This window comes from Natrarchaeobius versutus (genome assembly GCF_041205745.1).
In the GTDB taxonomy this organism is placed as follows: domain Archaea; phylum Halobacteriota; class Halobacteria; order Halobacteriales; family Natrialbaceae; genus Natrarchaeobius; species Natrarchaeobius versutus.
Window position 1 is genome coordinate 114,933 of the sequence record NZ_JBGFCC010000004.1, and the last position, 229,616, is coordinate 344,548.

The following is a 229,616-nucleotide window of genomic DNA, read 5'->3' on the forward strand; positions in this document are numbered from 1 at the left end:
ACCGCCGGGTCGGTTCGATGCCGAACGCGAACGCGAGCATGAGGACGGTGACGCCGATGATCGCGCCGCCCTGGAAGCTCCCTCCGGGCGTGTCAGCGCCGTGGAGGCTCAAGAACGCTCCGTAGGTGAGCGTAAACGGTGCGATGATCTTGACCGAGGTCATGATCACCTGGCTTTCCGTGTACGTATCGTCGTGGGAATCACTGCGAGACATCACGTGAACACCTCCCGTTTCAACACGAGGAGAACGGCGACGCCGGCGGCGAAGACGACGACCGCCTCGCCGAAGGTGTCGAAGCCACGGTAGGAGGCGAGCACCGCGGACACCGCGTTCTGTGCGCCCGTATCGGCGAACGTGTTCTGGACGTAGTAGACGGAGGGCGTCTGCGCTAACACCCCGCCACCCCAGATCGGGGCGTCGGGATCGCCGACGGCGTACATATCCGGTAACAAGGTAAAGAGGACGAGGACGAACGCACCGACGACGACGACCGCGGGGAGGTTGACCCGCTCGAAGAGCCGGTCGGTCGACGGACGAGTCGTACGCGCGATCGTCAGCAACAACAGGATGGTCGTCACGCCGGCGCCGATCGCCGCCTCGGTCATCGCGACGTCGGGCGCGAGCAGGTACGTATAGAGGATCGCCATTCCGAGGCTATACGAGCCGAAGACGACGATCGCAGAGAGGACGTCGCGAAACAGCGCGGTCGCGACTGCCGCAAGCAGGATGAAGACGACGAGCGTGTAGGCGACGGCGCTCACGCCGACTCACCTCCGCCCGTCGATCCATCCTCTCCGCCAGGGTTCTCGCTCGAGCCGTCCTCGTCAGCGCTCGAGGCGGGGGAGCCGTCGTCGGCCCGCTCGCCGCCGTCGGTCGCAGTCGGCTCGCTCGTCACCGGTGTAATTCCGGATTCGGCGGCCGAGCGGGCGATCGCGTGGGCCGCGGTCGGGTTCGTGATGAACACGAAGAACAACAGCAAGACGGTGTACACCGTCGCGTGTTGCCAGCCGAGCGCGAGCGCGACGGCCGCGAGCGCGAGGCCCGCGCCGAGGGTGTCCGTCTGGGAGGCGGTGTGAGCCCGCGCGTAGATGTCGGGCAAGCGAATGACTCCGACCGCCGAGACGAACGTAAAGAACAGCCCGGCGACGACGAGGATCACGATCGCGGCGAAGCGAAGCTGTTCGCCCATCGGAATCGCGTCGATCACAGCACGCCACCTCGTTCGACCGTGAACTTCGAGATGGCGACGGCCATCAGGAAGTTGAGCAACGCGTAGATCAACGCGATGTCGAGAAACCACGGTTCGTCGAGTCCCGCCGCGAGCAACGCCAGGATGACGACCGTGTTCGTCCCGAGGACGTTCACCGCGAGCAGACGGTCCTGGGTCGTCGGTCCGGCGACCGCACGGTAGAACATCATGATCGCCAGAAGGACGAACAGCGCCGCCGCGACGAGGAATATCTCCTCGATCGACGTCGGTATCACAGCTCGTCACCTCCGACGATCTCCGCGTCGCCGCGCTCTTGTGGCGTTGGGATCCTGGCCGCCGCGCGGCCGTTGAAGACGAACCTGACCGCGCGCTCGAGTGAGCCCTCGAAGAGGTCCTCGCGGGCCGACGGGATCAGCGTGTGGACGATCAGTCGCTGGTCGTTCGCCCGGACGGTGAGCGTCCCGGGAGTGAGCGTGATGCTGTTCGCGAGCGCCAGGAGGGGGAGACCGCTTCTAACGCGGGCGTTGACACGGGTCACGACGGGCTCGATCGGCATCGACGGCCGGAGGATGACGTAGGAGATGGCGACGTTCGCCCTGACGATCTCCCAGAGGAGATAGGGGATGTAGATCGCGAATCGAAGCGTCCGAAGCGGCGATTCGACCCGGTGGAGCGGAAAGGAAAATGTCACGTTCGCGAGCGAGAACGAGACGATTCCGGCGACGGCGACGCCGGTGACGAGGTCGAACCAGTAGGTCGGATCGCCCAGTACCAGATAAAAGCCAAAGGAGATCCAAAACAGCGCGAAGTACCGGTCGAACCGTTCCGTTCCATCCCCGATCAGCCGTTCGTGTCTGGCCGGGCGTTCGACCGCTGCCTCGTCGTATGGAAGGCCAACAGCGTCGAGTTCGCGCTCGAGTGGCTGGAGGATCGACGACGTCACGCCCGGTTTGTACTCCGGGTCGAGTACGATCCGATCGACGTCGTGTTCGTCGGCGTACGACCCGAAGACGTCGGCGTAGTCCCGCGGACCGAACAGATACTCGTCGGTTCCAAGGACGTCGGTTTCGAGCGTTACGTCCGCGTTTCCGGCATCCTCCGCGGCCCAGCGTGTAGCCTTCGAGAGCAACTGTTTCGCCTCCGAAATCTGTTGTTCGCCCTCGGGGACCTCGGCGTCGTACGGTAACGCAACGACGAGGTGGACCTCGAGTTCGTCGGCGTCCTCGAGTCCGGTCTGGACGGCGTAGCCGACCGTCTGCCGAACGGTTGGCGTCTCCGACAGCGGTACGAGGAGTCGGTTATCCACCACGGTACGTCCCTCCGGGTGGTCGTCGTCGGTTACTCATGGCTCTGGTTGATAGTCGACTCAAGCGGTAGCCGTAGGAAAACGGTTTCGTTATCCGACAGCGTTCGCCTATCTTTCACGTTTTTCGGATCGGGCACATCATCTTACACCAAAAGTAGGGGATCTGGCCACGATTGTACAGAAAGTGCCTCCGATAGCGGTGCCGGCCGTCGTCTGAATGCACGATACGGAACGAACGGATCACGGTGTCGCGCCACGACGCCCCCGGATCGTGTTACCCGGAGACACGGAACGGACAACACTGCAGAGAACCCCAAATCCCTTAGCCGTGCCACACATACCCCCGGTCAATGGCCAAGTGCGACGTGTGTGGGAAAGACGAAAGCATGCCCTACAACTGTCGGCACTGCGGCGGAACCTATTGTGCCGACCATCGGCTGCCGGAGAACCACGGCTGTTCCGGCCTCCAGAACTGGAACGACCCGAACGGAGTCTTCGATAGCGGATTCGACGAAAGCGTCCAGGGAGGGGGATCGTCTGGCCGATCGGGGGTAACCGACAAACTCCCGATCGACACCGGCCCCGGCGGGCCGCTTGGCTACTTCCGCGGGAACATGACCTACACGTTCCTCGCGCTGATGTGGCTTACGTTCGTCGCGCAGTTGCTCGTAGGGGCAATTTTCGGAAACGCCGTCCATCGGATGGTGTTCGTGTTGACGCCGCAGAATCCGGAGTTCGTCTGGACCTGGGTCACTTCCGTCTTCGCCCACGGAAGCTTGATGCACATCGTCTTCAACAGCATCGTGATATTCTTCTTCGGCCCGCTCGTCGAGCGCTACGTCGGGTCGAAGAAGTTCGCCATTCTGTTCGTCGTCAGCGGCGCACTCGCCGGCCTCAGCCAGGTCGCTATCACCGGATTCCAAGGCGGGATCGCCGGCGTACTCGGCGCAAGCGGCGCCGCACTCGCGATCATGGGCGTCATCACGGTGTTGAACCCGAGCCTCAAGGTCTACCTCTACTTCATCCTTCCCGTCCCGATCTGGTTGCTGACCGTCGGGACGGCAATCATTAGCGTCATCTTCATCGGAACGGGTGGTGGCGGAAACGTCGCCCACATGGCCCACCTGGTCGGTCTCGTCGTCGGCCTCGGCTACGGCGAATACGTCAAACGAACGCAGAACGTCCGCGCGCCGAATCAGTTCCAACTCGGTGGCGGCCCCGGTGGTCCGGGTGGTCCCGGCGGCCCCGGTGGCCCCGGTGGCCCCGGTGGACGTCGACGGTTCTGAGTCGGAACCGAACGGCCGGATCCGATACCACATATCGACCCGGACACTGATTTTCGTCCCGATCCTACGACCGCTATCCGATGGTCACGTCCAACGATCCACGCCCCGATCTCGCCCCACAGGCCGATCTCTCCCGCGAAGAGATGGAAGCGCTCCAGCGCGAGATCGCCGACGCCGCGATCTTCGAGGACCGCCTCGAGTTCGAGTCAGATACCCTTGCGAGTCCGCTCGCGGCCGCCTCGAGCGGACTCGAGGCGCCGATCGTCGCCGGCGTCGACCAGTCGTTTCTCCTCGATGCCGAGCCCGAACGCGCCCTGAGCGCGGTCGTCGCCATGCGCGGCGGCGAGGTGATCGAGCGCGTCCACGCCGTAACGCCACTCGAGATTCCCTACGTGCCGGGTCTGCTCGCGTTCCGGGAGGGCGGGCCGATTCTCGCGGCGCTCGAGGAGCTCTCCGTCGAGCCCGACCTCTACCTGTTCGACGGAAGCGGCCGTATCCACTTCCGGCAAGCGGGGATCGCGACGCACGTTGGCGTCGTCCTCGACGCGCCGAGCGTCGGCGTCGCGAAGAGCCTGCTCTGTGGTCGGCCTCAGGGTAACCTCGAGAACCGTCGGCCCGGCGTACGCGTCCCAATCGAAGCGAACGGGCGAGTCGACGCTCTCGAGGGGACGGTACTCGGCTACGCGGTTCAGACGAGACAGTACGAGTCGCCGAATCGCTCGATCAATCCGCTGTACGTCAGTCCCGGCCACCGCGTGAGCGCCGAGACGGCCGCTGACGTCGCATTCGACCTCGCCACCTCCTACAAACTTCCGGAGCCGACTCGGCTGGCGGACGCCTACGCGACGGAGGCCAAACGGGAACACGAGCGGGAGTGAGACAGACGATCTGCTGTCCATCGTTTTCCTGCGATTGGAACCGTCCAGAGCGGCCACCGGTCCATCGAGACAGCAGTTCGTATGAGCCGGGTGGGATCGCAACTCGGTTATCCGACGAACTCGAACCTGGCTCACTGAAGCGGACAGCAGCCGGTCAGTTTCGGCGCACACGCGACCCGTTTCCGGGAGCGCCGGGCCGTCGAGACGCCGATGCGTCCGCCGATACCCAACCCAACACTGAGGATGATCGATCTCGGAACGCTCCGTAACTCGCCGTCGGCCGCCGTCCTCGCCACGTACATGTTCGCCCTCGCACCGCTTGCGGCGGCCGGACTGTGGGGCGGGCTCTACGTCGTCAGCATGTGGGGGTTCGACGCCGTTCCACCGATCACGCTCGCGTTCTTTCGGATCGCCGTCGGCGCCGCCGTGTTGCTCGTCGTCGTTCGCGCGTTCTATCCCCGCCGACAGTTCACCCGTCGCGATGTGCTTTCGTTCGGCGGCCTGGGACTCGTCGTGACCGCGTCGATGGCGACGCAGTTTCTGGGAACCGCGCTGACGACGGCAAGCCAGGGTTCGTTGATCACCGTCCTGACGCCGATCTTTACGATCCTCCTCGGCGTCACGCTCCTCGACGAACGGTTGAGCGGCCGCCTCGTCGTCGGCATTCTCACTGCGACCGCCGGGACAGTCGTCGTCCTCTCAGGTCAGTACGAACTCGCGGAACTGGCCGGCGCCGCCACCGCGGGCATCGTCTTGCTTCTGGGCGCAAGTGCGACGTGGGCGCTCTATACGGTCTGGGGGAAGCCGCTGATCGACCGCTACTCCGCACTCGAGGCCGCGACCTACTCCTGTGTCGCCGCCGTCCCGATGCTGGCGTTGCTCGTGCCCCTCGAGGTCGCGACGACCGGCGAGTCGCTCCGGTCGATCGAACCGACACTCGGCGTGGTCGCGGCGGTCCTCTACCTCGGGGTCTTCGGCACCGCGGCGGCGTGGTATCTCTGGTACAAGGGGATGGAGTACGTCGATGCGAGCGTCATCTCGACGTTCTTTTTCTTCCAGCCGATCGTCGGCGGGATCCTCGGCGCGACGATGTTGGGGGAATCGCTCGGTCCCCGGTTCGTCCTCGGCGGCGTCGTGATGGCCGTCGGCGTTTCGATCGTTTCGATGGCCGGTCGGTAATCGTGACCGCCATCCGTTCACCGATTCGCTTTTTACGTCACGGAACGAACACGATCGTATGATTGAGCGCAGTTCGGTCGTCGCCGCCAGCCGATGGATCGCGGTCGCCGCGGTCCTCGCCCTGCTCGCCGTCCTCGCGTGGTTCCTCCCACAGCCAGGTTTCTCCGGCTCTCGGGTCGCACTGTTCGCGTTGATCGCCGGCGCCGCGATTCTCGGCGCGGCCGGACTCCTCCGCCGACGGATGAGCCTCGCCGTCGCCGGAGCCGTTTTTCTCTTCTTGCTCGGCTTCTGGCAGGCGGTACTCGGCGTGTTCATCCTGCCCGTCGTCGCCCTCTTGCTCGTCGCCGCCGTACTCGAGGACGAGCGATCGGAACCTCGTCCGGCTTAGGTACGTTGTCGTCCGACAACAGTCGGCTCGTCGCGAGGACGCTTCCAGTAACGGTGTAGTAACGGTGACGTCACCCGGTAACACGGACACGAGCAAACCACTCAAGCGTCGACCGCCTACGAACGGTAATGGCGCTCGAGACACCGGGGCTTCATCACGTGACCGCGATCGCCGGCGACCCGCAACGAAACGCCGACTTCTACGTCGGGACGCTTGGCCTGCGATTCGTCAAGAAAACCGTCAACCACGACGACACGGGAACGTACCACTGCTACTTCGGCGACGAGGAGGGAACGCCGGGAACGAACCTCACGTTCTTCCCGTGGACCGAGGGGGGCCGCCAGGGCGAGTTCGGGTCAGGACAGACGCAGGCGACGGCGTACCTGATCCGACCGGATTCCGTCGAGTACTGGCTCGAGCGACTCGAGTCTTCGGGGATCGACGTCGAACGCGACGAGCGGTTCGACGAGATCTTGCTCCGATTCTCGGACCCCGACGGGATCGAACTCGAGTTGATCGCGAGTTCGGACGCCGAAAGCGCCGCGACGCCGTGGGAGGACGGGCCGGTCCCGGTCGACCACCAGCTTCTCGGCTTTCACAGCGTGACGCTCGCGGTCGCCGAGTTCGGTCCGACGGAGACGATTCTGACCGACGTGTTGGGATACGATCTCGAGGCGGAGACCGACGACAGACGCCGGTACCGGAGCGGACCGGGCGGGCCGGGATCGGTCGTCGATCTCGTCGAAACGGACGCGGGCCGCGGTCGGATGGGCGTCGGCACCGTCCACCACGTCGCGTTCGTCGCCACCGACGTCGAAGAACAGCAACGCTGGCGGGAAGCATACGCAGGTCAGGGACTCTCTCCCTCCGAGGTCATCGATCGGAAGTACTTCCAGTCGATCTACACGCGCGAACCCGGCGGCGTCCTCTTCGAGATGGCGACCACCGGCCCCGGCTTCACCGCCGACGAAGACCTCGAGGAACTGGGGTCGAAGCTGGTCCTGCCGGATCGCCTCGAGTCCAAGCGGGACCGAATCGAGTCACAGCTTCCACCGCTCGAGGGGCCGACTGCCGACTCGAGCGGCGATTGAACCGTCTACTGTCCGTCACTCTCCCTCCTCGCCGAGTTGCTCGACGAGTTGTCGAGTTCGGAGCGCATCGAGTTCCGTCCAGTAGAGCGCACCTTCGTACTCGATGAGCCACTCGCCGGTATATTCGTCCTCGTAGATCGGCTCCTCCTCGAGCAATCGCTCGCCGACGGAGACGAACGCGTCGTCGTCTCGGCTGACGACCGCACGGCCGTCCTCGATGGCCTCCTCGACGAGTTCCCGTTCGTCGTCGGTCAGCGAGTCGAGTGCGACGCTTCGGTGACGGAGCTGTGTGCCGTACTCGGCCGTCGACGACGCGACCTCCTCGAGTTCGTACCGATACGTATGGACGGTCGTCTCCGTCTCGCGGCTGCGAATCCCGACCGGCTCGCCCTCGACCTCGATCACCTCGTACTCGGGGTCGGGGACGAGCGCCGATCCTTCGAGGTCGGCACCGTCGCGATCGTACTCGAAGACGGCCCCGAGCGCAGGCTCGTCCCTGTCCTCGTGGGCGGCGACGCGCTCGGGCAACGCCGCGAGCGCCGACCGATCGACTGCCGGAAGATCCTCGAACGCGATTTCCGGTTCGCCGACGTCCTCGGAACCGATCGTCGCGGTGACGACGTATCCGGTCTCCGTGCGCTCGTCGACGGCCGCCCAGGACACCTCGAAGACCGCGCTACGAAACTCGAGCGGACGGTCCGGCCGGAACGGCGGCCGTTCGCCGTCGACCGTCGCCTCGCCGTCGGTGTGGGCATCCTCGAGCAATGCGAGTGTCTCCGAATCGCGATCCGACTCGAGCGAGAGCGTGGCCTCGGCTCCGATCTCCTCGTCGGTTCCGACTGGTGCCATCGTCAACGCACCGCCGGGTTCGACACACCCCGCGAGGACGGTAGCGAAACCGATCGCGCTCGAGGCGAGAAACGCTCGTCTGGTGGTCGTCGTTTCTCTGGAGGGCATCGTTCGTGTATCCGATCTGTCGGTCAAACGAGTTTCGGTGTCGGACGGCTGATGCGACGACGGGGATCTCGCCGCCGTTCGCGCTTTTAACACCGCCCATCACGTATGCACACCTATGACTCCAACGCGGACGGACGATCGAGGGCGCGACCGGGCGTTTCGGTTCGAGTACGATCCCGCAACCATCAGGTTCGGCTCCGGCTGCGTCGACGACCTCGAGGCGGAACTCGACGGTCAGGGCCTCGAGCGGGCGATGGTCGTCTGCGGATCGACGGTCGGCTCGACGCCCGACGTCATCGATCCGGTCAAGAATGGACTCGGCGATCGGCTGGTCGCCGTCTTCGACGAGACGACGCCAGACAAACGCCTCGAGACGGCGTTCGACGGCCTCGAGCGGGCAGAACGAGCGGACGCGGACGTCCTCGTGAGCCTCGGCGGCGGGAGTAGTCTCGACGTCGCGAAGGTCGTGAGCACGCTCTCGGCGCTCGATCGATCGCGGGAGGCGGTGGCCAAGGAGTTCGCCGAGACGGGAACGATTCCGGTTCCTGACGACGGCGTGCTTCCGATCGTGGCGATCCCGACGACGCTTGCGGGTGCCGACCTCTCGCAGGGCGCAGGTGTGACGGCCTCGCCTGACTCCGACCTCCTCGACGAGGAAGTTAGCGGCGGCATCTCCGGTCCGGCGCTGATGCCGGCCGCGGCCATCTACGACCCGGAACTCGTCGCGACGACGCCCGAATCGATCCTCGCCGGTTCGGTGATGAACGGCTTCGACAAGGGCCTCGAGACGCTGTACGCGAACAACGCGACGCCCGTAACCGACGCGACCGCCGCCCGCGGATTGCGCTCGCTGGTCGACGGCCTCCGCGCGTTCGGGGAGGGAAAGCGCGACCGGGCGACGTTCGAGACGATCGTCGAGGGGACGATCCTCGTCCAGTACGGCATCTCGAGACCCGGCGAGACGACGCTCTCGATCGTTCACGCGTTCGGCCACGGCCTCACGCGAACGTACGACGTCCAGCAGGGTGCCGCCCACGCCGTCGTCGTTCCCCACGTCCTCGAGTACCTGCTCGCGGCGCAGGGAGTCGACGTTCGGCCGACCGTCCTCGCGGACGCGCTCGGCGTCGCCGACGCGGCCGATTCCGTCGAGGCAATCGTTGGGGTCGTCGAGGACGTCCGTACCGCGCTGGCGCTTCCCGAGCGACTCCGGAACGTCGACGGACCCGAACCCGACGAGTTCCCCGCGGTCGCCGAGAACATTCTCGACGATTCGTTCATGGCCAACGCGCCGCCGGGGCTCGAGCCGTCTCGAGCGGAGATCGAGGGCGTTCTCGAGGACGCCTGGTAGCGGATCGGACCGGCGCCGTGATGGCGTCCGCGGTCGGCCCCGACCACGACCCTTATCACCTGCCGCCCGCATCCCGCGTCTATGATCGCTCGCGGCGTCGACCTGCTCGCGGTCGGCTGTGACGCACTCGAGTACGCCGACGAGCCCGCGCTGTTCGATCTCCTCTCGTACGCCGACCCGGACATCGTCTACGTCCTCCGGGAGGGAGCCGACGTTCGAGTCGCGAGCCGGATTCGGCGTGCGTTCGACGGCCCCGTGATCGCCCCCGGCGGTCCCGCGACGTGTCGGACCGAGACCGTCGCGGGAATCACCGTCGTCTTCGCCGACTCGACCGACCGCCTCGAAAACCGAGCGTCCGCGGACGTTCCGCCGGACGCCGACTACGTCGTCTGTGACGACTTGGCGCCGACGACCGACCGCGTCGCACTCGAGGCGAGTCTCGAGGGACTCGAGAGGATCGGCGAGTACCAGCGCGAGTCCGCCGCCGAGACGGTGTTCTGTACCGGTTCGTTTCCGGCGGGATACGACTACGTCTGGCACCGCGAACTCGAGGAGGGGCCGGTTCGGCTCCCAGTGCGGGGACTCGGCCCGATCCGCCGATCCGGTGGGGCTGAACTCGCTCGTCTCCGTCTCGGTGCGGACGGCTCGGTTTCGGTGTCATCCGTTCCCGCGGACCGGTTCGGGCTGGGCGCGCTTTCGGGCGTCGGACCGACGACCGCAGAACGGCTCCGAAAGCGAGGCTACGACTCGAGGAGGGCGGTCGCCGACGCCTCTGTGGCCGATCTGCGTTCGATTCGCGGAATCGGCGAGTCGACCGCGGTCGAGATGCAACGAAGCGCCCGCGCGATGGCGGAGTCCCGCGTGATTCGCCGAACGGCCGACCCGGTGGCCCCCGTCGGGAACGACCCGCTGTTCGTCGACATCGAGACCGACGGCCTCCATCCGACGGTGATCCCGCTAATCGGCGTCTTCGATCCGGACAGCGGGGAGTACGTGGATTTCGTCGACAGCGATCCCTCCCGGACCGATCCGGGGACTGCAACTCGGGCGTTCATCGACTGGTTAGCGGCCACCCACGACGACCCAACGCTCGCGGCCTGGAACGGCTACGGCTTCGACTTTCCCCACATCGAGCGCTTCGTCGCCCGGTACGCCCCCGAATACCGCGAGTACTGGACCGAGCACGTCTCGACGGTCGATCCCTACGACTGGGCCGTTCGATGCGATAACGCCGTCCTACCGGGGCGGACGAACCGACTCGAGGACGTCGCCGCCGCACTCGGCTGTGAGCGAGCGGCCGACGCCGAGGCGATCGACGGCCGAACGTTCGCAAAACAGGTTCGACGCCTGATCGAGGCGCCCGATTCGGAGGATCCGACCTCTTCGGTGGGCGAACCGAGCCCCACGGCGGACGAACGGTGCCGTCCGATGGACGATACCCAACTCGAGTCCGAACCCCGGATCGACTGGGAACGGGTGCGTCGCTACTGTGAGGCGGACGTTCGCGAACTGGCCGCAGTGTACGACGCACTCGTCAGTGCCGACCCGGCGAACGAATCGGTCGCGATGCGCTCGCCGGGCGAGCGCGGCGGGACGACGGACGATCGAACGGACTCCACGACCCAAACCGGTCTGGCCGACTTCGACTCATGAACTCGAGTACACCTAAGGACGATCCCGAATCGGACGACGAACCAGCATTTGCCAGCGAGCTCGAGTCCGACAAATCCGCTTCTGGCGACGGCCTCGCGCTATCGGGCGAGCAACTCGCGGCGAGTTACCCGACCAGCCGGTATCACGGACAGATTCGCGAGCAGTTTACGATTCCCGAACGAGAACCACAGCACGTTCCCGCGAGGGAGGTCCTGCCCGCGGAGCTGGCGTCGAGACTCGAGGTCGACCTCTGGAGCCACCAGGTCGACGCGCTCGAGGGGCTCGCCGACGGCGAGAACGTCTGCGTCTCGACGTCGACATCCTCCGGAAAGACGTACGTCTACGGCCTCGAGATCGCCCGTCGATACCTCGAAAACCCGGACGTCAGGGCGTTGCTCGTCTACCCGACGAAGGCGCTCAGCCGGGATCAACGGGGCGAGCTCGAGGCGTTGTTTCGGGACCTCGGGCTCGACGTGACGGTCGGCGTCTACGACGGCGACACCGACCCCCAGACCAAATCACGGATCCGCGAGGAAGCGAACGTCGTCATCACCAACGTCGCGGGGCTGAACCAGTACCTCGAGGGCCACCACCGTTGGGCGACGTTTCACGCGAACTGCTCGCTCGTCGTGGTCGACGAGGCCCACTCCTGGACCGGGATCAGCGGGATGCACGCCGCCTGGATCCTTCGCCGAGCGCGGCGGGTGATCGAGTGGTACGGCGGCGAACCGCGATACGTTCTGACGAGCGCGACGATCGGCAACCCGGGCGAGCACGCCCGGGCGCTGACCGGCGAGCCCGCGACGGTGATCGACGACGACGGCTCGCCGAGCGGCCGCCGACAGCTGGTGTTCTGGGAGCCGCCGGCGAAAGACGACTCGAGTGCGAGCGACGAGGCTGGCGGATCGAAGGGCCACGGTGCCGAGCGTCCGTTGGGAACGCGTCCCGCGACCGTCGAGGCGCCGGAACTCTGGGCGCATCTGTGTGCAAGCGGCGTCTCGAGTCTCCTGTTCTGTGACTCGCGCAAGGGATCCGAACTCGCCGTCGACCGCGCCACCGACTACCTCGAGACCCCCTCCCTGCCCTACCGTGGCGACGTTGCACTCGCAGCGTACAACGCGGGCCACGGCGCGCGGTCGCGCCGCGAGACGGAGACCCGACTCGCGAACGGAACGCTCGACGGCGTCGCGACGACCAGCGCACTCGAGGTCGGAATCGACGTCGGCCGACTCGACGGAACCGTGCTCCAGGGGTATCCGGGGAGTCGCGCCTCGTTCTGGCAGCGACTCGGCCGCGCGGGCCGCGGCCGACGGGCGGCGCTTCTCGCGTTCGTCCCGCGGTACTCCACGCTCGACCGATACGTGTTCGAACACCCCGAGTACGTCCTCGAGGAGGAGCCCGAACGCGCGGTCGTCGACCTCGAGAACAACCCGGTCTACCTCCAGCACGTCCGGTGTGCCGCCCAGGAACTCCCGCTGTCGCGCGAGGACGCCGACCGGTTCGGCGGGAACGAGCGCCTCCGGCGGGCGGTCGAGTACGGCCGGCGGACCGGCGACCTCGAGGGATCGCTCGCGGGCGGCGTGAGTTACGCCCACCGGGACCGGCCCCAGGACGGTGTAGACCTCTACGCCGCGGGCGGGAACGCCTTCGACGTCCGACTGGCCGGTGAGGAATCGTTCGACCACGAACGGATCGGCCGCGCCCGCGCCTATCGCGACTACCACGAGGGGGCGACGGTGCCCTACCGCGGCGAGCAGTACCAGGTCCGCGAACTCCGGGCGGACGGCCCACAGCCGTTCGTGGAACTCGAGGCGGTCGACGTCGACTACTACACGCAATCCCAGCGCCAGGTGTCGATCTACGACACCGAGGTTCGCGAATCCCGTCGGGTCGGCGAATTTCGACTCAATTGGGGGTACGGAACCGTGACGGCACGCTACGACACGTACTCGAAACGCGACGTCGAGACCGGCGAGACGATCGAGGCGGGTCTCGAGACCGGCGTTCCGCCCCTCGAGATGCGGACCCAACTCTGCTGGGCAGAGGTGGAACCGGCCGTCGAACGCGCGGTGACGGACGCACACGCCGACTACGTCACCAAAGACTGCGAGGAGATTCCGCCCCACCTCCACGGCTACCTCGGCGGTATCCACGCGATCGAACACGCGATGATCGCCGTCACGCCGCTCGAACTCACCGTCGACCCGGCGGATCTCGGGGGGCTGGCGACGAACCGCCTCCCCGACCGCCCCGACAGGAGCGGCTGGTTCATCTACGACGGCGTCGACGGCGGGCTCGGCTTCTCGAGACGGATTTACGAGCGCTTCGAGGACGTCGCCCGGCGGGCTCGAGCGCTGATGGCCGACTGTGGCTGTGGCCGCGACGACGGCTGTCCGGCCTGTCTGATGGATCCGCGGTGTGGAAACGACAACAAACCGCTGTACTCGCCGGCGGCGATCGACGTCATCGACGCGCTCCTCGAGGCGGACGAGCCGGCACGCGTAGCTGGCGAATCAGCACACGCGGATGGAGAATCCGTACACGTGGATGGCGAACCAACACGTGCGGACGACGAACGGGGAGATCAGGGCGATCAACGGGTGGATGAAGACGACGAGGGAGAGAGTACGAACGACGACAGCCGAGATGGCCGACGGCCTCCCGCGTCAGTGTCCTGATACGGTCTGGTGTATGGAACCGCCGGCGTGACCGCGACTCCTCTTGCGGTCAAGCCGGTACGTCGGTACAGCGTTCCGTACGAATGCGCCGCTGTCTGGCTCTTTCGTACTAACGTCAGCGGACCGTCGAAATTTTGAGACGGCGATCAGTCTTCGACCTCGAGGTCGTCCGGGTCGACTTCCCCCTCGAGAAATTGCTCGCCCAGGTCGGTGATGTCGTACAGTCCGGGGGCGTACTTTCGGAGCAATCCGCGTTTCGCCAGTTCTCGGCACCGATAGGCCGCCTGCGGGCCGCGACAGATGCCGGCTTCGTCGATGTGCGTCGGAGAGAAGACGTCGTCCGATCGCATCTCCTCGAGGATGTCCTCGTCCGGTGGTGCCGTCCAGTCGTCGGTATCCTCGGACATGTGCCTGAACGTTCGTTCGCTTCGGGGATGGATGTGTGCTTCGGTCGGCCGCCGACCGTACTACGAGGGGTGTTGGTGTCTGATTTTCTCGGCGACCGTCCCGGGGACGGGGGTGGCACAGTCCTTGCACTTCCACGTCGGCGCGGTCGTCCCCGGTTCCTTTCGTAGATCCTGCTTGAACTGCAACACGGCGCCACAGACGCAGGTGTGACTCGAGCGGGCCATACGTGATGAAACGCATTGCCAGTGATAAATCGACAGCCGGCGATCTCGCGGCCTGACTCGAGGGACCGTCGGAACCACGTCGCGAAGCGGTGGGTCGAACACGCGGCGTTCGGAAGACGAAACGAAAAATTACGCGCCGTCCTCGAGCAGTCCAAGCTCTCTCGCGATCAGATCGGCGATGTGATCTGCGACGTCGGGATCGACTTCGGCGACGCCGTCGCCGTCGTGAAGCTGGTCGTTGTGACGTTCGATCGCGTCGGCGAGATCCGACAGCGGAACGCGCGAGGTGGTCTCACAGTCGGAACAGACGATCGGAACGCGCGGATTTCCGCTCTCTGCATCGGAGTTCATCGTCCTCGGATGCTCCGGGACCGATCAGTAAAAGCCTACGTGATTCGCTCGGAATTACCGACGGCGATTCGCGAGGGCGGCGACCGCAAGGGCGACGACTGCGACGAGCGCGCCGAACCCGGGCATCCTGTCGCTTTCGTCACCGGAGCCGGTCTCTTCGCGATCGTTCGACCGATCGTCCGAGTCGGCCGGCGACCCGTAGTCGTCGGCGTCGGTGATCGTTTCGTCCCCGTCGGTGATGGTCTCGTCGGCACCACCTTCGTCTCCATCGTCCGCGGCCGACTCGAGATCCTCTCCGTCGAGTTGTAACACGACGACGGCCTGGCCGTGCGAGCCGTCCGGATGATACGTCCAGCCACCAGCTTCCTCGTAGGGTTGGGCGGCCGCGACCGGATCGACGTCCGTATCCCAGGAATCGTGGGCCTGCTGGACGTAACCGACGACCTCGACTCGGTCGGCGTCCTCGCCTGCGAGTTCGACCTCGCCGTACTCCACCGTCTCGTCTTCGGGCAAGCCGTGCCACTCGAAACAGTGGGAGTCGAGGTAGCCGTCGCCCTGTGGCAGGTCGCGGTCGGTGCCGAACTGGTCGGCGTCGAGTGGCCGATCGTAGTTCTCGGTCAGCGGATACTCGACGACGAACGGATCGGCGTCGGAGTGCCACTCGAGTTCGTCGCCGGTGTCGACCGTCGCCGTCACGTCGGGGACCGACTCGCCGACGACGGGTTCACCGGCCTCGTTGAGTAACGTAACGCAGAGCTTTCCGGAGCCATCTCCCAGATACGGCATCCGGTACTCGTCTCGAGGGTTCGTGTAGCTGATCCAGCTGCCGTCGTTCGCGGCCGCTTCGAAGTACGGATCGCCGGGCTCGGGCACGGGCTCTACGTACGTCTGTTCGGAAACCGGGGCGTTGTTCGCCGACTGCGTGCCAACGGAAGGCGTTTCCGCCGAAGCGACGGCGCCGACGACGGCGGCGCTCGCGACGAGCACGCCGAGTACGACGGCGGCGATCGGAATCGCCAAAGCGGTGTGTCGAGGCGCGCGCATCGTCACCTCACGAGCACCCGCCTGCTGGATCGGCCTCGCACTCGCAGTTCACTGGCCGACGAGCGTACGGTCGGCTCGGGCGACAGCCGGGCTCTTTCGTCCGTACCGTTTGGAGGTCGTGACAGTCGTCGATGGGAACCAATCATTCACTCGAAACTTCGGGTACGTAATTCTAAATATGCACTGCCTACCTGCGGTTACGGAGCGCATTCGGCCAGCTTCGTAGACGGTCGTCGCCGGAAATCGCCAGGAGAATCACCCCAAACCGACTTCCGACTCGAGGGAGTACGACGATCGATGCGCTTTCGATCCAACCCTCGAGGGGGGCCGTCTGCCGACGGCGAACGACAGGCCGAGATGGAAGAATCGGGTTCCGGAAAAAGCCACCTCGGGCGACTGCTCGCGCTCGCAGTCGGTCTCGTCGCCGTCGCGTACCTCGTCTCTCGGTATCTCGACCGGGAAGGTGACGACACCGTCGAGGGCGCGCGAGACCGGGCGCCATCGCTCGAAGTCGTCCGGGACCGAGCGTCGGACGCGGTTGCGGGTGAGTTCCAGCAGATACCCATCGGAGATTCGGACGAACGCGACGCGCCGGAGGACGAGACCGACGAGGTGGCCGCTGGCGAGACGAGCGACGACGAACTCGTCGACGACGCGGAGACGAACGTTGACGTGACGGCGGAAGAACGGTCACCCGAGGAGATCGAAGAGCGCGCGAGCGAGGAACGAGCCGAACCGGGCGAGATGGCGATCGACGACGACGTGGCCGACGTGGTCGACGGGGAGGCAACAGCGGAGTCCGAAAAGTCCTCAGTGGAGTCCGAGGAGGAACTAACGGAGCAAGCGGACGACGACGAGGAGACGTAACGAAGCAACGGGAAACGACGCCGAACAACGTGGCCCTTAACCGCCCGTCGCCCGTACGCCGAGTCGATGAGCGAGGGGGACGTTGCCGCGTTTACGCACCTCGGCTCGACGGTGCGCGATGCGCTCTCCGAACGCGGATTCTCGACGCCGACGGCACCTCAACGACTGGCGATTCCGCCGCTGTCGGCCGGCCAGAACACGCTGGTAATCGCGCCTACCGGGAGTGGCAAGACCGAGACCGCCATGCTCCCCGTCTTCGATCACCTCGTCGCCGGGGAGGGGCCGCCGGCGGGATTCGGCGCGCTCTACGTCACTCCGCTTCGGGCGCTCAACCGGGACATGCGCGAGCGCCTCGAGTGGTGGGGGGAGTACTTGGACCTCGAGGTCGCGGTTCGCCACGGCGATACGACGCAGTATCAACGAGGGAAGCAAGCCGAGGATCCGCCGGACGTGTTGATTACGACGCCCGAAACGCTCCAGGCGATGTTGACCGGCGAGCGACTGCGAGAGGGGCTCCGCGACGTCTCCCACGTCGTGATCGACGAGGTCCACGAACTCGCGGCGTCGAAACGCGGCGCCCAGCTCGCGGTCGGCTTGGAGCGGCTTCGGAACCTGGCGGGGGAGTTCCAGCGGGTCGGGCTCTCGGCGACCGTTGGCGATCCCGCGGCGGTCGGGAGCTTCCTCACCGGCGGTCGACCCTGCGAGATCCGCGAGATCGACGTCGGGAGCAACGTCGACGTCGCCGTCCGCCAACCGGAGATCACCGAGGAAGACGAGGGGCTCGCGGGTCGGCTCATGACCGAACCCGACACCGCGAGTCACGTCCGGCTGATCCGCGACCTCGTCGACGACCACGAGTCGACGCTAATATTCGTCAACACCCGCCAGACCGCCGAGGCGCTCGGCTCTCGCTTTACGGAACTCGAGTTGCCGATCGGCGTCCACCACGGTTCGCTCTCGAAAGAGGCCCGGATCGACGTCGAAGACCGGTTCAAAGCGGGTGAACTGGACGGCTTACTCTGTACGTCCTCGATGGAACTGGGTATCGACGTCGGCCGGGTCGACCACGTCGTACAGTACAAGAGCCCGCGACAGGTCACGCGATTGCTCCAGCGGATCGGCCGTGCCGGGCATCGTCGCGACGAGGTCTCGAGCGGGACGATCGTCACGACCCGACCCGACGACACGTTCGAGGCGCTGGCGATCGCGAGACGCGCACGGGCCGGTGAGGTCGAACCGGCGGCGATCCACGAGGGGAGTCTCGACGTCGTCGCGAACCAGATTCCGGGTATCGTCCAGAGCCGCGGCTCGAGACACGAAAGCGAGGTCTACGAGACGCTCCGCCGTGCGTATCCGTTTCGCGATCTCACGGAAGAGCGCTTTCGCGACGTGGTTTCGGAACTCCATCGCAACCGGATCGTCTGGTTCGACGAGGGCGAGAACCGAATCGAGACGAGCGGCAGTACGTGGCAGTACGTCTACTCGAATCTCTCGATGATCCCCGACGAGGAGACCTACGAGGTCCACGACATCGCCTCGAGTACGCAAATCGGTACCTTGGACGAACGGTTCGTGGTCAACTTCGCCCGGCCGGGCGAGGTGTTCGTCCAGCGCGGCGAGATGTGGCGGATCGCCGAGATCGACGACGACGAAGCGCGCGTGAAGGTGAGTCCGATCGAGGATCCCGCCGGCGAGGTGCCGTCGTGGATCGGCCAGGAGATCCCGGTTCCGGCCGCCGTCGCCGGCGAGGTCGGCGAAATTCGGGGTGTCGCTACCTCCCAACTCGAGAACGGCGCGGATGCGGCCGCTGTCGGCCGAGAACTCGCGGGTCGCTACCCGGGCGACGAGTATACGCTGACCGAAGCTTGCACCCAACTCGAGCGCCAGATCGACGCCGGCGCGCCCATGCCGACGGCGGATCGCCTCGTCGTCGAGCGCCAGGGCCGAACGGTCGTCCTCAACGCCTGTTTCGGACACACGGCCAACGAGACGCTGGGTCGGATTCTCTCGGCGCTACTCGGCCAACGTGCCGGCTCGTCGGTCGGCCTCGAGACGGATCCGTACCGGATCGAACTCGAGGTGCCCAGTTCGATCGCGACCAGCGACGTCCTCGAGGTGCTGACCGAGACGGATCCCGATCACGTCGGGGCCATCGTCGAACTCGGACTCAAGCGCTCGGACGCACTCGCCTTTCGACTCGCACAGGTTTCGGGGAAGTTCGGCGCGCTCAAACGCTGGCAGGGATCCGGTCGGCTCTCGAACGAACGACTGCTCTCGGCGCTCGAGGAGACGCCGATGTACGAGGAGGCGATCCGGGAAGTCTTCCACGAGGACCTGGACGTCGAGCGGGCGAGTTCGATCCTCGCGGCGATCCAGTCGGGCGACCTCGAGGTCGTGACCCACCGCGGACGGACGGCGATCGGTCAGGGCGGGCGGTCGTCGGGCAAGGAGCTACTGGCTCCCGAAAACGCCGACGCGAGCGTGATCAAGACGGTCCGGGAACGGATTCAGAACGATCGAGTCATCCTGCTCTGTACGCACTGCAAGGAGTGGAAAGCACGGACCACGGTGAAACGGGTCCGAGAGCAACCCGAGTGTCCCGAGTGTGGGTCGACCCGCATCGCGTCGCTGAACCCGTGGGCCGACGAGGTCGTCAACGCGGTCCGCGCACAGGAGAAAGACGACGAACAGGAGCGGATGACCGAACGCGCCTACCGGAACGCGAGTCTCGTCCAGAGCCACGGCAAACGGGCGGTGATCGCGATGGCGGCTCGAGGCGTCGGCCCCCACAACGCGGCCCAGATCATCAACAGACACCGGGAGAGCGAAGCCGAGTTCTACCGCGACGTCCTCTCTAAAGAGCGTGAATACGCGCGGACGCAGTCGTTTTGGGATTGATCGACTCCTCCCCGAACCGGCGTTTTTCGCCCGCTCGAGGGGGTCGAAAAACGATTCGCGGATCGCCTTATATACGGGGTAGTGTGGGGTTATCGGGGGCTTCGCCGGAACGAGGACGAAACGCTGTGGCGATCTATCGATTCGATCGTGAACCGCACCGGTCCGTCGGTGCGATCGGGACCTGCCTTGCGTTAGGGCCAGCCGGTTCGACGGGGCCCGTCTCGTCGTCACACCGGAACTGACGGACAGTTGGCTGTCCGATTCGTCGGGCCCAACCAACTATTTCTCCGTGACGGGTCGAATTCTGGCAATCTGTCTGTTATCACATAATAAATGTGTATCTGATAAAACCAACTGAGGGATGCTGGAATATGTGCCCCGAAACGTTGAGGATGTGCCCTGTATTCCGCAATTAAGTTGGTTTCGAGTCACACGCCGTCGGAACGTCCGGGTCAGGGTAGACACGTGACACGATCTGCAAGAAGAATTATTAGACGGACCTGTGTCAATCTCTGATACGTATGTCGTCGCACACCATTCTCTTCGCCGAAGACAGCGATTTCATCACACAACACGTTAGCCAGACGCTCGAGTCGGAACACGGCTTCGAAATCGAAACCGTAACTTCGGCGAGTGAGACCCGAGACGCTCTCGCGGAGTTGGATTTCGACTGCGTGGTTTCGACGTACGAACTTCCGGACGAAACCGGGATCGAACTCGCCGAATCCATCAACGGCAACGGCGACGAGGAGATGGTGCCGTTCGTGCTCTTTACCGGAAATCCACTCGAGCCACTCGCCGAGGAGGCTCTCGACGCTGGGGTGTCCGCCTTCGTCAGCAAGAGTAGCCGCGCGACTGGCGAGATGAACGTGTTCGCAAACCGGATCCGGCTCGCGATCGCCGCTCGAGAGTGAGGTCGTTCGTCTATCGTTCGTCCGTCGTAAGTCCGCTGTCCGTCGTGGGTCCGCTCGGAGCGAGGACACCATCCGTAACGGCCATACGAATCGCGTGCGTCTACCCCGACATGAACTTCGCGCCGGGGGCCTGGAAGTACGCCGCCGTTCCCCTGCTCGCCGCGCCGTTTGCGTTCATTATCAGCGTCACGGCGAGCGTCGTCGCGCTCGCCCTCGGCGTCGTGACGCTCGCGTTCTTTCGTGACCCCGAACGAACGCCGCCGCCGACGGGCGTCGTCTCGCCGGCCGACGGTACGGTCTCCGTCCTCAGGGAGGAAGGCGACCGCGTTCGTCTCGGCGTCTTCATGAACGTCTGGCACGTCCACGTCGTCCGCGCCCCGATCGCCGCCCGCGTCGTCGACGTCGAACACGTCTCCGGAGCCCACCGACCCGCCTTCTCGAAGGACTCCGATCGAAACGAGCGAGTCCACGCCCGCCTCGAGACGGACTCGCCGAACCTTCCATCGGCGTACGAGAACGACGCCGAGGACGAATCGGCATTCGAGGTCGACGACGGGAGCGAATCCAGTGCGGCCGAGACGGGGGAATCGAGCCCCGACCACACGCCGGCGGACGTCCCCGAAAGCGACGCCGAAGTCACCCTCATCGCCGGCGCGTTCGCCCGGCGGATCCACCCCTACGTCGAACCCGGAGACGACCTCGAGCGCGGCCAGCGGATCGGCCACATCGCCTTCGGGAGTCGGGTCGACCTCCTGTTTCCACCGACGATCGACGTGGCGGACGTCGCCGTCGAACCGGGCGATTCGACGACGGCCGGAGAGACGGTCGTCCTCGAAGCCGGTTCGGCCGCACTCACCGACCTCGACGTCGACGTATCGACACCCGGAGACGACGAATCTGACCCGGAGTGACGGCGTTCGCGCATTCTCGATCGATTAGAAAATCGTCGGCAGAGACGTGGCTCCCGTCGGAAACGTACCGTAGCTGTACTCACACCTGATCGTCAAACGAATCGGCCATCGGTGTGTGACTCGGTGCAGTTGTTACGATATCGACGCCAGTCCCCACCGGAGCGCGAGCCTTGCAAGCGTACAGCCAGCGTTTATTCGACTGGATATTGCTTACCCATCTACCTTCCAGTGACCCCGAATCGCGTGGCGTCGCCGCGGTCGGACGTTCCACCCACCACGGGAGTTCGTCGTCGCCCAACCGATCGATCCGGTTCGCTCGAGTCGGCGTTTCGAACGGCACTGTATCACCCATCACCGATCTATGACAGACCACGATTCGCGAACGGACGACAGCGAGGCAAACGGGAGCACCGAACGAGACGACCTTCGAGGAGAACGCGGGGTGCGTTTGTCCGGGGAATCGACCACGGATGATGCGAGACGGAAACTGACTGACGGCGGCTCGAGTGAGTCCGGGACCAGCGGTGACGACGAGGTCGACGCGGAGAGCAAACGCGACCAGCTCGACGAGGTCCGTGAGAATCCCGAGGGAGAGGAGCTGACGACGGACCACGGCGTCAAAGTGAGCGACACGGACAACTCCCTGAAAGCCGGCGAGCGCGGGCCGACGATCATGGAGGACTTCCACTTCCGGGAGAAGATGACCCAGTTCGATCACGAGTCGATCCCGGAACGGGTCGTCCACGCCCGCGGCACCGGGGCCCACGGCTACTTCCAGCCCTACGAGGATCCGGACTTGGGCGACGAGTACGACGACATCGAGGAGTTGACGAAGGCGAAAGTCTTGACCGATCCCGACCAGAAGACCCCCGTCTTCACTCGGTTCTCGACGGTCGTCGGCTCGAGGGGGTCTTCGGACACCGTCAGGGACGTCCGCGGCTTCGCGACGAAGTTCTACACGGAGGAAGGAAACTGGGATCTCGTCGGGAACAACATGCCGCCCTTTTTCATCCAGGATGCGATGGAGTTTCCCGACCTGGTTCACGCGATCAAACCCGAACCCGACGACGCGATTCCACAGGCATCGGCGGCCCACGATACGTTCTGGGATTTTGCCTCCCTGAAACCCGAAATCACGCACATGATCATGTGGGTGCTCTCGGGACGGGCCCTCCCGCGGGCCTACCGGATGATGCAGGGATTCGGCGTCCACACCTTCCGGCTGGTCAACGACGACGGCGAGTCGGTGTTCGTCAAGTTCCACTGGACGCCAACACTCGGCACCCACCAGCTCGTCTGGGACGAGACGACGAAACTCTGGGGGAAAAGCTCGGATTTCAATCGGAAGGGCCTCTACGACGTTATCGAGGAGGGGTACGACCCCGAGTGGGAACTCGGTGTCCAGATCTTCGACGAGGAACAGGCCGAGGAGTTCGACTTCGACGTCCTCGATCCGACGAAGCTCGTCCCCGAGACCGAAGTGCCAGTCCGACCGATCGGCAAGCTGGTCTTGAACGAGACGCCGGACAACTTCTTCGCCGAAACGGAGCAGGTCGCGTTCCACCCCGGCAACGTCGTCCCCGGCATCGACTTCTCGAACGATCCGCTGTTGCAGGGTCGGCTGTTCTCCTACCAGGACACCCAACTCAACCGCTTTGGAAGCGCCAACTGGGACGAAATTCCGATCAACCGGCCGATTGCCGAGCGTCACAACAATCAGCGCGCCGGCTTCATGCGCCAGGAGATCAACGAGGGTAAAGTCTCCTACAAGCCGAACTCGATCGGCGACGACGACCCACAGGAGGTCCCCGAGGAGGAAGGCGGTTACGAGCACTTCGCCGAGAAGATCTCCGGGGAAAAGATTCGCAACCGAAGCGATAGCTTCGAGGACCACTTCACGCAGGCGCGGCTGTTCTGGAACAGCATGTCCGAACCCGAACAGCAGAACATCGTCGACGCCGCCCACTTCGAGCTCGGCAAGGTCGACCGCATGGAGATCCGCGAGCGGATGGTCTACGACCTGTTCAACAACGTCGACCACGAGTTCGCGAAACGGGTCGCGGAAGGGATCGGCGTCGAACCGCCCGAGGAAGCCGGCGACGAGATGCCGGACCACGATAGGGAGGATCCGTCGCTCAGCATGGAAAACCGGACTCCGGACACGATCGAGACCCGAAAGATCGCGATGTTGATCGACGACGGGTTCGACGACGAACACGTCTCGGAGCTTCGATCGGCCCTAGAAGACGAGGGCGCTCGAGTCAAGATAATCTCGAAGCTCCTCGGCGAGAAGTCGGGAACCGACGGCGAGACGGTCGAAGTAGACAAACACCACGTCGCGGCGGCCTCGGTCTCGTTCGACGCAATCGTCGTCCCCGGCGGCAGCGAGAGCGTCGACACAATGGTCCAGCAAGGCGATCCGAAACAGTTCGTCGCCGAGGCGTTCAAACACTACAAGCCGATCGCCGCGGTCGGCGAGGGAACGGAGCTGTTCGAGGCGGTCGATCTGCCGGATACCGAGATCGCCGCCGACGGAGACCTCGTTTCCGATACTGGCGTCGTCACCTGTCGAAGCGACGACCTCGAGGCGTTCGCCGAAGAGTTCGTCGACGCCATCGCCGAACACCGCCACTGGGATCGTGATCCCGAGGAGGTACCGGCCTAACGCGCGAGTAGCCGGGAGGACGGCGATTTGAGTAGACACCGATCGCACAGCTATCGTGCGATCGGGTGTACACCGACGTTCAGCGGCTACTCTCGTTCCGTGGCTTCTGGAGTATTGTCGCCCACTCGCATTCGATTACGCCGCCCTCGTGCTTGCGGCCTTGGAACAGATCTCGATTCGTGATTCCGTCCCAGGCGGAGCCAATCAATCGGAATCCGTCGTCCTCGTCGAAGTTCCCGCCGTGACCCTCGAACTTGCCGAGATTCTGTGCGATATCGGCGACGTACTTGTGGCTGTGGATCAGTCGTTCACCGATCGTGTTCTCGCCAATGACGAAGAAGTAATATCCACCCGGTTTCAGGTGTTCGTAGACGCGAGCTAGATTCTTCAACATCCCATCGCCGAAGAACTTCCACGTCACGTAGGCCTTCCGTTCGGCATCGTTGTGGTCGAGGTTGTGAATCGCTTCGATATCCGCATCTAGATTGGGTAATCGCGTGACCTCGTACTCTTCGTCAGTTCCACGCCAGATGTCTCGAAGCGTTGCGGGGAGATCCTTATCGACCGTACTCATCGACACGGAGTTCGTCCCGACGATGGACTGTCGGAGCGCCTTCGCGTCGAACTTTTCGTCGTCTTGAAGAAAGTCGTATATCCAGAAGAGTCGGAGTTTCGAGCCCCGATAGTAATTCATCGCGTTGATGTAGGGTGGCGAGGTGACTGCGAGATCGACCTTCTCACGGTACTCCGGGATGTCGAACGTTCTGGCGTCGCCAAGTCGTATATCGACGTTAGCCTCGTGAGCGGCGTTGTTCGCTACGTTCTCTCCGCCTTCTCCGCTTGACGACCCGAATCCCTGTAGCGTTCGTTGGACTGTCCCACCGCGATAATTCGTCGCGTAGATCTCGTTCCACAGCTCCACGAGTTTCCCTCTCGACTCGGCGAGTTGTTCCTCGTGGGTCTCGAGTACGTCCGGGGGATGTTCACCCTCCTCGATCTTCCGGCGCATCTTCTTCGATTTGTACGCCTTCGAGATACCTGGATCCGCGTTCGATACCTCGAAAACGGTGTTCGCAATCAGGAGTGTGAGCCAGCGGTCGAGACGGGTTTTCAGCTCCGCTTCGGTGTCGCCGCGGTCGGCGAGCGCTTCGCGTTGACCGTCGGTGAGACGTTCGAACGGGTCGAAATCACTGTCTATGAAATCAGCGAGTGCTTTTCTGATCCGGGAGAGATCACGTATTGCGACTGGCTCGAACCAGTGTTCCTTGTTCGTTCTGTCGAGAAATTCTGCATCGTACGCTTCGTACAGCCGGTCTTCTGTCTGGTCCAGAAGCCGAAGGTACTCCGTCTCGGCGGCCTCGAGAGCGGTGGGCGGAATAGGAGAGGTGGCAACCTCAGAGACGAGACGCGACAGTGGGTTAATTTCGATACCCAGGTAGTCCCGACCGTTGATTTTCGCCTCTAATCCCGTCGTTCCGCTCCCCGAGAAGGGGTCGAGAATCAGCGGCCGCTTGCCGTCTTCGTTCTCTTCCGTCGTAAACTGTCGGATGATGTAGCTCGGAATGTGTGGGATGAATATCGCCGGATGCTTGTGGATCGCATGCGTGAGATACGTTGTATTCGGAATCGTCTTCCCATCACGGAGATCGTTTGCGAGATCACGAAAGTCGATCTCCGGATACTCCGCAGGTTCACCTTCGAACGCATACTCGACGCCCTCGCCTTTCGGCACTTCGCCGAGTGGGTACCCGATCTCGCCGGGCGACTCACTCGTTCCTGGGTTGTCCTCGAATCGAAAATCTGGAAAAACACGATTACCCCTGCGTCTCATTCTCACGTCCCCGTGTTGAGTATAGACAGAATCTATTTCGGGACCCGAGGCCTTTTCGCTCATCGGGCGTACCTTGCCACGCAATCATTTAAAAAGTGCTGGAACGGGCTACTCCTCGAAAACCGAAGCGCGGGCCTGTTCCCGATCCGTTTGAACGTCTTCAGGTAGCTCCGTCATGAACGGCCCCATCCGTGTCGCTACCGGCGCGGGTACTGCGTATTTATCATCTCGATTTACCAAAATACCGCCGTCCGTGTCGTTCGTGCCGTCGGTCATCGAATTCAGTATTTTGGTGGGCGTTCGAACGTCCAGCATGTCGCCGACGTCCGATTTCGACGGCGCTTTCGACCAATCGATCTCGTCACCGTCGCTTGCGGGCTCGTTCCCCTCACTGTCTACGTACTGGGTTTCATTACGGACGCATCGGAAGATACGGCGTTTCTTTCGTGTGTCCGAGTCGATCTTGAACAGATACTTTTCGAACGTTTCACGAGCGCTCACGAGGTCTGCTGAACCAGCTTCGGTAGACCGTGGAAACCGCCGAAGAAAGATGGGCCGAGAGATCGAATCGTACACGAGCGTTTCGATAGCAACGTCTTGTAGATAGTCCAACGAGTCGCCACCGTACACCCATTCGACGTAGTCGTTGTCGCGGTCCCTATCGTACTCTTCGGCGAGGTCGCGAGCAAAGGACAGCAGTTCGTCGTCCGCTCGTTTACGTTTCCCTTCGCGGCACAACCGCCTGAACTCGGCCAACCGTTCGGTATACTCGTCCGTTTCTAGTATCAAGTCCGCAATCTCCATCGCGTTGTTTCTGTCCTCTGGGGACATTTCGAACACTTTGTTTTCTCGCTCTGCGATCGAAAAGCCCAGCCAGAGGTCATCGGCGTCGTTTTCGCTGATAATGCCTCGAAGTGAACGAGGTGACTCGAAGTTATCCAACGAACCATCGCGACCGACGCCGTCGAGAGAGCCGGTATAGATCGTGTTCAGATACACGTCACCGTACAAAAAAGAGATGTGAAATGGGATCGTTTCGTCACTCCCAGGTGAGACGGGTATTTCGAACTCCAGTCGGAGATCGTTCGAGTCGAGACTGACATTTCGAATGTCCTTGGCGAGGCCTTTCGGAATGTCCTCTTCGAACTGTTCGATGAGTCGCCGGCTCGTCCCCTGCTGTGGGTCTTCTGCCCACCGAGCCGGTGTCCGTTTTTCGTTGAACAAAATTCCGACGTGGAACTGGATCCGTTCGACACCGACTTGGTTCAGCAACTCGGTAAGCGTGTACGAACCCGCAGAGATGTCGTACTCGTCGGCGACTCCGCCGGAGATCGTAACGACGTCAGTAGATTTCATTAACTCACGGACCAGAGCCCGTGGTTTCCGCATCAACGAGGGTCTCGCAGTCGTTCCACCGCTGACGACACTCGTACGGTGTTCACCAAATACGAGCGTTCCCTCGTCTTCGAAGAACAACGTTGCATCGGCATTCGCCTGCTGATTGTTCTTCGCGAGCTCGAGCGTGATCGAATCTAATTCATCGAGTTGGGCTCGTTGTTCCTGGGTCAGCGTCTCGCGCGTGTAGTCGAGAGATTTCCAGCACAGTTCCGGCTCGAGGAGATACTGTGTCAAGTTGCCAAGGTTCCGGTCGACGTCGAGACGTTCTGACTCTTCTTCCGCCGCGATAACTTTCTCGAAGAACTTCCCCTTGATGGCATCGAATGATCGAGTGAAGTATTCAGCAACCGTAAACAGACCACCGTAAACCGCTGGGAGCGAGTCGTTCGGGTTTTCCTCAGCGAGTTCTCGTGCTCGTTGAACTCCACCGACGCTCTGGTTTGTCAGTTGGTCCCCGCCGTCACCATCGCCGTTGTCGGACTGTTTCTCGTGCTCTTGGAACGTGGCAAGCGGGAGTTTACGAACCGTCGTGTTAACCGTCTGCTTCAGAATAAGTTCGGCCTCTGTCAATTCGTCGTCGTTGTGTATAGAGATGATTTTCCTATCGAAGGAATCCATGACAGTCTCCTGTTGAACAATCACTATAAAAGTAGGGAGAACTCATCCGTCGCGACACTTGCACCATAATCCAGACATATTTTACTCGTGTCTTCACTCCTGAACTCTCGTGGTGCTGTTCAGTGTGGCGGTCTTCGAGCACCGACATAAAAACGGTTCAGGTCGTCTCTCGGACTCGAGTGGCGTCGTTAGTAACCCCTCGAGTCACTCCGATTTCGTCCGTGATCACACGATACCGCTGCTCGAAGGGGAGTCCGACCGCCGACCGGCGGCTTCGGTTCAGCGTGAACCGCTTGGAGTCAAGTGGTTCGAGACGCTCCGCGTCTCGTCATCAAGCGAAACCAAAGGTTTCGCGGAACTTCGTTCCGCTCAGTCAGGGAAGATCACCGGTCTTCCGAACGATCTCGAGGCACTCGCCCTCTTCTTTCTGGAGAAGAGCCGGTTGTAGAAGAGCCAGTGGGTGAGACACGTTGCAAACGTGCGTCGGCGTTCACTTTACGAGTTACTGGTCGGCTTCGACGTCGACATCTTTCCGGGCCGCCTCGAGGTGTCGGGCCTCGACGACGACCTCGCTCGCCTTCGCGTTGGCTTCCTCTGGGTCGTACTCGGCTGCGACCTCGCGGATCGCTTTCATCGAGGCGTCGCGGACGAGGGCTTCGAGGTCCGCGCCGGTGTACCCCTCGAGTCCCGCCGCGAGTTCGGTGAGGTCGACGTCGTCGGCGATCGGTTTGCCGCGCGTGTGGACCTCGAGGATCTTCTCGCGGGCCTCGCGTTCGGGTTCGGGGACGAGGACGTGCGTGTCGAGTCGGCCCGGTCGGAGCAAGGCGGGATCGATCTGGTCTTTGCGATTGGTGGCCGCGAGGACGACGAGATTGGGGTTTTCGCGCATCCCGTCGAGTTCGGTCAGAAGTTGAGAGACGACGCGTTCGGTCACCTCGTGACCCTCGCCGCGAGCCGCGGTGATCGCGTCGATCTCGTCGAAGAAGACGATCGACGGAGCGGACTGCCGGGCGCGTTCGAACACCTCGCGGATCGCCTTCTCGGACTCGCCGACGTAGCGGTCGACGATCTCGGGACCGTCGACCCGGACGAAGTTGACGTCCGTCTCGCCGGCCAGCGCGCGAGCCATCAGCGTCTTGCCGGTGCCCGGTGGGCCGTACAACAGGACGCCCGAGGGCGGATCGGTGTTCGTCTCCTCGAACAGTTTGTCGTAGGTCAGCGGCCACTCGACTGACTCGCGGAGAACCTGCTTTGCCTCCTCGAGCCCGCCGACGTCAGAGAAGTCGGTGTTCGGCGACTCGGCGACGTACTCGCGCATCGCCGACGGCTCGACCGACGCCAGCGCCTCGTCGAAGTGACGTTTTCGCACGACGGGATCGCGATTCCACTCCGCGCGGTCGTCGGCGTCGGTCGGTCGGCCGCGGATGGCCGCCATCGCCGCCTCGCTGGCGACGGCGTCGAGATCCGCGCCGACGAAGCCGTGGGTTCGGCGGGCGACCGCGTCGACGCTGACGTCGTCGGAAAGCGGCATGCCGCGTGTGTGGACCTCGAGGATCTCCTTGCGGCCGATCTCGTCGGGGACGCCGATCTGGATCTCGCGGTCGAACCGGCCGCCGCGTCTGAGCGCCGGATCGATCGAGTCGACGCGGTTCGTCGCGCCGATGACGATCACTTCGCCGCGGCCGTCGAGGCCGTCCATCAACGTCAACAACTGACCGACGATCCGGTTCTCCGCATCCCCGTCGTCGTCGCGTTGGCCGGCGATCGAGTCGATCTCGTCGAAGAAGACGATCGTCGGCGCGTTCTCGCGTGCCGTCTCGAACGTCCGGCGAAGCTGTTCTTCGGATTCGCCTTTGTACTTCGACATGATCTCCGGACCAGAGATCGTCAGAAAGTTCGCGTCGACCTCGTTAGCGACCGCCCGGGCGATCAGCGTCTTGCCGGTGCCCGGCGGACCGTACAACAGGACGCCCGAGGGCGGTTCGACGCCCATCCGCTGGAACAGTTCGGGCTCGGAAAGCGGAAGTTCGATCATCTCCCGGACGAGTTCGAGTTCCTCGTCCAGGCCACCGATATCCTCGTAGGTCACGCCGGAGCTCGGCTCGGATTCGAACTCGTCGGTGGACGCGGGCGCCGACGAGTTGCCGGACGTCCCGAAGTCACCGAGATCGCCGCCTCGAGCGCTCGAGACGACGTCGTCGGTTGGATTGCCGTTCTGATCGACGACGCGAACCGTCGTCGTACTGGTGATGCGGACGTCGCCGTCGGGGTCGGTGTCGACGACGCGAAACGGCTCCTGGGCGACGCCCTCGAGTCGGATCTGTTCGCCGACGCGGACCGGGCGGTTTCGCAGTTTCTTCGTCGCCTCTCGTGCGGTGATCGCTTCCTCCGAGAGTGTCGCCGGCGCGGTCAGCGTAACGCGGTCAGCCTCTCGGATCGTCGATTTGTCCTTCGCGCGGACGGCGACCGTATCGCCGACGTGGACGCCGGCGTTCGCGCGGGTGTCCGCGTCAATCTGGACGACGTTTTCGGGGACGGCCGAGTCGGCGGGCCAGAGCTTTGCGACCGTCGTCGACTCGCCTTCGATGACGACGGTATCGCCACTCAGCACGCCGAGTTGTCTCCGTGCGATCTCCGGAATTCGGGCGACACCGCGTCCCGCGTCTCGCTTTTCGGCGGCGCGTACCGACAGCGAAACGCCGTTTGAATCCGACCCACTCATAGCGGGTTCTTTCCGCCCCGTGGCCTTGAGAATTCCCCTCCGGTGACTGACGTCGAATGGGCCACCGTCGGGACACCGCTGGTAGTCCGTCGTCGGATGGCGCTGGTCGCTCGTCGGTGGATGGGACGCGCACACCGAATCCGCACCCTTTTGTCCGATCCCTGGGAACTGGTACCCAATGGACGGTGACGCGTGGCGGCCGGACCTCACGTCCCCGGTCGGGTTCGTCGAGAGCGATTCCGAGGGCGACCTCGAGCCGAGCGACCTCGAAAGTGACGTCGAATCCGTCGGAACGAGCGTCATCTCCGGCCCACCTGCGGACGTTCTCGAGGCCGATCCCGCGATAATCGTCGCTGTCGGCGACTCGGCGATATCTGCGGTCGCCGCCACCGACCTGGACGTTCCGGTGGTACCGGTTGGGGACGTCCCTGGCCTCTCCGCCGTCGATCCCGACCACGTTTCGAATGCACTCGAGTCCGCTTTCAGCGGCGACGGACGCGTCCGGGCGCACCCGGTGCTCGTCGTCGAGACTCCCGGAGGAGGTCGCGAACGCGCGGTGTTCGACGTCACCCTCGTCACCGCGGAGCCGGCACAGATCTCGGAGTACGGCCTCTCGAGGCGCGACGAGTCGATCGCACAGTTTCGTGCCGACGGCGTCGTCGCCGCGACGCCCGCGGGGAGTCACGGCTACGCCGAAGCGATCGACGGCCCCCTCGTCTCCGCGGCCGTCGAGGCCATCGTTGTGGTCCCGATCGCGCCGTTCGTGACGCGGACGTGTCGATGGGTCCTTCCGAACGACGGAGTGGTGCTGTCAGTCGAACGGGACGAGGATCCGGTCGTCCTCTGTGTCGACGACCGCACGGTCGAACGGATTCCGGCGGGCGAACAGGTTTCGATCGCCGCGGATGGAGCGCTTTCGACCGTCGTCGTTCCGGAGTCCGCAGACGGACGAGACTGACTGCGGGCGCCGAAAGCGATCGTCAAATTGGCGCCAGCCTGCGATCAGCTGTTGTACGGTTCCTCGTCCCGGTGGTGATCTGGGTTCTCGTTCTCGAGGGCGTCGTTCTCGCGCTGGGTCGATTTGTGTTCGATATCCTGGCGGCGCGCTTTCTCGTCCTGGCGTTCGCGCGCTTCTTTCTCCTCCTCGGATAACTCCTCGTCTTCGTCTTCCTCCGGGTCGCCCTTCTCGCGGGCGAGTTCGACGTCACGCCCGTGCTCGTCTTTGCCCGTCTCGGTTCGCTCGTCGGCGTCCGTGTTGTCGGACATGATGATCCCGAGAGGAGCTATCGGGAGTCGGGGAAAAGGCGTTGGGCTTGCGACGGTCGGCCTCGAGCGTCGGCCCGTCTTCAGCCGATTATCAGGCTTCTCTTCGACGGATGAACGGGAAGCGCCAGGGCTCGACCTCGAGGCGGTTTACCAGGGTTCGCCAGAGGCGAGATCGACCTCGCTGTCACCTTTCTCGGAGGGACAGACGTCCGCGAGGACGCAGTCGGCACAGTCGGGGTTTCGCGCCGTGCAGGTGGCCCGGCCGTGATCGATACAGAGGTGGGTGAACTGCTGCCAGTACCCTTCCGGAACGATCTCCATCAGTTCCCGTTCGATCCGTTCGGGATACTCCTCCTCGGTGAGCCCCAGCCGACGCGAGAGCCGCTGGACGTGCGTGTCGACGACGATCCCCTCCACGACGTCGTGGCCGTGTTGGAGGACGACGTTCGCCGTCTTTCGGCCGACCCCCGAGAGGTCGGTGAGTTCGCCCATCGTATCGGGTACTTCGCCGTCGTACTCTTCGACGATCGTCTCGCAGGCGCTTCGGATGTACTTGGCCTTGTTATTGTAGTAGGTAATCGAGTTCAGCGCCTCCGCGAGTTCCGCCTGTGGTGCGTTCGCGTACGCTTCCGGACCGTCGTACGTTTCGAAGAGCTGTTCGGTCTCCTGATTGACCCGCGCGTCCGTACACTGCGCCGAGAGGATCACCGCGATCAGTAACTCGAGTCGATTCGAGTACCGAAGCGAAATCGTCGAGTCGGGGTAGGCCTCCTCGAGGCGGTCGACGACCTCCTCGGCCTGTTCAGTCCGCGTCTCGCGTGGGGTTCCCATAGGGGTGTGGTGGGAGCCCCCTCGTTTCAGCGTTCGGGTTCGATCGAGCAACTATATCAAACGAGAGGAGTTAACAGCACAAGAACAACACTCCGATTATGGGGGATATACGTGAAGGGAGATCGACACGCTTACGCGCGGGCCTTCGGGCCGTCGCTCCCGCGGTAACGACGCTTCTCGTCTTGCTGGTCGGTCTCGCCGTGCTCGCGGCCGTGGCGGACGCGATCACTGAACGCAGTCCAACCGGCGGAATGCTGGCGACGCTGGTAGCGCTCTCGTTTCTCTACGTCTTGCTGATCGCCATTGCGCTTTGGCTCGCGACGAAACTCGACCGTCGCCGATACGCCTCGTACGGCCTCGATCTCGACGTCGCCTGGCTACGTGCGTTCGCCGTCGGCGCAGGTATTGGTTTCCTCGCGGCGGTCGTTTCGGTCGGGTACGGTGCCGTCCGCGGGTTCGTCGACGTCGATCTTTCGGCTGGCGGCGTCGCCGGTCCCGGCGGACCGATCACCCTGGGCCTCGCGGTGGCGATACTCGTCGGCTCCTTTCTGATCCAGAACGTCTACGAGGAGGTCGTCTACCGGGGGATCGCGATCCGGAACTTCGTCGAAGGACTCACCGCTCGCGGACTCTCGCCGACGTGGGCGGTCCTGCTCGCGACCGCGGCTAGCCTGTTTCTGTTCGGCCTGTTTCACATCCCGCTTCGAGGCGATCCGCTCGAGGCGATGGTCACCAGCGCCCTGCTGGGAACCGCGTTCGCGCTCGCGTACGTTCTCACCGGCGAACTGGCGCTGCCGATCGGCGTCCACTTCGGCGGAATGTCGATCGAACTCGCGGTCGGCGAGGAGGTCGTCGGGCTCGAGGTCCTGTCGGTCGTGACGCTCGAGCAGTCCGCAGCCGCATCCCTCGAGTTTCTCGGCGTTCGTGTCGGATTGCTCTGCGCGCTGATCGTGGCGTGGGTCTACCTGACTTCTGGTGACGTCGGAATCGACGAGACGGTCTACCGACGGGACGACGACCGTCTCGAGGCTGAACGATAGTGGCGGGCAACGTCCGGCGCCGTCGTTCGTTTTCGCTTCGCGCCGGTGATGAAAATCGATAAACACGCGCGGGAAATAGTCATGGGATGGCTCGAGCCGCGGACGAACGGACGGCGACAAGCGAACCGCCCGCGATCCGCGTCGACGGACTGGAAAAGAGCTACGGTGACGGCGAGGACGCCGTGACGGCCGTCGACAACGTCTCCTTCGAGATCGAGCGCGGATCGGTGGTCGGACTGCTCGGCCCGAACGGCGCCGGGAAGACGACGACGATCAAGGCGATCCTCGGGCTGGTAATTCCCGACGTCGGGACCGTCGAGATCGGCGGTATCGACGTCCGAAAGCGACCGCGGCGCGCGTACGACCAGGTCGGCGCGATGCTCGAGGGCGCGCGAAACGTCTACTGGCGGCTCACGGTTCGGGAGAACCTCGCGTTTTTCGCCGGGCTGGGCGGCGACGATCCTGCCGCGATCGCCGACCGCCACGACGAACTCCTCGAGGGGTTCGGACTCGCGGACCGTGCCGACACCGTGGTCAACGAACTCTCCCGGGGGATGAAACAGAAGGTCGCGCTGGCGTCGACGCTCGCCCGCGACGTCGACGTGGTGTTCATGGACGAACCGACGCTCGGCCTCGACGTCGAAACCTCGCTCGAACTCCGCTCGGAACTCCGTCGACTCGCTGACCGGGACGACGTGACGATCGTGTTGAGTAGCCACGACATGGACGTGATCGAGGCGGTCTGTGACGACGTGATCGTCCTCGACGACGGATCGATCGTCGCCGACGAGGCGGTCGATTCGCTCCTCGCGGTGTTCCAGACCCGCGAGTATCGAATACGCGTCGAGTCGACGGTTCCCGACGACGCGAGACGGCAACTCGAGCGGGCGGTCGGTGCGGACTGCAAACCCGAGGGGGACGGAGTGGCGATCACGTTCACCGCCGCGGACGGCGAGGACGTCTACGAGGCGATGGACGTGCTTCGAGCGTACGACCTCTCGCTCCGGGAGATCGACTCGTCGGATCCGAACCTCGAGGAAGTGTTCCTCCGTCTCACCGGCGGCGACGTCGATCGGGGCGAAACCGACGACAGGCCGAGGACGAACGAGCGAGCGGAGGCGCCTGGAGAAACCGGGCCGCCGACGGAGGGGTGATCGATGGGAGTTCCCGATTCCGTTCGCTCGAGCGGCGATGATGACGCGTCGGCTCCGAGGCGTTCGCTTCGTCCGCTCTGCTCGGCGGTGGTTCGCAAACAGATCATTCTGCTGGTCAGGTATCCGCTGAACACCTTCACGCGATTCTTCTCGATGTTTCTGTTCTTCCTGCTGATCTTCCTGGGCGGCCAGGCGGCCGCGGGACCTGCACTGGCCGATTCGTTGCCGGGGATCGTCGTCGGCTTCTTCCTCTTTACGCTCGCGATGACTGCCTACTCCGGACTGGCGTGGGACGTCACTCGCGAGGCCCAGTGGGGGACCTTAGAGCGACTGTACATGTCGCCGTACGGCTTCGGGGCCGTGATGGGCGTCAAGGCGCTGGTCAACGTCGGTCTGAGCTTCCTCTGGGGGAGTGCCCTGTTGTTCGCGATGATGCTCGTCACCGGGCGCTGGCTCGCGATCGATCTCCCGACGATCGTTCCGCTCACGCTGATGACGCTCGCTTCCGTGGTCGGAATCGGTTTCTGTTTCGCCGGTCTCGCACTCGTCTACAAGCGCCTCGAGAGCCTGTTCCCGCTCGTCCAGTTCGGGTTCGTTCCGCTGATCGCCGCGCCCGTCGGGAGTCTCGAGTGGCTGAAGCTCCTTCCGGTAGCCCACGGCAGCTACCTCACGAGGATCGCGATGACGGAGGGGATCCGCCTTTGGGAGTTCCCGCCGACGGAGATCGCGACGGTATTCGCCACGTCGGCGATCTATCTCGCGGGTGGCTACTACTGTTTCCACCGGGCGAGCCTGCTTGCGAGGCGGCGCGGTCTCCTCGGACACTACTAGGCGATAGTGACAACTGAAACGAACGGGGCGCTGATCGCGCAGTAGTAGTACGGTCAGGTGTGCGTTGACGCTCAGTGGCGGCTATAGTAGCCACTGCAGGTCTTGCACACCTGCTCGCCAGACGAAAAGCGCGGTTCGGAGCGAGCGCGGTTCGGAGTGTGCGCGGTTCGGAGTGAACGGAGTGAACGAGAACCGCGGAACGGCGAACGGGGAACGCAGTGACCCGTGAGCTCGGCGATCGGTGTGTACATCGTTTCAGTTGTTACTATAGCCCAGACGAATCTCTCCGGAGTGTGAACCGCGAGGGCTCAAAACAGGTGGTCGTCCTCCTCGAGCAGGCGCGCGGGACCGCCGACGTTCCAGGTGGTCGTCGAGACGCCGCAGTCGGCGATCTCCTCTTCGACGAACTCGGCGTGTTCCTCGGTGGTGTTGACGTAGACGCTCGCGCCCGTGTCCGTCGAGAAGTAGACCGGAATGTCCTCTTCCTCGCGGAGTTCGCGAACCCGGTTGAAGACCGCGAGCGTGGCCGGCTGCCAGTAGACCCACCCCGAGGGGCCGGTCATCGTCGTCGCCGCGAGCGACAGCGAGTCCTGCTCGGCGAGTTCGAACGCGCGGTCGAACTCGTCGTTGCGGAGCGCGTCGCGCATCTCGACGATCTGATCCTGAACGTGCGCGCGACGGGCGCCGAACATGTGACTATCCGTCGCCTCCGCGTGGGCGTCCTCGGTCTCTTTGTGGTAGGGGACGAGACCGACGACGATCTTCAGGTTTTCGTGGATGTCCGTCGGGATCCGCCGGGAGTGACAGTCCTCGTCGTTCAGCCCGGCGTCGAGCTGTGAGAACGCCCCGGTGACCGCTCGAGCGGCCGATGCGGAGCCGACGCGGGCGATCGTCGAGATTTCGGGAAGCGAGAGGTCGAGTTCGGCCGCCTCCGCGAGCGCGACCGCGGCGGCCGCAAAGCCAGAAGACGAGGAGCCCAGCCCCACGTTCGAGGGGAAGCTGTTCTCGCTCTCGAGACGGACGGGGTAGACCGTGTGTGCGGCGTCGGATTTCGATCTGGCCTTCTCGACGACGGCCTCGACCCGCTCGAACGCGCGTCCTTCGAGTTCCTCGCCGTCGACGACGTAGGTATCCTCGTCGTAGTCCATCGAGAACTCGACGGTCGTCCGGGTGTGACTCGGCGCCGTACAGAGGCTGATGCTGTCGTGGTAGGGGAGGCGCTCGATGTCGTCGCGCATCCCGTGGTACTTCACCAACCCCTGGATCGGGTGGGCCATCGCGGTTGCTTTCATACCCACACACGCGAGTGAAGGCCGCTTAAATGTCACGGCATTCCGACCGTCTTGTGCTCCGCTTTGGAGGCGCTTCGCTCGAGGCCGACCCTATAGTAACAACTGCAACGATGTACACACCGATCGCCGAGCTCACGGGTCACTGCGTTCCCCGTTCGCCGTTCCGCGGTTCTCGTTCACTCCGTTCACTCCGAACCGCGCACACTCCGAACCGCGCACACTCCGAACCGCGCACACTCCGAACCGCGCTTTTCGTCTGGCGAGCAGGTGTGCAATGACGTTCAGTGACTACTGTATCAGGAACCGACGACAACACCGGCAATTGCGAGCCAAATCGCGTAGACGATGGGCCCACATAGCATTCCGATCCCACATCCCCGGACGACGAACGCTCGAGGACGCGGCGAGCCGACGGTTCGCGCCACGCGAGCGACGACCGCCAGGAGTACTCCGGCCACGGCGACGACCGCGAGCGATTCGAGCGGCAATGGCGACACGCGGATCGCGTGACAGAGCGATGCGGTCATCACAGTCCCGACCGCGACTCCGGACAGTCGGTAGCCGGTCTTGCTCACACCGCCGCTCGAGTCGTCGGAGTCGGGAGGAGTCGAGTCCTCAGAATTGGGAGTCAGATTCATGTGAAATTGCTCGAGAAACGACGTCAGGGTGCCGTTATCGTCGACTCCTGATTGCAATCGCGAGCAACGCGACGACTGCGAGGAACGTCGCACCGATTCCGAATCCGGGAACGTCGTCCGCGTCGTCCGTCGAATCGTCCACCTCGAGTTCGACGACCACTTCGGCGTCCCCGCCGTCGATCTCGACGCGCTCGCTTCCGTCGGCGTAGCCGTCGGTCGACGCGGTGATCGCGTACTCCCCGTCCTCGAGATCCGTAATGGTGGCCGATCCGTCCCCGTCGGTCCTCACAGTCGTGTCTCCAGCCTCGACGGTCGCGTCTTCGATCGGTGATCCGTCGTCGGCGTCGAGCACCGAGATCGACAGCTCTCGTTCCTCGGCGGGAGCGGACAACGTCAGCGTGCCGGATCCGTCCACGCCGTCGCCGCGGAGTTCGTACTCGTAGTCGGCCGATTCGAACGCGGAGAGGTCGACACCGTCGAACTCGAGGTCGGTCGTCGTTCCGGCGACCAGCTCCACGTCCGCGAGCGTCGCGACCGTCTCGCCGTCGACGCGCAACTCGAGGTCTGTCGTTAGACTCTGCTCGATCTCGTCGATCGGGATGGTGAGGTCGGCGGTCCCGTCGTCGCTAACGTCGGAGTCGTCCACCGCGAGCGCCGGAAGCTCGAGTGACACCGGGTCAACCGCGGAGTCTCGGTCGTCGTCCCCACCAGTTGGGGCGCTTGGCGCGCCACCACCCCCGCCGCCCCCGCCGCTACTTCCACCGCCGCTACTCCCGCCGCCCCCCGAATCCGACTCGATCGGTTCGGCGTACGCCCCGAACGTCGAGAACGAGGTAATCGCATCGACGGCGACGACGCCGGCGTCCGTATCGACGGTCGAACCCTCCACTTCGGTCCAGTTCTCCGCGCTCGAGTCGTACTTCCAGAGCGTGATCGTCTCGGTCTCGAGGTCGGTCACGTCGTCGTCCTCGTAGACGAGTTCGAGATCCGTCAACTCGCCGCCGTTGGTCGCCGTCGCCTCGAAATACCGCCCCAACGGTTCCCGATCTTCGGGACCCTCGAACGGTCGTTCACCCGCACCAATGGCGACGTTTTCGCCGCCGAACGAGAGCGTGACGGCGACGACTCCGTTCTCGTCCGTTCGGTTCAACGTCAGGGAGTCGACGGAGACGCCCGACGCGTCCCCGATTTCGACGGCTGCGTCGGCGCTGTGGACGATCGTCAGGTTCCGAACCGTCACGTTCTCGACGTCGTCGATTCGAAGGGCTTGGCCGACCCCATCACCGACGGCGATCGTGTTGCCGTCGCCCTCGAGGACGATATCGTCGCCGACGATTTCGAGCCCGATACCGTCGTCGATGTCCTCGGCGAGTTCGTACGTCCCGCCCGCCTCGAGGACGTCGCCGTCCTCGACGATCGGATCGACGGCGACGGTAACGGGGCGACTCTCGGCGTCGTCGTCGCTCGAGACGGTCAGATCACCGGTCCCCGCGTCGCCGCGGTCGGTCCGCCACGTGAGCGTCGTCTCCGCTGTCTCGTTGGGCTCGAGCGAGATCGTCTCCACGTCGCGAATTTCGTCGCCGAAGCCGGAATCAGTGAGTGTAACGTCCTGTTCGGCGGCCGCGTCGCCGGTGTTCGTCACGGTCGCGACGGCCGAGACGACGTCGCCTTCCGTGACCTCGTCGATGGCGTCGATTTCGACGGCGAACTGTGCCTCCGCGGGGTCGTCTTCTGCGACGGTGACGACGGCGTCGTCCGTGTCGTCTCCGCTTCGGACCGTCGCGACGAGTTCGGGTTCGTCTCCCGCGTCGGTCGCGTACGTGAACGACCCAGTCTGCGTCTCGCCGGGCTCGAGCGCCACGGCGACCGTCTCCTCGACCGCGCCGTCGACGACGAAGTCGACCTCCTGGTCTGCGACGTCGTCGCCCGTGTTCTCGAGAGCGTACTCGAGGGTGATCGGTTCGCCGGCGTCGACTTCGGCGGGCGCCTCGGTGAGTTCGACCGCGACGAACGCCTCAGCGGGCGTTTCTTCGAGGACGGTGACGGTCTGTGAGGCCGTCTCGTCTCCGGTATCGACGATCACATCGTACTCGCCGGGACTCGCGTCCGCGGCGTCCCACTCGAGGGAGACCGTCTCGGTTTCTCCGCCAGCGAGGCTGACGTCGGCGCTGTCGACCACCTGTCCGTCCGCCTCGAGCGTAATCGTTCGATCGGCATCCTCGTCGCCGACGTTTTGGACGGTCGCATCGACCGACAGCAGGCCGTCCTCCGCTACTGGCGAGTTCGTTCCGAGATCGTCGACTGTCACCGAGGCGGGTGCCTGCGGCGCGAAGAGGCCGATTCCCTCGACGTCGACGAGTTCGTCGACCGAGGCCGCGTTCGCATCCGCGTCGATGGTGGTCCCCTCGAGTTCGGTCCACTCGTCTGCGTCGTCGTCGTACGACCAGAGCCGAATTTCTTCCTGGGGAACGTCCTCGACGTCGTCGTCCTCGTAGTATAACTCGACTGACTCCAGATCGACGATCTGCCCATCGACGTGTCGACTGAGCGACGTGGCGTCGGGATTGTCGATAGCGGCATCCGAACCGACGCCGCGAAGGCTCGCGTTTCCGGCCTCGAAGCTGATCGTGGTGTTCGGAGCCGTCGAGTGACCGAGATCGAGGCGTTCGACGGTCGTACCGGCCGCGTGACTGAGGGCGAGGTCACCGACATCGTTGTCACGAGCGACGGTCTCCGAGAGGGTCGAGTTGATGCTCCCGTCGACGAATATCCCACCCTCCGCGTTGTGAGACGCCGTCGATCGGGTAACCGACGCGTTCTCGACATCCCCGAGGCCGATTCCAAACTGGTTGTTGTGGGTGGCCTCGACGCCGTCGATGGTGATATTCGTCGAGGGGGCCGCGATTACCCCGTTCGCGTTGTGAATTGCCGTCACGTTCGAAATCGTCCCATCGGTCGACTCGAAGTACTGGACGCCGGTCCCCACGGTTTCGCCCCATTCCTCGACCGTGAGGTTGGTGACGGTAACGTTGTCGCCCTCGACGTTGATTCCGGTTGGGATTGCCGTGTCGTGGCCGGCAACGGTGTGGCCCGCACCGTCGAGCGTGACGTCGTCTGCCGTGATGTTGATAGCCGAATTGATTCCGACAGGCCGCTCGTCGGGTTCGATATCCGAGACGAGTTCGTACTCGCCAGGTTCGTCGATGGTCGTCATTCCATCGATCTCGAACGGATCGTCCACCTCGAGCGACTGGATTACGGTGTCGTCCGCCGTCGCCGCCATCAGCTCGTAAGACCCGGCGTCTCCTGCGTCGGGCACCCACGCAAACGAGAGGGTTTCGCGCTCGCCGGGAGCCAGCGACTCGAGCGAGGTTACGTTCGAGAGGTCGTCGTCGCCGTCGATCGTGATCGTCAGCTCTCCCGGCGACTCCTCGTCGACGTTGACGACCGTCGTCTCGACCTCGAGGGTTTCGCCGGGCTCGACCGTAGCCGGTGCGTCGAGAGCGGTGATTCGGACGCCCTCGAGGGCGTCGACCTCTTCCCAGGCGAGTCGCGGATACGCCTCGGTGGCTCGCCAGGCGTCGGTGAACTCGAGACCCGACAGTTGGACCGCCGCGTCGACGCCGGTCGCGTTCGTTGTCGTGACGCCCGTGACGTCGGTGAGCGTCGATCCGGCGGTCTCCTCGCCAACGGCACCGGATTGGGTCGTCGCGTTGGTATCCCAGTAGCTACGCTCGAGATCGTGGCCGTTTGCGCCGACGAGCCCGCCGGCCCGGTTTGCGAGCCCGGAGTCATCGACGAGCCCGGCCGCGAACGAGCCGGTGATCGGTCCGTTGCTCTGTCCGACGAGGCCGCCGGTCGTGTCCTGACTGCCGCTGACGGTCGCCGTGGCGTAGGAGTCGTCGATACTGGAAAGGGCGTCGTGCCTACCGACCAGTCCGCCGACGTTACCGTCGGAACTGGTGGAGGTTATGGCCGATCCGCTCGCGGCGGAGCGGTCGATCTCGCCGCCGTTTCGGCCGACCAGTCCGCCGACGTTCGGGGTGTGGTGACTGCCGGTCACGGAGACGTTCGCCGACGAGTCGACGATCCGTCCACCGTCGTTGTATCCGACCAGTCCGCCCGTATAGAATCCACCGCTGTCGACGTCGCCCGTCGCGGTAACGTTCCTGATCTCGCCGTCGTTTTGGCCGGCGAGTGCCCCTGTCCATACCGAACCCTCGACGTCGACGTCCTCGAGCGTCACGCGTTCGACAGTGGCGCTCTCGTCGATCTCGTAGAACAGCCCGCCTCGGTCCGACCGATCGACGGACAGCCCGGAGACGGCGTGACCGTCTCCGTCGAACGTCCCCGCGAAGGCGTCGTCGCTGCCGATCGGATCGAAGCCCCGCGGATCGTCGCCGTCGGCGTTCCACTCGGCGGTCTCACTTGCGCTGACGTTCTCGACGAGCACGTAGTGCGCCGAGACGTTCCGATCGATCGCCTGCAGTTCGTGGGCGTTCGAAATTTCGAACGGCTGCTCCGCCGTGCCGCTGCCGGCGAGGGCGGGCCACAACTCGAGGTCGGCGGTCGTTTCGCCGTCGACCTCGACGGATTCGGTCGCCTCGAGGTCGACTCCCTCGACGGTGTCGTTGGCGGCGATCGTGAGCGACGTGCCGTTGACCGCATCGAAGGCGTACGAGCCGTTCTCGTCCGTGAGGACGGGCTCGTCGTCGATGCGCTCGCCGTCGATCTCGAGTTCGAGAGCAGAAACGGGCTCGCCGGTCGCGCCGTCGGTGACGGTCCCCGAGACGGGTTCTGCGTCGCGAACCTCGACGGTGGCGTTAGCCGCCGCGTCGCCGGCGGCGACGGTCAGGTTCGCCTCGCCGCGTTCGGCGTCCGCCGGAACGGCCCCGGTCAGCACGGTCGTCGTCTCCGCGCCGGCCTCGAGCGTCGTCGGTTCGGTCGCGAGTTGCTCGCCCTCGAACGCGAGGGTGACGTCGGTTTCCTCGTCGACGTTGCCGGCGTTCTCGAGGGCGACCTCGACGTCGATCGACTGGTTCGACGCGACCGCTTCCGGCGCGTCGGCGACTGAAACCTGTACGTCCGCGCCCAGCGCCGTCACGTTGGACGAATCGCTGTGGGTGGCGGCCGAGGCCGTAATCGTATCGGGGCCGGGATGCTCGCCGGTGATCGTTCCCGCATCGACCGAGACGTTCCCGTCCGTCTCGTAACTCGAGGCCTCGGTCGCCGTCATCGAAGCGCCGTCTCGTCGCTCGAGGACGACGGTCGCCTCGGCGGTCTCGCCCACCTCGAGTTCGTCGGGGACTCCCTCGAGTGCGTAGTCTTCGACCTGCCACGTGTGAATCGGGTACTCCTCGTCGACGGCGATCCAGGTGTCCTCGAAGTCGAGGTCGTCCATGTGTCCGGTGGCGTTCGCACCGGTCATCTGGTCGGTCGAGAGTGCCGTCACGTCACCGTCGCCGTCACCGATGCCCTGTCCATCTTGTTCCTCGCCGTCCTCGGTGACTTTCGCCGCTTCGTCGTCCCAGTAGGAGTCGTCCACGTCGCCGTCACCGTCATTTTCACCGATCAGCCCGCCGACATACACACTATCGTCGATACCGTCAACATCCTCCTTTCCGTCGACATCGCCAGTTGAGTACGACTCAGTCACCTCACCGTTATTCCGGCCATCATTCTCGCCAACCAGTCCGCCAACTTGCCAATGGCCCTCGACATCGCCAGTGGCGTAGGACTCGCTGATTTCGCCGCGGTTGTCCCCGATGAGACCGCCTGCTCGAAGGTCACTATATACGTTTCCACTCGCAAAGGAGTCGACAACCAACGAATCTGTCGGAAGGGTACCGACAAGTCCACCAGTGGTGGCGCGATCGTGTCCCGTTACAGTACCAGTTGCCGACGAGTTCTGAATCTGAATGTGTCCCGAAGCAACCGCTCTTCCGACTAACCCACCAACACTGTCCTCGCCCTCAACATCACCGCTCGTATGGGAATTGCTGATATTGGCGGTGTGAACGTAACCGATCGCCCCGCCGGCATATTCATCAGTCGTCACGTTCACTGCCGAGGATGAGTTGGAGAGATGTACCGCACTAGTAAATACGCCGCCCCGACCGACGATTCCACCTGCGTTAGAATTAGACGTATTTATATCACCAGTTACATATGTTTCGGAGATCGTCAGGTCGCTATTCGACGTCCCGCGTCCGACTACTCCACCGACATTAAAACTGCCTGTGGGAGACAGATCGATGTCTGTAATGGTGATCTTCTCTATCGTGGCATCACTGACCGTGCCGAACAATCCCACATTGTCCGCTCCTTCCCCATCGATAGTGACCCCCTCAATGGAGTTGTTCTGTCCATCGAGCGACCCGTTAAACGACACGTCAGAATCTCCAACCGGGTCGAAGCCAAGCGGGCCATCACCCTCGTCGTTCCAGTTCTCGGTGTCGCTCGCGTCCACGTCGGTCTCGAGCGTGTAGTTCCCCGATAGATCCTGACTCATCGCCTGAAGTTCGTAGGCGTTCGTGATCTGGTAGGGCGTCTCGTCGGTTCCGACGCCCGCAAGTTCCGGCCAGAGCTCGAGGTCCTGTTCCGTCTCGCCGTCGATCGTCACCGTCTCTGTCGTCGAAATCTCGAGGTCGCCAACGTCGGCGGTCTCGACGGTCGTCTCCGCGGACAGTTCGACCGTCGAGTCGTTTAACACGCCGCCGGTCTCGAACTCGCCGTTCACACCCGTCTCGTCGACCACGTCGCCGTCGACCCGGATCTCGAGTCCCGACAGCGCTTCGCCCGTCGCGCCGTCGGTGACCGTTCCCGACAGCGTCTCCTCGCCGTCGACGTCGACAGTCGTCGCCTCGTCGGCGTCGTCGGTGGCGACGGACACCTCGAGCGATCCGGTCTCGGCGTCCGCGTCGACGTCGTACTCGGCCGACACCGTCTCCGTCTCGCCGCCCTCGAGGGTCACGTTCTCGGTCGTCTCCTCGTCACCGATCTCGAGGACGACGTCCGTCTCACCGGCTTCGGTCCCGGCGTTCTCGATCGTCGCCGTGACCGAGAGCGTCTCGCCGGCGGCGACGGCGTCCGGTACGTCGAGTTCGGCGACCTCGAGCGCCGCGGGCGCAGTGATCGACACCGTCGCCTCGTCGCTGAACCCCGACGCGGAGGCCGTCACGACTCCCGTCCCGCCGCGCTCGGCGGTGACCTCGTCGCCGTCGACCGAGAGGTTCTCGTTCGTCTCGAGGTCGGCCGGCTCGGTCGCCTCGAAATCCGAAACCCCCGCGCGCTCGAGCGTGACCGTCGCCGTCGTGTTCGCTCCGACCTCGAGTTCGTCCTCGGCGAGTGCGAGCGCGTAGTCGTCGACGCTCCCCTGGAGTCGCGGGTAGTCCTCCGTGGCGATCCAGTCGTCCGCGAAGTCGAAGCTCTCGAGCGTCTCAGTCGCGCTCGAGCCCGTTAGCTCGTCCGTCGTCGCGGACTCACCGCCAGCCGACTCCGTCTCTCCCGACACCGATTCGTCCCAGTAGACGTCCTCGGCGGAGCCGTCGCCGCTGCCGATCGCGCCGCCGATATCCTCCGGTTCGGCTGGGGGTTCCTCCGGCGAATCGTCCTCGTTTACCTCGACTGCCGCGAAGGCGGTCTCCACCTCGCCGTCGTTCGAGCCGACGAGCCCGCCGACGTCGTTCATTCCGTCGACGCTCCCGGTCGCGTACACGTTGTCGACGTTCGTCCCCTCGCCGGCACCCAGGATCGTCCCGACGCGGTCGTCTCCGGAAACGTCGGCGTTCTCGAGGCCGACGTTCTCGATCGTGGCGTCGCTGGCGTTGCCGACCAGGCCGACGTCGTCCCCGCCGTCGATCGTCACCCCATCGATCGCGTGTCCCTGCCCGTCGAACGCGCCGGTAAACGGCTCGTCCGCGTCGCCGACGGGCTCGAAATTCATCTCGCTCGCGTCGACGTTTTCGACGAGTACGTACCGTCCCTCGAGATCCTGGCTCATCGCCTGTAACTCGTAGGCGTTCGAGATCTCGTACGGCTCGTCCGTGGTGCCCTCACCCGCGAGTTCGGGCCAGAGATCGAGATCCTGCCCCGTCTGGCGGTCGGTCTCAACCATCTCGGTGCCCGACACCTCGAGCGGGCCGGCGTCGGCGGTGTCCACGGTCGTCGTCGCCGACAGTTCGACCGTTGTCCCCTCTAACACCTCGTCCGTCGCGTACTGTCCGTTTACGTCGGTCGTGTCGACGACGTCGCCGGAGACTGTTACCTCGACGCCCTCGAGCGCCTCGCCCGTGATACCGTCGGTGATCGTTCCCCATAGGGCGTCGTCGCCGCCGGCCTCAGGCGACGGCATGTCGTCGTCGATCGCCGTCGCGGCCAGCGGTGAAAACGCCAGCGCGAGTGCGAGTAGCCCCACGATGATCGCAGTTGTGACGGCCCTCCTCATCGTGACACCGTCCGTTCGTCGGTGACCACTCTCGTCCGAGAGTTCGGTTCGCTGTCCGAGTTCGTCTCCGATACCACCCGCCGTACCCCCCACGGGGGTTGTCGGTTCGCTAGTTGGCTCATATCTGTCGCGAGATGTCCGCACAGTGCGTCGCGGCCGGTCGCGACGAGCGACACGTGCGTCCGTTTCGTACTGGACCAGTCACCAGACCCGCTTAGTCGAACCACCAGTACATGGTGGTATTATCCCGACACCGGTCCGAAAAAACGGAGACAGACGGAGAGAGCCGCGATTCGACGGCCGATAGGTTGGTATAGTATCGGCAACAGGTAGCGCACGAGACCCGGATGTACGGATACGTTCCGTTCGCGTTCTTGCTCTCGACGATCATCTGTGCGAGCGTCGCGGCGTGGCTTTTCGTCCGGAACGATCCGAGACGGCCGGGATTCGCGTTCGGACTGTTCGTACTCGTCATGGGGTTTTGGTCTGCGACCCACGTCGGAACGCTCTTCTCGAGTACGCTGACGTGGCAACTTCGGTTCACACAGCTTTCCTACGTCAGCGTGGTGTTGACGCCGATCACCTGGCTGGTGTTCTCGCTTACGTACTCGGATCGCCGGGAGTTGCTCACGCGTCGCCGACTCGCTGTCCTTTCGATCGTTCCCGCGTTGACGCTCGCGTTCGTGTTCACCGCCCACCATCACTCGCTATTCTACGCGTCGATCGAACTCGGGGACGCCAACGGCCGTCCCTTCCTGTTGATAACGCCGGGGCCGTGGCACGCCATCAACATCGTCTACTCCTATGCACTCGTGGCGGTCGGAACGGGGCTACTCGTGAGATCTGCACTCACGAACAACCGGCTGTACAGGCGACAATCGGCCGTGCTCATCGCCCTCGCGCTCGCACCGTGGATCGTGAACGTGGCGTTTCACGTCGGGATTCGGTCGATTCCCGGCCTCGATCCAACGCCACTCGCCTTTACGATCGTCGCGATCCCGTTCGCCGTCGTCGTCCTGCGGACGGACCTGACGTCGTTCGTCCCGGTCGCCCACGAGCGGGTGTTTCGAACCCTCGACGACCCCGTCCTCGTCGTCGGGCCGAACGGTCGCGTTCTCGACGCCAACGACAGCGCCACGTCAGTGCTCGGCGACGGGGCCCCACTCGAGGGAACGCCGATCTCGGAGGCCCTTCCGGACGAACTCCTCGAGGCGGGGACGGTTCGTCAGCTCTCGGGATCCGCAAACGCGTGCTCGATCGACGTCGACGGGACGACGAGACGGTATCTCGCACGCAGTCGAGACATCGATCCGGGACTCGAGTCCGTCTCGCGAGGCGTCATCGTCTCGTTGACCGACGTCACCGTCCAGCTGAATCAGCGAGACGCCCTCGCACGGAAAAACGAGGTGCTCGAAACCCAGACCGCAAAGCTCGAGACGAAAAACGAACAGCTCGAACGACTCGCGAGCGTCGTCTCCCACGACCTCGCGACGCCGCTTGCGACCGGCGAGAGCCTCCTCCACCTCGTCCGGGCGGACGTCGACGATCCCGACTCCGAACTCGAACAGTCCCTCGACGACCTCGACGCCGTCCATCGCCGGCTCAGGGAGTTCGCCGAGGCGCTTCCCGAACTCGCCCGCGAGAGCACCGACGTCGAGTCACCCATCGAGTGCGATCTCGAAACGGTCGCCGAATCCGCGTGGGAGGTCGTCGACACGGGACGGGTGACACTCGCCGTCGACTCGACGCGAACGATCAACGCGGATCCACGACGGCTCCAGCAGGCGTTCGAGAACCTCTTTCAGAACGCCGTCGAACACGGGTCCGTCGAGTTGGTCGCGGACGGCGACCCCGACGCGACCTCCCGGCAAACCGAAGCCGGCGATCGGGTCGCCGGCCCAACGGCGCGGTCGAGCAAGGCCGTGACGACGGTTCGCGTCGGGAGCATCGACTCAGACGACGCCGGGTGCGAGAGCGACCGAAGCGACTCCAGTACGGACTCGGGTCGCTCCGAAACGGATTCCGGCGGATTCTACGTCGAAGACGACGGCCCGGGCGTCCCGGACGAGCGACGCGAACACCTCCTCGAGTTCGGCGTCAGTACCGGCTCGGGCGCGGGATACGGGCTCGCGATCGTTCGTACGATCATCGAAGCCCACGGCTGGTCCCTCGAAATCGTCGACTCCCGGGACGGTGGGGCACGGTTCGAGGTGCGCGGTGTCGACTGAATGGACGCCACCGATACCATCGCACGGTGGTATACGTTTTAGTACGTTCGGAGATCAGCTGAGACCAATGCAGCCGGTGCAACGCAACGCAACGCCGACGTCGAACGAGCCACCAGACCGCTGGTGTCGTCCGACCGCTTTTCGATTACGACCCCCTCCCGGACAGGTGGAGCGACGACGATGACGCCCTCCGAATCGGGTGGCGTGACGGAGCTGTCGACTCCGCTCTCGAACGTCGAGGCGTTGCTCGTCGACGACGACGAGACGTGGGCCCGGACCCAACGGCGTATTCTCGAGCGATGCGACGGGACGCTGACCGTCTCTACGGCGTCCTCGCTCCGGGAGGCACGCATCGCCCTCGAGTCGAGCTCACCCGACTGTCTGATCTGTGATTACCAACTCGGCGACGGCACCGGACTCGAACTGCTCGAGGAGGTCCGAAGCGAGCGCCCAAACGTCCCCTTCGTTCTCGTCACCGGACAGGGCGACGAAACCGTCGCCAGCGAGGCGATCAGCGGGCAGGTCACGGACTACGTCAGGAAAGACGACCTCGCGAGCCAGCCCGCACTCCTGGCTAGACGAGTCGAGTCCGTCGTCGTCTCCTACCGAACCGGGCGGGCGCTCGAGCGGGAACGACGGAGCAAGAACGTGCTCCTCGACGCGGTGACCGCGAGTACGTCGCGACGCGAGCTCGGGCGGCGGGTCTGTGAACACCTCGTGGACGAACACCGGTACGCGTGTGCGTGGATCGGCGTTCTCGACCGCGACGGAACCATCGTCCCGCTGGCGAGAGCCGGGACGACCGCCTACGTCGAGACCGCCCTCGAGCCCGGAACGGAACCGGGTGCCGGAACCGAGCCTGCCGTCGACGCACTCGCCCGCGGTGAGGCAGTCGCCGTCGACCGAATTCGGCCGGAGGCCACTTCATCCGACGGCGGCGACGACGCTCGAGGCGAGACTGCGGGACAGCACGAACGGGACGTAACGCGATGGGAACGAGCCGCACTCGAGTGCGGGTTTCGATCCGCCGCGGCGGTTCCGATCGACCACGACGACGTCCAGTTCGGCGTTCTCGCCGTCTACGATACCGACCACGACAGGTTCGACCGGCGAACGCTCGGATTGCTCCGCGACCACGCGACGACGATCGGCTACGCCCTCCAGGCCGCCGAGTGGCGACGAACGTTGCTCTCCTCGACCGTCACGAACGTCGAGATCACGATCGCGGACGAGACGGCACCGCTTTCTGCACTCTCCGGGGCCCTTCCGGAGGGAACGACCGTCGACGTGACGACCGTGATTCCGCGCAACGACGACGAGGTGCTCTATCTGGCATCGGTATCGGGTGCGTCCAGCCAGGCGGTCGTCGACGCGGGGGAGATGACGGGCTCGGTACGGTCGGTCGAGACGTACGGAACCGACGGCACCACACGGTTCGGTTTCGTGGTGCAAACGCCGGTACCGGAGGCGATACTCGTGGAATCCGGAAGCCGATTCGAACGGACGGTCGCCGTCGACGGCCGGACGCGAATCTCGGCCGAAATTCCGGCAGCGGAGTCGATCCGGGACACCGTCGGTCGCCTCGAGGAGGCGTTCGACGATACGACCGTGACCACGGTCTGGTCCGATCCGACGGGTCGGCACGGGCGCGGCGAGCGTGGACTCGAGCGTCTGACCGAACGCCAGCGTCAGGTGCTCGAGCTGGCGGCCGACGCCGGCTACTTCGAGCGCCCGCGCGAGCACAACACCGGCGAACTCGCGGAGATGCTCGACATCTCGCGGGCGACGTTCACCCAACACCTGCGGGCCGCACAGTCGAAACTGTTCGAGGACATCCTCGCGGAGTGAGACGCCTCGCTGTCGGTCAGTGTCGGCCGATCCCAGGACGAATCGCGGTCGTATCGGGACAGCGATCCATTTCAGACGTGCCCTCGGATCTCGACCGGCTCGTAGGGTTCCTCGAGATACGCGAGATCGCTGTCGGAGAGGTCGATCTCGAGCGCTTCGATCGCGTCCTCGAGGTGGTCGACGCTGGTCGTCCCGACGATGGGTGCGTCCACGTGGTCCTGGTGGAGGAGCCACGCGAGGGCGATCTGTGCCATCGTGACGCCGCGCTCGGATGCGAGTTCTTCGACGCGCTCGTTGATCCGCTCGCCGCCGTTGGCTCGGTACGTCGTGACGAACTCGGAGAGCATCTCCGATTCGGTCATCGATTCGCCGCGAGCCGTCGCGGTCAGTTCCTCGTGGGGACGAGTGAGATAGCCGCCCGCGAGCGGGCTCCAGGGGATGACGCCGACGCCCCCGTCGGCACAGAGCGGAAGCATCTCGCGTTCTTCCTCCCGATAGACGAGATTGTAGTGATTTTGCATCGAGACGAACCGCTCGAGGCCGAGCCGTTCGCTCGCGTGGAGGGCGTTGGCGAACTGGTGGGTCCACATCGACGACGTCCCGACGTATCTGACCGATCCTTGCCTGACGGCGTCGTCGAGCGCGCGGAGGGTCTCCTCGATCGGGGTGTCGTAATCCCACCGGTGGGTCTGGTACAGGTCGATCGTCTCCATTCCCAGCCGCTCGAGGCTCCCCTCGAGGTCCTGTTCGATCGCCTTTCGAGAGAGACCGCCTCCGCCGTCCTCGGGCGGATACGGACCCGGCGACCGCTGTGGGTGGGTCTTCGTCGCGACGACCATTCGATCGCGATCGTAGTCATCGAGGACGTCGCCGAGGATGCGCTCCGATTCGCCGTTCGAGTAGACGTTCGCCGTGTCGAAGAAGTTGATTCCCGCGTCGATCGCGTGCTCGATGATCTCACGGCTCCCCTCGTCCTCGAGCACCCAGTCGTTCCACTCCGTCGAGCCGAAACTCATACAGCCCAGACAGATCCGGCTCACTTCCAGTCCCGTGTCACCGAGTGTCGTATACTCCATGAGACCGAGAGGAGGGTCCGAAACAAAAAGGGTCGCCCGGGCACATCAATCGCTATACACCTCGAGTCCGTACCCCGTCGTATGCACGTCGTCGTCCTCGGCGCGGGGTACGCGGGAGTCACCCTCACCCGCTCGCTCGAGCGCGAACTTCCGGAAGACGTCGAACTCACGCTCGTCGATCGGTCGCCGGATCATCTGGTTCAACACGAACTCCACCGCGTCGTCCGTCGCCCCGAACTCGCCGAGGAGATCACGGTCTCCCTCCCCGACGTTCTCGAGCGCGCGACCGTCCGCGTCGGCCGGGTCGAGGGGATCGATCGAGACGAGCGGATCGTCTCCCTTTCGAAAGGGAGACTCGAGTACGACGTCGCGGCGATCTGTCTTGGCGCACGGACTGCCTTCTACGGCCTCGAGGGGGTCCGCGAGCACGCGACGCCGCTGAAACGCCTCTCCCACGCGTTTCGGATCCGCAAGCGAGCACTCGGGGTCCTCGCGGCGGACGACCCGCGGATCGTCGTCGGTGGCGCGGGGCTCTCGGGCGTCCAGGTCGCCGGCGAACTGGCCGCGCTCGCCCGCGAACGTCGTGCCGACGCGACGGTCACGATCGTAGAGCAGTTCCCCACCGTCGCACCGTCGTTTCCCGCGAACTTCCAGCGAGCCGTCGCCGACGCGCTCGAGGATGCCGGTGTCGAGATTCGGAACGACGCGACGGTTCGAGAGGCCGACGAGCGCGCCGTCCACCTCGAGAGCGGGGAGGCGGTTCCGTACGATCAGTTCGTCTGGACCGGCGGCATTCGAGGCCCGAGCGCGTTCGAGGGGGAGCGCCCGACCGTGCGAGAGGACCTCCGACTCGACGATCGGACGTTCGCGCTGGGCGACGCCGCGACGGTCGTCGACGCCGACGGCGAGCCGGTACCGGCGAGCGCGCAGGCGGCCGTCCGTCAGGCGCGAACGACTGCAACCAACGTCGCCCGCGTCGTCGAGGCGGCCCGTGACGAGAACGACGGCGGCGAGCCCCGAATGGAGCCGTTCAGCTTTCACTCGCCGGGCTGGCTCGTCAGCATCGGCGACGACGCCGTCGCGCAGGTCGGCCCCGCGGTGTTCACCGGCCGCGGAGCGAAGGCGCTCAAATCGACCGTCGGCGTCGGCTACCTCTCCGCGGTCGGTGCCAGGAGGACGGCGCTCGGTCGGGCTCGAGACGAACTCGATCCGAGACACCGATAGCGGCCGCGCCGACCAGGGTCGTCGTCGGTCTGCTGGCCGTCAGTCGATGGGCCTCTCGAGATCGTCGATCCACAGACCATCAGTCGGAGGGCGACGATTCCGGGTTCGTCCCCGAAGCCGATAATTTCGCGTGCAACGCTCGCCGCGTCGTCGGCGTCACGCGCTCGAGCGAGCCGCCGGCTTCCGCAACGTCGACGAGCACGTCGGTCAGGTTCGCCAGGCCGCCGACGTACTCCCGGCGTCGGCGCCCCCAGTGGTCGGTCGCGTTTTCGTCCTCGAGCAACTCGAGCGAGCGCTCGCGGATTGCCTCGTACTCGTCGAACTGTTCGGCGAGACCGACGCGCTCGAGTTCGCGGAACTCGCCGTACTCGTGGTCGTCGGTTCCCCGATATCGGAGCGCGGGCGTCCCCAGTAAGGCGGCCTCGTTGACCATCGTCCCGGTGTCGGCGACCAGTAACGACGCCTCGGCCATCGCGTCGTGGATCAACGCCGGATGGAGGCCGTACTCGCGAGCGGGGTGCTCACGGAGGTTCATCTCGCCGCCCTCGTCCGAGACGAAGACGGTCGCGCGCTCGCTCAGGCGCTCGAGCAGGTCACGGCGTTGCTCGCGCGTAAAGCCCTCGAGTCCGGCGTCGTGGAGCGCGTCGAGGCCGTTGAATCGAACCAACGCGTACGGCTCGTCGGGGCCGACTCCGAGATACTCCCGGACGGCTCCGTCCGGTTCGAAGACGTCGGGGTGGAGATACGCACACTCCTTGAAGCCGTCGAAGGTGTAGTGGTCGTCACCGAGGTCGCGGCGAGTGACTTCCGGCGAGAGGATGCACGTTGCGAAGGGGCGAGAGACGGTGTGGTTGAAATCGCCGGGTTCGTCGTCGAGTACCAGCACGGTCGGCGTCCGCGTCACCGTCCCGGCGAGGGCGGCGTAGGGGCCCCGCCCGAAGACGACGTCCGGTCGAAATCGAAGGCTCTCGCCGACGATCCGGGCGGCTTGCTCGCCGAGTTCGCGGGCCAGTTGTGGCTTCGACGGCGCCGTCGTCTCGTGTCGGCCGTAGCGCCGGTAGGCCATCCCGTAGAACTCGAGTAGGTCGGTCGTACAGGCGTACTCCCTGGTCAGGACGAGGACGTCGTGGCCGGCGTCCTCGAGGCGTTCGACCGCGTGGCGGTAGAGGTGAACGTGCGCGGGCGTGTTAGCGAAGACGAGAATCCGCATCGAGGGTGGATTCCCGCCGCGCGTGCTTTGTAATCGTACACGTACAAACGAACGAGAAACGCGGGCGCCAGTCGACCAGTTCGAACGAACTATCCTGTCGGAAAAGGGGACGGATAACGAAGCGTCGTCGGGCGGTTTCACTCCTCGAACCGGATGCACGTGCTCGCGCTGACGACGAACGACGACGCGCCGTTCATGAACGAGCAGATGCGAATCTTAGAGCGCCGCGGCGTCTCGTTTTCGACGCTTTCGGTCTCCGGCGACGGCCGCGCGGGCCACTCGAGGGGGCCGATCGACTACCTTCGATTCTTCCCGTCGGTCCTCCGGGAGTCGACGAACGGCTACGACCTGATCCACGCCCACTACGGGCTGACGGCGCCGATGGGCCTCGCACAGCTTCGTAAGCCGGTCGTGCTCTCGCTGTGGGGATCGGACCTCTACGGGCCGATCGAGCCGCTCAGCCGCGCCTGCGCACCGATCTGTGACGAGGTAATCGTCATGTCCGAGGAGATGCGCCAGTATCTCGGACGCGAGTGTACGGTCGTTCCGGACGGCGTCGACCTCGAGAAGTTCCAGCCGGGCCCGAAGCGAGCCGCCCGCGAAGCGGTCGGCTGGGACCACGACGAGTACCAGGTGCTGTTTCCGTACACGCCAAAGCGAACGGTGAAGAACTACCCCCGCGCTCGCCGGGTCGTCAACGCGGTCAACGGACTGGTCGACCGGCCGGTCAGGCTCCGGACGGTCTCCGACGTCGATCACGAAACGATTCCGGACTACATGAACGCCGCCGACGCGCTGTTGATGACCTCCGACAGCGAGGGATCGCCGAACGCTCCGAAGGAAGCACTGGCCTGTAACCTCCCGATCGTCTCCACCGACGTCGGCGACGTCCGCTCGCGACTCGAGGGCGTCTCGCCCGCGTGCGTGAGCGACGACGACGAGGAGTTGATCGACGGACTCCGGACGATCCTCGAGCGCGGCGAGCGATCGAACGGCCGGGACGCCGCTCGCGAGGTGAGCATCGACCGAACGGCGACGCGGATGCTCGAGGTGTACGAGCGAGTCGTCTGAGACGGTCTGCTGTCAGCCGGTACCGGTGAATCACGGATGGCCTGTAGGCGGAACGGGCCGAGTACCTCAGGCTCGTGCGAAAATCTTTGATTTTCGTGATATCGGAGCGCTGAGACACTTCGATAAGTCACTTTCCGACGCCGCCTTTCTGATTGCTCACAACGAGCCGACACGGTTGCACTCACATAGCTGTCTGTGAGTGTTCGACTCGCCAAACGGCCCTCTAGTAACAACTGGAACGACTTACGCACTGATCGCACAGTAATCGTGCGATCAGGTGTGTATTGACTTTCAGTGGCTACGATGGTTGTTTTTCATCACAAGATATTTGGAAAGATTTGGAACGTTTGGAACGCAAAGCTGACTATTCATCCCTACCAATCCAGATCTTCTGATGTGTTTCCAAATAGCAACACACGATATATTACTCAAAGTAGTAAATTTACAAGAACTATTGATCGGTACGAGCTCTTTTCGTTCCCGGCACGTGAACCATCACTGAATTCTCGCGTTGTAGCTGCTACGCGCACGTGAGGGACTTCGTCAACGTCAGTGTGGTCAGACGTCATGTGAGATCGGTTCGTTCGAACCGCCAACAGGCGATTGCGATCGGCACGACTCCCCACAGGACGAGCAAGGGCACCGAAAGCCACTCCGAGAGATACCACGGGACATTGCCGTCGAACACCTCCGGAAAGAGTGTCACGGTCGGCATGGGGTCGTCGGTAGTTAATTTCTCAAGCACGCTGCTGCCGGCGTTGTTGGAATTAGGTAGCCCCGTGATCCAGTTCGTCGCCGCCTGGTATGAGTACAGCGGCATGAGTCGTTCCGTGAAGAAATACGGGCCTGGACTCGGATTTTCGGTGATCGTCGACACCAGGGCCGCGTAGAGTTCATCCCAAAAAAAGGGCAAGGCCAGAAACACCGACAACGCCAGCGTAATCGCCCGGCGACCGGTCTTGGCGATGGCGGAGATTGCGGCCGCGATAGACAACCAGACGAAGAGATACACCGCAGAGACGACCAGAACCGCGATCGTCCGGGCCAACGGTGGCGTGCCGTACAGCACTGTCGATACGAGGACGACCGGGAGCAGCGCCAGCGTGGTAACCGTCACGAGCGCGACCGCCTCGCCGAGGAGTTTGCCGAGAAGGTACTCCCATCGCTCTCGAGGATGTTTGAGCAACAGTCGAATCCGACCACTTGCCTGATCGCTGGTGACCAGAGCGTAGCCGGCGAAGACGGCGGCGATACCCCCGAGGTACGCTACCACCGGCTGGATGACCAACAGCGCGTACTCCGGCGGTGGATTCTCCGGAATCAGGAAGACAGCACCGACGAGGCGCTCGAGGGCGAATAACGCGATCACCAGTCCGTACGTCCAGTAGGCCGGTCTGCGGAGTTTCACCAGCCCCTGGCGGATCACAAACGAAAGCTGGGTTGCAATGCGATCGGGAAGACTGCTATCCGCGAGCAGCCGTCGTGTCAGAGTTCGTCCGCGGTTAGACTGATCGCTCCGACCGGCGAGCCGAGAAATTCCTGCGGCCGGGCCGGGATCGAGGTCCGCTCTCGAGAACCGCCAGTAGGCGATCCCCACCGGCAGGAGGCCCCACAGGACCAACACCAGCAGCGAGACCCACTCCGAGAGGTACCACGGAATCGGTCCCTCGATCACCTCCGGAACGATATGCCTCGAGCTGAGAAGAACGATAGCGTCCGATTCAAAGTACCTTATTACGGAACCGGCAGTATTATGCGCGTTCGGCAGCCCCATGGCCCAGTTCGTCACGGTGAAATACGCGTCGTGAGGAGCCAACCGATGGGCGAAAAAGTGTAGCGCCGGTGAGTTCATGCCGGGAACCACGCGAAGGAGCCCGTTTACCAAACTTGTCCAGAGGATCGCTAATAGCACAGCTGAAACGACGACGGTAAGCGCTCGGCGACCGGTCCGGACGACCATGGAGACGGCGGTCGCAAACGAGAGCCAGACGAGAAGATACCCGACCGAGAGCACCAGAAACGCCACAACTGGAACCAGTGGCGGCCGGCCGTAGAGCATCGTCGAGACGGCCACGCCGGCGACGATGGCAAGAGCGGTAAACAGCGCGAGGGCGAGGGCTTCGCCGAGAAATCTCCCAGCGAGATACTCCCGGCGAGTGTACGGCAGTTTCAACAACAGCCGAATCCGTCCACTGGTCCGGTCGCCGACGACCGTCGCGTACCCGGCGAGCACAGCGGCAAAGGCACCGATAACGGCAACGAACCACTGGAACGTCGCGAGTACGAACAACTCGCCCCCGATATCGCTCGCGTCGTAGAGGTACGGACTAATTGGGCCCCCGGCGGTTGCGGTGATTCCAAGCCCAAACAGTAAGAGACAATATACCCAATATCGACTATTCCTGACCGTTGTGTATGATCGGATTGTCAATGCGTTCACATCAAGAAGGGTCCAATCAGATAATAAAACACTGTGATTCTGTTTATCTAACTATTCGGTCGAGAAGCCCCGTACTCAGGCAGGGGCATCTTCTTCTAATACTTCGAAACCTCCCTCTCTGTGCGCTCTCGACTCGATAACGGCTTCGACTCGCCTTTCGAAGTTACTGGGTGGATCAAATGCGTATTCGGCTGCGAGCTCTGCGTCGAAGTACGTTGTTCGTGGGGTTATCTCCTTGGTCGTTATTCCCTTGAAAGAACAGGCAAGGCCGTAGCACTCGTATTCGTGTTCCTGGTTGGGATTTCTGTAGTCATCTCCGTTGTAATCCCATGTTACCTCCTGGATGTGGTCGTAGACGTGATACTCGCCAAATAATTCTCCTTCAGCCACTACATCCTCGTCTCCTGGGATCCAGGTGTTCGAGGCAATTTGGGCTTGCGCCGTGGTCTTCGGCTTTCGGTTGACCGTCCATTCGAGATTATCCTCGAACTGATCTGCTACTGCATGGTTTTGTTCGGTCGTGAGCTCGTGCCAATACTCCTCCGTGCACAAACAGGCTTCTTCCTCTGATCGCTCCGACTGGATCTCAAACATCTCGAGTAAGAAGTCGAGCGCCGCCTTCTCGTCATCAGGATCGAAGTCCGTGTCGGGACCGTCGTCATCCTGTGCTGAGACGACACCTGCCGTTGAGGCACCGACCAGGGAAGCGGCGGCGACGCCGCCGAGTCGGAGAATGTTTCGTCTACTGTTCCTCGATCGCTGCTCGCCGGAGTGTGGCGTTTCGTCTGTCATTGTAGCACCTCGGATCGTGTCCGGATCACGTCCGGACACATTTTGATGTCAATAGACCAACTAATATTAGTTTCGGTATCTATAAGTGGAAATCACCACACACAATAAAATGTATTACAGTATACATTATTGCCGGCATGGGTTAGAGAAGTAGTCTCCTAGTAGAATCACTGAACTATGTTAATATATTCTACATTTATTGGTGCCTTGAAATCTATGGCTATTAATAGTTATTAATTCACGGGTGCTGGGACGAAAGGGGGCGGACAAGGTCAACGGGCAGCCGTGGGAAGGGGGCCCCATTATCCAATCGTCCACGATCTGCGCTATCGGTTCACTACACTGTCGATGGGCACGCTTCGTTTCGGAACGGAGCACGTATTGTTCTCCCGGAATAAACCACAATAGCACCGAACGGCGGGAGAGTATCGCAGTACACGCCGGCTCACCCGTCGATACGGATCACAGAGTTGAGCCCACCCGAACGTACAACAGAGTAATATGTTTCCGAGTCAACTACTCGAGTAATGAACGTCATCGAGACCGATTCGTTGACGAAGCGGTACGGCCGGACGCTCGCGGTCGATTCCCTCGACCTCTCGGTTCAGGAGGGCGAAGCCTTCGGCTTCCTGGGGCCGAACGGTTCGGGGAAGTCGACGACGATCGATATTCTCCTCGGGTTCGTCCGCCCGAGTTCGGGCACAGCGTCGATGTTCGGGATGGATCCCGCGGAGGACGGGAAGGCGATTCGCCAGCGTACCGGCGTGGTCCCCGACGGTTGTGAGCTGATGTCGGGCTGGACCGGGCGGGACCATCTCGAGTTCGAGATCGAGTCCCGGGGCGTCGAAGCGGACGTCGACGCCCGGCTCGAGCGGTTCGGTCTGCTCGAGGACGCCGACCGGGCAGCTACCGGCTACTCGCGCGGCATGACACAGCGGCTGTTGCTCGCGATGGCCTCCGCCGGCGATCCGGACCTGCTCATCCTCGACGAGCCGTCGACGGGATTAGACCCGAACGGCGTGGCGCTGATGCAGGAGCTCGTCAGGGAGGAGGTCGACCGCGGGACGACCGTCTTCTTCTCGAGTCACCGGCTCTCCCAGGTCGAGTCGGTCTGTGACCGGGTTGGGATCCTTCACGAAGGGGCGCTCCTGGCGACCGACTCGATCGACTCGCTTCGCTCGACGATGGGAGCCACCACCTGCCTTCGGGTGTCGGTCGACCGCGTTCCCAGCGATGTCGATTCCCTCCAGAAGCTCGACGCAGTCGATAACATCCGCGTCGACGGTCGGGAACTCCGGATTCAGTGTGACGGCGACGCACGGTTGGAGGTTCTCAATCACCTCGATCGGCTCGGCGTGACTCCCCGTCACTTCGAAACCGAACGTGCCTCGTTACAGGAGATCTTCACGTCGTATACGTCCGAACCCACCGCCGGGGCGGAATGACGAGGGCGTTCATAAAGCGCAGTTGAGTCGCCGTTACCTGCATGTCGAGCCACTCGAACAGGGCCGTTCTCGTTACAGAGGCACCTGCTGCTTGCTGAGAGGGATACGAGGTCGAAGACAGGAAGCAAAACTGAAACGGAGCAACACAACGACAAACGGACTGGCGGTTCGACAAGTCCGCTCTCGGGTCGAGACTACGACTCGTTTCGGACGGACTCGAGTACGCCACCGTAGGGGTGGGGAACCGGGAGGGCGACTGTGCCGACCAGAAACGGTACAGCGTAGCGCAAGAGCGCGACCGGATCCGGCGGGGACGCAACGTCCGCGATGACGAGCACAAGTGAACTCAGGAGCGCAAGTGTTCGGTTCCACAAGCGGAACACGCCGAGTACCTCAAGACCGGGTGAAAACCTTCGATTTTCGTGATCCCGAGGTGATAGGGCACTTCGATGAGGCGTCGCATACATCTCAATCGTGTACCTCGAGCCACTTTACCCGTTTTCCTCCCGGTACCACGCCACCGTCTCCGGCAGGTGCGCCTCGAGGGGCTCGTACTCGTAGCCAAGCTCCTCGTGGGCTTTCCGCGAACTGTAGAAGAGTTCGCTGGTCGCGAGGCGGGCCATCCGCCGGTCGAAGGGAAACACTCGCCTGTCGGCGACGGCGTCGACGGCTTCGGCGACGGGACCGGCGGCGTGGATCGCCGTCGACGGCACGGGGACGCGAGCGGGTGAGCCGTCGGCGTGGTCGGCGATTCGTTCTGCCGCCCGGTCGTACGTGAGGTTCTCGCCGCCCAGAATGTAGTGGTCCCCGCGCGTGCCGGCGGCGTAGGCCGAAAGCATGCCGTCGACGACGTCCGAGACGCCGACGACGCTCAGCCCGCCCGGAAGGTACGCGGGCATCGTCGGCTCGAGGCCCATCGCGAGCAACTGGACGGTAAAGGAGTCGTCGCCGGGGCCGAAAATCGAGGTCGGGTGGACGGTGACGGCGTCGCCGTCGTCCTCGGCGTACCGATCGACCAGTCGCTCGGCCGCGGCCTTCGAGGACTGGTAGGCGCCGATCGGCTCGGCGACGTCCGTTTCGTCGGCGAAGCGCTTCGTCCCGTTCGTCCGGCGGGTGCCTGCGGTGCTGGTGAAGACCAGCCGACCGACCTCGGAATCGCGACAGGCCGACAACAGCGTCGCCGTGCCGTCTCGGTTGACCCGCTCGACGGTCTCCGGGCCGGCACTCCAGAGTCCGACACCAGCCAGGTGGAAGACGGCGTCGGCCCCGTCGACGAGCGCGCGAAGCGTCTCGTCGTCTCCCACGTCGCCGACGTACCAGTCGATCCCCTCGAGACCGTTTCGGTCCGAGGTCGGACGGCTGAGCCCCCGGACGTTCCATCCCTCCTCGAGCAGTCGTTCACAGAGGTGAGTCCCGAGAAACCCCGTCGCGCCGGTGACCGCCGCGGTGTCAGTCGCCACGTTCGACCCCCTCGAGTTGTGGCGGGACGGCGTCGCGCCCGGCCGCCGCGTACAGCCGGTAGGCCGCGGTCACGGCGGGGTGCATCTCCCCCGTCGCGGGCAACTCCCCGCCGGAAAGCCGATCGCCGATCGAGTCGACGTCGAGGTCTCCCGCTCCCGGCCCGACGCGCTCGACGTCGATCGTCACCCCGTCCTCGAGCGCGTGCGAGAGCGCCGGTTCGTCATCGATCGACCGACCCAGAAGCGAAGCGGCGACGGCGTCGGTCGACGCGACGGACCCGGCGAAGATCGCGTTCGCCGCGTGCGGCGTCCCGCCGTAGGCCGTCGTCGCGTCGAGGATCGAAAGCGCCGGTTCGAGGACCTTCGTCGCCGCGACCGCCCTCCCATCCGAATCGTCGGTCTCGTTTCCGAGTGCTGCGAGCGTCCGCATGCCGCCAGCTATCACCCCAGACTCGGACGGCCTGAGCGTCGGGACGACGACAACCGCACTCTCGAGGAGGCGGCTGGGAACCTCGAACGGAACCGCCCGATTACCGACGGCTCGAACGATTCTGGTTCGACTCGTCTCGTCGTCGACCCCGAGGAATCTCGCGTCGAACCGTTCGAGGACGTCGGCGTAGCCGAGGTAGGCGGCCGTCCGCTCGGCGTCGATGCCGTCGCTCGCCCCGACCACGTCGATTTCGGCGTCCTCGAGACGCTCGAGGCGGGCGACGAGCGCCCCGACGAGCGCCGGATCGGTCACCATGCCGGTCGATGGGTGAAAGGGGTAGTGGACGTCGGGAACGACGGCGATCCGTTCGGCGTCCTCGAGCGATCCGATCGACGGTTCGAGAACCGCCGAGAGCGACGACTCGAACGTCGCCATCCGTGCGTCGACGTCGGGAATCCAGCTACCGGTTCGGTCGCCGGCGTCGACGGCGGCCACGCGGACGCGACCGTGGCTCTCACTCATAGCGTCACCTCCGTCGCCTCGAGATCGTCGGAATCGGCCCGTTTCGCACACTCGTAGGCGGCTTCGGCGAGTTCGAGCGTCCGTTTGCCGTCGCGGCCGTCGACGGGTGGTCGTTCGCCGGCCCGAACGGCCTCGAAGAACGCGGCCAGGGCGTCGTAGTGTGCACGGAGGTAAAACGTCGGACCGAAGACGTCCGGCTCGTCGCCGGTCAGCCGGCCAGCGACGTTCTCGATCGCGGATTTGGCGGCACTCGCATAGAAGTTCTCCGGGAGGAACTCCTCGTTGTCGATCGTCCCCGTCACGCCCTCGAGACGGAGTCGCGTGTTGACCTCGGGAAGCTGTTCCCACTGGTAGGAGCCACAGTGAAGCGTGATCGTCGTCTCGGTCTCCGGCGCCCGGAGGAGCACCGTCGCGGCGTCCTCGACGGGCAACTCGAGGGTCCCGCCGATCGCCGCGCTCTCGACCTCGAGATCGCCGAACAGCCACTCCAGGACGTCGAAACAGTGAATCCCGAGTTCGAGCAACGAGCCACCTCCGGCGGCGTTGGCGTCGAGTGGCCACTCCGGCGGGGCGTCCGTCGCCGGCGGCCGACCGAGTGCGCCGTCGTTGAGTCGCGTGATCGACGCGTACGGAACGTGACCGACGCGACCGTCCTCGTAGGCCTCCTTGACGCCGACCACGTCGGGCTGATAGCGAAGCGTGTGATCGACGCCAACGGCGATCCCCGCGTCTGTCGCCGCCTCGAGCATCCGGTCTGCTTCCTCGCTCGAGCGGGCCAGTGGCTTCTCGACGAAGACGTCGACGCCGGCCGCGGCGGCCTGTTCGACGGCATCAGCGTGGAGAAACGGTGGAAGCGCGACGATCACGGCATCGAGATCCTCCGACTCGAGGAGCGTGGCGTAATCGTCGTACGTTCGCGAGACGCCGGCTCGTTTCGCTCGGGATCGGTTCTCCGAACGAGCGTCCGCGACCGCGCGGACATCCACGGCGGGCATCGCCAGCGCCGATTTCAGATGGACCGTTCCGATGTTTCCAACCCCGAGTACGCCCACGGCGAGCGAATCCGACTCCGTCAGCCGTGAGAGAAGTGCCGTATTCATCTGTCGGAGACGGGGTGGCGTCGGGCTTTGTTATCATCGCCGTACAGCGCCGTCGTCACTGTATTCGAGATCGTACACCGATCTGCCGTCGAAATCGACCGTCTTTCGGATTCGTGACCGTTCCGATCAACGGTGCTGACAGTCGATTTCGACGACGGTAAGACGAAAATACACCGCCTGACGGAATCCATCCGACGTCGAGAACGGTTCCAGTCAGTTCGACGCCGTGGTGTGGGGACCCTCCGCGAGCGGGAGCGTAAACGAGAACGTCGAACCCGAACCGGGCGTCGACTCGACCCAGATCTCCCCGCCGTGGCGTTCGACGATGCGTTGACAGAGCGCGAGTCCGACGCCCATTCCCTCGTACTCCTCGCGGCCGTGCAGTCGATCGAAGACCGAAAACACCCGGTCCTGTTGGCTCGGGTCGATACCGATCCCTTCGTCTCTGACCGAGACGACATAGCTTCGACCCCGGCGCTCGGCGTCGACGTGAATTCGGGGCGGGTCGTCGCCGGAGTACGTGATCGCGTTGTCGAGGAGGTTCTGGAACACCTGTCGAAGCTGGCTCGGATCGCCGGAGACGTGGGGCAGTGTCCCGGTCGTAATCGTCGCGTCGGTTTCCTCGATTCGTATCTGAAGATCCGCAAGCACGTCCTCGAGGAGACACTCGAGTTCCGCGGGCTCGAACGGATCTCCCTGGGTTTCGACCCGCGAGTACTCGAGGAGCCCGTCGATCATCTCGCGCATCCGCTCGGCACCATCGACCGCGAATCCGAGGAACTCCTCGCCGTCGGTGTCGAGGGCGTCGCCGTTTCGGCTCTCGAGGAGCGACAGGTAGCTCGTCACCATTCGAAGCGGCTCCTGGAGGTCGTGGGACGCGGCGTAGGCGAACTGTTCTAAGCGCTCGTTTGACTCCTCGAGCGCTCGTTTCCGTGCGGTTTGCTCGAGTTCGTATCCGACCCACTGGGCCATCAGCTGGTGGAACGTCCGTTCGGCGTCGGAGAACTCGCGATCCGCTCGCTCCGAGGAGACGAAAAAGACCGTCCGGTCCGGGGCGTTCTCGAGTTCGATCCGCGTTCCGAGGTAGGTTTCGATACCGAACTCCCGGTAGGCGAGGCTGTTTTCGAAGCCGTCCGCGATCGGATCGGTCACCTCCGCGGTCGTTTCGCCGTCGGTACACAGCCGACAGTACGTCTCCGAGATCGGGATCTCGGTCCCCGGAATCAGGTGCTCGTGATCGTCGCTCGTCGCCTCGATCTCGAGTGTATCCGTCACGGGATCGAGTTTCGCCAGCGCGCCACACTCGAGATCGAAGCGCTCGCATCCGAGCTCGAACATCTCCGTCAATTTCTCCTCGAACGACCGGTCCGGATCGGCGACGATCTCGTACAGCGTCCGCTCGTGTTCGACCCGGAGATCCTGCTCGAGGTGGTGTTTCAGCCACTGTCCCATCAGCCGACGGAACGTCCGTTCGTCCGCCGAAACCGATCGCTCCTCGCCCTCGGAACCGACGAAACAGAGCGTTCGATCCGGTCCGCCGTCGACGGCGATGTGCGGTCCGAGACGCGTCGGAGCTCCCGACGCGTCGTCGACGACGAGTTCCGCGCCGTCGTCATCTCTCGGTCGAGAGACGTTCCCGGTGGCGTCGATCCCGATCGGAGAGCCGTACTCGGGTGCGGACAGCGGAAGCTCGGCCCCGGGAACGAACCGATCGTGATCGTCGCTGACGTACTCGAGTTCGATTCGGTCAGCCTCCGGATCGAGGCGTGCCAACGCACCGAGTTCGAGGTCGAATCGCTCGCACCCGAGATCGAACATCGCCTGTAGCTTCCCCTCGAACGACCGGTTCGGGTCGCCCGTGATCTCGTTTTGCCGACGCAACTGCTCGTGGTGTTCTCGCAGTTCGGTACGTGCCCGCGATCGATCCACTAACGTCCCGATCATCCGATCGATCTCGCGATCCGGTCGGTCCGGGCCGAAAAACTCCTCCGGTGGCGTGTAGTAGAAGTTTCGACAGAGCGTCTCCCCGTAGACGAGATACGGGTGAGTCTTGACGACGTCTCGGATCGTCTCGGGCGGAAACCGGTCGCGAGCGTACTGACAGAGCGCGATCCCATTCGAGTCCGAAAGGAGGTCGTTCACCCGATGTTCGTACTCGATGAGCGCCTCGAGTGGCGGATCGTCGCCGAGAACCCACGTCATCTCGCCGGTGATTCGGAAGCCGGCGTAAGCCTCGTTGGCCTCGTCGATCGCATCGGAGAGAAAGTCGACCATCTCGACGGGATCGAACTCGCCGTGACGGAGGTACGTCTCCTGGGCGGTGTACGTCGTAAGCGCGCCGCTCTCGAGGGCGCGGTTCACGTCGACGCCTGCATCCTGTAACGCAGTCAGGATGGATTCGGTATCGTTCTCGTCGGCGATGTACACGCACCGCTCTCCCCGTTCGAGTCCGCGCTGGATGAAGGGGATCACGGTCGCAAACTGTTCGTCTCGGCTCTCGTAGACGAGCGCGATGTGATCGTGGGAATCGTAACTGCCCAGAGAGTCGACTACGCTGGCGTCGAACGGCTCGGAATCGAGCGCATCGAGATCGGATCCGGTCGCGAACTCGTCCTCCTCGAGGAAGTATTTCGGGCGGCTCATAGGGTGTGGTCGTCCGCGGCCGTCACGTTCCCGTTCGGTGACGCGGCGTCGGGGCGAAGACGGATCGACGGTGCGGACGGTAGTGTCGGCTATGATCGGATCGACACGGATAAAGACAGCGGTGAGCCCGGTTATTCGGCCGGCTTGCTAACGCCGGTCCGTGCGACCGGAATCGCATCGCAGTCGGTGTCGCGTCCGCCGTCCCTGCTTCCATCGACGGTCCGCTGGGCGACGCGTTCGATCGTCTCGACGCGAAGATCGGTGTCCGACCGCCGCTGATCGAGATACTCGAGGATCGCCCGCATCCGACGGTCGTCTCGCTCGCTGACGAGGTTGTTGGGGTGAAGCCACATGTGGAAGACCCCGTCGCGCCGTACCGCCTCGTCGATACCGCGACGCGCCTGAACGACCATGGGGTCTCGCCAGATCGATTCGGCGACGGTTCGTGCCGGCCCCTCGAATCCGAACAGGAACAACGATGCCGGAACGTTGACGAGCCCATACTCGTCGATCGTCGGATCGACCAGCATCGATCGATCGCGGATCGCCGAGTCGAACAGCCCTCGCACGCCGTCGCCCGTCGGCGATCGGCCACGGTAAGCACGCACGCCGTACTCGGCCAGTACGTCCCGATGGCCGACGCCGTTTCGCGGATAGACGAACGAGTCGACCGAGAGTCCCCAGCCGGCGGCTACTTCGACGCTTCGCTCGAGTTCGGCGGCGGCGATATCGGCGTCGGTCTCCGGCCGATCGAAGAGGACGTGCGAAAACGAGTGGCTGGCGAACTCGTGGTCGACGTCGGACTCGAGGAGGTCGCCCACGAGGTCGGGACAAAAACGGAGATCCTCACGATCGCGCCACGTCGTCCGTTCACGCTCGAACCACCCCTCTGGGGCCGCATGATCCGCGTGTCGGCCGTCACACGACTCGAGCATGAGGTGGCCAACCACCGCCCAGGTCGCGGGAATCTCGTACGTCTCGAACAGTTCGAGCATCGTCGACCAGCCGCGTCGGCCAGCCTCGACGCGACGGCCCGGTGGGGTTTCCAGGTCGTGAAATCCCCAGCCGAGTTCGGCATCGAGTGAGATGACGACGCTACCCATCGAACCCACCACGGCGTGCGGTCATATCCGTAGGGCAACCGATCGGACGGTTTTGTTATTACTCCCCTTTTCCGACCAATCGCCCGCTGTCGGCCGCCTCGAGCGAGGGAGATACTCCCCACGACGCCGACTCGGTTCCGGATCTCGGCTCGAGCCACCCGGAGATCTGCCGAGCCGTCCTATCGTCGTAGGCGAGTTCCAGAATTCACGAACAGTCGGGGCCGCCAACGGTAAGCAGACCGAACAGGGTTGGTCCGGGTCCGCAAGCGGTGTGAACAGTCTCTATAACAAAGCCGACATCCGGCCACGTCCACCACAGCAGGCGTTCTCAGTACAATCATGAGTGCATCTACTCCGACGTCCGAGCGAGCGTTCGTGCTCGGACTCGACGGCGTCCCGTGGAGCCTTCTCGAACAGTGGACAGATCGGGGCGAACTCCCCAACTTCGAACGATTGCGTGAGGAGGGGGCGTCCGGCCCGCTCGTGAGCACCAGTCCCCCGACGACGCCGCTTGCTTGGCCGTCGATCGCAACCGGCGTCTGGCCGGACAAACACGGCATCTACGGCTTCCAGAATCTCTCCTCGGAGTACAGCCACGAAATGTACACGAGTCGCGATCTGAAACAGCCGACGCTCTGGGATCAGCTCTCGCCGGCACACGTCGGTAACGTCCCGATGACCTACCCCGTCCGCGAGATCGACGGCACGATGGTCACCGGGATGATGACGCCTTCGACCGAGCGCGAGTTTACCTATCCTCCTGACGTCGGCGAAGAGATCGAGTCGCGCGTTCCCGATTACCGGATCAGTCTCGACTACCCAGAGTACGCCGGCCGACTCGACGCCTTCGAGGAGGCCGTCGACGAGATGCTCGCGAACCGCCGTGAGGTGATGCGCATTCAGATGGAACGCGCCAGCGAGGACTGGCGGCTGTTTTTCTTCGTCTACACCGCACCCGACAGATTCCAACACCTCACCTGGGATCTGGATCGGCTCCTCACGCACTACCGCCAGCTAGACGATCTCCTCGGCGAGGTGATGGCGTACACCGAACGCCACGACGCGGACCTCTACGTCGTCTCGGACCATGGCTTCGGGCCGATTCACGAACTCATTTACCTCAATCACGTACTCGAGCGGGAAGGCTACCTGTTCAGACGCGAGGACGAGGGAACCAGGGGGGCGCTCGCGAGCCTCGGCATCTCGCGCGATCGCATCACGAACGTCTTAGAGCGGGTGGGAATCTCCGAGGAAGTGCTCGTCTCGACGTTACCGCGGGGGCTCGTCGACTCGGTTGCCGAGCAGATACCCGGCGATCACGCCCTCTACGACGTCGATTACGATCGGACGCGGGCGTTCGTCCACGGCGCCGGGAACTGTTATATCAACGACAGTGATCGATTCGAGAACGGCATCGTCTCGCCGGTGGACGTCCCGGCGGTCAAAGACGACCTCGTCGATATCTTCGAATCGATCACCGACGAGGACGGCAACCGGTTGCTCACGGTCGAAGACGGCGACGAACTGTTCCCGACGGACGACGCCTCTCCCGACCTCGTCGTCAACGGCGTCGACGGCTACGAGTGTCGGAACGCGATCACGGACGAACCGTTCGGCGACACCGGAACGTACGCCGCGAGCCATCGAAAACAGGGGATCATCCTCTGTCACGGCCCGACGATCGACGCCGGCGCGGCCCTCCGCGGCGCTCGCGTCGTCGACGTCGCCCCCACGCTACTCCACGGAATCGGCCAGCCGGTTCCCGAGAACGCCGACGGCCGCGTCCTCTTCGATGCGTTTCGGGCCGACGCGAAGCCCTCCCGTACGAAAGTCGAGCGAAGCGACGTCTCGAGGCGCGACGAAGACGAAGACGTCGACGACGATTTCGCCGACGTCGAGAGCCGGCTGAAGGGTCTCGGATACATGGAGTGATTCGTATAAGTCGTTTCGCGAACCTGTGACGGCGCGGACCGATTGCACGCGACACGGGAAACAGCGTTTTCGCAAGCATCGAAGCTACCCGCGACGCGTTCCTCCGTTGTTCCATGGTCGACGACGACCTCGAACTCGAACGCGACATCGGCGAGGCGACGATCGTGTACGACGAACCGGACGAGGGGACAGTTCGGAAAACGGTTCCGAACGAGCACGTGGCGTACTTCCAGGACCACTGGATCGTCAAGACCGACGAGGACGACGAGGGACACGACATCGTCCGCCGGATCCCCTCCCGCCGGGTCCACTACGTCGAACGGTCGGTCGAGGAGTTCGAAGAAGAAGTCCAGACGCTGATCGATCAGGTGCAGTCGTTCGCCTCGGAGTTGCGGACAAAGATCCCGGTCGGCAGCGAGGACGAGCCCGACGACGTCCGTCCGATCGAAGTCGGCGTACGGGACGAAACCGACGGCGAGTAGCGATCCGCCTCGGCGAATCGAAAGCGTGTACCCGCGAACTCACCGCGGCGACCGCGCTCGATCGAGCCCCGTCCGTGCCGACTTCACCGCCGGATACGCCGCGTTGTAGAGGCCGGCCGGAACGTTTCTCGCGCCCGCGCGTAAGATCCGATCGGACAACGGCGACTGCGCTCGCGAGACGAGGCCCTCGAGGTCGACGCCGTCGAGCCACTCGAAAAAGGCCCGTTCGGCGGGCGAATCGGGCGTCGTCTCGCGAACGCGGTCCCGAATATCCGCCCACATGTACCGCTCGTCCTCGCCGAGTTCCCACTCGCCGCCCTCGAGTGCGCGCCGAATTCGATCGTACTCGGCCTCGGAGAACGGGTAGCCGTGGGCCGTCGGCTCGAGTCCCGACAATCGGAGCCCGACGGCGGTCCGATAACACTTCTCGCAGTCGCCGCAGTTGCCGTCCATCCGGACGTTACAGGTCTGGAGTTCGAGCGTGGGCGCGTCGGTCTCGACGTAGTCGGCGATGACGTCGAGGCGTTCCTGTCTGGTGAGGTCGTAGGCGTCGTGGTGACACCGGGTTCCGCTCCAGCGCACGTAGTCGTCGATATCGGGGCGGGAGCCCCACTCGAGGTCGACGCCGTCCCAGTGGGTCGCGGCGACGTACAGGTCCGAAATTCCGCGCGCGTGCGCCATCGGGGCACAGAGACCCAGCAACCCGAGCCCGTGGCCGACTGAGCTGTACCACGCACCGTCGACGAACCGTTTGTAGTGTGCGAGTACCATCGGATGGTCGATCGCCGAAAGCGCATTCGACTCGAGGAACGCCGTCTCGAGGCCGCGCTCGTCGGCGAACGTCGAGACGCGCTCTCGCAGGTCGTCCCACTTTTCGTCGTCGGCCCGATCGGTCGTGATCGTCCAGCCGCGGATGCTCACGAGCGTCGGGGACTCCTCGCGGTGGCGGACGTACGAACAGGTGGAGTCGACGCCGCCGGTAAAAAGCAGGGCGCTGTCGCCGTCGCCATCGTCGCTGTCGATACTGTTACCCTCGACTCCGGCATCGATCGTCTCGCGTGCGTACAGGGTTCCGCCCTCGAGGAACTCGTGCATGGCGAGCAACGAGGCCTTGACGTTCTCTAACGCGCGTGCGAACGTTCCGTCGACCTCCTCGACGTAGACGTCCGCGCCGTTGGCCCAGGCGAGCGGACAGACGTTCGCGAGGACGGGAATCGCGAGGACGCCCTCGGGAACGTCCTCGATCGAGCGGTCGTAGTCCACTGTGAACGGCTCGCCGGAGAAGAAACGCTCGAGGTCTCTCGAGGGGCGAACGTCGCACTCGAGGGTCGATCCCGTCGCGGTGATCTCGTCGATGACGATAGATGACATGGTGGTAGGCGTCGATCCCGACGATCACACCTCGCTACAAAAACGGGGAGAATCGTTGATCGAGCGACGAACGTGAAGGCCGCGGATACGTCTTCGTCGGTCCACCGGGAACGCACCGGCGCCGGTGTACGGCGGTCGTACCGCGTTCCTGACAGTGGCCGAAAACGGTGTCACCGTTCGAGTAAATCGGCGCGAAGACGGGCGACGTTCGTGTGCGCGTCCGGCGCAGCCTGCGGATCGGAGTCGTCGAATAAGTCCACTATAACAAACGCCGGGTTCGGTGATCCTCCGCTCGAGAGATGCGTATGGACACGAGAGCTGTCGAGTGCTGGGGTGCGGTTGCGTGAATCGGTCGGCATCGAATCTCACGTTCGCCGTCGGGTTCTTCGCCCTCGCCGCGGGGCTCCTCCTCGCGCGGGCAAATCCGGCGACGTCGTACGAGTCTTCGATCTACACCGGGACGCCGACGACCGTCTGGCTCTGCTTTTCGCTCGCGCTCGCGTTGGCCGTCGTCGCGGCCGTCGGCGCCCGCGGCCGATCGCAGACGCTCGGGATCGTTCTCGGGTCGACGACGGTCGCGTCGATCGTGAGCCTTCCCGCGCTCAGAAACTATCGGTTTTCGGGCATGGGCGACGCGTTGACGCACCTCGGCTGGACGAGGGACATCGTCGACGGGGTGTTGGATCCCCACGAACTGATCTACCCTGGCGTTCACTCGCTCGGAACCGCCTTTCACCTTCTCGGCGGAATATCGGTCGAGCGCGCGCTGTTGTTGACGGTCGTCGTCCTGTTCGTCCCGTTTCTGATCTTCGTCCCGTTGACGGTCAGAGAAATAACTGGCTCCCCCGCGGCCGTGGGAGTCGCGGCGATCGTCTCCTGGATGGTGTTGCCGATCAACAACGTCGCGACCCACATGGGCGTTCACTCGAACTCCAACGCGTTGTTTCTGGTTCCGGTCGTCGTCTTCGCGCTCGTCGCGTACCTCCGGCGACGTTCGACGATCGAACGACTTCCGTTCGGGCTCTCGCCGTACAGCGCCCTGATCTACCTCTCCGGGATCGCCCTCCTGGTCGTCCACCCCCAGCAGATGATAAACGTTGTCGTCCTCGTCGGCGCCGTCGCGGGCATCCAGTTTCTCGCTCGCTGGCGATTTTCGGATCACCCGGTGGTCGAACAGCCGACGACCTACGCGCACACGATCGTCCTGGGGACGCTCTTTGCCGTCTGGACGATATCGAACGAGCGGTTCAGAAACGCCGCCGTCGGGCTCGTCGAAGGGGTCGTCTCGGCGGACGTCGGCGCCGGTACGGAGGTCGACCAGCGCGGCGCGTCGCTCGCCGAAATCGGCGGAAGCATCCAGGAACTGTTCGTCACGATGTTCCTCGACGCGGCGGTAATCGGTGTGATCGCCGCCTTGTTCGTCCTCGTTACCTGGCTCGGGTGGACCTCCCTCGACCGCGAGGCGGCCGCTCTCGTCACGTACCTCGCGCTCGCACTGGTTCCGCTCGGCGGGATCTTCCTCCTCTACTTCGTCGGAACGCCGACGATGGCCTTTCGACAGGTCGGGTTCATCTACGTCGTCCTGACGATTCTCGGTGCCATCGGAATCGCACACCTGATTGGCGGCCTCTCGAGAGTGATCACGAGACCCGGTGCGAACGCAGTCGCGTCGGTAGGCCTCGGTGCCCTCCTCGTGTTGGGATTGCTGACCGTCTACGCCTCCCCGATCATCTACAACCCGGGACAACACGTCACGGACCAGCAGTTTAGCGGCTACGAGTCCGGACTCGAGCACGGCGCCGAGGGTTACTCACACGCGGCCATCGGCTACGACCCGTTTCGATACGATCACGCACTTCATGGACTCGAGGGTGAGGACACGCTAAGCGGTGCGACGACCGCGACGGGCGAAGTCGATCCGGACGAACTCGCGGCCGGGAACTACAGCGGCGCATATCACGGCCTCGATTACTACCTGATCGTCACCGAGTACGACCTCACGCGAGAAATCGAGGTCTATCAGGAACTCCACTACGACGAGGAGTCACTCGAGGGACTCGAGTCGGATCCGGCCGTCGACAAGGTGATCTCGAGCGACGAGTTCGAGATGTATGCCGTCGTTAGCGAAGACGACGAGGACTGAGCGGAAAAAACAGTCTGCATAACAAAGCCCGAGAATACCCATCGTGGTTGATACATGTCTGCCCTCGACGACGTGTCTGTGCTGGATCTGACGAGGGTCCTCGGTGGACCGTACTGTACGATGTTGCTGGCCGATATGGGTGCCGACGTGGTGAAAATCGAGCCGCCTGGCGGGGATTTCGTTCGCCAGACGCCCCCGTTTCACGAGGACGACGACAGCTTCGGCGGCTACTTCCAGAGCATCAACCGCGGCAAGCGGAGCCTCGAACTCGACTTCACCGACGAGCGCGACCGCGAGGACTTCCGCTCGCTCGTCGAGACGGCCGACGTCGTCGTCGAGAACTACCGGTCGGGGACGATGGAGAAATTCGGCCTCGAGTACGAGCGACTCGCCGAGATCAACCCGCGGCTGGTCTACGCCGCGATGCGCGGGTTCGGCGATCCGCGTACGGTGTCGAGTCCGCGACAGGACGAGCCGGCGTTCGACCTGGTCGCACAGGCGTTAGGCGGTATCATGCACCACACCGGTCAGGAGGACGGGCCGCCGACGAAAGTCGGATTCGGCGTCGGCGACATTTTCACCGGAGTCCTCCACGCGGTCAACATCCTCGGCGCTCTCCACTATCGCGACCGGACCGGCGTCGGCCAGTTCGTCGATACGGCGATGTACGATGCGATGATCAGCTTAGCCGAGCGGGCGGTGTACCAACACTCATACACCGGGGAAAATCCGACCCGCTGTGGGAACGCACACCCGACGCTGTTCCCCTACAACGCCTTCGAGGCCGAGGACGGCTACGTCGTCATCGCGGCGCTCACCGACCGTCACTGGCGGAACCTCTGTGAACGCATGGATCGCCCGGAGTGGGCCGTCGACTACCCCGACGCGTCCGACCGGCTCACACACCGAGGCCGATTGGAGGAGGGGATCGCCGACTGGGTCGCGAGCCACTCTGTCGAATCGGTGCTTTCGGAACTCAACGGAGCGGTTCCGTGTGGTCCCGTCCAGGACATCACCGACGTCTACGACAGCGAACACGCCCACCAGCGTGAGATGCTCGTCGAAGCCGACCTCCCACACTCCGAGGAGACGGTAACGATCGCGGGAACCCCCATCAAGATGGCCAAGACGCCGCCGTCGCCCGGCAAACGTGCTCCGCTTCTCGACGAACACCGACACGAGATCGTCGATCAAGAGTGGTCGATCCGCTCGAATCGACGCGAAACCGACTCGAGTCGCATCGGAATCACCGACGGAAACCCACAGGACGACTGATTGTATCATGGCAACTGACCACACCCACTCCGAGGCGGAATCGACGGACGGCGATCGTGGTGCCGATGGAGCCGAACGGCCGCGGGCCAACGGTACCGCCGGGACGGCGAGCGAGAACGGTCGCGAGCGAGGCGACGATCCGTACGTCATTCGGCCCTACGAGCCAGCGGATCGCAGCGACTTCCTCGAGCTGTACGATCGTGTTCTCGGCGACCGAAACGACGAGTGGTTCCGCTGGAAGTACGAGAACAACCCCTACGTCGACCACGTGCCGATGATCGTCGCCACCCACGACGGACGGGTCGTCGGCACGAAACCCTGTTTCGCCCTCGAGCTTCGGGTCGGATCGACGACGAAACTGGGCCTCCAGCCAGCCGACGTGATGGTCGACCCGGATCATCGACGCAACGGGTTGTACTCCCGCACGACCGAGCGATTGAAAGAGCACTACCGGGATCGCGAGCCGGCGCTGTTTTTCAACTTTCCGAACGAGGCGACGCTCTCGGGAAGCCTGAAACACGGCTGGCGAATCGTCCAGGAGGTACCGACGTTCTACCGGGTCCAGCGCCCGGACGCGCTCGTCAGCGACGGCGGACGACTCGAGTCGCTCGCCTCGCTCGCCCGACCGGTCGCCTCGGGCTACTGTCGCGCTCGCGAGAAGCTGGTTACCGCGCCGTCGAACGTGATGGTCGACCGGTTCGATGGCATCCCCGTCGAGCAGTTCGTCGACCTTGCAGAGAAACGGGACCCCGGGACGATTCACGCCAACCGGGACGAGACGTTCTACGAGTGGCGGTTCGACAATCCCCACTGGTCGTACGACGCCTACCTCGCGAGGCGAAACGGTGCGCCGATCGCCGGCGTGATCGTCGGGACGAACACCGACGATCCGTCGCGAACGACCTGTCTGACCGACGTCGTTCCGCTCTCCGAAACGGCCGCTCGTCGCGACGGTCTGCTCGCAATCCTGACGCGAGTCGTCCGTGACCACCGCGACGCCGCGCTCCTCGCCACGAGCGGCGGGACGATTCCGCCGGCGCTCCTCCGTCGATTCGGATTTCACTCCGACCAGCGGCTTCCGCTCTCGAGGGCGACCCAGCCGACGACGCAGGTGACGTATCCGATCGCGGACGACGGGGGCCACGAGTGGACGGTCGGAGGGCGTGCGGTGACCGATCCCTCGAACTGGACGATCACCTTCGCCGAACAGGACACCTGGTAGTTCTTCTCGAGTCGGCCCTCGCTTTCGCTGACCGACGTCGACCCACAGAAACGCGTTTGGTTGCTGACCGACGTCGACCCGCATAGACGCGTTTCGTGGAAATATACGCGTCTCCGTGAGCCCGAACGACTCGAGTGCGTTCGCCACGTCCGCGGGTAATACGGAATTTCTCGAGTAATTTCCTCCTACGCCGACCCATTCTCCCAGCCAGGCCAGTCTTGTTTTCGTGAAGAAATGGACACACAATCTGATCGATCCTGTGCTGTTCTAAAGTACTTCAATAAATTTAGCCCATATCATCAAAGAAAGGTTTATGAGTGTAAACCCTCGTTACCCGAGTGTATGGCGCAGAACCCCCGTACGTCCGAGACGGATTCCGCTCCGACTACAGGCCGTAACACGCGATTAAGCCGCCGAAACTACGTTCGCTCGCTCGCCGCGGTCGCGACCGCGACGACGGCGATCGGCGCAGCCGGCACGGCAACGGCCCAGGACGACTACGAGGTCATCGAAGCCGCAAACCAGACGATCACCATCGACTCCGGTGAGACCTGGGAGAACAAACTGATCGATATGACGACCGGCCAGGACGTCGTCATCACCGCACACGGAAGCGACTGGACGGTCCGAAACGTCGGCTTCCGCGGCGAGAACACGTCCGGTACCGGCTCCGCGACGTTCGGAATCTCCGATTCGGGCGGCTCGAGTACGATCGAGAACGTCTACCTCGGCGACGGCTCCGACAGTCGCAACGGCAGTTCGTCGGGTCACGGCCAGACCGCCTTCTGGGTCGACCCCGACCACGCCGGACACATCGATTTCCAGAACGTCAACATCCAGGGATTCGCTGACAACGCGATCTACGCCTCCGCACCCGGTAACGCGGGCGGCGGGACGATCCACATCGACAGCAGTTTCGCCGCGAACTGTTACGTCTCGCACTTTCGCCTCGCGACCGAGGGGAGCAAGGTGACGAACTCCTGTGTCTACGTCGACAACGAGGGCTACCAGGGTCGCGGTATCTGGGCCTGGGCCCCCGGCACGGTCGAAGTCGAAAACTGCCAGCTCGAAATGAACGGCCAGAACGTCGCGATCGACGCCGGTGCGAACGGCCAGGCCACCACGGTCACGGTCCGCGACACCGACTACGACGAAGCCGCAGGCGTACAGGAACACGCCGGTTCGACCGTCCAGCTCGAGGACGACGTCGGTACGTCTCCCGACGCGTATATCCCGAGTGGTGTCCCGACCGCCGCGGAAGACGCCGCCGCCGGAAACTGATCTGTTCGGTTACACCGCCCGCTGACGCAATCCTCCACACGCTTCGCCCGCATTTTCACGACACTTCACGCTGACGCAATCCTCCAATCGACACTCCGCGTTCGTTTTCAGTCGCCTCGATCCGTCGTTCCGACGCGTTTCGCATTCGCCTCGAGGCGTCCACGAACGCGGCCGGAACGCGACCGGAACGTCCACGAACTATCCACAGCAGACGGACGTGTCCACTATTGCCGGTTTTTCTAGAGGTGTGCCGACCGCTCGAGTGGCGCTTCCCGTGGGCCCAGGTTGCTCTCCGGTCACTCGACCTCGAGGAGCGAAAACGGTTTTGAACGGCAACGTTGGGGTGGTAATAGCTGATTACGCTTCGAACGGTCGCCTCCAAACTGGTTCTGTTTCCGGTAATCCGCGAGTACGTCGTTCGAGCATACTGCTCCGATATTTAAATTTCCGTGAACGACCACAGTGAATATCTGTCACAATACTCTCGAATAAATCATCTTCTGTAAATTTTATGGGTGGGAATGGGGAAAGTTTATGCAGTTAGTGTCGTATTACTCGGATTGCATGGCACGCGAACCTTCGGTACTGGACGATGAGCGTTCAGTCCGCAACGACGAAACCACGGCGGCAAACGGTGGTAACACTGGATTACTCCACCGACGCTCGTATCTGCGGTTGGCCGGCGTGACGACGGCGGCCGCGGCGCTTTCGACTACCGCGAGCGCCGACGAGGAGTACGAGGAGATCACAGCGCGCGGTCAGGTGATCAGAATCGGATCCGGCGAAACGTACGAAAACAAGCTGTTCGACCTCACCAACGGAAACAGCGTCCTGTTGCTCGTCGAGGGGGGAAACTCCGTGATCCGGAACATCGGATTCAGGGGCCTCCACCGCGGGGACGCGTTCATGATCTCGATCACCGCGACGAGCGGTGACGTCCTGATCGAAAACGTCTACCTCGGTGACGGCTCGACGAAAGAGGGCGAGAGCTTCGTCCACGGCCCGGGTGCCGTCTTCTACCACCGGAACGCGTCGTGTGACGTCACCTTCCGACGCTGTAACGTCCAGGGATGGCCGAACAACGGCTTTTATTGTTCGAACACCGCTTCGGGAGGTTCGGCCCGCTTCGAGAACTGCTACGGCAAGAACAACGGCGTCAGTACGTACCGGGTCGCCGGCGGAAACGACGTCATCTCGAACTGCGTCGCCTACAACGACGGCACCGACTACGGACCCGGCTGGGGGGGCTACGTCGAAGACGCCGGCCGACCGGTCTGGGTTTGGCCAGGTGGCGCCGTGACCATCGAAGATTCACAGTTCGCCAGCGGTGGCTATCCCTACGCGATGGTCCTGCGAGGAGCCGGGCGAGCGCGGATGTCCGGCGGCGCGATCAGCGGCGCCGTCCAAGGCGGCGGCCTCGAGCGCTCGAGCGTCTCTGGTTCGACGGATTTGTCCCCGCCCGACGGCGTCCCGACGTCCGCCGAGGAAGCGGCCTCGGGTGCCTCGCGTACACAACCCGATGGTGGCGGAGACGACGCGGACGAGGACGACACGACCGACGATCCGGCGCTTCCGAATCTTCTCATCGTCGACGGCGATCTGTCCGACGCCAGCCGGTACGTGTTCGAAGTCGGCGGCGACGTCGAAAAGTCGAACGCCGAGGGCGCCTCGATCGACGAGGAAGACGTCGTCGACGGATCGTCCGTTTACGGAAGCGTCGCCGACTGGAAGGACGCGTTTCGGTTCAGTGGCGATCTCGAGCGACTGACGGTCGATGGCCCGGCGACGGTCCGGGTGAACGACGAGGTCGTCGATCCCGACGACTTCGGCGAGGCGCTCCCGCACGTCCTCGAGGTCGAGGGACGCGGCGCGCCGACGAGTTACGAGATCACGGTCGACGGCCGTATCGAACTCGACTCCGGCGACCCCGCGGAGACGGCGACGACGGTCTCGGGATCGACCGTCCAGAGTTCGGTGACTGATACGACCCAGCGGTTCCGGTTCTCGGGGGCGATCACCGACGTAACGTTCACCGACGGTGAGGCGGCCCTGTTCGTCGACGGCGAGGAGATCGACCCGAGTGAGTACGGCGACCACGAACTCCTCCCGCACGCACTCGTCTTCGACGGCACGCACGCCGACGGGCCCAGCACGTACTCATTCGAGGTGAGCGGGACGGTCGTCAAATCCGACTATCGTGACGCCTCGATCGACGACGAAGACGTCATCGACGGGCGAGCGGTCCGAGGCGGTGTTGCAAACTGGCTCGACGCGTACTGGTTCGACGGCGACATCGAGGAGTTCCACCTGCTAGGTGACGCGGCGGTCGACGTCCAGTACAACGCCCGAAATCTGTGAAACCGACGGCCGGTCTCGAGGCAAACGCAATCGACGACTGCCACCGTTTACGGCGGTAACCCCCTCCCTGATCGTCGGTAGGGATTCTCACCGATTTCGCCGTCGACGACGAAGTAGCCGAATCAGCGGCGAAAAGCCCTGGTCGGCAGAGCGGACGCTGGTAGCGTTCGGATCGACTTCGAGTAAGGATGGCTCCCGCGCCGAGAACAGCAAGCTGGCACGCGAACTGTTCCGGTACTGGATGACGGTCACCGGGAGCCAGGTGGTCGTACGTGCGGAGCGAATAAAAGTCCTTCTCGTATGGAGGAACCACGTTCGTATTTGTCCAAAACGAATAAACGATACGACGGATCGATTCGGAAAGCCGCGACTCGAGTGCAAGAATCGCCGGATCAGTCGATCCGCGAGAGCTTCCCGTTGACGGAGCGTTCTCGTCGACGATTTCGCACGGCGTGGACGATCGACAGCAGGAAAAACGCGAAGACGACCGTGCCGGCGATCGCAACGGTCGGAACGGACGACAACAGGGGAGCGCCGAAAAACGCGGCCCCGACGAGTCCCGCTCCGGCGACGCTGAGCAGACTGTACCAACGGTCCCACCGATCCTGCTGGTGGGAGTCGGTGTCCAGGTACATCATCAGGAGATCCGCGTTGTCCGCGAGCGTGATGAGCCCTCGATCCTGATCGTACTCGACGATTCCCGCGTCGTCCATCTTGGGCAAGTGAGTCTGATACAGTGCGACGTAGACGCGTTTTCGCTGGTCCGAGCTCAACGCGTTGACGTCCGTATCGTTCTCCCAGGCCGCGATCTGTTCGGCGAGCTCGCCGAGCGTTACCGTCTCTTCTGCCTCGAGGAGGTACGCGAGGACTTCCCGTCGGCGCCGATTCTTCAGGAGTTCGAAAATGATGTCCTTGGAGAGGCCCTCGTCGTCCGCAGACTGAGAGACGGACGACGTAATCTCGTCGGGAAGCGACGTATCGATCGACGACATTATGTTCGTCCTCCGGACGGCGGCCGCCTGCTCGAACCACGTTCGCGTCGCTTTCGGTAGACGGGACCACCACCGAACTGACGGGTCCGCGCGGGCCGTTTCGTTCTCGAACGGCAGTTCGCAATCACGATTGACACACCAAGTTGTACACCAACAGTGACTCTCTTAAACACGGTCACGTTTCGCACCGTCTGCAAAGGTACTATGCGTCGACTTCGGTCCACGGTCGCCGGCGTCGACTGCCGTCGTCTCGTCGGCCGGACCGACCTGCCAATCGGACGACGGCGGTATCGTGCTATTGTGTCGGAGTATCGGCTACGTACGCTCCGTAACTCGAGGGAACGTAGGGGTTCGTCGACGGCTGTCGGGGGCATCTCGAACACGGCAATACGAGAGAACGTTCGACTGGAGCGACATAAATTCGGGCGTCGGTTCGTCGCCGAAAGCGAAGTTTACGGGATGAACTCGCAGTTTATCGGACGAGAATCACCGAACGATGGACTCGATTAATGTATCGTGTTGGCATTTGTCGTACTGGCCGAAGCGATCGGGACGGCCCGCATCGTCCGCCGCCTTCGATCGCTTCGTCCGAAGACGACCGATGGGACACGGTCTCGGCACGAATGTTGACCGCCTCGAGCGGGCGGGTGGGACGTTCCGTGTCGTCCGTCTTCTTTCTCTCTCCTTGGAATGCGACGAACGCGGTAAGTCGGAGTTTCCCTCGAAACCATGTGAACCCCTTACAGTCTCAGCACGGCTTCCCCCACTACTGATGACACAGTCCATCATCGACCATACTACGGGTGAATCTCAGCGAGCGGATGCCGAACTGTGTCCCGATTGTGAGACCGATACGATCGTCCACGATCCCGACCGAGGCGAACGAGTGTGCAAGGAGTGTGGTCTCGTCTTAACCGAAGATCCGATCGATTACGGGCCGGAGTGGCGGGCGTTCAACGCACAAGAACACGACCAACTCTCGCGCGTTGGGGCCCCACTCACCCAGTCGATGCACGACCGCGGGCTGACGACGACGATCGACTGGCGCAACAAGGACGCGAAGGGCCACTCGATGTCGGCCGACAAACACGGGCAGATCCACCGACTCCGCATCTGGCAGGAACGAATTCGAACGAAAAACGCCGGCGAGCGAAATCTCAAGTACGCGCTCTCGGAGATCGACCGAATGGTCAGCGCACTCGGCGTTCCCGGCCCCGTCAAAGAGACCGCGAGCGTCATCTACCGGCGAGCGCTCGATCAGGACCTCATCCGCGGCCGATCGATCGAAGGTGTCGCGACCAGCGCACTCTACACCGCCTGTCGCAAGGAGGACATTCCACGAAGCCTCGAGGAGGTAACTGCGGTTTCACGCGTCGACCAGCGCGAGATCGGTCGCACCTACCGATATATCGCAGACGAACTGGATATCAACCTCGAGCCGACCAATCCGAGACAGTTCGTCCCGCGCTTTTGCTCGGAACTCGACGTCGAGAAGAACGTCGAGACGAAGGCGATCGAGATCATCGATCTGACCACCGAACAGGGCCTTCACTCCGGAAAGTCCCCGACCGGATTTGCGGCCGCCGCGATCTACGCCGCCGGCTTGCTCTGTGAGGAGACGATCCCCCAGCGAGCCGTCGCCGACACCGCACAGACGACCGTCGTCACGGTTCGCAACAGGTACAGAGAGCAACTCGAGGCGATAGACCAGACGCCCGCTACATGATCGAGCGCTCGTCGCCACCGTAGGTATCTTCGTCGACCAGCGCGTGGAGGTTTGCGTACGGAACGAACGCGATGAACTCGTCGTTCCCGTCGTACAACTCGAGGCCCTTCTCGACGTGGTCGTACCGTTCACAGACGATCTGACCTTCTGGGAGGATCGCACGGAACATGCGGCGAGGTACGTTCGCGACCGACATATACTGTTGGACCGTCACGGAAAATTGAGGTCCACTGTGGGCGGAACGAATCGAACGAGTTCTCCGAAGGAGATGGTTACCGACCCAGATGTCGAGCTCGACCGTCGACCGTAAACTCCTCGAGGCGATCGCTCAGTTCCGTTGCGCCCTCCGATAGCGACTGTGCCGCATTCGCGACGTCGGCGATCGACGCCGTCTGTTCTTCGACGGCCGCGGCGACGCTACTCGTTTCTTTCAAGCTCCGCTCGCTTCGGACGGTTGCTTCGTCGACCATCGTGACGACCTGCTGGCTCGAGCGAGCCTGCTCGTCGGTCGCCTCGTCGATCGCCTGGACGCCGTCGTTGGCTTTCTGGACGCGGTCGGCGATCTCCGTGAGCGCGTCGAGGCTCTCCTCGATCGTCTCGACACCCTCGACGACCTCTCGTCGCATCGTCCGGATCTCCTCGAGGGCCTGTCGAGCTGACGATTGAACCTCGCCGACCACGGCGTCGACGTCGTCGGTCGCGTCGCCCGTCTCCTCGGCGAGCGATCTGACCTCGGTCGCGACGACGGCGAACCGTTCGCCCTCCACGCCGGCTCGAGCCGCCTCGACGGAAGCGTTGACCGCGAGCAGGTTCGTCTCGTCGGCAATCCCGTCGATCACGTCGACGATTTCACCGACTTCCGACAGGTCGTCCTCGAGGGTTTCGATCCGCTCGACGATTGCCTCCGAACGCCGTTCGATGCGATCGAGTTCCGCGAGGGCGTCGGTCGCCGTCTGGCGACCCGCTTGTGCACGTTCCGTGGCCACCGCTGAAACGTCGGCGACGCCGTCGGCCGTCGAGGCGATCTCCTCGATCGTCGCCGAGAGGTCACTCATCTCGGCGAGAACGCCCTCGAAGCGTTCGTTCTGTTCGTCCGTCGCAGTCGAGATCTCCTCGGTCGACTGACTGACTTCCTCGCTCGCGGCCTCGATCTGGCGGACGCTCTGTGAAACCTCGCGGCCGACGTCTTCGACTTCGAGCGCGAGCGTCTGGATGCCGTGGAGCGTTCGCTCGATATCGTCGAGGGTTTCGTTCAGCCCGTCGGCGATCTCGCCCATCGCGCCGTGGTCGCTTTCGATCGTTACACGCCGGGTGAAATCGCCCTGCCGACACCGGTCCAGAACGTCCCGTATTCGTTCGGCATCGGCCTCGATCGCCTCGTTTCGCCGTTCAACCCGTTCGCGCTGACGGTCGATCCGCTGGCGACTCTTCTCGAGTGCCTCGATACGGTCCTGAAGCCCAGTCTGCATCGCCTCGAGCGAGTCGCCGAACTCGCCCGGTACCCGCTCCTCGAGGACGTCCGCGTCGAACTCCTCTCGAGCGAGCGCGTCCGCCTGCGCCGAGACGGTCGTCAAGTGAGCGGACATCGCATCGAACGACCGCTGGAGGTCGCCGATCTCGTCCAACTGATCCGTCCTCGACGATCGCTCCTCCAGGCGCCCGGACGCGATGGCATCCGCGACGGTCCGAAGCGTTTGGATCGGCTCTACGACGTCTCGGCGAGCGATCAGGAACGTATTGACGAACGCGATCACCGACAGCGCGAAGACGACAGCCGTCAGCGCGATCTGTTCGGCCGGGAAGACCGCGATCGCCTCTCGTGGGCCGAGAAATGCGAGCGGGAGCGCGAAGACGGCAAGCGTCGAGAGAAACTGGAGGACGACCGCCGTCATGATCTTTCGCTCGAGGCTCTCGTCGATCCCGAGTCGTTTCATCCATCCCCACAGCGCCGTTTCGTATCGCTTTCGCATCGACGCCGTCCGGCCGTCGAATTCGTCGAAACCCGAAGAAGCGGTCGACATACGCTGAAATTCCCGAACGACTACTTAACTGCGCCGGCGATTACCGGCTCGTCGAAATTCGTCGATAATTCAACGAGTCGTCCGTCCGGGTGAAATGCGGACGATCCGGGGAAACGCGAGCGAAATCGGTTTACTGCCACCGACGGTAGAGCCTTCAGTGACCGACGAACGTCCCTCCGAACGCAGGACCGACGTATCCATCGGCGATCCGAGCACCGAGGCGTCAGACGGTGACGACGAATCCGCGACCTCGAGCAGATCTCGTAACGGATCCGATCCAGCGGACGAAGCGACCGACACGAGCGATGAAGGCGGCCAAAACGGGGGCAACGACACGGACGGATCGGCCGAATCGTTCACACTCGCCGACTTCCACGAAGCCAGCCAGCGAGAGGGCCGACCAGTTCTCACTGCCGGCGCGGTCGCCCGCTCCCTCGGACGACCCCACGACGCGGTCAACGACCAACTCGACCGGCTCGCCGACCTCGGAGACCTCGAGCGACGATCGGTCTCGACCGATCCGGTCGTCTGGTATCCGAGCGAACTCGAGGATCTGACCGACCGCGAGCGGGTCGTCGTCTTCCCGAAACGCCACGAGATCGTCGTCGATCGGCCCGAACAGTTCACCCGGGCGCAACTCGCACAGTTTGCACACCTCGCCGACGCCAACGGCGAGGACGGCTATCGCTACGTCGTCAGGCCGGAAGACGTCTGGCAGGCCCCACACGACTCGTTCGACGACCTCGAGCGGACGATGCGACAGGCCCTCGGGGAGCGAAACGAGGAGTTAGAGGAGTGGGTCCACAGCCAGTGGGATCGCGCCCACCAGTTCCGGCTTCGGACACACGAGGACGGCTACACGGTCCTCGAGGCGAACAGTCCGGAGGTGATGGGCAACGTCGCCCGCCAGAAACTCGACGAGGAACACGTCCACGCCCCGATCTCGGAGACCGAAGACTGGGTCCGCGAGGGGTCGGAAGCCGCGATCAAACGGATTCTCTACGAAGTGGGCTACCCCGTCCAGGACCACCGCGATCTCGACTCCGGCGAATCGCTGTCGGTCGACCTCGCAGTCAGCCTGCGGGACTACCAGCGAACGTGGGTCGATCGCTTCGCCGAGAGCGGGGAGGGGATCTTCGTCGGCCCGCCGGGAAGCGGGAAGACCGTCGCCGCGATGGGTGCGATGGCCCACGTCGGCGGCGAGACCCTGATTCTCGTCCCGAATCGCGACCTCGCCCGCCAGTGGGCGGACGCCGTCGTCGAATACACCTCACTCGAGCCAGCGCAAGTCGGGCAGTACCACGGCGGACAAAAGCAGGTCCGGCCGGTGACGATCGCCACGTACCAGATCGCCGGCATGGACCGCCACCGGTCGCTGTTCGACGACCGGGAGTGGGGGCTCGTCGTCTTCGACGAGTGTCAACACGTGCCCTCGGACGTCTACCGGCGGAGTACGCACCTCCAGTCGCGAAATCGGCTGGGGCTGTCGGCGTCGCCGATCCGCGAAGACGACCGCCAGACGGAGATTTTCACCCTCGTGGGACCGCCGATCGGCACCGACTGGCAGGCGCTGTTCGACGCCGGCTTCGTCGCCGAGCCCGAACTCGAGATCCGGTACGTCCCCTGGGGCGACGACGAGCAACGAAACGCCTACGTCTCGGCCGAGGGCCGCGGGAAGTACCGGATCGCCGCGGAAAACCGCGGCAAGATCGACGAGGTTCGATATCTGCTGTCTGCACACGCCAACTCGAAGGCGCTCGTCTTCGTCGACTTCCTCGATCAGGGCCGGGAGATCGCCGACGCGCTCGACGTCACCTTCCTCAGCGGCGAGACGCCACACCACGAGCGCCAGCGGCTCTTAGAGGAGTTTCGACGCGACGAGCGCGACCTGCTCGTCGTCTCCCGGGTCGGCGACGAGGGGATCGACCTCCCGACGGCCGATCTCGCGATCGTCGCGTCGGGTCTCGGTGGCTCTCGGCGCCAGGGGACTCAGCGAGCGGGGCGAACGATGCGACCAGCCGGCGGCGCGCTCGTTTACGTGCTCGCGACGCGGGGCACGCGAGAAGAGGAGTTCGCCCGCCGACAGCTCCAACACCTCGGCCGCAAAGGGATGACGGTCCGTGAACGGACGGTCGAGTCGCCCGACGAGGACTGATACGGTTTACTGTCAGTCATTTTCGGCGCAACCGCGACCAAGGCGGCGGTTGCGCCGGTAATTCGTTACAGCAATCCGTATGAGACGGACTGCTGTCCCAACGTACCGACGCGGTTCCGCGTCGTCTCCGGTCGACGGCGTTGCCGAAGCCGCCACGACCGTCGATACACACCAGATCACAGGACGAGAGTGCGGTTCGGAACGAACGGTGTGGGTGAGAACCGTGGCGAGACTCCCACCTGCAACGGGCCGATCAGGCCTCGACGGCTGGAACGGTAAACGAGAACGTCGAGCCGTGACCGGGTTCCGAGTCGACTCGAATCTCGCCGCCGTGGCGCTCGACGATCCGCTGGCAAAGCGCGAGGCCGATCCCGGAGCCGGCGTGTTCGTCGTCCGAGTGGAGGCGCTTGAAGATCTCGAAGATCCGCCGTTGGTCGTCGCGAGCGATTCCGATACCGTCGTCGGCGACGGAGACGATCCACTCCGTGCCATCTCGGTGTGCCGAGACGTCGACTCGAGGTGACCCGTCGTCGGTGTACTCGATCGCGTTCGAGAGGAGGTTCTGGAACAACTGCCGAAGCTGGACCGGGTCGCCCGAAACGCGCGGGAGGTCCTCGCTCGTGACCGTCGCGTCCGTCTCCTCGATTCGCACCTGCAGGTCCGTGAGCGCGTCCTCGAGCACCGAGCCGAGATCGACTGTCTCGAGCGGTTTTCCCCCGCTTTCGACGCGAGAGTACGCCAACAGGTCGTCGATCATCGTCCGCATCCGCCTCGCGCCGTCGAGTGCGTACGCGGTGAACTCGGTCGCGTCGTCGTCGAACTCGTCGACGTGGCGTTCCTCCAGCAGTTCGAGATACTTCGTCACCATTCGGAGCGGCTCGCGGAGATCGTGGGACGCGGCGTACGCGAACTGTTCTAAGCGTTCGTTCGACTCCTGAAGCCGCGCGTTAGCCTCCTCGAGTTCCATCCTCGTCCGTGCCAACTCCGCATTTCGCCGCTCGAGGGTTCGTTTGACCCGCTGTAACTCCTCGTTACGCCGGTGGAGTTCCCGCTCGCGAGTGAGCGCCCGCGCTTCGTGAATGCCGATCCCGAGACCCGCGATCGAACCGATCGAGAGCGCGATGGCTCGCGTTCCGAACGAGAACGGCGTTTCGACGCCCGGGTGAACCGCTCGCAGGATGACGAAGACGAACATGACACAGACGCCGGCGAGACACCAGAAAACGATGCGCGGATAGAGGATCGGATCCAGTTGCGTTCGGACCAGCCAGCGTCCGACGAACAGGAGCAAGACACCAGGGAAGGCGATCAGGACGAAATCGATCACTGCCTCCAGAACGGCTCCTCCGTCAACGATCTTGAGGGCGGACTGTCCAGCCGCAATCAGGACGAATAGCACACCCAGAACGTAGATGTACCGCGCTCGACGGACCATTGGCGCGTTTAGATCTCGACGCTATATGAGGGTAGTGGGGCCTGTGAACGACGAAATGAAGGGGTTTCTGCCACGAGGACGGCGTACTCAGCCGACCTCCGCGACCGGCGTCGAATCCGTCTCGAGCGTTTCGACGTCGTCGACGCGCCGGACGCCGACACCACCCTCGAGTTCGCGTCTCACCAGGGCGTCGTCGGCGCCCTCGTCGTCGAAGGTCAGTTCGGCGCGAACGTGCAGTTCGACGACGGTGTCGTTGAGACCGGGCTGGACGCCGCGGACCGTCACCTCCTCGAGGCGGGCAACGGCGTCTATTCGTTCGACGACTCTGGTCGCGCCATCGGCGAGACTGCCGGTCGCGTTCACGGGAACGCGTACGGCGAGCGTCACCACGACGGCTCGCAGTTGTCGTACCATACGCCCTCGTCGAGAGTCGAACTCGAGGTCGGATCCGCATCCGTGGCCGGCCCACGAGGGACGTCCTATTGGCCGGCCGGACGGTCGACACCGGTATCCAGTGAGAGTGGAAGAAGGTGGTCCGCCCGGCCGACGGTCGATCCTATGCGGCGCGGACGGAGCCGATGTCGGCGTCAATCGACATCGGATACCCGACGACCGCATCGAACCCGCTCCAAGCCGTCCCGGCCTGTCCGGCGGGGACGGCGACCTTCGTGAGGCTATCTGGTGCCTCGAAGGTCGGAATACGGGTTGTGAGTGCGGTCATCGTGAAAGCGGTCGCGGTCGTGCGACCCGTTGATCGAAACGTCTGGCCGTACTTACATAATTGTTTCTCAGGTGTGTGGTCCCATGGCATGACTGGATTCTGAACCGAAATAATGCCGACCGGGCACCAAACCGATGGAAGTCGACGAACGAGGCCTCGAGACGACGGCCTCGCTCGAGGCGGGTCGGGTGACCACCAACCGGACACGAATATTCAAGGTGTCGTGTTGAAACGGTACAGCTATGACGACCGTCTGTGGATCGGACCGAATCTGGGTGAGATATCCGTGAGCGACGAACGGGTGATCGTCGGCGAGACGGCCGACGGGTCCGACGTCGCGCTTCCGGTAGTGCAGTTGTTGACCGGTCGCGGGTTCGTGACCGGCAAGTCGGGTAGTGGAAAGTCGAACACCGCGTCCGTGGTCGCCGAGGAGTTGCTCGACTCGGGATTTCCGTTGCTCATCGTCGACACCGACGGGGAGTACTACGGGCTGAAAGAGGAGTACGAGATGCTCCACGCGGGCGCGGACGAGGAGTGTGACATCCAGATCGGCCCCGAACACGCCGAACAGATGGCGACGCTCGCTTTAGAGGAGAACGTTCCCGTTATCCTCGACGTCTCCGGCTACTTAGACGAGGAGGTGGCGAACGAACTCATCAAGGAGATCGCCCGCCAGCTGTTCGTCAAGGAGAAGAAACTGAAAAAGCCGTTCTTGCTCGTCGTCGAGGAGGTCCACGAGTACATCCCCGAGGGCGGTGGCGTCGGCGAGACCGGCAAACTCCTCATCAAGATCGGCAAACGCGGCCGAAAACACGGCCTCGGCATCCTGGGGATCAGCCAGCGTCCCGCGGACGTCAAGAAGGACTTCATCACGCAGGCGAACTGGCTCGTCTGGCACCGACTCACCTGGGAGAACGACACGAAAGTCGTCGGCCGGATTATCGACACCGAGTACTCGGAACTCGTCTCCGACCTCGGCGACGGCCAGGCGTTCGTCCAGACCGACTGGACCGAAGTCGACGTTCGCAAAGTGCAGTTTCGGCGCAAGCGAACGTTCGACGCGGGCGCGACGCCCGGTCTCGACGACTTCGAACGTCCCGAACTCAAGTCCGTCTCCGACGCGCTCGTCGGCGACCTCCAGCAGATATCGGAGCGAAAGGAGCGCAAACAGGATCGAGTCCACGAACTCGAGGCCGAACTCGAGAAGCGAGAAAAACGGATCGAAACGCTAGAGAACGAACTCGAGTCCGCCAGAGACGTCTCGAGCGCGGCCAAACAGATGGCCGACGCGCTGAGCAACCCGAACACCGTCCAGTCGAAGCTCCCGAACAGCGACGAGGAACTTCGCCGCCTCCACGACGAGGTCGTCGAACTCGAAGAGGAACGCGACGAACTCGAGGACGAACTCGAGGCGCGCGAAGAGCGCGTCGAGACGCTCCGGGCCGAACTCGAGGCCCGCGAGGAGCGCATCGAAACCCTCGAGTCAGAACTCGACTCTCGATCGGATCTGATCCGCCGGCTCCGTGACGAGACCGAACGGCTTCGAAATCGCGTCGACGAACTCGATCGCGCCGGCGAGCAGTCGGAGGAACCCGCGGACGCGACCGTCGACGCGGACGCCGACGAGATCGAGAACGCAGTTGCTGACGTCGAGGCCGACGACTCGTCGACCGACGACGCGATCGTCCACGGCGACGGCGAGGAGTTCGAGTTCGGCTACGTCAGCGTCGACGACCCGGAGACCAGTTCGCGGATCGTCGTCGCGAACGATCGCCGGGAGTTCGACGACTACCTCGAGGCGGCGGGGATCGCCGAACCGGTCGAGCGGGGGAGCGAACGGTCGCGGTGTTCGACGGAAACCGCGGCGGTGATTCTGGCGATACTGGCCAGCGAGGGACCGCTCGACGTCGACTCGCTTTCCGTTCGGATTGGTCGCTCGCCGGTCGCCGTCCAGAGTTTGCTCTCGGAACTGCGGAGCGAGGCGATCCTCGATCGGAGCGACGACCGGCGCTACGGGCTGGCCGACGACGTTAGATCGAAGCTCGTGTTGGTCGCCGGCGGCGAGTGAGACGGTTTTCGTCTCGGATCGATATTGACGGGGAGATGATCCGGTAGCGAGAAGACGAACAGCGACGGCATCCGTCGATCATCGGTGGGGGCCACCACGTGTGCTGGTTCCGTGTTCCGTTGTGCTACACGGCCGCCAGTCGACGTCCGGCCCCCTCGAACGAGTCGGTCTGCTCGAGCACAGCCCACCTCGTGAACACACCCCTGGGTCAAGCCCCGGGACAGTCGCTTTGGCCGCCTTACACCAGGCCGATGATCACTGTTGTCCATGCCAACGGCCACTGTTCTTTGGTAACTCTGATCGTTCACCGAATCCATATCGTCTATCCATCGGTGAGACCGGTCTAGTGACGGGGGCGATGTGTGTGGCGACCGCTGAAACCGATTCCTACAGCCGGTGAGCGAACGGAGTCGTTCGAACGACCAGCGGTCGTTCGTGATGACGAAAATCTTCGATTTTCGAACCATGAGCGAGAACCGCGACGGCGAACGGGGAGGGACGACCCGTGAGCTGACGATCAGTGTGTCATTTCGGTGCAATAGCTACTACACGGCCTCGAGCGATCAGGGTGTCACCGGTCGTCGTCGTGAGAGTTGCTGGTCGTGTTTCACCGTCCTCTTCGACTGCCGACGCACCGTGAAGCGCCGGCTTACAGGCACAAAGCACTCCCATAACAAAGCCCGGGCGCACGGACCGCTCGACCATGACGGAACCGACCGACGAAACCGACCTTCGCCTGCTCGTCGTCGGGCTGGACGCCGGCTGTCGACCGGTGCTCGAGCCGCTGTTCGAGTCGGGCGAGATTCCGACCCTCGAGGGACTGTTCGAGACGGGGATCGACGGGCCGCTCGAGTCCCAGATACCCCCGTGGACGGCCAGCGCCTGGCCCTCGATGTTCACCGGGAAGAACCCGGGGAAACACGGCGTTTACGACTTTCTCACGTTCGACGGCTACGACTGGAACGTCGTCAACGCGACTCACGTCCGCGAACGGCCGATCTGGGAACTGTTGAGCGAACACGGGATCAGGAGCGTCGTCGTCAACGTCCCGGTTACTCATCCCGCCCGAGCGTTCGACGGCGCGCTGATTCCCGGAATGACCGCTCCCGAGGACCCCGACTGTCATCCGGAAGGAGTCCTCGAGGACGTCAAGATCGCCTGCGGTGACTACCACGTCTATCCACAGAGCACGCCAGCGCCCGATCGCTCGATCGAGGGCTACGAGCTAACGATCGAACGCCGCGGGAAGGCCTTTCGATACCTCTGTCGGCGGATGAAACCGGAGTTCGGGTTCCTCCAGTTTCAACAGACCGACAGTGTCTTTCACGAACGTCCCGGGGACAAGGCGGCGATCGAGGCGATCTACCGCGCGGTCGACCGCCAACTCGAGGAGACTCTCGCCGAGACCGACCCGGACAACGTCCTCCTCGTCAGCGACCACGGTATCGGACCGGTGTCGGGCCCCGAGTTCCGCATCAACGAGTTCCTCCGCGATCAGGGCTATCTCGCGGCCAAAAGCGGTGGCGAGGGGATGCCCGACTGGTCTCGTGCCTGGGAGAACGATCTTCTCGAGGGCGAAGACGCCGGCGAACACCGGGAGAGCGTCCCTAAGCGAGCGATGAACGTCGCCGCACGCGCCGGAATTACGACCCAACGTGTCGCGAACGCGCTCGACCGGGTCGGGCTCAAGGAAGCGATCGGCCGGCGGGTTCCGAACGAGATGATCCGAGCGGCAAGCGAGCAAGTCGACTTCCCGACCTCGACGGTCTACATGCGTTCGAAGAGTGAACTCGGTCTCCGGATCAATCTCGAGGGCCGTGAACCGGACGGAACCGTCTCCGAATCGGAGTACGACGAGGTTCGATCGGAGGTCGTCGAGGCGCTGTCGAACGTTCGAACGCCCGACGGAGAGCCGATGTTCGAGGCGGTCGAGCCCCGCGAGGCGTTCTTCGACGGCCCCTACCTCGAGGATGCACCCGACGTCGTCACGGTTCCGTCGGCGTTCGATACCGCACTCGTCGCGGACCTCGGCGGGGCGCAGTTCGGCGAGCCGATGGAGCCGTGGAACCACAAGCGAACGGGCATTATTGCGGCGACCGGACCGGCGTTCGACGACCGCGGCTCGCTCGAGGGGGCGACGATCTTCGACGTCGCGCCGACGATCTGCTCGCTGTTCGACGTTCCGGTCGACACCGATTTCGACGGGGAGACGCTCTCGATCGTCGAGGGGAGCGCCGAAGCCGAGTACCCGGCCTACGAGGCGACGCCGGTCACAGCGACGGACGATCGAGCCGTCGAGGATCGCCTCTCGGATCTCGGATACCTATGAGCATCGATATCAGGGTTTTGAACCCACGAACCGACGCGGACGAGTGGAACCGCTACGTCGAACGATCGGATGGGACGAACCCGTTCTTCCGAGCCGAGGCCCTCCGACTCCAGGCCGAGGATACGGGGACCAGAGCCCACCTCCTGGCCGGGTTCAAGGGACAGGAAGCCGTCGGACTCTTTCCGGTCTTCGAGTACACGAAGGGACCGATCACCGGTGCGTTCTCTCCCGCCCCTCGCTCGTGGTCGTGTTATCTCGGCCCCGCGACGCTGAACGTCGACAAACTCAAACAGCGAAAGGCAGATCGGCGGATATCGCGGTTTCTCGAGGGCTGTCTCGAGTGGATCAACGAAGAGATTTCGCCCCAGTACAGCAAGTTCGTCGCGGCCGAGTTCGACGACGTCCGTCCGTTCGTCTGGAACGACTACGACGTCACCCCCGGCTACACCTACGTCGTCGACCTCGAAGGGGACGAACAAGCGTTACTCGATCGGTTCAGTAGCGACGCCCGAAGCAACGTTCGAAACGCCGACGAGGGTGCCTACGTCGTCGAAGAGGGCGATGGCGTCGACGTCGAGCGGATCGTCGACCAGGTGGCAAAGCGCTACGAGAATCAGGGCCGAGCGTTTCACCTGAGCCCGGAGTTCGCCCGGTCGGCCTCCGAGTCGTTACCGGACGGCTCGATCCGGCCGTACGTCTGCCGGAGCGACGGCGAGTTTCTCGGCGGAATCCTCGTCGTCGAATCCGAGACGACCCGATACCGGTGGCAAGGCGGCGTCAAACCTGACGTCGACGTCGACCTCCCGATCAACGATCTGCTCGACTGGACGGTTATGCGCGACGGCCTCGAGGAGGGACTCGAGCGTTACGATCTCGTCGGCGCCGGCGTCCCGAGCATCAACCGGTACAAGGCGAAGTTCAATCCGCGACTCGAGACGACCTACGAGATCACTGCCGGGGCGTTCGGGCTGGATCTGGTGATCGATCAGTACCGGAAACTGCAGTGACTCCGGAGTCGAGCGCGGATCCGACCGTCGGTGCAGTTCACAGTGGCCATCGTCTACCGTTGCCCGTGCCCGCGACCGCTCTCTCGAGGGCGCCGATCACGAACAACGGAACCGATCACAAACAACACCTCTCAACCGACGATCCAGTATTTCGACTGGCGGGCGTCCTCGAGGTGAACCCGGCTGGCGACGATTCCACCCTCCTCGAGTTTGCCGAGGGCGTATCTGACGGTTCGCGAGCAGAGGCGTGACTCCGCGACGATCTCCTCTTGGGTCATCGCCCCCTCGTACTCGAGGACTTTGTAGACGAGCTTTGCACTGGGTGAGAGGTCCGAAATCGACTCTCGCCGGCCGTCGTCGCGTTCGGCGTCGTGGTCGGTTGCACTCATAGGGGTTCGTTCGTCTCCTCGGAACAGACGACCCTACATAGTCGGTGACGACGGTTCAGTGGTATAGGGACGTGCTACCGTTCGTGTCTGTCACTCGTCGCGACCAGTCGTCGCCGATCGCGTCGGTCGGTCCCCGTTCGGGGGTGGCGGCGACCAATCCCAGAAATTGAACGATGGTAGACACCGAATAGTAAGGCGATGGAGCACGCCAGAGACGAGTATGTTCGGAACCAGCGGCATCCGTGGCCGCGTCGGAACGGAAATGACGGCGGAGGTCGCCCTCTCGGTCGGTCGCGCCGTCGCCTCGGAAGGCAACCGGACCGTCGTCGTCGGGCGGGACGTCCGCCAGAGCGGCCGAATGCTCGTCGACGCGCTCACGGCGGGCCTTCGCGAGTGTGGCGCCGACGTCCTCGAGGTCGGCGTCGAGTCGACGCCGACTGTCGCACGCGCAGTGAACTTGCTCGACGCCGACGCGGGCGTCGTCGTCACGGCATCCCACAATCCGCCGCCGGACAACGGGATCAAACTCTGGACGCGCTCGGGGAAGGCGTTCGGACCCGACCGGCGAGACGCGATCGAACGGCGGCTTCGGGACGGTGAGTTCGACCCCGTCGCGTGGGACGAACTCGGGGTGCGTCGGCGCTGCGACCGCACGCGGGAGGCCCACGCGGAGCGGATCGTGGAGGCGGTCGATATCGATGGACGTCCGGACGTGGTCGTCGACCTCGGCAACGGCGCTGGTGCGATCACGCCGGCCACACTCGCCGATCTCGGCTGTCGCGTGCGGACGCTGAACGGCCAGCAAGACGGGGCGTTCCCGGGACGGCCGAGCGAGCCGACCGAGGAGACACTCGAGACGCTCGCCGCGCTCGTCGAGCGGGCGGATGCGGACCTTGGGATCGCTCACGATGGGGACGCAGATCGGATGCTCGCCGTCGACGAGACGGGGCGGTTCGTTCCGAAGGACGCGTTGCTGGCGATTTTCGCGCGAACCGTCGCGAGTGACGGTGACCGCATCGCCGCACCGGTCGACACGAGCCTCGCGGTCGACGACGCTGTTTCCGAGGTCGGGGCGTCGGTGACCCGAACGCGCGTCGGTGACGTGTTCGTCGCCGAACGCGCGACCGAATCGGACGTCGTCTTCGGGGGTGAACCGAGTGGTGCCTGGATCTGGCCGGAGGAGACGCTCTGTCCGGACGGCCCGCTGGCCGCCGCCAAACTCGTCGAACTGGTCGACGAGCGTGGATCGCTCTCCGCGCTTGTCGAGGAAATCGATCGGTATCCGATCGAGCGAACGTCCGTATCGGCCGCGGAGAAAGGCGCCGTCGTCGACGATCTTCGGGGGCGCGTCGACGACCGATACGACGACGTCGACACGCTGGACGGAGTTCGCGTCGAGGTTGAGGACGGTTGGTTCTTGATTCGCGCAAGCGGGACCGAACCGCTGATCCGCGTTACCGCGGAGTCACGCACCGATTCGGGCCTCGAGCGGGTGTTCGACGAGGCGACGACACTGGTTTCGGAGACGATCGATCGACGGACGTGATCCGGCGAGAACCGACCGCGCAGATGGCGTGACTCAGGCAGGTCCGTCGACGAATTCGACGGGAACGCCGATCACCGGAGCTCTTTTGGGATAAAGTCTGACGTTTTCATCTCGCGGTACGTCGAACAGTCGGGACAGGCGTGGACGACGTCCCGGTTGTCGCCGAAAACGCGGGCGAACTGACGGGTGACCTGGTTACCACAGTTGACACACTGGGGAGCGCTGGTCTGGTGTCCGGACGTCATCGGCGTCCACTTCGCGTCGGTTGGTTCCGTCGACATCAACAGCCCGTAGCCACAGAACGGTATTTACTATAGACCGCATAACTTGTTTCGAAGCGGTTAGTTTCGGCTTTCGCACCGAATAGTTGGTCACTCGTGATGGTTCAGATATCGTGGACGTCACGCCCTCTTATCCTCGAAATACAACATTTCCCCACGGAAACGAGGGGTTTTCACCCTCGAGTCGAGCCGGAAACCAATCGGTCTTCATCGCCGTCGCATTTCGATCCGAGTTCAGCGATGGTGTCCCGAAAACTGAAACTGTTTCCACACCGATCGCGCTCTCGCGGTTCTTACAGTAGCCACTGCACGTCGTTTCACACCGGATCGCCAGGTGGAAGCACGGCTCGAGATGCGCGGTTCGGAGCGAGCGCGGTTCGGAGCGAGCGCGGTTCGGAGTGTGCGCGGTTCGGAGCGTGCGCGGTTCGGAGCGAACGGAGTGAGCGAGAACCGCGGAACGGCGAACGGGGAGGAACGACCCGTGAGCGAACGGAGTGAGCGAGAACCGCGGGAATGCGAACGGGGAGGAACGACCCGTGAGCGAACGGAGTCGTTCGAACGACCAGCGGTCGGTCGTGATGACGAAAATCTCTGATTTTCGAACCATGAGCGAGAACCGCGGAACGGCGAACGGGGAACGAACGTGACCCGTGAGCGAACGGAGTCGTTCGAACGATCAGCGGTCGGTCGTGATGACGAAAATCTTCGATTTTCGAACCATGAGCGAGAACCGCGACGGCGAACGGGGAGGGACGACCCGTGAGCTGTGCGATCAGCGTATCAATCGTTTTAGTTATTACTGCATCCCAACGACTGCGATACGAGATACAGGCGGTCCGGTTGGTGCGAGAATGCTCGGATAAATCGACGACGGCTCCTCGCCCACCGTTCGTATCCGACACCTGATGAGGTCACCCGTGAACTCGCTCGAGGGTCGTCTTCGGATCGACACGGCGTGAGGGGGCAGTAGCAAGGGGATAGTTATCCGACGAATCGGTGTAGGCGGAGCTATGAAAGCTGTCGTCCTCGCGGCAGGTGAGGGAACACGGATCAGACCGCTCTCCACTGCAGTTCCGAAACCGATGTTGCCCGTGGCCGATCGGCCGCTCGCCGCACACACCGTCGACGCGGCGATCGACGCTGGCGCGGACGAGATCGTTCTCGTCGTCGGCTACGAGAGCGAGTCAGTCAGGGACTACTTCGGTTCGAGCTACCGTAGCGCCCCCGTTAGCTACGCCCTCCAGACCGAACAGGCGGGAACCGCCCACGCCGTCAACGCCGCACGCGAGCACCTCGAGGGGCCGTTTGCCGTTCTCAACGGCGACAATCTGTACGAGCCGGAGGCGATCGAACGACTGTTCGACGCCTGTCCGGCCGTCTGTGCCGTCGAAGTCGACAATCCGCGCCAGTACGGCGTTCTCAGCACGACCGACGGGACGGTCACGGATATCGTCGAGAAACCGGACGATCCGCCGACGAACCTCGCGAACGCCGGCGCCTACGCGTTCCCAGCACAGGCAAAGCGGTGGCTCGACGTCCCCGCAAGCGAACGCGGCGAACACGAGATCACCGACGTACTCGCCAAAGTCATCGACGAGTACTCGGTCACGCCGACCACGACGGATCGGTGGATGGACGTCGGTCGACCCTGGGAGTTGCTCGAGGCCAACGAGTGGAAAGTCGGGACGCTCGAGCGGCGAGTCGACGGCGAAGTAAGCGACGCCGCGTTCCTCGAGGAAGACGTGGTCGTCGAGGAGGGTGCGCGGGTTCGGTCGGGAGTCGTCATCGAGGGTACGGTACTCGTTCGATCGGGAGCGACGATCGGTCCGAACGCGTACGTCCGAGGTTCGACCGTGATCGGGCCCGACGCGAAGGTCGGTCACGCCGTCGAGGTCAAAAACAGCGTCCTCTCGTCCGGGGCGACGGTCGGCCATCTGTCGTACGTCGGCGATAGCGTGCTCGGACGGGACGTCAACTTCGGCGCAGGGACCACCGTCGCCAACCTCCGCCACGACGGTGAGCCGGTCCGGTTTACGGTCAAAGGCGAACGGATCTCCACCGGCCGCCGAAAGTTCGGCGTCGTCGCGGGCGATGCGGTCAAAACGGGTATCAACACCAGCCTCTCACCGGGACTCAAACTCGGGAGCGGCGCGACGACGGTCCCCGGCGAGTCCGTCGAACGGGATCGGTAACGCTGTCGAATATAGTCGCTACTGGAAGTCACTGCACATCCGATCGCTAGACTGATCGGCGATCAGTCTGACAATCGTTTCATACGGATTACTGTACCGATGTCCCGGCGGTGAGTCGAACCGTGTGAGACGAGTCTCGGTGGAGGAGTGCAGCGAGTCCACCGTTGCAACCGCCGCCCGAGACGTGGTTGCGCCGGAAATGACCGAGAGGGAACCGTATCAGTTGTTACTATAGAACAACTCGAAACCGACCGACGTTCGAATCTCTGAGATCCAGTTCGTGGCGGTTCCCTCTCGCGGTTCGTCCCCGACGACGAGACGTCACCCCGTAACTATCAGGTGCGGGATTTATATGATGTCGAACTGCTAGTCTAACCGGAGGGTGTCGATCGGTATCACACCGTTACTCGATCACCACATCCCCTCCAGATTCGATTCCGACGCGTTCGAGTGCGGGTCAGTATCGACGAGGTCGGCCGGACGTCGGGCTACGGGGGTGGCCTTCCGTCCACCTGTCCTCGAAGACTCGTACTCGATTCACCGCCGAGAACGTCATTCCACAGTGACGCTTTTGGCCAGGTTTCTGGGTTTGTCGATCGGTCGCTCGAGCAGTCGGGCCGCGTGATAGGAGACGAGCTGAAGCTGGACGTTCGCGAACAGCCCCGCGAGCGTGCTGTCGGTTTCTGGGATCACGAGGTGTGCGTCCGCGACGCCGACCGCCCGATGATCGTCGGGACAGACAGCGATCACCGGCGCCCCTCGAGTCTGTGCTTCCTCGGCGTTTTTTAGCGTCTTTTCGTCTTCGGTGCCGGTAAAAACCGCGAAGACCGGCGTTTCCGGTGTTACGAGTGCGAGCGGCCCGTGTTTCAACTCTCCAGACGCGAACCCTTCCGCGTGGTCGTACGTGATCTCTTTGAACTTCAACGCGCCCTCGAGCGCGACGGGGAATCCGAGCCCGCGACCGATGAAGAAGTACGACTGACAATTTTGGTACCGACTGGCGATCGATCGAGCGTCAGTTGACGAGAGCAACTCCTCGATCGCCGCCGGCATTCGGGAAAGTTCCGTCAGTAGAGACTCGAGGTCGGTGACTGGCTCACTGCCGACGTCGTCGGCGATTCGCTGGGCGAGCAAGACGAGCATCACCGCCTGCGAGGAGAACGTCTTGGTCGCGGCGACGCCGATCTCGGGTCCGGCCCTGATAAAGAGAGTGTCGTCGGCGACCCGTGCGGCGGTCGAACCCACGACGTTGGTCAGGGTGAGCGTTTTTGCACCCTCGGCGCTCGCCTGTCGGAGGGCGTTCAGCGTATCCGCCGTTTCACCGCTCTGTGAAACCGCGATCACCAGCGTGTTCTCGTCGATCGGCGGAGCCGCGACGCTGTACTCGTTCGCGAGCAACGCCCGCGAACGGATGCCTGCCCGATTCAACGCGAGCGAGCCGTAGAGGGCGGCGTGATAGGACGTCCCGCAGGCGACGAGTTGGACGGATTCGACTCCATCGAACGCACCCGGGGCGAACGCCTCGAGGGAGATCCGTCCCCGCTCGGGGTCGACACGGCCCTCGATCGCCTGCGAGAGCGACACCGGTTGCTCGTGGATCTCTTTGAGCATGAAGTGGTCGTACTCGCCTTTTCCCGCCTGCTCCGGATCCCACTCGACGGTTTCGGGCGTGCGTTCGATCGGATCCCCCGCCAGATCGGTAAACTCGATGCCGCCCTCGTCGACGATTGCGACGTCGCCGTCTTCGAGATAAACGACGGTGTCCGTATACTCGAGAAACGCAGGCACGTCGCTCGCGAGGAAGAACTGCTCGTCCTCGACGCCGACGACCAGCGGCGATCCCTGCCGGGCGGCATAGAGGACGTGCTCGCCCGAGAGCATCGCGGTGACCGCGTAGCTTCCCTCGAGTTCCTCGATCGCACGGCGAAACGCGGTTTCGTTGTCCAGGCCACGATCGATGTAGTACTGGATGAGATGTGGGATGACTTCGGTGTCCGTATCGCTAGTAAACTCGTATCCCGTCCTCCGAAGCCGTTCCCGGAGATCGGCGTAGTTCTCGATGATTCCGTTGTGAACGACGGCGACGTCTTCCGTCTCGTCCGTGTGGGGATGTGCGTTCTCGTCGGTCGGCGGGCCGTGTGTACTCCAGCGGGTGTGACCGATGCCGACCTCACCTTCGAGCGAGACGCCATCGATCGATGCTTTCAGCTCTTCGACCTTTCCGGAGCGCTTTTCGACGTCGATGCCGGAGCCGTTCTGGACGGCGACACCGGCCGAGTCGTAGCCGCGATACTCGAGGTTCTCGAGACCGGTCAACAGCGTCTCCAGCGCGTCCCCGTTTCCGACGTGACCGATGATTCCACACATCAGTGACTCACCTCATCGAACGCGGCCGACGCTCGCTTCGCGCACAACGAAGATCCCGTATCGTACATGCTCAGAGCACAGGCAGTCCGAACCCATTACTATAGACGGACTACCAGCCGGGGCCGAGACGTCGTAATACGTGCCTGAAACGCGGTCAAGACGGTGGTCCGTCCCGACAGATGAGACTCGTCTACGGCCCCACCCGCCCAACGTTCGGTCGGGTTTCAGCTCGTCTCGGCGATAAAAACGGCCGTATGGCCAATCGAACGGGAGTATGTCCATCGAACAGCAACAGACGGCGCGAGTACGACGTCACGAACGACGAGTACCCCTCGATGAATCGGTAGTAGGAACCGGACTGTCGTCGGATCTGACCGTTCGTCGAACGCAGTGGATGTTTTGTGCATTCACCCAGCAGATCCTGCGATCACGGTCAGAAATAGAAAAATCGCCGTCGAAATTCGGCTGAAATCCTACGTTTTATTACCTTCCCGGACATCCCTCCACGATAATCACTGCCTTTCGAGTCGAAATTCGACGAACGCGGCAACAATCACCTGAACCGAACGATCGTCACGGCGCCCGAGAACGTCGGTCCAAGACGGAATGAGCAACACAACAGTCGCGAACGTCCTCGAGATGCCACTCGAAGAGCCGGTGCTGGTGTTTACGATCGCGATGGCGATCTTCCTCGCCGGCCCCCTGATCGTCAAGCGGTTGGGACAGCCGGGGATCGTCGGTATCGTCGTGTTCGGCGCGCTCGTCGGCCCTGACGCACTCGAGATCGTCGACCACTCGGATGCGATCGTCTTGCTCGGCGAGGTCGGACTCATCTATCTGTTGTTCACCGTCGGGCTCGAACTCGATCTTCGCGGGTTCAAGGAGGCTCCCGAAAACGCGGCGCTGTTCGGACTGACGAGTTTCTTCTTCCCGTTTACCGTCGGCACCGCCGTGATGTACTCCGTGTTCGGCTTCGACATCTGGGCTTCGCTGTTGATATCGGCCGTCTTCGCCTCACACACGTTGCTCGCCTACCCCATCGTCAACCGCCTCGGCGTGACGAAAAACCGGGCCGTCACCGCCGTCTTCGGCGGCATCCTCTTTACCGACACGCTCGCGCTGGTCGTCCTCGCGATCGTTACCGGCGCGACGGAGGGCGAACTTACCGTTTGGCTGATCGCCCAGGTGCTTCTCGCGTTGGTCGTCCTCTTCGGGAGCGTTTGGCTCGTCCTCCCCCGCGGATCGCGCTGGTTCTTCCAGAACTTCAGCGAGGAGAGTTACTTCGAGTTCCTGTTCGTGATGGTCGCCATCTTCGCCGCCGCCAGCCTCGCCGAAGTGCTCCAACTTGACCCCATCCTCGGCGCGTTCGTCGCCGGCATCGCCGTCAACCAGCTCATTCCCGAGGGGGGAACCCTGATGAACCGCATCGAGTTCGTCGGCAACGCCTTTTTCATCCCGTTTTTCTTGCTCCACGTCGGGATGCTCGTCAACCCGGCCGTCATCCTCGACGGGCCGACGACGCTTCTGATCGCCGCCACCATCATCGGGATCATGCTCCTCACGAAAGGCGGCGCCGCCTGGATCGTCTCGCAGGTACAGGGGTACACCGCCAACGAACGCGCGGTCATCTTCGGGCTCTCGACCGGACAGGCCGCGGCGGCGCTCGCGATCACCCTCGTCGGCTACGACGCCGGTCTGTTCGGCGATAGCGTCCTCAACGCCGTCGTGTTGATGTTGCTCGTAACCGCACTCGTCAGCCCCTGGATCACCGAACGCGCCGCGACCCGACTCGCCCTCGAGCGCGAGGTCGGCGACGGCGAGGACGACACCGGCGACCCCAATATTTTGTTGCCTCTGTCTCACAACGCCGAACTCCAGCAACGACTGCTCGAGCTCGCGTTCGTCATCAAGGGCAACGGCGGAGCCGAACCGGTCAACGTCATCACGGTTGTCCAACCGGACGGCGAGGCGGAGACGGAACGCCGCGTCACCGGCGTCCAAGCCGACCTCGACGACCTGGCCGCCGCCGGAAGCGCCGCCGAGGTCCCTATCCAGACCGAAACCCGGATCAACCACAACGTCGCCTCCGGAATCGTCCAGGGCTCGATCGAAGTTCAGGCCGACCAGATCATCATGGGCTGGGACGCCACACAGAGTTTCCGACACCGCATCTTCGGAAGCATCATCGATCAGGTGCTCGAGCGAACCAAACTCCCCGTCCTCGTCTCGAGACTCGGCCACCCGGTCAACACGACTCGCCGTATCTTCGTCGTCGTCCCGATCGGCGCCGACCACCACGAAGGGTTCTACGAGGCGGTCCACCTGGTCAAACGTATCACGTCGGGTCTCGGCGCCGAGTTGAACGTCGTGGTCGTCGAGGGATCGTCCCACCAGTTCGAACAGCTGTTCGACCTCGTCGAGGAGGACGTCCCCGCCGAGTTCGAGTCGATCGACGACTGGGGCCGTCTCCTCCCGATGCTCGAGTCTCGAACGGACGAGGACGACCTCATCGCGGCAATCTCGCCGCGTCGCGGCGACGTCGGCTGGCACTCCGAACTCGAGGATCTGCCCGCCAAACTCGCCGAACTCCCGCCGGAGTCGTTCATCACGATTCACCCACGACAGGACGAGCCCGACTACGACAGGCAGTACCTCCGGTTGAAATGAGGCGACGTCCACCAGGCTGGTGGACCTCGAGTGATACGGATTACTGTACCGATCGACCGGCGGTGAGTCGAACCGTGTGAGACGAGTCTCGGTGGAGGAGTGTAGCGAGTCCACCGTTGCAACCGCCGCCCGGGTCGCGGTTGCGCCGGAACGGACTGACAGCAAACCGTATGAATCAATCGATCTGTGACGGATCCCGGCTGGATCCGCCTTACCCGTGGCGACCGACGAACACCGGCGGTCGGATCGCACAGAGACGTGTGAGCAGTTCGCACTCCGGCGACGAACCGCCACGCCTTTACGCGCCTGCGAGCCAGTAGTCCTATGGGTTTTGGTAGCTACGACGAGTCCGAACAGCGAGAGCAGACGAGCGAGGACGAGGAGGACGTCAAAGCGGTCAACGTCCACGAGAACGACCACGACGGCCAGCTTTCGTTCGAGTCCGATCTCTCGACGAACGAACTCGTCTCCCAGCTCGACGGGATGAAAGACGACGACAACGACGACTAACCGATCTCCGCGACCGATTCCAATTTTCACGGCCGACGTCCCTGTTCCGGGAGCCGATACCGATCCACGACTCGTCTCTTCGTTCTCGAGTGAGGGCACCGATACCGTAGTCGTCGAAACAGTCCATTCACCGCTCGAGTCCCGATACGCTTATCCCTGGGCTGTGACCCACAGCGCCGTCGACCCCATCAAAATCCCGGGAAGCATCGCGATCAGCCCGACGACGATCATCCGCGAGCCGTCGACCGCGGCCAGACCGCCGTTCGAGAAGAAGTAGGTGAGTCCGCCGGGAATCAAGAGCAGTGACACGGCGATCGTCCCGAGAGTCACCATCCAACTTCCGTTCATTCCGGCCTCACCGTTCGGTCGCCGTGATAGTGGTCGCTGATATCGATCCCGAATAGCGCGTTGGTCCGTCGGCCCTCGAGAGACGCCACAGCCACCAGCGCGACGATTTCTGCAATTCCCTTCGCGATCCGATCGGTTCCGGAAACGATCCGTTTCATACGGATAGAGACGCTCCGACGGGAGGAAGCACTCCTGCCGCATATTTTTCTCACCTTTATATTTCGACGGCGGAGGTCCGTCCGCGCTGTGACGCGTTCGCCAACGCTTTTCACCGGATCGCGCAATCAACTCTGTATGAAACGCGTCCAAGTGACGATCGATCCGGGCGATTCGGATCTGCCACTCACGTACGACGCCGTCACGGGGGCGGACGAGGAGTTCGCTCGAGTGGCGGTCGTCAACTGGAACGTCACGGAGTCACCCGCAACCTTTCTGTTGCGGGTCCGCGGTGACACGTCGCGTTTCGAATCGGTTCTCGAGCGCGACGACGCGGTCAGCGAGTACGAACTGCTCTCGCTGTCGGCGAACGAGAGCTACTGTTTCGTCCGGGGAACGGGGTCGGCGAGCGCGCGGGCGCTCTGGGAGAACTTCAAACGGGGCAGTCTGATGACGATACCGCCGGCGGAGTGGAACCCCGATGGGACCTACACGTTCACCGTCGTCGGGTCAGACGGCGACGTCCAGACCGCGGTCACGAACGCCCAGTCCGCCGTGGCAGACATTCACGACGACGTCACGATCGAGATCGAATCGGTCGGCGGAACGCGGGTCGCACCCGAGACCGTCGTCGACCGACTCTCCGACCGACAGCGGCAAGCGGTCGAATCCGCGATCGAACTCGGCTACTACGACACTCCCCGCGAAGCGACGAGCGAAGACATCGCTCGAGAACTCGAGTGTGCGACGTCGACCGCGGCGGAACACCTTCGGAAGGCCGAGGCGAACGTGATGTGTGCCTTGCTCGCAGAGCGAAACGACCGGCGTTCGTCGGACGACCGATCCGCCTGAGAGACTTTGCTCGACGGACTACCGTGTGCAACGGTATCGAAGACGAGAGACTGTACGTTCGAGACGCGAGACAGCATATCGGGAGAGTCGTCGAGGCGACTCGAGTTCGTCCGCAACGCTTGGGTGTTGTATTGCGGAGACGTGCGCTGGCTGGGATTTGAACCACGGTCGGACGTGCTCACTTCGTTGCGCGAGACCTCCCTGATTCAAATCCAGAGCGACGTTTCGATACTCGAACTCCTCGCTTCGCTCGTCGGTATTGAGTATCGAAAAGTGCGCTGGCTGGGATTTGAACCCAGGTTGTGACCATGGCAAGGTCACGTGATACCACTACACTACCAGCGCCCTGTTGCACTTTATTCTACTCCGGGAGGGATGTATAAGGGTTGCGAATCGAGACGGCTTCGGTACGCGCCACCACGTCGAACGCGACGCCCTCGATCGTTTTTCGGAGACGGTCCGGACCGTCCCTCCCGAGGACGGAGACGATACTACGGTTCGCCGATGGCCCCCGGAGTGGCCGCTCTGAGCGCGAAGGCAAGGCGATCCGACGGGCAGGGGTCGTCGTCGTTAACAGCTACTCGAGCCCGATCCGGAGAATCGTTCCGGCGGCGACGGACACCGTGTGTGAATGTCGCCCAAATTGGCTCAATATCACCCTGTGAGGCCGTCACAGCCGGGATCGAATCCGCTATCCTTTTAAGACCCTATCGGCAACAAAGCGCTACAGTCTAGTGACGCGGCGCCGAAGCGTTTCGGCATGACCGTCAGCGTACTCGTTCCGTCGTCACTGACCCGAGAAGCCGAGGACAAACGCGAGGCAACTCGCAAACTCGGATACGTCGCCCGCGCGGCGACCATCTTTCGGGTCGATCGCCTGCTCGTCTATCCCGATCGGGATGGCGAGACCGGACGATTCGACGGCGGGTTCGTAAGCACCGTCTTGCGGTACGCCGCGACGCCACCGTACCTCAGAAACGAGGCGTGGGGCGTCCGGGACGAACTGGAGTATGCGGGCGTCCTGCCGCCGCTCCGCGCCGCCTCACAGACCGGCTCCGAATCGAACGGTTCGGGGTCGACAAGACAAGGGATCGTGACCGAGGTCGGACCTGATCAACGCGTGCGGGTCAATTGCGGCTTGCAACACCCGATCTCCCTCAACGTACCGCCGAAAATGGCGGTCGCGGAGGGCGAGCGCGTGACCATCAGGATCTCTTCGCGACGACCGGTCCGGGCGAAACTCGTCGACGAGCCCCTCCCGGGGCTGTCGGTCGAGCGGACGGACCTTTCGGCAGCACTCGGCCGTGAGGACGCCGGCGTTCGAATCGCGGCGTCCCGATTCGGTGAAGAACTCACCGTCGGGCGCCTCGAGACGCTGGCCGGACGCATCGAGCGTGACGGGACGACCGTCGCGTTCGGCGCGCCCGAAAGAGGGCTGCCGGACATCCTCGGAATCGAGGTGTCATCCACCGACGACGGTGGTGGCAGAGTCGAACCCAGCGATCTGGGGTTCGACCTCTGGCTGAACACGGTTCCGAACCAGGGGAGCACGGTCGTGCGAACGGAGGAGGCTCTGTTCGCCACCCTCGCACCCCTCTCACTGAGAGCGTGATAGAATGCCACAACCAAACGCACCACGCAAAGGCTCACTCGGGTTCGGCCCACGAAAGCGTGCGACCAGCGAGGTCCCACGCTTCAACTCGTGGCCGGACGACGAAGGACAGCCGACGCTCCAGGGTTTCGCGGGCTACAAGGCCGGCATGACCCACGCCGTCATGGTCGACGACAAAGCGAACTCGGCGACCGAGGGGATGGAGACCACCGTCCCCGTGACGATCGTGGAGACGCCGCCAATGCGCGCCGTTGCTCTGCGAGCGTACGAAGACACACCGTACGGAAAGCAGCCGGTAACCGAGGTCTGGACCGACGAGTTCGTCCCCGAACTCGACCGCGTCCTCGACCTGCCGGGTGACGACTACGACGCCGACGCCGCCGAAGACGAGCTTCGGGGCCTCTTCGCGGAGGGTCGCGTCGACGACGTTCGCGTCATCACCCACACGGTTCCCGGCGACGTGCCGTCGGTGCCCAAGAAGAAACCCGACGTAATGGAGACCCGCATCGGCGGCGGTTCCGTCGAGGAACGCGTCGACTTCGGTCTCGAGTTGCTCGCCGAGGGCGGCGAACACGTCATGAACGACGTGTTCCGCGCTGGCGAGTACGTCGACGCAAGCGGCGTCACGAAAGGGAAAGGGACCCAGGGCCCCGTCAAGCGCTGGGGCGTCCAGAAACGTAAGGGCAAACACGCCCGGCAGGGCTGGCGCCGCCGCATCGGTAACCTCGGCCCCTGGAACCCGAGCCGCGTTCGCTCGACGGTTCCACAGCAGGGTCAGATGGGCTACCACCAGCGGACCGAACTGAACAAGCGCCTCGTCGACATCGGCGACGGCGCCGACGCGACGGTCGACGGCGGCTTCGTCAACTACGGCGAAGTCGATGGCCCGCACGCGTTGATCAAGGGCTCGCTCCCCGGGCCACAGAAGCGTCTCGTGCGCTTCCGCCCGGCGATCCGACCCGGAGACCAACCACGCCTCGATCCCGAGGTCCGGTTCGTCTCCACCGCATCCAACCAGGGCTAAACAATGGAAGCAACAGTACGAAACCTGGACGGCTCGGACGCGGACTCGGTCGAGCTCCCGGCGGTCTTCGATACGCAGTACCGCCCGGATCTGATCGCTCGTGCCGTTCGCGTCGCCCAGGCAAACCGAAAACAGGACTACGGCGCCGACGAGTTCGCCGGCAAGCGGACGCCGGCCGAATCGCTCGGTAGCGGTCGCGGGATGGCACACGTCCCCCGACAGGACGGCCGTGCCCGCCGCGTTCCCCAGGCAGTCAAGGGGCGCAAGGCACACCCGCCGAAAGCCGAGAAAGAGCAGGGAGAATCGATCAACACGAAGACGAAGAAACTCGCCATCCGGAGCGCGATCGCCGCGACGGCCGACGCCGAACTGGTCGCCGAGCGCGGCCACCGCTTCGAGGAGGGCGCGGACGTCCCCGTCGTCGTCGACGACGAGTTCGAGGACCTCCAGAAGACCAAGGAGGTCGTCGAGTTCCTCGAGGCCGCCGGTCTCGCCGACGACATCGAACGCGCCGAGGACGGACGGAGCGTTCGCTCGGGTCGCGGCAAGACCCGCGGGCGTAAGTACAAACAGCCGAAGTCGATCCTCTTCGTCACCTCGAGCGAGGTCGGCCCGTCCCGGGCCGCGCGGAACCTCGCCGGGGCCGACGTCGCGACGGCCGCCGAGGTCAACGCGGAGGATCTCGCACCCGGTACACAGCCGGGTCGACTGACCGTCTGGACCGAAAGCGCACTCGAGGAGGTGGCGGACCGATGACTGGTATCATCGAACACCCGCTCGTGACGGAGAAGGCGATGAACGACATGGACTTCGAGAACAAGCTCCAGTTCGTCGTCAACCCGGATGCGACCAAACACGAGATCCGTGATGCGGTCGAAGAGCGCTTCGACGTCTCGGTCGACAACATCAACACCCAGCTAACGATGAAGGGCAAGAAGAAAGCGACAGTTCGACTCTCCGAGGACGACGACGCCCAGGAAGTCGCCTCACGAATCGGGGTGTTCTGAGATGGGACGACGCATTCTCGGACAACGACGCGGTCGCGGTACCTCCACGTTCCGCGCCCCGTCGCACCGATACAAGGCGAAGCTCGATCACAAGAAAGAGGAGGACGGCGACATCGTTCGCGGAACGGTCGTGGATATCGAACACGATCCGGCCCGCTCGGCGCCGATTGCCGCCATCGAGTTCGACGACGGCGATCAGCGACTCGTGCTCGCGCCGGAAGGAATCGGCGTCGGCGAGGAGATCCAGGTCGGCGTCTCGGCGGAGATCAAACCCGGCAACACGATGCCACTCGCGGAGATTCCCGAAGGTGTTCCGGTCTGTAACGTCGAAGCCAACCCCGGCGACGGCGGGAAGTTCGCCCGGGCGTCGGGAACGAACGCGGACCTGATCACCCACGACCGCAACGCCGCGGTCGTTCAGCTTCCAAGCGGCGAGGTCAAACGCCTCGATCCGCAGTGTCGTGCCACCATCGGCGTCGTCGCCGGCGGTGGACGAACGGAAAAGCCGATGGTCAAAGCCGGAAACAAGTACCACAAGATGAGAGCACGCGGGTCCAAGTGGCCTCGCGTCCGCGGTGTCGCGATGAACGCCGTCGACCACCCATTCGGTGGCGGCGGCCGACAGCACCCCGGAAAACCGAAATCCGTCTCGCGGGACGCCCCGCCGGGACGCAAGGTCGGTGACATTTCCTCGCGCCGAACCGGCCGAGGTGGAAACAAATGAGCCAGGAGTACCGAACCGGCCGTGAGGGTGAGGAGTTCACCTACCGCGGTCACACGGTCGAGGAGCTGCAGGAACTGGAGCTCGAAGACGTCGCGGAACTGCTACCCGCACGCAAGCGGCGAAGTATCAAACGCGGCCTCTCCGTCGAGAAGCAGAAACTACTCGAGAAGGCCCGCGAGAAAGGCGAAGAGGAGACGGCGAACGCGCCGATCCGAACACACCTGCGTGACATGCCGATCCTGCCGGAGTTCGTCGGCCTCACGTTCGAGGTGTACAACGGACAGTCGTTCGAGCGCGTCCGCGTCGAGCCCGAGATGATCGGACACTACCTCGGCGAGTTCCAGCTGACCCGCAACTCCGTCGAACACGGACAGGCTGGCATCGGCGCGACTCGATCGTCGAAGTTCGTCCCACTGAAGTGATCCACGCATGGGAATCAACTACTCAGTCGACGCGGACCCGGACGCCACCGCGAAAGCGATGCTTCGGGAGCGTCACATGAGCCACAAGCACAGCAAGGAGATCGCGCGCGAACTGAAGGGACGAACCGTCGACGACGCACGGTCGTACCTTCAGGACGTGATCGACGGTGAGCAGTCGGTCCCCTTCAAGTCCCACAACAGCGGCGTCGGACACCGGTCCGACATCGACGGCTGGGACGCGGGCCGCTACCCCGAGAAGGCCTCGGAAGCGTTCATCGAGTTGCTCGATAACGTCGAGGCAAACGCCGACCACCAGGGCTTCGACGGCGCCTCGATGGAGATCGCCCACGTCGCCGCCCACAAGGTCGGCGAGGCGGTCGGTCGCAAGCCCCGCGCGATGGGCCGAGCATCGGCCTGGAACACGCCCGAAGTCGACGTCGAAATCGTCGTCGAGGACGTCGACGAGACCGAATCTGCGGAGGACGATAACTAATGGCTGACGAACACCAGTTCATCGAAAACGGCCTGCAGCGGTCCCAGATCGACGAGTTCTTCAGCGAAGAACTCGGCCGCGCAGGCTACGGTGGCATGGACGTCGCCAAGACGCCGATGGGAACACAGATCGTCCTCAAGGCCGAGAAGCCGGGGATGGTCATCGGCAAAGGCGGCGAGAACATCCGAAAGGTCACGACGGCGCTCGAAGAGCGCTTCAACCTCGAGGATCCCCAGATCGACGTCCAGGAAGTCGACGAGCCGGATCTCAACGCCCGGATCGTCGCGGACCGACTGGCGAACGCACTCGAGCGCGGCTGGTACTTCCGTAAGGCCGGTCACACGACGATCGACCGGATCATGGAAGCCGGCGCACTCGGCGCCGAGATCGTCCTCTCCGGGAAGGTCACGGGCGCTCGCTCGCGCGTCGAGAAGTTCAACCGCGGCTACATCAAGCACAACGGTGAGCCCGCGGAGGAGATCGTCGACGAGGGCCAGGCGACGGCCGTCATGAAGCTCGGAACGATCGGCGTCACGGTCAAGATCATTCCGCCGAACGCCGAGCTCCCCGACGACTTCCGTATCCACGAGGATCTCGATCCCGAAGAGCTCGTCCCCGACGCCGTCGAGGCCAACGAGGCCGAAGGCGTCGAGGAACTGCTCGAGGGCGAACCCGAAGAAGCCGAAGCGACCGACTCCGGCGTCGAGGCGCCGGCCGACGAGGCCGTCGAGACCGCCGCCGACGAGGAGGGCGACCTCGACGAAGAAGTCGTCGAGGAGGTCATCGAGGAGGAACTCGAGGACGACGACGAGGAAGCCGATGCTGACGCTGACGACGAGTCGGACGCCGAAGAGGACCTCGAGGAACTCGAAGAGGACGTCGAGGCCGAAGCCGAAGAGCTGATGGCCGAGATGGAAGAGGAAGACTCGGAAGGCGCAGACGACGAAGAAGAGGGAGGTGACGCCTGATGGCGATCATCCACGTCGAAGAGATTCGTGACATGACGCCAGCCGAGCGAGAGGAGGAACTCGAGGAACTCGAGACCGAACTCCTGAACGCCAAATCCGTCCTCGCGGCCGGTGGTGCCCCGGAGAATCCGGGTCGAATCGGCGAACTCGGACGGACGATCGCGCGGATCAAGACGGTCCAGCGTGAGGAAGGGGATCTCGAATGAGATCCAGTATCCGAGCGGGCGAAGCCCGTGAGGAAGACGACTTCGAGAGCGAGACGTCTCCGACGTCTCGAAACGAAGGCGGCAAAGCCGCCTGAGACGACGAATAACACAGCAATGGCACTGACACCCGAGACGCTCCCGCGACACGAACTCAACGGCCTGCCCGTCCGCGTCGTCGAGAGCGACGACGACGGACGAGTGGGTCTCGAGGGTCGCGTCGTCATCGAGACGACGAAGACGCTCTCGATAGAGGTTCGAACCGACGGGGAGTCCCGGGTCGTTACGGTGCCAAAATCGGGCTCGGTGTTCGAGTTTGCGATCACAGATGAAGCCGCCGACTCCACGAAGGAGTCGGGGACTGCGTCCAAACTGGCCGACACTCAACCTGCGCCGGCGGACGATTCGTCCGCCGGCGCAGACCGAGCTGACGGCGATGCCGTCAGCTGTCGTGGCGACGATCCCTCGCGGGAGGAACGCCACGCCGCCGGCGAGGACGTGGCCTACGTTACGGTCGATGGATCGCGACTGCTCTCACGACCCGCCCGACGCACGGAAACGAATGGTGACTCACCATGGCAATAGGACTAGACGTTGAAACCCCTCCGGAACCTGAGAATCCGGAGGAATACGACTACGAGAAGTGTCCGTTCTACGGCGAGCTTCCCGTTCGAGGACAGATCCTCGAGGGACAGATCGTCTCGACGGACATGGACAAGACCGTAGTCGTCGAACGAGAGTACGACGTAGCGGTTCCGAAGTACGACCGCTACATGAAACGGCGCTCGCGCATCCCGGCACACGTGCCGGGCGTGCTCGAGGGGCTCTCGCTCGGCGATACGGTCAAGATCGCAGAGACCCGACCACTGTCGAAGACGAAATCGCACGTGGTCGTCGAAGTAACCGAAGAAGCGACTGCGGAGGATCTCGCCGAGCTCACGGGCGAGGCCGAACCCGAGCCAGAGCTTTCGGACGAAGACCTCACAGCGGCGACCGACGAGGGTGATGAGTGATGGAGGCGATGAAAGCCGACGTCACCCAGGGCCTAAAGAAGGGGTCGCTGGTCACGTGTGCCGACAACACCGGCGCGCGTGAACTGAAGGTCATCAGCGTCGCGGGCTACCACGGCACCAAGAACCGTCAGCCGAAGGCGGGACTCGGTGACAAAGTGACCGTCTCGGTCACGAAAGGTACCCCGGAGATGCGCCGCCAGGTTCTCGAGGCCGTCATCGTCCGCCAGCGCCAATCGATCCGCCGGCCGGACGGTACCCGGCTCAAGTTCGAGGACAACGCGGCGGTCATCATCGACGAGAACGAAGAGCCCCGCGGTACGGAAATCAAGGGGCCGATCGCCCGCGAAGTCGCAGAGCGCTTCGGAGCAATCGCCAGCACGGCGACGATGATCGTATAGACCATGAGCAAACAACCACACAAACAGCGAAATCAGACGGAGCGTGCCCCGCTGCACCAGCGAGGGAAGCAGCTTCACGCGACGCTCTCCGAGGACTTCCGCGAGGAGTACGACACGCGTCGAACTCGCGTTAACGCGGGCGACACGGTCGAGGTCATGCGTGGTGACCACGCCGGCGAGGAAGGCGAGGTTCTGCGCGTCGTCCTCGAGGACGGCGTCATCCACGTCGAGGACGTGACGGTCGAGACGGCCGACGGCGAGGAAGTTCCCCGCCCGCTCGCCCCCTCGAACGTTCGAATCACGGATCTCGATCTCTCGGACGACCGTCGCGAGGCACGTCTCGAAGGTGATAGCGAATGACGAAACACCAGAAACGACTCTCAGTTCCGAAATCCTGGCCGGTCGAGCGAAAGACCGACGTCTTCACGGTCAAAGCCGGCGCCGGACCGCACGGCGAGGACGGCGTTCCGCTCGTCGTCATCCTGCGTGACGTCCTCGGCTACGTGGACTCCACGAAGGAAGCCCGGTACGCCCTTTCGGAGGATTCGATCCTCGTCAACGGCGTTCCGATCAACGACGAACAGCGTCCGATCGGGATCTTCGACATCATCGCGTTCCCCGGCCGCGAAGAGTACTACCGCGTCTTCCCCGACGAGGGCGGTCGGCTCGCGCTGACCGAGATCGACGGGGAGTCCGCCGGAAGCCGCCTCGGCAAGATCGACGGCAAACGCCAGGTTCCCGGCGGCGACACCCAGTTGACGCTTCACGACGGAACCAACGTCATCGTCGATGACGAGACGTACAGCGCGAACGACTCCATCGTCGTCGACAACGAGGACAAATCGATCGTCGCACACTTCCCCTACGAGGAAGGCGCCCTGGTCACCGCCATCCGCGGCAACCACGGCGGCAAGATCGGCGAGATCGAGGCGATCGACGTCACGCCCGGAAGCGGCTCGAACACCATCACGGTGTCGACCGCAGACGGCGGCTTCGAAACTGTCGAAGAGTACGTCGTCGTCATCGACGAGAACTTTACCGGCGACGAAGGTGATGACGAATGAGCGAAGCCGAATCCGGCGAGTTCCACGAGATGCGCGAACCCCGCGTCGAGAAGGTCGTCGTCCACATGGGCGTCGGTCAGGGTGGTCGCGAACTCGGCAAAGCCGAGGACATCATCGAGGAGGTCACCGAACAACAGAGCGTTCGTACCCAGGCCAAACACACCGAACCCGACTTCGGTATCCGCCAGGGCGACCCGATCGGCACGAAGGTCACCCTTCGCGGCGAGGACGCACACGAGTTCCTTGAGACGGCCCTGGCGCTTGCGGAACTCTCGTCGACGCAGTTCGACGATACGGGTAACTTCAGCTTCGGGGTCGCCGAACACACCGACTTCCCGAGCCAGGAGTACGACCCGAACGTCGGGATCTTCGGACTGGACGTCACCGTGAACCTGGTCCGTCCGGGCTACCGCATCGCCAAACGCGACAAGGCGACGCGGTCGATTCCGTCCAGCCACCGACTTACCCCCGAGGACGCGGTCGCGTTCCTCGAGGCGAACTTCGACGTCACCGTAGAGGACTCCGAGGATGAGTGAAACCGAACACGAAAACGACAGTACGGGCGAACACGCCGCAAAGCGCACGGGCCAGGAAGCGGCCTGCCAGCGCTGTGGACGCAAGCAGGGACTCGTCGGCAAGTACGACATCAATCTCTGCCGGCAGTGTTTCCGCGAAATCGCCCGCGACATGGGATTCAAGAAGTACCGATAACATGACCGGAAACGACCCACTCAGCAACGCGCTCTCGGGACTCGACAACGCCGAGAGTGTCGGCCACCTGAGCCACGAAGTAACGCCCGCTTCGAACGAGATCGGCAGCGTACTCGAGGTCTTCTACGACCGCGGGTACATCGACGGCTTCGAGTACGTCGACGACGGCAAAGCCGGTCGATTCGAGATCGAACTACGAGGAGCGATTAACGCCTGCGGTCCCGTCAAACCCCGCTACAGCGCCGGTGCCGACGACTTCGAGAAATGGGAGAAACGATTCCTCCCGGCTCGAGACTTCGGTGCACTCGTCGTCACGACGAGCAGTGGCATCATGAGCCACTACGAAGCGCGCGAACAGGGGATCGGCGGCCAGGTGATCGCATACGTCTACTAACAATGCGAGTCGAACTGGAAATCCCCGACAACGTAACCGTCGAGATCGACCACCTCGACGTGACCGTCGACGGCCCGGAAGGCACCGTTTCGCGGCGCCTCTGGTACCCCGACGTGAACGTCGACGTGGAGGACGACCACGTGGTCATCGAAAGCGACGCCGAGGACGCGAAAACGAACGCGACCGTCGGCACCTTCGAGAGCCACGTCGAGAACGCCTTCCGTGGCGTGACCGAGGGCTGGGAGTACAAGATGGAAGTCTTCTACTCCCACTTCCCGATGCAGGTCCGCGCGGAGGGCGAGGAAATCGTCATCGAGAACTTCCTCGGCGAGAAGGCACCGCGACGAACGAGTATCCACGGTGACACCGACGTCTCCGTCGACGGCGAAGTCGTCGTCCTCTCCGGCCCGAACAAAGAGGACGTCGGCCAGACGGCGGCTGACATCGAGCAGCTGACGAGAGTCAGCGGCAAGGACACCCGCGTCTTCCAGGACGGGGTCTACATCACCGAGAAACCCGCTAAAGGAGGTGTCTGATAGATGGCAGACGATACAGAAACCGAGGAGACGCCGGCCGACGACGGACCGGAGGAACTCGAGGACATAAGCGGCGTCGGTGCGAGCAAGGCCGAGGCCCTGCGTGAGGCTGGCTTCGAGTCCATCGAGGACGTCAAGGAAGCCGAACAGGACGATCTGGCCGAAGCCGAGGGCATCGGCAACGCGCTCGCCGCGCGTATCAAGGCCGACGTCGGCGATCTCGAGGTCTCCGAGGAGACCGAAGCGGAGATCGAAGACGAAGGCGTCGAGGAGGCGGACGAACTCGCCGAAGACGTCGAAACTGAACTACAGCCCCGCGGACTCGTCGAGAAGACGCCGGAGCTCTCCGAGGAGGAGACTCGGCTTCTCGAACGTCGCAAGAGCGAGGGCAAACCGCAGTTCAACCGACAGGATTACCACAAGAAAAAGCGGACGCCCGAATCCTGGCGTCGCCCCCGTGGACAGCTCTCGAAACAGCGCAAGGGCGTCAAAGGTAAGGGTCCGAAAGTCAGCGCAGGCTATCGTACGCCCGAAGTTATCCGGGGCAAACACCCGAGCGGCTTCGAGGAAGTCTACGTCGAGAACGCAGACGACCTCGAGGGCGTCGACGGCGACACGGAAGCGGTCCGTATCGCCTCTTCGGTCGGCGCGCGCAAGCGCGAGCGAATCGAGGAAATCGCGGAAGACGAGGGCGTTCGCGTCCTGAACCCAACGTACGAAGAAGTCGAGGTGGAATCCAATGACTGATCTCTCCGCACAGAAGCGACTCGCGGCCGACGTCCTAGACGTCGGGAAAAATCGCATCTGGCTCGACCCGAGCGCCCAGGCGGACATCGCCGAAGCGATCACGCGCGACGAGATCCGCGAACTCGTCGACGAAGGCCTCATTCAGGCCGAAGATGCGACGGGCAACTCCCGCGGTCGCGCACGCGAACGCAACGCAAAGCGCGCCTACGGCCACCAGAAGGGGCCGGGCAAGCGCCGCGGCAAGAAGGGTGCCCGGCAGAATCCGAAAGACGAGTGGCAGAACAAGATTCGTGCACAGCGACGGAAACTACGCGAACTCCGCGACAAGGGCGAACTCACGCCCACGCAGTACCGACAGCTCTACAAGAAGGCTGGCGGCGGGGAGTTCCGTAGCGTCCAGTACCTGTTGAACTATATCGACGAAAACTACGGTGACCAATAATGGCGACAGGACCACGATACAAGGTACCGATGCGTCGTCGCCGCGAGGTCCGGACGGACTACCACCAGAGGTTGCGCCTGCTGAAATCGGGTAAGCCCCGCCTCGTTGCTCGCAAGAGCAACAAGCACACTACGGCGCAGCTGATCTCCCCCGGCCCACAGGGCGACGAAACGCTTGCAAGCGCACACTCGGGCGATCTCGAGGAGTTCGGCTGGGAAGCCCCGACGAGTAACATCTCGGCGGCGTACCTGACCGGTCTGCTCGCCGGGAAGCGAGCCGTCGACGCCGGCCTCGAGGAGGCAGTCCTCGACATCGGCCTCAACACGGCAACCCCCGGCAACAAGGTGTTCGCCGTCCAGGAGGGGGCGATCGACGCCGGTCTCGAAATCCCGCACAACGATAGCGTGCTCGCAGACTGGTCGCGTACTCGCGGCGAACACATCGCCGAGTACGCAGAACAGTTAGACGAGCCGCTGTACAGCGGCGAGTTCGACGCGACCGAACTCCCAGAACACTTCGATGACGTACGAGAGGCGATTCTCGAATGAGTGGAAACAACTACAATGACGACGGATGGGAACCCGTCACCCGTCTCGGCCGGAAGGTCCAGGAGGGCGAAATCGACACGATGGAGGCCGCCCTCAACTCGGGACTCCCGCTGAAAGAACCCGAGATCGTCGACCAGCTCCTTCCCGGACTGGACGACGAAGTGCTGGACATCAACATGGTCCAGCGAATGACCGACTCCGGACGCCGCGTGAAGTTCCGGTGTGTCGTCGTCGTGGGCAACCGCGACGGCTACGTCGGCTACGCGGAAGGTCGAGACGATCAGGTCGGCTCCGCCATCCAGAAGGCGATCGGTATCGCGAAGCTGAACATGCTCGAGGTCCCCCGCGGCTCCGGGTCGTGGGAGGATCGTTCGGATCGGCCACACTCGCTCACCCGACGGACGACCGGCAAAGCCGGTTCCGTCGAGGTCGAGGTCATTCCCGCCCCCGAAGGGCTCGGACTGGCCGCGAGTGACACCGTCCGTCACGTCCTCGAACTGGCTGGCCTCGAGAACGCCTGGACCAAGAGCCACGGTAACACGCGCACCACTGTCAATCTCGCGAAGGCGACGTTCAACGCACTCGAGAACGCCTCGCAGTCCCGACAGCCGGCCTCGCGCGGAAGCGACCGTGATGAAGCCGAGGTGGCCGACCAATGAAGGCGATCGTTCAGGTTCGCGGCGAAGTGAACCGACAACAGGACGTCCAGGACACGCTGTCGATGCTCAACATCCACAGCGTCAACCACTGTGCGCTCGTCCCCGAGACCGACACCTACCAGGGGATGATCACCAAGGTCAACGACTACGTCGCCCACGGCGAACCGACCGAGGACGTCCTCACGACGGTGCTCGAGAAACGCGCCGAACCCCTCGAGGGCAAACAGTCGGACGTCGACGAAGAGTGGCTCGCAGAGAACACCGAGTACGACGACTTCGACGCGCTCGCAAACGCGTTGCTCGCCGAGGAGACGACGCTTCGTGAGGAAGGGTTGTCACCGACGCTTCGACTCCACCCGCCGCGTGGCGGTCACGACGGGATCAAGAAGCCGACCGTCGAGGGAGGACAACTCGGAAAGCATACAACAGAGCAGATTAACGACCTGCTAGAATCGATGCGATAACTATGACGAGCAAAAAACGACGCCAGCGCGGATCGCGGACGCACGGCGGCGGTACCCACAAGAATCGTCGGGGTGCTGGCCATCGTGGCGGACGCGGCCGTGCCGGACGAAGCAAACACGAGTTCCACAACTACGAACCGAAAGGCAAACACGGCTTCAAACGCCCACACGACATCCGCGAGGAGGTCGTAGAGATCGACGTCCAGAAGTTAGACGAGGACGCGATCCTCTACGTCGCCGACGATCTCGCCGAAGAGACCGCCGATGGCTACGAGATCGACGCTCGCGACATCGTCGAGGACGGCCACGAAGCCGACGTCGTCAAAGTTCTCGGATCCGGCCAGGTCCGCAACCAGCTGACGGTGACCGCTGACGCCTTCTCCGAGGCCGCTCGAGAAAAACTCGAGGGTGCCGGCGGTGAGGCGGTGCTCTCGGAGCGAGCACAGGACGCTGAAGACGACGACTCCGAACAGAACGAGGACTAAGGTATGGGATGGAAGGAAGCCGCCGAACCGGTCTTGACGCGGATGCCTGCAGTCCAGCGACCGGAGGGACACGTTCCCTTCAAGCGCAAGCTGACCTGGACGGCGGGAATCCTCGTGTTGTACTTCTTCCTGACGAACATCGGACTGCTCGGAATGGAACAAGGTGCCGGGGACGACCTCTTCGGCGAGTTCCGTGCGGTTCTCGCGGGTGAACAGGGCTCGCTGTTGCAGGTCGGTATCGGACCGATCGTCACCGCGAGCATCGTCATGCAGTTGCTCGGCGGGGCAAATCTGCTCGGGTTGGATACGGACGACCCCCGAGATCAGATACTCTACCAGGGCCTCCAGAAGTTGCTCGTCATCGTCATGACGGCGCTGACCGCGCTCCCGATGGTGTTCGCCGGCGGCTTCCTGCCACCCCAGCAGTCGCTGACGCTCGGCGGGTTCACCTTCGATCAGACCCAGATCCAGGCGCTGATGTTCACCCAGATCTTCATCGGAGGCGTCCTCATCCTCTACATGGACGAGGTCGTCAGTAAGTGGGGAGTCGGGAGCGGGATCGGCCTGTTCATCATCGCCGGTGTCAGCCAGAAGCTCGTAACCGGATTCGTCCAGCCGGCGGAAGGTGGGTTCTTCTACAACTGGTACTTGATCCTCACCGGTCAGGTCGAGGTCGGCTCGCTCGTCGCTGGCGACGGGCTCTATACGCTGTTGCTCCAGGAAGGAGACATCATCGCGTTACTGACGACGATCCTGATCTTCGCGATCGTCGTCTACGCGGAGTCGGTTCGCGTCGAGATTCCGTTGAGTCACGCCAGAGTCAAGGGTGCTCGCGGGCGCTTCCCCGTGAAGCTCATCTACGCGAGCGTCCTGCCGATGATCCTCGTTCGTGCGTTGCAGGCGAACGTTCAGTTCATCGGTCAGATCCTCAACCGCCAGACTGGCGATGCATCCACCATTGCCCTCTTCGGCCGGGAGTTGCCGTGGCTCGGCGTCTACGATAGCCAGGGTCAACCCGTGAGTGGCTTTTTCTACTACACCGCTCCGATCTACTCGCCGGACGACTGGATGTGGTGGACGGGTGAAGTCGCCCAGCAGGCGTGGATGGTGATGGTCCGTATCTCTATCGACCTGACGTTCATGGTCATCGGCGGTGCGATCTTCGCCATCTTCTGGGTCGAGACGACGAACATGGGTCCGGAAGCGACCGCCCGACAGATCCAGAACTCCGGGATGCAGATCCCCGGTTTCCGACAGAACGTCGGTGTCATCGAGAAGGTCATGGAACGCTACATCCCGCAGGTGACCGTCATCGGCGGTGCGCTCGTCGGCATCCTCGCCGTCTGGGCGAACATGCTCGGAACGATCGGTGCCGTTACCGGGACCGGTCTACTGCTGGCTGTCTCCATTACGTACAAACTGTACGAGGAGATCGCCGAAGAGCAGATGATGGAGATGCATCCGATGATGCGCCAGATGTTCGGCAAGGAGTGACGACCGTCCGGGCCACTTTCGGCCCGATGACGGGCGAACCGCATCGTTCTTTTCTGTCGTCTGACCGGCTGTTAACTCACTCGTCTCGACGTGACGATCTTCGATCGTCGCTGTCTTTCGCCTCGGGCTCGAGTCCAGGGAGGTACCTGTGTGTGCTCGGTTAGTGAATCCGTGACGCACTTGAGAGTCCGTGGGCCGAGTAGTGCCGGAAAGGATTTGAGCGTCCGTCGGGGTGTCACTGCGACTTCGTCGATCCGGTGAGAATCAACCGTTCAATATCGCTTTCGGCGCACCGTGGATCTGCCCGAACTGTACTCCGCTGAAGTCGGTTCCCACAGGTTCAGCGCCACCAACGAACGACAGCCCAGGGTGCTTGAGTCGATACGAGACAAGAGGTTACGGGAAACCTCACCGGCCAGCACCCGGATGTATCGAGTAACCCCAGTGGACCACAGTAGTCGTTGAAACGCGTATACTCCTTCTCGCACTCAGGCGGCCAGCACGATCAGTGCCGGCCGCTGACTCGTAGGCAAGTGAGAAATGACTGTCAACGACTACGGTCGTCGGAGTATCGTCGACGACGAGAGAGAAAGACCGTCGTGGAAAACGCGACGAGCGTTACTGGATGGAGTAGCCCGCCGCGATCGTCAGCAAGAACACCATGAACACGGCGACCCCCATCATATAGGAGATGGCTCGAGGCTCCTCGAGAAGGTGTTGGTAGTAGCCCGCGATCAACAACACCTTGGCAACCGCGAGGATGATCGTCCCCGCGAGGGCGATTTCGTACGTCAAAAACTCGAAAAAGGCGAACTTGCCCGTACCCAACACCAGCAATACGACGTAGATCAGCGAGTACGTTCGAACGTCAGCCATTGCTGGGTATTCGGGGCGAGGGGCACTTATACCTTCCTCAACGCTCTCGAGCGTCGGCTCGGACGGATCGTCGTCTGGGGTATGCGGCCCGTATGGAACAGGTCGTGGCTGTGTTGGAACTGGCGGTTGGGAGTCCGCCACAGCGTGTGAGTATCGTAGTCACTGTACGTCATTGTACAGTTGATCGTCAGACGAATTGACGATCAGTATGTAATTCGTTTCGAATGTCACTATTGGAATTCCAAACGAGTCTACACACCAGAATGTCTTTGTTCGATGACTTCCCAGTTCTCCTATTGTGGTACGCTTTCGGCCAGATTCGCGGACGATCGCTTGCATCGTCTGTGTGATCCTCGTGTCATCCCTCGTGGTCTCGGGGTTCGTCGTTCCCACAGGAGCGAACCAAGACGCAGACCTCATCGACGGTGGCGACGATGGACTCGAGATCGACGACGCACTCCGTGACCGAGGGGAGTCGGAGACTGTCGAACTCGTCGTTCGATTCGAGGAGGCGACCATCCCCGACGGAGTGAGCGACGATGCGGTCGAACGCCGTCTCGAGGAGCACGCGGCCGAAACGCAAGCGCCGGTTCTCGAGTACGCGGCCGACACACCGTGGATCTCCGTCGAAGAGGAGTTCTGGGTGACCAACGCCGTCGTACTCGAAGTCGAGACGGACCGCGTCGATCTCGAGGCGTTCGAACGGTTCGATTCGGTCGAAGCGATCCACGAGAACTTCGAACTGTCGGTTCCGCCGGAACCGGCCGAACGCGACGGTACGGTCGACGACGAGGACGCCCCATCGATAACCTGGGGGGTCGAAGCGGTAAACGCTCCTACGGTCTGGCAAGAGTACGGTGTCCGCGGGGATGGGGTCCGCGTCGCCGTTCTCGATACCGGGGTCGACGCAGCGCATCCGGATGTCGAGCTTTACACCGACGATCCGACCGACCCGACGTACCCCGGCGGCTGGGCGGAGTTCGACGAGAGCGGCGAACGCGTCTCCGGGTCGACACCGTACGATTCGGGAATTCACGGAACGCACGTCAGCGCCACCGTCGCTGGCGGTAATCGAAGTGGAACGGCGATCGGTGTCGCTCCCGACGCCGAGTTGCTCCACGGGCTCGTCCTCGACGAGGACGGCGGGACGTTCGCACAGATCGTCGCCGGAATGGAGTGGGCACTCGAGGAGGATGCCGACGTCGTGAGTATGAGCTTCGGTGCGACGGGCCGACACCACCAGCTCATCGATCCGGTTCGGAACGCAGAGGAAGCCGGCGTCGTCGTGATCGCGGCGATCGGAAACGAAGGGGCGGAAACGTCCGGATCGCCGGCGAACGTCTACGATTCGATCAGCGTCGGCGCGGTGGGTCCGGACGGGACCGTCGCATCCTTCTCGGGGGGAGAACGGCTCCAGCGCGCGGAGTGGGAGACCTCGCCGGAGACGTGGCCGGAAACGTACGTCACGCCGGACGTCGTCGCTCCCGGTGTCGCGATCGAGAGTGCGGTTCCCGGCGGGGGATACGAGCGGTTACCCGGGACGTCGATGGCGACGCCACACGTCGCCGGAACGGTCGCGTTGATGCTGGAGGCCGAACCGGATGCGACGCCGTCCGACGTCTCGAGGATTCTGGCGGGGGCGGCACGGAAGCCGGCTGATACCCCGACCGGGAAAGACGCTCGATACGGATACGGCATCGTCGATGCGAACGCCGCTGTCACACAACTGGTCGACGAACGGGCCGAATCCGAGGAGGTCGCCAGCGTACAGACGAGTGACGACAGTGTGAAAGCAACCGGATCGGATCCCGAGTCGTCGGCTATACCGTTCATCGCCGGAGTTACCGTACTCGCCATCGCGATCGTCCTGACGGTCGTTTTCGCCGTGACGGCTCGGAATAGCGCCACCTAGGTTTTATCAGCTGTTTCTGGATCGGACGTCCGTTTGTGTCCTATCGTTTGCTGGCGATCTATGCCATCGAGATCAGGACGAAACTGCCGATTCGTATTTCGAGTCGAACAACTCGAGATGCACCTCGCCGGCGAAGAGGAAACCACCACGTAGCTTCGTGGCGATCCAGCCGGCGTCAACGAGGCGCCACATACCGGTCCCAGCGACGTTCGGGAGAGAATCGAGAAGGAAGGACACGCACGGATGGGAACGAGGCTCGCTCAACGCGGATCAAAAGACACTGATTCGAAGGCACAGCTCTGGATCCGGATAATCCACTCGACTATAGTAACGACTGCAACAATGTACACACTGATCGCTGATCCGTCTGGCGACCAGGTGTGCAAGACCTGCAGTGGCTACTATATCGATCGTCGTGTGGGAAAACGAGTCAGCCACAGAACGAGAGTCAAAACGCGGTCCGGACTCGAGAAGTCCGATGTAGCACCGCGGCGCTACATCAGGTAGAACAGTGGGAAGAGGATGACCCAGACGATGTCGACGAAGTGCCAGTAGAGCCCGAAGAACTCGACTGGTCGGTGGTCCTCGAGGTAGGCGTCGACGCTAACGATCCGGTAGATCATGAACAGCGCGAGGAGCACGCCGAGGATGACGTGAAGCGCGTGCAGGCCGGTCGTCACGAAGTAGATCGAGTACTCGATGCCAGTCCACCAGAACTCGCCTTGCTGGAACTTGACGCCGTACTCGTAGGCTTTGACGACCATGAACGTCAACGCGAGTGCAAGCGTTGCACCCATCGCCGCGAGTAGGCCCTTCTTGCTCTGGCGCTCGGCGAAGACGAGCGCGAGGATGACCGTGAAACTCGAGGTGAGCAAGACGTAGGTGTTGAGCAGGCCCGGCCACGAGGCGAACGGAACGGTCGTCCAGTCGCTCCAGCCCGTATGAAGGCGCATGAAGATGAACGCGCCGATCGCGGCACCGAAGACGACGACGTCGGATGCGAGGAACACCCAAACACCCATCTTGGTATTATCGACGCCGCCGAACGGCCACCGTTCGGCGATCGGCATCTCGGGGACGTCGAACTGTTCGACGCCGAATTTGAACAGCGTATACCCCATCAACACGAGGCCGAGTACCATGATGATCGGATACACGATGTTCGGTTCGCCGGCGGTCCCGATGAGCCCCTGGGGTGGGGCGTCGGTTCCCTGTGCGAACTCGACGATGTACGGCGTGATACCGGTCAGGCCGAGGAAGAACACGAACGTCGAAATACCGATCCCGAGCGGCCAGATGCTCGCGTGGTCTACGTGTTCCTCTTCGTGGGTTACGGCCGCCTCGGCGGCCGTCCCCTCGCCGTGTGCGACGCCGCCGTCGGTCGCGGCTTTCGAATCGTCGACGAACTCGAGGTGGCCGGTCTTGTAACTGGGTCGGCCGCTCCAGTTCTCGAGTGGTGGTGGCGACGGAATGGCCCACTCGGCCGTTCGTGAGTACTCCCACGGATTCTCGGGTGCTCGCGGTCCGTAGAGGTAGCTGTGGGCGAACGTCGCGAGCATGATCAGGAACGACGCTCCGAAGATGAACGCACCGACGGTCGAAAGCCGGTGATAGATCAGTGCACTATCGGCGAAGTGGAAGACGCGGCGTGGCGTCTCCCAGGCGAGAAACTGCGGGAAGTAAAGCAGGTTAAAGCCGATGAAGTAGACGGCGAAGTTGATCTTGCCGAGCGTCTCGGAGTACATCTTCCCGGTGATCTTCGGCCACCAGTAGTAGAGGCCGGCGACCAGCGCGGTGACCCCCGAGACCATCACGTAGTGGAAGTGAGCAACGACCCAGTAGGTGCCACGGAACTCGTAGTCCAAGACGACCGCACCGAGGAACACCCCGGTGATGCCGCCGAGGATGAACAACACGAGCGCGCCGAGGCTGAAGAGGAACGGCGTCGTAAACCGCACCCGACCTTTGACCATCGTGTAGATCAACGCGAAGACCATCAGGTCGAAAGGTAACGAGATCCCGATCGTCGTCGCCATCATCAGCGTCTTGATCTCCAAGTTGATCGTCGTCAGGAACATGTGGTGCATCCAGACGAGGAACGACTGGACGGCGACCAGGACCATCGAGATGATGACCCACTTGCGTCCGACCAGCCGTCGACCAGTAAACGTCTGGAACGTCTCGAACATGATCCCCAGCGCGGGGAAGAAGACGATATACACCTCCGGATGACCGAAGAACCAGAACAGGTGCGCCCACAGCAGACTCGAGCCCTGTTCGGTCGCGAAGTACTGCGTGAGGAAGATCCGGTCGGTTGCGAGTAACAACAGAGCGGCGAGCAAGGCCGCAAACGCGAACAGCATCATCCAGACGGTGAGAAGCCACGACCAGGTGAACATCGGCATGTTCCAGAGGCCGAGTCCCTCCGCGCGAGAGCGGTGAATCGTGACGAGGAAGTTCACGGTGCCGATGGTGATCGAGATGACGAACAACATCAGCCCGAGAATCGTCGCGTTTCCGCCGGTCGTCGCCTCCATGGCGGGGGTGTACGTCGGCACGTTCAGTGGCGCGTACATCGTCCAACCACCAGCGTACGCACCGCCCTGGAAGAACGAGAGGACGATGAGGATACCGGAGAACAGATAGAACCAGTAACTAAGCGCGTTCATCCGGGGGAACGCGAGGTCTTTCGCACCGATCTGTAACGGAACGAAATAGTTCGCAAACCCGGATGCGATCGGTGAGAGGAACCAGAATACCATCAACAGGCCGTGGGCCGTGACTGCCTGGTTGAACTCGTTACCGCTCAAGAGTCCAATTCCACCGGATTGCCACAGATGTGCTCGAAACGCGAGCGCCATTACCCCTCCAAGAAGGAGGAAAAACAGGGACGTCACAATGTAGAGAATCCCGACGTCCTTGTGGTTGGTCGTGACCAGCCACCGTTTGATCGAGGTCATGGGTGGAAGATCACTCATTCGTCGTCACCTCCGTCGTCGTTGTCGTCATCGTCTTCAGCATCCGGATCCTCGAGTTCGTACGTTTCGTCCGTCGGGCCGGTGAAGTCGATCGTGTCTTCGATCTCCTCGAACTCGTCGTCGGTCGGCGTGATGGTCACGTCGTACGTGCCACCCTGCTCGAAGTCTCCGAGTTCGACCGTTCCGTCCTCGAAGTCTTCCGGACCGAGCGTCGCCGAGAGATCCTGTTCGAACTCGGCGTTCTCCTGGTGCTCGATGGAGAGCTCGAACCCGTCCGTGACGGGTTCTTCCTCGCCGTCGACGAGGGTGATCGTCAACGTCAGCTGTTCGTCCATCCACTGGTCGAACTCGTCCTGTGGGAGGACGGTCACGTCGGAGTCCATATCCGTGTGTCCGGGCCCACAGAGTTCGAAACACTCGGCAGTGTAATCGCCGGGTTCTTCCGCGATGAACCAGGTTTCCTCGACTTCACCCGGAATTGCGTCAGCTTTCACCTTCAGTTCAGAGATGCCAAACGTATGCCAGACGTCCGTCGCGGTCACCTCTATCCAGACCGGCCTATCGGCCGGAACGACCATTCCCTCACCGAGGGAGTTCGTCTCGACGCCATTATCGTAGGTGAACCCCCAGTCGAACGCCCACCCTTCGACGTCTACTTCGATGGCGTCTTCGGGGGCTTCCTGTGGCCCATCCTCGACGTACAGGAGCCATCCGTACGTCCAGACGACCAGCGAGATAACGATGATTGCGCTCAGTCCGAAGGAGACGAATAGTTTCTTTCCGCCCGTTCCACCTGTCGGTAACTCCCCGAGCGTCGGTACGTCGTCGTCATCACTCGGCTCGCCCTCATCGCGGTACTTGTACGCGTTGTACAAGGTGTACGCGATGACGACGGCGCCAACGAGCGTGCCGAGTGCGAGGAAGACGAGGAAAATCATCTCGAACACCTCGACGCGCGTCTGCACCTGCATCGGGATTGTGAGTGCGCTGTAGATTGTATCCACCTCTATTGAAGGCCGCTTATATGTCGGACGATGGTCGCTGGGGGCACTTATCTATTTGGAAACGAGCCGATAGCGTCCTCTCCACGCAACCGGCCGCAACCGTACGGTTACAACCGTTCGTCACCGTTTGCCCGCTACTGTCCGTCACCGGTTCGTAGGGTTCATCACCCTTCTTTCTATCGCTGATCGCTCCCCTTTTAATCAGACATTTGACCTTTTACTCGTCACGTACTGGACCGAGTCGAACACCTTCGGTTCGAGAGCGGCAACGTCCCGAACGGGCGACAGACAGGTGTCGTCTTACCACGATTGCTTCCCTTCGCGCGCGCCTGTTCTCGGCGTAACGTTCTATACCGTTGGGCCCGACGTTCGGGTATGCCGGAAGAAGTCCTCTTCAAGTTCGAACGCCGGATGGACCGTACAGAGATCGCCGACTACCTCAGAACCGTCGCCGACTCCCTCGAGTCGGACGACGAACTCACCCTCGAATCGGGTGGCGAGTCGGTGACACTGGCGCCGCCGTCCCGACCGACGTTCGAAATCAAAGCCGAGCACGAAACCTCGAGTTCCGGCGGCCCGGGGGAACTCAGCGTCGAGTTCGAACTCGAGTGGGACGAAGGCGAAGACGGAGCAGACGGCGACCTCCACATCGGATAACCGCGCGGAGATTAGCTAGATTTCGACGGCCCAGACGCGAAATTCCTCGGGGAGATCGTACACGCGACGGAAGACGCTGTCGACGAACTGAGCGATTCGGTTCGAGTCCGCCTTTGCACTTACGCGAACGTTGACTCCCTCTGCCGCCTCGGGGCGTGTCAGTTCGTCGATCTTGAACGCGGGAAACTCCGTGAGCAGTTCCTTCAACGCCTCGAGTTCGTCGTCCGTACAGTCGAGATTGATCGTTCCGTCACCGAACTGGATCCATGGGGGGACGAGTTCGGCGTCGTCGCCAGCGGTCGACTCCATACCCCGTTCGTCCCCGTCCGGCGACTTCGTTGGTGTCTCGTTCTCGAGGAGTTCGCCGCCAGCTTCGAGCGTCAAGAACTGACTTCCTCGGGTTCGGTGGGCCGTAATGGCATCGACGTAGAGTTTCCGGCGATCGGTCGGATCGGTGGCCTCGAATCGGGTCATACGATACTCCTCGTCCTCGTTTCTTTAAGCCTTTATGCGCTGGCGGTGAACTGGGCGGTATGGCACAGCCACGAATCCTGATTCTCGGCGCGCCGGGGGCAGGGAAGGGGACTCAAAGCTCGAAGATCGCCTCCGAGTTCGGCGTCGAACACGTAACGACCGGGGACGCACTTCGTGCGAACAAGGGGATGGACATCTCCGAGATGGACACCGAGTACGACACGCCACGTGAGTACATGGACCAGGGCGAACTCGTCCCCGACGAGGTCGTCAACGCGATCGTCGACGAAGCGCTCTCCCAGGCCGACGGCTTCGTGCTCGACGGCTATCCCCGGAACCTCGAGCAGGCCGAGGAACTCGAGGGGATGACCGACCTCGACGTCGTCCTCTCGCTCGACGTCGGCGAGGAGGAACTCGTCCACCGACTGACTGGACGCCGCCTCGACCCCGAAACGGGCGAAATCTACCACCTCGAGTATAACCCGCCCGAGGACCCCGAGGTGGAGGACCGACTCGAGCAACGCGAGGACGACACCGAGGAAACCGTCAAAGAGCGACTCCGCGTCTACCGCGAGAACACCGAACCGGTTATCGACCACTACGACGGGCAGGGGGTACTCGAGCGCGTCGACGGTGAGCAGGCTCCCGACGAGGTGTGGGCGGACGTGCAGGCGACGATCGAAGACGCGGCGTAAGCTGATTTTCTCCACGTCTGACGCTTGCGGGTGACATATCTGGACCGACGGGAACGTTATAGTAGCCACTGAACGTCATTACACACCTGATCGCCAGATTGATCGGCGATCAGTGTGTACATTGTTTCAGTTGTTACGATAGTTATCGAAGAACGGAGAGCGGTCGCTCGAGTCGACGTTATCCGATGATGATCTCGTCGGATCCAACGTCGATGTTGTTTTCGCTTATGTTACCCTGCTCTCGGTGGGATTCGTCGCCGGGTCCGAAATCGGAGCCACTACCGCTTCCCGGATCGAAGGAGGGGTCGAGACTCCCCCCTTCCGGCGGCGTAATTTCGACGTGTGCAATCGCGTCGTTGAAGTTCGGGTCGTCGCTTCCTTCGCCGAAGGCCTCTTGCCAGTACTCGTCGGCGGTTTGTCCGGAGCTAGGTTCGTCCGTTATTTCGAACACGAAAATGTATTCGTGGTCGTCGAGTTGGAGGTATCCCTCTCCATCCTCGCCTTCTTCGACTTCGACGTCGACACCGTCGCGCTCGAGGACTTCGTCGGCACTCAACTGAGTGTAGTGTCCCCCGCGGAGTTCGGGTAAGTGGTTGTTTTCCTGGCTCAGGACGCGGACTCCGGCGGTGTCGCTATCAGTGTCCGCCTCTATGGTGTGAAGTATGTTGGATTGCGTGTGATGTGGGAGATCGTCCTCGTCACACTGGTAAATATCCCAATACCGATCGTCGTATTCGACGGTGTCTTTGTATCCCCACGAGTGACACGTATCACGTCTGTACGATGTTGCTTCGAGTTGGAGGCTTGACCGCTCTTCGACCGTGAAACTGGATTCCCAGATTTCCCACCGATTCTGATAGGTGTTGAGGTTCTTGTCGTCCCATCCAGTATCCCAATACTTCTCGGGTTCTCCGGTCGAATCACCGTTTTCGTCGACTGGTTGTGTTTTAACATCGACAGAGATTGCGGGATTGTCCTTCCTCCAACTACCATGCCAGTCATATTCTGCAGATACTTCAGTACCAACTACTGAAACATCCACTTCCGTTCCCGGTTCGACGACGACTTCCGTGTCACCGACTTCGATTCCGTCTGGGACGGTAAAGTATCCGGTGGCGCTGTCTCCGTTCGACGCCGAGATGGTAAACTCGTGGTCGCCTTCGTACAGATCGCCCAGATCGAGAGTGAGGGTCGCCGTTCCGGTCGCTCCGACGTCTCGCTCTTCAATTACCCAGGTTTCGCCCTCGAGATCGTACGGATCACTTTCAGACGTTTGGTCGGGCTCGAGACTAAACTCGAGTTCGCCCATCTCCGAACCCCACTCCGAGAGATTGGAGCCGCCGGTATTCGTCACGTCTACTTCGATCGTAACTTCTTCCTCGGTTGTTTCGACCGGATCGTCCTCGTTACTGGCGTCCATCCCGTCCACGCGTGGGACATCGATATCGAGATATGGTTCCGGTTCCGGGCTAAAGTAGAACGAACCCGGCTGATCAAGTTGGTCCTGATCCGTATAGATCTGGTACTCGTACTCCTCACCCTGGTCTAAGTGATCGTCGGGATCCTCGAGCGTGAAGGTGACGTTCGTCTTCTCGCCGCCGGGGAGATCGACCGTCTCGTTGATCGAGGGACCGCCGTCGCCGCCGATGTCGAGTTCGACGTCCTGTTCTTCGTGTACTTCGCCGACGTTCTCGATCGTCGCTTTGAACTCGAGGTCATCGGTGCCGACGTGTTTGTTCTCGCCGTCCTCACCGCTGATGACGCCGTGGTCTTCTTTGATCCAGAAGTCCGCACTCGAGTCTGTGACGTTCTCGAGGATGACCTGCACTGTCTCGTCGCTTCCAGGACCGATCTCGGGGTTTTGTACGTTTTGGCTGACAGTGACGTCCGTCTGGCCGTCGAGTTCCGAACTGAAGAAGTCGGCCCACCCATCGTGGTACTCGCTTTGGATGACGAGCACCATGTCGTTGTACCCCTTGCTCGTCGCGTTCTGGCTTGCCTCACTCAGCCGTTCGGGGAGATCGCTGTCGTAGTTCGGTTGTGCGACCCCCTCGTCGCCTTGAATGTCGTCTTCGGTCACTTTCAACAGCCGGAGACGGAGCTCCTGGCCGTCGTAACTGATGTCCGGGTCGGATTCGGTCCGGAACTGACCGTCAGTTTGTTCCCACTTTCCGCCACCCTGGTAAACGACGATTCCATCCTCGACATCGTACTCAATCGCCCCGAGATTGTCTATCTCGACGGATTCGTTCCCGCCACTGATTCCGTCAGTCTCGTTGTACCAGGCGATGTGAACCTCACCGTCCTGTCGATAGGTCGCCCCTTCAGCAGGGAACGACTGGGGTTGTCCCGTCGATGCGGTCGTCTCGAGACTGTGCTCGGTCGTATCGATGGCGGAGTACGTGATCTCCGCTTCGCTATCGGCCTCGAGCGAATCGAGCAATCCGATTCCCAACACGAGTACGAGCACAGAACCCATCAGTACGATCCCGATTAACAGCGTAAACCCAACGACGTGAGAGACTCCCCGGTCTCCACGCAGGGCTTGGCGAAGTCGGTCGGCTCCCGGAGTCATTATTTTGTACTAGTTTACAGTTCGAGATAATAAATGTTGGCCTGACTGCTCAGTAAAAATGACAATAGTGTAACTCCACCGTCGATCGGAGAGCGACCGCCGAGGTGCAAAGCGGGTTCCGTTGTCGTTGCTCCGACGAAGATAAACACTTGTATACCGAACGCCCGCTAGGACAATCAGATGACGCGTACAGCCGAGAAGATCAACTCCCTCGTTCGCGAGGACTCCTCGCTCGCCGACGGCCTCGAGACGATCCGCGAGCAAGCCGACGAAAACGGCGGCGAGGTCCAATGGCAGGACGTCAAAGAGGACCTGACCAGCGGGCAGTGGGGACGACTGATCGAAAAGGGAGTGTTGGTCGACGGGGAGGAGGGATTCGAGATCGCCGACAGGGAGGCCTACGACGAGGCACTCGACGGTGACGGCGAGACGGTCGTTCCGGACGTCGACATCGACGACGAGGAGTCGAAGTGGTCCCAGTGGGACAAGATCGCCGCGGTTGGTTCGGTCCTGTTGATGATCGGCTACTGGCTCGAATCCGTCCGCGACACGGTCGGCGGAGCGATCGACTTCCTGCTCGCACCGCTCGACGCCGCACTCCCGTTTTACGCCGTGATTCTCTCCGTCGCGTTGTTGACTGGCCTCTACTCGACGTTGTTACAGGCCAATCTGATGAATCCGGAGATCATCGGAAAGTACCAAAAGCGGATGAAGGCGATGCAGGAGAAACAAAAGGACGTCCGCGAGCGAAAGAAAGAGGCCGAAGAACGCGACGCGAGCGACGCCGAGATCGAGCGCCTCGAGAACGAGATGGATCGCGTTCGCGAAGAGCAGATGGAAGCGATGGCCGACAACATCGGAATGTTCAAAGAGCAGTTCCGACCGATGGTCTGGATCATGTTGTTTACCATCCCGCTGTTTCTCTGGATGTACTGGAAGATTCTCGACGGCCACGTCAGCGAGGCAGAAATGACGATGATTATGCCGATCGCAGGCGAAGTACAGCTGAATCAAGGGCTCATCGGACCGATGTGGGCGTGGATCGTCTGGTACTTCCTCTGCTCGATGGGCTTTACGCAGCTGCTGCGCAAAGCACTGAACATCGACATGACTCCGGCGGGAACCTGATCTCGATCGATTCAAAACCCCTTTTACCTGCCCCGTCGCAGATCGAATATGTTACTCACCGTCTCCGGTCCGCCGGGTAGCGGGAAGAGCACGACCGCGGAGTTGCTCGCCGAGGCGTTCGACCTCGATCACGTCAGCGGCGGTGACATTTTTCGCGAACTTGCCGACGAACGGGGATACACCCCACTCGAGTTCAACAAGCTAGCCGAGGAGAACGACCAGATCGACCGCGACCTGGACCGGCGGCTCCGCGAAATCGCCCTCGAGGAGGACGACCTCGTTCTCGAGTCCCGACTCGCGGGGTGGCTCGCTGGCGGCGAGGCGAACTTTAGATTCTGGCTCGATGCGCCGGCTCGAGTCCGTGGCGAACGGATCGCCGAGCGCGAACGCAAAGATCCCGAGCGGGCGACCGAGGAGACGAAAGCGCGTGAGGCAAGCGAGGCCCAACGGTATCTTGAGTACTACGGGATCGACATTCAGGACCTGACGATATACGACCTCTCCGTAAACACGGCTCGCTGGGATCCCGACGCGGTCCTCGACATGCTCGTGACCGCCGTCGACGAGTACGAACCCGCGGGCGACGAAGGAAAATCGAACGTCGCACTCGAGTACGAGTTCGAATGACGCTCCGTGGTCCGCCCGACGAGCGGTCGCCGGTCGAACTCCTCACGTTCGGCGTCGTCAACCTGGACAAGCCGCCGGGTCCATCCTCCCACCAAGTCAGCGGCTGGATTCGCGACGCCGTCGACGACCGGCTTTCGACTCTCGAAGAGACCGCGACGATCGATCGCGCCGCGCACGCGGGGACGCTCGATCCGAAAGTAACCGGCTGTCTTCCGGTCATGCTCGGCGATGCGACCCGTCTCGCGCAGGTGTTCCTCGAGGGGAAAAAGGAGTACGTTGCCGTACTCGAGTGCCACGGCCGGGTCCCGTCGGACGCGGAATCGATCGTCGCCGAGTTCGAGGGACCGATCTACCAGAAGCCGCCACGAAAGAGCGCCGTCTCGCGTCGACTTCGGGTTCGAACGATTCACGATCTCGAGATCGTCGAACGCGAGCGGCGCCGGCTCCTGTTACGGATTCGCTGTGAGAGCGGTACGTACGTACGCAAACTCTGTCACGATCTGGGCCTCGGACTGGGAACCGGCGCTCACATGGGTGACCTGCGTCGAACGATGACCGCTCCGTTCGACGATACGGATCTCCACACTGCGACCGAGTTCATCGACGCGCTCGCGTTCTGGCTCGAGGACGACGATCCCACACAACTGTACGACGTCGTGGATCCGGCCGAGCGCATTCTCGAGGACCTGCCACGGATCACGATCGCCGAGAGCGCAGCGCGGGAGGTTGCCAACGGTGCACCCGTCTACGCACCGGGTGTGCTCGAAGTCGGAGCCGATGCCAGGGTCGCCGATCTCGTCGCGTGTTATACGCCCAACGGGGCGGCGGTCTGTCTGGGCGAGTTCGTCGGCGACCGTGATGCGAATTCGGGCGTCATCGTGGACCTCGAACGCGTTCTCGTTTGAGTACCACGAGTGATCGAACCCGAATCGTCCGCCGGTCTCCAAGTGGGAAAACGGGGCGTCCGAATCGGCTGGAGCAGACGAAACCGACGGGAGAGGCGTCGCGATGGTGATTGAAACCTCGAGTTCGTCGTGAACACGTGAACAAGAGGTGGAATGCGAATCGAAACGACACGCTTAAACAGCAGACAACCATCGATTCAGATGCGGGACCGTGGGGTAGTGGTATCCTCTGCGGATGGGGTCCGTAGGACCCGAGTTCAATTCTCGGCGGTCCCACTCGAAATTTACTACGTGTTCATCCCCAGGCTTCTCAGACACCTGAGAGTGCCGTCAGTCGAGTTTGGAGGTGGCCGTGATGTCGGAGAATCATTCACACTTTGTCGGCTCGACGCCTCACCACGGTAGTCCCTACGTCACCGATCGATTGGCTGTGACTTCGATGACGGTACCGGACTGGGCCACTCCGTTACGACGAGTGCAAGCCGTGTGGCGCGTTCGTTCCAGCCGCGCGTCGACCGTCCCTGATACGGACTGCTGTACCGATGTACCGGTACGATCGCAGGACGGGTCGTGGTCGCGTCGGACAGGACTGATAGTACACCGTATGAGCCAGTCGACCGAGGAGATCGAGGATGTCGAGCACTGGATCAGTGTGGCTCCCCGAGAGTTAGCCACGAGGGAGGACCGTATTCTCTCTGTGAAGACGCTAGAAGTGTTTAACCTGCTGTACTGTCGATTCTCTGCTATTGGAGATTGGTGAATGGACGAAGCAACTCAGGAAGACGTCGAGGAAGCGATTCTCGAACTCGAAAGAGACCGTGGCTCCGATGACGGCCCCGTCGACGATTCGGACCCAACTGTGTGAACACACTCCGTTTGTAGATCTCGGACGGTCGTGGTTCGTTCGCAGGTTTTGAACGAGCGTGCCTGGAACGGTCCGATTTCGTGCTCCCGATCGCCAATGTCTGAAAGTCGACCTCGAGGTGCCAGCCGTGCGATCGGCATCGTCGAAACGGTTCACTCAATGCTCGCACCCGAGCGGCCGGCACAATCAGTGTGACCGCTGATTCGCGAGTGGGTACAGTGACGAAAAGTGACGATTATATTCAACCAAACTGATTGCCGCCGATCGAGTGACGGTGCGAAGGTTCGGTGGCGTAAATCGGCTCTCCAAAGATCGTGTTGTGAGTTATCAACACAATGATAAAGAATTTGACATTCTGTGTCGAAAGGCGCGTATGCCCTCACGGTACGGAACCGCAGGGATGTTTGTCCTCCTGGCGACCCTCTGGGGAACGTCGTTCGTTGCGGCTCGAGCGGCGCTTGCGGACGTTCCGCCGGTGTTACTCGCCGCGCTCCGGTTCGATATCGCGGCCGTGTTGATGGCCGGATACGCACTCGCGACGACGGACGAATGGGTTCCGACGCGTCGATCAGGCTGGTACAACGTCGTCCTCGGCGGTGCGTTGTTCGTCGCGGCCCACCACGCATTGCTCTTTGCGGGCCAGCAGTACGTCACGAGCGCGGTCGCCGCGGTCGTCGTCTGTCTCGACCCAATCCTGGCGGCGGGGTTCGCCCGCACGCTCCTCCCCGACGAACGGCTCGAGCGACTCGGTATCGTCGGGCTCGTACTGGGGCTGGTCGGCGTCGCTGTCGTGGCAAATCCGTCGCCGGAAACGATGCTCGCGGCCGACGTCGTAGGCGTCGCCCTGATTGCCCTTGCGGCAGCTGCGTTCGCTCTCGGCGCGGTAACGACGCGACGGTTCCGGACGACACTCCCCGTCCAGACGATGCAGGCGTGGATGCTCGCCGTCGGTGCCGTCCAGTTACACGTGCTGGCGCTGTTCGTCCCGGGCGAGCGGATGAGCGCGATCACGTGGTCGTGGCCGGCTCTCGTGGGCCTTTGGTACCTCGCGGTCGTCGCCGCGGCCGTCGGCTACCTCCTGTACTTCGAACTGCTGGATCGACTCGGTCCGATCGAGGTCAGCCTCGTCGCCTACGTCGCCCCAATCTTTGCCGCCATCGGCGGCTGGATCGCGCTCGAGGAGTCCATTCGTCTCCAGACCATTGCAGGGTTCGGCCTCGTCGGTGCCGGTTTCGTACTCCTCAAGCGAACTGCGCTCGTCCGCGAACTCGAGACACGATACCGGTGATCGAACGTGAAAACGACACCAAAAAACGGATTCCAGACAGTTGTCCGGTTTGTTGTCGGTCATTTTCGGCGCAACCCCGTCCGAACGGCGGTTGGGCCGGTAACTCGGTACAACAACCCGTCTCAGTCGGCCGTCGGTGGCGACGTCAACACGTCGGTTTTTTCGGCGGCGTAGCCGAAGACGTCGCGGTAGCCGTTGGATGACATGAGAATCGGGTAAAACGACTCTTCTGCGATCTGTGCGTCACCGTCGGCGGCGGCGAACGTCTCGCCGGCGTCGACTTCGGTGAAGTTGTCGACGAACACCTCGTAGGTGTCGGCCCGATCCTTGCGGATGACGTCGGTAAGCCGAAAGACTGGGAGGTCGTGCCCGACTGTGTCGCCAGGAAGGGCGCCGACTGCGGTCAGGAACGCTCGAGTCAGTCGGTCTGCGTTCTGGGCCGCTGTCTCCGACCCTTGGAGACCACACTCGACTTCGATCGTCTTGATCTCGGAGAAGAGCCGTCCTTCCGAGAAGTTACTCGTTTCGACCATCGCGACGACGGGGAGCTGTGGAACGACGTCGTGTGCGGTCTCGCTGACGCCGTTGACGATTGCAAACGGGTCGGCGTGGCTCTGGGTCGAGTGCATCGAGAAGGTGAGGCAGTCTTCGAGTTCCGCGACGAGGTCGTGTGCGAGCCGACCTTCGTGGGTCTTCGCGTTCGGGTCGCCCGGGAACGTCCGGTTCAGGTCCTCGTCGACGAATCGAACCCGGCGCTCCAGGGCCTTTTCGTTGGCGACGACGAGTTTTACGGGTCGCTCGACAGTCGGCGGATCGTCGAGGAGGCGTTCGACGGCGCGAACGCCACAGGGCTCGTCGCCGTGGATTCCAGCGAGGACAGCGATCTCCGGCGTTCCCGACCCGAGCTGTGCAACTCTCATTACTTGCTAGTTGGGCTACGTCTTCAAAGGCCGTTCGATCCGTCGCAAAATAGATCACTCGAGCGATACGATCGATGCGGACTTCGAGTGAGGATATCGTACGAACGTGTCGTCGTTACGGTTCGTCCCGAACTGGTGATCACTCCTCGAGCGAATCGACGTAGGCGTAGTCCTCGGGGCGCGCCGTCGGTCGGACGCCATCGAGCGGAATTCGCCAGTCATCGATCCGATCGGGTTCCTCGAGCGCGTCCGTGAGAACCGTCCGCACCTCGAGGAGGTCGACGCCGTAGTAATCCGTGGGGATTCCGGCGAGATACTGGAGGGCAGTATCGAAGAGGGAATGCATGCCGCCGTCGTCGTCGAATCCGTATCGCTTGTACGCCCCTGCTGCGACCTGGACCATTCCGTGAAGGAACGCACTCTCCGTCGTGGCCCGGCCGTAGTTGTACCACTCGAGTTCGAAGCAGTCGTGGCTCTCGTGGTACTCGCCGGCGTTGTAGAGGCGGACGCCGTGGACCGTCGCTTCTCTGAGCGTCGCGTGCTCCCAGCGTTCCTCGGATGGAAGCCAACCCGTCGGCTCTCCCGAGGATGGTGGTGGGATAGCCGGATTATTGGTGTGGTCGTCCACGGCGGATCGTACGACGCGGGGCGAAAAAAGGCGATCCATCGCCGACGGTCGGAAAAAGGCGGATCATATCGACGAACGGACTTATAAGGAATCGATGAGACGGTTCGAGCGAATGAACTACCCGCGCGGGAAGTGCCAGGACTGCGGGGAACGACTCTACGAACACGTCGACGGCGGATACCAGTGTCTGAACTGTCGCCGACAGTACGCAGAAGACGTCTTCGAACGGCGCTCGCCCTAACTGCCGCGAGACGAAACTGGCGCTCAGAGCCGCGTCAGTCGTACGGACTTGCTGTACCGCCCAGCCGCGTCAGTCGTACGGACTGCTGTACCGTCCGGAGACGTATCCTCCTTCGGAGTGCTGTACCGACGTACTGACGCGACCGCAGAGTGTGTCACAGTCGAACCCGAACCGACGGCTAACAGATCGTACCGGGCCTCGAGTCCGTGAGACGTTCACACCCGGGTCCGCATCTCGCAACGCTTTTGCCTCGGGGGTTCGGACGGTTTACATGGCGAACGACGTTCCCGAGCACGAGCCCTATTCTTCGAAACTCGAGGTACCGGAAGCGCTAACGTTCGACGACGTCCTCCTCCGACCGAAAGAGAGTCGCGTCGAGCCCGACGACGCTGATCTCACGTCCCGCGTCTCGAAATCCGTCGAGGTCTCCGTTCCGATTCTCTCGGCGGCGATGGACACCGTGACTGAGAGCGGCATGGCGATCGCGATGGCTCGCCACGGTGGTCTCGGCGTCCTCCACCGCAACATGAACGTCGACGAGATGGTCGAGGAGATCGACCGTGTCAAGAGCGCGGACGAACTCATCATCCCCCTCGAGTCGGTCGTCACCGCCGACCCCGAGATGAGTGTTCGCGAGGTCGACGAGCTAATGGCTCGCGAGGGAGTCGGCGGCGCACCCGTCGTCAACACCCGCGGCGAGGTGCTGGGGATCATCTCGAGTACGGACATTCGTCCGCACCTCGAGGTCAACGAGGACGATCCGGTGACGGAGGCGATGACCGACGAGGTGATCACGGCGCCGACGGACATCGGCGCGCGCGACGCGTTCGACCTGATGTACGACCACAAGATCGAGCGCGTTCCCGTCGTCGACGACGAGAACCTGCTCGTCGGTCTCGTGACGATGCAGGGCATCCTCCAGCGCCGGGAGTACAAGGAGGCAGTTCGCGACGATGACGGCCGCCTGCGGCTGGGCGTCGCCGTCAGTCCGTTCGAACTCGAGCGCGCCGAGGCGGCGGACGACGCCGACGCGGACGTGCTCTTCATCGATACTGCCCACGCGCACAATATGAACGTCATCGACGGTGCGCGGGAGATCGACGAGGCCGTCGAGGCTGACATCGTGGTGGGCAACGTCGGCACTCGCGAGGCCGCCGCGGAACTCGTCGACTTCGCGGACGGGATCAAGGTCGGCATCGGACCGGGATCGATCTGTACGACTCGTGTCGTCTCCGGTTCGGGTATGCCCCAGATCACGGCCGTCGCACAGGTCGCAGACGTCGCACGCGAACACGACGTTCCAGTGATCGCAGACGGCGGTATCCGCTATTCGGGCGACGCGATCAAGGCGGTCGCCGCCGGCGCGGACGCGGTGATGCTCGGTTCGTACTTCGCGGGCACCGAGGAGGCGCCGGGGCGCGTCGTAACGATGAACGGCAAGAAGTACAAACAGTACCGCGGTATGGGATCGGTCGGGGCGATGAAATCCGGCGACGGCGACCGGTACCTCAAGGACGACCCCGAGGACGACGACGAGTACGTTCCCGAGGGCGTCGAAGCCGCCACGCCGTACAAGGGGACGCTCAAGTCCGAACTCCACCAACTCGCCGGCGGCATGCAGTCGGGAATGGGTTACGTCGGTGCGGGCACCATCCCGGAGTTCAAAGAACGCTCCGAGTTCGTCCGCGTCTCCGCGGCCGGGCAGGCCGAGAGCCACGCCCACGACGTCGTCATCACCGACGAGGCGCCGAACTACTCGCCGGATAACAGCTGAACGATCCGCTGTACGGACAGGGATCCAGCCACGATACGATCGTGTTACGCCGAAAACGCCCGACAGCATATCGTACGAATCGGGGTCAGTTTCGGCACCGAATCCGGCTTTTTCTCACTGGTGTCCGAACCCCAAACTCGTTTGGGACGTCGATCGCTTCGTCCGCCGAACCGAGAAGGTAACGCCTACGTTCGTTCGGCACCGATCAACGGGCGTGAACCGCCGTACGGTACTGCAGTCAGCTGGCGTGTTCGGGGCGGCCTGCCTCGCGGGCTGTCTCGAGGGAGTCCAGGATCACTTCGTCGGAAGCGTCCAGGGAGTGGTTCCGATCGAGATTTACAGCGAGAGCGACCGGTTTTACAACGTCCAGCTCGTCGCCTACGAGCGCGAGACGAACCGCCAGACCTACGAGGAGGCCTACGCCGTCACGCCCGGCGAGAACGTCGTCCCGCCCCATCTGGAGGGTGTTTATCAGACGCTTCGCGTTACCAGATTCGACGAGGACGACGAGCCGGAGATCCGCGAGGCGGCGATCACGCCCGATACCGAGCTCGTCGTGGTCCGCCTCGATGAGGAGTTCGTCGTCGAGGTTCGACGCGGCGAAAGCGGCGAGACGATCACCGAGACGGAGGACGCGGGAGCGAGCGACGACGTTCCGGGCGCCGACGCGGATACCGATGGCGTTCCAGTCGGCGATGATCCCGACGACGACTGACGGCGTACCGATCGGCGATGATCCCGACGACGACTGACGGCGTACCGATCGGCGATGATCCCGACGACGACTGACGGCGTGATCGGTGACGATCCCGACGACGATTGATTAGAGGCACTCGAGACGGACGCGTCGTGGCCGCTCGGTTTCTTTGCTCAGGGGTACGGGTGGAACGCTCGGTCGAGACGCGTTTCGAAGCCGAGATCGGTGGGAACCGTCCGCGCCCGCTCGCCGAAAAACGGCGTTCCGGTGAAAAGCGGCTGTACGCCGGGGACGACGACGCGGACCGCTTCGAACCCGATTCGCTCGACGTCACGCGTCGTCAGCCGGGCCGCGTACGGCGTCAGTCCGGCGCTCTCGAGCCGTTCGACGACCGACTCGAGCGCGTCGGTTCCCGGTGGAACGTCGTCCGGGCCGACGCCTTCTGCGGGAACCCGCCGACCGACGTCGACGAACTCGCGGGCGGGAACCGGGAACGACGCGTACTCGCCGATCTCTCCGGAGGCCTCCGTCGCATCCTCGGGGCCGAGATTTCGAAGTTCCATCCAGTTCTGGATCGCCTCCTCGAGTGCACCCGTTGCGGCCACCGTCGCATCGAGGCCGGCCGCGGAGCCGACGGCGAACGCTGGCCACGCGTCGTCTCCAGCGTCGACCCCGTCTTCGGAAACCGACGCCGGATCTCGGTGGACGGCGACGGCGACCACCGGGACGTCGATATCTTGGGTCACGAGCAACGGCGTTACCTCGAGTCCCTCGCTTCGGGCGCGGCGCTCGAGCGTCTCGAAACGGTCGTCGTCGACCGCGAGACCGAGCGGTTCGAACGTCGAGTACCACGCGAGCATCGTCGCGTCGCGCTCGATCACTTCAGCCAGCCCCGACAATACGGCGTCGACGGTCGACGATCCGAGGCCGAGTCCGGTCGTTATCGCGGGCACGAGCCGCTCGCCGGGCTGGGGAAACTGCACCGCCGCGGCCGGCAGGTGCGCCGGATCGCCGGTCGCGAGGTTCTCACCCGACACCCAGCGGTGGGTCGCGTCGGGGTCGTACGCCGGTGCGTCCTCGGGTCGGACGAGATCGGTCGGCGAAACGGGGTTCTCGAGAACCGATTCGCTCGCGTGGACGAACTCGTCGTCACGGTAGACGCCCGCGCAGTAGCGCTCGAGGGCCTCGCCTACCGCTTTCATCAGCGCGGCGTTCCAATCGTCCGCGACGCCCGCGGCCTGTTTCGGCGCGCTCGCGTCGCTGAACCCTTCCGTTTCGGCGTTCGTCGCCAGATAGTACGGCGCGGGGAACGACTCGACCTCGCCGATGCTCGCGACGATCCCAACGCGGTCGTCGATCGCCGCCTCAACGCGTTCGACCGCCACCTCCAGATCGAACGCGTCGTCGTCGCGCTCGAGCGTTCGGTCGCGTTCTCCGTCGTCACACGGACAGCCCGGAACCGGAAGCACTCGCCGCCGCCGGTGGGGGAGTTCGACGACGTGGCCGATTACGGACCGTTCATCGCCGGAGAGAACGCGGACGCACTCCCGGCCGGCGAGTGCGCCGGCGAGGCGCGCGGTCGAACGATCGGTACTCGGACGCTCGGTCGTTTCCGGGTCGTGCGACGCGACGCGTGCACGGAGACAGTCGAAACAGCCGGTCGCCGGCGCGAACCCCGACACTGCGGCATCTACGGATTCGAGCGGGCGACCGCCGACGCCGCCGATCTCCACGGCGATCCAGGGTGTACCGCCCTGCAGTGTGGCTTCGTTTGCCTGTACGAACGTACTCGAGCCGGCGACATCGGCAACGACGCCGAACCTGGCGTCGGCGAGATCGGCCGGACTGGCGTCCGTGATCGAGACGTCGACGTCTCCCAGCGCGGCGACGACGGTTTCGTAGACCGGATCGTCACCGACGACGTGAACCTGCATGTCCGTACGCTCGCAGCCGGGATCAAAAAAGGCCGCGACGAGCCTCGAACGATTCCGGATACAAACAGCGCCGAGAATCAACCGTCTCGGGATACGAACGCCGCGGGATTGAGTATCCCGTAGGCCGAAGCGACAGCTGTGAGTACTGCTAACAATCCAACCGAGAGCGTCGTGACCGATGTCGTGGTACCGAGGACCGATTCGGCGGACCGCCATATCACGACGCCGGACCCGAGCAACACGAATACACCAAAGAGCCGTCCGAGCATCTCGACAGTTATCAATCTCGACACGGAATCCGAGCTCTCCATGCTGAAATCCACTGCCCACGGATAGAAAATTGTTAGTATCCCGACGGTTGGAGTTCCGCGGTCGTCAGATCACGGCGGACGTCAATCGGACTCTCCGCGGGCGTCCGTATCCTCTTGTCCTTCCTGTCTGGTCTCCGCGACGTCGACGACGTCGCCGGTCTCCGACGGCATGTCCTCGCCTTCCTTGATCGCCTGGGCCTCCTGTTCCATCGCTTCGACGTCCATCTCGGTCTCTTCGATCTCGCCGATGATCTCGGCGATGTCGTCTAACCCGATCAGTTCGCGCGTTTCCTCGTCGAACTCGAGGCTCTCGAGGTCGGTGCCGTCCGTCTCGACGTCACTCCCCGAGAGGTGTTTACCGTACCGGCCGACCATCGAGGTGAGTTCCTGTGGGAGGACGAACGTCGTCGACTCGCTCTGGCCGATCTCCTCTAAGGCGTCCATTCCTTTGTCGATGACCGCGCGCTCGCCCATCGATTCGGCCGACCGGGCGCGCAGGACGGTCGAAATCGCATCACCCTGGGACTCTAAAATCTCGCTTTGTTTCTCACCCTGGGCGCGGATGATGTTCGATTGCTTTTCACCCTCCGCGCGTTCGACGGCACTCCGGCGTTCACCCTGGGCCTCTAAGATCATCGCCCGGCGACGGCGTTCGGCGGAGGTCTGTTTTTCCATCGCTCCCTTGACGTCCCGCGAGGGCGTCACCTCGCGGACCTCGACCGACTCGACGCGGATACCCCACTCGTCGGTGGGCTCGTCCAGTTCGGCGCGGATCCGCTCGTTGATCATCTCCCGCCGGCTGAGAGTGTCGTCGAGTTCCATATCGCCGAGGACGGCGCGAAGCGTCGTTTGTGCGAGGTTCGACACCGCCCGTTGGTAATCCTCGACCTCGAGGAACGCCCGTTTCGCATCCATCACCCGGATGTAGACGACGGCGTCGGCGGTGACAGGCGAGTTGTCCCGCGTGATCGCCTCCTGGCTCGGCACGTCGATCGTCTGGGTCCGCATGTCGAACGTGTAGACCCGTGAGACGAACGGCGGGACCACGTTCAGCCCCGGCTCGAGTAGTTTGCGGTACTCCCCGAAGACGGTGAGTGCGCCCCTGTCGTAGGCGTCGACGATCTCGATCATCGACCAGACAGTGGCGACGACGAGCACGAGCGCCAGCGCCGCGACGATCAGTATCGGATCGCCGATGTCGAGTTGCAGGGGAATGGGTGCGGTGTGGTCCATTATGTGTGATACGGTGCCAGGACGAATAACTCTTGGGCGCTGGTCGCTCGAACGGCGGAGACGGGAGGTTTTTCTCCGCACACGATAGCATAGTCTCTATGACAAGAGGGTCCGAAGCCGATTCGGAGTTACTGGCGTCTCCGTCCGATCCAGTACGTGATCGTCGGACTGGTGCTGGCGGTGCTCGGGCTCGTCGCGACCTCCTTCGGCGAGGAGCTGGCCGTCCTCGTCGGCGGTCTCTCGCTTGCGGTGCTCGCGTACGCGCCGCTTACCGCCCGTGGAACGACGGTAAAACGACGGACCGAGTGACGCGGTTGACGGTCGACGGTCACTCCTCGTCTCGAAGCCGCGTTAGGACCTCCTCGGCGTTCTCGAGCGCCTGCTCCTTTTTCGCCGGGTAGGCTTCGACCTTTCCGCGGAACGTGATCCCCTCGCCGAGGCGGACGTCGCCCCCGAAAGCGGCCTGTTTGTCGAGTCGGAGGAACAACTCCGTATTTTCGGTGACTCGCTCGTCGAGCTCGTCGGTCAACGTCTCGAAGTCCTTCAGGTCGGCGAGTCTCGAGAGGACGTACCGAACGTCGTCGGCGTTTTCGACGCGAGTCGAGAGGACGAGGATGCGGTCGCCGTAGTGGCCTTCGCTTTCGACCCGTTCGATCGGAAACGGTTCGTCCTCGCCGTCGCGGTCCGGCAGGAAGGTCCGAAGCGCCTCCTCGACGCGCTTTTCGTCCTCAGTGGCGTAGCAAAACGTTCGCAAATCGACGTAGTGAAGCGGAATCTGTGGCATCTGCGGGGGATCGAACGGTGTATCCGTCGTCCGTCTCGGGTCGGTTCCGGCGGCGTTTGGGGACCGCCTCGGCGTCTCGAGATCGGCCCGAACGGTCTGTGGTCGTTACTCGTCGGCGTCCGCATCGACGTCTTCTTCGTCTGCCGCCTCGAGGGCGTCCTCGGGGACGCCGGCTTCCTGTCCGTCCTCGAAGCTGATGGTGTAGGTGACGTCGCCGAACATCGACTCCATCGTCTGGGTAACGGTGCCGGTTTCGCCGTCGAACTCGCTGTGCTCGTCCTCTAAGACGACGCGGTCGTCTTCCTCGAAGCTCATACTCGAGATTCCGCGCCGCCGCGTAAAAAGGAACTGATTGCAGACCTCCGCTTGGGGAGTGTCGTCCGTTGTCCCGTGGTTTGTGTTGACGACCGTTCGAAACGATTAACTGCCTGTGTAGTCAATTATGCAACATGTTCGGAATCCTGTTTATGGTCCTCCCGATCGTCGGCGCGTACGCCGTCTACGTCGATGCGGTCGACCGCGACACCGACGGACCGGTGTGGTGGGCAGTGTTGACGCTCGTCATCGGCTACGGCGTCGGACCGATCTTCCTGGGACTGTTTCTCGTCCTCTATCTCGTTCTCCACTTCCTCGAGGCGAAGTGGGCCGGCCGCCGCTCGGTCTCGGGAGCCTGATCGTCGGCGTTCTTTCCGCTGTGGGGCGATCAGCGAGGGGGTCAGCGGTCGAGTTCCTCGAGTAGCGTCTCCGCGGCGGCACTCGAGGAGCCGGGACCGCGGGCGGTGACGAGGTCGCCGTCGACGGTGACACTCGCGTCGCGCTCGAGTTCCGCATCCCAGTTTCCTCCGGCGGCCTGTACTTCGTCTTCGACCCAGTAGGGGAGTTTCCGGCCGTCCGGCATGCAGTCGTTCTCGTCGACGATGTCTTCTTCCCACTCGTTGGGGAAGCCGGTGACGTCGCGACCGTTGACGAGAAACGCGCCGTGGCTGTCGCGGGCGAACGCGAGGATGCCGACGGCGTGACAGACGACCAGCGCTTTCCCGTCGCCTTCGATCGTCTCCCGCAGAACGTGGCGCGCGTCGCGGTCCTGGTTGACGTCCCACTCGGTGCCGTGGCCGCCGGGGAAGACGACGGCGTCGTAGGCCTCGGCGTCCGCTCGAGCGAGCGGGATCGGATCGTTCAACCGCTCGTCGCTCTCGTGGACCTCGCGGACGTGTTCAGCGGTCTCTTCGCCAACCTGTTCTGGATCGACCGATCGCTCGTCGATCACCGGTGGATTCCCCGACGGCGTCGCGACCGTGATCTCGACTCCTGCCGTCGAGAGCGTCTCGAGCGGTTCGACGCACTCCTCTCCCCAGTATCCTTCTTCGCTGACGACGAACAGTGCCTGCGTCATACGCGAGGGTACACCGACCGCGGATAAAACTCCCCGCCCCGTCCACGATTTCGCCGGCACCGGCACGTATTTTTCGCTGGATAAACAGCCGAACCATTCGTGACGATCAGCGTCGCGGCTTCCCAACCACGGTTCCCGTCCGTTCGTGGCCACACACGGCCGTCTGTGGCGACGGCCACGCGACCCCCGTCGTGGTGAAATCCGCGTGAACTCGAAGACTGTTCCTGTTCGATTCGCCGACCGTCAGACTGCGCTGAGATTGCTTTTTCGCCGTCCGTGACGAACGACTGGTCGGTGATAGCATGTCAGGACGTTCGGGCCCGTTCGACGAACTCGGAGAACTGTTCGACCGACTCGCTCGTCAACTCGAGACGGCGGCTCGATCGTGGGAGACGGAAGTCGACGACCGAAGCCGCCTCGACCTCTCGATGCGGGGATCGACGACCAGTCTCGATCTGACCGAGGAGGGCGAGGCGTTCGTCGTCACCGTTGACGTCCCCGGTTACGAGACCGACGACCTCGAGATCAGCCTCGTCGATGGGACGCTCAGGATCAGGGGCGAACGAACACAGGAGGCAGATCGTGAGGACGAGGAGACGTACATCCGTCGCGAGCGGGAGATGCGATCGTTCAGTCGCCAAGTGCGACTCCCGGAACCCGTCGACGCGGACGACGTCGACGCCACTCTCAACAACGGCGTCCTCACCATCTCCCTGCCCAAACTCGAGCCAGACGGAAACGGACACACGATCGATATCGAGTGAGCGTTTCCGGGGGACCACCGGGAAGCCGATGGGAAGTCACTCGTCGTCACGGGCGGTCTCACCGGTCGTCGAGGTTCAACGCGTCGAAAAACCTCCGGGTAAGTCGGCCGCCGACGAACTCGAGCAGTTGTTCCTCGTCGCCGACGTCGTCACCGAAGAGACCGAGACCGATCCGCCCGCCCGCCATGTCGTGGTGGCCGCCGAGGGCGCCGAACTCGCCGAATCCCTCTTCGAGTGTTTCGCCGATGTGGATCCGGGGATCGATCGATCGCGCACTGATCCGAATCGTCCGACCGACGATGCCGTAGACCAGCACGGTGTCGACGCCCTCGAGGTTGAGCAGGAAGTCCGCCGCCTGGGGGAGGGCGTCAGTTTCGGAGGTCGTCCCCACGCTCGCCACGAGCGAGGAGCCCCGGCGTTCGCGGGTGGCGATCGCGCGACCGATCGCGTCGATCGTCCCCGGCGAGAACGCGCTCCCGTAGAGCTGTTCGAGCGCCTCGAGATCCGCGGTAGGGTAGACCGAAAGCGCCGCTTCGTACTCCCGTCTCGTCGGTTCGCGGACGAAATCGAGGCGTTCCCGGTGGAGGGCAAAAAGCAAGGCGGAGGCGAGTCGGGTCGTCAACTCGACGTCGAGTTCCAGCAGGTACTCCACGAAGATCGTCGCGGTCGCACCGTATCTCGTCCTGACGTCCTCGACGGATGCGCCGACCGACTCGCCCGGATGGTGGTCGACGACGATGTCGGGTTCGACGTCGGCCGACAGTTCGGAGTTCGCGCCGGGGATCGCGTGATCGACGAACGCGATACAGTCGTAGCCGTCGACGTCGACCTCACCGACCGAACGAAGGGAGATGTCGAGCATGTTGACGAAGGCCCGATTCTGTTGGTGAGAGATCTCGCCGCCGTAGACGATCGCCACGTCGCCGACGCCGATATCCTCCGCGATCGCCTCCAGTGCGAGCGCGCTCGCGAGACAGTCGGGATCGGGGTTGTCGTGACAGACGATCGCAAGCGACTCGACCGTCTCGAGGACGGACGCGAGTTCCGCCGCGCGGGACATACGCGAATCTACGGGAAGCGGCCGTTTGAACCTCCGGTGGCTAACGGTCGATCTGCTGTCGAAACGCGGCGTTGATCGGCGAATATGCTCTCGATACCGGAAACCGGTGGTCGCCTCGAGCGAACCACCCGATCGATTGCGACCGACGGACGCGCCGAAGCCGCTACTCGTCCGGAATCAATCCCGTGAGCGCATCGCTCGCCGGTGCGAACTCGATCTCCGTCCCGCGGCCGTCCGCGCGGGCTTTCTCGTACAGCATGTGAGCCGCGGCGACGGTTTCGATGCCGGTTCCGCCGCTGTCGAACACCGTAATCTCGTCGTCGCTCGTCCGACCCGGCGCCACGCCGGCGACGACGTCACCGAGTTCGGCGTGGATATCGTCTTCGGTCACGACGCCCGCCTCGAGCGCCGCGAGGAACGAGCCGGCGTCGTGGGTCGCTCGTTCGCTGAGGTCGGGCACGTACGTCGCGCGCTCGATCGTCGTCGTATCGAGTTCGCGTTCGTCGGGCGAGTACTGGCCCATCGCCGTCACGTGGGTCCCCGGTTCGAGAGAGTCACCGTCGAACACCGGCTCGCTCGCCGTCGTCGCCGTGATGACGACGTCCGCGCCCTCGACGGCCGTCTCGCTCGAAGCGACCGCACGAACCGTCGCCTCGAGGTGGTCGTCGAACTCGTCGGCGAACGATTCGCGGTTTCCGCGCGTTGTGGAGTAGACGCGGACGTCGGCGAACTCCCTGACGGTGGCGGTCGCGTGGAGCTGTCCCCTGGCCTGGGGGCCGCTACCGATCACTGCGAGCGTCTCGGCGTCGTCGCGGGCGAGTGCGTCCACGGCGACGGCGCCCGCCGCGCCGGTCTTGAACGGGTTCATGCTCGCGCCGTCGAGCAACGCGAGGGGCTCGCCGCTGTCGGCGTCGAAAAGCGGCGTCACAAACCACGCGTCGCCGGCTCCGAAGCCGGCGCTGTACATGTATCCGCCCATCGCCCCGGTCTCGGGGAGGATGGCGGCGTAGCTGGTGAACATCCCCGCCGGATCCGACCGAAAGAGCGCAGAACGCGGTTTGGCGGGCGCGCCGTCGGCTCGCTGGCGGTATCCGTCGCGAACGGCGTCGACGTACTCGGCGGGTGTCGCGAGCTCCTCGAGCGCTTCGCTGGTGAGAAAGAGTGTTCGAGTCACGTTCGAGACGGCAACGCGAGAGCGGATAAAGAAATCGGGGAGACGAAGAGATCGGAGGGAGAGTCAGTCCGCGTTGAGTGGAGGACGGGACGACTGGGCTTCGTCCGAGCCGTCCGCGGGGGTGTTTACGAACATTGCGTGACCGATGATCCCCATCGCGACGAATGCACCGATCGGTACCGCTGCCGTTAACGAAAGTCCGACCAAGAAGAGGGCAGCGGTGATACCGAGCAGTGCGACTGGGATGAGGCCAAGAACAATGTCGTAGTATCCAGTCATAATCTATCCTATACTATGGCAAATACGCATATAAGTGTTTCCCATAATTAGCCAGTACTGGATTCGTTCGTAATTTGTATCTCAGTGGTTGGATTCTCATAAGTTATTGTGAAGTCATCAGAATTTCGATCACTCGAGCGGCGAGGAAAACGCCGAGAACTGACTCGAGAGCAAGACTGCGAAACCGACGGAAGCGTCGGGACTGTGCCGGATTCGGCTACATTCGAATCAGACGTTTACACTGGAGCAGGAGATAGGCGCCCGATCGACGTCGGTTCGTTCTCGAAATGTGATTGGTCGTCTGATATCCGTCCGCGAAACCTCGGCACGCGGCGGGGTCGACGCTGTCGTCACCTCGCGTTCAATCGCCGGAGTGCAACGCGACGGCACCGACGCGCCAGCCGACGAGAACGATCAGTCCGAGTCCCGTCATGACGAGCGGGAACGGCCACGCGATACCGCCGTCGAAGTACGGCGACGCCCGGAGGAGAAAGCCGACGTTCGCACCGCCGAGCCAGGTGACCGTCACCGTTCGAACCGTCGGAACAACTGCCAAGTGGTCGGTCGTGTACAGCCCGGCGATCGCCGCGACGATCAGCCAACCGGCCACGAACGGGACGATCGTCTCGAGGGCGGCGAGTGGCTCACCGGCCGGATCGAGCCCGTGGGTGAGCCCACCCGCAGTCACCAGCGCGGCCAGTAAGCCGACGTCGACCGCGGCGAGTGCGACCGTTCGACGGTCGAGGGAACGACCACCGGCGTTTCTCCCGGCTACTGTAGTCATACGGTGTCGTTTGTACGCTCGACATATCGGTTTCCCGGTTCGGTCGCCGACGCGAGAACCGACAGGAGAGGGAACCCCCGGCGACTGAGCGTCGCCGAGTGTCGTCCAACGGACGGGGCGTCCGTGCGAGGTGAACCCTCGCACCGCTCGGTTCGCTCACTGGACACTTCGTTATCGGGCCCGTTCAGCCAGCCGATTTCGTTCGCCGATTCCGGTAGTCGCAGTAGGTGTCCCTTACGAACCGACTCTCGGCACCGAAATCGGCGAAAGTACTGATGTACGCCCGACGCAAAGTCCGTACGATGACCGTGGCTGGCGAGGGGTACGCCGAGTGCGACGGCTGTGATCGGAGGGAGTCGCCCGAAGCGCTCGTCGAGGTCCGAATGCCAAACGGTGACGCCGTCGCCTGTTGCTCTCAGTGTGTGCCCCACGCCCGTCACGTCGCACAGAAGGCATCGTCGCTGGATCAGCCACGAAACACCTGTGACGGCTGTAGCCACGTCGTTCCGGAGACCGAACTCAAGGAGTACGCCCTAGAAGACGGGACGGTCGTCGCCTGCTGTCCGTCGTGTTCGAAGGAGGTTCCCGACGACGCTCGAGACGGGAGACCGACGGAAGATTGCGGACCGGGACCCGAAGGAGATCGGTCGTCGATATCCCGATGTACCCACTGTCACGACCGGATCCTCATCGAACCGTTTCGGGTGACGACCGTCGACGGGCGAGTCGAACGGCTCTGTCGGTCGTGCAAGCGCGACGCCGAACGGCGGGGTGTCGTCTCGAGCGTCGAGATGCGGGCGACCAGAGCACGAGACGTCCTCGGCGTCGACGCGGACGCGAGCGCCGAGACGATCCGTCGGGCCTACCGTCGGCAGGTCAAACGCGCTCACCCGGATCGGTCGACTGGAAGCAGGTCGGCGTTTCGACTCGTCTCGGACGCCTACGATCGGCTGTCGGCCGACGATCACTGAGCGGGAGGATCGCGACGGATGAAGCCGAGCGTCGCCGGGTTGAAGTAGTAGGTACCACCGCACCCTTCACAGGTCGCCGCGAGCGGCTGGCCGTGGCGGTGTCGTTTCCAGAGTTTCGACTGTGGCGCATCGATCTCGAGGACGACCTGCTCGGGACAGCCGTCGGTCGTACAGGGAAACCGCATGAACCAGTTGGGCACGGAGAGCGGACCGAGCGGCTCGAGGTGTCGTCTGAGCCCGGTGAGTAACTCGAAGATCGTCCGCGAGGGATCGTCCCGTTCGATCGGCGCTCCCTCGACGTCGGCGATGAATCCCCCTCGGTGACGATCGGCGGCGTACACCGGAAAGATCGGGATACCTTCGGCCCGCGCGTAGCCGATCTCCTGGTTGACCCATCGGGAGTCGGTCGATCGTTCGGTCAACACTGCGACGAGGATGTCGCTGTCGGCGATTCGACTCTGGAGGCGATCCCGCGTGCTATTCGAGTCTACCTCCTCGAGTGCGATGTGAACCCCGAACGGGAGGTTCTTGACCGTCGAGAACAGCTTCTGGACGAACTCGAGATCCGGGGGCGCGTGCGAGACGTATACCTGTTCTCCGGTCATCGTATTAGTTGCAACGTATATTACCCCGAGTTTAATTAATGTATCTACTCGTCGATCGAACCCGTCGTCACCGTCTCGAGGACCCGCCGGGAAAACTCACCCTCCGAGTATTCCGCGTGGAGGCCGTCGAACCACTCGCGTTCGACGTGCCACCGGCCCCGGAACGAACCGTCAGTCCTGCGGGAGGTGATTTCGAGTCGCCCCGGCGACCACCCCCGTTCGTCCGCGATTTCGAGCACCGTCCGGACGACCGTTCCGACCTCGTCGCTCGTCACCTGCGGAACGTCTGTGACGACCTCGTACTCGAGGCGGAGTTCGTGGCCGTCACGGGGACCGGGGTCGGTGTCGATGGACCGTCCGTCGCCGCGTTCGGTCTCCGAATCGGGGTCGTTCCAGTCAGCCTCGAGAACGTAGATCCCGTGGCTCATGAGCCGATTCTCGAGGGTAACGGCGATGGATCGGTCTCCGGTCATACGACGGGGTTCGACCGGGAGAACGAAAAACGCAGTGGCGGTTCGCGCGAGTTAGAGCGGGGCGACGAGATCCGAGAGTGCGGCCGCCGGATCGTCCGCTTTCGCGACGCCGCTTGCGAGTAACACGCCCTCCGAGCCGAGGTCGCCCGCGGCGACGACGTCGTCCCCGGTGCTGATGCCGGCACCACAGAGGACCGAAACGTCGGAATCCACGTTGGCCGCGGCGGCGACGGCACCCTCGACGACCTCCGGGTCGGCCTGACTGACCGGCGTTCCGGTCCCGATGAGTTCCGGCGGTTCGACGGCAACTGCGTCCGGTCCAAGCGCGGCCGCGCCACCAATTTGGGCGGGGTTGTTCGCACAGACGACCGTCTCGAGGCCCGCCCGGTCGGCGGCCTCGACGGCGCCGTCGACGTCGGCGAGTTTCAGGCGGCGTTCGGAGTGGTTGATCAGCGTCCCGACGGCGCCGGCGTCGGCGACAGTCTCGGCGAGCGTGTGACCGGTGTTGCTCCCGTAGTCGACGGGATCGACGTGCTGGGCCCACGTCTCGGCGCCCGTCTCAGCGACGCGCGCGATATCTGTGGCCTGGGGGGAAACGGCGACGCGGGCGTCGTCGGTAGACTCGTCGACGTCGCGGACCGCTTGGGCGACGGCGACCGGATCACACGGATACGTCTTCAGGTTGACGAGGATGAACATATTGGGTATCCGATCCCCGTCGAAGAAATAGCTTGCGAGTCATCGACAGGGTGTCAGCGTTCGTCCGGTTGCAACCGGCATCCTCACTGGTCATCCACGAGGGCACAACGCGATCCGACCACCACGCAACGCGGTCCGACCGCCAGGGCCGGTCACTGATCGATCGAAAGGATCGATTTCGCGACGGTCTCACGAATCGCCTCGGGCGCGGCGTTCGGGCCCGAAAGCCGCGGCAAGGTCACCACCGGAACGTCGAGCATTCGCTCGAGTTCCTCGGGGTTCGTTCGCTCGGCAACCGTCGCGCCCTCGTACTCGTTGAGGACGACGCCACGGACCGACAGGCCGCGATCCCGGAGCGCGTCGACGCTCAGCGCGGTATGGTTGAGCGTCCCCAGTCCCGAGCGGGCGACGACGAGGGCCGGGACGCCGAGATCCGCGGCGAGATCGATCACCTCCCGCTCGCCGGCAAGCGGAACCCGGAGGCCGCCGATTCCCTCTACAGCCGCGAACTCCGCGTCGGCCGCCACGGCCCGACAGTCCCCGAGGATCGTCTCGTACTCGAGGTCTCGCCCCGTTCGTTGTGCGGCGACGCGTGGGGCAAGCGCCGGCTCGAGTCGGTCCAGGCAGATCGCCGACTCCGTATCGCCACAGACGTCCGCGACGACACCCGCGTCGTCGTCCGGGAGCCCCGTCTGAACCGGTTTGATCGCCCGCGCGTCGATCCCCGCTTCGCGGAGCCAGCCGATGATTCCGGCGGTCACGACGGTCTTTCCGACGCCCGTTCCGGTTCCGGCGACGAACAGGCCGTCGTCGGTGGCGGACGGCCGTTCACTCACGTCAGTTCGCCTCCGTTCGATATGCCGTCGGACGCCGAAACCGAGCCTCCGACGGGAGCCACCGCGGCCGGATGTCCGGGGGATTCTTCACGGGTAGATCACCCCGAGATCGCGTCCGGCCTCCGCGAAGGCCGCCAGACAGGCGTCGACGTCGTCTCTGTCGTGACCGGCACTCGGCGCGATCCGGATTCGGCTCGTCCCCTCGGGAACGGTCGGGGGGCGGATCGCGGGAGCGACGATCCCACCAGACCGGACGCGTTCTGCCAACTCGAGGGCGCGTTCGCGGTCGCCGATCATCACCGGGAGGATCTGGGTCGATCCGCCGAGTTCGTATCCGAGATCGGTCAACCCCGCACGGAGACGCGCCGCGTTCTCGTGGAGGCGGTCACGGCGCGTCGAATCGCGGGTGATCCGTACTGCCTCCTCGGCCGCGGCCGCCGCGGGCGGGGCGAGCCCGGTCGAAAAGACGAACGAGCGGGCGGCGTTAACGAGGTGTTCGACCAGTTCGGCCGAGCCGGCGACGTACCCGCCCTGGCTTCCCAGCGCCTTCGAGAGCGTCCCGAGTTGGACGTGAACCCGATCCTCGAGCCCCTCGCGCTGGACGATGCCACCCCCGTCGTCGTAGAGCCCGGTGGCGTGGGCCTCGTCGACCATCACCCAGGCGCCGTAGCGCCCGGCGAGTTCACAGAGCGCCTCGAGCGGGGCGACGGTGCCGTCCATGCTGAACACCGAGTCGGTGACGATCAGCCACGATTCCTCGTCGCTCTCCGCACTCGTTGCCTCGCGTTCGCGGCGCTTGCACAACGTCGCGGCGAGATCGTCGACGTCGCGGTGATCGTAGACGACGATTTCGGCGTCGGAGAGACGACAGCCGTCGACGACGCTCGCGTGATTGAGCGCATCGGAGAAGACGACGTCGGGCGAGAGCGCCGTGATCGTCCCCACGTTTGCGGCGTACCCCGACGAGAACGTCAGCGCACGCTCGGTTCCCTTCGCGTCGGCGAGGGTGCGCTCGAGACTTCGATGTGTGACCGTATCGCCGGTGACGAGTCGGCTCGCGCCAGCGCCGACGCCGACGGACGCGGCGGCCTCTCGGGCCGCGTCGACGAGCCGTCCGTCGCCCGCCAGCCCGAGGTAGTCGTTCGAGGCGAACACCAGCGTTCCGGATTCTTCCAGTGTGGGGACTCGAGCGCCCGGATCCGGTGCGAATCGTGCGTACTCGCCGACGCGGTCGGCGGGTCGAAGCTCGCGGTACAGTTCCCGGGACCGGCGGTCCTCGAGACGCGTTCCGAGATCGAAACCGTGCCCGGACATGCTCAAAAGCCCGGCATCAACTCGGCGGCACCGACGACACCGTAGTCGTCGTTTCGGTTCCGGTCGACGCCGGCTTTCAGGTAGCCGAGCGCGGGGCCGTTTACGTTCGCGGCCATGCTCGTCGCGTCGTCCAGTTGGAAGGTGTTGGTACCGCGCTCGCCGTCGAACGTGCGGCCGGTCACGGAGACGGTCGTCGTCGTCGGCTTCTCGTCCGAGCGGACGTCGAGAATCCCGCCGACGGTGACGTCCGCCGCGTCGCAGATTCCGGCCCGCTCCAAGAGGACGTCGTCTGCGTGATCCATGTCGTCGAACTCGAGGGTCCCGTCGCGCTCCTCGAGGAGCGTTTCGATCTCTGCGTCGCTCATGTCGCGGGCGGCGTCGATGTCGTAGCCGTCGAGATGGGCGATGTCCTCGCGGACGGTTCCACGGTTGTCCTCGTAGCCGGATTTGAGGCCGACACCCCACCGGATTTCGACCGCTTCTACCTCGACGAACGACTGGGCGGCCAGCGCCGCGGCCCCGGTCAAAAAGCCCGGCGTCGCCCCGGCGCCACAGACGAAGGTGATTCCGGCATCCTCGAAGCGCTCCTCGCGCTCGTCGAGCAGTCCGATCACTCGCGAGCGTTTGAGCACGTCGACGAGCACGCCCGAGTAGTCAGCGTCGACGAAGCGGTCGGCTACCGCCGGAACGAAGCCGTGCTCGAGGTTCGGGAGTGCGATCACGACGGCGTCGATCGCGTCGGATTCGGCAATGACGTCGTCGATCGCTGTTTCGGTCGGTTCGCCCTGCTCGGACGCAACGACACCGGCGTTCTCTCCGGTCTGTTTGACGCCCGCACGCTCTCCCGCCTCGATCGCGGCCCCGCTCTCAGCGGAGCCGCGCTCGCGGTCGCCCGTACGTTCGCTCGCAACGTTTCCCTCGGTCGCCTCGAGCAGTTCGTCGACGTCCAGACCGCCGTGATCGACCGCGATTCCGTGGCGATCACAGGCGGCGACGGGGACGATTCCCGCTTTGTGCTGGCTGACCTCGAGCGTTCGTCTCCCGATTCCTCCGGTGCCGAGAACTGCAACGTGAATGTCGTCCATATGTATCCGGTTGTGGCCGCTCGACCGGGTTCGTCGGCCGACCCACGGACGGCGACTGATCGGCCAGGTCCGTTGCCCGGTCGCGACGATCGTTCGATTGGTCACCTCGTAAACCACAGGTTTTAATCTAGTTTACGAAGTGTTAGTTTTTGCTATTGCTAGTGAACATCTCATTTTCGAGGATCGGTACTACGACGGGCGAACAAGACGATCAGCGTGCTTCGACGAAACTCCTGTGACTGATCTCGACAGTCGTGTAGACAGAGCTCTGAAGGCGGTGAACAAAAAAGCGATCGCGGTCGACCGGCTGGCGTCAAACAGTTCCCCGACCGTCAGTTCCGGCGCGGCCGCGACCCGTCTTGTGGCCGGATCGGTACGTCGGTACGGCAGTCCGTATCAGTCCTTTCGCTTGACGACGTCGCCGAGCGTGTAACTGCCGGAGGACGAGCCGCCCGACCACTCGGAGTCGTCGCTCGATCCACCGTCCGCGCTCAGGTCGACGTCGAGGAACCGCTCGAGTTTCGACTGGACGCGGTCGCTTGGTAGCGTATCGCCGCGTTCGATCTTGCGGATGAGACTCGCCTTCTCGTTGAGTTCGTTGGCGAGATCGGACTGGCTGAGTCCCTTCCCCTCGCGGGCGTTTCGCACCTGGTCGTCGTAGTCGGCGACGAGCTGGTCCATGTCGTCGAACATGTCGGTTCGGCGGGAGCCACCGGAGCTGGAACTCGTCGACGAACTCGAGGACGCGCTCGAACTCGAGGTACTCGAGCCACCGGAGGAACTCGATCCAGTCGAGTACTTCGTGGATCCGCTCGAGCTCGAGGGCTGTTTGACCTCGGTGCCGAAGTCGGTGCAGTTCGAACACACGTCGAGCTTCGCGCCCTCGACTTTGATGGTCTTCGGAGACGACGTCTCGGCGCCACACATCTCGCACTGAACCATGTGCGAACCTATATCGCGCCGAGTGATAAACCATGCGGCGAGACCGAACCGCTCACTCGAGTGCGCGCCAGGAGTAGAAGAATCGCTGGAGGGCGGTCAGGTGCCCCACGGCGGCCAGGAAGACGAGCAGCCAGCCGATCAGGGAGAGTTCGCCGTACGTTCCCGAAAACGGGTAGGCGAGAAAGCCGACGACGCCGATGATCGCCAGTCGGTCCGCGCGACCGACGAGTCCGCCGTAGACTCGGTCGAGGCCGACGGCCTGGGCCTGCGTCCCGAGATAGGAGGTCATGACGACGCCGGTGACGGCGAGAAAGCCAAGCAGGTAGTCGCCGATCCCCGCCGCGAGACCGCCGATGACGACGATGTCGGCGTACCGATCGAGAACGTGATCGAGGAGGTCGCCCCCAGCCGAAGCGACCTCCTGTTCGCGCGCGAGCGCGCCGTCGACGATATCGAGCCAGCCGTTCAGAAAGACCAACACCGCCGCCCCGACGTACCAGATCGGGTCGGCCCGCCCGCCGAGCAAGAATGCGACGGCCGCCAGCACGGCCATGAAAAACGCCAGCACGCTCACCCCGTCGGGCGTCATGCCGACCCGATCGAACCCCTTCACGAAGGGGTCGAGAAACCGCGAGACGTACGGTCGAAGCTGATCGAGCGTCACGCCAGATACCCCACGAAGTCGACGTCGCCGGCGCTCGGCTCTCGCTCGCCCGCGATAACCGCCTCGAGGTCGTCGGCGACCGCTTCCGGGGCGCTGTCGGTCGTATCGATTTCGTAAACCGACTCGAGGCCGTGTTCCTCGACCGCCTCCGCGAGGATTACGTCCAGCGCCTCGCTCTCGGCGTTCTCGGTCGCTTTCGCCTCGCTCTCGCCGCGCTCGCGGAGTCGGCGCTCGAGGTCGTCGGGGCGACACCGGAGGACGGCGACGCGCTCGGCGTCGACGAGGTGGGCGAGGTGAGAGTCGATGACGACATCGTCTCTGTCCTCGAGCCACGCCGACAGCGCCTCGAGGTCGGCGACCTTGCTCTCGCGTTCGGCGTCGACCGCCGTGTACAGCCCCTCGCGCTCGAGAACGTCGTTCAGGTGGACGACCTCGAGATTCGGTTCGGGCCCCGTCTCGAGGCGTTCCCCGAGTATCGTCGTCGCGGTCGTCTTCCCGGTTCCGGGCGTCCCGGTGACGGCGACCCTCACGTATCGGGCACCTCCGCTTGGGCGCCGGGTGTGACCTCGAGGTCGGCGAGAACCGCGTTCGTCGCTTCGATCGCTCGCTCGGTCTCCTCGTCGGTTCCGCAGGTGATCCTGATACAGCCGGGGAGGCCGAAACTGGTGCAATCACGAACGATGACGCCCCGCTCCTGGAGTTCCTCGGCGACCGCGGCGGCGTCGCCGACCTCGACGAGGACGAAGTTCCCCTCGCTCGGCCAGACGTGGGCCTCGATTCCCTCGCCCATCGCGTTTCGCGACTCTCGAGCCGTCTCGACGGTCCGTTCGACGTGTTCGGTGTCGTCCATCGCGGCCAATCCGGCGCGGCAGGCGAGTTCGCTCGCGGCGAACGGTGTGTTCACGCGGGTGTACGCCTCGCCCCACTCCTCGGGAACGACGGCGTATCCCAGTCGAACGCCCGCCAGGCCGTAAGCCTTCGAGAACGTCCGGAGGACGGCGACGTCGTCGCGGGCATCGTAGCCCGCACGGCCCTCGATGAGCGCCACCGCGCTCTCGGTTTCGGCGAACTCGCCGTAGGCCTCGTCGACGACGATCAGCGTCTCCTCGTCGGTCTCCGCGGCGAGGCGTTCGATCTCCGAAAGCGGGATCGTCGACCCCGAGGGGTTGTGCGGGCTCGTGAGCCAGACGACTCGTTCGCCGTCGTAGGCCTCGAGCACCGTCTCGGCTGTCTGCTCGAACCCGTCTGTGCGCTCGATCGGGTACTCGGCGACCTCGCCGTGGTGAAAGCGCGAACTCATGCCGTAGTAGGCAAAGCCCGGTGTGGGAACGAGGACGGCGTCGTCGGGCTCGAGCGTCGCCCGGTGGAGGTAATCGATCGCACCGTCGCCGCCGTTTGCGAGCCAGACCTGCTCGCCGGCGACGTTCCAGCGGTCAGCGATCGCTTCCACGAGGTCGGCGTGGGCGGCTTTGGGGTAGGAACTCATCCCCGAGACGTGCTCACGGATCGCCACGGTCGCGGCCGGCGACGGGCCGTGGGGGTTCTCGTTCGAGGCGAGTTTGACGAACTCCGAGGGATCCCGGTCGAGTTCGCGGGCGACTTCCTCGATGCCCCGACCCGCCTCGTATGCGACGTGATCGGACAGGTCGCGCGGTTGCATACCCGAATCCTGTTCGCCGTGGCTCTTAAGGGTGCTTACCTGTCCACGCAACGGGGGTTTCTCGAGGTCGTCGGTCCCGAATTTGTTCCGGGTACTCTCGTACGGACTGCTACCAGTCAATTCCTGACCGGTCGTGACCCGTCTTTCGATCGTCCCCTGCTCCCAGTAGAAGTCCAACGTCACCGCCCACGGTCTGAGTGAGATCCAGTAGTGAACGACGGCAACGTACAGCGTGCATCTTCCAGTACGTCGCTTTCCGATTGCCATGCCCTTATTTCGTTGAAGTTTCGAAGCGCCGGACGTGACTCTCGAGCCGCTCGCAGTGTCTTTAATAACTATCGAACCAATATCTGCAGTCTTCACAGCATATCTCTGTTAATTATTCCGAATAACATTCAAGAAATGTGCAGGAGACTTCATTCATGTATATCGAATTGTGTTATAACAGTGAGGTAACGTGAACAGTCTCATTTAATTATCGTATGGAAACTCATCACCTGTACAAGTGACATCTGAATCAATATGGCTTTCGTGGATTCTGAATCCAACTTCGTCGCCATGGTCACAATTTGCCGGGAACTCGACGGTTTCCGAACGGTTTTCATCAATGCTTAGTTCTGCGGTAAGCTCTGCAGTTCTGATTGTACTATCCAGCGAAATATGTGTCGTCGTAGATGAATTGACTCCGTCAGGATCGGGACTTTCACTAGGAAGATCCAAAGATTGTTGAACAAGTAGTTCATCATCCTTGTGGATCTCTAGATATGCTGTAAAAGATTCGTCGGTATGATTTATTGCAGTGAATCCGATTGTATGCTGTCTATCCTGAAAATAGGTACATCCGGAGAAAACACCCGCTAGTACCGGGAAGATCGAAAGAATAGTTCTGCGGGAGAGGTTCTTTTCCATAATGGTATTCAGTAATAGCCAAATATCATACTTTCTATTATGGGGTTGAAATATATTGAGAGAGGCATCATCAGATATATGGATCGCTAAGATATGGCCTGGTATTCTACTTCTAACGGTTGTTGTGGTGTTGAATGGATCAATAGCGGGTTGGTGTAATCACAGAAGCAACGCCCACGACTTTCTGAAATACCTTGTATAAACGATCCTCCCGGAGTTCCCATTATGCTAAGGGCAAATCGTGGGTACATTATAACAGAATGTGTTCCGGAATCATACTCATTGTTCACTCTGAAACGGACATTACTAATATCACCATCTTCTCCCCCAGTGGGGAGGTTGTCATTATATGGGTCCATAGGAATATAGAAATTTATTTCATCACCTTGACTGGATCGTTCTACCTGCGCGCTTCCATTTTGATCGTAACCGGTTGCTGCAGTTGCCATGCTAGTGAGGAGATTTCCATGGATAGAGTCGACAAAACTAAACAGTCTATTCAGTTGACTATTACTACTACCACCATCGCCGTCTTGTGGCTCTGGATCAGTAAAGTAGAGGTCATCTCTAACTTCGTCTTCTCCGATCTGAATCTCAAATTCAAATCCAAATGGACGTCCGTACGGTGGGGTGGTGCTAGAAGAGCAACGGTCACCAATAAGATGATCATCAGGTCTATCTGAGAAATAGATATGAGCCTCCCACATTCCACTCTGTCCTGCTTCAATTTGATAGTATTCTTCTTTGCCAGTTCCCCTTCCTGTGATTCCGGTAACTAAATTCCATGTCGGGTCTCTATCACTGCAATCGGTTCGGTCACCTCCGCGATCAAACCAAGGCTTCTCACCTAAAACACCGCACTGAACATAGTCTTGGTTTACAGCATTTGATCGTGAACCAGAATTATGTTTTGTTGTCACTTCTCCTCGGTCAACTTCTTTATTATTTAAGCCGTTGATAAGCCGTTTAGAGCCAGAATCTGTCGGAAGTCCTTCACTTGGCACAGCAAAGGTAAGCGAACTTTCTTCCCACTTATCAATCGATGAGAATGTATCGACAGAATCTTCGTAACTGAAATCCTTTCTTGGGATTAAATAGAATCCAAGGCTTCCCCATTGACCAGACGGTCGGCGCAAAACACCTGCAAACCGCCGTGGATCATCAAGTGCAATTAATTGCAATGAAAGCGGGTATTTTTCGCCCTGATACTCTTCTAGAAACTCCTCTGAATCGAATGTTCCACGAAAAACCTTTGCCTCTGAGCTATTATTATGCTCTATATTCTCCAACGATAAGGAGTACCCTGCGATATTCAGGACTCCACTTGGACCCTTATTATTTAATGTTTGCGCGAGCCGGCCCAGCGACTTGATGCGTGAGCGTATCATACGCTATTCCTTGGAATCCAGAATTAGATGCAGTCACAGAATCTGAAACACCAATTAGACAGGCTGTACCTCCACTAATCGCTTTCAGCACTGTTCTCCTTGTACCACGGCTATTGTCGATCTGTTTCATGGATCTATAATCCGCGGAGGTTTATATAAACTACACATACTATACTCTATGAGAGAAATTCACCCCAACATTCATAATGCGGGATTTCTATATTAGAGTATATAAAATATTTATAAAATTAATTGAGCGTGTTTCGTGGTACATCGCCACAAACCGTTGGATTCTCTTATAGTAATAACGATAACAACCCACACATTGATCGGCGATCCATCTGGCGATCAGATGTGCATGGACGTTCCGCGGATATATCGCTCACAGCACGCTCAATTTCGTAGACGACACAAACCAGAATGTAACTCGTCCGGTGACAGCAGTGTTTGCTCGCATTTTTGCGATCGAAAAACGGTGCGCCCGTTGCTGCATGACCAGATGAACCGTACAAATGCACCGACAGATATAGCACTCGCCAGACACCCATCTACTCTGTCAAACACGTTTACTATCGTAGCCACTGAAAGTCAATGCACACCCGATCGCCAGACGAATCGGCGATCGGTGTGTGAATCGTTTCAGTTGTTACTATAGCGCGTGTGCTTCTCCGATCTACGGTGGCGCGTTATCGAGCAATCGAGAATGGTGAACCGCTCGAGGAAGCGACGCGAGGATTCCGGTCAATCGGCCGCTCGCAACCGTTTCGGAACGAGCGTTTGCTCCCCGAGTAACACGATTACACAGCCGAGATAACTGCCGAGGATAAGGCTGTCGAACGACGGAACAAAACGAGGGACGCCGAACGCAAGTGACAGTCCGAGCGCGATCGGAACGAGTATCATGGCGAGGCCAAACGAAACCAGCGTCAACCGTTCTCGACGCCGTTCGGAAAACCGATCACGCACGAACCAGACGACCGGGCCGACGAGCACTGCTGTCACGACTCCGACGCCCGCGATCGAAACCCACGGAATTGTAGCACCCTCCACGAGTCGGAGAAGGCTCAAAAGCGGGAATACTCCAATGAACGCGATTATGAGAAATTGTCGCATGCGAGGTGAGATCATCCGGACCATATCTTGAAGAACGATCCGTTTAGAAATAAAACCTTTCAGCGGGACGACCGAGTTGTCTGTCCGTCGACTGACCGCGCCCTGTAGCGACGGAGTGGTCGAACCAATCCGGTGGCCATCGATCCCACGAGTCCCCTCTCAGATACCCACTCATACGGTTTACTGTAAGTCATTTCCGGCGCAACCGCGACCCGGGCGGCGGTTACGCCGGTAAATCATTACAGTAATCCGTATCAATCCGTCTCACTCGAGGAGGTCGAACGCGACCGCCAGCGGGTCGTCACCGGGGGCGCCCCAGTAGGCGAACCGGTAGCGCCCCGGGGCGAGGTCCGGACAGATCTCGAGGTCTTCTCCACGGAAGTGGTCCGCGAGGATACCCTCCTCGGTGAGTTCGAGCGACCACTCGAAGCCCTCGCCGGGCGGGTGTAAGATTCCCTCGTCAGTGTAATCGATGGGCTCGTCGCCGATCGTTCCCCTGATCTCGATCCACCCCTCGTCGGTCAGGCGCTCGAGGGCGTACTTGCTCGCGTTGCCGGTCGTTACGTAGGCGGTCGAGACGTTTCGCATCCAGATGTCGATCTCGTCTCCGCGTTCGAACTCGAGGGTCCCCGCCTCGTCGCCGGGTCCGAAGCCGCCGATTCGCATCGCGACCAGGGGAGTGCCGTCGTCGTCGCGGACCGCTCCCCACGCGACGTCCCCGCGATCGCTCCAGAGCCGTTCGAACTCGGGGTTCTCACACTCGAGGGCGTCCGGGACCGACGTCGGCTCCTCGGCGGGGCGGACGGAGCCGGGGAGGTGATCCGGATCGACCAGTCCGCTACTCGAGTCGACCTCGCTCGTCTCGTCCCAGCCGTCGGTGATGGTGAACGTGGCCGCCGTCGGAAGTTCCCCGCCGGTGACGCGGACGAGCGCCGACGGATAGGTGATCGCCTCTCCACAGGCCTCGTTGGGATCGCTCACGTCGACGGCTCGGGCGGTCGCGGTGATCGTACCCCCATCCTCGCCGTTCTCTTCGGTCGAGACGGCGACGTCTTCGACCTCGATTTCGGCGTAACACGTGTTCGGGCCGACGGTCTGGACGACGAGGACTCTCGACTCCTCGAAGTCGGTGTCGGTGATCCACTCCTCGAGGCCGTCGACCTCCTCGGGGTCGTCGACCGGCCACAGCGCCTCGCGTTCGGCTTCGGCGACGGAGACGAACCCGTTTCGGTCCTCGTCTGTCGCCCACAGCGGTCGTTCGAGCGACGGGCCGAGCTGGAACGTCTCGGCCGCTAGGGATCCGCTGGCGTCGCCCGGTTGGCTCTCGCCGTCGTCCGACGACCCGTTTCCGTCGCCGTTTCCGAGCTGATTCCCCAGACAGCCCGCGACCGCGGACGTGCCGACGGCGGCGGTAGCGACGATCGCGTCGCGTCGGCTGAATCGTTCCATACGAACGAGTACAGACAGAACGGATAAATGCCTTCAGGAAGATGAAAGCGGTGTTTTGCCTTATCAGATCGAAACACTGTTTTTCTCCATCGATCGAAGCGCCGATCTCCGTCCACTTCGCATCCGTTCGCCGCGCCGATCTCCGTCCGATCAGCCGTTATCGATCCGGAGCGGGTGCCTCGCTCTCCCGACTGCTCGAGACGCCTCGCCGGTGGACGATCCCCGTGTTGTTCGCCACGTTCTCGGTGATCGTCCGGAACGAGTCGCCCGTGTCGCCGTCCTCGAGGACGGTCGGCGTCCCGTCGTCGCCACCCTCGCGGACGGTCGGATCGAGCGGAATCGAACCGAGAAACGGCATCTCGTGGGTCTCGGCGAACTCCTCGCCGCCGCCAGCGCCGAAGATGTCGTGTTCGCTGCCACAGTCCGGACAGACGAACGTCGACATGTTCTCGGCGATGCCGAGGACGACCGTCTCGTGTTTGGCGAACATCTCGAGGCCCTTGCGGGCGTCGTCGAGCGCGACGTCCTGTGGAGTGGTGACGATCACTGCGCCCGTGACGGGCATCGTCTGGAGCATCGTTAGCTGGGTGTCGCCCGTTCCCGGCGGCAGGTCGATGACGAGGTAATCGAGGTGGCCCCACTCGACGTCCTCGGTCAACTGGGTGATGACCTTGTGGACCATCGGGCCGCGCCAGATCACGGGGTCGTCTTCGCCCGTCAAAAAGGCCATACTCATCAGCTTCACGCCGTACTTCTCCGGCGGCACGAGCGTCTCGTCTTCGGTCGCCATCGGGGGCTCGTCGGCGTCGACCATCCGCGGCACGTTCGGCCCGTAGACGTCGGCGTCGAAGAGGCCGACGCGCGCGCCCAGTTGTGAGAGGCCGGCCGCAAGGTTGACGGCGACGGTCGACTTGCCGACGCCGCCTTTTCCGGAGGCAACGGCGATGACGTTCTTGACGTTCGGGAGCACCTGCTCGTCGTTCGCGACGTCGTCGCGGTCGGAAATGCTCGCGGAGAGGTCGGCGTCGACCCCTTCTTCTGCGAGCACGTCGCGAATCTCCCCCGCGATGGCTGTCTCCGTCGGCGAGTACGGCGCCCCCAGCGCGAGGTCGATCGAGACCTCCTCGCCGTCGACGCTGATCTCGTTGACGAGCCCGAGCGAAACGACGTCGTCTCCGAGTTCCGGATCCTCGACCGTCCGGAGGCGGTCGCGAACGGCGGCTTCGTCCATGTCGGTAGGTACTCCCGGGCGTCGAAAAGGGTTGTGTTCGCTCCGGGCAATCGGGCGGACGCCGTCTCGATCAGTACGTTTCGTCGACGGTCGGTCGCCACCTGCACTCCCCCGGGGATCAGCGGTCGAAAAATCGTCCGCCACGCACGGTCAGCGGTCGAAGAGATAGTCGTCCGTCGATGGCTCGAGTCCGGTATCGACCGGACAGTCGAGAAACCGCGGTAGGTCCCCTCGGCGGACGAGGACGACACCGCTCTCGAGGTCCCGGACGTTCCACGCGGGCGTCTCGAGCAGGCGTTGGCGGCCGCCGAACCGATCGTGAAACGCTTCGCCGAAGACGGCGATCCAGCCCAGTCGCTCGACGCCGCTTTCCGGCGGTTTTCCATCGGGATACGGATCGAGGCCGTAGTGTGGGTGCATCCACCCGCCGACGTACCACGGGTCGGTCTCGACCGCGAGCGCCGCGATCGCATCGACGATGCGGTCGGCGCGTTCTCGTGCCGTCTCCCCGGAGACGTCGTCGCCGTGGAAGAAGTGCTCGTTCACGCCGGACAACGAGAGGGTCGGCTCCACCTCGCCGTCGGTATCCGCGTCGAAGTCGTATCCGACTCTGATCCGGTGGTCGTCGATCCAGACGGTGATCGTTCCCTCGCTCGCGTCCGCGAGTTCCGCCGCGACCTCCTCGAGGGATTCGTCGGCGTTGCGGAACCGAGCGCCGTCGGCCTCGTAGTCCTCGATCAATTCGTTGCATCCGTCGTACGTCGTTTCGAACCCGTGTTCCCGGAGTATCTCGACGGTCCGACGGACGAACTCCGCTTCGTCTCCCGGTTCCTCGACGAAAAACGGCACCAAAAGCAGGGTCGATTCGCCCATACTCGGCGTGGAGACGCCATCGTATTGATCCTTCCCCGACGCTCGAGTGGGGCTCCGTCGGAGGACGTAGAGCGTCGGTTCGCTACGCGTCGAAGTCGAACCGCGGCCCGCCGTAGGTCGGCGGATCCGGCTCGAGTTCGACGCCCCGCTCGTAACGGACGAAGTTGAGATAGAACGGACGGCCACAGCCTTCGGTGGGCTCGCCCTCGAGGTCGGTGACGGGGCCGTCTTCCCCGCAGACGAAGGCGATCCCATCGGCGGACTCGAGGTCGTCGTCGCCGGGTTCGACGTACTCCCAGCCGGGTTGGGCGGTCATCGTGACCGACCGGTCCGCGAGGTCGGGGGCGCGTTCGACGCTCGTGACGGCGTCGCAATGAGGGCAGGTGTATCTGACGGAGACGGTCATCGAAGCGTCGTAGGTGCGTCGTGGACGTAAGGTTGTGGTCGGTCGGCGACCCGGCAACAGCGTTAAGTAGGTAAAATACGGATTTTAACCGTCGAAATAAGAACAATGCGCGTCTCCTTCCAGCACGCGAATCCGAGGCAGGGAAACGAATCGACGGTGCTTCGATTCGTCGATGGCGAGACGCGCGCGTGTCTCCTCGTCGACTCGGGCGAGGGCGTCGATCTGGACCGACTACTCGGCGACGAGGAGTACCTGACGGCGGTGTTGCTCACGCACGCCCACATCGACCACTACCGAACGCTCGGCAAGAACGTCCGCCACAGCGCATCCGTCTACGCCTCGCCCGCGACTGCGGCGGTCATAGAGCAGTCGCTCCCCGAGGCGCGAAAGGACAACGACCTCGGCGACGTCGATTCGGTGCTTCGAGCCGTCGAACCGATCGACGGCTGGACGAGCGTTCTCGACGGCCTCGAGGTGCGCCCGATTCCCGCCGGACACACGCCGGGTGCGGCCGGTTTTCTGCTCCGGTTTCGAGACGAGACGGCCGCGGCCGACACGCCGCTGTCGACGACGACACAGACCATCCTCGTCACCGGCGACTTCACGATGGGCCCGTCCGCCGGGTTTCCGCCGATGCCCGACTCGTTCCCGTTCGATGTCGACGCCGTCTTTCTCAACGCTCCGAGGAGCGACGGCGACGTCACCGAAACGCGCACCGCGGCGATTCGAACCGTACTCGAGCGCGCCTACGGCGGTTCTCGGGTCGTCCTCGCGGCGAGTGCGCTGACCGGCGTTCGCTACGCCGTCTTGCTCGCGCGGGCGGGACAAGCACTGGAGCGTCCGGTCCCGATCAGCCTCGTCGGACAGACTGCCAGAGTGTACGACGCGCTCGAACTCGACGAACCCGGCGTCGATACGCGTCCGGTGTTCGATCGGCCGTCGACGGTCCTCGAGCACGGCCGAGTCACCATCGCGGGACCCGACGAGCCGACGGCCGGAAGCGCGAAACGCCTGCTCCGGACGATTCACGACGAACCCGGCGACGTGTTCGTCCAGCTCTCGAGTGGCGCCGCCACGGCCGTCACGAACGCGACCTGTACGACCCACTACGTCGAAACGACCGATCACCCGTCGCTGGACGAAATCGACGAGTTCGTTCGCTCGCTCGCTCCGACCGAGGTCATCGTCAAGCACGCGAACCGATACGTTTCCAGGCAGTTTCAGCGTCGGTACGATCGCTGTTTCACCTGGGGGGTAAGCGACGACGACGAACACGTCCTCTATGCTGACGGCGACTGGATCGCACCGCCGTGGATCGGCGAGTCGGCCGAGCGACAGATCAGACGAAAACAGTGGCGTGCTCGAGGCGACCAGCCGATCGCGGCGGAATCGGACGCGTTGGCGCTCGAGCGCGAGTCGGTCGACCTCGGTGCCGAAGGCGTCGACCTCGCTGTGATCGGGTCGCGGCTGTCGTCGTCCATTTCGAACCCGTACGGCGGAGAATCTACCGACGACGGTTCGACGCTCGAGTTCGAATCGGACGTCACGGGGCCGAGTCCCGCCGTTGGTGTCGAGGATGATTCCGACACCGCTGGCGACGCCGACACTCGAGCGACGACGGACGTCGACCGCGCTGACGGTCCGTCCCGAGAGAGAGACGAGGCGACCGCGGCCGAGACCGACTCGACCGACCGGACCGTCCGCGCCCGCGTCCTCGGCGATGGGGAAGGCGAGACGATCCTGCGAGTGCTCGAGTCGACCGACCTCGAGCCAGGAACGGAACTCGACGTGACGATATCGGAAACGAACGATTCGTCGGCCGGCAATGGACACGACGATCGATAGATCGATTGCCCTCCTCGACCACCGCTTGGATCGGCCGCCGCCCAGGATCAGACATCGTACGTGATGATTAGCAGTAGATATAAGTCGATACAAGTCAACAATCAGACGGAAGCCACACTCCAGCGGCCACAGGGGGCATGCGCCGAAATGCCCCGGGTGGTGAGGCACCCGAGACGTGGCTTCCAAAACCCGCCAAGGGTTTTGCAAGCATGATTGCGTTTATTCTACCGGGACATAAACGTCCCGCACGACCGACGTATCGCCCGTTAAGACCAGCGGCGGCACCGAATCTCCGATTATCGACGAACCGAGGGGTCGGAACGCGATGAGCAGTGACGACGCCGAGTGCGGAAACGAGGAACCCCGTCTCGAAGACACATCACTTCGGCCGTGTCCGAAGTGCGGCCGACCGATCGCACGGCGGACGATCATCGGGCCGACCGAGGCCATCGCCGGACCCTGTGGCTGTCGCGTCACGCCCAAACTCCCCACGCCGCCGAACGCCGAGTAGGTCGGACCCCAGCGGATCCGGGGACGTCGGCCTCGAGCGGCCCCGGGTAGGCCAGACCCGAGCGGCCAGGTTTTTCCTCGTACTCAGTGGGAAGTCTCGTCTCATCTGTCCGGGAGTCCCGTCACATCCGTCCGGGAGCCTCGTCTCACTTTTCCGGTCTCCTCGTCCCATCCGTCTGTCGCCCGTTCAGTGACCTCGAACCAGTCGTTCTCACTCACGACGGGTCCTCGAACGAAACTCGCCGCCCTCGAGCGTATTTCCTCGGATCGAAGCCGTCGTGACACTCTCGCTCAATTATCCACAATTATCTCCGGTGTATACTAGATTAATATGGGTTATGAAGAATGGGCTACACGTATGACCGAGTATCTGACGACGACGCCGGGGCTCTACCCGCTCCCGGACTGGGCCAAGGAGGAACTGACCGATCTGAAAGGACATCAGAAAGAGGACATGATCCTGGGCGACGAGCGAGCGGAGATCGAAGCCGTCTACGACCGCGCACGGTCCGAGATCCTGTCGACCCAGCGGGCCGCCGGGCTCGATCTGCTGGTCGAGGGGCAATACCGCTGGGACGACGTGTTGACCCACGTGCTCTCGGTGAACGAGAGCGTCGAGACGACCGGGATCGCTCGATACTACGACAACAACAACTTCTACCGCGAGCCGGTCGTCACGGACGCCCTCGAGCCAAGTGGCGACGTCGCCGACGAACTCGAGGCCGCGTCGGCGTTCGCCGACGGAACACTTCAGGCGGTGCTTCCCGGTCCCTACTCACTCGCGCAGTTGGCCGACGACGACCACTACGGCGACGACGGTGAATTCCTCGCGGCGCTCGCAGACCTCCTCGCGGGCGAGACGACGGCGTTTCCGGACCTCGAGGCGCTGGTCTTGCTCGAACCCTCACTCGGCGTGACCGACCCGGACGAGCCCGATCGAGTCTGCGAGGTGCTCGAGACGGTCGCCGACGCGGTCGACGCGCCAGTCGTCGTTTCCGCCTACTGGGGTGTGCTCGAGGCGGATCTGTACGCGACGTTGCTGGACGCCGAGGTCGACGCGCTCGGCTTCGATCTGGTCCGCGCGCCAGAGTCTGTACGCTCGCTCGCCGCGGAGTACGGTACGCCCGACTCCGTCGCGCTCGGCGTCGTCGACGGCCAGAACACCCGCGTCGAGTCGCCCGACGAGATCCGTGCGGCGGTCGATCGGTTCGTCGACGCCGCGGACGGCGGCCTCGAGACGGTTTACGTCACCGCGAACACGGGGCTGTTCTACCTGCCGACGAACCGCTTCGAGGAGAAACTCGAGGCGCTCGCTCGCTCGACCGAACCGGAGGTGGCCCGCGTATGACGGGACCTCGCGAGCAGTTTCGGCCGCCGGACCACCCGAACGATCACTTCCTGTTGACGACCGTCGTCGGCTCCTATCCGAAGCCGACCTGGCAGGACCGGGCGCGGGAGTTGTTCGAGGACCCCGACGCCGACTTCGATCGACAGGCGTGGGAGGAGGCCAACGACGACGCCGCACGCCTGATCGTCGACGAGCACGAACGTGCCGGGATCGACGCCGTCACGGACGGCGAGATGCGCCGCACCGAGATGGTCGAATTCTTCGCCGACCGGATCGAGGGCTACGAGCGAAACGGCCGAGTGAAGGTCTGGGGGCACAACTACTTCGACAAACCCAGCGTTCACCGCGAGGTCGAGTACGGCGACTCGTGGCTGGTCGACGAGTACGAGTTCACCAGCGGCGTCGCCACGCATCCAGTGAAAGTCCCCATTACCGGCCCCTACACCCTCGCGAGCTGGGCGTTCAACGAGGCCTACGAGGACGACGCCGCGCTCGCGGTCGCTCTCGCGGACGTGGTCAACGCCGAAATCGAGCAGTTAGTCGACGCCGGCGCACGATACATCCAGATCGACGAAGCGGCCCTCGCGACGACTCCCGAGGACCACGCCATCGTCGGCGACTGTCTCGAGCGGATCGTCGACGGCCTCCCCGAGGACGTCTACGTCGGTCTCCACGTCTGTTACGGCGACTACTCTCGGATCTACCCCGAGATCCTCGAGTTCCCCGTCGACGAGTTCGACCTCGAACTCAACAACGGCGACTACGACCAACTCGAGGTCTTCCGGGAGCCGACGTTCACGAAGAACCTCGGCTTCGGCGCCGTCGACGTCCACACGGCCGAAGCTGAGTCCGTCGCGGAGATCAAGGCCAACATCCGCCGTGCCCTCGAGATCGTCCCGCCCGAGCGGCTGACGATCAGCCCCGACTGTGGGATCAAACTCCTCCCGCGCGAGGTCGCCTACGGGAAACTCGAGAACATGGTGCAGGCCGCCCGGGAGATCGAAGCCGAACTCGACGACGGCACGGTCGAAGCCACGGCACCGGCCTCGGGTGCGGCGGACTGATACGGTTTGCTGTAACGATTTACCGGTGCGACCGCAGGACGGGTCGCGGTCGCACCGGAAATGACTTACAGCAAACCGTATGACTCTCCCAACGTTTTGTGCAGTTACGACGACCGAGTGAGACGCAACACCTTTGCCGTTCACCGAAATCCTTTGTCGTATGATCGACGAGACGGTCGAGGAGATCCAGGAGATGCAGACCCACAGCTCCTCGGTGGTCGCCGTTCGCGCGACCCGGGCGCTCGAGGAACTGACCGAACGGGAGTTCGCCACCGTCGAGGAGTACACGCGCGCACTCGAGCGCAACGGCTCGGTGCTCCGGCGGGCGAACCCCTCCCACGCCTCCCTCCAGAACGCAGTCAGGGGCGTCGTCGAAGACGTCACGGACGCCGATCCCGGAAGCGTCGCGGAGGCCAAAGAACTGACGATCGAGCGAATCGACGCGGTCGTCGCCCGGATCGAGTCCGCGAAGGATCGGGCCGCCGAGAACGCCGTTTCCCACCTCGGCGACGGTGCGACGCTTCTGACTCACGACTACTCTTCGACGGTGATCGAGGCCCTCGAGCGGGCGACCGATGCCGGCAAGACGTTCGACGTCTACGCGACGGAGGCCAGGCCCCGATATATCGGCCGCAAGACGGTCCGAACGCTCGCGGAGATGGACGGCGTCGACGTAACGCTGATCACCGACAGCGCCCACGGGTTCGCGCTCGAGGAGTGTGATCGGGTCGTCGTGGGGATGGACTGCATCGTCGAGGAGACGCTGTACAACCGCGTCGGAACGCTCCCCATCGCGGCGACCGCGACACAACTCGACGTTCCCGTCACCGTCCTCGGATCGGCGTCGAAGATCATCTCCCAGGGGTTCGTCTTCGAGAACGACTTCCGCTCGAGAGTCGAGGTCATGCCCGAGCCCACAGAGGGATTCGACGTGGAGAACCCTGCCTACGACGCGACGCCAACGTCGCTACTCGAGAGCGTGATCACCGACGACGGCCGACGCGAGTTCTGATACTGTCGGGCGGGAGCCGGTAGCAGGTTGTCAGGAATTTACGGGGTTTCCGGCGGTGACGGGCGCAGTCGCGCGACGGACATCAGATCGCACCGTTCGGGGATCCGAACCGGTCGGTTTCGCGCACATTCGGGAGCGTGACAGTCTTCGAGTCGTGGCGAGAGCATTAGCCGCTAACCGCCGTACAGTGGGGTATGCGCCTCGTGCAGGTGTTCGTGCCGAAGGGGGACTTGGACCTCGTCCTCGAGACGGCCGACGAGACCGGGGTCGACTACGCCGTCTCCGAGGAGACCAGTCGCGGGGAGTTCGAGGCGATCGTCTCGATGCCCGTCCCGCCGGCGGCCGTCGAACCGTTGCTCTCGGCGCTTCGGGATGCGGGATTCGACGAGGACTCCTACACCGTCGTGACGGAGGCGGAGACGATCGTCTCGAGCAGGACGGACGAGTTGGTCGACGAGTTCGTCGGAACGAGAATCTCGCGAGAGGAGTTGCGCGCTCGAGCGGCGGATCTCGCGCCGGCGGCGTCGACGTACTTTACGCTCCTCGTAGTCAGTACGGCGATCGCCACCGCCGGCCTGTTGCTCGACTCGGCGGCGACGATTATCGGTGCCATGGTCGTCGCACCGTTGATGGGGCCGGCGCTTTCGGCAAGCGTCGGCGTCGTCGTCGACGACGACGAACTGGCGACCCGCGGGCTCGTCTTGCAGATCTTCGGCCTCCTGGCGGCGATCGCGACGGCGGCCCTGATCGGCTGGCTCCTCCGCGGGACCGTCTTGCTCCCGCCGGGATTCGACGTCACGACGGTTCCACAGGTCAGAGAGCGGATTACACCGGATCTCCTCGCCGTGTTTCTCGCGCTCGGGTCGGGGATCGCCGGCGTCGTAAGCCTCGTTCGCAACGTCGGCTCCGTCCTCGTCGGCGTCGCGATCGCGGTCGCGCTCGTTCCGCCGGCCGCAACGGTCGGCCTCGGCATCGCCTGGGCGCATCCGACGATGATCGTCACCGCGGGGACGCTCGTCCTCGTCAACATGCTCTCGATCAACCTCACCGCGTTGATCCTGCTGTGGATCTCGGGGTACCGGCCGCACCGTGGGGCGAACGTCGACCGCGTCTACGGTCGCATTCGCTCTCGAGTCGCCGTGTTGGTGGTCGCCATCGCCGTCCTCTCGCTCGTCCTCGGCGGCGTCACGTACGGCACCTACCAGACCGCCGCGGTCGAACACGACGTCCAGACGGAGCTCGCGGCGATGAGCGACGATCCGGCGTTCGAGGAACTCGAGTTTCGCGAACAGGACGTCCAGTACGAACTCGTCGACGTCTACGCGGACAATCGTCCGGTCGTCACCGTCCTCGTCGAACGGCCACCCGGCGAGGAAGAGCCCGATGACTTCGCGGACCAGGTGCGCGACCGACTCGAGACGGCGACCGGAACCGACCTCGAGGTCGTCGTCGAACTGGTCGACACTCGACGAAGCGGATGAGCCGTCGATGTGGGCGTTCGGGGGCTACTCGCGGTGGCCGAACGTCCGCGGCGCGCCCTCCGTCGGCGTCGCCCACTCGACGGCGTTGCGAAGCACCCGCCGAATCTCGTCGTTCTCGTAGATGGGAAACGTCTCGTGACCCGGTCGGAAGTAGAATATCCGGCCGCTTCCGCGCCGATAACAGCAGCCGCTCCGGAACACCTCGCCGCCCTCGAACCAGCTCGTAAACACCAGTCGGTCCGGCTCCGGAACGTCGAAGGGTTCGCCGTACATCTCGGTTTCGGGGAGTTCGATCGACTCGCCGATCCCGTCGACGATTGGGTGGCCGGGATCGACGACCCACAGCCGTTCGGTCCCGCCGTCCTCACGCCACTGCAGATTACAGGTGGTGCCCATGAGCCGCTTGAAGATCTTCGAGAAGTGACCCGAGTGGAGGACGAGCAGTCCCATCCCCTCGAGGACGCGTTCTTGGACGCGGTCGACGATCTCGTCGTCGACCTCGTCGTGGGCCTCGTGGCCCCACCACAACAGGACGTCCGTTCGCTCGAGGACGTCCTCGGTGAGGCCGTGTTCCGGTTCGTCGAGTGTTGCGGTTTCGACCTCGTGGTCGCCCTCGAAGACGTCCGCGAGCGTGGCGTGGATACCGTCGGGATAGACCGCGGCGACGTCGTCGTCCTCGCGCTCGTGTCGGTACTCGTTCCAGATCGTGACGCGTGCCATACGTCTCGTGAATCGGCCAGCCCCTTAGCTCGGCCGATCGACAAATCGATCGCTGATACGCCCACACCGACAACCAGTGGACGTTCACTCGAAAAGTATAATTATAGCTGAAAATATTGCAAACAGAACCGATTTATCAGTCACAACCCTTATTTCGATCGCGAACCGGGTACTCACATGGATCATCGGGCTCACGAACAATCGACTGCGAAACGGCATCTTTCTCACCGCTCGCTCCCCTTTGTCATCGATAAATCAGGTGTTTACACATGATTGGGGCGGGGATTGGGATCGGGATCGTCGGGCTCGGCGGGATGGGGGCCCTCCACGCCCGGAGCCTCGAGGATCTCGGTGCGGACGTCGTTGCCGGTGCGGATCTCGTCGACGCACAACGCCGTCGGTTCGCCGAGGAGTTCGACGCGACCACCTACGAGACTCACGAGGGTCTCGTCGTCGACGACGCAGTCGACGCGGTGGTCATCGCGACGCCAAACCGGTTTCACGAGCCGATCGCCGTCGCCGCTCTCGAGGCCGACAACCACGTGCTCGTCGAGAAGCCACTGGCACACACGCTCGAGAGCGCCGAGCGGATCGCCGACGTCGCGAGACGCGCAGAGGGCATCTGTATGGTGGGTTTTCACAACCGCCACGCCGCGTCGATGGCGATGTTCGAGGAGTACGACGCCCAGGATCGGTTTGGCGACCTGACCCACGTGGAGGCGAACTACGTCCGACGACGCGGCGTTCCCGGCCCTGGTTCGTGGTTCACCGATCGGGATCTGGCCGGCGGGGGCGCGTTGCTCGACATCGGCGTCCACGCACTCGACCTGGCACTCTACACGCTCGACTTTCCGGAGATCACCGAGGTGTCGGGAGTCACCAGAACAACATTTGGTACCCGCGAGAAGTACGCCGATCCGGACGGGTTCGGCGACAACTGGAACGCCGAGGCCGACACGTACGAGGTCGACGACTCGGTGACCGCGTTCGTCCGATGTGAGAACGGACAGACGATCTCGCTCGAGGCGGCGTGGGCGACCAACCGCGAGGAGAGCATGGACTTTCGCGTTCGCGGGACGCAGGCGGGTGCACAGTTCGATATCGGCGAAACCAACCTAACCATCCTCGAAGCGGGGACGACCGGCTGTGATCACTATTCGGACGTGAACCTCACCGGAGACCCGTCGATGACCGGTTACGTAAAACAGGACGAACAGTTCCTCGCCACGATCGCAGGCGGCGGCGAGCCCCAGGCCAACACGATCGACGAAGCCTTGCTCGTCCAGCGCGTAATCGATGCGATCTACCGCTCGAGTGAGTCCGGCCGGGCCGAATCCGTCGCGACGGCCGAACTCGAGTGTAAACCACGAGCCGACTGATCCGCCGCCGTTTTGTGAGACCGGTTCGCTGACGAGCGATTCTCTCTCTCGGAGCGCCCCTCGCTGACGACGAGCGAAGCGGCCGCTCGCGATGGTGGAGAACGGAAAAACGGATCGTCGATCCGTCGGGCGAGGGGCCGTCCCCGTTAGATTACGTCGTCGAAGTCGTGGTGGCCGTGGATGTCGACACCTTCGTCGGTGATCTCACAGAGGAAGACGCCGTTGCCCGAGCCGGTGTCGCGCTCGGCGGCGGACTTGATGCCGCGGGCGGCGATCGTCGTCGCCTCGTCGTTCGAGAGGTCGTCCTCGTAGGCCTGTTCCAGGTGGCCGTAGGCGAGTTGCATTCCGCTTCCGGTGACGGTGTAATCGTCTTCCATGACGCCGCCGGCCGGGTCGATGCTGTAGACGTGGCTGCCCTCGTCGTCGACCCCGCCGAGGATCGGGTGGATCGCGAAGAACGGCCCGCCGCGGGCGAAGTTCCCGGCGAGCGTCGCGAGGGAGTCGATGCTCATGTCCTCGCCGCGTCGCGCTTCGAAGAGGTTGACTTCCGCGCGCAGGGTCGAGATGAACGACTGGGCGCCGCCGACGCTTCCGACCATCGTGAGCGCGGCGGTGGGGTGGATCTGTTCGACTTTCTGGACGTTCTTGTTCGAGACGAACCGTCCGCCGAGGCTCGCGCGCATGTCCGTCGCGATGACGACGCCGTCGGCCGTCGTGATCCCGATGGTCGTCGTTCCCGTCTTGTTCACGTTGTCCAGGTCAGCGCGCGTAACGTTGTTACGCGGCAGGGAGCCGACCTCCGGCTCGTATGGATTCGGATCGCTGGCCAGTTGATCGACCGTTCGGGAAAACTCCGAGTCGTGAGTCGGTGTTCGCATTGACAGACCTTTACGACCGGCACGGTATAAAAGAGCGGCGTTCACCTCCGTCGTTTCCGCTTCGGGCGGTGACCGATGGCCGGTCGTCCGGTTGGGGCTATTCGGATCGACGAGGGGGAGTGAGCGTGGTTACGTCATCGGGGTTGGGCGGTCTCGTACGCCTGCTCGACGTTCGAGAGCAGACGGTGGATGGGCAGGGTGAACCCGGCCTGGCGGGCGGCGATTGCGAGTGGCATTGCGACGATTCCGATCACAATGCACAGCTGGTACAGTGCGAACAGCGTCGCGCGGTACACGCGGGATATCATCAGCGTTCAGCCGTGGCTCAGACGCAGGGAGTATATAAGCTTTCTTGAATTGGGAGAATTATAATGGTTGTTGATCATCGATCGGGTCGACGCCGTCGTGCGATTCAACTGTGGTTTCATCGAGGACCACTCGAGGCGTACTCGAGCAGGGATCGGACTAAGCAGGTGGGAATCGACTGGCACAATTCTCGTAACTTATCGCCATTATTCGACTCACGTGCGCACCGAAGCGCGCGCTCGGTGAGAGCACTCGAGGAGCGAAAAGTCGAACCGCAAAGCAGGAAACCCCCGGGACCATCGGGGACGTATGGGCAACTATCTCGTCGCGATGGAAGCCGCGTGGCTCGTTCGTGACGTCGAGGCGATTGACGACGCGATCGGCGTCGCCGTAAGCGAGGCGGGCAAACGATTGAACAGCGAGGGAATGGAGTACGTCGAGGTCGAGGTCGGCGCTACGGGCTGTCCCGCCTGCGGGGAGCCGTTCGATTCGGCGTTCGTCGCGGCCGAGACCGCCCTCGTCGGGCTCGCACTCGAGATGGAAGTGTTCAACGCCGACGGGGAAGAACACGCCTCGAGGATCGCAAAGAGCGAAGTGGGTGGTGCGTTGCGCGACGTCCCACTCTCGGTTATCGAAATTATCGAGGTTCCCGACGAGTAGTCACGCCGCCTGGAGTCGCGCCGGGACCGCAGGGCACCCAAAACACTTTCTATAACCCGTGGTTATGTGTGAGTATGGAACTGCCGACACCCGCGGATCTGCGCCAGCGTCGGACCGACCTCGGACTCACCCAGAGCGAACTGGCGGACAAGGCCGACGTCTCTCAACCCCTGATCGCGCGTATCGAAGGCGGTGACGTCGACCCTCGGCTCTCGACGCTTCGGCGAATCGTCAACGCCTTAGAGAAGGCCGAAAGCGACGTCGTTCGGGCCGAGGATCTGATGAACGAAGCCGTCGTCAGCGTCTCCCCCGACGATCCCGTAAGCGAAGCCGCTCAGAAGATGGAATCGGAGGCCTACTCCCAGCTCGCGGTGATCCAGGACGGGATTCCCGTCGGCTCGATCAGTCAGAGCGATCTGGTCCACGTCGACTCCGGCGCTCGAGACGAACCGACCGAAGAGCACATGAGCGAGAGCTTTCCGACCGTGTCGAAAGACGCGACGCTCGACGAGATCGGCAACCTGCTAGAACACTACAAAGCGGTGATGATCACGGAAGCCGGCGATACGGTGGGGATCATCACCGAAGCAGACGTCGCGAGCCGCCTCTCCTAACGCGGTCACGAGCCGACACGTCGGCCGTTCGATGCGATTGGACCGTGGTACCAGTCCGACTCTTCGGACTCTCGAGTACTATCTTTAAATCTCCAACGTACCTGGACTACAATGTTCGATTCGATCCCACACACCGGACGAATGTGATCGGACGTGTTCCGAAGACGGAGATTCGTGTGCGCAGTATTTGGTCCAATCCACAGCACATATTACCGTCCCCCCGTGAGAGGTGAGCCATGAAACGGTCTCGGCGGACGTTCTTGATCGGCGGTGGCGCGGCGTCGGCGAGCGTCCTCGCCGGCTGTCTCGGAGAAGTCGGCCGATCTGGGGAGTCCAATCCATCCGACAATCGGCGAGCGTACGCCTCGTTTTTTACGCTCTCCGAGTTCACCCGCGCGGTCGTCGGCGACACCTTCGAAGTGGACAACGCCGTTCCGTCGGGTCAACACGGCCACGAGTGGCAGCCGTCGATCGACGTCCTCCCGACCGTCGTCGAGTCGGACGTCTTCGTCTACCTCGGCGTCGAGGGCTTCCAAACCTGGGTCGACGACGCCGTCGAACGGGTCGACGTCGACCACCCCGAGAACGTGGCACTCGTCGACGCGGCCGCCGGGATCGATCTCCTCGAGTACGACGATCATTCTCACGGTCACACGCACGATCACGGAGACGACGATCACGGTCACACCCACTCTCACGACGACGATCACGAACGCGCCGGGGAGGAGGCCGACGGTCGATCGATTCACGCGATCGACCTGATCGACTCCGAATCGGGCGAACGCGTCGCCGACGCCCACGCCGATCACTGGCACGGCGGTCCGCTCGAGATCGCGGTCGGCGACTCGCGAACCCTCGAGTCGATCGTAGAAGACGAAGATGGCGAGACCATCGATCCCTCCGCGGAATCGTACTCGATCGATGCGCGGATCACCGACGGCGATGCGGTCGCCGCGATCGACGGTGGCGGCGACCACGTCCACGTTCGGGGCGAACGCGAGGGGACCGCGAGCCTCGTCGTCCAGTTATTCGCCGACGGCGAGGTCGTCTGGGAATCTCCCGAACTGGGCGTTCGCGTCGGCGACGGTGAACGCGGTAACGACGACGGTGCGGACGATAGCGACCACTCCCAGCCACACGGCGGCGAAAGAGATCACGACCACTCACACGGCGACGAAAGCGGCCACAGCCACTCCCATGGAGAGAGCGGCCACGACCACTCACACGGCGAGTACGACGCGAAGTTCTTCTCCGATCCGGTCCTGGCACAGCAGGGAGTCAGGACCATTCGCGACCGTCTAATCGAAATCGACCCCGATCGAGAGTCCGTCTACGCGGGCAACGCCGCCGGCTACATCGAGGAACTCGAGGCACTCGCCGAACGGTACGACGACGCGCTCTCGGATCGGGAACACGACCACGTTCTGCTGGCGGGACACGACTCGTTCCAGTATCTCGGCGAGCGCTACGGCTTCGAGATACACACGCCGGTGGGGCTCTCGCCGGACGACGAGCCAAGCGGCTCCGAGATCGCCGCCGCCGTCGAGTTCGCCGAGGAACGCGGCCTCGAGTACGTCCTCTGGGACTATTTCGACGGTCCGGACCTGGCGGAGACGATCGCGGCGGAAGCCGACACCGTCGTCGGCACCGAGATGGTGTCGCCGGCCGAAAGCGTCGTCGAAGCGTGGGACGAGGAGGGCTACGGCGACTACGTCGGCCAGATGGCGGAGATCAACCTTCCCGCGTTCCGGAAAGCGCTCGGTGCCCGGTAGCCGATGCGACGATCGCTCGCACTCGCCGTTCGGGCACTGCTCGGCGTGATCGGAGGTGCGGTTCTCGTCGTTTTCTTCCCGATCGCCTTCGGCGTGATGCCCGATCGATTCTTCGACGCGGGCTGTTCGGCCGGCCGTGCGCTCGGCACCGAGATGGCGTGTTACCGATTCATGTGGAACACGATCACCGTCGGCGTCTTCGTCGGTATCGTCGGCCCTCTCATCGGGGTCTTCCTCGTCCACCGGGAGATGTCGCTGATCGGCGAGACGCTGGCACACACGGCGTTCGCCGGCGTCGCGTTCGGAACCCTGCTGTTTGCGGCTTCGGGATGGGACGCTCGACTGTTGCTCGTCGCACTCGGCGCCGCGGTCGTGGGCGCCCTCGGCGTCCAGACGCTCGCCGACAGGACCGGGTCCTACGGTGACGTGCCGATCGCGATCGTGCTCACCGGAAGCTTCGCGCTCGGAACCCTGTTCATCGACGTCGGCGGCGGTTTCGCGTTCGTCGACATCAACAGCTACCTGTTCGGCAACATCTCGATCACCGACGAGCGAAGCGTCTTCCTGATGGCCGCCCTCAGCCTCCTCGTCGTCGCCGTCGTCGCGCTCTCGTACAAGCAGTTTCTCTTCATCACCTTCGACGAACGCGCCGCTCGAGTCGCCAGAACGCCGGTATCGGCCTACAACAGCCTGATGATCGTCCTCACGGCACTCGTGATCGTCGGCGCGATGCAGATTCTGGGCGTCATCCTCGTGGCCGCGATGCTCGTCGTCCCCGTCGCGTGTGCGTCCCTGATCGCGGGGAGCTTTCGCGAGACGCTTTACACCGCGATCGTCGTCGGAGAGCTCTCCGTCCTCGCCGGGATCGGCCTCTCGTGGACGTTCTCACTTCGCCCCGGCGCGACCATCGTCGTGATCGCGATCGGAATCTACCTCGCCGCGGTCGTCCGAACGGATCGAGGCGACCACGTTGCGGTCGGTCACTGACCGATCTGTCGTTTTTCGCCGAGACATGGGCGACGAACCACCAGTCTTCTAGCCCCTTCTAGGCAATTCACTCGAGTAATATGCGCATGTACGGTACGAACGGTTCGTAATCGTTTGTCTCACCCATGTTTGTCTTCTATACGGCCGAACACCCTAAACAATACCTCGGAAAATCTTTTCAATAGTGAATATTTCTACAGTGCTATGTCAGTAGACAGCCCGATCCAACACCTGGGATGGGTCGGTTCGGTCGGCGGAACCGCACGCCTCGAGCGGTCGGCCTCGAGCGTTCGAAACGGGAGTAACGGAATAGATGGATCCGACACTGCTCCGGATCGGTCTCGAGTGAGTGGGGTGATCGAATGTCGGGGACGCTGATCATCGCCGGCGTCGGCGCGTTTCTGGCGGTCTGTATCGCGATCGGTCTCTACATGGCCCGGCGGGTGGAGGGTCAAAGCGAGAACTACATCGTCGCTGGTCGCGGCCTCATCCTTCCGATCGTGGCCGCGACGCTGATGGCACAGTCACTCGACGCGAACGCGACGCTCGGGAACACCGATCTGGCGGCGGACTTCGGGTTCTGGGCGGGAGCCGCGTTACCCGTCGGGCTGGCGGCCTGTCTGATCATCTGTGGGTTGTTCTTCGCGAAGCCGCTCAACCGGATGAACCTGATGACGCTTCCCGACTTCTTCCGGCGTCGGTACAACCGACCGGTCGAGATATTCGGCTCGATCGTTACCTGCCTCAGCTTCACGATCCTTCTCGCGGGAAACCTCGTCGCGGGCGGCTTTCTCTTCGAGACGTTCCTCGGCACGTCCTACGTAACTGGCATCGCAATCTTGGGCGTCATCATCCTCCTCTATACGCTCACCGGGGGGCTGTTCGCGGTCGCCTACACCGACATCATCCAGGCGAGCGTCGCGCTGGTCGGTTCGATCGCGTTGCTCGCATGGATCGCGATCAACTACGGAATCACCATCCCGGACGGGATGGGCCCCGGCGCGACCGAACAGCTGACCGATCCCGAAGCGGGTGCGATGATCAACTGGGCGCAGATCGTCGCGCTCGCGTTCGGCAACCTCGTCGCACTCGATTTCAACGAGCGGGTTCTCGCCGCCGAGTCACCCGAAACAGCCCAGCGGGCGTGTTTCGCCGCGGCCGTAGGGACGCTCGTCATCGGACTCCCGTTTTCGATCGTCGCCCTCTCGGCCCCGGAGATCCTCGTACAGGCCGGCGTTCAGGCGGACGGCGTCCCGGTCCTCTACGCGCTCATGCAGGACGTCGTTCCGACGAGCCTCGCCATCCTGGTCCTCGCCGGCATCATCGGTGCGTCGCTGTCGACCGGCGACGGCGCCGTGCTCGCGACCTCCTCGGTGATCGCCCGCAACATCGCCGGCATCCGCGTCGAGGAGACGCAGTACGAAGCGACCGAGATGGATCGCCTCCTGTTGTTCACCCGCATTATCGCCGTCCCGATCGCCGTCATCGGCGCGTTCTTCGCGATCAGGCTTCCCGAAACCGGTCTGTTGCTCGTCCTCGCGTTCGACATCAGCCTCGCCGGCGTGGTCGTCCCCTACGTGCTGGGAATGTACTGGTCGAAGGCAAACGCCCCGGCCGCCATCGCCGCCATCGTCACCGGTGCCGTCAGCCGGATCGGGCTGTTCGTCCTGATGCCCGAAACCTACGGTCTCGAGAACACGTTGCTCTACGTCCCCAACGACGTGTTCACGCCGGCGTTCGACGGCTACCCGACGTTCCTCTGTCTGGGTCTCGCGTTGATCGTCTTCGTCACCGTCGCACAGATCACTCACGAAACCGACGCGCCGGAGCCGAGTCCGACCGCGTACACGACAGTCACCGACGATGACTAACACCGACGAGACACGACATCGGCTCTCCCCGAGACAGATCGTTCGTGCTCTGCGTTCGACCTCGGAACGACCCGAGAACCGTCGCATCCTGGGCCCGGAACGCCCGTTCCGGAGGTGGACGCCTAAGACGGGATTCGCTTTGAGAGTTTCCGAACGCATATAGGGGTGGATTCGGAAGCTACAGGAAGTGATACAGGAGCGAGCGTGGGGCGGACAACACGTCTTTACCGGACTTCTCACGATCGCATTCGCCATATCGGCGGAACTCGGTAGCCGGGTGGTGGGGCGTCGATGAGCCGGTGGCAGTACTTCGCCCGGCGACTGCTGTTGACGATTCCGGTCGTCGTTCTGGGCGGCACGCTCACGTTCGTCATCTTCCGGTTCGGTCCCATCGACCCGGCGGCCGCGATCGTCGGTGAGGCGGCAACGGAAGCCTCTCGAGCCGAGTACGAGCAAGTTCGAGAGCAACTGGGCCTCACCCAGCCCGTCGCGACGCACTACGTCGAGTACATGATGAATCTCCTCACGCTCGACCTCGGGCAGTCGTGGGTGCTCGCTCCCGGTACGAGCACGGTCGATCTGTTGTTCATCTACGGACCGAGAACCGCCTGGCTCGCGTTCTGGGCGGTCCTCATCCCGATATTCGTCGGCATTCCCCTCGGCGTCTACGCGGGTCTCAACGCGAACAGCCGGATCGACTACGTCGTCTCCGCGTTCGGGATCGTCTGGCGGGCGATGCCGAACTTCTGGCTCGGCGTCGTCCTGCTGGCGTTGCTCTCCCAATCCGAGTCGCTGATCGGCTTCGACTGGACGGGCTGGCTCGTCGAGACGTCCGTCACCGGGACGCCCGATCTCTCGAATCTCACCTCTCCCTCGGGATTCGCCGTGGCGACGAAACAGATCCTCCCGCCAGCGATCGTTCTCGGCTCGGCGTCGATGGGAAGCGAGTTACGCATCGGTCGTACGGCCGTCCTCGAGACGATCAACTCCGACTACGTCGAGGCGGCCAAAGCAAACGGCGTCACCGAGCGCTCACTCGTCTGGAAACACGTCCTGCGTAACGCGCTCGTTCCGCTCGTACCGACGATCACGAACGAGGCGTTCTTGCTCATCGGTGGTGCGGTCATCATCGAAGTTATCTTCGGCATTCAGGGGATCGGCTGGCTGTTCTTCCAGGCGGCGTTGAACGGTGATCTCCCGCTCGTCACCGCCCTCGTCTTCGTGTTCATTCTCGCCGTCGTCGCGATAAACATCGTCCAGGACCTGCTGTACGTGCTGATCGACCCCCGCGTCGGATACGAGGGCCAGTAACCATGGATCCGCGACCGCTCACCCAACGCGTTCGAGACGACCCCCGGCCGGCCGCGGTCTGGCTCCTCGGCGCCGCCGGCCTGCTCGCCGTCGAAGCCGGTTCGATCGCACGCGCCGCCCTCGAGGCGAGCGCCGCCGCGGTCGAAGTCGGCGGATCGATCGCGAGCGCCGTCACCGAGGGCGGAGCGGGTGCGGCGGTCGTTCTCGGGACGGTCGCAATCTTCGTGTTCGCGCTCGGCACCTGGCTCGCTCCGCGTCTTCCGCGGACGCCGACGACGGAACTCGAGCCCCCCGGATCGGCCAGGGCACACCGGGCGATCGACGCGACGCTCGTGGCGACCGGTATCGGAACGATCGGTGCCGTGGCCGTCTTGCTCGGCGCGGCCGACGTCGTCCGCGCGGGCGGCGGTCTCGTCCGACCGCTCCTCGAGCACGTCGCCACGATGCCGACGCTGACCGGTCGGGAGACGATCCCGAACGAGGGCTATCGAACCCCCGACGGGACGTGGCACGGAACGTTCCTCGGGCTCTCGCCCGCGATCGCGTGGGCGCTTCGCGCGTGCGTCGTCTTCGTGTTCGCGGCGACGTGGGTCGTCTGGGCGGGCGTCGGCTATCGTTGGTTCCGGCGTTGCTACCGGCGAGCGGAGTGGACGCCGCGAGACGACGTGATCCGTCGGTTGCGGTATCACCGGTGGGGCCAGTTCGGAATGGGCGTCGTATTCGTCTTCCTGACACTGTCGGTGTTCGCTCACTCGCTCGGGCCGGCACCGGCGGACCAGAACCTCTACGAGCCGTTTTCGCACTCGATCGAGTACTACGACGAGTCGACGGGGGGCGTCGAAACGATACTGGTCGGCGACGCCAATCTCGACTCCCGTTCCGTCGGTTACGAGGCGGAGAACGTCGGGCCGATGAGCTACGACGAGTACGATCGGTTTCACCCGTTCGGGACCCTGACCGACGGGAAGGACCTGTTTACGTTCCTCGCTCACGGCGCCCGGGTCTCGCTGGCGGTCGGTCTGCTCAGCGTGGGACTCAGCGCGGTGCTTGCGACCGTCTTCTCGCTGATCTCGGCGTACTACCGCGGCCTCGCCGACCTCGTTCTCGTCGTCACCGGCGACACGATCATGGGAATTCCGCGACTCCTCTTGCTCATCCTCTGTACCGTCTTACTGGCCGATACCTGGCTGGGCGGGCTGTACGACGGCGGCGTGTTGCTCGCCGTCGTCCTCGCCGCCACGGGCTGGCCGTACCTGTGGCGGGCGTTTCGCGGCCCGATGCTCCAGATCGCAGAAGAGGAGTGGGTCGACGCCGCGCGCAGCTACGGCCAATCGTCGCACAAAACCATGCAACTGCACATGCTCCCCTACCTCGTCGGTTACCTGCTGATCTACTGCTCGATGGTTCTCGGCGGCGTCATCCTCGCCATCGCCGGGCTCTCGTTTCTGGGACTCGGGATCACGGCGCCGACCCCGGAGTGGGGGCGGGCGGTCGACATGGGTCGCGAGTACGTCGCGACGACGTCGTGGCACATCTCGTTCATTCCGGGCGTGATGGTCACGCTCGTCGTCATGGGCTTTAACGCGCTCGGCGACTCGCTTCGCGACGCCGTCGACCCCAAAAGCGACGGTGGCACGACCGCCGACGCCGAAACCAGCGCCCGCGGAGGTGGCGCATGAGCGACGATTCGTCGACATCGCCGGCAGACCCGATCCTCTCGCTTCGGGACGTCCGGGTGACGTTTCACACCGACAAGGAAACCGTACGCGCGGTCGACGGCGTCTCGTTCGCCCTCGAGCGAACGGGGACGCTCGGGATCGTCGGTGAGTCCGGAAGCGGAAAGAGCGTCACCGCCCGATCGATCCTCGGCTTGGTCGACGAAGCCGGGCGGGTACATCCCGACGGCGAAATCAGGTATCACGACCCCGCGTTCGTCGAACGGATCGCACGCGAGTACCCCGAATCGGTGTGCCCACTCGAGGATGCGATGCGAAACGGGACGGGCGAAGAGGACTGTTTCGTCGTCGTCGACGAGTCGGTGGGCCCACGCTCGGCGGACGGAGATGGCGGGACGCGCCGCGAGGCGAGTCGTGGCTGGGTCGACCTCGTGAGCGCGCCGCCGGCGGTCGTCCGATCCGTCCGCGGGAGCGAGATCGCGATGGTCTCCCAGAACGCGATGACGAGCCTCAACCCCGTCTACACCGTCGGCAACCAGATTCGAGAGTTGCTCGCGACCCACCGGAGCCTTCGCGGGAGCGAAGCGACCGACGTCGCCGCTGACCTCCTCGAGAGCGTCGGCATTCCGGACCCGCGGCGGCGGCTGAAGGAGTACCCACACCAGTTCAGCGGCGGGATGAAACAGCGTGCGGTGATCGCGCTGGCGCTCGCGTGTGATCCCACCGTGCTCGTCTGCGACGAGCCGACGACCGCCTTGGACGTCACCATCCAGGCACAGATCGTCGAACTGTTAGAGCGCCTCCAGCGCGAACGGGACCTCTCGATCGTCTTCATCACGCACGACATGGGCGTCATCGCCCGAATCGCGGACGCCGTCACCGTCATGTACGCCGGCGAGGTGCTCGAGCGAGCGCCGGTCGAGGCCCTGTTCGAGGATCCGAAACATCCCTACACTTGCGGCCTCCTCGAGAGCATTCCGGGGCACACGTCGCCCGGCGGACGACTTCCGACCATCGATGGGAGCGTGCCGACGCCGACGGAACCGCCGGCGGAGTGCCGGTACGCACCGCGGTGTCCGGAGGCGTTCGACGCCTGCTGGAACCGGCATCCGGCGTCCGTCCCCGTCGAGTCCGAAGCGGTCGAGACGGCCGTTTCCGGCGGCTGTGAGGGGGCATCGACGGACGACGGCTCGGTCGATCACTGCGTTTCGTGTCTGCTCTATCCCGAAACGCTCTCCCCCGAGGAGCGCCGCGACGTCCACCGAATGTCGGCCAACGAGGAGGAGTCGCGATGACCGACGGCGGGCTTCGAGCGACGACCGACGCGGCCCCGGAGACGGGCGCCGACTCGGACCCGCTCGTCGAGGTCGACGGCCTCCGGACGTACTACGAGAGCGACCGTCTGTTCGGCGGCGACCCGGTGAAGGCTGTCGACGGCGTCTCCCTCGAGATCGGGCGCGGCGAAACCCTGGGCGTCGTCGGCGAGAGCGGCTGCGGGAAGACGACGCTCGCGCGGAGCATTCTCCAGCTCGAGGACGTAACGGCGGGCACCGTCACGTTCGATGGTGAGGACGTAACGGCGTTTGACCGCCGGGAGCGACAGGCGTGGCGACGAAACGCCCAGATCGTCTACCAGGATCCCACCTCGAGTATCAACGAGCGTATGACCGTCGGCGAGATCGTCCGCGAACCGCTCGACGTCCACGACCGTCTCGATCCGGCGACGCGTCGCGAACGGGTCCTCGAGTTGCTCGAGACGGTCGGGCTCGAGGAGGAACACTACTACCGGTATCCCCACCAGTTCAGCGGCGGACAGCGCCAGCGGGTTGGAATCGCGCGAGCGCTCGCGCTGGAACCGGAGTTCATCGTCCTCGACGAACCGGTGTCGGCACTCGACGTGAGCGTCCAGGCGAAAATCCTCAACCTGCTTTCGGACCTCCAGGAGGAGTTCGGGCTCACCTATCTGCTTATTGCACACGACCTCAGTGTCGTTCGACACATCTGCGACCGCGTCGCCGTCATGTACCTCGGAAAGGTGATGGAGTGTGGGCCGACCGACGCGCTGTTCGACTCCCCCGAGAATCCGTACACTCGAGCGTTGCTCTCGGCGATCCCCGAACCCGATCCCACCGCCGACCCCGAACGGATCACGCTCCGGGGAACGCCGCCGAACCCGCGTCACCCCCCCGAGGGCTGCGTGTTCTCGACCAGGTGTCCGTTCAGAATTCGTCCCGACGAGCTCGATCTCGGCGATGAGACCTGGGAACGCGTCGACGAGTTCCGGAGCGTCGTCCGAGAGCGCGAGCACGCGACCGTGACGATCGTCGAGCGTCTGAAGTCCCGTCTCGGGTTCGACACCCGGTTTACGCCGATCGGAGACGTGGCCGCGGCGCTGTTCGACGACCACGACGTTCCAAGCGAGGTGAACGAAACGGTCTGGAACGCGGTCGACCGCGTCGAAGCCGGCGACTCGAGGGGCGCTCGCGAGTTACTCGACGACCGATTCGGGAGCGTCTGCGAGGCCGAGTCGCCACCGGTCTGTGTCGCTGGCGAGACGGAGAGCCGTTGTCACCGCCATCTCGAGGAGTACGAAACTCTCGACCTCGCCGAGTGATCGGAGGCCGAGCATCTCGAGCGCCGCAAAACGATCCCCACGCTCAGGTTCCGACGATTCGTCGCGCTCTGTGGGTCGACGATCGGCCGATCGGCGGGTCTACGACCGGTCGCTCAGCGAAATGTCGTTGAACGAGTGGCTGTACTGCGAGCCGTTGATCTCGTATCCCTCGACCCGGTCGTACCAGTAGTGTTCCTTGATCGGGTGATACAGCGGCAGCATGGTCACGTCCTCCCAGTTCATCTCCTCGAGCGTGAGGTACGTCTCGTTCCGGACCGCCTGGTTCTCCTCGGATGGGGTTCGGTGGTCCTCGTACCGTTCCCACGCATCCAGTGCGGCCTGTGCGGCGTCGCTCATCCCATCGTCGCCCTGGCCCCAGCGGGTCCAGGTGAACTCCGTCGGGTAGGCGTACTGGAGCACCGCGTCGGCTTCCGGCCACTCGAGGGCGTTCCAGGTCCCGAAGACCTCGATGTCGCCTTCGATTGCGCGGTTCGTCAGCGTCGTCGACGGCGCTTCCTCGATGCTGATGTCTATGTGTGCACTCTCCGCGCGGTCGCGGAGTTCGCCGGCGATCTCGCCCCACTCGGAGGCCTGCGAATCCGAGGGGTGCTGGATCGACGTCTCGTACGCGTCGTCCGGGCCGTAGCCGGCCTCTTCCATCACCTGTCTCGCCGCGTCGATATCGGACGTGCCGTAGCCGTAGGGGTACGCCGATTCAGCGTGGTCGTGATAAGCCTCCGGCCCGCCAGGGAACGCGGACGGTGGCGTGATGAAGTAGGCGGGTGTCCCCTGGCCGCGGACCGCCCGGTCGGCGATATCCTCCTGGTTGATGAGGTACGCGATCGCCTGTCGCGCCGGCTTCTCGACCTCGAGCGTGTTGAGGAGCAGATACTGCGTGCGCAACAGCGTCGCCTCTCCGTAGTTGAGCGTCTCGTCGTTCGACACCGGGCCGTAGCTCCCGAGTCGGCGGTCGCCGTCGAGTTCCTCCTCGACCTCGAGGAGGCTCGGATCGAACTGCGACCGGGGAAGCTCGAAGAGGTCGGCGTTGCGGTTCATCGCCCGGTTGTACTCCGCGTTCGGGTCCTCGATGATCTGCCAGCGGATCCCTTCGATGTCCGCCACCTCGCCGTGGTAGTCGTCGAACCGCTCGACGACGATCTCGTTGCCCCGATCCCACTCGGTAAACTCGAACGGGCCGGTTCCGGGAATATTTCCGTCAGCGTACTCCCCGTAGTCCATCTCGCCGTCGTACCCCTCGATATCGCCGACGATACCCTCGGGGATGATGGAAAATCGCGGATCAGCGAGCGTTCCGAGCGTCCCGTGGAACGGCGACTCGAGGGTCATCTCGACCGTGTAGTCGTCGACGGCTTCCAGTGCGAGCGAGTCCGGGACGAGGTCGTCGTCGTCGTCGACCTCGTGTTCGATCGACATGGTACCGCCGACGATGACGTCGGCGTGGCCGCGATTGTTCTCGGACTCGGCGAGTCGCCGCCACGAGTAGACGACGTCGTCGGCAGTCATCTCGCTTCCGTCGTGGAAGCTCACGCCCTCTTTCAGGGAGAACGTGTACGTCAGGTTGTCGTCGGATATCTCGTAGTCCTCGGCGAGTTGGGGCTCGGCCGGCGGCGTTCCGTCGGCGTACGTAAACAGTTGTTCGTGAGTCTGCCAGTTCGACCGTGCGGAGCCGGCGCCGTTGATGCCGATCGGATCGAGCGTCTGCTGGGCGATCTGCATCATCTGTAGCTGCTGGTCGCCGGCGTCGACGTCCCCGTCGTCTCCTGTGTCCGTCTGATCGGAACCGACGGGATCCTCGTCGGAACAGCCGGCGACAACCGTCGTCGCCGCCACCCCGGATGCCGCGAGAAACGTCCGTCGTCCGTACTGTCGTGCCATGCACAACACGAATAATTCCAGCCCTTAATATGTATCCGAACGGGCGAGAACGTGTCGTCTCGACAACTACAGCGCCGAGAATTACCAGGGAGCGATAAATTTTGTCCAGCATCTATTGGCTCCATCCTGCAAACGGGAAGGCAGTCGTCCGATCACTGGACTGTCCGATCATACGGATCGTTGTCGTTCGTTACCGGTGATCGCTCGGATGGAGTCGGCGATCGCCGGTTAAATTCGACGACGATCCGTATCAGTCGTCAGCGGGCGTCTCGAGGTCGGTTTTCGGGCCGAGCGGTTCCTTGGGTTTGATCGGCGACCCCTCGGATCGACCCTGTGTTGCGAGCGCCATGCTTCCCATCACCTCGAGGATCAGCCGGTTGGCGAAGCCGGAGGTGATGCCGCCGTTGTAGGAGTTGGTGTCGCTGGCGTCGTACTGGGGGGCGACCTCGACGACGTCGAAGCCGAAGCGGTCAGGATCGAGCCGCTTGACCGTCTCGCGCACCATCGCGATGGCTTCGCGGGGAACGAGGCCCCCTGGTTCGGGCTCGCCGGTGCCCGGACAGTAGGCTGGTTCCATGACGTCGACGTCGAAGGAGAGCCAGACGGCGTCGGTGCCGTCGGTCGCGCGGCGGACGGCGTCGGCGACGATGTCGGTGAGGTCGTACTGGGCGACCTCGGTCGCGGTGTACCACTTCATGTCGGCCTCGCGCATCTCCTCGTAGGTCTCCGGGCCCGGCCAGAAGCCACGCGGTCCGATGAGGGTGTAGTTCTCGCCGGCCATCAGATCGCTGTCGTGGACCCGTTTGACCCACGCGCCGTGGTCGTACTCGAAGCCACAGAGGCCGTCGTCGCCGGTGTCTGCGTGACAGTCGAAGTGGATCAGGCCGATATCGTCGTAGCCGTTACCCTCAGCCCATCCCTTGATGTCGGGATAAGAGATCGAGTGATCGCCGCCGATAACGATCGGGGTCGCCTCCTGTTGGGCGATCTCACGAACCGCGTCCTCGATGTTGTCCTGGCTCGCTTTCGTGTCACCCGGGGAGATCGTCGCATCGCCCGTGTCGACGACTTTGAAGGTGTCGAACGGGTCGACGCCCGTCTCGATGTTGAAGTGCTGGTAGGGTGGCGAGGGAACCGTCGACGCAGCACGGACCGCTCGAGGGCCGTACCGCGTCCCCGGTCGGATCGTCGTCGCCGTATCGAGGGGGGCTCCGAGGATCGCGACGTCCGCACCCGCCTCGGCGACCGCATCGCGGTCGACCGTCGGGAGCTTCAGGAACGATGGAATCCCCGCGAAGATGGGTTCGTTCGCTTCGTCGTACGCTTCGCCGTACATCTCGCGTCCAGATGAGTCCTCAGTCATTGTCGTTTGCTGTCGGTCTTCGCTCGGATCTGCCCGAACGTGTCTTCTTCAACCGAACGAGTAGACATTCGAAACCGTATCTAAAAGCGTTCCTTCGAATGTGTACTACGACATCCCCGATGAGGCGAGGGGAGGCAAACGGTTCGTGGAGGCATGTACTCCTAGTATCACCTAGTACATCCCTTCGACCGTCCGCACGCTATCCTACCAACTGAAACGAGTTACACACCGCTCACAGAAAACGCCCGGAGACCGGACAACGGACCGGTCTCCCGCCCGACCATCGTAAGCGGGTCTGCAATGACGTTCAGTGGCTACTATCGACGACTCGATCCTGGTGTCAGTCTGGCGATCACGGTCGCCGTAGTCGCTCGAGTTCGCCTGCAGTTGGGTACCGAGCGAACGTCCGGGGCCAAATTCGTCGGGCCGCGCGAAAACAGACGCCAGAGGATCCGTTATTCTGACGGTCTGACGAACCACACGGCTCGGAGGGCTGGTGGTGCCAGTCGAGAACAGTCCGGTATACGGATTACTGTGCGATTTACCGGTGAGACCGTCGCTCGGGTCGCGGTCTCACCGGAACTGACCGACAGTAAACCGTATCAGACGATCAACGCCCGATAGAATCGAACGCTTACAGGCTGTCACTCCCTTCGACCGTCGGCTCCGATCGAAACGCGAAGTGCGATGCGACGTCCAGACTGTCGGTCGCGTGGGTCCCACTCGAGTGCAGTGCCGTGAGACTCCGCTGGAGAACGAGCAACGGCTCGGGTCGCTCCGTCTCGAGGTATCGTTGGGTCTGCTCGACCGAGTCGAAGTGTGCGTCGAGCGACTCGCGAGCGCGGCCGACCGTCTCGTGGGTGGGATCGGTCACGGCGGTTCGCGTCTCGGCCGCCGCCGTCTCGAGTGTGTCCGCCGTGGTTCGAAACCGCGTCGCGGCGGTCTCCTCGAGTTCGATCGTCCCGCCTGCCTCTGTAACCATCCCGGCGATCCGGCGGGCGACACCGGCCATCAGGACGACGTCCTGGGCGATCGATCGGTAGCCGATCAGCGGGAATCCCGTCTCGAGGCCGACGGATTCGTTCAGCCGTGGGTTGCGATACGTCGTAAACAACAGCCGCAAGAACAGGTAAAATAGCTTCTCGATCTGGCGTTCGTGGTGGATCGTCCGCTGGGCACCGTCGGGGTCGCCCGTCGTCAACGCCTCGATCGCGTGTTCGCGCATCGTCGCCTCGGTCCGCCAGAGTCGTTCGAGCAGGGTCGGAAGCTCGAAGTCACCCGGCGCGACCGAACACCGAACGTCGACGTGGTCCGTGCCCTGTTCGACGACGCCGAGGCCCATCAACTGCCGTTCGATCGACGTGACCGAATCGAGCACGTCCGTCGACAGCGGAGTCTCGCCGTCGATACGGATGAGTTGTCGTCCCAGCACGTACTGGGCGAGAATCGCTCGCTCGAGAGCCCCCGGCTCGAGCGGATCGGCGTCGATCGTCGCCGTCTCGGTTCCGCTGGATGACGAATCGGGGACGATCAGGAGTGATCCGCCGCTCTCGTCGCGCTGGACGATCACCTCGTCGCCCTTCCGGGCGTCGTGTTCGCGGGCCCACTCGGCCGGAAGCGTCACTGCCAGCGTCGACGACCCGAGTTGCTGGATCTTTCGTTTCATTCGGATGTCGTCGGCTCCCACGAACGATCACCGCCGGGGAGTCGACCGTCCGAATCGGCCGGGCGTGTGACTCGTAACCATACGTTCGGGGCTTGGGTGGGGACTATTTATCTTCACTGGTTGGGACAATCCGATCGTTTCGGCTGAAAACGACGGAAACGTACGATCCTTATATCCCATTCTACAATTCACATGGAGAATGTGTGGTTCTCTTGCGTGTTTGAGTTGAAATCGACTTTGACTGGGCAAATATTGTTGCCCATGCGCGTATTTAGGGCGTTTGTCTCCCATTTTACCACGTAATGCGATATCCGTCATTCATTGTCTCCGGACGAGTTTCCGGAGTGGTCGACGTATGAGCGAGTTCGTGCCGGGCGAACTCCTCATCGAGGACGATCCGATACGGATCAACGAGGGGCGGTCGACGAGGTCAGTCACCGTCGAGAACACCGGCGATCGGCCGGTTCAGGTCGGATCACACTTTCACTTCTTCGAGGTCAATCCCGACCTCGAGTTCGACCGCGAGGCTACGTACGGTACGCGTCTGAACGTTCCCGCGGGAACCGCAGTTCGGTTCGAGCCGGGGTGTGAACGTGACGTGATGCTCGTCGACATCGGCGGCGACCGGATCGTTCGCGGAATGGCTGGGCTAGTCGACGGGCCGCTGGATGCCGAGGACGCGAAACGGGACGCGATGAAGCGCGCTCGAGAGCACGGCTATCTGACGGAGGGTGAGCGATGAGCCGTGAACTCCCTCGGCGCGAGTATACGGACCTGTTCGGCGTGACCGAGGGTGATCGCGTCCGACTGGGCGATACGAACCTGCTCGCGAGAGTCGAAGCGGATCACACCGTTCCCGGCGAGGAAGCTGTCTTCGGCGGCGGGAAGACGATGCGCGACGGCATGGGGATGCAGTCGGGAGTGACCCAGGCCGAGGGCGCACTCGACTGGGCGTTTACGAACGTCGTCGTGATCGACCCCGTCCTGGGCGTCCGCAAGGGCGACATCGGCGTCCGGGACGGCGAAATCGTCGGCGTCGGGAAAGCCGGCAACCCCGATACGATGGACGGCGTCGATCTGGTGATCGGGCCGAGCACCGATACGATTCCCGCGGACGGACTGATCGCGACCCCCGGTGCGCTCGACATCCACGTCCACTTCAACAGCCCGCAACTCGTCGACCACGCCCTCGGATCGGGCGTGACGACGATGCTCGGCGGCGGCTTCGGCGGCGGCGCGACCACCTGTACGCCCGGTCCGGCAAACGTCAAGCGCTTGCTCCAGGCGGCCGAGGAGTGGCCGATCAACGTCGGCTTCTACGGCAAGGGCAACAGCAGTAAGCCCGAGGCGCTTTACGAGCAGATCGAGGCCGGCGTCTGCGGCATGAAGCTCCACGAGGACTGGGGCTCGACGCCGGCGGCGATCGACACCTGCCTCGAGGTGGCAGACGAAGAAGACGTCCAGGTCTGTATCCACACGGACACGTTAAACGAGTCGGGGTTCGTCGAACACACGTTCGATGCGATCGACGGCCGGACGATCCACACGTTCCACATCGAGGGGGCGGGCGGCGGTCACGCGCCGGACGTCCTCGAACTCATCGGCGACGAGCACATGTTGCCGTCGTCGACCAACCCCTCGATGCCCTATACGGTGAACACGTTCGACGAGCACCTCGATATGGTGATGGTCTGTCACCACCTCAATCCGGACGTTCCCGAGGACGTCGCCTTCGCCGAATCCCGCATCCGCGCGGAGACCATCGCCGCCGAGGACGTCCTCCACGACACCGGCGCGATTAGCATGATGACCTCCGATTCCCAGGCGATGGGCCGAATGGCGGAGGTCATCAGCCGGACCTGGCAGACCGCCCACAAGATGAAGGCTCAGCGCGGGCCACTCCCCGACGACGAGGAGACGGGTGCGGACAACGCCCGGATCGCACGCTACGTCGCGAAGTACACGATCAACCCGGCGATCACGTCCGGGATCGACGACTACGTCGGCTCGCTCGAGCCGGGGAAACTCGCCGACATCGTGCTGTGGGATCCCGCCTTCTTCGGGGTCAAGCCGGAGGCGGTCATCAAGGGTGGCTTCCCGGTCTGGTCGCAGATGGGAGAGGCAAACGGCTCGCTGATGACCTGCGAGCCGGTTATCGGGCGCGAACGCGCCGGGGCACAGGGTCGGGCGAAACACGGGCTCTCCGTGACGTTCGTCAGCGACGCCGCTTTCCAGAACGGCGTCGGCGACGCCTACGATCTGAAAACTCCCGTCCGACCCGTCCGTGACACACGCGAGGTCGGCAAGTCCGACATGGTCCACAACGACCACTGTCCGGACGAGATCGAGATCGACGCACAGACGTTCGAAGTCGAGGTCGACGGCGAACACGTCACCTGTGACCCTGCCGACGAGATCCCACTCGCACAGCGATACCTACTCTGAATATGGATACGAAAGACACGACACCGAAATCGACGATCGTGACAGCAACGACGAGACGACCGACGCCGGCCTCGAGTGAGACGACACCGGACTCGAACGGGGCGATACCAAACTCGGGGTACACCCCACGCGCGACGGAGGTGAGCCGATGGGAATGAACCTCTCGCCGAAGGAGATGGAGCGCCTGACGGTGTTCATGGCCGCCGAACTCGCCCGCCGACGCAAGGAACGCGGCGTGAAGCTCAACCACCCCGAGACGGTCGCGTACGTCGCAGACTGGGCCTGCGAGGCCGCCCGAGAGGGAAAATCCGTCTCGCAGATTCGATCAGAGGCAACGCAGTTGCTCACCCGAGAGGACGTCATGGATGGCGTCCCCGAGATGATCGGTATGGTCCAGGTCGAACCCGTCTTCCCCGACGGCACCAAACTCGTGACGATCCACGACCCGATCCGGGCGGACAGCCGCGAACAACTCGAGGCCGTCGATCCAGGTCCCGGTAACGATCTCGAGGCGCCACCGGGAGAGGCCAAAGCGAACCAGGACGATCCGCAGACGACGGGGGGAGACTGATGGGCTACCGAGACGTCGCCAAAGTCGGCATCGGCGGCCCGGTCGGTTCGGGCAAGACCGCGCTCGTCCGGCGGCTCGTGCCCGAACTCGTCGACCGCGAGTACGAAGTGGGCGTCATCGCTAACGACATCATGACCCAGGAGGACGCCGACGTCTTCCGCGAATCGTTCGCCGATCTCGTCCCCGAGGATCTCGTCGCGGGCGTCGAGACGGGTGCCTGTCCGCATACGGGCATTCGGGAGGATCCGTCGATGAACCTCGCCGCGATCGACGAGTTCACCGAGCGCCACCCCGACCTGGACGTCGTCATCGTCGAAAGCGGCGGGGACAACCTCGCGGCGACGTTCAACCCCGAACTCGCCGACTACTTCCTGTTCGTCATCTCGGTCGCCGAGGGCGAAGACATCCCCCGCAAGCGCGGCCCCGGCGTCACCCAGGCCGACCTGCTGGTCGTCAACAAGACCGACCTCGCGCCGTACGTCGACGCCGACCTCGAGGTGATCGAATCCGACGCGGCCGACGTCCGCGGCGAGGAGCCGTTCGTCTTCACCAACTGTAAGGACGGCGAGGGCGTCCACGCGGTGCTCGAGCACGTCGAACGGGAGGTGTTGTTCGCGTGAGCGGGGCCAAAACGGGCGAATTCGGGATAGACGCGGTGACGATCCCCCCGGCGTTCGACTCCTACGGCGAGGAACGACTCGCCCAGGCACCCGCCGGCGGCCCCGGAAAGAACGGCCTGCTCGAGGCGACGTTCGCCCGCGAGGGCGACGGACCGACCAGGCTGATCCACGACCGCGTCGAGGTGCCCTACCACCTGACCGGGGCCCTCGAGACCGATCCCGCACCGGGAGTGGCGACGCTCGTCGCCCAGGAGCCGACGGGTGGCGTCGCCCAGGGTGACCGCCACCGGATGGTCCTCGACGCTCGTCCTGGCTCGCGCGCGCACGTGACAATACAAAGTGCGACGAAGGTACACAGCATGCGCGGGAACTACGCTCACCTCGACGCCCGAATACGAGCCGGGACAGGGAGTTACCTCGAGTACCTGCCCGGCCCGACGATCGTCAACGAAGACGCACGCTGTCTGCAGACGGTCGAAATCGCCCTCGCCGAGCGGTCGGTCGTCGTCGTCGGGGACGTACTCGTCCCGGGCGGGTTGAGCGATCACCAACCGTTCGGGTTCGATCACTACCACGCCCGCGTCGAGGCGACGTTCGACGGAGGGCTGGTGTGTGCCGATGCGGTCGACCTCCGACCGGACGAACGCGACCCGCGGGATCCGGCGAGCGTCGGCGAGTTCGGCGTCGTCGGCTCGCTGTACGTCTTCACGCCGGGGAACGAATCCGAATCGGCCGGAGAATCACACGTTGGTGGTGTCGAGGCACCCGATCTCGAGAAGCTAGTCGCGGCGGTCCACGACTGCGTCTCGAACCGATCGGCCGTCGAGGCGGCCGTCTCGACGCTCCCGTACGACGCCGGGGCAATCCTCCGAATCCTCGGCCACAGAGAGGCCGACGTGAGCGAGACGCTCCGTGCGGCGTGGGACGAAACGAGACGGGCGACGCTGGGGGTCGGCGCACCTGCCGACCGGCGATACTGATGAAGCGAATCGACGAAATCGTCGGCAACGTCCACGCCGACGACGACCTCGCGGCGCGTCGGGACGACCACGAGGATCGCGGAACGGTAGAGCGGGTCGTCATCGATCCGGACGACCGCAGACGGTCGCGATTCCGGGCGAGCACCGACGCGGGAACCGACGTCGGCGTTGTCCTCGACAAGCCGGCGGTGTCCGCCGGCGACGTCTTGCTCGTCGAGGACGACCGGATGATCCTCATCGCGTTCGAACCCCGCGAGGTGCTGGCCGTCTCACTCCCCGAGGCGAGTGCCGAGGCGCTCGCGGCGGCGGTCGAACTCGGCCACCGCGTCGGGAACCAACACTGGGATCTGGCCGTCGACGACGGGACCGTCTACGTCCCGCTCGCGGCCGACCGCCACATCGTCGAACGCGTCGTCGCCGACGTGATTCCCGGCTCCGAGGTTCGAGAGACGACCGTCGATGCCGACCTGTTCGTGACCGACACAGGAGATGGGCATGGACGCGGACACGCGAGCGGAGCGGATCCCGGCCACAGCCACGAAGACGACGCTCACGAACACGGCCACGAAGACGACGATCACGAACACGGGCACCACGAGCACGATCACGAACACACGACTTACGAGAACGGCCACGACCACCACGATCATGACCACTGAGCCCGGCGCGTTCCTGACCGCACTTCGCCTCTCGGACTCGTTTTTACCAGTCGGGGGCTACACCGCGTCATACGGCCTCGAGCAGTACCTCAACGAGGATCGAATCGGCGACGGAGACGACCTTCGGGCACTGCTCGGGGCCTATCTCCGCCGCGTCGTGGGCCCCTGCGAGACCGTCGCACTCGCGAACGCCCACGCCGCGAGTTCGGCGGGCGACCTCGATCGACTCCTCGCGGTCGACGAACGCCTTCACGCGGTGACGATGCCCCGCGAGTTCCGCGAGAGTTCGACCAAAGCGGGCGCAAAACTCTGTGAACTGCTCGCGGGTGGCGAGGCGTCCGCGGACGCTCGTCGTGACCGTGGTGTCTTAGACGCGTTCGCCGACGCGGTCGACGTCGGCGACACGCCGGGTCACTATCCCGTCGTCTTCGGCGTCGCCGCCGAGGGGCGCGGACTGGCACAACTCGAGACCTGCCTGTCTCACGCCCACTCGTTCGTCACCGGTCTGCTCGGGGCCGCACAACGACTCGGGCGCTTTGGTCACACCGAGATTCAGCGCGTCCTGGCCGACCTCGAGCCCGTTATCGTCGAGATCTGTCGCCGACACGTCGAAGACGACGTCACCGCGATGGCGTCGTTCGCGCCGCTCGCGGAGATCATGGGAATGCGCCACGAACGCGCGGGTCGGCGGCTGTTTATGAGTTAAGCGTCGACGTCGGGTCGAGGTGCGCTCTCGTATCTGACCATCTTTTCGGATTTATCGGAAATCGACTCGTAGATCAGTTTGAGCGTCTCTTCGGCGGCCAACAGGTTGTGGTCGTCGAGAAACTCCCGACCCCCGTCGGTCAGCCGGTAGAACTTCCAGGGATAGCCCTGCTGGCGCTCGTCTTCGGCCAACGAAACCTCCTCGAGAATGCCGACCTCGATGAGCTTCTGGACGTGTTTGTACACCGTCGCCTCGCTGACGCTCGGGTTCAGTTGCTCGAGTTCGTACATCGACGGCAGTCCGTCGGGGTGTTGGACCACGTTGGCGATCAGCGAAAACCGGGTCTCCTGGGTGACGAAGTGGACGAGTTCGCGCGTCCCTCTTCCGTCGTCCGCGCCCAGACTGGTACTCATACGGTCACCTACGGAGTAGAACACCAAGTAGTTTACCCCAGGGTAAATCACTCCAGAGTAAACCGGACGGCAAATCGATGAACACCGACAGCTATCGGAAACGGAAACGACTCGGAAACGACTATTTCCCGTTCCCGAGAACGTGGAGGTATGACCGACAGGAGCCCGCCCCGGCAGGAAGATCTCCTCGAGAGCGCGAGCGACCGCCTCGCGGCGGACGAGATCACCCTCGCCGACAACGAGGAGATCTTGCAGGCGCTGAGCGAGTTGACGCCGATCTACGAGAACGAGCGGACGTACTTCGTCCTCGGAAACTACGATCGGGAGCCGATCCGCCGGCTGAACCTGGTCGTCGACAGGTTGAATCGACGGCCCGACGCCTACGCCTTCCGGATGGTCGACGTCCGCGGCGAGTGGGACAACGGCATCCAGAAGTTCTGTCTGGTCGCCGACCTCGTCAGTCACGTTGTCGGCGTCGCGGAGACAGATCCGAGCGATTTTTTGGTCGAACAGGGTCTGCTCGTCGGCACCGAGGAGTACTTTTCGAAGAGCTACGTGCTCAAACGCGAGTACGAAGCGGAGGAACACCCGTTCGGCTGGATGCAAGACGGCGTCTTCGACCTCCTAGAGGAGGAGGGGCGCCTCTATCGGTGGGAGACCGAGGCCGAGCTGGCCGAGGCGGTCGAACGGATCCCGTAATCGCCGCCGACTGGCGGTGTCGTAGACCCGTCAATCGGGTGGGTCACACCGATTGGCTAAACCGACACTCGGGACAGACGATCCGACCGCCCTCGATGAGGACGTGGCTCCGGCCACAGCGATTGCACGGCCCGCCGATCGAGACTCCCGTCGCGCGGGCGACGCCATCGAGCGTGTTCTGCAGTCGCTCGAGGCGAATTTCCGTCGTCTCGAGACGCCGTTCCATCCGATCGAGACGCGAAACGGGCGGGCGTGGCCGTCGACTGCTGGGTGAGGGTCGTGGGTCCATACTGTGGCTACGCCGCGGGTGGACAAAACCACGACCGTATGCCGTTCGTTCGGAGAGTGTCCGAATCCGACACGCGCCGTCGGCGAATGCGTCGATTTGTGTGATCGAACGACTCGAGCGACGGAGACGTTTTAACTGCTCCCGCGAATTGTTCGCTGTGAGTTCGACAGACGACCGGGAAGAGGAGGTGATCGACATCTTACTCGTCGAGCCGAACCCCGGCGATACGCGTCTCTTTACCGAAACGTTCGACGATGCGAAGCTCTTGAACGCTATCCACACCGTCTCCGATGGGGAATCCGCGCTGGATTTCGTCCACCAGCGTGACGAGCACGACGATTCACCGCGGCCGGACATCATCCTGCTCGAGCCACAGCTTCCGGGGAAAAGCGGGATGGACGTCCTCTCGGAACTCGACGGCGATCCCGCGCTGTGTGAAATTCCGCTCGTCGTCCTGACGAGTTCCGATGCGGGCGAGGAGATCGTCAAGTCCCACGGGCTCGAGGCGGACCACTATCTCCGGAAGCCGGTCGAACCGGAGGAGTTCGTCGAGTTCGTCCGATCGGTCGAGGAGTTCTGGGTGGCGATCGTCCGGAAGTCGTCGACGGAGCAACGTTAGCCCCGGGCCCGAACTCGTGGGCGGAGTCGTGCGGTGGGTTCCGAATTCGCCAGATAGTCGAGCGGGGGAGTGTGCCAGTCGCGAGCGCAGGATCCTCAGTACGGCGATCGGAGAGAGCCGCCTGGGGTCACTCGAGGGTGCCAAGCGTTGGTGAAGAGTTGGGTTCTGGTGGGGAGTCGGGTCACGATAGAACGGGTCGATTTCGTCGATGGTATCGAATCCTCGAGTGACTGCAGTTTCTGAGAGTGTTCGATGGCGGTTTCCATTGCTGATTGGAAGGGGTAGCTAACTCGCGGGAAGGGGTTCGGGCCAGCGGCAAGGTCTATCGAAAAATCGCAAGAGGGAGGTAGTTCAATAGGGTGCTGTAGCCCCTCTGGAGGGACTTGATTATCAGATGTGAAACCGACATCGGGTGAGTATTTTTCCGCGCCAATACACTAACGACTAATTATATATACCCGGATTACACTGGTTGGTACCAGCACCAAATCGATAGCAGGAAGGAAGCGCCGGGCGGGTTATGCTTACCCCCAATCCCCGGGCGCAGGCCGACGGTTCCACGTCGGCGCGCATAACCTTTCTGGCTGTCGTGGGGTGCAATGGAAACGAAATCACACGATAACCATGGACGCAACAAAAATCCGCGACAAGCTAGTTGGAAACGAGCAGGAACGGGCAGTATCGCCTGTCATCGGTGTTATTCTGATGGTTGCGATTACGGTCATTCTCGCGGCCGTCATCGCCGCATTCGTACTCGACCTCGGTGGCAGTGTGGGCCAGGAAGCACAAGCCGGTGTCTCGATCGACGTAGACGAGACTGAAGAGGAAGTCCAAGTTGAGATTACGTCGCTCGGTAACGCCGACCACGTTAACCTGACCAGTAGCGAGTTCGATAGCCCCGATGAAGACGACATCACGAATATGGTGGTTGGCAATACCGTTACACTAGAACATGACGTTGGTGGGACTGGATCTGATGATATTGAGGCCTCCGGTACTATCTCCGCTGTTGCAGTGATCAACGAGACGGAGACGGAGACGCAGGTCGCCTCCGAGGACTGGGACTTCTAAACCGCCCCGCACTTTTCGGTTTTATTTCACACCATGATTAGCTCACAGTATCGACACCGTGACCGGGGCGTGTCGCCAGTGATTGGCGTCATCCTCGTCATAGCTGTCACAGTGATCCTCGCGGCCGTCGTCGCAGGGTTCGTCCTCGACATCGGTAGCGACATCGAGGAAGAAGTGCAAGCGGGCGTCTCGATCACCGTCCAGCACGACCCGCAGTACATCGACGTCCAGGTGACGACGCTCGGGAACGCCGACCACATCAACATCACCGGCGAGCCGGCTGAGCACCTTGCACTGGGCGCTTCCATCGAGGAGGACGATCTCACCGAACTCGAGACGGGCGACAGCGTTCGAATCGAGGAAGACGACCTCGAGCCGGCCGGTCACGACGGAACCATCGTCGCAGTCGGGGTCGCGGGCGAACAGGAGACCCTGATCACGAGCGACGACTACGACTTTCGTTGATCGTTCTTCGCTTCTTTCCCGGACGGCGAGGGCAGTCGCCGTTCGAATATCACGACTCCGCTCGCTGTTGTAGCGAGGGGAGTTCGATTACCGACGATGTACAAGTAGTGCGATCACCAACGGTTTGCAGTCGGTCATAGCGGTACTTGAATCGGATATCGGGACGATGACGGTGTTGTAACCAAATGAAGAAAAACCGCAATACAGCGACGCCACAGGAACTGATTGTAACCGATTTCGAGGGGGCGAGTCTCACCGTCGAAACCGACCTCGAGTCACTATTTTTCCACGCCGATATACGAACGACTGATTATATATAGCCCCAATTTAGTGATTGGAATCAGCACCGGAGAGCCAGCAGGGAAGGCCGCCGAACGGTTGTTCTGACCCCCCACGGATGCCGACGACGTCACGTCGGCGCCCACGACCGTTCCGGGCGTTTGGGTGCGATGGAAACGGGATCACCAATGGATGCAACACAGATACGCGATAAGCTAGTTGGAACCGAGCAGGAACGTGCGGTATCGCCCGTTATCGGCGTCATTCTCATGGTCGCGATCACGGTTATTCTCGCGGCCGTCATCGCCGCATTCGTCCTCGACCTCGGCGGGAGCGTTGGCCAGGAAGCGCAGGCGGCGGTTTCGATCGACGTGAACCACGATACTGAGGCGGTTCACGTCGAAGTCACCTCGATGGGTAACGCCGATCACGTCAATCTCACCTCGAGTGACTGGGAGGCCGGTACCGAACCAGATAACGCCACACTCCTGACCGTCGGTGACGCCGTCTCCTACACCGAAGCGGACGACCTCGAGCCCGCCGGAACCGTCTCAGCGATCGCCGTGATCAACGAGTCCGAAACGGAGACCCAGGTCGGCTCGCAGGACTGGGAGTTCTAACGTCCTCCGGCGCTTTCTTCGCGCGCCGATCCCAGCCAGTACCGATGCCGTAGCCGGGACCGCTGGCTGGAGAGACGTCGAGAGACGAACGAATGCCCTCGAGACCACCGATTCCACACCGTCGTCAGAGCCAACCGAGATACGCACAATTTTCCCCGCCTGGGGAGCATTGATACGCCGAGAATCCCTTTTCTCGCGTAATGACCGCAACCGCTGCGATATTCGTCGCCATGCTCGCGGAGCTGTTCCCCAACGGGATCAGCCACTACGCGATCGGCGGACTGTTCGTCGGCCTCGGGGTCGCCGTGATCTACCTCGGCACCGGGATCCCCGCCGGCGCGAGTACCTTCCTCGAGTCGACGCTCTCGTACGGCTCGAATCTGTCGCGGTTCCAACAGTATCGCCCGTCTCGAGACTGGCGGGTCGTCTTCACGGTCGGGATCGTCGCCGGCGCGGCCGTCTACGCGCTCGCGTTTCAGGACGGCATCTGGACCACCGACGTCCAGTGGTGGCGGCTGTTCGCCGGCGGCGTCCTCATCGGAATCGGAACCCGCGTCGGTAAGGGCTGTACCTCCGGCCACGGCGTCTGTGGCGTCGGCTCCGTCTCGAATGCGTCGTTCGTCGGCGTCGCGACGTTCCTGTTGATCGCGATCGGCACCGCACAACTCGTCCAGGCCGTGGGGGTGATGCCATGAGCGCCGAACACGAGCAACACCCGCTGTTTCTCCCGCTCGTGTTCGTCGGCGGCCTGATCTTTGGCTTCGGCCTCGGATTTAGCCACATGGCCCAGCCCGAAGTCGTCCTGAGTTTCCTGCAGTTCCAGGACTTCGGCCTGCTGTTCGTCATGTTCGGTGCCGCCGTCGTGACCGGGATCACGTTCTTCGGCGTGAAACAGTTCCGAAGCGACGCACCGTTGACCGGCGCGGCCTACGGCCGACGGCTGAAGACCCTCGATAAAAACGTCGTCATCGGCGGCGGTGTCTTCGGCGTCGGCTGGGGCCTCTCGGGGATCTGTCCCGGCGCCGCCTACGCGAGCCTCGGGATTGGGAACTTCCCGATTCTCTACGGTATCGCCGGGATGTTCGTCGGCGCCTACATTCAGGGCTTTTGGCGCTCGACGCGCGCCGACAGTTCCTCGCCTGCGACCGCGGCTGACTGACTCGATTCGGGCGTCTAACCGGCTCTCGAGGCAACTGCCGAATTTCAGCCTACGTTACGGTGGTGTGACAACTGGCCACAATCCTGATTAACGTTCCTCGAAACCGATTCGTATGCCACAACGGGTCGTCTGTCCACACTGCGACGAATCGATTACCGTAGAGATCGATATGACCGTCACTCGGACGAGCAAATCGGTCGGATCGCTGAAAGAAGGGTTCGCCAAGTCGGCAAGTTGCTCGTCGTGTGGCGAGACGTTCAGTTGTAAAACGAAGTGGTGACCGGCGAACGTCTCGTGGGAAAATCAGTACGCAAATTGCCCTCGAGTGCGTAGTCGCGGGCACCTATGAGCGACGATCGGGAGCCGTCAGTCAACATCAGCGGCGGCGAATCCGGCGGTGGCGTCGCGGCCGAGTTCGATCCGGCGACCGCCGACACGCGAGCCGAACGGATCGTCGACCGGCTGGGCGAACGCTACTGGCAGAAAACGTACGGCGGCCGGGACGCCTTTCCCTGTCTCGTCCGGACGATTCTGAGTCAAAACACGAGCGACGTGGCGAGCCAGCCCGCCCACGACGCCCTGATCGAACGCTACGGGAACGAGCCCGCCGCGGCGAATCCATCTGGAGGGGGTAACGTCGACCTCGCGGCGGCACTTTCGAATGCCGAGCACGCCGACCTCGCGGAGACGATCAGCTCGGCCGGCCTCTACAACCAGAAGTCCGAGGTCATCATCGCAGCGGCCGAGTGGGTACTCGAGGAGTTCGGGTCGGCCCAGGCGTTCGACGCGTTCGTCAAGGACGAACCACCGACAGAGGTCCGCGAGACCCTCCTCTCGGTTTCGGGCGTCGGGCCGAAGACTGCCGACTGCGTCCTGCTATTTGCCGGCGGTCGGCCCGGCGTCTTTCCCGTCGACACGCACGTCCATCGAATCTACCGTCGGCTGGGAATCGCGCCGGCCGACGCCGACCACGAGGAGGTACGGGCCGTCCTCGAGCGCGAGGTGCCCGCCGAAAAGTGTGGTTTCGGCCACACGGCGTCGATCCAGTTCGGCCGCGAGTACTGTACTGCGCGAAACCCGGCGTGTCTCGAGGACCCAGACGCCTGTCCGATGGGTGACGTCTGCGAGCAGATCGGCGTCTACCCCGAGACGGGCGAGATCGTCGATCCGACCGACGTGTAGAGAAATATTTCGAGACAGAGTGGCGACATCAGATCGCCTGTTTAATCGACCGGGCTGTACTGTCCAGAACCTCCGAGTCGAGTCAAAATGTTCGTTATTACCTTACAGGCAAACACTGATCAGGTTGAAGTAATCACTATGCTTACCGCAAAGTTACCAAGGTTTTATCAACATCTGCTAATCATTCGATAGTATGATATTACAGAATAACCGACGTGATGGGGGAGAAACGGAATTCGATCGCAAACGGAGGTACAACAATGGGTAATAGAAATCGACCAGCGGGGGAGAGAAAGCAAGCGGAGGTGGCTGATTACGAGATAGGTCGACGAAAGATCTTACAAACGACCGCAGCAGGCCTCGTCGGAGTGGGAGCGATATCCGGAACAGCAAGCGCGGCCAACGGGGCGACGAATGCCAACACAAATGCCCCTCTCGTGTACGTTGGAAGCGGATCAGGCTACAACGCATTCGACGCGGCGACGGGAGATTACGAGTGGACGTATCCGACCGAGGGCAGCCCGTGGTCGTCACCGACCGTGGTCGACGGAGTCCTCTACGCTGGTGACAACGGCGACGACGATTCCGACGCGACACTCTATGCGGTCGACGCGGCGACCGGCGACGAAATCTGGACCTTTACCGATCCTGGTGACTGGGTGTTTTCGTCGCCGACCGTGGTCGACGGCACGGTCTACATCGGCGAGGGCGGCGGGACAGCGACGGAAGATTGGGACTACTCGGTGTTCGCAGTTGATGCAGACGATGGAGAGTTAGTATGGGCGTTCGACGACGTCGAAGACCAGGTCCAATCCTCGCCCCACGTTGTCGACGGCACAGTGTACGTCGGGTCCCACGACGGGGAGCTCTACGCGATTGACGCAGAAACGGGTGACGAAGAATGGTCGTACAATGTCGACGAGGGACGGATTTCATCGTCACCCGTTGTCGTTGATGACACCGTCTACGTCGGTGTAGAGCGGTCAGGTCTCCACGCGTTAGACGCCAATTCCGGGAACGAACTGTGGTCGGTTACGAAGGACATTTCTGGTGTTGCATCGTCTCCCACCGTGGTCGACGGGGTCGTCTACTTTGGGGAAGGAAACACTAGCACGCATCCCGGCGCATTATATGCTGTCGACGCAGCGACAGGGGACTACGAGTGGACGTTCACCGAACCTGACGCACCAGTAACCTCGTCCCCAACGGTCGTCAATGGAATCGTCTACGCCGGTGCAGGACACCACGGAAGAGAGGGAGATCTGTACGCCGTCGACGCAGCGACGGGCGATCTCGAGTGGAGGTTTACGAACCCTGAGAGTAGGCCGATCTGGTCGTCACCAACGGTGTACGACGGGATCGTTTACGTGAGCCTCGACGGCGGATCCTTGTACGCGCTGGACGCCGAGACGGGGGACGAAGAGTGGTCTACGGACAGCATCGGTTTTGTCATCCGATCGTCCCCGACAGTGGTAACTGACCCCGAAAACGGCCACAGCGTGGACTCTCGAGTCAGACTGGGAACGCTTGGCCATCACCACGAGTGGGCAGGTGAGGATCCTCACGACAGTGATAACGGCAGCGACGACGATGGTACCAACGATCAAGTCAATCAGGCGTACATCAATGGCCTCTCCGGTTCTGACGGCGAAATCGGTGGCCCCGAACTCGAGCAAGCGATTAGTGACTTCTTCGTTAGTGCCAAAGTCAACGGTCCAACGCTCGAAGCTGTGATCAAGGCGTTCTTTATCTGAACGACAGGCACCCGGTTATTTTTCGAGTTCGTCGAGAGGCTAGTCCAAATTTCATTGTACAGACAATCTCGAGGTTCAATTCGATCCTCGAGGAGTCGTTGAACCGATCTACTCACTGCTCGAATGAGCGGGAGTGCAAGACTCTCGACGAGTACTATAACGGCCGGGACGGACGATACGAATCTCGATGTCGAACGATCAGAGAAAGCGGAACGTCTCTAAGTTCTTCGGTGCGAACGTCCGCATGTTGTAGTCGTGATATAGCGCAGAGGAGAGGTCCTGCGTGGAGCGCTCGTCGCCGTGAACACAGAGGACCTTCTCGGGTCGGGGATTCATCGTCTTGACGAAGTTCTCGAGGCCGGCGCGGTCGGCGTGACCGGAGAAACCGTCGACTGTTTCGACGTTGACGTTGAGCTCGAGGGTGCCACGGCCGCCGCCGTTGCCCATTGCGCCGACTTCGCTGGTCGGGATTTCGTCCCAGCCGGTCTGGATGCGCCGACCGAGGGTTCCCTGAGCCTGGTAGCCGACGAACACGAGCGTCGAATCCGGGTCGGGGCCGATGTGAGAGAGCCAAGACATGATCGGACCGCCGGTGACCATCCCCGAGGTGGAGAGGATGATACACGGCTCGCCGTCGGCGACGTCCTGTCGTTCCTCCTCGCCGCCGTCGATGTGGTTGAACTCCTCTGCGAGGAACGGATTCTCGTCCTCGTGGAAGATTCGATCCCGGAGGTCGTCACGCAGGTACTCGGGATAGGTCGTGTGAATTGCGGTCGCCTCCCAGATCATGCCGTCTAAGTGAACCGGCATCGACGGGATGTCGCCGCTTCGCATCGCCTCCTCTAAGACGAGCATGATTTCCTGGGACCGACCGACCGCGAAGGCGGGGATCAGGACCTTTCCACCGTTGTCGTGGGTCTCGCGGATGACCTCCTTTAGTTTTTCCTCCGAGTCCTCCTGGTCGGTCTGGTAGTCGTTGCGACCGCCGTACGTCGACTCGAGGACGAGCGTCTCCACGCGCGGGAAGTCGTTGACTGCGCCGTTGAACAGGCGGGTGTCCTTGTAGTGGATGTCACCCGAGAAACAGACGTTGTAGAGGCCGTCGCCGATGTGGAAGTGTGAGACGGCCGAGCCGAGGATGTGACCCGCGTTGTGGAAGGTGAGTTTAACGTCCGGCGCGATGTCAGTGACGTCACCGTACTCGAGGGGGATGCAGTGTTTGATCGCCTCGCGGACCTGCTCGGAGTCGTACGGCGGCGAGCGTCCCTCCTTTGCGGCCACGTCGAGGTAGTCGAGGGTCAACAGCCCCATCAGGTCCCGGGTGGGTTCGGTACAGTAGATCGGCCCGTCGTAGCCGTACTTAAAGAGTAGCGGGATCAGGGCGGAGTGGTCCAGGTGGGCGTGCGTGAGGACGACTGCGTCGATGTTCTGGGGGCCGGCGCCCAGTGCCTCGGGTGCGTGGAGGTAGGGGACCTCGCCTTCCGCGCCGGGTTTGTCGCCACAATCGATGAGGATGCGGGTTTCGGGCGTCGAGAGGATAAACGAAGCGCGCCCGACTTCGCGACAGCACCCAAGTGTCGTGATGCGGACGTACTCGTCGTCGGACATCTCCTCGCGGTGGATCTGTCGGCCGACGCGCTCTAAGATGTCGCGGCGCTCGTCGCGTTCCTGTTTGAGAAAGCTCCGGACGTTCGAGACGGTCGAGGACTCGATCGGCGGCGTCCGGACGACCTCGGGCGTCCAGCCGACGTTTTTCGTGATATCACGAAGCGTCGAACCGTGGCGGCCGATCACCATGCCCGGTTTCTCGGCTTCGATGACGACTTCGCCGGTGTCGGCGTGGAAATCGAGGTCCGAAACGCCGGCCTCCTCGGGAACGACGTTCATGATCGCCTGCCGGGCTTCTTCCGGTCGGGAGAGAACGCTCGGATCCGGGCGGACGGTGATCCGCTTTCGGAGTTTGCTCGCGAGCTTTCGAATGAGATCACCCTGTTGGGCGAACTTCTTCGGGTCGCGCGTGTAAACGACCAGTTCGGGGCCTTCGTACTTCACCGAGGAGACCGAGATATCGTTCGGTAACTCGCTCGTGATCTCTGCTTGCAGATCGTCGAGTTGCTGCTCTACAGTGCTCATAATCGCCAGATTCGGCTTGCGTGAACTCGCCGACGGGGAACGATTCTTCGGGAGCACCGACTCGGAGAGACGACGCAGTACGTCTTCTCTTCCGGATCATCTGTGTAGCTCCGTGTCGTGACGAATACGTTCCCAGGTCGGTGTCCTGGTTCGTGCGGGAAGATTCCAGGGAGAACCCGCTTACCTGACGGTATTCCTCGCGTGGTATAAAAGCCTTCGCAAAGACCAGGAGACTCGAGGTCGAAAGCAACGTATGAAGCTGACACGAGAACGCGTCGTCGCCGAGCGCAACTGGGTTCGAGACCGCGCCGACGTCGTCGTTCCGATCGTAAACGCTGTCCGCGACGACCTGGGAGCGGTGTTCGAAACTGACGTCGACTCGGTGACTCAACTTCAGTACCGAAGGGAGGTCGATACCGTCTTTTCGGACGGTGATCTCGCGGTCAACGTCGCGGCGATGGTCGCCATCTTGCGCGAGCTCGACGTCGAGGGTGACTATCCGGGCTTCGTTGTCGACGAACTGCTCGGCCGCGAACTCGCCGCGACGATCGCCGGCACCCAACCGCTTCGAACGCTCGGCGAAGCGACGTTTCACTACACGGATCTTCAGGTACACGGCGAGCGGGACGAGAACGCGGGCGTCGACGACCTCGAGGCGGCCCTCGCCGCCGGGTTTCAGGAACGGATCCCCGGCTGGGACTGGACGGAACGCGAGAGCCCGTTCGGCGTCGATCCCGAGACGTAATCGGGAATCCCCGTTCGGCGTCGCTCGACGGAAAACGGTTACTCGTCGTCTTCACCGTCTCCGTCCATCTGTTCTTCGAGTTGCTCCTCGATTTCCTCGAGTTGGTCCTCGTCGATCTCCTCACCTTCCGGTTGGCCCTCGGGCTGTTGTTGTTGCTGTTGCTGGAGAACCTGATCGTAAAGGTCGGTTTGGCCGAGAACGGAGATCTCTCCGCTTCGGAGCGCGTCGATCAAGACGTCAGCCGAGCCATCGACGAGATAGAGGCCCGATCCTTCCTCGGTCTCCTCGATGCGGAGGTTGTCGTCGTCTTCCGAATCGACGCGCGCTTCGAACTCGTCGATCGCTTCTCCGTGGAGTTCGTTCTGCCGTTGGATCGCTTCCTGCTGGGAAAGTTCGCCGGACATAACGTCCTCTTGAAGCTCCTGCATATCGTCCATCTCGGGCTCAGCGATCGCGGTGAGTACGTCGTTTTGCTCACCGTCACCACCACCCGCATCCTGCTGGTCGTCTCCTGTGTCGGTATCGGTTTCACTCTCGATACTTTCGGTCTCTGGCGAACCGAGGTCGGAACAACCAGCTACGGACGCGATAGCGCCTGCTCCCGCGATCTGGAGCACTCGGCGGCGGTCGTGGAGGTTCGTCATGATGCACTAGCTCGCGGGACGGGGGACAGGTAAGCGTTTAGGTCTCGGTCGGCCCGCCGAACGAACCGGTCCGTGGTCTCCCACCCACGGGGGGACCCCGGCCGCGTCGTTTCATCCCGGTTCCCTTTTAGCCGACTGGTGGGTATTCCGTCACAGTGACGATCGACCGAGCATCCGTGACGACCTTCGAGGATCCCACCCTCGACACCGCTCGAGACGCGATTGCCGACGGGATCGACCGTGGCGCGCTCGTCACCGTCTTCGGACAGTGTACCGTCGACTACGAGGGGCGTGCCTCGAGTCGCCTCGAGGCGGGCGACCGTCACGTGATGTGCAAACCCGACGGTGCGACGCTGGTCCACACCGACGAAGGCCAGCAACCGGTCAACTGGCAACCACCGGGCTGTGACCACGGCGTTCGTCGCGTCGACGACGTGCTCGTCCTCGAGAGCGTCCGGTCGACCCCCGACGAACGATTACTCGTCCATTTTTGCGACGTTCTGCAGGTCTCGGCGTTCTCCGGCTCCGACGAGAACGAACTCACGGTGTCGGGCACCGAAGAAGACCTGCGCCAGCGGATCCTCGAGGAACCGGACCTGCTCGAGCCCGACTTCCGGCCGCTCGCGACCGAGCGCGACACGCCCGCCGGTGCCGTCGACATCTACGGTGAGGATGCGACGGGACGGGCTGTCGTCGTCGAACTCAAACGCCGTCGCGTCGGACCCGACGCCGTGAGCCAGCTTCGACGTTACGTCGACGCACTCGAGCGCGACCTCCACGCCGACGCCGCGGTCCGGGGAATCCTCGTTGCCCCCTCCGTCACCGACAGGGCCGATCGACTGCTCGCCGACCACGGCCTCGAGTTCGTCTCGCTCGAGCCGACACCTCGATAACTGCCAGTGACGTCGGTGGATGATACGTCGCAACCCATAGCTGTTTTATATCCGATCTTTTTTCTCCGGATAGATGCGACCGAGTGCCATGGGCCGTCGTTTCCGCGATGACATCTCGAGCGAACCGCCGCCCGTATCGCCAGTAGCCGACGACAGCGAGGGCGAATCCGCGCCGCTCGGCGTCAAGCTGTGCTGTGTAGTCGGCGTTCTCGTGGGGTTCGATCACGTACCGTTCGTCACGAACGCCCTCGCGACCGGACGGGTGAGTGCCCTCGTCACGTTCGTAGCCGTCGGTGCCTTCTACAGCAGTCTCCTCTATGGACTGTGGATGGTGCGCCACTGGGGCTGGGCCGGTTCGATGATGTGGTTTACGGTGATCGGTGCGTTCTCGGTGGCGACCATGCGGTACGGTCCCGCCATCGTCTGTTTCCTCCTGGTAGCGTATCTGAAAAACGTCGAACACGTGTTCAGAGACGCCCGCGGGTACAAGCGCTGATATCGACCGCTGGCCGTCCGTTCCGGACGACTCCTCGAGTATGCGACTACTCCTCGAGCATGCGTTTCAATCGATCGAGTTCCGTCAACGCCTCGACCGGCGTGAGGTGGCCCAGATCGAGTGCCCGTAGCTCCGCCGCGATATCGGTCGGGTCGTCACCACCGTCCGCCGTAGCTGGCGACGTGTCGGTTGCATCTGCGGGATCTCGGGGCGCGGACGCTCGTTCAGCTTCGTCGACCGCTCGAGCCGTCCCACCGATCCCGTTTGCCGCCTCATCGGCCAGTTCGCGCGATCGTTCGACGACCGTCTCGGGGACCCCCGCGACGGTCGCGACCTCGACCCCGTAGGAGCCGGTCGCCGAACCCGGGGCGATCTCGTGGTGAAAGACGACCTCGCCGTCGACCCCCTCGACCTCGAAGTGGAGCGTAAACGCCGCCTCGAGGTCCTCGGCGAGTTCCGTCAGCGGATGGTGGTGGGTCGCAAACAGCGTCGTCGCACCGACCTCGTCGTGGACGTGTTCGGTGATCGCTCGCGCGATGGCGAGGCCGTCAGCCGTCGACGTTCCTCGGCCGACCTCGTCGAGTAAGACCAGCGAGCGCTCGTCGGCCTCGCGCAGAATCGTCGCGAGTTCGTCCATCTCGACCATGAACGTCGAGCGTCCACCGGCGATATCGTCGCTCGCGCCGACGCGGGTGAAGATGCGTTCGACCGGCGTGACCCTGGCCGACCGGGCGGGGACGAAACTGCCGACCTGTGCGAGCAGGACGATCTGGGCCACCTGACGCATGTACGTCGACTTTCCGGACATGTTCGGGCCCGTGATGATCGCGAGCCGCTGATCGTCGGCGAAGCGCGCGTCGTTCGGCACGAACGATTCCTGCGTGCGCTCGACGACCGGGTGGCGACCGCCCTCGATATCGATCTCGAGGCCGGTTTCCCGGGCGGAATCCGCTTCGTCGTCTCCGTTGACGGTGCCAATCGGGTCCCGTTCGTTCGTCCGCTCCTCGCTTCCTCCGGTGTCGGCCGACTCGAGTATCTCCGGCCGACAGTAGTCGTACTCCGCGGCGGCGGTCGCGAGCGCGACGAACGCATCGAGGGTCGCGACCGCGTCGGCCAGCGCCTGGACGCGTTCGACTTCGTCGGCGACGTCGCGACGGAGTTCACAGAAGAGTTCGTACTCGCGTTCGTCCGCGCGCTCCTCGGCGCCGACGATCTCGTCCTCGCGGCGTTTCAGTTCCGGCGTGACGAACCGTTCGGAGTTTTTCAACGTCTGTCGGCGCTCGTAGTCGTCGGGGACCGACTCGAGGTTGGGGTTCGTCACCTCGATGTAGTAGCCGTGAACCGAGTTGTAGCCGACTTTCAGCGAGCCGATCCCGGTGCGCTCGCACTCGCGCGCTTCCAGGTCGTCGATCCACTGTTTGCCGTCCCGGGCGGTCGAGCGCAGGCCGTCGAGGTGCTCGTCGTAGCCGTCGGCGATAATGTCGCCCTCGGTGATCTCGATCGGCGGATCCGCGGCGATCGCGTCGTCGATCGCCTCGCGGACGTCGACCAGCGGATCGAGGTCCTCGTGAAGGCGCCGGAGCCGATCGCAGTCGGCGTCCGCGAGGCGCTCGCGAATCTCGGGAACGACTGCCAGGGTATCGCAAAGTGAGCGCAGATCGCGGGCGTTCGCCCGTTCGCGCGAGATCCGGCCGATCAGTCGCTCCAGGTCGTAGACGTCCCGGAGGCGGTCGTGGAGTTCCTCTCTGGTCTGTACCGCGCCGGTGAGTTCCTCGACGGCGTCGAGGCGCGACTCGATCCGGTCAGGCTCGAGCAACGGCCGACGGAGCCAGTCACGCAGTTTTCGGCCGCCGAGTGCGCTCGCGGTCTCGTCGAGTGCGCCGACGAGCGTCGCGTCCTCGCGGCCGTGGATGGTCCGCGGCTCGAACAGCTCGAGGCTCCGCAGGGCGACCGCGTCCAGCAGGAGGTACTCGCGGGGATCGTACCGCGTGAGGTGGGTCAGATACTCGAGGCGGTTGCGGTCGTCGGGGTCGGCTGGCTCGACGGTAGGTTCGGCGTCGTCGTTCCCGCCGCTTGCGGCGTGTTCCCCACCGCGGACGTACTCCGCGTACGCGAGGAGGGCGCCGCAGGCGCGGATTTCGGCGTCGTCTGCGAGCAGTCGGTCGGGGTGGCCGTAGTACCGCGAGAGGAGGTCGCCGGCGCGGTCACGGTCGAACGCCTCGCGGTCGAACGGGGTGACCATACACTCCTCGGGAAGGACCTCCCGTGGTGCGTCCGGGCCGAGGACGGCCTCCGCGGGATGAAAACGGCCGAGTTCGTCCGCGATGGCTTCGGTCGAACGTGAACTGGTCGCGAGGAAGTCGCCGGTCGAGACGTCGAGGACGGCGATCGCGAGGCGGTCGTCCTCGGCCGGCCGGTTCCTGTCGCAGCCCGTCGTTCCGTCGCCTCGAGCGAGCGCGGCGACGAAGTTGTTGTCGTCGCTCGAGAGGAGTTCGTCCTCCGTGAGCGTTCCGGGGGTGATCACGCGCGTGACCGCGCGGTCGACGACACCCGAGGTTTCGCCGGGCTCTTCGACTTGGTCTGCGACGGCAACCCGGTAGCCGGCCTCGAGTAGGGTCTCGATGTACGACTCGGCGTTGTCGATCGGGATGCCGGACATGGGGTACTCGCCGGTGCTGTCCTCGCGGCTAGTCAGGGCGATCTCGAGCAGGCGCGCGGTCCGCTCGGCGGCGCCACAGAACGTCTCGTAGAAGTCGCCGACCTGAAAGAGCACGAGCGCGTCGTCGTACCGGGCACAAAGGTCGTGGTACTGACGCATCATCGGCGTCAACTCGTCTCGTTTCTCGGCCATCTCCTCGGGAGGGCCAAGCGCCGGATCCATACCCGAATGCCGCCGCCGAATGCGGAAATAGCTTGCTGGATCACGCCGATGGACCGGCGTCCGATCGATCGGGGGTTTCCTTACCCAGTGTCCGTCTCGAAGTACAACTCGGCGTGGGCACCACAGCCCGGATTGAACGCCGCCCTGCAGGAGGGACATCGGTACTCCGCCTCGAGGTATTCGGGAACGGAGAACTCGCTCTCGCAGACGCCACAGCGCACCGACGGCTCGTCGAAACGGTCTCGAGGCCACGGCCGGGCCCGATGATCCGTCACCTCCTGATGGCACCGAAAACAGGGAACGTACGTCTCACAGCAAGCGAACTTGAAGGCGACGACGTCGCGGTCGGTGTGGTAGTGGGCACACCGCGTCGCCGAGTCGACGTCGACGCCGCGGATGGTCGGATCGGACACGTATTCGAGTTCGGGGAGCGCTGGCTTCGGCGTTGTGGTCCGGACGATCGGCCCAGAAGCGCACTGCGCCGGAGACCTGACGGGGCGACGGAAAGTACCATAACGATCGCATCCGTTCGTGGTGATATGAGTTCTCCCGAGAGGGTCACCGTCGAAGACGTAATGTCGACGCCACTCGAGACGATTTCGTCGGATGCCACCGTCATGGAAGCCACCCAGCGGATGCGCGAGAAAGACATCAACGCGCTGGTCGTTCAGACGACGCCTCGAGCGATAATCAGCAGTACGGACGTGCTCGATGCCGTCGCCGACGGACGGAACGTCTCGGACCTCGAGGTCGGCGACGTGATGACGACCGACGTCGAGACCGCCACCCCGGATCTCTACATGGAGGAAGTCGCCGCGATGATGACCACCTACGGGATCAAACACTTGCCGGTCGTCGACGACGACTACGTCGGGATGGTCTCCTCGACCGACGTTACGGCTCACCTCTCCTAACAGTCGGGAGAGCGAGATACCGCCACCTCCTACGCTTCGCTGTTCGCCGGCCTCGAGGAGTCGTCACTGGTACGGTCCGGTGTCCGTCAGTTCTGGCGAAACTACGCCTCAGATGCGGTCGTGCGGTAAATCGGTACAGCAAACCGCATGAACCGCCTCGTCTGAAACCATCCGCCGGAACCGACGCGAGGACGCTACTCGAATGCGGTCGTATCTCCGCGACGGTAGCGATCGAGTCGCCGGTAGCCGTGGACGGTCGCGCCGTCGTCGAGTTCGACCTCGTAGCGGCCGATGATGTCCTGGGTGTCGGGAACCGACCGTCGTTCGACGACTTCGACGGTCGCGAGCCAGCCGTCGTCGGTCGGAACGATCTCGCTGACCGCGTCGAACTCCCGGCCGATGAGGTCGCCCGCACTCGACTGGACGGTCCGTCGAACGGCGAGGACGCCCTCGATCTTCTCGTCTGCATCGACGTCCTCGGCGTCGATCGAGTCGGGATCCGTCTTCTCCTCGGCGGTCATGTCGGCGCCGAGTTCCCGGCTTCGACTGTCACCTTCGGTCTCTGAACCTTGCTGTTCCTGTTCGCCTTCGTCGACTGTTTGACTATCACTCACGGTCGGATCACTCTCGTCGTGTTGGTAGCAAAAGCCGTCATCGGTGGCCGGCCGCGAACAGCGCTCGCCGTCCGCTGTGAGCGCCTTGCACTGGTCGGTCGATCCCTGGGTGTCGGCTTCTGCCATGGCTAAACGTTAGATTGTGTCGTCGATGCTCGCTCGTAGCTCCTCGATGTCGTCGTCTGTCCCGGCGATCTTCGGCGCGAGGACGTCCGTGAAGACGTCCGTCAATAGCTCGTCGTCTCCCGTTCCATCGTCGCCGTCGAATACCGTCATCCCCTTCGCCGCGGTGATCGCCGCCCGCGTTCCGACGACGATCTCGAGGTCGTCGCGAAGCGCTCGTGTGGTCTCGACGATCGCGTCGACGTCGTCGGCCAGAAGGTCGACGTGCGAGGCGACAATTTCGCGTTCGGTCTCCTCGTCGTAGTACTCGACGTGAACGCCGACGAACCGGTCGAGCAACGCGTCCTGTTGGTCGTGGACGCCCGCGTACTCGACGTCGTTGGACGTGACGATCGCCCGGAACTCGGGGTGGACGTCGATCGATCGACCCTCGCCGCGTTTGCCCGGTCGCTCGAGGACGCCCTCCTCGAACACAGACAACAGGACGTTGTGTGCCGCCGGGTCGCTACGCGAGAACTCGTTGTAGACGAGCGTCGCACCCTCTCGAACCGCCACGGAGAGGGGGTTGTCGACCCAGCGTTCGCGGACGATTTCGGTCTGCTTGCTGACGCCGCCGACGAAGCGGTCGTCCTCTTTGTATCGTTCGCCGCCGGCGTGGTCGCCGACGAGCGCCGCCGTATCGACGGCCTCGTCGCCGTTGAGCCACACGACCGGTCGACCGCGTTCGGCCGCCACAGACAGCGCGAGCGCCGTCTTGCCACAGCCCGTCGGGCCGAGCAGGTGGACCGGCTGATCCGCCTCGAGCCAGCCACCGATCCGATCCCGAAGCGACGTGACCGCGTCGGTCTCGACGAACGGCTCCGGGACGACCGTTTCCGGGTCGGCGAGCGGACTGTCGCCGTTTCGATCGCCGACGCTCGCGGCCCGTCGTGTGAGCTCTTTTTTCGCTCGACGTCCCGACTTTTGCTCGCGATCGGACCTGATCTTTCGACCGCGAACCGTCCGCTTGCGCGAGGAGTCGTCCGCCATCGGGGTTACTCTGAGGCGGACTGGGGTGAGGATTCGGGTCGGCGCTCGACCTCGAGTTCCTCGAGTTCCTCGAGTTCGCCCTCGGCGGTGGCTTGCTCAATTTTTGCGATCTCCTCCGCGTAGTGGAGGAAGGTGTCGACGCTCGCGACGACGACCCGTGCTTCGACCGTCAGGAGTTCGATCCCGACGACGGAGACGCGAGCCCAGATGTCGATAACGACGCCCTTGTCCAGGATTCGGTCGAGTACTTCCGCGAGACTCGAGGAATCTGGTCTGCGCTGTGGTTGTGCCATGAGACGTGCGATCGTTCACGACCTGCTCGTAACACGGCTTGCACTGCGACTGCAAGCCGATTGCACTCCGACGACGAGCCGGTCACCCGCGCTTTTCTCACTACGAGCCGGGTCGCCCGCACTCTGTCAGTTCGACCGTGATTCACCCGGCCGGATTCCGTCGAATGCCACCTCGAGTTCGGGATTCAGGTTCGACTCCAATCGAGGTCCGGCCCGGCTCCAGTCGACCCGGCTCCAATCGAGATCCAAACCCGACCCACGTTCGCACTCGAGTACCGTACGAAAGGGACCCGAGATCTGCCTGCACCAGTTTTAGTCCGACCCGCGTCGTATCGGTGGTATGAGCGATCGGACGCCGGCCGACGGAACGTCGCCGACAGCACAGCGAACGGCCGGACTCGCCGCCGGACTCGGCTTTCTGCTCTTGATCTCGGGCGTGTTCTTTACCGGCTCCGGGTGGATCATCCTCAACAACGTGATCGTCGGTGCGATCGTCGCGATCGCGGCGGCGTACACCGCGGCGGTTCCGTCTGGTGGGCGACTCCCGCGTTTCGCCGCTCCGGCCGTCGTCGTCCTGGCGGGGTTGTGGGCGATCGCCTCCCCGTTCGTCCTCGGCGTCGGGCAGGGGCTGTTGTTCTGGGCCACCGTCGTTCTCGGCGTGCTCGTCGCTGTGCTCGCGATGGTAAGCATCTACGGCTCGAGCCAGGAAGCGGGGCAAACGACCGCGGACGTCTCCTCGTGAGACGGTCCGGGGAGACCGATCGACGGTCGTCGGCCGCCGTTTCGTGATCGAACGAGACCAATCGGTTCACGACCGGACGGTGGCTGTCGTGTTGCGATCGACCGTTGCCCGTCGGTTCGCGATCGACCGGGACGGACTCATAGCAGTCCGTACGAGAGCCTCGCTCGTCACCATCCCGGTGATTTCCGCTCGAGGCCAACCGCCGACTCGGTGTTGCAGTCCTCGATTTGGCCGGAAACGGAGACTGCGACTGCAAGCAGTACGAACACCCGCCACGCCGTCGAATCTTCGCCGACGAGTTCCTCGAGACCCGCGGGTGCGGTCTCCAGGCTACACGCTATGATACGGACACTACCCAGACGCCTCGAGGCGGGCGCCGAACAGCACGCGACGACCGGGGTGCGTTCCCGGTGACCAACCGGTACGTCTACGGGGTCGTCCGGGGCGATCCCGTCGAGTTCGAAGCGGACGCCGTCGGCGGCGCGAACGTCGTCTACACGATCTCACACCGCCGACTCGGGGCGGTCGTCTCCGACATCGACACCACCGATCCCGAGGAGACCGACGAGGACGCCACACGCCACGACGAGGTGCTTCGACGGATCATGAACGACGGAGACGGCCGAGCGGTCGTGCCGATGCAGTTCGGCATGGCCTTCGAGAGCGATCGGGCGCTGAAGAACGTCCTCAGGGGTGCACTCCCGGCGTTCAGGCGCGCGTTGAACGACGTCGAGGGGCGCGTCGAACTCGGCGTCAAGATCGTCCGCGAGGAGGACGCCGACGTCGACACCGACGCCGTCGCGGAACGAATCGCCGACGAACTCGAGCCGATCGCCGCACAGTCCGTCGCGAACGACCTGTTCAGCGACCGTCTCGTCCTGAACCGCTCGTACCTCCTCGACCGCGAGGACCGCGAGGCGTTCGACGAGGCGATCGCTCGACTCGAAGAAGGCGAAGACGACCTCATCGTCAGCTACACGGGTCCGTTCGCGCCGTACAGCTTCGTCGACGTCACCATCGGAGCCCAGCGATAACCATGTTCGTCCTCGACGACCTCCTGTTTCGGCCGTTCGTCGGCATCGTCGACGCGATCCACACGATCGCTCTCGACGAACTGTACGACGTCGACGGCCTCGAGGACGAACTCAAGGAAAACCAGTTGTTGTACGAACTCGGCGAACGATCCGAGGAGAAGTATCGACGACGAAAAGCGGAACTGGAGGACGAACTCGAGATCGCACGCGAGGTCCACGAACGGCTCGCGAGCGGTCGCGTGGAGGTGAAATCCTGATGACCGACGACGATCACGACCCGGATGACCGACCCGGCGGATCGGACGACGAGACCGAACGCAACCGCGCGGACGGAGACGACGACCACTGGCTGGAGAGTTTGTTGTCGGCGCTCGAGGGCCTCGAGGACCTCTCGACGTCGGAGCGCAGGCGGAGCGGGCGGTCGGTGTTCGACGTCGACCTCTCGGTCCGTCGCGGCGACGACGTGGTGGACGACGAGCCACGGCCGAAGCGAGGGTCACTCGCTGGCGACAGGCCGACGGGGACCCCTCGCGATCCGCACGATCACGAATCGCGGCGAAAACGCACTCGAACGCGTTCCTCGAGTCGCCCCTCCGTGGCGACGCGTCGATACGAGGACGAACTGCTGGTGACGGCTGACGTCGGTGACGCCGACGCCGACGACGTGACTGTCGGGTTCGAAGGAGCCGCGCTCGTCGTCGGGCTCGCGGGTCGCGAACTCGACCGCGTCGAAGTTCCCTGGACCGACCACACGGCCGAGGCGGGGATCAGAAACGGCGTTCTCACGGTTCGCGTCGAGCCACGGTCCGGCGAGGAGACCGGCGACAGAGAGGACGCCGAAGCCGGCGAGACAGCAGGCGAGGGAACCGACGACACAGGAGACGACGAGACGGATGGCGTCGGGATCGACGGGGCGGACAACGCGGGTGGCGACGGGACGGACGATACGGAGGTCGACGATGAGTGAGTCGTCCGCGACCGAGGGCCGAGACGAGTTCGGCTCACTCCTCGAGGAGGGAACCGAACGTCTCGAGGCGGTCGCCGAGCGCCTCGCCGACGTCGACGCCCTCGAGGACCTCGAGGGTGACGCGCTCGAGTCGACTGTGGGCGACCTGGAGACGCTCGCGACCGCCGCGGCGGAGGCGGGAGAGCTAATCGAGGCGATCGACCTCGACGACCTCCCCGAGGCCGTCGACGGAGACGATCTGCTCGAGGCGATCGAAATAGGCGAGATTCCAGAGGTGCTCGCGGACGACGACGAGGGACTCGGTGAACTCGTCGATTTCGACGAACTCGTTCGAGCGGTCGATCTGTTGTCGGCCTGGAATGCGGCCGATCTGGGCTCGATCGTAGCGGAGGGCCGTGAATTCGAGGACGCGGTCGACGATCTGGCGGACGACGGTGACGACGCGGGCATCCTCGAGCAGGCGGCCTCGGGCGTGACGGACGAGGGCGGAATCGGCGGAGACGGCGACCTCTTCGACGACGCCGACCCGTCGGACGCACTCGGCGACATCGACGTGATGGAGGATCCGGAGGCCTACCAGGTCGCCATCCAGCAGGGTGCGATGGAGGGGATCGACGCGTTCCGCGGGGCGTTGCTCGAGACCCACGCGAAGTTCGAACGCCTGTACGAGTTCAACCGCGAGAAGATGCGCCGTCGAGACACCAGCGCAAACTCGCGAAATCCGACGGCGGTCTCGACGATGCCGACCGAGCGAGCGGCCGTCGGAAGCGGCGTCAAACACGCGACGGTTCCCCAATCCGTTCGGCTCTCGACCGCACCTAGCCGGACGCGGATTTACGGACAGCGCTTCGAGCGCGAGCGAAAGAAACGGAGAAACGACGATGACTGATCCACCACGACGACAGACTCGAGCCGAATGCATCGTACGAAAAACGACCGATCGCTCCCCGCGACCCACGAGGCGGGGTGCGGACGCCAGTGGCGTCGCCCGAGACGGCGGCCGAGTCGCGGACGGCCGATGCCCGCCGGTGCGCTTCGTCGACGAGACGGCGAACCTGGGAGGTGGTCGGCGTGGTCGATGACTTCCAGCCGAGTCGGCAGAAGACGGACCTCGCCGAGGTCGTCGAGATGTTACTCGACAAGGGAATCGTCATCAACGCTGATATCGCCGTCTCTATCGGCGACACACAGCTGCTCGGGGTCCAGGTCCGAGCCGCGATCGCTTCGTTCGAAACCGCGGCCAAGTATGGCCTCGAGTTCCCCGAGGGAACGGACATGCGCCGGGTTGCGGCGGCGGCCGGCGACCCCGAACTCGCCGAGATGGAGCGGCCGAGGCCCCCGATCGACGCGACGAGGGGCGTAAACGTCACGCCCGACGAGCGGTACGCAGACGAGACGCGGATCGAGGACGAATCCGACTCGAGCGAGAACGCAGAGGAGGCGACCGACGATGACGAGAACCGCGGCGAGGACGTGAGCTTCGAGCCGCCGGATCGCGGAACCGAACACCTCGGCGCGCGACCGGACCCCGAGCGGCCGACGAGCGGCGGCCTCGAGATGATCGGCGGAGACGGCGATAGCGACGAGTCAGATGGGCGAGACGACTCGAACGCGGGGGAAGATGAGGCGGACGAATCCACGGGAGAGGAGTCGGGTGAAGAGCCCACGGCGGAGACGGAGGGGAAGACGTGACCCAGATCGACGTCGGCGACGGCGAGGACGCACGCGACGGGCTCGTCACCCTCGTCGTCACCGTCGTGGAGATTCTGATCGCCGCCCTGGAACGCGAGGCGGTTCGACGCATGGAGTCGGGTTCGCTCACCGACGAGGAGATCGAGCGTCTCGGAAGTCAACTCGCGCGGATCGAAGCCGAGATCGACCAGCTCAAACGCGACGAGGGGATCGAGGAGAGCGTCGAGGACCTCCACGGCGACCTCGACGGCCTCGTCTCGGACGCGATCGAGCAACTTCGTGGCGATGCCGGCGCCGTGTCGGCACCCGGGTACTCCGTGTTCGGAGGTGAACGCGAGTGACCGACGACGGCGTAACCGATCGATCCACGGATCCGAACGCCCAGAATCGACAGTCCCCTTCCGTCGGAAGCGAAGCCGATGGGCCGCCGGCGATCGACGAGGGACGGTATCTCTACTGTCTCGTCCGGGCCGAAGAAGACGCATCCCTCGAGTCGGCAGGCGTCGACGACGAGCCGGTATCGGTCGTCGTCGAGAACGGCGTCGGCGCCGTCGTCCACGCTTGTGGCGGCCTCTACGACTCGTCGGATATAGAGCAGATCAGACGCTGGCTCGTTCGCCACCAGTTGGTCGTCGACCGAGCGGGCGAGGCGTTTGGCACCCCGGTCCCGTTCCAGTTCGACACGATCCTCCGTGGCGACGACGAGGCCGTCCGCGCCTGGCTCCGCGAGGAGTCCGAAACCCTCGAGCAGGCGCTCTCGGGACTCGCAGGTCACTGGGAGTACCGAGTCGAGGTCGTCGAGACCGATCCGATCGGCGACGACGCGTTGGTCGAGCGCGACGATCGACTTCGCGAACTCGCCGACAGAATCGACGACGCCGGTGAGGGGACGGCGTATCTACTCGAAAAGCAGTTCGATCAGCGCCTCGGGGAGTTACGCGCGGCCCGTCGGGAATCGATTTCGACCGACGTGACGGAGCGCCTCGAGGCCCATACACGGGAAGTACACCCCCTCGAGCGCTCGCCTACCGCGTCGCTCTCGGACGACGTGACGGCGGACGGTGACGAGGAAACGGCCGACAGCGACGGCGGTGAAACGCTTTGTCGACTCACCCTGCTCGCCCACGAAGACGACGAGGGCGCGATCGGCTCGGTTCTCGAGGAGGTGGCCTCGACCGACGGACTCGAGGTCAGGTTCACTGGACCGTGGCCGCCGTACACGTTCGCGCCGGAGTTGGGCGGCGAATCGACCGGCCCATCACAACGATGAAACCGAGAAAAGACGACGAGGCGCTCGTCGACGTGCTCGATGTTCTGCTCAGAGACGGCGCGGTTCTCCGGGCGGACGTGATCGTTTCAGTCGCCGACGTCCCGCTCGTGGGGATCAAACTCACCGCGGCGATCGCCGGCATGAAGACGATGACCGAGTACGGTCTCTTCGAGGAGTGGGACGTCGAACGGCGTCGGTCCCCGATCACCCGTCGACAGCATGCGCCGCGGCGCTCGAGCGAGGATAGATCCGGGCAGTCGAGCGAACGCGAAACGATCGGAAAGCACAGGTCGAACGGAGGGCAGAGGTCGGATGATTCGTGAACGGATCGGGCGCCGGCGATACCCCGCTGGTTCCTGACGGTGGCGTGGGGAGTCTCTCCACGACCCGATCGACGGTCACGCGAACTTCGGACGTTCGGTCGTGAGTTCGACGTCGCCGGAGACCACCTCCTCGTCCCGGTCGTCGTCGTAAACGTACTGTCCGGTCGACCCACAGAGCGTACACTCGTAGGTCTCGGATATCTCGTTTATCACCTCGCCGTTCTCGAAGTAGATGCGGCTCTGGGTGATCTGCAGGAACTGGGGGGTATCGCAGTTTGTGCAGGTGATCATACCTGACGGATAGGCACCACCGGTTGTAGTTATCCGGCTTGTAACGGTGCGGCAACCGGTTCTACGGCGGTATTACCGGTGGTTTAGAGGTCGTGCTAACTTAACACACACTCGCGTGCAATACGTCGCGCGTTCGGGGTCAGATCGGGAGGTAATTATCGGTTACCCCGGGGACAGGAGCGGGCTCACAACGGATTCGGATTCGATCGAGATATTCCGGGCGAACGGCGCTGGCTGACCGAAATACGGCGCGTAAGGGGTCGCTTACCGGTTCTCATCGTGTGAGCGACCGACAGGAACGAGATACTGACCGTCTCCGCTGCGATGGCCGTCGTGAGGATCGACGTCGACTGGATTCCGGGCGGCGGTGGGGTGGGACCCGGTAAGACCGCTCGTCACACTCATCCCGCGTTCGAGCTATCGATCGACGGCGATCCGCTCGCCCGTTCGAGCCGCCTCGTAGGCGGCTTCGGTTAGAGCCGTCACCTGGAGTGCGTCTCGAGCGGTCGCCGGCGGCTCCGTCCCCTCGAGAACGCTTTCGACGAAGGCGTCAGCGCGAGACGGATCGCGACGGGAATCGATGTAGGGGGAGAACTCGCTCGCGTCGGCGTCGATTTCGAAGACCTCGCGCGAGCCCCACTGGGTCCCCTCGAGGTACACCGCCCCGTCGTCGTCCCAGAGGTGGATGTGTTCGCGGACCGACGGCGCGTCGCCGTTGAACGAGAACGTCCCCGTAGCGCCGTTCGTAAACCGGACGTCGAGGTGCGCCCGCCGATCGACCCGTCGGTCGTCGTCCTCAAACTCCATGCTCGCGGCGACCGACTCGGGTTCGAGACCCGTCGTCCAGAGTACGCCGTCTAAGACGTGACTTCCCGTATCGTAGAGGAACCCGCCGCCGGAGCGGTCGGGATCGAGACGCCACGTCCCGCTCGAGAAGTCGATCCAGTCCTGGGTGATAGTCGCGGTCAGCCAGGTTGGCTCGTGGTCGGCGAAGCGCTCGCGTGCCGTCCGGAACGCCGCCTGGAGGTGGCGCTGGTAGCCGACCATCAGCGTCCGATCGCTTCGCTCGAGGCGGTTCACGACGTCGCGTGCGTCCGCGAGGTCGGTCGTCAGGGGCTTATCACAGTAGACGTGGAGATCGTACTCGAGTGCGGCGACGATCTGCTCGTAGTGGAGGGTGTGTGGCGTTCCGATCAACACCGCGTCCAGCTCGCTCGCTTCCTCCTCGAGCAGATCGTCGTAGTCGGTATACTGGCGCTCTCCCGGGACGTCGAATGCCTGCCCGGTCGTCGCGAGGGCGTCGGCGTCGAGATCACAGAGGGCGCTCACCGTCGCGTCCGGGTTGGTGTGAAACTGGCCGCCGACGGTGGTTCCGATATATCCGAGTCCAACGATACCGATTCGAAGCGGCGCGGTCGAACGGGATCCGTCCATATCGACGACACCATCTCGAACCGCCTGTACGTACCGGAACCTATCACAATTCGCACCCATATCGCTTTCCGACCGGGTGAACAACGACGGAGTACGATGGTCACGATCTACGCCCTCGAGGGCTGTCCGTACTGCGAAGCCGTCACCGATCGACTCGACGAAATCGACGTCGACTACGAGTACGAGTGGGTTCCCGCGCTTCACTCCGGTAGAGACCAGGTCAAACGCGTTTCCGGACAACGCGCCGTCCCGGTACTCGTCGACGAGGAACACGGCGTCACGATGGCGGAGTCAGAAAACATCCTCGAGTACGTCGATCGGACGCTCGCTTGAGGAACCGAACGTCGTGCTTCGAAATCGAGTCTACCCGCTCGATCGTCGGCTATCGAGCACGGCCGCAGTCTACCGATAACGGTTGGCGATAGTTCGACGCTATCGATTCGAACGCCGCCCCAACCGATTCGTAGCATCGTGCTATACGAGTGTTACACGCCCCCTGCTGACGGTGGACGATTGCTACTGTCTGCCAACCGTCCGCATAACAATGTGAGTCTCTGCCAACGGAACACGTGCGGGGATGAAAAGGCCCCGCCGGGTATGCGTTCGGCTCAGACATCACCGCGCTGACCAGCCGATTGCGTGCGTTCGTGCCCGGATCGCTCGGAAGTGGACTCGCCCCCGCTTCGAGTTAGCTCATGTCTCTCACACCGGGGTGGGCCCCGCCCCCGCCCAGGTTTCAGGTCGTCACGTCCCCACTGTCGAACGTTAGAATTCGGTGACGACGGGCATCCCGACGGTCTCGTACTCGCTCATCGCGGCCAACGTCTCCGGAACCTCCTCCAGCGAGAGTCGTTCGCCGACGATTTCTCCCGGGTCGAGCGTCCCCTGTCGAATCAGTTCGAACAGCTCCCGGTAATGGATCGGTGGCATGCCGTGGGAACCGTAGAAGTCGATCTCCTCGAGCGTCATGACGTCGATCGGTAACTCCACGTCGCCGGCCTCCTCGCCGGTCGTGAGACCGACCTGGACGTGCGTCCCCCTCGTTCCAAGCCCCTGGATCGAGTTGCGGCAGGTGTCCGCGATTCCGAGCGCGTCGATGGAGACGTCCGCCCCACCGTCCGTGATCGAGACGACTTCCTCGGCCACGTCGTCGACCGCCGTCGCGTCGATCGTCTCGGCCGCCCCGAGCTCCCGCGCCCGCTCGAGGGGCTCCGGGCGGACGTCGACGGCGACCGGCCGCGCGCCGAGTGCCTCCGCGATGTGAATCGCCGACAAACCGACGCCGCCACAGCCGTGGATCGCGACCCACTGCCCGGGCTGGATCTCGGCACGGTCGACCAGCGCGTGATACGCCGTGACGAACCGACAGCCAAGCCCCGCCATCTCGGCGAACGCCACGTCGTCGGGCAACTGGACGCAGTTGAACTCGGCGTTCGGAACCGGGAACGCCTCGGCGAACGCACCGGGTGCACCCGCCGAGAGGCCGAGCGCGAGGCCCGACTCGCAGTTGTTCGATCGCCCCTGGCGACAGTGCGAACAGGTGCCGTCGCCGAGGTGGAACGGAACGGTGACTCGATCGCCCTCCTCGACCGTCTCGACGGCGTCGCCAACGGCCGCGACGACGCCCGCCGGTTCGTGGCCGAGGATCTGTCCCGCCGGGACCGACGCGCCAACCCAGCTCCAGTCGCCCCGCCAGGCGTGCCAGTCGCTCCGACAGATCCCACACGCTCGCGTCTCGACGACCGCCTCGTTCCGCCCCGGCTTCGGATACTCCACGTCCTCGATCACGAGCGGCTCTCCGTGTTCCTCGAGTACGGCGCCACGCATGGCTGGGTACTCCGTCGGTGAGAACAAAAACGTATCGTCACCGCAGAAGTCGGCTCGGAATCGGCGCCACCGCAGGACTCGTCGCCAGCTACGCCGGAAGCTGGCTCGAGTCGGTTCTACTCGTCGTCCTCGTCGTCCTCGTCGAAGCTCACGTCCTCGAAGTCAGCGTCGACGAACTCCTCGTCGCCGTCTGCGTCGGCGTCACCGGGTGTCGGTCCACCCATATCGCCCATGCCACCCATGCCGCCAGGGCCTGCGCCGGCACCGGCCGCACCCGCACCGCCGGCTCCGCCCGCGGCACCGGCCTGTTGCTGGTAGACCTGCTTACCGATCTCCTGGAGCTCCGAGCTGAGCTCTTCGACCGCCGTCTCGATGTCCTCCGCGTCGGCCTCGTCGTCGTCGATCGTCGCCTCGAGATCCTCGACGGCCGCCTCGATCGACTCTCGCAGATCGTCGTCGACTTGCTCTTCGTTCTCCTCGAGTAAGGTCTCGGCGCGCTGGATCGTCGCCTCTGCGGTGTTGCGGGCCTCGATCCGGGCGCGTTTCTGTTCGTCCTCTTCGGCGTGTTTCTCCGCTTCCTCTTGCATGCGATCGATCTCGTCGTCGGAGAGGCCGGCGCCGCCCTCGATGGTGATCTCCTCGCTCTCGCCGGTTCCTTTGTCCTCCGCGGAGACGTTGACGATGCCGTTCTCGTCGATCGAGAAGGTGACTTCGATCTGTGGGGTTCCCGCGGGCGCCGGCGGAATGCCGGTCAGGTGGAACTCGCCGAGTTGTTCGTTCTTCTCGGCGAGTTCGCGCTCGCCCTGGAACACCCGCACCTGCACGGAGGTCTGGTTGTCGGCCGCCGTGGTGAAGATCTTGCTCTCCTCCGTGGGAATCGTCGTATTCTTCTCGATGAGACGCTCGAAGAGGCCGCCTTTGACCTCGATACCGAGCGAGAGCGGCGTGACGTCGAGCAGGACGATGTCATCGACTTCGCCGCCGAGAACGCCGCCCTGGATGGCCGCGCCGAGTGCGACCGCCTCGTCGGGGTTGACGT

The 229,616-nt window shown here is 63.4% G+C and carries 217 protein-coding genes, 2 tRNA genes and 1 pseudogene (2 of these 220 cut by a window edge); 125 read left to right on the top strand and 95 right to left on the bottom strand.

Annotation, left to right across the window (positions count from 1 at the left end; translation table 11 throughout):
• The 5 genes in view from AB7C87_RS10585 to AB7C87_RS10605 are tightly spaced (at most 14 nt apart) and all read right to left on the bottom strand, a layout consistent with a single transcriptional unit that may run on beyond the window.
• Positions 1-214: the 5' portion of an MnhB domain-containing protein gene (locus AB7C87_RS10585; protein ID WP_369729415.1), read on the bottom strand. The gene continues 284 nt to the left of window position 1, outside the view; the window shows 214 of its 498 coding nt (coding positions 1-214); it begins with the start codon at positions 212-214; the stop codon falls past the left edge of the window.
• A complete protein-coding gene (locus AB7C87_RS10590) occupies positions 214-762 on the bottom strand; it encodes a DUF4040 domain-containing protein (RefSeq protein ID WP_369729416.1) in 549 nt (182 codons plus the stop codon). The genes AB7C87_RS10585 and AB7C87_RS10590 overlap by 1 nt, the downstream gene beginning before the upstream one ends.
• Entirely contained in the window at positions 759-1,190 is a 432-nt protein-coding gene (gene mnhG / locus AB7C87_RS10595) for a monovalent cation/H(+) antiporter subunit G (RefSeq protein ID WP_369729728.1), read from the bottom strand. The genes AB7C87_RS10590 and mnhG overlap by 4 nt, the downstream gene beginning before the upstream one ends.
• A 14-nt stretch (positions 1,191-1,204) precedes the next feature.
• Positions 1,205-1,486 (bottom strand): cation:proton antiporter, encoded by a 282-nt coding sequence (locus AB7C87_RS10600; RefSeq protein ID WP_369729417.1) that lies wholly within the window; start codon positions 1,484-1,486, stop codon positions 1,205-1,207.
• Entirely contained in the window at positions 1,483-2,520 is a 1,038-nt protein-coding gene (locus AB7C87_RS10605; RefSeq protein WP_369729418.1) for a monovalent cation/H+ antiporter subunit E, read from the bottom strand. Before AB7C87_RS10605 ends, AB7C87_RS10600 begins: the two co-directional genes overlap by 4 nt.
• A gap of 347 nt (positions 2,521-2,867) precedes the next feature.
• Here AB7C87_RS10605 and AB7C87_RS10610 point away from each other — a divergent pair, with 347 nt between their 5' ends.
• The 5 genes from AB7C87_RS10610 (at position 2,868) to AB7C87_RS10630 (ending at position 7,339) form a co-directional block, all read left to right on the top strand.
• Positions 2,868-3,803, top strand: coding sequence for a rhomboid family intramembrane serine protease (locus AB7C87_RS10610; protein ID WP_369729419.1), 936 nt, complete (start codon positions 2,868-2,870; stop codon positions 3,801-3,803).
• 80 nt (positions 3,804-3,883) lie between these two features.
• Positions 3,884-4,681 (top strand): endonuclease V, encoded by a 798-nt coding sequence (locus AB7C87_RS10615; RefSeq protein ID WP_369729420.1) that lies wholly within the window; start codon positions 3,884-3,886, stop codon positions 4,679-4,681.
• A gap of 243 nt (positions 4,682-4,924) precedes the next feature.
• Positions 4,925-5,860: a DMT family transporter gene (locus tag AB7C87_RS10620; protein ID WP_369729421.1), complete on the top strand. Its 936-nt coding sequence runs from the start codon at positions 4,925-4,927 to the stop codon at positions 5,858-5,860.
• Positions 5,861-5,918: 58 nt separating this feature from the next.
• Positions 5,919-6,248, top strand: a complete 330-nt coding sequence (locus tag AB7C87_RS10625; protein WP_369729422.1) for a hypothetical protein — start codon at positions 5,919-5,921, stop codon at positions 6,246-6,248.
• A 128-nt stretch (positions 6,249-6,376) separates the two neighbouring features.
• Positions 6,377-7,339, top strand: a complete 963-nt coding sequence (locus AB7C87_RS10630; RefSeq protein WP_369729423.1) for a ring-cleaving dioxygenase — start codon at positions 6,377-6,379, stop codon at positions 7,337-7,339.
• 15 nt (positions 7,340-7,354) lie between these two features.
• Here AB7C87_RS10630 and AB7C87_RS10635 read toward each other — a convergent pair whose 3' ends face one another.
• Positions 7,355-8,296: a hypothetical protein gene (locus AB7C87_RS10635; RefSeq protein WP_369729424.1), complete on the bottom strand. Its 942-nt coding sequence runs from the start codon at positions 8,294-8,296 to the stop codon at positions 7,355-7,357.
• Between the two features lie 115 nt (positions 8,297-8,411).
• Here AB7C87_RS10635 and AB7C87_RS10640 point away from each other — a divergent pair, with 115 nt between their 5' ends.
• The 3 genes from AB7C87_RS10640 to AB7C87_RS10650 all read left to right on the top strand — a co-directional run bounded on the left by AB7C87_RS10640 (position 8,412) and on the right by AB7C87_RS10650 (position 13,975).
• The gene (locus AB7C87_RS10640) at positions 8,412-9,644 is read left to right on the top strand and encodes an iron-containing alcohol dehydrogenase family protein (RefSeq protein WP_369729425.1); all 1,233 of its coding nucleotides are present in this window, start codon (positions 8,412-8,414) and stop codon (positions 9,642-9,644) included.
• 81 nt (positions 9,645-9,725) lie between these two features.
• On the top strand, positions 9,726-11,297 hold the full coding sequence (locus AB7C87_RS10645) for a ribonuclease H-like domain-containing protein (RefSeq protein ID WP_369729426.1): 1,572 nt from the start codon (positions 9,726-9,728) through the stop codon (positions 11,295-11,297).
• Positions 11,294-13,975, top strand: a complete 2,682-nt coding sequence (locus AB7C87_RS10650; RefSeq protein ID WP_369729427.1) for a DEAD/DEAH box helicase — start codon at positions 11,294-11,296, stop codon at positions 13,973-13,975. The genes AB7C87_RS10645 and AB7C87_RS10650 overlap by 4 nt, the downstream gene beginning before the upstream one ends.
• 146 nt (positions 13,976-14,121) lie before the next feature.
• Here AB7C87_RS10650 and AB7C87_RS10655 read toward each other — a convergent pair whose 3' ends face one another.
• The 4 genes from AB7C87_RS10655 to AB7C87_RS10670 form a co-directional block, all read right to left on the bottom strand.
• On the bottom strand, positions 14,122-14,382 hold the full coding sequence (locus AB7C87_RS10655) for a winged helix-turn-helix domain-containing protein (protein ID WP_369729428.1): 261 nt from the start codon (positions 14,380-14,382) through the stop codon (positions 14,122-14,124).
• A gap of 60 nt (positions 14,383-14,442) precedes the next feature.
• Positions 14,443-14,607: a hypothetical protein gene (locus tag AB7C87_RS10660; protein ID WP_369729429.1), complete on the bottom strand. Its 165-nt coding sequence runs from the start codon at positions 14,605-14,607 to the stop codon at positions 14,443-14,445.
• Positions 14,608-14,736: 129 nt separating this feature from the next.
• Positions 14,737-14,958, bottom strand: coding sequence for a DUF8149 family protein (locus tag AB7C87_RS10665; RefSeq protein ID WP_369729430.1), 222 nt, complete (start codon positions 14,956-14,958; stop codon positions 14,737-14,739).
• Between the two features lie 54 nt (positions 14,959-15,012).
• The gene (locus AB7C87_RS10670) at positions 15,013-16,002 is read right to left on the bottom strand and encodes a PGF-CTERM sorting domain-containing protein (protein WP_369729431.1); all 990 of its coding nucleotides are present in this window, start codon (positions 16,000-16,002) and stop codon (positions 15,013-15,015) included.
• A 297-nt stretch (positions 16,003-16,299) separates the two neighbouring features.
• On the opposite strand from AB7C87_RS10670, the gene AB7C87_RS10675 reads away from it, so the two are divergent.
• From AB7C87_RS10675 to AB7C87_RS10695, 5 genes are all read left to right on the top strand, one after another.
• A complete protein-coding gene (locus AB7C87_RS10675; RefSeq protein WP_369729432.1) occupies positions 16,300-16,869 on the top strand; it encodes a hypothetical protein in 570 nt (189 codons plus the stop codon).
• 66 nt (positions 16,870-16,935) lie between these two features.
• A complete protein-coding gene (locus tag AB7C87_RS10680) occupies positions 16,936-19,767 on the top strand; it encodes a DEAD/DEAH box helicase (RefSeq protein ID WP_369729433.1) in 2,832 nt (943 codons plus the stop codon).
• A 521-nt stretch (positions 19,768-20,288) separates the two neighbouring features.
• Positions 20,289-20,681 (top strand): response regulator, encoded by a 393-nt coding sequence (locus AB7C87_RS10685; protein WP_369729434.1) that lies wholly within the window; start codon positions 20,289-20,291, stop codon positions 20,679-20,681.
• 110 nt (positions 20,682-20,791) lie between these two features.
• Positions 20,792-21,592: a protein sorting system archaetidylserine decarboxylase gene (locus tag AB7C87_RS10690; protein ID WP_369729435.1), complete on the top strand. Its 801-nt coding sequence runs from the start codon at positions 20,792-20,794 to the stop codon at positions 21,590-21,592.
• Positions 21,593-21,953: 361 nt separating this feature from the next.
• Complete coding sequence (locus tag AB7C87_RS10695; protein ID WP_369729436.1) at positions 21,954-24,257, top strand: catalase; 2,304 nt, start codon at positions 21,954-21,956, stop codon at positions 24,255-24,257.
• A 79-nt stretch (positions 24,258-24,336) separates the two neighbouring features.
• Here the strand turns inward: AB7C87_RS10695 and AB7C87_RS10700 are convergent, their stop codons facing one another.
• The 3 genes from AB7C87_RS10700 to AB7C87_RS10710 all read right to left on the bottom strand — a co-directional run bounded on the left by AB7C87_RS10700 (position 24,337) and on the right by AB7C87_RS10710 (position 30,826).
• The gene (locus AB7C87_RS10700; RefSeq protein WP_369729437.1) at positions 24,337-26,088 is read right to left on the bottom strand and encodes a DNA methyltransferase; all 1,752 of its coding nucleotides are present in this window, start codon (positions 26,086-26,088) and stop codon (positions 24,337-24,339) included.
• Between the two features lie 108 nt (positions 26,089-26,196).
• Positions 26,197-28,104: a hypothetical protein gene (locus AB7C87_RS10705; protein WP_369729438.1), complete on the bottom strand. Its 1,908-nt coding sequence runs from the start codon at positions 28,102-28,104 to the stop codon at positions 26,197-26,199.
• Between the two features lie 502 nt (positions 28,105-28,606).
• Positions 28,607-30,826: an AAA family ATPase gene (locus AB7C87_RS10710; protein WP_369729439.1), complete on the bottom strand. Its 2,220-nt coding sequence runs from the start codon at positions 30,824-30,826 to the stop codon at positions 28,607-28,609.
• A gap of 178 nt (positions 30,827-31,004) precedes the next feature.
• On the opposite strand from AB7C87_RS10710, the gene AB7C87_RS10715 reads away from it, so the two are divergent.
• Positions 31,005-31,784, top strand: a complete 780-nt coding sequence (locus AB7C87_RS10715) for an NAD(+)/NADH kinase (protein ID WP_369729441.1) — start codon at positions 31,005-31,007, stop codon at positions 31,782-31,784.
• Positions 31,785-31,828: 44 nt separating this feature from the next.
• Here AB7C87_RS10715 and AB7C87_RS10720 read toward each other — a convergent pair whose 3' ends face one another.
• The gene (locus AB7C87_RS10720) at positions 31,829-32,092 is read right to left on the bottom strand and encodes a hypothetical protein (RefSeq protein WP_369729442.1); all 264 of its coding nucleotides are present in this window, start codon (positions 32,090-32,092) and stop codon (positions 31,829-31,831) included.
• A 147-nt stretch (positions 32,093-32,239) separates the two neighbouring features.
• Positions 32,240-32,923, bottom strand: coding sequence for an endonuclease III (nth, locus tag AB7C87_RS10725; RefSeq protein ID WP_369729444.1), 684 nt, complete (start codon positions 32,921-32,923; stop codon positions 32,240-32,242).
• Between the two features lie 98 nt (positions 32,924-33,021).
• Here nth and AB7C87_RS10730 point away from each other — a divergent pair, with 98 nt between their 5' ends.
• The 3 genes from AB7C87_RS10730 (at position 33,022) to AB7C87_RS10740 (ending at position 35,948) form a co-directional block, all read left to right on the top strand.
• A complete protein-coding gene (locus tag AB7C87_RS10730) occupies positions 33,022-33,963 on the top strand; it encodes a CPBP family intramembrane glutamic endopeptidase (RefSeq protein ID WP_369729445.1) in 942 nt (313 codons plus the stop codon).
• Positions 33,964-34,049: 86 nt separating this feature from the next.
• Entirely contained in the window at positions 34,050-35,117 is a 1,068-nt protein-coding gene (locus AB7C87_RS10735) for an ABC transporter ATP-binding protein (RefSeq protein ID WP_369729446.1), read from the top strand.
• Between the two features lie 3 nt (positions 35,118-35,120).
• Positions 35,121-35,948: an ABC transporter permease gene (locus AB7C87_RS10740; RefSeq protein WP_369729447.1), complete on the top strand. Its 828-nt coding sequence runs from the start codon at positions 35,121-35,123 to the stop codon at positions 35,946-35,948.
• A 308-nt stretch (positions 35,949-36,256) separates the two neighbouring features.
• Here AB7C87_RS10740 and mvaD read toward each other — a convergent pair whose 3' ends face one another.
• The 3 genes from mvaD to AB7C87_RS10755 form a co-directional block, all read right to left on the bottom strand.
• Entirely contained in the window at positions 36,257-37,240 is a 984-nt protein-coding gene (gene mvaD / locus AB7C87_RS10745; RefSeq protein ID WP_369729448.1) for a phosphomevalonate decarboxylase MvaD, read from the bottom strand.
• Positions 37,241-37,536: 296 nt separating this feature from the next.
• Positions 37,537-37,878, bottom strand: a complete 342-nt coding sequence (locus AB7C87_RS10750; protein ID WP_369729449.1) for a hypothetical protein — start codon at positions 37,876-37,878, stop codon at positions 37,537-37,539.
• A 34-nt stretch (positions 37,879-37,912) separates the two neighbouring features.
• Entirely contained in the window at positions 37,913-46,324 is an 8,412-nt protein-coding gene (locus tag AB7C87_RS10755; RefSeq protein ID WP_369729450.1) for a GLUG motif-containing protein, read from the bottom strand.
• A 347-nt stretch (positions 46,325-46,671) separates the two neighbouring features.
• Between AB7C87_RS10755 and AB7C87_RS10760 the strand changes: the two genes are divergently transcribed.
• Complete coding sequence (locus AB7C87_RS10760; RefSeq protein WP_369729452.1) at positions 46,672-48,552, top strand: sensor histidine kinase; 1,881 nt, start codon at positions 46,672-46,674, stop codon at positions 48,550-48,552.
• Positions 48,553-48,732: 180 nt separating this feature from the next.
• Positions 48,733-50,400, top strand: coding sequence for a bacterio-opsin activator domain-containing protein (locus AB7C87_RS10765; RefSeq protein ID WP_369729454.1), 1,668 nt, complete (start codon positions 48,733-48,735; stop codon positions 50,398-50,400).
• 71 nt (positions 50,401-50,471) lie between these two features.
• Here the strand turns inward: AB7C87_RS10765 and AB7C87_RS10770 are convergent, their stop codons facing one another.
• Positions 50,472-51,476: an aldo/keto reductase gene (locus AB7C87_RS10770; protein WP_369729455.1), complete on the bottom strand. Its 1,005-nt coding sequence runs from the start codon at positions 51,474-51,476 to the stop codon at positions 50,472-50,474.
• A gap of 81 nt (positions 51,477-51,557) precedes the next feature.
• On the opposite strand from AB7C87_RS10770, the gene AB7C87_RS10775 reads away from it, so the two are divergent.
• Positions 51,558-52,700, top strand: coding sequence for an NAD(P)/FAD-dependent oxidoreductase (locus AB7C87_RS10775; protein WP_369729456.1), 1,143 nt, complete (start codon positions 51,558-51,560; stop codon positions 52,698-52,700).
• A gap of 79 nt (positions 52,701-52,779) precedes the next feature.
• Here AB7C87_RS10775 and AB7C87_RS10780 read toward each other — a convergent pair whose 3' ends face one another.
• Entirely contained in the window at positions 52,780-53,910 is a 1,131-nt protein-coding gene (locus AB7C87_RS10780; RefSeq protein ID WP_369729457.1) for a DUF354 domain-containing protein, read from the bottom strand.
• Between the two features lie 153 nt (positions 53,911-54,063).
• On the opposite strand from AB7C87_RS10780, the gene AB7C87_RS10785 reads away from it, so the two are divergent.
• Positions 54,064-54,981 (top strand): glycosyltransferase family 4 protein, encoded by a 918-nt coding sequence (locus AB7C87_RS10785; RefSeq protein WP_369729458.1) that lies wholly within the window; start codon positions 54,064-54,066, stop codon positions 54,979-54,981.
• A gap of 565 nt (positions 54,982-55,546) precedes the next feature.
• On the opposite strand, the gene AB7C87_RS10790 is transcribed toward AB7C87_RS10785, so the two are convergent.
• Together AB7C87_RS10790 and AB7C87_RS10795 are read right to left on the bottom strand one after the other, a co-directional pair.
• Positions 55,547-57,421, bottom strand: coding sequence for an ABC transporter permease subunit (locus AB7C87_RS10790; protein WP_369729460.1), 1,875 nt, complete (start codon positions 57,419-57,421; stop codon positions 55,547-55,549).
• 75 nt (positions 57,422-57,496) lie between these two features.
• Complete coding sequence (locus tag AB7C87_RS10795) at positions 57,497-58,213, bottom strand: hypothetical protein (protein ID WP_369729461.1); 717 nt, start codon at positions 58,211-58,213, stop codon at positions 57,497-57,499.
• Positions 58,214-58,740: 527 nt separating this feature from the next.
• Between AB7C87_RS10795 and AB7C87_RS10800 the strand changes: the two genes are divergently transcribed.
• Positions 58,741-59,658 (top strand): ABC transporter ATP-binding protein, encoded by a 918-nt coding sequence (locus AB7C87_RS10800; RefSeq protein WP_369729462.1) that lies wholly within the window; start codon positions 58,741-58,743, stop codon positions 59,656-59,658.
• A 194-nt stretch (positions 59,659-59,852) separates the two neighbouring features.
• On the opposite strand, the gene AB7C87_RS10805 is transcribed toward AB7C87_RS10800, so the two are convergent.
• From AB7C87_RS10805 to AB7C87_RS10830, 6 genes are all read right to left on the bottom strand, one after another.
• On the bottom strand, positions 59,853-60,032 hold the full coding sequence (locus AB7C87_RS10805) for a hypothetical protein (protein ID WP_369729463.1): 180 nt from the start codon (positions 60,030-60,032) through the stop codon (positions 59,853-59,855).
• 117 nt (positions 60,033-60,149) lie between these two features.
• Positions 60,150-61,118 carry an NAD-dependent epimerase/dehydratase family protein gene (locus AB7C87_RS10810; protein ID WP_369729464.1) on the bottom strand — a complete coding sequence of 323 codons (969 nt, stop codon included), beginning with the start codon at positions 61,116-61,118 and terminating at the stop codon, positions 60,150-60,152.
• Positions 61,108-62,070, bottom strand: a complete 963-nt coding sequence (locus tag AB7C87_RS10815) for a DUF362 domain-containing protein (RefSeq protein ID WP_369729465.1) — start codon at positions 62,068-62,070, stop codon at positions 61,108-61,110. The genes AB7C87_RS10810 and AB7C87_RS10815 overlap by 11 nt, the downstream gene beginning before the upstream one ends.
• The gene (locus tag AB7C87_RS10820) at positions 62,067-63,170 is read right to left on the bottom strand and encodes a Gfo/Idh/MocA family protein (RefSeq protein ID WP_369729466.1); all 1,104 of its coding nucleotides are present in this window, start codon (positions 63,168-63,170) and stop codon (positions 62,067-62,069) included. The genes AB7C87_RS10815 and AB7C87_RS10820 overlap by 4 nt, the downstream gene beginning before the upstream one ends.
• Before the next feature lie 213 nt (positions 63,171-63,383).
• A complete protein-coding gene (locus AB7C87_RS10825) occupies positions 63,384-65,813 on the bottom strand; it encodes an MEDS domain-containing protein (protein WP_369729467.1) in 2,430 nt (809 codons plus the stop codon).
• Between the two features lie 131 nt (positions 65,814-65,944).
• Positions 65,945-66,916, bottom strand: coding sequence for a polysaccharide deacetylase family protein (locus AB7C87_RS10830; protein WP_369729468.1), 972 nt, complete (start codon positions 66,914-66,916; stop codon positions 65,945-65,947).
• 339 nt (positions 66,917-67,255) lie between these two features.
• Between AB7C87_RS10830 and AB7C87_RS10835 the strand changes: the two genes are divergently transcribed.
• A complete protein-coding gene (locus AB7C87_RS10835) occupies positions 67,256-68,848 on the top strand; it encodes an alkaline phosphatase family protein (protein WP_369729470.1) in 1,593 nt (530 codons plus the stop codon).
• Positions 68,849-68,961: 113 nt separating this feature from the next.
• On the top strand, positions 68,962-69,330 hold the full coding sequence (locus AB7C87_RS10840; protein ID WP_369729471.1) for a hypothetical protein: 369 nt from the start codon (positions 68,962-68,964) through the stop codon (positions 69,328-69,330).
• 39 nt (positions 69,331-69,369) lie between these two features.
• Here AB7C87_RS10840 and AB7C87_RS10845 read toward each other — a convergent pair whose 3' ends face one another.
• Positions 69,370-70,701, bottom strand: coding sequence for a hypothetical protein (locus AB7C87_RS10845; protein ID WP_369729472.1), 1,332 nt, complete (start codon positions 70,699-70,701; stop codon positions 69,370-69,372).
• A 343-nt stretch (positions 70,702-71,044) separates the two neighbouring features.
• On the opposite strand from AB7C87_RS10845, the gene AB7C87_RS10850 reads away from it, so the two are divergent.
• The 5 genes from AB7C87_RS10850 (at position 71,045) to AB7C87_RS10870 (ending at position 78,980) form a co-directional block, all read left to right on the top strand.
• Positions 71,045-72,844 (top strand): hypothetical protein, encoded by a 1,800-nt coding sequence (locus tag AB7C87_RS10850; RefSeq protein WP_369729473.1) that lies wholly within the window; start codon positions 71,045-71,047, stop codon positions 72,842-72,844.
• 54 nt (positions 72,845-72,898) lie between these two features.
• Positions 72,899-74,119: a succinyl-CoA:mesaconate CoA-transferase gene (mct, locus tag AB7C87_RS10855; RefSeq protein ID WP_369729474.1), complete on the top strand. Its 1,221-nt coding sequence runs from the start codon at positions 72,899-72,901 to the stop codon at positions 74,117-74,119.
• A gap of 7 nt (positions 74,120-74,126) precedes the next feature.
• The gene (locus tag AB7C87_RS10860; RefSeq protein WP_369729475.1) at positions 74,127-75,341 is read left to right on the top strand and encodes a GNAT family N-acetyltransferase; all 1,215 of its coding nucleotides are present in this window, start codon (positions 74,127-74,129) and stop codon (positions 75,339-75,341) included.
• A gap of 342 nt (positions 75,342-75,683) precedes the next feature.
• Complete coding sequence (locus tag AB7C87_RS10865; protein ID WP_369729477.1) at positions 75,684-76,622, top strand: hypothetical protein; 939 nt, start codon at positions 75,684-75,686, stop codon at positions 76,620-76,622.
• A gap of 564 nt (positions 76,623-77,186) precedes the next feature.
• Positions 77,187-78,980: a hypothetical protein gene (locus AB7C87_RS10870; RefSeq protein WP_369729479.1), complete on the top strand. Its 1,794-nt coding sequence runs from the start codon at positions 77,187-77,189 to the stop codon at positions 78,978-78,980.
• A 392-nt stretch (positions 78,981-79,372) separates the two neighbouring features.
• Here AB7C87_RS10870 and AB7C87_RS10875 read toward each other — a convergent pair whose 3' ends face one another.
• Positions 79,373-79,972, bottom strand: a complete 600-nt coding sequence (locus AB7C87_RS10875) for a DUF7344 domain-containing protein (RefSeq protein WP_369729480.1) — start codon at positions 79,970-79,972, stop codon at positions 79,373-79,375.
• A 772-nt stretch (positions 79,973-80,744) separates the two neighbouring features.
• On the opposite strand from AB7C87_RS10875, the gene AB7C87_RS10880 reads away from it, so the two are divergent.
• Entirely contained in the window at positions 80,745-81,698 is a 954-nt protein-coding gene (locus AB7C87_RS10880; RefSeq protein WP_369729481.1) for a transcription initiation factor IIB, read from the top strand.
• Here the strand turns inward: AB7C87_RS10880 and AB7C87_RS10885 are convergent.
• Complete coding sequence (locus AB7C87_RS10885) at positions 81,691-81,867, bottom strand: hypothetical protein (RefSeq protein WP_369729482.1); 177 nt, start codon at positions 81,865-81,867, stop codon at positions 81,691-81,693. The two genes, AB7C87_RS10880 and AB7C87_RS10885, sit on opposite strands and share 8 nt — an antisense overlap.
• Before the next feature lie 103 nt (positions 81,868-81,970).
• Entirely contained in the window at positions 81,971-83,719 is a 1,749-nt protein-coding gene (locus AB7C87_RS10890; protein WP_369729483.1) for a methyl-accepting chemotaxis protein, read from the bottom strand.
• Positions 83,720-83,813: 94 nt separating this feature from the next.
• On the opposite strand from AB7C87_RS10890, the gene AB7C87_RS10895 reads away from it, so the two are divergent.
• Positions 83,814-85,874, top strand: coding sequence for a DEAD/DEAH box helicase (locus AB7C87_RS10895; protein WP_369729484.1), 2,061 nt, complete (start codon positions 83,814-83,816; stop codon positions 85,872-85,874).
• Between the two features lie 253 nt (positions 85,875-86,127).
• On the opposite strand, the gene AB7C87_RS10900 is transcribed toward AB7C87_RS10895, so the two are convergent.
• The 3 genes from AB7C87_RS10900 to AB7C87_RS10910 all read right to left on the bottom strand — a co-directional run bounded on the left by AB7C87_RS10900 (position 86,128) and on the right by AB7C87_RS10910 (position 88,030).
• Positions 86,128-87,309, bottom strand: coding sequence for a sensor histidine kinase (locus AB7C87_RS10900; RefSeq protein WP_369729485.1), 1,182 nt, complete (start codon positions 87,307-87,309; stop codon positions 86,128-86,130).
• An 87-nt stretch (positions 87,310-87,396) separates the two neighbouring features.
• Positions 87,397-87,723, bottom strand: a complete 327-nt coding sequence (locus AB7C87_RS10905) for a hypothetical protein (RefSeq protein ID WP_369729487.1) — start codon at positions 87,721-87,723, stop codon at positions 87,397-87,399.
• Between the two features lie 142 nt (positions 87,724-87,865).
• Positions 87,866-88,030 (bottom strand): hypothetical protein, encoded by a 165-nt coding sequence (locus AB7C87_RS10910; RefSeq protein ID WP_369729488.1) that lies wholly within the window; start codon positions 88,028-88,030, stop codon positions 87,866-87,868.
• 286 nt (positions 88,031-88,316) lie between these two features.
• Here AB7C87_RS10910 and AB7C87_RS10915 point away from each other — a divergent pair, with 286 nt between their 5' ends.
• The 3 genes from AB7C87_RS10915 to AB7C87_RS10925 all read left to right on the top strand — a co-directional run bounded on the left by AB7C87_RS10915 (position 88,317) and on the right by AB7C87_RS10925 (position 93,434).
• Positions 88,317-90,098 carry a helicase HerA domain-containing protein gene (locus AB7C87_RS10915; RefSeq protein WP_369729490.1) on the top strand — a complete coding sequence of 594 codons (1,782 nt, stop codon included), beginning with the start codon at positions 88,317-88,319 and terminating at the stop codon, positions 90,096-90,098.
• A 703-nt stretch (positions 90,099-90,801) separates the two neighbouring features.
• The gene (locus AB7C87_RS10920; RefSeq protein WP_369729492.1) at positions 90,802-92,427 is read left to right on the top strand and encodes an alkaline phosphatase family protein; all 1,626 of its coding nucleotides are present in this window, start codon (positions 90,802-90,804) and stop codon (positions 92,425-92,427) included.
• Entirely contained in the window at positions 92,424-93,434 is a 1,011-nt protein-coding gene (locus AB7C87_RS10925; RefSeq protein ID WP_369729493.1) for a lipid II:glycine glycyltransferase FemX, read from the top strand. Before AB7C87_RS10920 ends, AB7C87_RS10925 begins: the two co-directional genes overlap by 4 nt.
• Positions 93,435-93,565: 131 nt before the next feature.
• Here the strand turns inward: AB7C87_RS10925 and AB7C87_RS10930 are convergent, their stop codons facing one another.
• Positions 93,566-93,823: a MarR family transcriptional regulator gene (locus AB7C87_RS10930; protein ID WP_369729494.1), complete on the bottom strand. Its 258-nt coding sequence runs from the start codon at positions 93,821-93,823 to the stop codon at positions 93,566-93,568.
• Positions 93,824-94,043: 220 nt separating this feature from the next.
• On the opposite strand from AB7C87_RS10930, the gene glmM reads away from it, so the two are divergent.
• Positions 94,044-95,369 (top strand): phosphoglucosamine mutase, encoded by a 1,326-nt coding sequence (glmM, locus tag AB7C87_RS10935; RefSeq protein ID WP_369729495.1) that lies wholly within the window; start codon positions 94,044-94,046, stop codon positions 95,367-95,369.
• 71 nt (positions 95,370-95,440) lie between these two features.
• Here glmM and AB7C87_RS10940 read toward each other — a convergent pair whose 3' ends face one another.
• Positions 95,441-95,650: a DUF7563 family protein gene (locus AB7C87_RS10940; RefSeq protein ID WP_149080009.1), complete on the bottom strand. Its 210-nt coding sequence runs from the start codon at positions 95,648-95,650 to the stop codon at positions 95,441-95,443.
• A 1,010-nt stretch (positions 95,651-96,660) separates the two neighbouring features.
• On the opposite strand from AB7C87_RS10940, the gene glmU reads away from it, so the two are divergent.
• Positions 96,661-97,842 carry a bifunctional sugar-1-phosphate nucleotidylyltransferase/acetyltransferase gene (gene glmU / locus AB7C87_RS10945; RefSeq protein WP_369729496.1) on the top strand — a complete coding sequence of 394 codons (1,182 nt, stop codon included), beginning with the start codon at positions 96,661-96,663 and terminating at the stop codon, positions 97,840-97,842.
• Between the two features lie 552 nt (positions 97,843-98,394).
• On the opposite strand, the gene glmS is transcribed toward glmU, so the two are convergent.
• The gene (gene glmS / locus AB7C87_RS10950) at positions 98,395-100,209 is read right to left on the bottom strand and encodes a glutamine--fructose-6-phosphate transaminase (isomerizing) (protein ID WP_369729497.1); all 1,815 of its coding nucleotides are present in this window, start codon (positions 100,207-100,209) and stop codon (positions 98,395-98,397) included.
• Positions 100,210-100,815: 606 nt separating this feature from the next.
• Between glmS and AB7C87_RS10955 the strand changes: the two genes are divergently transcribed.
• Together AB7C87_RS10955 and AB7C87_RS10960 are read left to right on the top strand one after the other, a co-directional pair.
• Positions 100,816-102,876: a cation:proton antiporter domain-containing protein gene (locus AB7C87_RS10955; protein ID WP_369729498.1), complete on the top strand. Its 2,061-nt coding sequence runs from the start codon at positions 100,816-100,818 to the stop codon at positions 102,874-102,876.
• Positions 102,877-103,200: 324 nt separating this feature from the next.
• Entirely contained in the window at positions 103,201-103,386 is a 186-nt protein-coding gene (locus tag AB7C87_RS10960) for a DUF5786 family protein (protein WP_369729499.1), read from the top strand.
• A gap of 150 nt (positions 103,387-103,536) precedes the next feature.
• Here AB7C87_RS10960 and AB7C87_RS10965 read toward each other — a convergent pair whose 3' ends face one another.
• The gene (locus AB7C87_RS10965; RefSeq protein WP_149080014.1) at positions 103,537-103,734 is read right to left on the bottom strand and encodes a hypothetical protein; all 198 of its coding nucleotides are present in this window, start codon (positions 103,732-103,734) and stop codon (positions 103,537-103,539) included.
• Entirely contained in the window at positions 103,731-103,892 is a 162-nt protein-coding gene (locus AB7C87_RS10970) for a hypothetical protein (protein WP_369729500.1), read from the bottom strand. Before AB7C87_RS10970 ends, AB7C87_RS10965 begins: the two co-directional genes overlap by 4 nt.
• A gap of 136 nt (positions 103,893-104,028) precedes the next feature.
• Here AB7C87_RS10970 and AB7C87_RS10975 point away from each other — a divergent pair, with 136 nt between their 5' ends.
• Entirely contained in the window at positions 104,029-104,742 is a 714-nt protein-coding gene (locus AB7C87_RS10975) for a helix-turn-helix domain-containing protein (RefSeq protein WP_369729501.1), read from the top strand.
• Between the two features lie 274 nt (positions 104,743-105,016).
• Here AB7C87_RS10975 and AB7C87_RS10980 read toward each other — a convergent pair.
• Positions 105,017-105,087: transfer RNA gene (locus AB7C87_RS10980), tRNA-Gly, on the bottom strand.
• 415 nt (positions 105,088-105,502) lie between these two features.
• On the opposite strand from AB7C87_RS10980, the gene AB7C87_RS10985 reads away from it, so the two are divergent.
• The 25 genes from AB7C87_RS10985 to secY all read left to right on the top strand — a co-directional run bounded on the left by AB7C87_RS10985 (position 105,503) and on the right by secY (position 120,150).
• Positions 105,503-106,354: a putative RNA uridine N3 methyltransferase gene (locus AB7C87_RS10985; RefSeq protein ID WP_369729503.1), complete on the top strand. Its 852-nt coding sequence runs from the start codon at positions 105,503-105,505 to the stop codon at positions 106,352-106,354.
• 4 nt (positions 106,355-106,358) lie between these two features.
• Positions 106,359-107,378: a 50S ribosomal protein L3 gene (locus AB7C87_RS10990; RefSeq protein WP_369729504.1), complete on the top strand. Its 1,020-nt coding sequence runs from the start codon at positions 106,359-106,361 to the stop codon at positions 107,376-107,378.
• A 3-nt stretch (positions 107,379-107,381) separates the two neighbouring features.
• Positions 107,382-108,134, top strand: a complete 753-nt coding sequence (gene rpl4p, locus AB7C87_RS10995) for a 50S ribosomal protein L4 (RefSeq protein WP_369729506.1) — start codon at positions 107,382-107,384, stop codon at positions 108,132-108,134.
• A complete protein-coding gene (locus AB7C87_RS11000) occupies positions 108,131-108,385 on the top strand; it encodes a 50S ribosomal protein L23 (RefSeq protein ID WP_369729507.1) in 255 nt (84 codons plus the stop codon). Before rpl4p ends, AB7C87_RS11000 begins: the two co-directional genes overlap by 4 nt.
• A 1-nt stretch (position 108,386) precedes the next feature.
• A complete protein-coding gene (locus tag AB7C87_RS11005) occupies positions 108,387-109,109 on the top strand; it encodes a 50S ribosomal protein L2 (protein ID WP_369729508.1) in 723 nt (240 codons plus the stop codon).
• Complete coding sequence (locus AB7C87_RS11010) at positions 109,106-109,531, top strand: 30S ribosomal protein S19 (protein WP_369729509.1); 426 nt, start codon at positions 109,106-109,108, stop codon at positions 109,529-109,531. The genes AB7C87_RS11005 and AB7C87_RS11010 overlap by 4 nt, the downstream gene beginning before the upstream one ends.
• 7 nt (positions 109,532-109,538) lie before the next feature.
• Entirely contained in the window at positions 109,539-110,024 is a 486-nt protein-coding gene (locus AB7C87_RS11015; protein ID WP_369729510.1) for a 50S ribosomal protein L22, read from the top strand.
• Positions 110,024-110,992: a 30S ribosomal protein S3 gene (locus AB7C87_RS11020; RefSeq protein WP_369729511.1), complete on the top strand. Its 969-nt coding sequence runs from the start codon at positions 110,024-110,026 to the stop codon at positions 110,990-110,992. The genes AB7C87_RS11015 and AB7C87_RS11020 overlap by 1 nt, the downstream gene beginning before the upstream one ends.
• Positions 110,992-111,198 carry a 50S ribosomal protein L29 gene (gene rpmC / locus AB7C87_RS11025; RefSeq protein WP_369729512.1) on the top strand — a complete coding sequence of 69 codons (207 nt, stop codon included), beginning with the start codon at positions 110,992-110,994 and terminating at the stop codon, positions 111,196-111,198. The genes AB7C87_RS11020 and rpmC overlap by 1 nt, the downstream gene beginning before the upstream one ends.
• A 114-nt stretch (positions 111,199-111,312) precedes the next feature.
• Positions 111,313-111,780, top strand: a complete 468-nt coding sequence (locus AB7C87_RS11030; protein WP_369729513.1) for a ribonuclease P protein component 1 — start codon at positions 111,313-111,315, stop codon at positions 111,778-111,780.
• Positions 111,771-112,208 (top strand): 30S ribosomal protein S17, encoded by a 438-nt coding sequence (locus AB7C87_RS11035; RefSeq protein ID WP_369729514.1) that lies wholly within the window; start codon positions 111,771-111,773, stop codon positions 112,206-112,208. The genes AB7C87_RS11030 and AB7C87_RS11035 overlap by 10 nt, the downstream gene beginning before the upstream one ends.
• A complete protein-coding gene (locus tag AB7C87_RS11040; RefSeq protein ID WP_369729515.1) occupies positions 112,208-112,606 on the top strand; it encodes a 50S ribosomal protein L14 in 399 nt (132 codons plus the stop codon). The genes AB7C87_RS11035 and AB7C87_RS11040 overlap by 1 nt, the downstream gene beginning before the upstream one ends.
• Before the next feature lie 3 nt (positions 112,607-112,609).
• Positions 112,610-112,966, top strand: a complete 357-nt coding sequence (rplX, locus tag AB7C87_RS11045) for a 50S ribosomal protein L24 (RefSeq protein ID WP_369729516.1) — start codon at positions 112,610-112,612, stop codon at positions 112,964-112,966.
• Complete coding sequence (locus AB7C87_RS11050) at positions 112,963-113,670, top strand: 30S ribosomal protein S4e (protein ID WP_369729517.1); 708 nt, start codon at positions 112,963-112,965, stop codon at positions 113,668-113,670. Before rplX ends, AB7C87_RS11050 begins: the two co-directional genes overlap by 4 nt.
• Positions 113,667-114,206 (top strand): 50S ribosomal protein L5, encoded by a 540-nt coding sequence (locus AB7C87_RS11055; protein WP_369729518.1) that lies wholly within the window; start codon positions 113,667-113,669, stop codon positions 114,204-114,206. The genes AB7C87_RS11050 and AB7C87_RS11055 overlap by 4 nt, the downstream gene beginning before the upstream one ends.
• Complete coding sequence (locus AB7C87_RS11060; RefSeq protein WP_369729519.1) at positions 114,199-114,381, top strand: 30S ribosomal protein S14; 183 nt, start codon at positions 114,199-114,201, stop codon at positions 114,379-114,381. The genes AB7C87_RS11055 and AB7C87_RS11060 overlap by 8 nt, the downstream gene beginning before the upstream one ends.
• 1 nt (position 114,382) lies before the next feature.
• Complete coding sequence (locus tag AB7C87_RS11065) at positions 114,383-114,775, top strand: 30S ribosomal protein S8 (protein WP_369729521.1); 393 nt, start codon at positions 114,383-114,385, stop codon at positions 114,773-114,775.
• Positions 114,776-114,777: 2 nt separating this feature from the next.
• On the top strand, positions 114,778-115,311 hold the full coding sequence (locus tag AB7C87_RS11070) for a 50S ribosomal protein L6 (protein ID WP_369729522.1): 534 nt from the start codon (positions 114,778-114,780) through the stop codon (positions 115,309-115,311).
• 3 nt (positions 115,312-115,314) lie between these two features.
• Entirely contained in the window at positions 115,315-116,058 is a 744-nt protein-coding gene (locus AB7C87_RS11075) for a 50S ribosomal protein L32e (protein ID WP_369729523.1), read from the top strand.
• Positions 116,051-116,500 (top strand): 50S ribosomal protein L19e, encoded by a 450-nt coding sequence (locus AB7C87_RS11080; protein ID WP_369729525.1) that lies wholly within the window; start codon positions 116,051-116,053, stop codon positions 116,498-116,500. Before AB7C87_RS11075 ends, AB7C87_RS11080 begins: the two co-directional genes overlap by 8 nt.
• Positions 116,500-117,048 carry a 50S ribosomal protein L18 gene (locus tag AB7C87_RS11085; protein WP_369729526.1) on the top strand — a complete coding sequence of 183 codons (549 nt, stop codon included), beginning with the start codon at positions 116,500-116,502 and terminating at the stop codon, positions 117,046-117,048. Before AB7C87_RS11080 ends, AB7C87_RS11085 begins: the two co-directional genes overlap by 1 nt.
• Positions 117,045-117,707: a 30S ribosomal protein S5 gene (locus AB7C87_RS11090; RefSeq protein ID WP_369729527.1), complete on the top strand. Its 663-nt coding sequence runs from the start codon at positions 117,045-117,047 to the stop codon at positions 117,705-117,707. Before AB7C87_RS11085 ends, AB7C87_RS11090 begins: the two co-directional genes overlap by 4 nt.
• Positions 117,704-118,171, top strand: a complete 468-nt coding sequence (locus AB7C87_RS11095) for a 50S ribosomal protein L30 (RefSeq protein ID WP_369729528.1) — start codon at positions 117,704-117,706, stop codon at positions 118,169-118,171. The genes AB7C87_RS11090 and AB7C87_RS11095 overlap by 4 nt, the downstream gene beginning before the upstream one ends.
• Positions 118,172-118,173: 2 nt before the next feature.
• On the top strand, positions 118,174-118,656 hold the full coding sequence (locus tag AB7C87_RS11100; protein WP_369729529.1) for an uL15m family ribosomal protein: 483 nt from the start codon (positions 118,174-118,176) through the stop codon (positions 118,654-118,656).
• Positions 118,657-118,659: 3 nt separating this feature from the next.
• The gene (gene secY / locus AB7C87_RS11105; RefSeq protein ID WP_369729530.1) at positions 118,660-120,150 is read left to right on the top strand and encodes a preprotein translocase subunit SecY; all 1,491 of its coding nucleotides are present in this window, start codon (positions 118,660-118,662) and stop codon (positions 120,148-120,150) included.
• Between the two features lie 618 nt (positions 120,151-120,768).
• Here secY and AB7C87_RS11110 read toward each other — a convergent pair.
• Entirely contained in the window at positions 120,769-121,026 is a 258-nt protein-coding gene (locus AB7C87_RS11110; RefSeq protein ID WP_369729531.1) for a cytochrome C oxidase subunit IV family protein, read from the bottom strand.
• A gap of 355 nt (positions 121,027-121,381) precedes the next feature.
• Between AB7C87_RS11110 and AB7C87_RS11115 the strand changes: the two genes are divergently transcribed.
• The gene (locus AB7C87_RS11115; RefSeq protein ID WP_369729532.1) at positions 121,382-122,938 is read left to right on the top strand and encodes a S8 family serine peptidase; all 1,557 of its coding nucleotides are present in this window, start codon (positions 121,382-121,384) and stop codon (positions 122,936-122,938) included.
• Positions 122,939-123,432: 494 nt separating this feature from the next.
• Here AB7C87_RS11115 and AB7C87_RS11120 read toward each other — a convergent pair whose 3' ends face one another.
• Entirely contained in the window at positions 123,433-125,916 is a 2,484-nt protein-coding gene (locus AB7C87_RS11120; RefSeq protein ID WP_369729533.1) for a cbb3-type cytochrome c oxidase subunit I, read from the bottom strand.
• Positions 125,913-126,887 (bottom strand): cytochrome c oxidase subunit II, encoded by a 975-nt coding sequence (gene coxB, locus AB7C87_RS11125; RefSeq protein WP_369729729.1) that lies wholly within the window; start codon positions 126,885-126,887, stop codon positions 125,913-125,915. The genes AB7C87_RS11120 and coxB overlap by 4 nt, the downstream gene beginning before the upstream one ends.
• 408 nt (positions 126,888-127,295) lie before the next feature.
• Between coxB and AB7C87_RS11130 the strand changes: the two genes are divergently transcribed.
• Positions 127,296-127,577 (top strand): amphi-Trp domain-containing protein, encoded by a 282-nt coding sequence (locus AB7C87_RS11130; RefSeq protein WP_369729534.1) that lies wholly within the window; start codon positions 127,296-127,298, stop codon positions 127,575-127,577.
• Between the two features lie 15 nt (positions 127,578-127,592).
• Here the strand turns inward: AB7C87_RS11130 and AB7C87_RS11135 are convergent, their stop codons facing one another.
• Positions 127,593-128,051 (bottom strand): DUF7975 family protein, encoded by a 459-nt coding sequence (locus AB7C87_RS11135; protein ID WP_369729535.1) that lies wholly within the window; start codon positions 128,049-128,051, stop codon positions 127,593-127,595.
• 59 nt (positions 128,052-128,110) lie between these two features.
• Here AB7C87_RS11135 and AB7C87_RS11140 point away from each other — a divergent pair, with 59 nt between their 5' ends.
• Positions 128,111-128,746, top strand: coding sequence for an adenylate kinase (locus AB7C87_RS11140; protein WP_369729536.1), 636 nt, complete (start codon positions 128,111-128,113; stop codon positions 128,744-128,746).
• A 178-nt stretch (positions 128,747-128,924) separates the two neighbouring features.
• Here the strand turns inward: AB7C87_RS11140 and AB7C87_RS11145 are convergent, their stop codons facing one another.
• Positions 128,925-131,321, bottom strand: coding sequence for a DUF7289 family protein (locus tag AB7C87_RS11145; RefSeq protein ID WP_369729537.1), 2,397 nt, complete (start codon positions 131,319-131,321; stop codon positions 128,925-128,927).
• Positions 131,322-131,501: 180 nt separating this feature from the next.
• On the opposite strand from AB7C87_RS11145, the gene AB7C87_RS11150 reads away from it, so the two are divergent.
• From AB7C87_RS11150 to AB7C87_RS11170, 5 genes are all read left to right on the top strand, one after another.
• Entirely contained in the window at positions 131,502-132,449 is a 948-nt protein-coding gene (locus AB7C87_RS11150; protein ID WP_369729538.1) for a DUF106 domain-containing protein, read from the top strand.
• 48 nt (positions 132,450-132,497) lie between these two features.
• Positions 132,498-133,076, top strand: a complete 579-nt coding sequence (cmk, locus tag AB7C87_RS11155; RefSeq protein ID WP_369729539.1) for a (d)CMP kinase — start codon at positions 132,498-132,500, stop codon at positions 133,074-133,076.
• Entirely contained in the window at positions 133,073-133,981 is a 909-nt protein-coding gene (locus AB7C87_RS11160; protein ID WP_369729540.1) for an RNA-guided pseudouridylation complex pseudouridine synthase subunit Cbf5, read from the top strand. Before cmk ends, AB7C87_RS11160 begins: the two co-directional genes overlap by 4 nt.
• 205 nt (positions 133,982-134,186) lie before the next feature.
• A tRNA-Pro gene (locus AB7C87_RS11165) sits at positions 134,187-134,257 on the top strand.
• 962 nt (positions 134,258-135,219) lie between these two features.
• Positions 135,220-136,134 carry a DMT family transporter gene (locus AB7C87_RS11170; protein ID WP_369729541.1) on the top strand — a complete coding sequence of 305 codons (915 nt, stop codon included), beginning with the start codon at positions 135,220-135,222 and terminating at the stop codon, positions 136,132-136,134.
• A gap of 122 nt (positions 136,135-136,256) precedes the next feature.
• Here AB7C87_RS11170 and AB7C87_RS11175 read toward each other — a convergent pair whose 3' ends face one another.
• On the bottom strand, positions 136,257-137,054 hold the full coding sequence (locus AB7C87_RS11175) for a M14 family metallopeptidase (protein WP_369729542.1): 798 nt from the start codon (positions 137,052-137,054) through the stop codon (positions 136,257-136,259).
• 139 nt (positions 137,055-137,193) lie between these two features.
• A complete protein-coding gene (locus AB7C87_RS11180) occupies positions 137,194-137,682 on the bottom strand; it encodes a DUF309 domain-containing protein (protein WP_369729543.1) in 489 nt (162 codons plus the stop codon).
• Between the two features lie 112 nt (positions 137,683-137,794).
• On the opposite strand from AB7C87_RS11180, the gene AB7C87_RS11185 reads away from it, so the two are divergent.
• From AB7C87_RS11185 to AB7C87_RS11195, 3 genes are all read left to right on the top strand, one after another.
• A complete protein-coding gene (locus AB7C87_RS11185; protein ID WP_369729544.1) occupies positions 137,795-137,923 on the top strand; it encodes a hypothetical protein in 129 nt (42 codons plus the stop codon).
• Positions 137,924-138,194: 271 nt separating this feature from the next.
• The gene (gene guaB / locus AB7C87_RS11190; protein WP_369729545.1) at positions 138,195-139,697 is read left to right on the top strand and encodes an IMP dehydrogenase; all 1,503 of its coding nucleotides are present in this window, start codon (positions 138,195-138,197) and stop codon (positions 139,695-139,697) included.
• 214 nt (positions 139,698-139,911) lie between these two features.
• Complete coding sequence (locus tag AB7C87_RS11195) at positions 139,912-140,412, top strand: hypothetical protein (protein WP_369729546.1); 501 nt, start codon at positions 139,912-139,914, stop codon at positions 140,410-140,412.
• Positions 140,413-140,567: 155 nt separating this feature from the next.
• On the opposite strand, the gene AB7C87_RS11200 is transcribed toward AB7C87_RS11195, so the two are convergent.
• The 3 genes from AB7C87_RS11200 to AB7C87_RS11210 all read right to left on the bottom strand — a co-directional run bounded on the left by AB7C87_RS11200 (position 140,568) and on the right by AB7C87_RS11210 (position 143,872).
• Positions 140,568-142,328, bottom strand: coding sequence for a YcaO-like family protein (locus AB7C87_RS11200; RefSeq protein ID WP_369729547.1), 1,761 nt, complete (start codon positions 142,326-142,328; stop codon positions 140,568-140,570).
• Between the two features lie 77 nt (positions 142,329-142,405).
• On the bottom strand, positions 142,406-142,639 hold the full coding sequence (locus AB7C87_RS11205; protein WP_369729548.1) for a hypothetical protein: 234 nt from the start codon (positions 142,637-142,639) through the stop codon (positions 142,406-142,408).
• Between the two features lie 81 nt (positions 142,640-142,720).
• A complete protein-coding gene (locus AB7C87_RS11210; protein WP_369729549.1) occupies positions 142,721-143,872 on the bottom strand; it encodes an SPFH domain-containing protein in 1,152 nt (383 codons plus the stop codon).
• Between the two features lie 156 nt (positions 143,873-144,028).
• Here AB7C87_RS11210 and AB7C87_RS11215 point away from each other — a divergent pair, with 156 nt between their 5' ends.
• Positions 144,029-144,181, top strand: a complete 153-nt coding sequence (locus AB7C87_RS11215) for a hypothetical protein (RefSeq protein ID WP_369729550.1) — start codon at positions 144,029-144,031, stop codon at positions 144,179-144,181.
• A 19-nt stretch (positions 144,182-144,200) separates the two neighbouring features.
• Here AB7C87_RS11215 and AB7C87_RS11220 read toward each other — a convergent pair whose 3' ends face one another.
• Positions 144,201-144,656, bottom strand: coding sequence for an RNA-binding protein (locus AB7C87_RS11220; RefSeq protein ID WP_369729551.1), 456 nt, complete (start codon positions 144,654-144,656; stop codon positions 144,201-144,203).
• 105 nt (positions 144,657-144,761) lie between these two features.
• Positions 144,762-144,971, bottom strand: coding sequence for a DUF1918 domain-containing protein (locus tag AB7C87_RS11225; RefSeq protein WP_369729552.1), 210 nt, complete (start codon positions 144,969-144,971; stop codon positions 144,762-144,764).
• Positions 144,972-145,105: 134 nt separating this feature from the next.
• Here AB7C87_RS11225 and AB7C87_RS11230 point away from each other — a divergent pair, with 134 nt between their 5' ends.
• Complete coding sequence (locus AB7C87_RS11230) at positions 145,106-145,330, top strand: hypothetical protein (RefSeq protein WP_369729553.1); 225 nt, start codon at positions 145,106-145,108, stop codon at positions 145,328-145,330.
• 41 nt (positions 145,331-145,371) lie between these two features.
• On the opposite strand, the gene AB7C87_RS11235 is transcribed toward AB7C87_RS11230, so the two are convergent.
• Positions 145,372-146,049 carry a type 1 glutamine amidotransferase domain-containing protein gene (locus AB7C87_RS11235; RefSeq protein WP_369729554.1) on the bottom strand — a complete coding sequence of 226 codons (678 nt, stop codon included), beginning with the start codon at positions 146,047-146,049 and terminating at the stop codon, positions 145,372-145,374.
• Positions 146,050-146,351: 302 nt separating this feature from the next.
• Here AB7C87_RS11235 and AB7C87_RS11240 point away from each other — a divergent pair, with 302 nt between their 5' ends.
• Positions 146,352-146,813, top strand: a complete 462-nt coding sequence (locus AB7C87_RS11240) for an Hsp20/alpha crystallin family protein (protein ID WP_369729555.1) — start codon at positions 146,352-146,354, stop codon at positions 146,811-146,813.
• Between the two features lie 58 nt (positions 146,814-146,871).
• Here the strand turns inward: AB7C87_RS11240 and AB7C87_RS11245 are convergent, their stop codons facing one another.
• The 4 genes from AB7C87_RS11245 to AB7C87_RS11260 all read right to left on the bottom strand — a co-directional run bounded on the left by AB7C87_RS11245 (position 146,872) and on the right by AB7C87_RS11260 (position 150,110).
• Complete coding sequence (locus tag AB7C87_RS11245; RefSeq protein ID WP_369729556.1) at positions 146,872-147,873, bottom strand: DHH family phosphoesterase; 1,002 nt, start codon at positions 147,871-147,873, stop codon at positions 146,872-146,874.
• Positions 147,874-148,036: 163 nt separating this feature from the next.
• Positions 148,037-149,047: an ornithine cyclodeaminase family protein gene (locus tag AB7C87_RS11250; RefSeq protein ID WP_369729557.1), complete on the bottom strand. Its 1,011-nt coding sequence runs from the start codon at positions 149,045-149,047 to the stop codon at positions 148,037-148,039.
• Positions 149,048-149,110: 63 nt separating this feature from the next.
• Complete coding sequence (locus AB7C87_RS11255; protein WP_369729558.1) at positions 149,111-149,326, bottom strand: DUF8015 family protein; 216 nt, start codon at positions 149,324-149,326, stop codon at positions 149,111-149,113.
• Between the two features lie 361 nt (positions 149,327-149,687).
• Positions 149,688-150,110, bottom strand: a complete 423-nt coding sequence (locus AB7C87_RS11260) for a DUF3054 domain-containing protein (RefSeq protein ID WP_369729559.1) — start codon at positions 150,108-150,110, stop codon at positions 149,688-149,690.
• A gap of 302 nt (positions 150,111-150,412) precedes the next feature.
• On the opposite strand from AB7C87_RS11260, the gene AB7C87_RS11265 reads away from it, so the two are divergent.
• Positions 150,413-151,081 (top strand): J domain-containing protein, encoded by a 669-nt coding sequence (locus AB7C87_RS11265; protein WP_369729560.1) that lies wholly within the window; start codon positions 150,413-150,415, stop codon positions 151,079-151,081.
• Here the strand turns inward: AB7C87_RS11265 and AB7C87_RS11270 are convergent.
• The 18 genes and pseudogenes from AB7C87_RS11270 to AB7C87_RS11355 form a co-directional block, all read right to left on the bottom strand.
• Positions 151,075-151,686 (bottom strand): toll/interleukin-1 receptor domain-containing protein, encoded by a 612-nt coding sequence (locus AB7C87_RS11270; RefSeq protein WP_369729561.1) that lies wholly within the window; start codon positions 151,684-151,686, stop codon positions 151,075-151,077. The genes AB7C87_RS11265 and AB7C87_RS11270 overlap by 7 nt on opposite strands.
• Positions 151,687-151,730: 44 nt before the next feature.
• Positions 151,731-152,159, bottom strand: a complete 429-nt coding sequence (locus tag AB7C87_RS11275) for a DUF8159 domain-containing protein (RefSeq protein ID WP_369729562.1) — start codon at positions 152,157-152,159, stop codon at positions 151,731-151,733.
• Positions 152,160-152,210: 51 nt separating this feature from the next.
• Positions 152,211-152,858, bottom strand: a complete 648-nt coding sequence (gene tpiA, locus AB7C87_RS11280; RefSeq protein ID WP_369729563.1) for a triose-phosphate isomerase — start codon at positions 152,856-152,858, stop codon at positions 152,211-152,213.
• A 152-nt stretch (positions 152,859-153,010) separates the two neighbouring features.
• Positions 153,011-153,694, bottom strand: coding sequence for a dethiobiotin synthase (gene bioD, locus AB7C87_RS11285; protein WP_369729564.1), 684 nt, complete (start codon positions 153,692-153,694; stop codon positions 153,011-153,013).
• A gap of 87 nt (positions 153,695-153,781) precedes the next feature.
• Positions 153,782-155,008, bottom strand: coding sequence for an aminotransferase class I/II-fold pyridoxal phosphate-dependent enzyme (locus AB7C87_RS11290; protein WP_369729565.1), 1,227 nt, complete (start codon positions 155,006-155,008; stop codon positions 153,782-153,784).
• Positions 155,009-155,010: 2 nt separating this feature from the next.
• The gene (gene bioU, locus AB7C87_RS11295; RefSeq protein ID WP_369729566.1) at positions 155,011-156,093 is read right to left on the bottom strand and encodes a (S)-8-amino-7-oxononanoate synthase BioU; all 1,083 of its coding nucleotides are present in this window, start codon (positions 156,091-156,093) and stop codon (positions 155,011-155,013) included.
• A 396-nt stretch (positions 156,094-156,489) separates the two neighbouring features.
• On the bottom strand, positions 156,490-157,035 hold the full coding sequence (locus AB7C87_RS11300) for a multiprotein bridging factor aMBF1 (protein WP_369729567.1): 546 nt from the start codon (positions 157,033-157,035) through the stop codon (positions 156,490-156,492).
• Positions 157,036-157,087: 52 nt separating this feature from the next.
• Positions 157,088-157,699 carry a CDP-alcohol phosphatidyltransferase family protein gene (locus tag AB7C87_RS11305; protein WP_369729568.1) on the bottom strand — a complete coding sequence of 204 codons (612 nt, stop codon included), beginning with the start codon at positions 157,697-157,699 and terminating at the stop codon, positions 157,088-157,090.
• Complete coding sequence (locus AB7C87_RS11310; RefSeq protein WP_369729569.1) at positions 157,696-158,229, bottom strand: adenylate kinase family protein; 534 nt, start codon at positions 158,227-158,229, stop codon at positions 157,696-157,698. Before AB7C87_RS11310 ends, AB7C87_RS11305 begins: the two co-directional genes overlap by 4 nt.
• Entirely contained in the window at positions 158,226-159,359 is a 1,134-nt protein-coding gene (gene hisC, locus AB7C87_RS11315) for a histidinol-phosphate transaminase (RefSeq protein WP_369729570.1), read from the bottom strand. Before hisC ends, AB7C87_RS11310 begins: the two co-directional genes overlap by 4 nt.
• 471 nt (positions 159,360-159,830) lie before the next feature.
• Complete coding sequence (locus tag AB7C87_RS11320; RefSeq protein ID WP_369729571.1) at positions 159,831-160,268, bottom strand: hypothetical protein; 438 nt, start codon at positions 160,266-160,268, stop codon at positions 159,831-159,833.
• 86 nt (positions 160,269-160,354) lie between these two features.
• Complete coding sequence (locus AB7C87_RS11325; RefSeq protein WP_369729572.1) at positions 160,355-161,656, bottom strand: hypothetical protein; 1,302 nt, start codon at positions 161,654-161,656, stop codon at positions 160,355-160,357.
• A 422-nt stretch (positions 161,657-162,078) separates the two neighbouring features.
• Positions 162,079-162,235: pseudogene (locus tag AB7C87_RS11330) on the bottom strand (IS5/IS1182 family transposase); the annotation flags it as partial.
• A 162-nt stretch (positions 162,236-162,397) separates the two neighbouring features.
• A complete protein-coding gene (locus AB7C87_RS11335; RefSeq protein WP_369729573.1) occupies positions 162,398-162,724 on the bottom strand; it encodes a hypothetical protein in 327 nt (108 codons plus the stop codon).
• A 309-nt stretch (positions 162,725-163,033) separates the two neighbouring features.
• Positions 163,034-164,218 carry a hypothetical protein gene (locus tag AB7C87_RS11340; RefSeq protein WP_369729574.1) on the bottom strand — a complete coding sequence of 395 codons (1,185 nt, stop codon included), beginning with the start codon at positions 164,216-164,218 and terminating at the stop codon, positions 163,034-163,036.
• 157 nt (positions 164,219-164,375) lie between these two features.
• Positions 164,376-165,449 (bottom strand): Mrp/NBP35 family ATP-binding protein, encoded by a 1,074-nt coding sequence (locus AB7C87_RS11345; protein ID WP_369729575.1) that lies wholly within the window; start codon positions 165,447-165,449, stop codon positions 164,376-164,378.
• A 150-nt stretch (positions 165,450-165,599) separates the two neighbouring features.
• Complete coding sequence (locus tag AB7C87_RS11350) at positions 165,600-166,322, bottom strand: hypothetical protein (RefSeq protein ID WP_369729576.1); 723 nt, start codon at positions 166,320-166,322, stop codon at positions 165,600-165,602.
• 82 nt (positions 166,323-166,404) lie between these two features.
• Positions 166,405-166,728 (bottom strand): DUF7969 family protein, encoded by a 324-nt coding sequence (locus tag AB7C87_RS11355; protein WP_369729577.1) that lies wholly within the window; start codon positions 166,726-166,728, stop codon positions 166,405-166,407.
• Positions 166,729-166,833: 105 nt separating this feature from the next.
• Between AB7C87_RS11355 and AB7C87_RS11360 the strand changes: the two genes are divergently transcribed.
• The 6 genes from AB7C87_RS11360 (at position 166,834) to AB7C87_RS11385 (ending at position 173,988) form a co-directional block, all read left to right on the top strand.
• A complete protein-coding gene (locus AB7C87_RS11360; protein ID WP_369729578.1) occupies positions 166,834-168,573 on the top strand; it encodes an MBL fold metallo-hydrolase in 1,740 nt (579 codons plus the stop codon).
• A gap of 325 nt (positions 168,574-168,898) precedes the next feature.
• Positions 168,899-169,084, top strand: coding sequence for a hypothetical protein (locus AB7C87_RS11365; RefSeq protein WP_369729579.1), 186 nt, complete (start codon positions 168,899-168,901; stop codon positions 169,082-169,084).
• Positions 169,085-169,441: 357 nt separating this feature from the next.
• Entirely contained in the window at positions 169,442-170,431 is a 990-nt protein-coding gene (locus AB7C87_RS11370) for a 5-methyltetrahydropteroyltriglutamate--homocysteine methyltransferase (protein ID WP_369729580.1), read from the top strand.
• The gene (locus AB7C87_RS11375) at positions 170,428-171,495 is read left to right on the top strand and encodes a methionine synthase (RefSeq protein ID WP_369729581.1); all 1,068 of its coding nucleotides are present in this window, start codon (positions 170,428-170,430) and stop codon (positions 171,493-171,495) included. Before AB7C87_RS11370 ends, AB7C87_RS11375 begins: the two co-directional genes overlap by 4 nt.
• A 160-nt stretch (positions 171,496-171,655) precedes the next feature.
• Positions 171,656-172,507 (top strand): eIF2B alpha/beta/delta subunit family protein, encoded by an 852-nt coding sequence (locus AB7C87_RS11380; protein ID WP_369729582.1) that lies wholly within the window; start codon positions 171,656-171,658, stop codon positions 172,505-172,507.
• 194 nt (positions 172,508-172,701) lie between these two features.
• The gene (locus tag AB7C87_RS11385) at positions 172,702-173,988 is read left to right on the top strand and encodes a TIGR00341 family protein (protein WP_369729583.1); all 1,287 of its coding nucleotides are present in this window, start codon (positions 172,702-172,704) and stop codon (positions 173,986-173,988) included.
• Positions 173,989-174,012: 24 nt separating this feature from the next.
• On the opposite strand, the gene AB7C87_RS11390 is transcribed toward AB7C87_RS11385, so the two are convergent.
• On the bottom strand, positions 174,013-174,708 hold the full coding sequence (locus AB7C87_RS11390) for a ThuA domain-containing protein (RefSeq protein ID WP_369729584.1): 696 nt from the start codon (positions 174,706-174,708) through the stop codon (positions 174,013-174,015).
• A gap of 269 nt (positions 174,709-174,977) precedes the next feature.
• Here AB7C87_RS11390 and AB7C87_RS11395 point away from each other — a divergent pair, with 269 nt between their 5' ends.
• Positions 174,978-176,087 (top strand): Gfo/Idh/MocA family protein, encoded by a 1,110-nt coding sequence (locus AB7C87_RS11395; RefSeq protein WP_369729585.1) that lies wholly within the window; start codon positions 174,978-174,980, stop codon positions 176,085-176,087.
• Between the two features lie 146 nt (positions 176,088-176,233).
• Here AB7C87_RS11395 and psmB read toward each other — a convergent pair whose 3' ends face one another.
• Together psmB and AB7C87_RS11405 are read right to left on the bottom strand one after the other, a co-directional pair.
• On the bottom strand, positions 176,234-176,965 hold the full coding sequence (psmB, locus tag AB7C87_RS11400) for an archaeal proteasome endopeptidase complex subunit beta (protein WP_369729586.1): 732 nt from the start codon (positions 176,963-176,965) through the stop codon (positions 176,234-176,236).
• 134 nt (positions 176,966-177,099) lie between these two features.
• The gene (locus AB7C87_RS11405) at positions 177,100-177,273 is read right to left on the bottom strand and encodes a hypothetical protein (RefSeq protein ID WP_369729587.1); all 174 of its coding nucleotides are present in this window, start codon (positions 177,271-177,273) and stop codon (positions 177,100-177,102) included.
• 307 nt (positions 177,274-177,580) lie between these two features.
• Here AB7C87_RS11405 and AB7C87_RS11410 point away from each other — a divergent pair, with 307 nt between their 5' ends.
• From AB7C87_RS11410 to AB7C87_RS11450, 9 genes are all read left to right on the top strand, one after another.
• Entirely contained in the window at positions 177,581-177,931 is a 351-nt protein-coding gene (locus tag AB7C87_RS11410; RefSeq protein WP_369729588.1) for a DUF555 domain-containing protein, read from the top strand.
• A 74-nt stretch (positions 177,932-178,005) separates the two neighbouring features.
• Positions 178,006-178,545 (top strand): CBS domain-containing protein, encoded by a 540-nt coding sequence (locus AB7C87_RS11415; RefSeq protein ID WP_369729589.1) that lies wholly within the window; start codon positions 178,006-178,008, stop codon positions 178,543-178,545.
• 236 nt (positions 178,546-178,781) lie between these two features.
• Positions 178,782-180,317 carry a metal ABC transporter solute-binding protein, Zn/Mn family gene (locus AB7C87_RS11420; protein ID WP_369729590.1) on the top strand — a complete coding sequence of 512 codons (1,536 nt, stop codon included), beginning with the start codon at positions 178,782-178,784 and terminating at the stop codon, positions 180,315-180,317.
• 3 nt (positions 180,318-180,320) lie between these two features.
• Positions 180,321-181,304, top strand: coding sequence for a metal ABC transporter permease (locus AB7C87_RS11425; protein WP_369729591.1), 984 nt, complete (start codon positions 180,321-180,323; stop codon positions 181,302-181,304).
• A gap of 362 nt (positions 181,305-181,666) precedes the next feature.
• Positions 181,667-183,175, top strand: coding sequence for a high affinity choline transporter 1 (locus tag AB7C87_RS11430; RefSeq protein ID WP_369729592.1), 1,509 nt, complete (start codon positions 181,667-181,669; stop codon positions 183,173-183,175).
• 291 nt (positions 183,176-183,466) lie between these two features.
• Positions 183,467-184,486, top strand: a complete 1,020-nt coding sequence (locus AB7C87_RS11435; RefSeq protein ID WP_369729593.1) for an ABC transporter permease — start codon at positions 183,467-183,469, stop codon at positions 184,484-184,486.
• Positions 184,487-184,488: 2 nt separating this feature from the next.
• Positions 184,489-186,165 carry an ABC transporter permease gene (locus AB7C87_RS11440; protein ID WP_369729594.1) on the top strand — a complete coding sequence of 559 codons (1,677 nt, stop codon included), beginning with the start codon at positions 184,489-184,491 and terminating at the stop codon, positions 186,163-186,165.
• On the top strand, positions 186,162-187,457 hold the full coding sequence (locus AB7C87_RS11445) for an ABC transporter ATP-binding protein (protein ID WP_369729595.1): 1,296 nt from the start codon (positions 186,162-186,164) through the stop codon (positions 187,455-187,457). The genes AB7C87_RS11440 and AB7C87_RS11445 overlap by 4 nt, the downstream gene beginning before the upstream one ends.
• A complete protein-coding gene (locus AB7C87_RS11450; RefSeq protein ID WP_369729596.1) occupies positions 187,454-188,776 on the top strand; it encodes an ABC transporter ATP-binding protein in 1,323 nt (440 codons plus the stop codon). Before AB7C87_RS11445 ends, AB7C87_RS11450 begins: the two co-directional genes overlap by 4 nt.
• Positions 188,777-188,875: 99 nt before the next feature.
• Here the strand turns inward: AB7C87_RS11450 and AB7C87_RS11455 are convergent, their stop codons facing one another.
• From AB7C87_RS11455 to AB7C87_RS11465, 3 genes are all read right to left on the bottom strand, one after another.
• Positions 188,876-190,672, bottom strand: a complete 1,797-nt coding sequence (locus tag AB7C87_RS11455; RefSeq protein ID WP_369729597.1) for an ABC transporter substrate-binding protein — start codon at positions 190,670-190,672, stop codon at positions 188,876-188,878.
• Between the two features lie 250 nt (positions 190,673-190,922).
• Entirely contained in the window at positions 190,923-192,035 is a 1,113-nt protein-coding gene (locus tag AB7C87_RS11460) for an agmatinase family protein (RefSeq protein ID WP_369729598.1), read from the bottom strand.
• 634 nt (positions 192,036-192,669) lie between these two features.
• A complete protein-coding gene (locus tag AB7C87_RS11465) occupies positions 192,670-193,722 on the bottom strand; it encodes an AbrB/MazE/SpoVT family DNA-binding domain-containing protein (protein WP_369729599.1) in 1,053 nt (350 codons plus the stop codon).
• 334 nt (positions 193,723-194,056) lie between these two features.
• On the opposite strand from AB7C87_RS11465, the gene AB7C87_RS11470 reads away from it, so the two are divergent.
• The 7 genes from AB7C87_RS11470 to AB7C87_RS11500 all read left to right on the top strand — a co-directional run bounded on the left by AB7C87_RS11470 (position 194,057) and on the right by AB7C87_RS11500 (position 199,682).
• A complete protein-coding gene (locus AB7C87_RS11470) occupies positions 194,057-194,443 on the top strand; it encodes an urease subunit beta (protein ID WP_369729600.1) in 387 nt (128 codons plus the stop codon).
• Positions 194,440-196,146 carry an urease subunit alpha gene (gene ureC, locus AB7C87_RS11475; RefSeq protein ID WP_369729601.1) on the top strand — a complete coding sequence of 569 codons (1,707 nt, stop codon included), beginning with the start codon at positions 194,440-194,442 and terminating at the stop codon, positions 196,144-196,146. Before AB7C87_RS11470 ends, ureC begins: the two co-directional genes overlap by 4 nt.
• A 148-nt stretch (positions 196,147-196,294) precedes the next feature.
• The gene (locus AB7C87_RS11480; protein WP_369729602.1) at positions 196,295-196,717 is read left to right on the top strand and encodes an urease subunit gamma; all 423 of its coding nucleotides are present in this window, start codon (positions 196,295-196,297) and stop codon (positions 196,715-196,717) included.
• Entirely contained in the window at positions 196,717-197,337 is a 621-nt protein-coding gene (gene ureG / locus AB7C87_RS11485) for an urease accessory protein UreG (protein ID WP_369729603.1), read from the top strand. Before AB7C87_RS11480 ends, ureG begins: the two co-directional genes overlap by 1 nt.
• The gene (locus AB7C87_RS11490) at positions 197,334-198,317 is read left to right on the top strand and encodes an urease accessory protein UreD (protein ID WP_369729604.1); all 984 of its coding nucleotides are present in this window, start codon (positions 197,334-197,336) and stop codon (positions 198,315-198,317) included. The genes ureG and AB7C87_RS11490 overlap by 4 nt, the downstream gene beginning before the upstream one ends.
• Positions 198,317-198,976 carry an urease accessory protein UreE gene (ureE, locus tag AB7C87_RS11495; protein ID WP_369729605.1) on the top strand — a complete coding sequence of 220 codons (660 nt, stop codon included), beginning with the start codon at positions 198,317-198,319 and terminating at the stop codon, positions 198,974-198,976. The genes AB7C87_RS11490 and ureE overlap by 1 nt, the downstream gene beginning before the upstream one ends.
• Positions 198,966-199,682 (top strand): urease accessory protein UreF, encoded by a 717-nt coding sequence (locus AB7C87_RS11500; protein WP_369729606.1) that lies wholly within the window; start codon positions 198,966-198,968, stop codon positions 199,680-199,682. The genes ureE and AB7C87_RS11500 overlap by 11 nt, the downstream gene beginning before the upstream one ends.
• On the opposite strand, the gene AB7C87_RS11505 is transcribed toward AB7C87_RS11500, so the two are convergent.
• Complete coding sequence (locus AB7C87_RS11505; RefSeq protein ID WP_369729607.1) at positions 199,679-200,095, bottom strand: helix-turn-helix domain-containing protein; 417 nt, start codon at positions 200,093-200,095, stop codon at positions 199,679-199,681. The two genes, AB7C87_RS11500 and AB7C87_RS11505, sit on opposite strands and share 4 nt — an antisense overlap.
• Before the next feature lie 150 nt (positions 200,096-200,245).
• Here AB7C87_RS11505 and AB7C87_RS11510 point away from each other — a divergent pair, with 150 nt between their 5' ends.
• Complete coding sequence (locus tag AB7C87_RS11510; protein ID WP_369729608.1) at positions 200,246-200,794, top strand: DUF8170 family protein; 549 nt, start codon at positions 200,246-200,248, stop codon at positions 200,792-200,794.
• 43 nt (positions 200,795-200,837) lie between these two features.
• Here AB7C87_RS11510 and AB7C87_RS11515 read toward each other — a convergent pair whose 3' ends face one another.
• A complete protein-coding gene (locus AB7C87_RS11515) occupies positions 200,838-201,083 on the bottom strand; it encodes a hypothetical protein (protein WP_369729609.1) in 246 nt (81 codons plus the stop codon).
• Between the two features lie 157 nt (positions 201,084-201,240).
• On the opposite strand from AB7C87_RS11515, the gene AB7C87_RS11520 reads away from it, so the two are divergent.
• The 8 genes from AB7C87_RS11520 (at position 201,241) to AB7C87_RS11555 (ending at position 208,232) form a co-directional block, all read left to right on the top strand.
• On the top strand, positions 201,241-201,702 hold the full coding sequence (locus AB7C87_RS11520; protein WP_369729610.1) for a response regulator: 462 nt from the start codon (positions 201,241-201,243) through the stop codon (positions 201,700-201,702).
• Between the two features lie 624 nt (positions 201,703-202,326).
• The gene (locus AB7C87_RS11525) at positions 202,327-202,773 is read left to right on the top strand and encodes a type IV pilin domain-containing protein (RefSeq protein WP_369729611.1); all 447 of its coding nucleotides are present in this window, start codon (positions 202,327-202,329) and stop codon (positions 202,771-202,773) included.
• Between the two features lie 69 nt (positions 202,774-202,842).
• Positions 202,843-203,238: a type IV pilin domain-containing protein gene (locus AB7C87_RS11530; RefSeq protein ID WP_369729612.1), complete on the top strand. Its 396-nt coding sequence runs from the start codon at positions 202,843-202,845 to the stop codon at positions 203,236-203,238.
• Between the two features lie 467 nt (positions 203,239-203,705).
• On the top strand, positions 203,706-204,137 hold the full coding sequence (locus AB7C87_RS11535) for a type IV pilin domain-containing protein (RefSeq protein ID WP_369729613.1): 432 nt from the start codon (positions 203,706-203,708) through the stop codon (positions 204,135-204,137).
• A gap of 200 nt (positions 204,138-204,337) precedes the next feature.
• Entirely contained in the window at positions 204,338-204,832 is a 495-nt protein-coding gene (locus AB7C87_RS11540) for a YeeE/YedE family protein (RefSeq protein WP_369729614.1), read from the top strand.
• Positions 204,829-205,296 carry a DUF6691 family protein gene (locus tag AB7C87_RS11545; protein WP_369729615.1) on the top strand — a complete coding sequence of 156 codons (468 nt, stop codon included), beginning with the start codon at positions 204,829-204,831 and terminating at the stop codon, positions 205,294-205,296. Before AB7C87_RS11540 ends, AB7C87_RS11545 begins: the two co-directional genes overlap by 4 nt.
• Before the next feature lie 345 nt (positions 205,297-205,641).
• Complete coding sequence (locus AB7C87_RS11550) at positions 205,642-206,478, top strand: endonuclease III domain-containing protein (protein WP_369729616.1); 837 nt, start codon at positions 205,642-205,644, stop codon at positions 206,476-206,478.
• Between the two features lie 260 nt (positions 206,479-206,738).
• The gene (locus AB7C87_RS11555; protein ID WP_369729617.1) at positions 206,739-208,232 is read left to right on the top strand and encodes an outer membrane protein assembly factor BamB family protein; all 1,494 of its coding nucleotides are present in this window, start codon (positions 206,739-206,741) and stop codon (positions 208,230-208,232) included.
• A gap of 198 nt (positions 208,233-208,430) precedes the next feature.
• Here AB7C87_RS11555 and AB7C87_RS11560 read toward each other — a convergent pair whose 3' ends face one another.
• Positions 208,431-210,365, bottom strand: coding sequence for a beta-CASP ribonuclease aCPSF1 (locus AB7C87_RS11560; protein WP_369729618.1), 1,935 nt, complete (start codon positions 210,363-210,365; stop codon positions 208,431-208,433).
• Positions 210,366-210,618: 253 nt separating this feature from the next.
• On the opposite strand from AB7C87_RS11560, the gene AB7C87_RS11565 reads away from it, so the two are divergent.
• Positions 210,619-211,110 (top strand): DUF7984 family protein, encoded by a 492-nt coding sequence (locus AB7C87_RS11565; protein ID WP_369729619.1) that lies wholly within the window; start codon positions 210,619-210,621, stop codon positions 211,108-211,110.
• A 38-nt stretch (positions 211,111-211,148) separates the two neighbouring features.
• Here the strand turns inward: AB7C87_RS11565 and AB7C87_RS11570 are convergent, their stop codons facing one another.
• Positions 211,149-211,754 carry a hypothetical protein gene (locus AB7C87_RS11570; RefSeq protein ID WP_369729620.1) on the bottom strand — a complete coding sequence of 202 codons (606 nt, stop codon included), beginning with the start codon at positions 211,752-211,754 and terminating at the stop codon, positions 211,149-211,151.
• 155 nt (positions 211,755-211,909) lie between these two features.
• Between AB7C87_RS11570 and nucS the strand changes: the two genes are divergently transcribed.
• A complete protein-coding gene (gene nucS / locus AB7C87_RS11575) occupies positions 211,910-212,647 on the top strand; it encodes an endonuclease NucS (RefSeq protein WP_369729621.1) in 738 nt (245 codons plus the stop codon).
• A gap of 88 nt (positions 212,648-212,735) precedes the next feature.
• Positions 212,736-213,143, top strand: a complete 408-nt coding sequence (locus AB7C87_RS11580; RefSeq protein WP_369729622.1) for a hypothetical protein — start codon at positions 212,736-212,738, stop codon at positions 213,141-213,143.
• Positions 213,144-213,189: 46 nt separating this feature from the next.
• Here AB7C87_RS11580 and mutS read toward each other — a convergent pair whose 3' ends face one another.
• Together mutS and AB7C87_RS11590 are read right to left on the bottom strand one after the other, a co-directional pair.
• Positions 213,190-216,024 (bottom strand): DNA mismatch repair protein MutS, encoded by a 2,835-nt coding sequence (gene mutS / locus AB7C87_RS11585; RefSeq protein WP_369729623.1) that lies wholly within the window; start codon positions 216,022-216,024, stop codon positions 213,190-213,192.
• Positions 216,025-216,104: 80 nt separating this feature from the next.
• Complete coding sequence (locus AB7C87_RS11590) at positions 216,105-216,437, bottom strand: CHY zinc finger protein (RefSeq protein ID WP_369729624.1); 333 nt, start codon at positions 216,435-216,437, stop codon at positions 216,105-216,107.
• A gap of 126 nt (positions 216,438-216,563) precedes the next feature.
• Between AB7C87_RS11590 and AB7C87_RS11595 the strand changes: the two genes are divergently transcribed.
• Entirely contained in the window at positions 216,564-216,938 is a 375-nt protein-coding gene (locus tag AB7C87_RS11595; protein ID WP_369729625.1) for a CBS domain-containing protein, read from the top strand.
• A gap of 194 nt (positions 216,939-217,132) precedes the next feature.
• Here the strand turns inward: AB7C87_RS11595 and gvpO are convergent, their stop codons facing one another.
• Genes gvpO through gvpA form a run of 3 tightly spaced genes read right to left on the bottom strand, consistent with a single transcriptional unit; the run spans position 217,133 to position 218,997 of the window.
• Complete coding sequence (gene gvpO / locus AB7C87_RS11600) at positions 217,133-217,678, bottom strand: gas vesicle protein GvpO, halophile-type (RefSeq protein ID WP_369729626.1); 546 nt, start codon at positions 217,676-217,678, stop codon at positions 217,133-217,135.
• A 9-nt stretch (positions 217,679-217,687) separates the two neighbouring features.
• Positions 217,688-218,704 carry a gas vesicle protein GvpN gene (gene gvpN / locus AB7C87_RS11605; protein ID WP_369729627.1) on the bottom strand — a complete coding sequence of 339 codons (1,017 nt, stop codon included), beginning with the start codon at positions 218,702-218,704 and terminating at the stop codon, positions 217,688-217,690.
• 5 nt (positions 218,705-218,709) lie between these two features.
• A complete protein-coding gene (gene gvpA / locus AB7C87_RS11610) occupies positions 218,710-218,997 on the bottom strand; it encodes a gas vesicle protein GvpA (RefSeq protein WP_149081285.1) in 288 nt (95 codons plus the stop codon).
• A 340-nt stretch (positions 218,998-219,337) separates the two neighbouring features.
• On the opposite strand from gvpA, the gene AB7C87_RS11615 reads away from it, so the two are divergent.
• The 9 genes from AB7C87_RS11615 (at position 219,338) to gvpM (ending at position 225,025) form a co-directional block, all read left to right on the top strand.
• The gene (locus tag AB7C87_RS11615) at positions 219,338-219,739 is read left to right on the top strand and encodes an SPW repeat domain-containing protein (RefSeq protein WP_369729628.1); all 402 of its coding nucleotides are present in this window, start codon (positions 219,338-219,340) and stop codon (positions 219,737-219,739) included.
• A 410-nt stretch (positions 219,740-220,149) separates the two neighbouring features.
• On the top strand, positions 220,150-220,773 hold the full coding sequence (locus AB7C87_RS11620) for a GvpL/GvpF family gas vesicle protein (RefSeq protein WP_369729730.1): 624 nt from the start codon (positions 220,150-220,152) through the stop codon (positions 220,771-220,773).
• 2 nt (positions 220,774-220,775) lie between these two features.
• Positions 220,776-221,030, top strand: a complete 255-nt coding sequence (gvpF, locus tag AB7C87_RS11625) for a gas vesicle protein GvpF (RefSeq protein ID WP_369729629.1) — start codon at positions 220,776-220,778, stop codon at positions 221,028-221,030.
• Complete coding sequence (locus AB7C87_RS11630) at positions 221,030-221,740, top strand: DUF7127 family protein (RefSeq protein WP_369729630.1); 711 nt, start codon at positions 221,030-221,032, stop codon at positions 221,738-221,740. The genes gvpF and AB7C87_RS11630 overlap by 1 nt, the downstream gene beginning before the upstream one ends.
• Complete coding sequence (locus AB7C87_RS11635) at positions 221,733-222,629, top strand: hypothetical protein (RefSeq protein WP_369729631.1); 897 nt, start codon at positions 221,733-221,735, stop codon at positions 222,627-222,629. Before AB7C87_RS11630 ends, AB7C87_RS11635 begins: the two co-directional genes overlap by 8 nt.
• A gap of 173 nt (positions 222,630-222,802) precedes the next feature.
• Positions 222,803-223,432 (top strand): gas vesicle protein GvpJ, encoded by a 630-nt coding sequence (gene gvpJ, locus AB7C87_RS11640; RefSeq protein WP_369729731.1) that lies wholly within the window; start codon positions 222,803-222,805, stop codon positions 223,430-223,432.
• A complete protein-coding gene (locus AB7C87_RS11645) occupies positions 223,429-223,773 on the top strand; it encodes a gas vesicle protein K (RefSeq protein ID WP_369729632.1) in 345 nt (114 codons plus the stop codon). Before gvpJ ends, AB7C87_RS11645 begins: the two co-directional genes overlap by 4 nt.
• A complete protein-coding gene (gene gvpL / locus AB7C87_RS11650) occupies positions 223,770-224,702 on the top strand; it encodes a gas vesicle protein GvpL (protein WP_369729634.1) in 933 nt (310 codons plus the stop codon). Before AB7C87_RS11645 ends, gvpL begins: the two co-directional genes overlap by 4 nt.
• Positions 224,699-225,025 (top strand): gas vesicle protein GvpM, encoded by a 327-nt coding sequence (gvpM, locus tag AB7C87_RS11655; protein ID WP_369729635.1) that lies wholly within the window; start codon positions 224,699-224,701, stop codon positions 225,023-225,025. The genes gvpL and gvpM overlap by 4 nt, the downstream gene beginning before the upstream one ends.
• A gap of 75 nt (positions 225,026-225,100) precedes the next feature.
• Here the strand turns inward: gvpM and AB7C87_RS11660 are convergent, their stop codons facing one another.
• Both AB7C87_RS11660 and AB7C87_RS11665 read right to left on the bottom strand, forming a co-directional pair.
• Positions 225,101-225,316: a hypothetical protein gene (locus AB7C87_RS11660; RefSeq protein WP_149081294.1), complete on the bottom strand. Its 216-nt coding sequence runs from the start codon at positions 225,314-225,316 to the stop codon at positions 225,101-225,103.
• Between the two features lie 417 nt (positions 225,317-225,733).
• Positions 225,734-226,750: a Gfo/Idh/MocA family protein gene (locus AB7C87_RS11665; RefSeq protein ID WP_369729636.1), complete on the bottom strand. Its 1,017-nt coding sequence runs from the start codon at positions 226,748-226,750 to the stop codon at positions 225,734-225,736.
• A 96-nt stretch (positions 226,751-226,846) separates the two neighbouring features.
• Here AB7C87_RS11665 and AB7C87_RS11670 point away from each other — a divergent pair, with 96 nt between their 5' ends.
• Entirely contained in the window at positions 226,847-227,083 is a 237-nt protein-coding gene (locus tag AB7C87_RS11670; RefSeq protein WP_369729637.1) for a glutathione S-transferase N-terminal domain-containing protein, read from the top strand.
• A gap of 432 nt (positions 227,084-227,515) precedes the next feature.
• Here the strand turns inward: AB7C87_RS11670 and AB7C87_RS11675 are convergent, their stop codons facing one another.
• Positions 227,516-228,577: a zinc-dependent alcohol dehydrogenase family protein gene (locus AB7C87_RS11675; protein WP_369729638.1), complete on the bottom strand. Its 1,062-nt coding sequence runs from the start codon at positions 228,575-228,577 to the stop codon at positions 227,516-227,518.
• Between the two features lie 116 nt (positions 228,578-228,693).
• Positions 228,694-229,616: the end of a molecular chaperone DnaK gene (gene dnaK, locus AB7C87_RS11680; RefSeq protein ID WP_369729639.1), read on the bottom strand. It continues 1,012 nt past the right edge of the window; 923 of the gene's 1,935 nt are visible here — the last part of the coding sequence; the start codon falls outside the window, past its right edge; its stop codon occupies positions 228,694-228,696.

Coding starts and splice junctions, on each gene's coding strand:
- mnhG (WP_369729728.1), bottom strand. CDS start 1,190: ATGGGCGAACAGCTTCGCTTCGCCGCGATCGTGATCCTCGTCGTCGCC.
- AB7C87_RS10610 (WP_369729419.1), top strand. CDS start 2,868: ATGGCCAAGTGCGACGTGTGTGGGAAAGACGAAAGCATGCCCTACAAC.
- AB7C87_RS10615 (WP_369729420.1), top strand. CDS start 3,884: ATGGTCACGTCCAACGATCCACGCCCCGATCTCGCCCCACAGGCCGAT.
- AB7C87_RS10620 (WP_369729421.1), top strand. CDS start 4,925: ATGATCGATCTCGGAACGCTCCGTAACTCGCCGTCGGCCGCCGTCCTC.
- AB7C87_RS10625 (WP_369729422.1), top strand. CDS start 5,919: ATGATTGAGCGCAGTTCGGTCGTCGCCGCCAGCCGATGGATCGCGGTC.
- AB7C87_RS10630 (WP_369729423.1), top strand. CDS start 6,377: ATGGCGCTCGAGACACCGGGGCTTCATCACGTGACCGCGATCGCCGGC.
- AB7C87_RS10635 (WP_369729424.1), bottom strand. CDS start 8,296: ATGCCCTCCAGAGAAACGACGACCACCAGACGAGCGTTTCTCGCCTCG.
- AB7C87_RS10640 (WP_369729425.1), top strand. CDS start 8,412: ATGACTCCAACGCGGACGGACGATCGAGGGCGCGACCGGGCGTTTCGG.
- AB7C87_RS10645 (WP_369729426.1), top strand. CDS start 9,726: ATGATCGCTCGCGGCGTCGACCTGCTCGCGGTCGGCTGTGACGCACTC.
- AB7C87_RS10650 (WP_369729427.1), top strand. CDS start 11,294: ATGAACTCGAGTACACCTAAGGACGATCCCGAATCGGACGACGAACCA.
- AB7C87_RS10655 (WP_369729428.1), bottom strand. CDS start 14,382: ATGTCCGAGGATACCGACGACTGGACGGCACCACCGGACGAGGACATC.
- AB7C87_RS10660 (WP_369729429.1), bottom strand. CDS start 14,607: ATGGCCCGCTCGAGTCACACCTGCGTCTGTGGCGCCGTGTTGCAGTTC.
- AB7C87_RS10665 (WP_369729430.1), bottom strand. CDS start 14,958: ATGAACTCCGATGCAGAGAGCGGAAATCCGCGCGTTCCGATCGTCTGT.
- AB7C87_RS10670 (WP_369729431.1), bottom strand. CDS start 16,002: ATGCGCGCGCCTCGACACACCGCTTTGGCGATTCCGATCGCCGCCGTC.
- AB7C87_RS10675 (WP_369729432.1), top strand. CDS start 16,300: ATGCGCTTTCGATCCAACCCTCGAGGGGGGCCGTCTGCCGACGGCGAA.
- AB7C87_RS10680 (WP_369729433.1), top strand. CDS start 16,936: ATGAGCGAGGGGGACGTTGCCGCGTTTACGCACCTCGGCTCGACGGTG.
- AB7C87_RS10685 (WP_369729434.1), top strand. CDS start 20,289: ATGTCGTCGCACACCATTCTCTTCGCCGAAGACAGCGATTTCATCACA.
- AB7C87_RS10690 (WP_369729435.1), top strand. CDS start 20,792: ATGAACTTCGCGCCGGGGGCCTGGAAGTACGCCGCCGTTCCCCTGCTC.
- AB7C87_RS10695 (WP_369729436.1), top strand. CDS start 21,954: ATGACAGACCACGATTCGCGAACGGACGACAGCGAGGCAAACGGGAGC.
- AB7C87_RS10700 (WP_369729437.1), bottom strand. CDS start 26,088: ATGAGACGCAGGGGTAATCGTGTTTTTCCAGATTTTCGATTCGAGGAC.
- AB7C87_RS10705 (WP_369729438.1), bottom strand. CDS start 28,104: ATGGATTCCTTCGATAGGAAAATCATCTCTATACACAACGACGACGAA.
- AB7C87_RS10710 (WP_369729439.1), bottom strand. CDS start 30,826: ATGAGTGGGTCGGATTCAAACGGCGTTTCGCTGTCGGTACGCGCCGCC.
- AB7C87_RS10715 (WP_369729441.1), top strand. CDS start 31,005: ATGGACGGTGACGCGTGGCGGCCGGACCTCACGTCCCCGGTCGGGTTC.
- AB7C87_RS10720 (WP_369729442.1), bottom strand. CDS start 32,092: ATGTCCGACAACACGGACGCCGACGAGCGAACCGAGACGGGCAAAGAC.
- nth (WP_369729444.1), bottom strand. CDS start 32,923: ATGGGAACCCCACGCGAGACGCGGACTGAACAGGCCGAGGAGGTCGTC.
- AB7C87_RS10730 (WP_369729445.1), top strand. CDS start 33,022: ATGGGGGATATACGTGAAGGGAGATCGACACGCTTACGCGCGGGCCTT.
- AB7C87_RS10735 (WP_369729446.1), top strand. CDS start 34,050: ATGGCTCGAGCCGCGGACGAACGGACGGCGACAAGCGAACCGCCCGCG.
- AB7C87_RS10740 (WP_369729447.1), top strand. CDS start 35,121: ATGGGAGTTCCCGATTCCGTTCGCTCGAGCGGCGATGATGACGCGTCG.
- mvaD (WP_369729448.1), bottom strand. CDS start 37,240: ATGAAAGCAACCGCGATGGCCCACCCGATCCAGGGGTTGGTGAAGTAC.
- AB7C87_RS10750 (WP_369729449.1), bottom strand. CDS start 37,878: ATGAATCTGACTCCCAATTCTGAGGACTCGACTCCTCCCGACTCCGAC.
- AB7C87_RS10755 (WP_369729450.1), bottom strand. CDS start 46,324: ATGAGGAGGGCCGTCACAACTGCGATCATCGTGGGGCTACTCGCACTC.
- AB7C87_RS10760 (WP_369729452.1), top strand. CDS start 46,672: ATGTACGGATACGTTCCGTTCGCGTTCTTGCTCTCGACGATCATCTGT.
- AB7C87_RS10765 (WP_369729454.1), top strand. CDS start 48,733: ATGACGCCCTCCGAATCGGGTGGCGTGACGGAGCTGTCGACTCCGCTC.
- AB7C87_RS10770 (WP_369729455.1), bottom strand. CDS start 51,476: ATGGAGTATACGACACTCGGTGACACGGGACTGGAAGTGAGCCGGATC.
- AB7C87_RS10775 (WP_369729456.1), top strand. CDS start 51,558: ATGCACGTCGTCGTCCTCGGCGCGGGGTACGCGGGAGTCACCCTCACC.
- AB7C87_RS10780 (WP_369729457.1), bottom strand. CDS start 53,910: ATGCGGATTCTCGTCTTCGCTAACACGCCCGCGCACGTTCACCTCTAC.
- AB7C87_RS10785 (WP_369729458.1), top strand. CDS start 54,064: ATGCACGTGCTCGCGCTGACGACGAACGACGACGCGCCGTTCATGAAC.
- AB7C87_RS10795 (WP_369729461.1), bottom strand. CDS start 58,213: ATGACAGACGAAACGCCACACTCCGGCGAGCAGCGATCGAGGAACAGT.
- AB7C87_RS10800 (WP_369729462.1), top strand. CDS start 58,741: ATGAACGTCATCGAGACCGATTCGTTGACGAAGCGGTACGGCCGGACG.
- AB7C87_RS10815 (WP_369729465.1), bottom strand. CDS start 62,070: ATGAGTGAGAGCCACGGTCGCGTCCGCGTGGCCGCCGTCGACGCCGGC.
- AB7C87_RS10820 (WP_369729466.1), bottom strand. CDS start 63,170: ATGAATACGGCACTTCTCTCACGGCTGACGGAGTCGGATTCGCTCGCC.
- AB7C87_RS10825 (WP_369729467.1), bottom strand. CDS start 65,813: ATGAGCCGCCCGAAATACTTCCTCGAGGAGGACGAGTTCGCGACCGGA.
- AB7C87_RS10830 (WP_369729468.1), bottom strand. CDS start 66,916: ATGGGTAGCGTCGTCATCTCACTCGATGCCGAACTCGGCTGGGGATTT.
- AB7C87_RS10835 (WP_369729470.1), top strand. CDS start 67,256: ATGAGTGCATCTACTCCGACGTCCGAGCGAGCGTTCGTGCTCGGACTC.
- AB7C87_RS10840 (WP_369729471.1), top strand. CDS start 68,962: ATGGTCGACGACGACCTCGAACTCGAACGCGACATCGGCGAGGCGACG.
- AB7C87_RS10845 (WP_369729472.1), bottom strand. CDS start 70,701: ATGTCATCTATCGTCATCGACGAGATCACCGCGACGGGATCGACCCTC.
- mct (WP_369729474.1), top strand. CDS start 72,899: ATGTCTGCCCTCGACGACGTGTCTGTGCTGGATCTGACGAGGGTCCTC.
- AB7C87_RS10860 (WP_369729475.1), top strand. CDS start 74,127: ATGGCAACTGACCACACCCACTCCGAGGCGGAATCGACGGACGGCGAT.
- AB7C87_RS10865 (WP_369729477.1), top strand. CDS start 75,684: ATGGCGCAGAACCCCCGTACGTCCGAGACGGATTCCGCTCCGACTACA.
- AB7C87_RS10870 (WP_369729479.1), top strand. CDS start 77,187: ATGGCACGCGAACCTTCGGTACTGGACGATGAGCGTTCAGTCCGCAAC.
- AB7C87_RS10875 (WP_369729480.1), bottom strand. CDS start 79,972: ATGTCGTCGATCGATACGTCGCTTCCCGACGAGATTACGTCGTCCGTC.
- AB7C87_RS10880 (WP_369729481.1), top strand. CDS start 80,745: ATGACACAGTCCATCATCGACCATACTACGGGTGAATCTCAGCGAGCG.
- AB7C87_RS10885 (WP_369729482.1), bottom strand. CDS start 81,867: ATGTTCCGTGCGATCCTCCCAGAAGGTCAGATCGTCTGTGAACGGTAC.
- AB7C87_RS10890 (WP_369729483.1), bottom strand. CDS start 83,719: ATGTCGACCGCTTCTTCGGGTTTCGACGAATTCGACGGCCGGACGGCG.
- AB7C87_RS10895 (WP_369729484.1), top strand. CDS start 83,814: ATGCGGACGATCCGGGGAAACGCGAGCGAAATCGGTTTACTGCCACCG.
- AB7C87_RS10900 (WP_369729485.1), bottom strand. CDS start 87,309: ATGGTCCGTCGAGCGCGGTACATCTACGTTCTGGGTGTGCTATTCGTC.
- AB7C87_RS10905 (WP_369729487.1), bottom strand. CDS start 87,723: ATGGTACGACAACTGCGAGCCGTCGTGGTGACGCTCGCCGTACGCGTT.
- AB7C87_RS10910 (WP_369729488.1), bottom strand. CDS start 88,030: ATGACCGCACTCACAACCCGTATTCCGACCTTCGAGGCACCAGATAGC.
- AB7C87_RS10920 (WP_369729492.1), top strand. CDS start 90,802: ATGACGGAACCGACCGACGAAACCGACCTTCGCCTGCTCGTCGTCGGG.
- AB7C87_RS10925 (WP_369729493.1), top strand. CDS start 92,424: ATGAGCATCGATATCAGGGTTTTGAACCCACGAACCGACGCGGACGAG.
- AB7C87_RS10930 (WP_369729494.1), bottom strand. CDS start 93,823: ATGAGTGCAACCGACCACGACGCCGAACGCGACGACGGCCGGCGAGAG.
- glmM (WP_369729495.1), top strand. CDS start 94,044: ATGTTCGGAACCAGCGGCATCCGTGGCCGCGTCGGAACGGAAATGACG.
- AB7C87_RS10940 (WP_149080009.1), bottom strand. CDS start 95,650: ATGTCGACGGAACCAACCGACGCGAAGTGGACGCCGATGACGTCCGGA.
- glmU (WP_369729496.1), top strand. CDS start 96,661: ATGAAAGCTGTCGTCCTCGCGGCAGGTGAGGGAACACGGATCAGACCG.
- glmS (WP_369729497.1), bottom strand. CDS start 100,209: ATGTGTGGAATCATCGGTCACGTCGGAAACGGGGACGCGCTGGAGACG.
- AB7C87_RS10955 (WP_369729498.1), top strand. CDS start 100,816: ATGAGCAACACAACAGTCGCGAACGTCCTCGAGATGCCACTCGAAGAG.
- AB7C87_RS10960 (WP_369729499.1), top strand. CDS start 103,201: ATGGGTTTTGGTAGCTACGACGAGTCCGAACAGCGAGAGCAGACGAGC.
- AB7C87_RS10965 (WP_149080014.1), bottom strand. CDS start 103,734: ATGAACGGAAGTTGGATGGTGACTCTCGGGACGATCGCCGTGTCACTG.
- AB7C87_RS10970 (WP_369729500.1), bottom strand. CDS start 103,892: ATGAAACGGATCGTTTCCGGAACCGATCGGATCGCGAAGGGAATTGCA.
- AB7C87_RS10975 (WP_369729501.1), top strand. CDS start 104,029: ATGAAACGCGTCCAAGTGACGATCGATCCGGGCGATTCGGATCTGCCA.
- AB7C87_RS10985 (WP_369729503.1), top strand. CDS start 105,503: ATGACCGTCAGCGTACTCGTTCCGTCGTCACTGACCCGAGAAGCCGAG.
- AB7C87_RS10990 (WP_369729504.1), top strand. CDS start 106,359: ATGCCACAACCAAACGCACCACGCAAAGGCTCACTCGGGTTCGGCCCA.
- rpl4p (WP_369729506.1), top strand. CDS start 107,382: ATGGAAGCAACAGTACGAAACCTGGACGGCTCGGACGCGGACTCGGTC.
- AB7C87_RS11000 (WP_369729507.1), top strand. CDS start 108,131: ATGACTGGTATCATCGAACACCCGCTCGTGACGGAGAAGGCGATGAAC.
- AB7C87_RS11005 (WP_369729508.1), top strand. CDS start 108,387: ATGGGACGACGCATTCTCGGACAACGACGCGGTCGCGGTACCTCCACG.
- AB7C87_RS11010 (WP_369729509.1), top strand. CDS start 109,106: ATGAGCCAGGAGTACCGAACCGGCCGTGAGGGTGAGGAGTTCACCTAC.
- AB7C87_RS11015 (WP_369729510.1), top strand. CDS start 109,539: ATGGGAATCAACTACTCAGTCGACGCGGACCCGGACGCCACCGCGAAA.
- AB7C87_RS11020 (WP_369729511.1), top strand. CDS start 110,024: ATGGCTGACGAACACCAGTTCATCGAAAACGGCCTGCAGCGGTCCCAG.
- rpmC (WP_369729512.1), top strand. CDS start 110,992: ATGGCGATCATCCACGTCGAAGAGATTCGTGACATGACGCCAGCCGAG.
- AB7C87_RS11030 (WP_369729513.1), top strand. CDS start 111,313: ATGGCACTGACACCCGAGACGCTCCCGCGACACGAACTCAACGGCCTG.
- AB7C87_RS11035 (WP_369729514.1), top strand. CDS start 111,771: ATGGCAATAGGACTAGACGTTGAAACCCCTCCGGAACCTGAGAATCCG.
- AB7C87_RS11040 (WP_369729515.1), top strand. CDS start 112,208: ATGGAGGCGATGAAAGCCGACGTCACCCAGGGCCTAAAGAAGGGGTCG.
- rplX (WP_369729516.1), top strand. CDS start 112,610: ATGAGCAAACAACCACACAAACAGCGAAATCAGACGGAGCGTGCCCCG.
- AB7C87_RS11050 (WP_369729517.1), top strand. CDS start 112,963: ATGACGAAACACCAGAAACGACTCTCAGTTCCGAAATCCTGGCCGGTC.
- AB7C87_RS11055 (WP_369729518.1), top strand. CDS start 113,667: ATGAGCGAAGCCGAATCCGGCGAGTTCCACGAGATGCGCGAACCCCGC.
- AB7C87_RS11060 (WP_369729519.1), top strand. CDS start 114,199: ATGAGTGAAACCGAACACGAAAACGACAGTACGGGCGAACACGCCGCA.
- AB7C87_RS11065 (WP_369729521.1), top strand. CDS start 114,383: ATGACCGGAAACGACCCACTCAGCAACGCGCTCTCGGGACTCGACAAC.
- AB7C87_RS11070 (WP_369729522.1), top strand. CDS start 114,778: ATGCGAGTCGAACTGGAAATCCCCGACAACGTAACCGTCGAGATCGAC.
- AB7C87_RS11075 (WP_369729523.1), top strand. CDS start 115,315: ATGGCAGACGATACAGAAACCGAGGAGACGCCGGCCGACGACGGACCG.
- AB7C87_RS11080 (WP_369729525.1), top strand. CDS start 116,051: ATGACTGATCTCTCCGCACAGAAGCGACTCGCGGCCGACGTCCTAGAC.
- AB7C87_RS11085 (WP_369729526.1), top strand. CDS start 116,500: ATGGCGACAGGACCACGATACAAGGTACCGATGCGTCGTCGCCGCGAG.
- AB7C87_RS11090 (WP_369729527.1), top strand. CDS start 117,045: ATGAGTGGAAACAACTACAATGACGACGGATGGGAACCCGTCACCCGT.
- AB7C87_RS11095 (WP_369729528.1), top strand. CDS start 117,704: ATGAAGGCGATCGTTCAGGTTCGCGGCGAAGTGAACCGACAACAGGAC.
- AB7C87_RS11100 (WP_369729529.1), top strand. CDS start 118,174: ATGACGAGCAAAAAACGACGCCAGCGCGGATCGCGGACGCACGGCGGC.
- secY (WP_369729530.1), top strand. CDS start 118,660: ATGGGATGGAAGGAAGCCGCCGAACCGGTCTTGACGCGGATGCCTGCA.
- AB7C87_RS11110 (WP_369729531.1), bottom strand. CDS start 121,026: ATGGCTGACGTTCGAACGTACTCGCTGATCTACGTCGTATTGCTGGTG.
- AB7C87_RS11120 (WP_369729533.1), bottom strand. CDS start 125,916: ATGAGTGATCTTCCACCCATGACCTCGATCAAACGGTGGCTGGTCACG.
- coxB (WP_369729729.1), bottom strand. CDS start 126,887: ATGCAGGTGCAGACGCGCGTCGAGGTGTTCGAGATGATTTTCCTCGTC.
- AB7C87_RS11130 (WP_369729534.1), top strand. CDS start 127,296: ATGCCGGAAGAAGTCCTCTTCAAGTTCGAACGCCGGATGGACCGTACA.
- AB7C87_RS11135 (WP_369729535.1), bottom strand. CDS start 128,051: ATGACCCGATTCGAGGCCACCGATCCGACCGATCGCCGGAAACTCTAC.
- AB7C87_RS11140 (WP_369729536.1), top strand. CDS start 128,111: ATGGCACAGCCACGAATCCTGATTCTCGGCGCGCCGGGGGCAGGGAAG.
- AB7C87_RS11145 (WP_369729537.1), bottom strand. CDS start 131,321: ATGACTCCGGGAGCCGACCGACTTCGCCAAGCCCTGCGTGGAGACCGG.
- AB7C87_RS11150 (WP_369729538.1), top strand. CDS start 131,502: ATGACGCGTACAGCCGAGAAGATCAACTCCCTCGTTCGCGAGGACTCC.
- cmk (WP_369729539.1), top strand. CDS start 132,498: ATGTTACTCACCGTCTCCGGTCCGCCGGGTAGCGGGAAGAGCACGACC.
- AB7C87_RS11160 (WP_369729540.1), top strand. CDS start 133,073: ATGACGCTCCGTGGTCCGCCCGACGAGCGGTCGCCGGTCGAACTCCTC.
- AB7C87_RS11170 (WP_369729541.1), top strand. CDS start 135,220: ATGCCCTCACGGTACGGAACCGCAGGGATGTTTGTCCTCCTGGCGACC.
- AB7C87_RS11175 (WP_369729542.1), bottom strand. CDS start 137,054: ATGAGAGTTGCACAGCTCGGGTCGGGAACGCCGGAGATCGCTGTCCTC.
- AB7C87_RS11185 (WP_369729544.1), top strand. CDS start 137,795: ATGAACTACCCGCGCGGGAAGTGCCAGGACTGCGGGGAACGACTCTAC.
- guaB (WP_369729545.1), top strand. CDS start 138,195: ATGGCGAACGACGTTCCCGAGCACGAGCCCTATTCTTCGAAACTCGAG.
- AB7C87_RS11200 (WP_369729547.1), bottom strand. CDS start 142,328: ATGCAGGTTCACGTCGTCGGTGACGATCCGGTCTACGAAACCGTCGTC.
- AB7C87_RS11205 (WP_369729548.1), bottom strand. CDS start 142,639: ATGGAGAGCTCGGATTCCGTGTCGAGATTGATAACTGTCGAGATGCTC.
- AB7C87_RS11210 (WP_369729549.1), bottom strand. CDS start 143,872: ATGGACCACACCGCACCCATTCCCCTGCAACTCGACATCGGCGATCCG.
- AB7C87_RS11220 (WP_369729551.1), bottom strand. CDS start 144,656: ATGCCACAGATTCCGCTTCACTACGTCGATTTGCGAACGTTTTGCTAC.
- AB7C87_RS11225 (WP_369729552.1), bottom strand. CDS start 144,971: ATGAGCTTCGAGGAAGACGACCGCGTCGTCTTAGAGGACGAGCACAGC.
- AB7C87_RS11230 (WP_369729553.1), top strand. CDS start 145,106: ATGTTCGGAATCCTGTTTATGGTCCTCCCGATCGTCGGCGCGTACGCC.
- AB7C87_RS11235 (WP_369729554.1), bottom strand. CDS start 146,049: ATGACGCAGGCACTGTTCGTCGTCAGCGAAGAAGGATACTGGGGAGAG.
- AB7C87_RS11240 (WP_369729555.1), top strand. CDS start 146,352: ATGTCAGGACGTTCGGGCCCGTTCGACGAACTCGGAGAACTGTTCGAC.
- AB7C87_RS11245 (WP_369729556.1), bottom strand. CDS start 147,873: ATGTCCCGCGCGGCGGAACTCGCGTCCGTCCTCGAGACGGTCGAGTCG.
- AB7C87_RS11255 (WP_369729558.1), bottom strand. CDS start 149,326: ATGACTGGATACTACGACATTGTTCTTGGCCTCATCCCAGTCGCACTG.
- AB7C87_RS11260 (WP_369729559.1), bottom strand. CDS start 150,110: ATGACTACAGTAGCCGGGAGAAACGCCGGTGGTCGTTCCCTCGACCGT.
- AB7C87_RS11265 (WP_369729560.1), top strand. CDS start 150,413: ATGACCGTGGCTGGCGAGGGGTACGCCGAGTGCGACGGCTGTGATCGG.
- AB7C87_RS11270 (WP_369729561.1), bottom strand. CDS start 151,686: ATGACCGGAGAACAGGTATACGTCTCGCACGCGCCCCCGGATCTCGAG.
- AB7C87_RS11275 (WP_369729562.1), bottom strand. CDS start 152,159: ATGACCGGAGACCGATCCATCGCCGTTACCCTCGAGAATCGGCTCATG.
- tpiA (WP_369729563.1), bottom strand. CDS start 152,858: ATGTTCATCCTCGTCAACCTGAAGACGTATCCGTGTGATCCGGTCGCC.
- AB7C87_RS11290 (WP_369729565.1), bottom strand. CDS start 155,008: ATGTCCGGGCACGGTTTCGATCTCGGAACGCGTCTCGAGGACCGCCGG.
- bioU (WP_369729566.1), bottom strand. CDS start 156,093: ATGGACGACATTCACGTTGCAGTTCTCGGCACCGGAGGAATCGGGAGA.
- AB7C87_RS11300 (WP_369729567.1), bottom strand. CDS start 157,035: ATGGTTCAGTGCGAGATGTGTGGCGCCGAGACGTCGTCTCCGAAGACC.
- hisC (WP_369729570.1), bottom strand. CDS start 159,359: ATGCAACCGCGCGACCTGTCCGATCACGTCGCATACGAGGCGGGTCGG.
- AB7C87_RS11320 (WP_369729571.1), bottom strand. CDS start 160,268: ATGGAAAAGAACCTCTCCCGCAGAACTATTCTTTCGATCTTCCCGGTA.
- AB7C87_RS11325 (WP_369729572.1), bottom strand. CDS start 161,656: ATGATACGCTCACGCATCAAGTCGCTGGGCCGGCTCGCGCAAACATTA.
- AB7C87_RS11340 (WP_369729574.1), bottom strand. CDS start 164,218: ATGGAACGATTCAGCCGACGCGACGCGATCGTCGCTACCGCCGCCGTC.
- AB7C87_RS11345 (WP_369729575.1), bottom strand. CDS start 165,449: ATGGACGAAGCCGCCGTTCGCGACCGCCTCCGGACGGTCGAGGATCCG.
- AB7C87_RS11350 (WP_369729576.1), bottom strand. CDS start 166,322: ATGGGCGAATCGACCCTGCTTTTGGTGCCGTTTTTCGTCGAGGAACCG.
- AB7C87_RS11355 (WP_369729577.1), bottom strand. CDS start 166,728: ATGACCGTCTCCGTCAGATACACCTGCCCTCATTGCGACGCCGTCACG.
- AB7C87_RS11360 (WP_369729578.1), top strand. CDS start 166,834: ATGCGCGTCTCCTTCCAGCACGCGAATCCGAGGCAGGGAAACGAATCG.
- AB7C87_RS11365 (WP_369729579.1), top strand. CDS start 168,899: ATGAGCAGTGACGACGCCGAGTGCGGAAACGAGGAACCCCGTCTCGAA.
- AB7C87_RS11370 (WP_369729580.1), top strand. CDS start 169,442: ATGACCGAGTATCTGACGACGACGCCGGGGCTCTACCCGCTCCCGGAC.
- AB7C87_RS11375 (WP_369729581.1), top strand. CDS start 170,428: ATGACGGGACCTCGCGAGCAGTTTCGGCCGCCGGACCACCCGAACGAT.
- AB7C87_RS11380 (WP_369729582.1), top strand. CDS start 171,656: ATGATCGACGAGACGGTCGAGGAGATCCAGGAGATGCAGACCCACAGC.
- AB7C87_RS11385 (WP_369729583.1), top strand. CDS start 172,702: ATGCGCCTCGTGCAGGTGTTCGTGCCGAAGGGGGACTTGGACCTCGTC.
- AB7C87_RS11390 (WP_369729584.1), bottom strand. CDS start 174,708: ATGGCACGCGTCACGATCTGGAACGAGTACCGACACGAGCGCGAGGAC.
- AB7C87_RS11395 (WP_369729585.1), top strand. CDS start 174,978: ATGATTGGGGCGGGGATTGGGATCGGGATCGTCGGGCTCGGCGGGATG.
- psmB (WP_369729586.1), bottom strand. CDS start 176,965: ATGCGAACACCGACTCACGACTCGGAGTTTTCCCGAACGGTCGATCAA.
- AB7C87_RS11405 (WP_369729587.1), bottom strand. CDS start 177,273: ATGATATCCCGCGTGTACCGCGCGACGCTGTTCGCACTGTACCAGCTG.
- AB7C87_RS11410 (WP_369729588.1), top strand. CDS start 177,581: ATGGGCAACTATCTCGTCGCGATGGAAGCCGCGTGGCTCGTTCGTGAC.
- AB7C87_RS11415 (WP_369729589.1), top strand. CDS start 178,006: ATGGAACTGCCGACACCCGCGGATCTGCGCCAGCGTCGGACCGACCTC.
- AB7C87_RS11420 (WP_369729590.1), top strand. CDS start 178,782: ATGAAACGGTCTCGGCGGACGTTCTTGATCGGCGGTGGCGCGGCGTCG.
- AB7C87_RS11425 (WP_369729591.1), top strand. CDS start 180,321: ATGCGACGATCGCTCGCACTCGCCGTTCGGGCACTGCTCGGCGTGATC.
- AB7C87_RS11430 (WP_369729592.1), top strand. CDS start 181,667: ATGTCGGGGACGCTGATCATCGCCGGCGTCGGCGCGTTTCTGGCGGTC.
- AB7C87_RS11435 (WP_369729593.1), top strand. CDS start 183,467: ATGAGCCGGTGGCAGTACTTCGCCCGGCGACTGCTGTTGACGATTCCG.
- AB7C87_RS11440 (WP_369729594.1), top strand. CDS start 184,489: ATGGATCCGCGACCGCTCACCCAACGCGTTCGAGACGACCCCCGGCCG.
- AB7C87_RS11445 (WP_369729595.1), top strand. CDS start 186,162: ATGAGCGACGATTCGTCGACATCGCCGGCAGACCCGATCCTCTCGCTT.
- AB7C87_RS11450 (WP_369729596.1), top strand. CDS start 187,454: ATGACCGACGGCGGGCTTCGAGCGACGACCGACGCGGCCCCGGAGACG.
- AB7C87_RS11455 (WP_369729597.1), bottom strand. CDS start 190,672: ATGGCACGACAGTACGGACGACGGACGTTTCTCGCGGCATCCGGGGTG.
- AB7C87_RS11460 (WP_369729598.1), bottom strand. CDS start 192,035: ATGACTGAGGACTCATCTGGACGCGAGATGTACGGCGAAGCGTACGAC.
- AB7C87_RS11470 (WP_369729600.1), top strand. CDS start 194,057: ATGAGCGAGTTCGTGCCGGGCGAACTCCTCATCGAGGACGATCCGATA.
- ureC (WP_369729601.1), top strand. CDS start 194,440: ATGAGCCGTGAACTCCCTCGGCGCGAGTATACGGACCTGTTCGGCGTG.
- AB7C87_RS11480 (WP_369729602.1), top strand. CDS start 196,295: ATGGGAATGAACCTCTCGCCGAAGGAGATGGAGCGCCTGACGGTGTTC.
- ureG (WP_369729603.1), top strand. CDS start 196,717: ATGGGCTACCGAGACGTCGCCAAAGTCGGCATCGGCGGCCCGGTCGGT.
- ureE (WP_369729605.1), top strand. CDS start 198,317: ATGAAGCGAATCGACGAAATCGTCGGCAACGTCCACGCCGACGACGAC.
- AB7C87_RS11500 (WP_369729606.1), top strand. CDS start 198,966: ATGACCACTGAGCCCGGCGCGTTCCTGACCGCACTTCGCCTCTCGGAC.
- AB7C87_RS11505 (WP_369729607.1), bottom strand. CDS start 200,095: ATGAGTACCAGTCTGGGCGCGGACGACGGAAGAGGGACGCGCGAACTC.
- AB7C87_RS11510 (WP_369729608.1), top strand. CDS start 200,246: ATGACCGACAGGAGCCCGCCCCGGCAGGAAGATCTCCTCGAGAGCGCG.
- AB7C87_RS11515 (WP_369729609.1), bottom strand. CDS start 201,083: ATGGACCCACGACCCTCACCCAGCAGTCGACGGCCACGCCCGCCCGTT.
- AB7C87_RS11525 (WP_369729611.1), top strand. CDS start 202,327: ATGGACGCAACAAAAATCCGCGACAAGCTAGTTGGAAACGAGCAGGAA.
- AB7C87_RS11535 (WP_369729613.1), top strand. CDS start 203,706: ATGGATGCAACACAGATACGCGATAAGCTAGTTGGAACCGAGCAGGAA.
- AB7C87_RS11540 (WP_369729614.1), top strand. CDS start 204,338: ATGACCGCAACCGCTGCGATATTCGTCGCCATGCTCGCGGAGCTGTTC.
- AB7C87_RS11545 (WP_369729615.1), top strand. CDS start 204,829: ATGAGCGCCGAACACGAGCAACACCCGCTGTTTCTCCCGCTCGTGTTC.
- AB7C87_RS11550 (WP_369729616.1), top strand. CDS start 205,642: ATGAGCGACGATCGGGAGCCGTCAGTCAACATCAGCGGCGGCGAATCC.
- AB7C87_RS11555 (WP_369729617.1), top strand. CDS start 206,739: ATGGGTAATAGAAATCGACCAGCGGGGGAGAGAAAGCAAGCGGAGGTG.
- AB7C87_RS11560 (WP_369729618.1), bottom strand. CDS start 210,365: ATGAGCACTGTAGAGCAGCAACTCGACGATCTGCAAGCAGAGATCACG.
- AB7C87_RS11565 (WP_369729619.1), top strand. CDS start 210,619: ATGAAGCTGACACGAGAACGCGTCGTCGCCGAGCGCAACTGGGTTCGA.
- AB7C87_RS11570 (WP_369729620.1), bottom strand. CDS start 211,754: ATGACGAACCTCCACGACCGCCGCCGAGTGCTCCAGATCGCGGGAGCA.
- AB7C87_RS11580 (WP_369729622.1), top strand. CDS start 212,736: ATGGGCCGTCGTTTCCGCGATGACATCTCGAGCGAACCGCCGCCCGTA.
- mutS (WP_369729623.1), bottom strand. CDS start 216,024: ATGGATCCGGCGCTTGGCCCTCCCGAGGAGATGGCCGAGAAACGAGAC.
- AB7C87_RS11595 (WP_369729625.1), top strand. CDS start 216,564: ATGAGTTCTCCCGAGAGGGTCACCGTCGAAGACGTAATGTCGACGCCA.
- gvpO (WP_369729626.1), bottom strand. CDS start 217,678: ATGGCAGAAGCCGACACCCAGGGATCGACCGACCAGTGCAAGGCGCTC.
- gvpN (WP_369729627.1), bottom strand. CDS start 218,704: ATGGCGGACGACTCCTCGCGCAAGCGGACGGTTCGCGGTCGAAAGATC.
- gvpA (WP_149081285.1), bottom strand. CDS start 218,997: ATGGCACAACCACAGCGCAGACCAGATTCCTCGAGTCTCGCGGAAGTA.
- AB7C87_RS11615 (WP_369729628.1), top strand. CDS start 219,338: ATGAGCGATCGGACGCCGGCCGACGGAACGTCGCCGACAGCACAGCGA.
- gvpF (WP_369729629.1), top strand. CDS start 220,776: ATGTTCGTCCTCGACGACCTCCTGTTTCGGCCGTTCGTCGGCATCGTC.
- AB7C87_RS11630 (WP_369729630.1), top strand. CDS start 221,030: ATGACCGACGACGATCACGACCCGGATGACCGACCCGGCGGATCGGAC.
- AB7C87_RS11635 (WP_369729631.1), top strand. CDS start 221,733: ATGAGTGAGTCGTCCGCGACCGAGGGCCGAGACGAGTTCGGCTCACTC.
- gvpM (WP_369729635.1), top strand. CDS start 224,699: ATGAAACCGAGAAAAGACGACGAGGCGCTCGTCGACGTGCTCGATGTT.
- AB7C87_RS11660 (WP_149081294.1), bottom strand. CDS start 225,316: ATGATCACCTGCACAAACTGCGATACCCCCCAGTTCCTGCAGATCACC.
- AB7C87_RS11665 (WP_369729636.1), bottom strand. CDS start 226,750: ATGGACGGATCCCGTTCGACCGCGCCGCTTCGAATCGGTATCGTTGGA.
- AB7C87_RS11670 (WP_369729637.1), top strand. CDS start 226,847: ATGGTCACGATCTACGCCCTCGAGGGCTGTCCGTACTGCGAAGCCGTC.
- AB7C87_RS11675 (WP_369729638.1), bottom strand. CDS start 228,577: ATGCGTGGCGCCGTACTCGAGGAACACGGAGAGCCGCTCGTGATCGAG.